This is a genomic window from Streptomyces sp. NBC_01549, from assembly GCF_026339955.1.
Lineage (GTDB): Bacteria > Actinomycetota > Actinomycetes > Streptomycetales > Streptomycetaceae > Streptomyces.
In genome coordinates this window covers 4,716,278-4,946,963 of sequence record NZ_JAPEPW010000001.1, presented here as the reverse complement: position 1 = coordinate 4,946,963, position 230,686 = coordinate 4,716,278, and the positions used below count along the sequence as shown (strand labels likewise).

Here is a 230,686-nt window from a genome sequence, read left to right as displayed (position 1 = left end):
GCCGTGTCGACGCCGGGGACGGGGCGGCGGGTCGAGTGGAGGTAGGGCGCGAGGCCCACGCCGTCGGCGACGGAGTGGCCGAGGCCGGTGGCCGTCTCGGCGTACCCGAGGACGACGGCCGCGCGGGCGTCCTCGGTGCCGAGCAGCTCCCGTACCCGCCGACCGAGCGCGAACCCGTGTCCGTACACCACGGACGGCGACTGCGGGACGTGCTTGCCGAGCACGTTCGACACGAGCAGATGCGCCCGGCGGGGGTTGCGCCGCAGCGCGAGCCCCAGCAGGTCGGTCAGCCTCTCGTCACCGACGAGCTCGACTCCCAGCCGCTCGGCGACCCAGGTCCCCGTCCACACCACGTTCTTCATCGATTCCTTGTCGGTCGGTCGAGGCCGTCGGTCGAGGCCGGTCGGTCGAGCCGGCGCGGTTCACGCAGGCAGGGCGGCCGCGAGCAGTTCCACGAAGCCGATGTCCTCGTTCGCCACACCGAACACCTCGGCTCGCTGGAGGGTCCGCTCGGCCCAGGCGCGGTGCGGCTTCACTTCGTTCATTTTGTTCGTGTACGCCGACCGAAGCACACCCCCGCCGCCCCGCTCGGGCCTGAGGATGTCCTGGGCGTCGCTGTACTCCTCGTGGCTGACCACGGACAGCGCGTGCACCGCCGGGACGTGCGAGGGGTGGATGCAGGTCTTGCCGAGCAGACCGTTGGCCCGGTCGAGGGCGATCTCGCGCAGCAGCCCGTCCAGGTCGTGCTCGATCAGCGCCTGACGCAGCTCCTCGACCTCACCCTCCTGGAAGGGGCTGCGGCGCAGCTGCGGCTTGAACATGCGTTCCTGGACCCGGAAGTACTCCCACACGGGCCCGGTCACCGTGAACCCGGTGCCGTCCGAGCGCCCCAGCATGTTCACCACGTCCGCGATCACGGAGGCGACGATCTGGACGTCGTACGCGGTCATGTCGGGCGCCCTGCGCAGCCCGTACGCCGAGCAGAAGTCGGTGACGCCCAGGCGCAGCGCGAGGACGCGGTCGCGGTACTTGTCGACGACCCGGGAGATGCCCTCCAGGGTCTCCCGGCGGCTCTCCAGGTACAGCAGCCCGGGCGACTCCAGGACCGGCATCGCGAACAGCCGCCGGCCGCTCGCGGACTCGGCCGCGGTGAGCGCCTCCAGGAACGGAACGCCCCGCTCCTCGGTGAACTTCGGCAGGACGAATCCGGACAGCAGCCGTACGGACGCGCCGAGCCGCTGGACGAGGTCCGGGATCTGCCCGGGCTCGCGGACCCGTACGAACAGCAACGGGAGCAGCCCGTCGCTCTCCGGCCGTCCGGCGAGGTCGGCGAACTGCCGGACCAGGTTCTCCTCGGCACCCACGACCTCGGCGTCGTCGATCGAGTCCTCCAGGCACAGCACCATGGAGACCACGCCGCGCCCGGCCTGCTTGATGACGTCGTCGGCGAGGTGGGGTCTGGTCGCGGGGCTGTACAGGGTGGCGCCGAGGGCCGCCGCGAGCACGCGGGCGGGCGAGTCGGCGGTGAAGACGCACGGCTCCCGGTGGAAGAGACGCTGCCGCTCTTCAGGGGCGATATGCCCGAAATGACGCATGAAACTCCCCCGTGGCGGCTAGATGGACCTATGTGAGGTGGCCGGTAATAGTACGTACAAATCCATGTCAGTCGTTCCCACCAGGCGTGAAGTTCAGGTAACTCGGCCGTGTCGGTCGCCTGCACATCCCGACCGGCAATCCTTACCCCCGCGTTGTCGTGACCAGGACCGAGAGGGCAGGATGACCGCATGACGCACGCGATGCTGAAGGGGTCGAACGTCCCGCTGGACGCCACAGCGGTACGTGCCGTGCTGCGCTGGACGCCCGGACAGGGTGTTCCCGATGTCGATGTCTCGGCGCTTCTCCTCGGTCCCGACGGTCGTGTGCGATCCGACGAGGACTTCGTCTTCTACAACCAGCCACGCCATCCTTCCGGCAAGGTGTGGCGCCTCGGCAAGAAACGTGTCGCCGAGGGCCTCACCGACACCATCCAGACGGATCTGGCGGGTGTCGAGTCCGGCGTAGGACAGATTCTGCTGGTCGCATCGGCGGACGGCGTCACCTTCGACCAGGTAAGCGCCCTACGCATCCTGCTGTACGACGCCTCCGGCACGACCAGCGCGATCGGCTCGGACGGCGAACCGCTGGCCCACTTCGACATCAAGCCGGAGACCGGTACGGAGACGGCGCTGATCTGCGGCGAACTGTACCGGCGCGGTCAGGGCTGGAAGTTCCGCGCACTCGGCGAGGGCTACCCGAACGGTCTGGAGGGGCTCGCCTCCGACTTCGGGATCACGGTGGACGAGTCGGATCCCGAGGCCGCCGCACCCGTACCCGACGCGACCGCCTGGGCGGACCCCGCGGCCTCCCCGGAGACCTCGGTGCCACTTCCGCCCGAGCAGGCCCCTCCGGTGCCCCAGCAGCCCGCCTACGGCTATCCGGGGCCCGCGCAGACGGCTCCCGTCCAGCCCGCGTACGGCTACCCCCAGCCGACCAGCCAGCCCGCCTACGGCTACCCGCAGCCCCAGACGGCCCCGGCCGTCCAGCCGGCCTACGGATTCCCTCAGGCGGTCGGCTCCCTGCCCGACCCGGATTTCAGGCTGCCGCCACAAGGGCCACAGTTCATCGGACGCTAGGGCGTGTCCGGCGGATCAAGTCGGAGGGAAGCGACGGTGCCTTATAAGCACAGGTGAGCGGGGCTTGGTGCGTCCAGCTGCAAGGCGGAGGAGGGCGTCGACGCGGAGCGTCGGCAACCGACGACAACGCCGCAGATGGGCGTGCCAAGCCCCGCGTCTCCGGCATGATCCGCCGGACAGGCCCTAGCTAGGGCCCACTGCCGCGACAGGCGACGTCAACGGTCCGCCTTGGACTTGTACCCGCGCCCCCACTGCAGCCCCCACCCGTACAACCGGTCCAGCTCCGCCTGGAACCCGTACACGAACTTCACCTCACGCCGCACGGTGATCTCGCCCTTGTTGTTCTCGATCATCACCACCGCGCAGGAGCGGGCCTGCGGATGCCGCTCCTCGAGGCCGATCTCGATCCGGGGCCCGTTGCTCGGGTAGAGCGTGATGATGGCGTGCGTGCGGTCGAAGGCGGGCGTCTGGTCGTAGATGTAGACGAAGACCAGGAGCCGTTTGATGTCGTCGCGGTGGTCGAGGTTGACGTAGGCCGTCTCCCCGGACGCCGAGCCGAACCGGTCGTCACCGCTGAGCTTCACGTACGGCGGGTCGTTGATGTCGCCGAGGAAGTTGCCCAGCGGCTGCACCACACCCTTGGAGCCGTCCGCGAGCTCGTACATGACGCCCAGGTCGAGGTCGACGTTCACCATGCTCTGGGTGTGCGCCTGGACCACGTCCGGCTTGAAGGTCTTGAAGGGGTGCCGCAGCAGGCTGCCGCCCTGCTGGCCGCCGCCGATGTCCGACGTACGCATGCGCCAGGACAGGTTGATGCGCAGGTTGCCGGTGGCCGCGCCCTGTCTGGTGAGCGAGACCGTGTGGTTCCGCTTGGTCAGTTCTATGGAGTTGGTGGCGGCACTGCCGGAGTCGAAGTCCGTCGAGCGTCCGCGCCACAGGTCGTCCCAGAAGCCCATTGCCTTGTCCCGCCCCCTGTTGTCCGGATGTGCGGCGGGGCGGCCACGAGGACTCGTCCTCGACGGCCGCCCCGCTCAGAGCGTTCCTCAACCGGAGGGGTGCCAATCCCCGTGCACCGAGGGTGCGCCGCCTCTCCCCGGTCCGGAGGGCGTCTCACACCCCGGACGAGATCTCAGTCTTCTCGTCCGAGGCCGTCGCTTTTCCCTCGGCCTCCGCGAGCGCCTTGTTGCGGCGCACCGAGGACCAGAAGGACCAGACGATCAGGATGACACCGACGAGACCGGTGATGACCTCGTGGATCTGGTACTGGATGGTGACCAGGAGGATCACGGCGAGGGCGCCGATCGCGTAGTGCGCGCCGTGCTCCAGGTAGACGTAGTCGTCGAGGGTGCCCTGGCGGACCAGGTAGACCGTGAGCGAGCGGACGTACATGGCACCGATGCCGAGGCCGAGCGCCATCAGCACGATGTCGTTGGTGATGGCGAAGGCGCCGATGACACCGTCGAAGGAGAAGGACGCGTCCAGGACCTCGAGGTAGAGGAACATGAAGAACGCGGCCTGGCCGGCGAGGACGACGGCCGGCTTCTTCTTGCCGGTCCGCGCCGCCTCCTCCTCTGCCTCGTGCTCCCGCTCCTCGTCCTCCTCGAGTTTGTCCTCGAAGTAGCCGGAGAGTCCGCCGACGACCATGTACGTGATCAGGCCGGCGATGCCGGAGATCAGCACCGTCTGCGCCTTGTCGATGTGCGCGCCGCCGTGCTGGTGGGCGTGGACCGCGAACGTCATGGAGGAGACCAGCAGCACGACCAGCGCGATGCAGACCGACAGCATGTCGACCTTGCCGAGCTTGGCGAGCGGGCGCTCGATCCAGCGCAGCCACTGGATGTCGCGCTCCTCGAAGATGAAGTCGAGGAAGATCATCAGCAGGAACATGCCACCGAAGGCGGCGATCGCCGGGTGGGCGTCCGTGACCAGTTGCTGGTACTGGTCCTTGTCGGTCAGCGCGAGGTTGACCGCCTCGATCGGGCCCTTCTTGGCCGTGATCGCCACGATCACGACGGGGAAGACCAGTCGCATACCGAAGACGGCGATCAGCACACCGACCGTGAGGAAGATCTTCTGCCAGAAGGCATTCATCTTCTTCAGGATTCCGGCGTTGACCACCGCGTTGTCGAAGGACAGCGAGATCTCCAGGACGGCCAGGATCGCCACGATGCCAAAGGCGGTCCACCCCCCGTAGATCACCGCTGCGACCAAGCCGAGCGCGGTGACCGCAAACGACCAGCCGAAGGTTTTCAGAAGCACTGGCTACCCAATCATCGTGTGTGTACGGGTCTCCCCCGCGCCGCACTCGGCTTTACCTACTGTTGACCACGAAGTCTAGAGGGCCGCCCCTTCGGCTGACTCGGGCGGGCCCTAGGAGACATTGACTCCGAAGTCGAGCGCGATGCCACGCAGACCGGACGCGTACCCCTGACCGACCGCTCGGAACTTCCACTCCTGGTTGTAGCGGTAGACCTCGCCGAAGATCATCGCCGTCTCCGTCGAGGCGTCCTCGGAGAGGTCGTAGCGGGCGAGCTCCTGGCCGTCGGCCTGGTTGACCACACGGATGAACGCGTTGCTGACCTGGCCGAAGGTCTGGCCACGGTTGTCGGCATCGTGGATGGAGACCGGGAAGACGATCTTGTCGACGTTGGCCGGCACCTTGGAGAGGTCGATCAGGATCGACTCGTCGTCGCCCTCGCCCTCACCCGTGAGGTTGTCGCCGGTGTGCTCCACGGAGCCGTCCGGGCTCTTGAGCTGGTTGTAGAAGATGAACCACTCGTCGCCGAGCACCCGGCCGGAATTGCACAGCAGGGCGCTGGCGTCGAGGTCGAAGTCGGCTCCGGTGGTGGAGCGCGCGTCCCAGCCGAGCCCGATCATCACGTGCGTGAGGTTGGGTGCGGCCTTGGAGAGGGAGACATTGCCTCCCTTGGCGAGCGTGACGCCCATGATGCTGGTCCTCCCCGAGGTCAGACTTTCAGTTGTGCCGCGCGGCCTGCGCGCGGTGGTCCAGCGGGTCCGGCGCCGCCCATGAAGGGTGCGGCGCCGGACCTGGAGCCGAAGGCCGTACGGCTCAGACGTTGACGCCGAAGTCCTGCGCGATGCCGCGCAGGCCCGAGGCGTAGCCCTGGCCGATGGCACGGAACTTCCACTCCGGGCCGTTGCGGTACAGCTCTCCGAAGACCATCGCGGTCTCCGTCGAGGCGTCCTCGGAGAGGTCGTAACGCGCGATCTCCGCCTCGCCGGCCTGGTTCACCACGCGGATGAAGGCGTTGCGGACCTGGCCGAAGGACTGCTGGCGGTTCTCGGCGTCGTAGATGGAAACCGGGAACACGATCTTCTGGACGTCGGCGGGAACGGCGGCGAGGTTGACCTTGATCTGCTCGTCGTCGCCCTCGCCTTCACCGGTGATGTTGTCCCCGGTGTGCTCGACCGAACCGTCCGGGCTCTTCAGATTGTTGAAGAACACGAAGTTCTGGTCGGTGCTCACCTTGCCTTCGGCGTTCGTGAGGATGGCGCTGGCGTCGAGGTCGAAGTCGACGCCGGTGGTCGTTCGGGCGTCCCATCCCAGACCGACGATGACCGCGGTCAGTCCCGGGGCCTCCTTGGTCAGCGATACGTTGCCGCCCTTGCTGAGGCTGACTCCCACGAGTCCTCCCAATGGTGTCCAGGGGCGGGGAGCCCCGTCGTGCGTTGGTATCGGATCAACGTGTCGATCCTAGTGACGGGTTCCCGCACCCTGCAGGCCCTGCGACCGAACAATCACAGGGTGTCGGGCTCACAGAGTGTCGAGCGCCTTCACGTACTCGTTCAGGTCACGCGCGTCCGGCAGACCGTTGACGACGGTCCAGCGAACGACGCCCGCCTTGTCGATGATGAAGGTGCCGCGCACGGCACAACCCTTGCCCTCGTCGAAGACGCCGTACGCGCGTGAAGTGTTGCCATGCGGCCAGAAATCGGAGAGCAGCGGGTATTCCAGGCCCTCCTGCTCGCCGAAGACGCGCAGGGTGTGGATGGAGTCGTTGGAGACGGCCAGCAGCTGGACGTCGTCGTTGACGAACTTCGGCAGTTCGTCGCGCAGGGCGCACAGCTCTCCGGTGCACACGCCGGTGAAGGCGAACGGGTAGAAGAGCAGCACCACGTTCTTCTCACCGCGGAAGTCGGACAGCTTCACGGTGGCGCCGTGGTTGTCCTTGAGCTCGAAGTCCGGTGCCTCGGTGCCGACCTCGATCGCCATAGTCACACGCTTCCCTTCCAAGGGCCTGTTCGGGTGAACCCCACCCTACGCAGCACCCCCCGGCCCCACCGGCCACGCCCCGACGCACGCCGCGCGGGATGCCCCGGGGCATGGGGGAGGCCCCCGACGGCGGGACGCCGACAGGGGCCTCTTGGGTGGTTTGGTGCGGCAGACGGAGCGAGAGCTCAGCGCTTCGACTTGGGTGTGGCCAGACGCGTGCCCGACCACTCCTTCCCGACCGAGATGCTCTTCGTCTGGGAGAGGCCGGCAGTCTGGGCGGCGTCACTGATGTCGCTGGGCTCGACGTAGCCGTCCCGGCCGGTCTTCGGGGTCAGCAGCCAGATCATGCCGCCGTCCTCAAGGAGACCGATGGCGTCCACCAGAGCGTCCGTAAGGTCGCCGTCCTCGTCGCGGAACCACAGCAACACGACGTCAGCGACGTCGTCGTAGTCCTCATCGACCAGATCCTGGCCGATCAACGATTCGATACCTTCACGGAGCTCGTGGTCGACGTCGTCGTCGAAGCCGATCTCCTGGACCACCTGTCCGGGCTCGAACCCCAGCCTGCCGGCCGGGTTGGTCCGCTCCTCCGCGTGGTCCGCGGTCGCGCTCACGGCTTGCCTCCTGATCATGTTTCGGTAGATGTCTCAGCCACGCGCGTACGCGAAGCATTGGCCGTAGTCCACACGGGCGGGACGGATCGCGCAAGTACCCGGCCGTCGAGACCGCCGAAACGGTGACGATCCCGGCGGTGTCGGCGCAACCTCAGGCGAGGATTCAAGGCCATAAGTGACACACACCACACCCTTCTGCCCCATTTGTGGATTTCGGAACCCTTGGAGCGTACGAGACCCGAACGGCTTTGCGGAACGCGTCACGGAGTGAGCGTATCGTTGCGTTTTGGTCGGGCACGTCCCAACCAACTGCAGGAATGTGTTGGTTACCTCTCGGTAGAGATGACGATTCCGTTCCCGAGGTACACGATGGGCAACGGTGCGGACAGACCGAAAACCCGCCCCGGACAGCCTCCCAGACAACCCCTCGGGCAGCCCTCACACGGCCCTCTGACAGTGAAGGAACAGCGTGGTTTCCGGATCCGATCGCAATCCGATCATCATTGGCGGCCTTCCCAGTCAGGTCCCGGACTTCGACCCCGAAGAGACCCGGGAGTGGCTCGACTCCCTCGACGCCGCCGTCGACGAGCGCGGCCGTGAGCGCGCCCGCTATCTGATGCTGCGGCTGATCGAGAGGGCCCGCGAGAAGCGCGTGGCCGTGCCCGAGATGCGCAGCACGGACTACGTCAACACGATCGCCACCAAGGACGAGCCGTTCTTCCCCGGCAACGAGGAGATCGAGCGCAAGGTCCTCAACGCCACCCGGTGGAACGCCGCCGTGATGGTCTCGCGCGCCCAGCGTCCCGGCATCGGCGTCGGCGGTCACATCGCCACCTTCGCCTCCTCCGCCTCGCTCTACGACGTCGGCTTCAACCACTTCTTCCGTGGCAAGGACGAGGGCGACGGCGGCGACCAGATCTTCTTCCAGGGGCACGCCTCCCCTGGTATCTACGCCCGCGCGTTCCTCCTCGACCGGCTCTCCGAGCAGCAGCTCGACGCGTTCCGGCAGGAGAAGTCGAAGGCTCCGTACGGCCTGTCCTCGTACCCGCACCCGCGGCTGATGCCGGGCTTCTGGGAGTTCCCGACCGTCTCCATGGGCCTCGGCCCGCTCGGCGCGATCTTCCAGGCGCGGATGAACCGCTACATGGAGGCGCGCGGCATCGCGGACACCTCCAAGTCACACGTCTGGGCGTTCCTCGGGGACGGCGAGATGGATGAGCCGGAATCGCTCGGACAGCTGTCCATCGCCGCTCGGGAGGGCCTGGACAACCTGACCTTCGTCGTCAACTGCAACCTCCAGCGCCTCGACGGCCCGGTGCGCGGCAACGGCAAGATCATCCAGGAGCTGGAGTCACAGTTCCGGGGCGCCGGGTGGAACGTCATCAAGCTGGTCTGGGACCGCACCTGGGACCCGCTGCTCGCGCAGGACCGCGACGGCGTACTGGTCAACAAGCTGAACACCACTCCGGACGGCCAGTTCCAGACGTACGCCACCGAGACGGGCGACTACATCCGCCGGCACTTCTTCGGTGACGACCACCGGCTGCGGGCGATGGTCGAGAACATGACCGACGACCAGATCCTGCACCTGGGACGCGGCGGTCACGACCACAAGAAGATCTTCGCGGCGTTCTCGGCGGCCAAGGCGCACAAGGGCCAGCCGACGGTGATCCTGGCGCAGACGGTCAAGGGCTGGACGCTCGGCCCGAACTTCGAGGGCCGCAACGCCACGCACCAGATGAAGAAGCTGACGGTCGCCGACCTCAAGGGCTTCCGGGACCGTCTGCACCTGCCGATCTCCGACAAGGAGCTGGAGTCCGGCGCGCCGCCGTACTACCACCCGGGCCGGAACTCGGAAGAGATCCAGTACATGCACGACCGCCGCAAGGGGCTCGGCGGATACGTCCCCACGCGCGTCGTACGGTCGAAGCCGCTGGCCCTGCCGGACGACAAGGCCTACGCGGGTGTGAAGAAGGGCTCCGGCCAGCAGTCGATCGCCACGACCATGGCGTTCGTGCGACTGCTGAAGGACCTCATGCGGGACAAGGAGATCGGCAGGCGTTTCGTGCTGATCGCGCCCGACGAGTACCGCACCTTCGGCATGGACTCGTTCTTCCCGAGCGCGAAGATCTACAACCCGCTCGGCCAGCAGTACGAGTCCGTGGACCGCGATCTGCTCCTGGCCTACAAGGAGTCGCCGACCGGCCAGATGCTGCACGACGGCATCTCCGAGGCGGGCTGCACGGCCTCGCTGATCGCCGCGGGTTCGGCGTACGCCACGCACGGCGAGCCGCTGATCCCGGTCTACGTCTTCTACTCGATGTTCGGTTTCCAGCGCACCGGCGACCAGTTCTGGCAGATGGCCGACCAGTTGGCGCGTGGTTTCGTACTGGGCGCGACCGCCGGTCGTACGACTCTGACCGGTGAGGGTCTTCAGCACGCGGACGGCCACTCGCAGCTGCTCGCCTCGACCAACCCGGGCTGTGTCGCGTACGACCCGGCGTTCGGGTTCGAGATCGCGCACATCGTCAAGGACGGTCTGCGCCGGATGTACGGCTCGTCCGACGAACACCCGCACGGCGAGGACGTCTTCTACTACCTCACCGTCTACAACGAGCCGATCCAGCACCCGGTCGAGCCCGCGAACGTCGACGTGGACGGCATCCTCAAGGGCATCTACCGCTACTCGGAGGGGACTTCGGGTTCCGTCCCGGCGCAGATCCTGGCCTCCGGTGTCGCCGTGCCGTGGGCGGTCGAGGCGCAGCGGATCCTCGCCGAGGAGTGGAACGTGCGCGCCGACATCTGGTCGGCGACCTCCTGGAACGAGCTGCGGCGCGAGGCCGTCGACGTGGAGCGGCACAATCTGCTGCACCCCGAGGAGGAGCAGCGCGTCCCGTATGTGACGCAGAAGCTGAGCAGCGCCGAGGGTCCGTTCGTGGCCGTCTCCGACTGGATGCGATCGGTTCCGGACCAGATCTCGCGGTGGGTGCCGGGTACGTACCAGTCGCTGGGCGCGGACGGCTTCGGCTTCGCGGACACGCGCGGCGCGGCGCGGCGCTTCTTCCACATCGACGCGCAGTCGATCGTGGTCGCGGTGCTGACCGAGCTGGCCCGCGAGGGCAAGGTCGACCGTTCGGTGCTGAAGCAGGCGATCGACCGCTATCAGCTGCTCGACGTGGCGTCGGCCGACCCGGGCGCCGCGGGCGGCGACGCGTAGGCGCTCCGCACGAGCGCCGGTGGGCGCGCGGGGAGCCGGTCGCCCGGATTCCCGCGCCCCTTACGGGGTGCTGTGTGCACCTACGATGCGGACATGAACGAGCAATCGGTGCAGGTCCGTTGGGAGCGGCGCACGCAACGGCCCCTGTTGGGACTCGCGGTGGCCTTCACCCTCGCCTATGCCGTGCCGATCGTGGACAGCGACGCGAGCCGTGGCCTGACGGGCGTGTGCACGGCCGTGGAGTGGACGGTGTGGGGCGCGTTCGCCGCCGACTATCTCGTGCGCCTCATACTCGTGCGGGACCGCAAGGACTTCGTCCGTACGCACTGGATGGACCTGTGCGCGGTGATCCTGCCGATCCTCCAGCCACTGCGGCTGCTGCGGCTCGTCGCGACACTCACGCTGGTCGGGCGGCGGGCTCGGATGGACCAGCAGATCCGGCTGACGACCTACGTCGGGGGCGCGGTCGTCGGGCTGCTGATGTTCGGCTCGCTCGCGGTGCTGTCGGTGGAGCGGGAGTCGCCGAACGGGAACATCAAGACGCTGGGTGACGCCGTGTGGTGGTCGTTCACGACGATGACGACGGTGGGGTACGGCGATCACGCGCCGACCACCGGTCTCGGGCGCATGATCGCGGTCGGGTTGATGCTCTCCGGGATCGCGCTGCTCGGTGTCGTGACCGCGAACATCGCCGCGTGGTTCATCTCACGGTTCGAGAAGGACGACGTGGAGGAGCGGCGGCAGACGGCGGCGATCGAGTCGCTCACGGAGGAGGTGCGGGCGCTCCGGGCCGAAGTGGCTGCGCTGGCTGGTGGGGTTCGGCACCCGGTGCCGGAGGGCGCGGAGGAGCATGCGCGCTAGCGGGGGGCTCGTTGTCGGGTGCGGGTCCGTTGTGGCTGGTCGCGCAGTTCCCCGCGCCCCTGACGGGGCGGCCCCTCCCCTCTTCGGACTGCGGGCGCGCCGCCCCCCTCCGGCAGCGCGCCGCAGTTCCGGTGGTCCTCCCATGTCGTGCGGAGGACTTGACCCACTGTGACGTGCGACGGCTGCCGGGCGGGAGGGATCTTCGGCGGCGTCACCCAGATAGGTGAAACCTGCACGAAAAGGTGCTGGTCATACGGACCGGCTCAGATATGGCCGGCGCCCGCGCCCGCCGCGTCCGCGTTCTCGCCCCGCTTGGTGAGGAGCGCGACGAAGACCGCCACGACGGCGACCACGGCGGCGACCAGGCAGGCCAGGCTCATGCCGGAGATGAAGGTGTCGTGGGCGACGGTCGTGATCTTCTCGGCGAGTGCGGCCGGGGTGCCCGGGGCGACCGGCGCGGCGCCGACCTGGACGGCTTCCGAGGCCTGATCGAGCTGGGCCGGGGTGAGCGGCGGCAGCTTGGCGTCGGCCCAGTTGCCGGCGAGGTCGCCGTCGACCTTGGAGGCCATCACGGCGCCCAGCACGGCCGTACCGAGGCTGCCACCGATCTGCATCGCGGCCTGCTGGAGACCGCCGGCCACGCCGGAGAGCTCCATCGGCGCGTTGCCCACGATGACCTCGGTGGCGCCGACCATGACCGGCGCGAGGCCGAGGCCGAGACCGGCGAACCAGAGCGACATGACGGCGCCGCTGGTGCCTGTGTCCAGCGTGGACATGCCGTACATGGAGATCGCGGTGAGGGCCATACCGCCCGCCAGCGGGATGCGCGGGCCCGTCTTGGTGATCAGGGCGCCGGCGAGCGGTGAACCCACGATCATCATTCCGGTGAGCGGGAGCAGGTGCAGACCGGCGTCGACCGGGCTCATACCATGCACGTTCTGCAAGTAGAACGTGACGAAGAAGAGGCCGCCCAGGAAGGCGATGGCCATCAGCACCATGAGGACCACACCGGCCGACAGCGGTACGGAGCGGAACAGCGCCAGCGGGATCAGCGGCTCCTTGACACGCTTCTCCCAGAGGGCGAAGACCACGAAGCCGAGCACCGAGGCGGCCAGGAACGTCCAGGTCAGGCCGTCACCCCAGCCCCAGGCCGGGGCCTTGATGAGCGCCCAGACCAGGCAGAACATGGCGCCGGAGAGCAGCGCGATGCCCAGGACGTCGAAGGAGCGGGGCGCGTTCTGCGCGCGGTGATCGGTCAGGATCAGCAGGCCGAGGACGAGGGCGATGACGCCGACCGGCACGTTGATGAAGAACACCGACTGCCAGCTGACGTGCTGGACCAGCAGACCGCCGAGGATCGGGCCGCCCGCGGTGGAGGCGCCGATGACCATGCCCCAGATGCCGATCGCCATGTTCAGCTTCTCGGCCGGGAAGGTGGCCCGCAGCAGGCCGAGGGCGGCCGGCATCAGCAGCGCGCCGAACAGGCCCTGGAAGACACGGAAGGTGACGACCAGGGCGATGCTGCTGGAGAAGCCGATCGCGCCGGAGGCCGTGGCGAAGCCGACCACGCCTATGAGGAAGGTCTGGCGGTGGCCGAAGCGGTCACCGAGCTTGCCCGCGGTGATCAGGGTGACCGCGAGTGCGAGGAAGTACCCGTTGGTGATCCACTGGACGTCGGCGAAGCTCGCGCCCAGGTCCTTCTGGATGGCCGGGTTGGCGATGGCCACGATGGTGCCGTCCAGGGCGACCATCATGACGCCGACGGCAACGGTGAACAGGGTGAACCACGGATGGCCGCGCAGCCCGTCGGACGGCGCCTTGTCCGACGGAGTGACCGGAGCCTTGTCCCCCGAACCCGTCGTGTCGATGGTGGTCTGACTAGTCATACCTTCGAGGCTAGTGACAGCCACTGACAATTGACAAACCAATTCACAAGTCGGTAACTGTCACGTCACCCACCGGTACGCTGAGCTGGGCTGAAAGGACAGAAGAGGACCTCATGGAGACGACAGCGTCCCAGACGTCGCCCCGGCCGAGCCTGCGCGAACGCAAGAAGCAGCGCACCCGGGACGCGCTGCTGCGGGCCGCCCTCGAACTGTTCACCACCCAGGGGTACGACCGGACGACCGTCGACGAGATCGCGGAGGCGGTCGACGTCTCGCAGCGCACCTTCTTCCGTTACTTCGCGGGCAAGGAGGAGGTCGCCCTGTTCACCCAGGGGGTCGCGGAGGCGCGCTTCCTCACCGCCGTGCGCGAACGCCCGCCCCAGGAAGCCCCGTTGGAGGCGCTGCGACGCGCCGTCCTCGAGGGCTGGGACACCATCGGCGAGTCGATCGAGTCCCCCGTACCGCTCGAACTGCACATGCGCGCCTACCGGTTGATCGAGTCGACACCCGCCCTCCTCGCCGCCTATCTGCGCCGCTCCGCGGAACTGGAGGAGGAGATCGCGCGAGTGATCGCCGAGCGCGAGGGACTCGACGTGGACGCGGACCCGAGACCGCGCGTCGCGGTGGCCGCGTTCGGCGGAGTGATGCGCATCACGGGCCGCCTGTGGAGCGAGGGCGCGGATCACAGCGTCCCGGCGATCCGCGAGTTGACCACCCTTTACCTCGACCAGGTGGGCCCGGCGTTGGCGGAGAAGTGGCGCACGGAGTGAGGCACGGAACGATCAACTCCGGGCACACACCGTCACTATTTATCTGAAACTGAACCCGGTTCGCCCCAATTACCCCGTGAGAAACGTGATACCAGTCACTCATTTAACGGGAGGCGCCAACCTTCTCCTAGGGTGTCCTCTCAGTGACTTCCTTCGACACATCCCCCCAACTGAACGTCTGGCGCGCACTGCTCGCGCTGGCCGTGGTGTTCGTGATGCTGGCCACCAGTGGCTGGACCGCACTCCAGGGCCACCGGGGGGCAACCCCTCTCCAGGCGTCCCGCTCCGCGTGGGAGCACGGCAGCGTCGCCGGACAGCGACTGCCCACCCCTGACTCCACGCCGAGCCGCCTCGCCCGCTTCTTCGCGTCCCTCGACGCCCACGAGCGCACCCGTCTCGCCCACCGCTATCCGCTCGCGGTCGGCAACATGAACGGCGCGCCCGTGGCGCTGCGCTACGCGGCCAACCGCGTCGCCATCGACCAGCAGCGCAAGGTCGAGAAGAAGCGCATGCACGACAACCGGCTCTCGTCCCTGGGACAGCAGCAGGCCGGACGCCGCATGCACCGCTACGAGGCGATGCTGCAGAAGGGCCGCAATTTCCTCGCCTTCGACCCCATGGGCTCGGGCCGGGTCGCCGAGGTCTTCGGAAATCTCGACCGGGCCGAGCGGGTCTCCATCGTGGTGCCCGGTGTCGACACCGACCTGCTCACGTTCCAGCGCACCAACAAGAAGTACTCGGCGCCGGTCGGCATGGCGCAGGCCCTGTACGGGGCGGAGAAGGCCGCCGCCCCCCCGGCACGTACGGCCGTGATCGCCTGGGCCGACTACACCACACCCAGCGGACTGGGCGTGGACGCGGCCACCGGCAGCCGCGCCGAGGAGGGCGCGGTCCGGCTGAACGCGCTGCTGCGCGCCCTGCCCGGCCGTGCGCCCATCGCGCTCTACTGCCACAGCTACGGCTCCGTGCTGTGTGGCCTCGCCGCCCGCGACCTGCCCTCCCGGGTCTCCGACATAGCGGTCGCCGGCAGCCCCGGCATGCGGGCCCAGAAGGCGTCCTCGCTGCACACCACCGCCCGGGTCTGGGCGATGCGGGACTCCGGCGACTGGATCCAGGACGTGCCGTACCTCGAATTCGGCGGGCTCGGACACGGCGCCGACCCGGTGTCGAAGGCGTTCGGAGCACGAGTGCTGTCCGCTCGGGGCGCGAACGGCCACGGCGGCTATTTCGAGCCGGGCACCGAGAGCCTGCGCAACTTCGCCGAGATCGGCGTTGGCGCGTACGAGGCGGTGCGGTGCGCACACGACGATGACGCGTGCCGACAGGGTTTGTCCGACGCCCCGGCGGCAGGACGCGCGTAGAGGACGAAAAACTGCGGTCCGCCCGGGGAGGCGACGCAGACGTGCGGGCCGCTTACGATGGCCCGCATGGGTGACGTACTGGCCGGATTTCATGCCGCCTGGGAGTTCGAGTCCGACTCCGTGCTCATCCGCTTCGAACGGGGGATCCGTACGCCGAAGCTGTTCCAGGCGCTCGGCGAACGCCGCATCCCCCTGGAAGCGATAGCGGGGGTCACACTGACGCCGGGCAAGCGCGGCACGGTCGTCCTGCACGCCGTGCCGAGAGCGGGCGCCGATCCGCTGATGGAAGCGGCCGCGGGGCAGCTGAAGGAAGGGGGCGACCCCTATCGGCTGGTGCTGCCCGCCGACCGGGAGACCCTCGCCGAGTACTACGCGGACGAACTGCGCGCCGCGCTCACCGAGGACGCCGAACCGCCCGAGCGCTACCTCGTCGCGCCCCCCGAAGCGCCGCTCCACTTCAAGGCGTACGACGCGAAGGCCTCCTTCGACGGCAAGGCCGTGTCCTTCCGCTGGTTCTGGACGGGCGCGTCCTCCACCAAGTGGAAGGCCGGCGACCAGAGCTTCCCGGTCACCGGCCTCAGCGGGGTCGAGTGGCGCTCCCCCGAGGTCTTCGAGGGCCATCTGCGGCTGCTGCGGCGCGAGCCCGCCGCCGCACAGCCCGCGCAGGCCGACCAGGACCCGGCGGCGGTCGTCTTCGGCCTCGGTTACGGCCCCGTCCACGAGTCCCTCCCGTTCGCCGCCTCGGTCCTCGCGGCCGTACGGGCCTCGGGCCCGGCCCCGGTGACCGCGGCCGCGGCCCCCCGCCGCGACCCGGCCGACATCGCCGACCGCATCCGCCACCTCGGCGAACTCCACCAGGCGGGTCTGGTCACGGACGAGGAGTTCACGACGAAGAAGGCGGAGCTGCTGGCCGAGCTGTAGGGCGAGAGCCTCTACTCCCGCCCCGCCGACGAGAACGACATGTCCGCGTACCGGTCCCCGGCCACCTTCGAGGCGATCGGCTCCAGCACCCCCAGCTCGTCCTGCGTCAGCACGATCCGCGTGGCCGCGGTGTTCTCCTCGACCCGGCTGCGCCTCTGCGTGCCCGGGATCGAGACCACCGGCAACCCGTGCACCGCCGCCTGCTGCTGCACCCAGGCCAGCGCGATCTGCCCCGGCGACGCCCCGTGCGCCTCGGCGACCGCACGCACCGGCTCCAGCAGCGCGGCGTTGGCGGCCGCGTTGTCGCCGGTGAAACGCGGCATCGTACGGCGGAAGTCGTCCGAGGTCAGATCCTCGGCGTTGACGAACGAACCGGTGAGGAAACCGCGTCCGAGCGGCGAGTACGGCACCAGAGCGACGCCCAGCTCACGGACCGCCGGCACCACGCCCGCCTCGATGTCCCGGCTGAACAGCGACCACTCCGACTGCACCGCCGCAATCGGGTGCACGGCGTGCGCGGCGCGCAGCTCCCCGCCGGTGACCTCGCTCAGCCCGAGGTGCTTGACCTTGCCCTCGCGCACCAGCTCGGCCATCGCGGCGACAGTCTCCTCGATGGGGATGTTCACGTCACGGCGGTGCATGTAGTAGAGGTCGATCACCTCGACGTCCAGCCGCTTCAGGCTCCCCTCGACGGACTGGCGGATGTAGGCGGTGTCGTTGCGGATGGCCCGCTTCGTCGGCTCGGCGGGATCACGGAAGATGCCGAACTTCGTGGCGAGGACGACTTCGTCGCGGTGGGCCTTGACGAAGGGCGAGATGAACTTCTCGTTCTCCCCCAGGCCGTACACGTCGGCCGTGTCGAAGAGCGTGACGCCGAGTTCCAGCGCCCGTTCCAGGGTGGCCCGGGCCTCGTCGGCGTCCGTGGGCCCGTACGCGGCGCTCATGCCCATGCAGCCGAGGCCCTGCACGCCGACCTCGGGGCCGGCCGTGCCCAGTTCCACCTTCGCGATCCTGCTGTCCGTCATCGGGACCTCTCCGACGCCAGGGCGCGCCCTGCGTCCGCGTAGAAGCTGATCTTGTGGTCGAGAACCGCCAGGGTGTCCTGGAGCTCGGCGATCCGCGCCTTCACGTCCCGGCGGGTCGCCTCCAGGAGCTCGAAGCGCTCGATGTAGGTGTCGTCCCCCTCGCGCACCAGCTCCGCGTACCTGACCATGTCGGCGACCGGCATACCGGTGAGCCGGAGCTTGCCGACCAGGTCGAGCCAGTTCAGGTCGCGGTTGCTGTAGCGGCGCTGGCCGGTGTGCGAGCGGTCGATGTGCGGCATCAGCCCGATCCGCTCGTACCAGCGCAGGGTGTGCGCGGTGAGGCCGGTGAAGGCGACGACCTCGCTGATCGTGTAGCTGTCCTCGCCGTCCGGACGCCGGTGCCGCTGGGGCGGGGCGGCGCAGTCCCGGGTACGCGTACTGGTGCCGGTCTCGGCAGCCTCGGCCGTGGTCTCCATCACCGTCATGGCCCCACGCTAAAACCTTGGAGTGCACTCGAAGCAAGCGGGTTCGGGTGAGAACCCGTCCGGCGACGTCCGACGGACGCCCGCCGAAAATACGGAGACGTACGCGGGGCACTCTGACTACCGTGCGGATCATGAGTCTCGTACGCCGTGCCGTGCCCGAGGACGCCGAGGAAGTACTGCGCCTGCGCCAGGTGATGATCGACTCGCTCTTCGCCTCCGCCGGCCCCCCGTCCATCGAGTGGCACGCCCAGTCCCTCCCGACCATACGCGGCAAGCTCGCCGACCCCGACGGGGACTTCGCGGCCTTCGTCGTGGACCACCCGGACCACTCCGGCCGGCCCGACGCTCTCGCGGCGCTCGTCGCGGGGACGATCGAGTACCGGATCGGGCGCGCGGGCAATCCGCACGGCGCGGTCGGGCACGTCTTCAGCGTCGCGACCGATCCGGACGCGCGGCGGCGGGGGTACGCGCGGGCGTGCATGGAAACGCTCCTCGACTGGTTCCGCGAACGGAACGTCCCCCAGGTCGACCTCAACGCGTCCGCCGCCGCCGAGCCGCTGTACGTCTCGCTCGGATTCGTCCGCAAGCCCGACCCGTCGATGCGGCTGCAGCTTTGAGCCGCTTAGGCTCGTAGTCATGTCTTTGCAGAGCAGTCTGGCGTCGATCGAGAATTGGCCCGTTCCCACGGCGGCGGCGGCCGTCGTCCGCGCGGACGGGGCGGTGCTCGGGTCGCACGGCCTTGTCGATCACCGTTTCGCCCTCGCGTCGGTCACCAAGCCGCTTGCCGCGTACGCCGCGCTCGTCGCGTACGAGGAGGGGGCGATCGAGCTCGACGAGCCTGCCGGGCCGGCCGGGTCGACGGTCCGTCATCTCCTCGCGCACACCTCCGGGCTCGCGTTCGACGAGCACCGGGTGACGGCCGCGCCCGGGGAGCGGCGGCTGTACTCCAACGCCGGGTTCGAGGTGCTCGGGGACCATGTCGCCAAGGCGACCGACATCCCCTTCGGGGAGTATCTGCGGCAGGCGGTGCTGGAGCCGCTGGGGATGACGAGGACGTCGCTGGACGGCTCGCCCGCGAAGGACGGGGTGTCGACGGTGGCGGACCTGGTTCGCTTCGTGGCCGAGGTGCAGGCGCCGCGGCTGCTCGACCCTCGTACGGTCGCGGAGGCAATGACCGTGCAGTACCCCGGTACGAAGGGAGTGCTGCCCGGGTTCGGGCACCAGAGCCCCAACGACTGGGGGCTCGGCTTCGAGATCCGCGACTCCAAGTCCCCGCACTGGACGGGGGGTTCCTCCTCGCCTCGGACCTTCGGTCACTTCGGGCAGTCCGGTACGTTCCTGTGGGTCGACCCGGTGGCGGGCGCGGCGTGCGTCGCCCTCACGGACCGGGCGTTCGGGCCCTGGGCGGTGGAGGCGTGGACCCCGTTCACGGACGCGGTACTGGCGGAGCTGCGCCGCTGAGATATTCCTGGTCGGCGGGCGGCCTCACCCTCCGCCGGGCATCTTGGCCAGGCACTCGAACCACACCGTCTTCCCCCTCCCGTCGGGGCGCAGCTCCACCCCCCACCGGTCGGTGACCGCCTCAACGAGGAGCAGGCCCCGCCCACCCTCGGCGAGTACGTCACCGGTTGCCAAAACGGGCAGTCGCGAGCAACGGTCGGCGATCTCCACCCGCACGCCGCCGCGCCGGATCAGAAAACAGGTGCGGCAGCGGCGGCCGGGTACGTGCCGGACCACGTTGGCGACGAGCTCCGTCAGCGCAAGTTCGGCCGCGTCGGCCACCTCAAGCAGGCCCGTGCCGGTGAGGTAGAGCCGCAGAATGCGGCGCAGATGCCGGGCCGAGTGCTCGCCTACCGCGAACTCGGCGCGGTACCCGTTCTCGATGTCCGTGGTCAGCGGACCGGTTACGTGATTCACATCATCAGAATGCGACGTTTTGATTACGCTCGGCTATGTAACGAACCGAACGCCGCGAGGCGTTGCAGGCCGGAGGCACCGCAATGGCCAACATCCAATCACTCGACCCCAGCGCTTCCCCGCTCGACTACTACGGCTGGGAGCTGCGCCGACAGCGCGAGGCGCACAGCCTCAAGCAGGGCCAGCTCGGCGAAATCATCTTCTGCACGGGCTCGTTGGTCGGCCAGATCGAGACCACGAAGAAGATCCCGACCCGCGACTTCTCCGAGCGGGTGGACGCGGCACTCGGCACGGACGGGGTCTTCTCCCGACTGATCGGCCTCGTGCTGCGCAGTCAACTACCCACCTGGTTCCAGCCGTACGCCGAGATGGAGGCGAAGGCGGCGTACATCTCCACGTACCAGGCGCAGTTGGTGTACGGGCTGCTGCAGACGGAGGAGTACGCGCGGGCGGTGCTGGCCACCGGCATGCCGGACGACCTCGACAGCCTGGTCGCGGCGCGGATGGAGCGCCAGCGCATCCTGGAGAGGGGCCGGCCGCCGCTGGCCTGGGCGATCCTCGACGAGGCCGTGCTGCACCGGCCCATCGGCAGCCGCGAGGTCATGCGGAGGCAACTGGCCCGCTTGTTGGAGTTCACCGACCACCGGTGGATGCGGATCCAAGTGCTGCCGTTCAGCGCCGGTGAACACGCAAGCCTGGCTGGGTCGTTCAACCTCCTCCGATTCGAAGACGACCCCGATGTCGTCTACACGGAAGACGTCATTGCCGGTCATATGACCGCCAACCCTGGAATCATCAGGGAAGCCGCACGCCGTTACGCTCATCTCCAGGCCGCCGCCCTCTCCATTGAAGCTTCGGCGGCGTTGATCAGCTGTGTCATGGAGGAGCGTTATGGAGAACGACCCCGGCCTGAAGAGCGCACGGTGGCATAAGTCCAGCTACAGCGGAAACACCGGCGGCGACTGCGTCGAGGTAGCCGACGGCTTCCCCGGCGCCGTCCCCGTCCGCGACAGCAAGAACCCCGCCGGACCCGCGCTGTTCATCCGCCGGGACGCCTGGCGGGCCTTCGTGGACGGGCTCCGCTAGAACGCGGGCTCGGTCGATTGTCAGTGATGCCCCCTAGGATCGTTCTCATAGCTGTTCCAGCTGTCGAGTCCGGCGATCAGGGGGTACGTGATGGGGACGTCACCAGCGAGGTTGCGCGCGCCCGAGCCGACGATTGCGCCGATCACCTCACTCGCCTCGAGGGTCTTGAGCGGCGACATCGTTTTACCGAAGTTCCAGCGGGCGTTCGTCTGGACCCCGCAGCAGATCCTGTATCTGCTCGACTCGGTGCGCCGCAACTACCCCATCGGCAGCCTTCTCATGTGGCGCACAACGGCCAAGCTGGCCAGCGGACATGAGATCGCGGGCCTGGACACCGTGCCGCAGCACGAGGGCGCCCCGGTGCATTACGTCCTCGACGGGCAGCAGCGGCTGGCCAGCCTGGTCGGCGCGCTGCACGGCTCCGGCGCGATATGGGAGATCGCGTACGACCTGGAGCGCGAGGAATTCCTGCACCTCACGGAGGACGCCCCGACGGGGCCGCACATCATCCCGGTCCGGGATCTCACCTCGGTCGGCGCGATCCTGTCATGGATCCAGCGGGACAAACCGAGCGACGAGCTTCAGCGCCGCGCCCAAGCACTGAGTGAGCAGTTCGCGCACTATCAGGTGCCGTTGGTGACGCTGCTCGATGTCTCCGAGGAGGACTCGGCCCGGATTTTCGAGCGGATCAACAGCACGGGCACGTCCATGGACATCGTCGATCTCATCCGGGCCGGCACCTGGTCGAAGGACTTCGACCTCAAGGACGAGATCGAGCAGCTTCTCCAGGTACTCGATGCCAAGAAGTACGGCCGGGTCGATGCCAAGACCATGTTGAGGACGATCTCGGCGGCGGCGGGCTTCGGGTTCTCCACCAAGTCCATCCACGAGCTGCGTGGTTTGGACCGTCAGCAGCTCCAGACGGCCGTCGCCGACGCAGGCAAGGCGGCCGCGCGGGCGGTGGACTTCCTCTCCACCCAGATCCACACCCCGCAGGCCGAAGCGCTGCCCTACTACAACCAGTTCGCGGTCCTGGTCGAGCTGTTCAGGCAACTACCCAAGCCGACAGCGGCCCAATACGACGCCGTGACGCGCTGGTTCTGGCTGACAGCGAGCGGCGAGTACTTCAAGGGCTGGCGGGAGTCTCAGATGGGGCCGGATCTGACAGCGGTCACGGAATTCGCAGCGGACCGCTCGAAGGAGATCGAGACGGCGGCAGCTCTCCCTCGCAGCGTTCTGTGGCAGCGCGCACAGTTCTCACGACAGAACGCGCCCAGCAAGCTTCTGGTGCTGCTGATGTCGTACGAGAAGCCCGTCGACCTCAACACCGGCCGCATCATCGACGTGGCCGACGCACTGTCCTGGCAGAACGGGAAGCAGTTCCACCACTTCTTCCCGCGTGCGTACCTGAGGAAGGAAGGGGTGAAAGCAGGAAAGGACAACGTCTGCGGCAACCTGATCACGCTCAGCGCGATCACCAACAACTGGATCTCCGACCGCCGCCCCTCTGCCTACCTCAAAGACCTGGTCGGCTGGCACGGCGAGGACGTCCTGCGGGAGCGACTGCGCACCTGCCTGATCGAAGAGGACGCCTACCAGGCCGCGTTGCGCAACGACTACGACGCCTTCTTGCGGGCCCGTTCGGAGACGCTGCACCGGCGGCTCCTGGAGCTCATCGGCTCGGCGGCGGGAAGCAGCGGGGACGCAAACGCGTTCACCCCTTCGCCCGACCCGGAACCCGACGCCCCGGTAGCCGATGGTTCGGAGCCTCTCGACCGCGACTCGGTGGACTGAGGGGATGTGGGGCAGTGGGGCGCATGCGGGACGTGCCGGCCCGGGATCGGCCGCGCGAGCGGCTGCTGGCGCGGGGCGCGGAAGCACTGTCCGACCGTGAACTGCTGGGGCTGTTGCTGGGCGCGGGAGTCCCGGGCCAGGATGCGGTGGAACTGGCCGGGCACCTGATCACCCGACATGGCGGCCTGTACGAACTGTCCCGGCTCCCCGCGCATGAGCTGGCGGTGGGCCTGGCTGGGATCGGCCCGTCGAAGGCGGCACGGGTCGCGGCGGCGTTCCAGCTGGGCCGCCGGGCCGCACCGCCGTCGCCCTCTGCTCGTCCACAGGTGCACGGATCGGCCGACTTGGCGACGATCGCGGCTCCCCTCCTCCACGGCCTGCGGCACGAACGCGTCGTCGTGGTCGTCTGCGACGGAGCGGGCTCGGTCCTCCGCACCTCTGTCCTCACGGAGGGCGCGACGGACCGGAGCCTGCTCCCGGTACGGGATGTCCTGGCCCTGGTCCTCGCGGCAGGCGGCACGTCCTTCGGTGTGGCCCACAACCACCCCACGGGTCGCACCGACCCCAGCGAGGCCGACCGCCTGGCTACAACCCGTCTGGCGGCGGGGGCTACGGCGGTCGGTCTACGGTTCCTGGACCATGCGGTGGTCACGGACAGGGGGTGGCGGAGAGTGCCGGAAGTTTGAGCAGGGCTACAGCTGACCGGAGAAGGCCGCGTCGAGCAGGGCGCGGCGGAGAACGGCAAGCTCCTCCACCTGCGCTGCGCCGCCGTCGACCGCCTTGCGGGCGAGAGTGAGTTGTTTTGCGATGCGTCGCTGGTCGGAAAGGCTCGGAAGCGGAACCTCAGTTGCCAGCAACGTGGCGGGGGTGGTCCGCTTACGCCGAACCATGGATCCACGTGGCGTCAACTTGGCCCACAGTTCGGGCCAGGCCAACAGGTGCTCGATGTACGCACCATCGGCTGCGCCCTCGATCAGGCTGAAGACGGGATACTCAGGCGAGACATACGTGTCGGCAAAGTCATCACCGACCACAGCGAGCGCGCCCTCCCAAGCGTTCAGCTTGCTCATGACGATCTGGCCCGCCCGAATCCGCGCAAAGCGCGTGTATGCCGTGTCGCTGCCCTGAATGACAGGGCGTTTGATCAGGCCGCGCCCGAAGCTGTAGATCCCAGTGATTGGGTAAGTGGAATCAGATTGAACATCAGCGAATTCGCTGTCCATGAACAGGGCTTCAACCAACGGCGCAGTCTGCTCGATGGAGCGGAATAGGGCGTCGGCGTGCTGGAGGGTCAGACTGTTCGACTTTTCCTTAAGATGAGCCGTCTGCGCAATTTGATCCATGGCAGCGTCGAGTTTGTTGGCGACGCGACGCTGCTCAGCTACGTCAGGCAGTAGGACCGTCGCATTTTCAAAGTTCTTTGGCGATACAGTTTGGTTCCGCGTGACGGTTCCCGTGGAAACCGACTTAACGAGAACCTTTCCAGCCTCACTTTGGAAAAAGTAATTCAGATACCGAAGGTCAACTTCCCCGATCGGCTGATAACTGAGAAATCGAGCCGACCCTACAAGTCCTTTTTCATTCTCACCCGAAACGGCGATTGCACCTTCCCAGGCCATGATGTTACTCACGACGAGTCGATCAGGGTGAATTTCGAAATACTTCAGCTTACTCAAATCGCGACCCAAGCACGGGTCTCGATGGAAGATTCCATTCCCAAACGACCTGATGCCGATCTGCCTGTACTCCACATCAGGATCCACTTGGACGGCAATCCGGTCCAGCTGAATCACATCACCAAGTCGAAATTCATTCAGCACCGTTGTTCGCCCCCAACCCCTTGCGCAGCTCCTTCAGCAGCTCCAGGATCTCCGTCTCCGTCTTCACCAGCCCGTCAACCAACTCCTCAGGTGTCCGACGCGCCAGGTCGACCCCCACATGCGGGTTGACAATGTCCAGGTTGAAGCCGGAGGTGATGATGTCCGACGCAGGCACGACCCACGCCTGCTCGCCCACCTCGCGACCCTCGCGCTGCTTGCCGCCCCACCAGTCGACGCAGGGCTCGAACTCCTCGATCCGCATCGGCTTCGTCTTGGTGTAGCCCCGGCGTCCCTCCGGAAGCGGGACCTCGTAGAACCAGACGTCCTGCGTCGGACCGGTCTTCTCGAAGAAGAGGATGTTGGACGGGATCTGCGTGTAGGGCGCGAAGACGCCCTGTGGGAGGCGGACGATGGTGTGAAGATTGCAGTCCTTCATCAGCTTCTTCTTGATCTTCGCGCCGATGGAGTTCTCTCCCGTCGCGAAGAGACTGCCGTTAGGCAGAACGATCGCACACCGACCGCCCAGCTTGAGCTGGTCAAGGATCGAGTAGAGGAAGAGCCAAGCCGTCTCCTGGGTCCGGAAGCCGTCCGGGAATGCCTTGACGACCGTCGCTTCCTCCTCTCCGCCGAAGGGCGGGTTGGTGAGGACCACGTCCACCTTGTCGTCGGCGTTGGAGTTCCGCATCTCCAGCAGCGAGTTGGCCCGTGTGACGTGCGGTGCATCGATGCCGTGCAGCAGCAGGTTCATGGAGCCCAGCAGATACGGCAGGGGCTTCTTCTCGATGCCCCGAATGTTCTTGTGCAGCCGCCTGCGCTGGGTGTCCGTCTTGACCTGGCCCTTCAGTTCCTCGTACGCCTGGACAAGGAAACCGCCCGTACCGCTCGCTGGGTCGAGGATCGAGTCGTCCAGTTTGAGGAAGGACTGCTGAACCATGAAGCGGTTGACCGGACGAGGAGTGTAGAACTCGCCCGAGTCCCCAGCCGCGTCCCGCATTTCCTTGAGAATCGACTCGTAGACGAACGCCATGGTGTGGATGTCGTCGGTCGAGACGAAGTGGATCTGGTTGACGATGTTGACCAAGTCCCGCAGCAGCGTGCCCGACTGCATGCGGTTGACGACGTCCTTGAAGATGGTCGAGATGACGTTGCGCGGGTCGTCCGCGTTGTCGCCGACGAGCCCCGCCAGGTGCGGAATGAGGCTCTCGTTGACGAACGACTTCAGCTCGTCACCGCTGAAGTCCGGGTTGGTCGCCCAGCCCTCCCAGTGGTACGGCTCCTCGATCGCCCGCCGGTAGCCGTCCGGGTCCAGTGCCGCGTTCTCCTGCTCAACGCGCTCATCGAACGCCTTGAGGAAGAGCAGCCAGGACAGCTGGGGCAGCCGGTCTAGGTCGCCGTTCATCCCGGCGTCCTTGCGCATCGTGTCGCGCGCGGACTTGATCAGGGACGCGAGGCGCGCCTAAGCAGAACGGAAACTCAAAGACGACTTTAGTTACACGAAGAATACTGCGCAAAACTAAAGTTTTCTTGTCGTTTGGTGAGCCTATCGCCTACACAACCGACAGAAGCCGGACGGCCAGCTGGTCTATGGCCTCGTGCGCCTCCCGGGGACCGCCGAACCTTTGGGTCAGGTCCACCACGCGGCCCATCGAGTCGAACGGCGGCACCTTCAGCGTGTCCACCTTCAGCTGCGGGGACCCCGCCTCGGCGAACTTCACCAGCATCGCCTCCAGTACCTCACGGGCCTGCTCGCCAAAGGAGTCGAGGAACTCTCCGTGCTCCCGGCGGAACCAGATCAGCCGCTCGTCCCGGCTCACCACGGCGAGCCCCTCCCAGGCCGCGCTGACCAGCAGGTCCACCGGGTCCACGTCGGGCTTGCCCAGTTCCTCGGGCAGTTCCTCCACGTCGATGTCGGCCACTCGAAGGGCCTCCATCAGGACGGCACGGCTCTTGGCCCGCGCCCACCGCGTACGCAACTGTGCCGGGTCCAGGTCCAGTTCGAGCACCTGGTTGTGCACCCACTGCTCGACGCTCACCAGCCGCATGGTCACACCGTCGTCAGCGAGCTGATAACGCCGCTCGCCCAACTTGTAGACGTCCACACCACGCACCCGGTAGCGCTTGCCACGCGCCTGGATGCGATCGACCTCGTCCTGGTCAGTGACCGTGTCGCCGTCGTCCCCGCCCAGGTCGAACGAGCCGCCGTCCTGCTGCTCGTACTCCGACTGCGGCTCGGCGACCGACTCCCCGTCACCGTCACCCGTCTCCTCGGCCAGCGGAGTGAGGTCCTCGACATCCACCAGTTCGCCCTGCTCGTCGGCCGTCTCTTGGAGCAGCTTCAGGGGTGGGCCGTCGAACGCCTTGTCCTCGAAGAGGAGGGTCGCCTCCACGAAGTCGATGATGTCGAAGGACTCCTTGCCGATCTCCGGACACAGCCGGGTGCCGCGCCCGATGACCTGCTTGAACTCGGGCATGGAGGCCATACGCCTGAACAGCACCACGTTCCGCACCGCAGGCAGATCCACACCCGTGGACAGCAACCTGGACGTCACAGCGATGACCGGCTGACTGGAGTCCGCCTTCCGGAACTCCTCCAGGGACTCCCCGGCATCGGACACGTCAGCGCTGGTGATCCGCTTGACGAAGTCCGGCAGAACGGCGACCTCCTCGGAGGCGATGTTGTGCAACGCGGTGCGCATCCGGCCGGCGTGTTCGTTGTTCTCGCAGAAGACGAGGGTCTTGCCCAGCCGCCCGTCCTCGGCGTTCTTGCGGAGGTAGTCGATGAGATAGTGCGCCGCCGTCTCCGTCCGTTCCAGGATCACCATGACCCGCTCAAACTCCTTGGGTCCGTAAAGATCATTGGGGATCTCCCGGCCGTAGATGTCCTTCTTGCCCGGCTCGGGTCGGTAGCCCTCCACGTCTACGTTGAGCCGGACCCTGCGCACCCGGTAGGGAGAGAGGAAACCGTCCTCAATGCCGTCTCGGAGCGAGTACGTGTAGACGGGGTTGCCGAAGTAGTCGAACGTGTCCGTCTTCTTGCCGCTGTCCCTGATGGGCGTGGCGGTCAGTCCGATCTGCACGGCGGGCTCGAAGTGCTCCAGCACCTTGCGCCACCGCGAGTCGCTGCTCGCGCTGCCCCGGTGGCACTCGTCGACGATGACGAGGTCGAAGTAGTCCGGCGGGTACTCCCGGAACAGCTCGGCCTGCGTCTCCCCCTGTTCCAGGGACTGATAGAGCGCGAAGTAGATCTTCCGGCCGCGCTTGGCCTCGCCGCCCCCGATCTTGTGGACGTCGTCCTCACCAAAGACCGGCAGGAAGTAGCGGTCCTTGGGGTCGTCGACCAGCATGTTGCGGTCGGCGAGGTAGAGCACCCGGGGCTTACGCCCGCCGAACGCCCCCGGTGCCTTGGAGAGCCGGGCTACCAACTGGAGGGCGAGCATGGTCTTGCCCGTACCGGTGGCCAGCACCAGCAGGATGCGGCGCTCGTCACGGGCAAGCGCCGCGAGTGCCCGGGTGATGGCGACCCGCTGGTAGTAGCGCGGGCGCTTCACGGAGTTGTCGGTGTTGCGGAGGGTGTAGTCGTACGGCGCCGACATCAGCTCCTCACCCGCCTCGGTACCACGGACCCCCTGATCTCGCAGGAAGCGCGCCCACAGGTCCTCGGGCGACGGGAACCGATCGACAGACCGGATGGCCGGCTTGTCTCCGCTGAAGTCGATCTCCACGATGTTGCGACCGTTGGTGGCGTAGGCGAAGGACAGTCCCAACTTGCGCGCGTAACGACGCGCCTGTTCCACCCCGTTCTCCTCGCTCAGCCGGTAGCGCTTGGCCTCCACCACAGCGATCGGCACATCGGGGATGTACTCGAGCACATAGTCGGCGGCGAGCGCCGCCCCCCGCTTGTGGCGCCTACGCGTCGGCACCAATCGGCCATCGTTGATCCGGTACTGCGGGCGGATCTGCTTCTCGCTCCACCCCGCTGCCCGCAGAGCAGGAAGGACGAACCGCTTGCAAGTTTCGTCCTCGTTCAACTTGTATGCATCAATCCCCATGAAGACAGGTGTACTTCATGCCTCTGACAACGGTGCGCGAACAACGGAATCAACCACTGGATCAGGTCGGCCCTGCGGCCCCACCGCCCTGCCGTTCACCCCGTTGACATCTCCCACAGCAACAGCTCCGCCGGGGTGCCCGCCACCGCTTCCAGGTCCTTGGTCCCGGTGATGCGGGCCGCGTCACCGGGGCCCAACTCCTCGCCGTCCAGCAGCACTTCGCCCCGTACGACATGGACGTACACGAGCCCGGCATCCGGCACCGCCGTCCGCTCCCCCGCCGCCAGCCTCCGCACATGGAGCATCGCCCCGGCCTCGGGGACGGCGTACGGCGTGGAGTCGGCGATGCCGTGGACGACTTCGTAGGACGGTTCGCCGCCGGGTGACAGCGGGGCCAGCCACATTTGGACGAAGACGAGGGGGACCGAGCCGTCGTTGCGTTCCACGTGGCGGACGCCGCCCGCGGAACTGAGGCGCTGGACGTCTCCGGGGCGGACCACCGACTCATGGCCCGCCGAGTCGCGATGGGTCAGCTCCCCCTCCACTACCCACGTGACGATCTCGGTGTGACTGTGTGGGTGTTCGTCGAAGCCGGCGCCGGGCGCGAGCCACTCCTCGTTGCAGGCGATCACCGCACCGAAGCGGAGGTTGTCGGGGTCGTAGTGCGGTCCGAAGGAGAAGGCGTGGAAGGAGGTGATCCCGGCGTCCGGGTCACCTCCGTGGTAGCGCTCGTCCGCGCGCCGTACGTCCATCAGATCCGCTCGTTCCGCCGTCGTCGCCGTACGTCCGTCACAACGAACACCTTGACTTGTACCTCGGGCTGAAGCCCGAGGATTCTGGCCGTCCCGCTCGTTGCTGTGCCGCTACGCGGCACTTGTTTCAGGCGGGATTCCATGACTTCCTGTTTCTTCGCGCTGTGCCAGAACGGGTTCTGGTCCTACCGGCGCTCCGCAGGCCGATGCCGCCAGTCCGGCGGCCTGTTTGACGTTCTTGGCGGCATTGACATCCCGGTCATGGACCGTACCGCAGGCTGGACAGGTCCACTCCCGCACATCCAGGGGCTTGGGCCCGTCGCAGTGGCCGCAGGCGGAGCACACCTGGCTGGTGGGCTCGAACCGGCCGATCTTCACGAAGGTCCGCCCGTACCGTTCCGCCTTGTAGGCGAGCATGGCCACGAACTGGGACCAGCCCGCATCGTGCACGCTCTTGGAGAGCCTTGTGCGCGCGAGCCCCGCGACCGCCAGGTCCTCCACCGCGACCGATTGGTTCTCTCGGATCAGCTTCGTGGACAACTGGTGGTGGAACTCTGTTCGCGCGTCCGTCACTCTCGCGTGGACGCGGGCGACCTTGACCCGGGCTTTTTCCCGGTTCCTGGACCCCTTCTGTTTGCGGGACAACTCCCGCTGGGCTTTCCTGAGTTTCTTCTCCGCACGGCGCAGAAACCGCGGCGAGTCGATCTTCGTGCCATCCGAGAGGACGGCGAAGTGCGTCAGGCCCAGGTCGATACCGATAGCGCGGTCGGGGTCCGGCTCACGCCAGCGGGCCCGGTCGGCTGCCGGATCAGTGTCGATGACAAAGCTGGCGAAGTACCGTCCGGCCGCGTCCTTGATCACCGTCACACTCGACGGGGTTGCAGGCAACTCCCGTGACCACTTGACCTTGATGTCGCCGATCTTCGGCAGGGACAGACGCCCGTTGCCAGTGATCTTCCAGCGGGCGTTCGCGGTGAACCGGATCGCCTGCCGCCGGTCCTTGCGGGACTTAAACCGGGGCCGGCCCAGCCTCGGGCCCTTCCGCTCGTCGTTGACGGAGGCGTAGAAGTTCCGGTAGGCCGCCTCCACATCGCGCAGTGCCTGCTGCAGGACCACCGCCGAGACATCGGCGAGCCAGGCGCGTTCCGGGGTGTGCTTGGCCCTGGTGATCAGCGTCTGGGACAGGGTGGCCAATGCCGGGAACGGCTCCCCGGCCGTTCGGGCGTCCTCACGGGCGCGCACCGCGTCGTTGAACACGACACGGGCGCACCCGAACGCCCGGGCCAGCGCACCACGCTGACCAGGCTCCGGGTACAACCTGAAGGCGTACCGAAGCTGCATTCGGCGATCGTACGAACAGGCCACACCCGACGTCGCCGGGAACAAATGTTCCCCACCTCACCCGTGCCACCAGCACGGCCCGGCTCCGCCGGAACAACATCACAGCGCACCCCGCCAAATGCTGGAACGACGTGGCCCCGCACGCATCCCACTCCATGGACAGGCCGCCGTGACGCTCCGCGTCACCACGCAGATTCGCTTCACGACCGACCGGGCTGAGGCGTGATGCACTGCAAATGAATCCCAGTGATCCCGCCCCAGCCCCTCCCCCCGCCTACTTGTGACCCGCCGCCGCACGCCTCCGTCCTGATAAGGCAGTCTTGTCCCGTGCCCGAACCCGAATCCAGCAACACCGAGCGCCCAGCGCACGACATCCATACACACTCCGCGACCCTGAAGCGGCTGGAGAAGTCCTCCGGCACTCTCGCCGCACAGGCCATCGCGCGGATGGACGAGACGCTGCCGTGGTACCGGGCCATGCCACCGGAGAACCGTTCCTGGATCGGGCTCGTCGCCCAGGCCGGTATCGCGGCCTTCACCGAGTGGTTCCGGCACCCGGACGCCCCGCAGGCCATCTCCACCGATGTGTTCGGGACCGCCCCGCGCGAGCTGACCAGGGCGATCACCCTCCGGCAGACGGTGGAGATGGTGCGCACGACCATCGAGGTCATGGAGAGCGCGATCGACGAGGTCGCCGCCCCGGGCGACGAGTCCGTACTGCGCGAGGCACTGCTCGTGTACGCGCGGGAGATCGCCTTCGCCACCGCCCAGGTGTACGCGCAGGCGGCCGAGGCGCGGGGCGCCTGGGACGCCCGCCTCGAATCGCTCGTCGTGAACGCCGTGCTGTCCGGCGAGGCCGACGAGGGTGCCGTCAGCCGGGCCGCGGCCCTCGGGTGGAACTCGCCCGAACATGTCTGCGTGGTGCTGGGTACGGCGCCCGACGGTGACAGCGAACTGACGGTCGAGGCGATCCGGCGGGCGGCCCGGCACGCCAAACTGCAGGTGCTCACCGGTGTGCTCGGGGACCGGCTCGTGGTCATCGCGGGGGGTAACAACAATCCGCTCGGGGTCGCGAAGTCGTTGATCGGGCCGTATGCCGCCGGGCCCGTCGTCGCGGGGCCGATCGTGTCCGATCTGCTCGCCGCGACCCGCTCCGCGCAGGCCGCCGCCGCCGGGCTGAAAGCGTGTTTCGCCTGGCAGGACGCCCCGCGCCCGGTTCTGGCGGACGATCTGCTGCCGGAGCGCGCTATCGCAGGAGACCCCTCGGCCCGCGAGCAACTGGTGGAGGAGATCTACAGACCGCTCGAGGAGGCCGGCTCCGCGCTGCTGGAAACGCTCAGTGTCTATCTGGAACAGGCGAGCAGTCTCGAAGGCGCGGCCCGGATGCTCTTCGTTCACCCCAACACCGTTCGCTACCGGCTGCGACGTGTGACTGACGTCACCGGTTGGTCGCCTTCGGATGTACGATCCGCGTTCACACTGCGGATCGCGCTGATCCTGGGGCGTCTGGCTGATGGGGATCCTCAAGCCTAGCCTTTTGTCGGGGCCCTACAATTCCCCTTCGTGTTCTTCGTCCCTGTCCCCACGGGCGGCCGTGGCCGTCCACAAGAGAGAGTGTGAGAGTGCTCGTACTCGTCGCTCCCGGCCAGGGCGCTCAGACGCCTGGCTTCCTGACCCCTTGGCTCGATCTCCCCGGTGCCGCCGACCGTCTCGCCGCGTGGTCGGACGCCATCGAGCTCGACCTTGCCCGCTACGGCACCCAGGCAGACGCGGACGAGATCCGGGACACGGCTGTCGCGCAGCCGCTCCTGGTCGCCGCCGGTCTCCTGTCCGCCGCGGCGCTCGGTGATGTCTCCGAGCTCGGCCCCGGCGCCGTCGCCGGTCACAGCGTCGGTGAGATCACCGCGGCCGCGTTCGCGGGCGTGCTCGACGCCACGGCCGCGCTGAAGCTCGTGCGCACCCGGGGCCTGGCGATGGCCGAGGCCGCCGCGATCACCAAGACCGGCATGTCGGCGCTGCTCGGCGGGGACCCCGAGATCACGGTCCCGCACCTGGAGAAGCTCGGTCTGACGCCGGCGAACGTGAACGGCGCAGGCCAGGTAGTGGCCGCCGGCACGCTGGAGCAGCTGGCCGCCCTGGAGGCGGACAAGCCCGAGGGCGTCCGCCGGGTGGTGGCCCTGAAGGTCGCCGGCGCGTTCCACACGCATCACATGGCGCCCGCGGTCGCGACGTTGGCGCAGGCCGCCGAGGCCCTGAACCCCGCGGACCCGAAGGTCGCGTACGTCTCGAACAAGGACGGCAAGACCGTCACGACCGGCGCCGAGGTCGTACAGCGACTGGTCGGCCAGGTCGCGAACCCGGTCCGCTGGGACCTGTGCATGGAGACCTTCCAGGAGCTCGGCGCGACCGCCCTGATCGAGGTCTGCCCGGGCGGCACCCTCACCGGGCTGGCCAAGCGTGCGCTGCCGGGTGTGAAGACCCTGGCGCTGAAGACCCCCGACGACCTCGACGCGGCTCGCGAGCTCATCGCAGAGCACGCCTCCGCATAAGGAGCCGACAGAGCATGTCGAAGATCAGGCCCAGCAAGGGCGCCCCGTACGCGCGGATCCTGGGCGTGGGCGGCTACCGTCCTGTCCGGGTCGTGCCGAACGAGGTGATCCTCGAGACGATCGACTCCTCGGACGAGTGGATCCGCTCGCGCTCCGGCATCGAGACCCGGCACTGGGCCTCCGACGAGGAGACCGTCGCCGCGATGTCGATCGAGGCGTCCGGCAAGGCCATCGCCGACGCCGGGATCAACGCCGAGCAGATCGGCGCCGTGGTCGTCTCGACCGTCTCGCACTTCAGCCAGACCCCGGCCGTCGCGACGGAGATCGCCGACAAGCTCGGCACGCAGAAGGCCGCCGCCTTCGACATCTCGGCCGGCTGCGCGGGCTTCGGCTACGGCCTCACGCTCGCCAAGGGCATGATCGTCGAGGGTTCGGCGGAGTACGTCCTCGTCATCGGCGTGGAGCGGCTGTCCGACCTGACCGACCTGGAGGACCGTGCGACGGCCTTCCTGTTCGGTGACGGCGCGGGCGCGGTCGTCGTGGGCCCCTCCCAGGAGCCGCACATCGGCCCGACCGTGTGGGGCAGCGAGGGCGACAAGTCCGGCACGATCAAGCAGACCGTGCCGTGGGACGAGTTCCGCGCCTCGGACCTGTCCCAGCTGCCCCGCGACTCCAAGGGCGAGATCAAGTTCCCTGCGATCACGCAGGAGGGCCAGGCGGTCTTCCGCTGGGCCGTGTTCGAGATGGCGAAGGTCGCCCAGCAAGCGCTGGACGCGGCCGGAATCACCGCGGACGACCTGGACGTCTTCATTCCCCACCAGGCCAACGAGCGGATCATCGACTCGATGGTGAAGACGTTGAAACTGCCGGAGCACGTCACGGTCGCGCGTGACGTACGCACCACCGGCAACACCTCGGCCGCCTCGATCCCGCTCGCGATGGAGCGGCTTCTGGCGACCGGCGAGGCGAAGAGCGGCGACACCGCGCTCGTCATCGGCTTCGGGGCGGGTCTCGTGTACGCCGCGACGGTCGTTACTCTCCCCTAGGCACTCCGTGCCGGATCATCCGGTCCGTACGGAATACCGCCATCCCTCTCTGGATACACACCGAAGGAGCGCCTGACATGGCCGCCACTCAGGAAGAGATCGTCGAAGGTCTCGCCGAGATCGTGAACGAGATCGCCGGGATCCCCACCGAGGACGTCCAGCTGGACAAGTCCTTCACCGACGACCTGGACGTCGACTCGCTGTCCATGGTCGAGGTCGTCGTCGCCGCCGAAGAGCGCTTCGACGTCAAGATCCCGGACGACGACGTCAAGAACCTCAAGACCGTCGGCGACGCGACCGACTACATCCTCAAGCACCAGGCCTGATCCTGCGATCGGGCCCGGTTCGCCCGGCCCGGTCCATCGATCAGTCCGTTGCCCCGCCACCCGGCGGTGGCGCCGCTGAATCCTCGTATTTGGAGAAAGAATTCCCGTGAGCTCGACCAATCGCACCGTGGTCGTCACCGGTATCGGCGCAACCACACCGCTGGGTGGCGACGCAGCCTCTACCTGGGAGGGCCTGATCGCCGGCAAGTCCGGTGTCCGCCCCCTGGAGCAGGACTGGGCCGCCGACCAGGCGGTCCGTATCGCGGCGCAGATCGCCGTGGAGCCGGGCGAGGTCATTCCCCGCCCGCAGGCCCGCCGTCTCGACCGCTCGGCGCAGTTCGCCCTCATCGCCGCCAAGGAAGCCTGGGCCGACGCCGGGTTCACCGACAGGGCCGGCGACGACCCCTCCGTCGACCCGGACCGGCTCGGCACCGTCATCGCCTCCGGCATCGGTGGCGTGACGACCCTGCTCGACCAGTACGACGTGCTGAAGGAGAAGGGCGTCCGCCGCGTCTCCCCGCACACCGTCCCCATGCTCATGCCGAACGGCCCGTCCGCCAACGTGGGCCTGCTCGTCGGCGCCCGCGCCGGCGTGCACACCCCGGTCTCCGCCTGCGCCTCGGGCGCCGAGGCCATCGGCTACGCCATCGAGATGATCCGCACCGGGCGCGCCGACGTCGTCGTCGCCGGTGGTACGGAGGCGGCGATCCACCCGCTGCCCATCGCCGCGTTCGGCAACATGATGGCGATGTCCAAGAACAACGACGACCCGCAGGGCGCCTCGCGCCCCTACGACGTCGCCCGTGACGGCTTCGTCCTCGGTGAGGGCGCCGGTGTCCTCGTCCTGGAGTCCGCCGAGCACGCCGCGGCGCGCGGGGCCCGGGTGTACGCGGAGGCGGTCGGCCAGGGCATCTCCGCCGACGGCCACGACATCGTGCAGCCGGAGCCGGAGGGGCGTGGCATCTCCCACGCCCTGCAGAACCTGCTCGACAACACCGACCTGGACCCGGCCGAGATCGTGCACGTGAACGCGCACGCGACGTCGACGCCCGCCGGTGACGTGGCCGAGCTGAAGGCGCTGCGCAAGGTCTTCGGTGACGACGCGGACCACATGGCGGTCTCGGCGACGAAGTCGATGACCGGTCATCTCCTCGGTGGCGCGGGTGGTGTGGAGTCGGTGGCGTCGGTGCTGGCGCTGTACAACCGGATCGCTCCGCCGACCATCAACGTCGAAAACCTCGACCCCGAGGCCGAGGCGAACGCCGACATCGTGCGCGGGGAGGCTCGCAAGCTGCCTGTCGAGGGCCGCATCGCCGCCCTGAACGACTCGTTCGGGTTCGGTGGGCACAACGTGGTGCTGGCGTTCCGTACGATCTGAGATTTGCGGTAGCTGTGCTGAACGGGTGTGGCCCGGACTCCCTGGTGGAGTTCGGGCCACATTTGCTTGTTCGTCGGGTGCGGGTGTGTGGGGGCTGGTCGCGCCCACGCGGCGGAGCCGCATATGTCACAGCCCCGCGCCCCTAAAAACAGGGCGCTGCCCCTGAAGGCGACTAAGAGTCAGACCACCTGGTGGAGCCAGCGGACCGGGGCTCCCTCGCCTGCGTAGCGGAAGGGTTCCAGCTCGTCGTCCCAGGGCTTGCCCAGGAGTTTGGCGAGGTCGGACTCCAGGTCGCTCTCGCCGCGCTGGGAGCGCAGGAGGGCGGCGCGCAGACGGTCCTCGGGGATCAGGATGTCGCCGTGGATTCCGGTGACGGCGTGGAAGATGCCCAGTTCGGGGGTGCAGCTGTAGCGCTCGCCCTCGGCGGTGGGGCAGGGCTCGGCGGTGACCTCGAAGCGCAGCATCTGCCAGCCGCGCAGCGCGGAGGCCAGCTTGGAGGCGGTGCCCACCTCGCCCTTCCAGGAGAACTCGGATCTCCAGGTGCCCGGCGCGGCGGGCTGCCGGATCCAGTCGAGGTTGACGCGGGTACCGAGCACGCCCGCGACCGCCCACTCGACGTGCGGGCACAGCGCACGGGGCGCGGAGTGCACGTAGAGAACTCCACGTGTCGTCACTGGGGCCTCCGGACAGAGCGAGACATCTTGTAACTTAGCGGCACGGCAGTGGCAGGGCGGCCACGTGGCGAGGCTACCGTGCGGCGGCGCAAGGAGTGTGACGTACCGTCGGTCCCAGCGCCCAGAAACATTGAGGTTTCACCCAAGGGGACGCGGTGCGACCGGTTGTGTACCGCGGGGTGTCGGCCGACCGGGGCGGACGGATGCCGAGCGATCGTGCTCAACTAACGAGGGGACCAGGGGATGCGTCACAGGAGTCACCGTTCGCGGTTCGTCCTCTCCGTCGCGTCTGCGGCTCTCCTGGCCGTCGCCGTCGCCGGCTGCGACGCCGTCGGTGACAACTCCCCGGCCCCCCAGGACACGACGGCCAAGGCGCTCCCGAAACCGACGCCCAACTGGAACCGCAGCCCGAAGTCGGTGGCCGCCGTCGGGGACTCCATCACGCGCGGCTTCGACGCGTGCACCGTGCTGTCCGACTGTCCGGAGGTGTCCTGGGCGACCGGCAGCGACACGAAGGTCAAGAGCCTCGCCGTACGGCTGCTCGGGCGGGCCGGGGCCGCCGAGCGCAGCTGGAACTACGCGGTGACCGGCGCCCGGATGGCGGATCTCCCCGATCAGATGGCACAGGCCGTCACGAACAAACCGGAGCTGGTGACCGTGATGGCGGGCGCGAACGACGCCTGCCGCTCGTCGGTGTCGGCGATGACCTCCGTCGCCGACTTCCGCGCGGAGCTCGAGGACGCCATGGACACGCTGCGCGGTGCGCTGCCCAAGACCCAGGTGTATGTGTCGAGCGTGCCGGATCTGAAGCGGCTGTGGTCCGAGGGGCGGAGCAACCCGCTGGGCAAGCAGATCTGGAAGCTGGGCATCTGCCCCTCGATGCTGAGCGACGCGGACTCCCTGACCACGGCGGCGATGCGGCGGCGCACGGCGGTGCAGGACCGGGTGGAGGCGTACAACCAGGTCCTGAAGGACGTGTGCGCCAAGGACCTGCACTGCCGCTTCGACGGGGGCGCGGTCTTCGACTACCGCTTCGGCACGGACCAGCTGAGCCACTGGGACTGGTTCCACCCGAGCAAGGACGGGCAGGCACGGCTCGCGGAGATGGCCTATCGGGTGGTGACGGCGACGAAGCCGGTGAGCTAGGGCTTGCCCGGCGGATCCTTGGCCTAGGCTTTCGATCATGCACAGCGAATTCTTCGGCACTCTTCCCGACCGCAGCTCGGTCCACCGCTGGACGCTGGAGCGCGCCGGGGTGCGGGTGCGGATCCTGCCCTACGGCGGGATCGTCCAGTCCGTCGAGGTCCCCGACCGGGACGGGGTGCGCGCGGACGTGGTGCTGGGATTCTCCGACCTCGATGGCTATCTGACACACACGGGGCCGTACCTCGGGGCGCTGGTCGGGCGGTACGCGAACCGGATCGCCGGCGGCCGCTTCGTCCTCGACGGACTCACCTACCATCTGGCGCAGAACAACCCGCCCAACTCCCTGCACGGCGGGGAGCGCGGCTTCGACAAGCGGGTGTGGGACGTGGAGCCGGTCGATCACGGGCTGCGCCTCACCCGGGTCTCCCCGCACGGCGAGGAGGGCTTCCCGGGCCGTCTGGAGGTCTCGGCGACGTACACGCTGGACGAGTCCGGTGCGCTGCGGATCGCGTACGAGGCGGTCGCGGACGCGCCGACCGTGGTGAACCTGACGAACCACACATACTGGAACCTGGCCGGTACGGGCAACGCGGGCGGGCACGAACTCCGGCTGGACGCCTCGCGGTTGACGCCGGTGGACACCGGTCTGATCCCCACCGGGGCGCTGGACCCCGTGGACGGGACGCGGTTCGACTTCCGTACGGCGCGGAAGGCCGGCGCCGGCTACGACCACAACTTCGTGCTCGACAAGGGGCTCACCCAGAGCCCGGTCGAGGTCGCCGAGCTGCACGACCCGTCCTCCGGGCGGACGCTGACCGTCGCGACCACCGAGCCCGGGCTCCAGCTGTACACCGCGGACCACCTGAGCGACCCCTTCGCTCCCGGCGATGGCATCGCGCTGGAGACCCAGCACTTCCCCGACTCCCCCAACCGGCCGGAGTTCCCGAGCACGGAACTGCGGCCGGGCGAGGTGTACCGGTCACAGACCGTGTACGGGTTCGGCGTACGGGGTTAGGGGCTGTCCGGCGGATCAAGTCGCAGGAAAGCAGCGGTGACTGATCAGCCGAGGTGAGCGGGGTCTGGTGCGTCCAACTGCAAGGCGGAGAAGGGAGTCGACGCGATGGGGGTCCCCCCGCTCGAGCGAAGTCGAGAGTGGGGGAGTCGGCGACCGACGACAACGCCGCAGGTGGGCGTGCCAGACCCCGCGTCTGCGGCATGATCCTGATCCGCCGGACAGCCCCCTGGGGCCCCTCCGCAGGCCGGGAGACGACGAACCCCGATCCGGATGTCAGGTTCCGGACCGGGGCTGTCTGGGGTGGTGGACTCGTCCCACGTCAGACGTTAACCGTCGCCGCGACCCGACGGTCGATGATCGAGCGACTGGCCGCAACCTCGTACGAACCCTTCACAAACACCCAGGTGCCGGTGGTCTCGTCCCAGATCTCGAAGGCCCGGCGCGGGATCTCGAGGACGACGTCGACGCTGTCGCCGGGGCCCGCCTCGACGCCCGAGAAGGCGGCGAGCCATCGGGCCGGGCGCCCGGGGTCGGCCTCGAGGGGCGCCAGATAGACCTGGACGACCTCGCGCCCGGCACGCGCACCGGAATTGCGGACACGGACCGTGGCCGTGGTGACGCCACCGCCGGCGCCGCGTCCGAGCTCGATCGACTCGTACGTCCAGTCGGTGTAGCCGAGGCCGTGTCCGAAGGCGTACGAGGGGGTCCTGCCCTCCTTCTCCCAGGCGCGGTAGCCGATGAACACGTCCTCGGTGTAGGGGAGCTCGCCGTCGGCCGGGACCACCTGGGTGACCGGGGCGGCCGTGAGGGATCCCCAGGTGGTGGGCAGGCGGCCGCCGGGCTCGTGGGCGCCCGTGAGGACGTCGGCGAGGGCGGCGCCGCCCTCCTGGCCGGGGAACCAGCTGAGCAGGACGGCCGCGACCTCCTCGCGCCACGGCAGCTCCACCGGGGAGCCGGCGTTGACGACCACGACGGTGTTCGGGTTGGCGGCGGCGACGGCGCGCACCAGCTCGTCCTGGCGGCCCGGCAGTCGCAGGTCCCTCCGGTCGAAGCCCTCGGACTCGACGCGCTCGGTGGTGGCGACCACGACGACGGCGGTGTCGGCGGCGCGGGCGGCTTCGACGGCCTCGGCGATGAGTTCGTCGGGGTCGCGGCGCGGGTCCTGGTGGGCGAGCGTGAAGCCGATCGTCTTCAGTGGCGCGCCCTCGGGGACCACGATGACGTGGCGCAGCGACACCTCGTACGTCTCACCGGCGACGAGGTCGACCCGGGCGCGCTCGACGGGGGCGCCGAAGAAGGTCATGAAGGGGTCGTCCTTCGTGCTGCGCTGGATGTCGTCGAAGTGGACCGTGCCGTCGACGGTGAGCGTGAACGGGCCCAGGCCTTTGATGCCGAGGGTGTGGGTGCCGCTCTCGCGCGGGGTGAAGGTGCCGGTCAGTTCGACGCTGTGGAGGGTGGCGTGGGTGACGCCCTCGGGGAGGTCGTTGCCCATCCACTGGATCTGCCCGTTGGGTGCCGAGCCGGTGCCGATGACCGTGCCGGACCGGTCGCGGCAGACGGCGCGCAGGGTGAACCCCTTGTCGGCGACGGGGAGTTCCTCGTTCGGGTCGGCGCCGACGGCGTACGTCAGGCTGCCCTCGGGGAGGGCGGCGGTGAGACCGTCGAGGGGCGTGACGACCCGGGACGGGAAGACGGTGGCGGAGCCGCCGCCGAGGACGCGGGCGTCGCGGGCGGCGGCTCCCATCAGAGCGACCTTGTGCCCCTCTCCGAGCGGCAGAGCCCCCTGGTTGCGCACGAGGACGAAGGAACGGCGGGCGATCTCACGGGCCAGGGCCTCGCCGTCCACGGTCGCGGGCGGCTCGGTGACGACCGGCTCGGCGCCCTCCAGGATGCCGACGCGGGCGGCGAGCCGCAGGACGTTGCGGACGGCCCGGTCGACCTTCGCCTGCTCGACCTCGCCCCCGCGGACGGCGGCGGCGAGCGCCTCCCCGTACACGGTCCGGGGGCCGGGCATGGCGACGTCGAGGCCGCCCTCGATGGCGCCGGCCGTGGCGCGGGCGGCGGTCCAGTCGGAGACGTTGAAGCCGTCGAAGCCCCATTCGCCGCGCAGGATCTCGTTCACGAGGCGGTGGTGCTCGGTCATCGTGGTGCCGTTGACCGTGTTGTAGGCGGTCATGATGCCCCAGGGGTGGGCATGGGCGACGATGGCCTCGAAGGGGGCCAGGTAGAGCTCGCGCAGGGCGCGTTCGGAGAGCAGGTTGTTCACCGTGAAGCGGTCGGTCTCGGCGTCGTTGGCGACGAAGTGCTTGACGGTGGTGCCGACGCCGCCCGCCTGGACGCCCTGGACATAGCCGGAGCCGATCTCGCCGGTCAGATACGGGTCCTCGCTGTACGCCTCGAAGTGGCGGCCGCCGAGCGGGGAGCGGTGCAGGTTGACGGTGGGCGCCAGGAGGACGTGCACGTGCTTGCGGCGGGCTTCCTGGGCGAGCAGGATCCCGGCCCGACGGGCGAGGGCCGGGTCCCAGGTGGCGGCGAGCGCGGTCGGTGAGGGGAGCGCGATGGACGGGTCGTCGGCGCTCCAGTGGACACCGCGTACGCCGATCGGGCCGTCGGACATGACGAGGGACTCGAGGCCGATCTCGGGCAGCGCGGGCAGCGACCACATGTCCTGCCCGGCGAGCAGCCTCGTCTTCACGTCCAGGTCCAGCTTGCCGAGGGCCGCCTCGACGACCGCCTCGCGGGCCTCGTCGGCCGGTGTGCGCGTTCCCGCCATCTCGGTGCCTCCTCGCTGAAGTCCGTGGACGCCTCCATCCTGCCTCGGTCTCCGGCAAAGGAATCGGAACCGCAACCATCAATTGAGCGCTTCCGGCCAGCCGTTGGCGGGCCCCGGCGCCGAGGGCGGGTTGTCGAGCGTGATCGGCATGGGAAGCCCTCTCAGGCGGAGCGGCGGATGTGCTCGACGGCCTTCGCGATGTCGGCGTTGGCGACGGCCGGATCGGCGGCGGCACGCTTGAAGTGGTCCAACACCGCGTCCAGTACGGGAAGTTCGGCGACCTTCGTAGCGAGGGCGACGTCCTTGGCGGCGAGCGCGGTCGCGAAGTGCACGTCCTCGGCGAAGGCGCGGCCGACGGCGCCACCGAGCGGGCCGTTCGCGAGCGCGGCGCGCGCGACGCTCTCCTCGATGCCGAGCTTGTCCGCGAGGGCCATGGACTCCGCGACGAGGGCGACCCCGCCGAGCACGGCCGTGTTGACGACGAGCTTGAGCGCGGCGCCGGAGCCCACCGGGCCGGTGCGGGTGACGGTGCCGAGATGGACGAGCACGTGCCCGACGCCCGTCACCTCGCCGCCCGCGAGGATGCCGAGCTGCCCGGCGGCCGCCTTGTCCGTGCTGCCCGCCACGGGCGCGTCGACGAACGTCACGCCCTGCCCGAGCCGGGCGGCCAGTTCCTTGACCACGTCGGGGCCGACGGTCGACATCTCCACCCAGGTGGTGCCCCGGCGCAGCTCCGGCGCGATGGCGCCCGCGACCGCGTCGAGCGCGGCCGGGTTGGCGAGCATCGTGATCACCACGTCCGCGTCCCGTACGGCCTCGGCCGGGGACGCGGCGAGGGTGGCGCCCTCCGCGACGAGCGGCTCGGCCTTCTCTGCGGTGCGGTTCCAGACGGTCAGCGGGAATCCCGCGGCGAGGAGTCGGCGCGCCATCGCGGCGCCCATGTGCCCGAGGCCGAGGAATGCGATCTTTTCCATACCTGCGACGCTAGGGCCTGTCCGGCCGATCATGCCGCATACGCGAGGTCTGACACGCACATCTGCCGCGTTGTCGTCACTCGCCGACGCCGACTGGATATCCGGCTCCGCCCGCCCCGAGGGCACCCTGCTGGACGCGGCCCTGCGGCCGGCGACCCACCTGCCCACCTGAGCCACACCTCATGGCGTAGGTCCCCTCCGTCGCGCGATACTGCCGCCGTCCGGCAGCTCCCCACGGCAACGGAAGGCATGAACTCCCTTGACATACATACGCGTTCGGCTCGGTGCAGGCGTACTCGGACTGGCTCTGGTGGGCGGCCTGGCCGCGGCGCCCACCGTGTCGGCGGCAGCGGCGGCTCCCGCCACCGTCGAGGAACAGCGCCTCGATCAGGCCGCTCCCCAGGAGATCCTGCGGCGCTCCGGATTCGACACGGTGGCCCCCGGGTTCGCGCGGGCGCTGGAGCGGGCGGGCTCGTTCGGACAGGCCGAGCGTGTCGTCGTACGACAGGGGGCGCGGCTGTGGCAGCGGGCCGTCGACCGGGCGCAGGGGCGGGGCCCGGCGGGCGGCGACCTGAGCCGCGACGACGACCGGCCGCTGTACTGGGCGCGGCTGGGCATGACGCGCGAGGTGCGGCAGTGGCAGCCGGAGTTCGGCCTCACGGACGTACAACGCACCCGGTTGCTGGCCGAGTTGGAGGAGAACTCGCGCGGCGAGAACACCATCCGCTATCCACGTGCCAAGGGCGTGAAGCGGATCCTGCTCACCGGGTTCGACCCGTTCACGCTGGACCGGGATGTCCGGATTTCCAACCCGTCCGGAGCCACCGCCCTCGCCCTCGACGGCACGACGATCCAGACCGCGGACGGCCCGGCGCGCATCGAGACCGCCGTGTTCCCGGTCCGCTGGCAGGACTTCGCCGAGGGCACGGTGGAGCGCACGCTGCGACGCCAGCTCCCGCGCGTGGACCTGTTCACCACGGTCAGCCAGGGCCGCGTCGGCCGCTTCGACGTGGAGCGGACCAACGGGGCCTGGCGGGGCGGCTTCCCGGACAACGAGAACGTCTCCCGCACCGAGACGATCCCCGTGACCGACCCGGCCTCGCAGCCGCAATGGACGTCGACGACGCTCCCGTACGCGCCGATCGTGGCCGCGGCCACGGGCCGCTTCCCCGTGTACGACCACACGTCGGTGACCGAGATCCCGGCGGGAGGCACCGACGCGGTCGTACGCCCGGACGGCCCGACCCCGGGCTCGACGGCCCGCGCCGGGGGCGGCGGGGACTACCTCTCCAACGAGATCGCCTACCGCGCCACACTGCTGCGCGACCGCCTCGGCCTGCACGACAGCCTGCCCGGCGGGCATGTCCACACGCCCGTACTGCAGTTCGGCACCGGCAACACGGACCCGGCGACGGGGACGGTCACCGACCCCGAGTTCGTTCGGAACCGGCTGGACATCATCGCCCAGGTGCGGGCGATCGTGACGGTGGCCGCGGACGCGAGCGCGTCGGTCGTCAGCGGGACGGGGCGAACGCGGGGGTGACGCCGATCACGCGGTGGCGCGTTGTTCGTGGTTGCCGTGGTTGTCGTGATCGTCATGGTTGTCGTCCGGCTCGCCCGTTTCCTCGTCCAGCAGGTCGCGGGCCATCAGCGTGGCGCCCGCCACGGCGCCCGGCATCAGGAAGACGGCGACGAACGGGACCAGGAAGGCGAGGCCCAGCGGGGTGCCGAAGCCCCAGACCAGCATCTTGCGGGAGCGGAGCAGGGCGAGGCGGTCGCGGAGCTCGACGCCCCGGCGCTGGAGGGCGACCGCGGCCAGTTCCTCCGTGAGGAAGAAGCCGGTGACGAAGAAGCCGATCACGGGGACGACGGTCTGGCCGATGAACGGGACGAAGCCGAGGGCGAAGAGGAGGACGCCCCAGACCGCGGCCCGCACGAGGATACGGAGGCTGTCTCGCGCGGAGATCCACAGCTCGCGCCAGAGCGGGAGGCCCGACTCCGGGGCCGTGCCGTCCGGGGAGACGTCCCTGTCGACCTTCTCCGAGAGGGACTCGTAGAAGGGCTGGCCGATGAGGAGGGTGACCGCGGTGAAGGTGAGGACGGCGAGGAGGAGGGCGAGGGCGAACAGTACGGCGGTGAGGAAGCCGCGGAAGAGGCCCAGCCAGGGGCTGGACCAGTCGTCGGCGAAGGGGGTGGACCAGGTGACGAAGTCCTCGCCGTAGAGGGCGAGGGAGACGAGTGCTGCCGCGTACAGAACGAGGGTGATCAGGCCTGGCAACAGTCCGAAACCGTACTGTTTTCCGTGCCGTGCCACCCATCGCTGGCCCTGTATGAGGTAGTTGAACCCCGCCCCCAGATCACGCATGCGCCGAACTTTACCTGGGCTTTGGCTCGCCCCCGCCGCCCCTACCCGTCCCATCCTCAACCTGGGGGCTCCGCCCCCCCCAGCCCCCCGATCGGCCTGAACGGCCTCGTCCTCAAACGCCGGACAGGCTGGAAACGCGGGCCGGAGCGAAGCCCCGCCCCAGGGGCGCGGGGCCGTCACATATGCGGCTCCGCCGCGTGGGCGCGACCAACCCCCACCGGCCGTCACGCTGGAGTCACCGCCACCACAACGCCCCGTTCCGCCGCAGGCACCGGCCGGACCGCGTTCGTCGTGGCCGCCGCCTCCGTCAGGTCGGCGAGCGGCGGCAGCGCGGCCCGCACCACCCCCACCCCCGCCGCGGCCGCCCGCTCGGCCAGCGCCACCTGAAGCGGCAGCAACGGGGCCAGCGCCGAGGTCAACGCATCGGCGATACGGCGGAGTTCGGGGGACGAGTCGCGCAGCACGTCCGCCGCCGCCCGTATCACCGGCGTGACCGCGAGCAGCGCCCCCGCCGTCACCCCGGCCACCGCGGGCAGCAACGGCGACTCCGCCTCCATCAGGTCCCCCAACGCGTCCGCCGCCTCCTGCACCGCCGGCTCCACCGCGTCGAGGATCGGCAGCAGACTGTCGCCCAGCGCGGCCAGCAACGCCTGCGCCGGGCGGCTCACGGGATGCACCGCGAGCGGCGCCCCGGTCGTCCCGAGCCTGGTCAGCGCGTCCACGATCCGGTAGAACGCCTCCTGCGCCTGTGGAGACGCGCTCGCCTCGGCGAGCTCCGCCGTGGTCTCGCGGAGCACACGCAGTGCCTCCGCCCCCGATCCGTCCCGTGGGTCGAAGGTGTTGAGGGCGATTCTGGTGATGTTCCTGGCCGTGTCGAGGAGTTGGCCGGTGATGTCGGTCGTGCTGCGCGCCATGCGCAGCACGTCATCCCTGCTGGGGAGCGACGGAATCGGGGACACGAGCCCTCCTCGCCACGCTCGGCACGTCGCCACATGGACTCGCCCGTCGGCTTCTTGTGGCGTCCTACGGCCTCAGCATGCCCCCTTCGGCCCGTCGGCGATGCCCCATCCGTGGCATCCATGGCGCCCGGGGGAGCCACTGTGGCTCCAAGGCCCTCTTGTTGCGGAAGAGTCGAACAGGTACACCTCGCCCTACCGACGTGTGCCCTACCGACCTGTACCGATCTCAGGCCCCCCACCGGAGGTACGACGCGTGCGCCTACCGAGACCTGTCCTGATCGCCACTGTCATCGCCACCGCGACCGGATCGCTTCTCCTCGCCCCGCACAGCGCCACAGCGGACCGCGAACCCCCGGTCCGTGAAGGAGCGGGCCGTGCAGGGGCGGACCAGCCGCAGGGCGCTGCCAAGGGCCCGGCGAACGCCGCCCGCAACGCCCTCACCAGCCCCGTCATCGACCTGTCCGGCTCCCACCTCGCCTCCGCCCGCCGGGGGTACCCGCGTGAGCAGGTCCTCTCCCCCGACCCGGAGAACTCGGCGGACAAGTCCATCAAGCTGGGGCTCACCCCGTACCACGCCATCGCTCCGAAGCTGAACGCCCTCCAGCGGCTCGGCGACCGCGTCAGCGTGGAGGTCGCGGGCCGCTCGGCCGGCGGTCACCGGCTCTACCTGGTCACCGTGACCGCTCCGGAGTCCGCCGGCCAGACCCTCGCCCAGGAGCGGATGCGCGAGCTCATCGAGAACGCGCCGGGGGCCGCGGCGAAGGACCCGGCCGTCAAGGCGACGTACAAGACGCCGGTCTCCTTCAACAACAACATCCACGGCGACGAGTGGGAGGGCACCGACGCCGCCCTCGATCTCATCGAGCGGCTCGCGAACGCGAAGGACGCCCCGACGGCCGACCTCCTCGCCCACAACCGTCTCTACTTCAACATCACGGCGAACCCGGACGGCCGTATCGCGGGCACCCGCGCCAACGCCAACGGCTTCGATCTGAACCGGGACTTCATCACCGCCTCGCAGCCAGAGGCGCGCGCGATCCGCCAGATCGCCATCGCCAAGCAGCCGGCCGTGATGCTAGATCTGCACGGGTACGTCAACGGCACCCTGATCGAGCCGACGACCCCGCCGCACGGCGAGAACTACGAGTACGACCTCTTCCTCAAGAACTCCTACGCCAACGCCCTCGGCATGGAGGCCGCCGTCAACGGCCTCGGTTATACCCCCGCGAAGGACGGTGTCGAGCCCGCCCAGATCCCCTTCCGCGACCAGCAGGAGGGCTGGGACGACTGGCCGCCGGTCTTCACACCCCAGTACCAGGCGTTCCACGGCGCGGTCGCCGCGCACACCGTGGAGATCCCGCTGACGGTGAACAACTCGGCGTACGACACCCTGCCCGTGGCCGAACTCCGCCGTCGCTCCGCCATCAACGTGGACGTGGCCGGCGCGGCCATGCGCGCGACGCTCGCCTACGCGCAGACCCACCGCGCCTCGATCATCGCCGACCAGATCGAGGTCTTCCGGCGGGGCGCGACGGGCGCGGCCCAGGTACCGGTCTCCGCGGACACGGTGCCGGGGGTGCCGGGCATCGGTCCCGAGGACGTCTACACGACCGACTTCCCGCGTGCCTACGTGATCCCGGCGGGCGGCGCCCAGCGTTCGGCCACGGCCGCCGCCCGTCTCGTCGACCACCTGCTGGCGGGCGACGTCCGCGTCACGCGCGCGACGCGCGACTTCCGGCTGGCCGGACGGTCGTACGCGAAGGGGTCGTACGTCGTCGACCTGCACCAGCCCAAACGCGGTCTGGCCAATGTGATGCTGGCCGACGGGCGGGACATCAGCGACAAGGTGTCGGTGATGTACGACATCTCGGGCTGGAGTCTGGGGCGGTTGTGGGGGGCGACGGTCGTGCCCGTGCGCGGCGGGGAGTTGTCGGCCGCGGCCGCCCTTCGGGTCGAGGCCGCCGCGCACGTCGGGTACGTCGCCCCGCGCGGCGATCTGCGGCTGCGTCTCGACACTCCGCAGGAGATCGCCTCCCTCAACTCCCTTCTGGAGCAGGGGGTTTCGGTGCGGCAGCTCGCGGACGGCAGTGTCTTCGTGCCGGGGTCGGCGCGGGCGCGGGCCGCCGCTCTCGCCCGTACGTACGACGTGGCCTTCGACGCGACGGAGGCGACCGGGGGCGGCCGGGAGACACCCTTGCACCGCGTCCGCGTCGCCGCGGCCGTCACCTCGGGTGAGCTCTTCGCGCTGCGGGAGATGAACTTCGACGTCGTGCCGGTGTCGACGGCCGTCCTGAACGCGGGCTTCGACTGGTCGGCGGTGGACGTGCTGTTCGTGTCGTCGGGGCTCGACCACGCCCGTTTGAACGAGGGCGCGCGGGCGGCGCTGGACGCCTTCCTCCACACCCACGGTCTCGTCGGTCGCGGGGCCGTCGGAGCGGCGCTCAACTCGGCGGCCGGGCTGCTGGTGGTGCGGCCGGTGGAGGGCAACGGTGACGCCAACGGCGTGGTGCGGGTGGTGAATTCGGGCGGCCCGCTCACCGCGAACGCGCCCGATCACGGCTTCGTCTACGCGCCGGTCTGGTTCACCGATCTCGGCCCCGGGGTGCGCGTCGAGCAGGCGTACGCACCGGGCGATCCGCTTGTTTCCGGCCATTGGCGCCCGCTGGCCGACGGGACCGGCGGGCCGACGGCCGCGGGCGGGCAGGCCGCTGTCGTCAGCGGTCCGCATGCCGTGCTCTTCGGTACGGAGCCGCTCTTCCGTGACCATCCGAAGGGGGAGTTCCCGCAGGTGGGAAGGGCACTGCTGACCGTGTCGTAAGACACCCCCGGCCGTCTCACGAGACAGGGCGGAGGCCGCACCCCACGTCCTAGGGTGCGGCCTCCGTCACGTACAACTACAACGAGCGTCTTCAGACGAGCGTCACGGTGCTGTCGGTCAGAGCTTGACGATCATCTTGCCGACGTTGTCGCCGCGCAGGACGCCGAAGAACGCCTCCAGGTTGTTCTCGATGCCCTCGACGACCGTCTCGCTGTACTTGAGCTCGCCGGAGCGGACCCAGGCGCCGACCTCCTCCACGAACTGCGACTGCAGGTCGTAGTGGTCGCCGACCAGGAAGCCCTCGATGCGGCCGCGGGTCTGGATGAGGCGGGCGAGGTTCTTCGGGCCGGGGACGGGCTCGGTGCTGTTGTAGACGGAGATCGCGCCGCAGATGGCGATACGGCCGTCCCGGTTGAGCTGGCCGATGGCCGCCTCCAGGTGGTCACCGCCGACGTTGTCGAAGTAGACGTCGACGCCGTCGGGGGCGGCGGCGCGCAGCTGCTCGCTGACCGGGCCGTTCTTGTAGTTGAAGGCGGCGTCGAAGCCGTACTCCTCGACGAGCAGCTTGACCTTCTCGTCGGAGCCGGCGGAGCCGATGACGCGCGAGGCGCCCTTGAGCTTGGCGATCTGGCCGACCTGGCTGCCGACGGCACCGGCGGCGCCGGAGACGAAGACGGAGTCGCCCTCCTTGAAGGAGGCGGTGCGCAGGAGGCCCGCGTAGGCGGTGAGGCCGGTCATACCGAGGACGCCGAGGTACGTCGACAGCGGCGCGGCCTGCGGGTCCACCTTGACGGCCTGCTTGGCGTCCACGACGGCGTACTCGCGCCAGCCGAAGAAGTGCAGGAGGTGGTCGCCCGCCTCGATGCCCTCGGCGTTGGAGGCGACGACCTCACCGACCGCGCCGCCCTGCATGACCTTGCCCAGCTCGAAGGGGGCGACGTAGGACTTGGCGGCGCTCATGCGGCCGCGCATGTACGGGTCGACGGACACGTACGCGTTCCGGACGAGGACCTGGCCCTCCCCCGGCTGCGGGACCTCGGCCTCGACCAGGGCGAAGTCCTCGGGCTTCGGCCAGCCGACCGGGCGGCTGACCAGGTGCCATTCGCGGTTGACGGCGGGAAGCTGGGTCTCGGTCATGAGGAGGTGCCTTTCCTACGTGCATGCACGGGTACGTGCGACTACGGCTCTAATACTTCAGTACCTGAAACAACCATGCTCCTCAATATTTCATGATGTCAAGTAACGGAGTAGCCTGGAACCCATGGCCACGCGAAGAACACCCCGTATCGACCCACTGACCCTTGAGGTCGTGAACCTCATCGGCACGGTCGTGGCCCGCTACCACGAGGAGTACGAGGACGCTGCCGCCGAGCATGCCCTGACCGGCGCGCAGGCGCGACTTCTGGGCCTGCTCTCGCTGGAGCCGCTGCCGATGCGACGGCTCGCCCAGCAGCTGAAGTGTGAGCCGTCGAACGTGACCGGGATCGTGGACCGGCTGGAGGCGCGGGGCCTGGTCGAGCGGCGCCCCGACCCGTCCGACCGCCGGGTGAAGCTGGCCGCGGCGACGGAGGAGGGCCGCCGTGTCGCGCGCTCCCTGCGCGACGCCCTCAACTTCGCCCGCGAGCCCCTGGCAGGCCTCTCCCACGAGGAGCGCCTGTCCCTCCGGGACCTCCTGCAGAGAATGCTCACGTCGTAGTTTTCGGGCGCGGCTGGGTGGGGGCTGGCCGCGCAGTTCCCCGCGCCCCTAAAGCTCGGGGCGAAGCCCCGTCTTAGGGGCGCGGGGAACTGCGCGAGCAACCCCCACCGGCCCGCAGCCGACAAACCCGCCCGCGGGTCTGGGGGCGGAGCCCCCAGTTTGAGAATCTCCCTACGTGCACCACCACAGGAAACGGTTGCACGTCTTCGAAGGCGAGGGCGCCGGCGTCGGCGCGGTCGAGGTCGGCGCGGCCGTCGGCCTGGGGGACGACTTCGGAGGAGTCGAGGACGCCGGGTCGGACGTCGCGGACGGCACCGTACCCGAACCCGTCGTCGCCGACGGCCCCTTCGTACCCTTGTCCTCGTCGTCCTTGGACTTGTCCCCCTTGGCGGACTTGGAGGCGGACGGCGAAGCCGACGCGTCCGGAGAGGCCGTCGCGGTCGACGTACCTCCGGACGAATCCCCCTTGCCGGAGATCGGCCGCGCCGTCCCGGCGTCCGAGGTCGCCGACCCGTCCGCCGACTCACCCCCGGCCGCGGCCGGCCTCGGCAGCAGCCCCGGCCCGTCTATGCCGAGCTCCGCGAGGCTCAGCCCACCCGCCGCCAGCACGAACCCCGCGGCGATGAACAGCACCCGACGCCGCCGCCGACGGTGCGCCGCGGCCTTCCGGTCACGCCGACTCGCCGCACCGGGACCCTCCGAGTCACGGCCCCGGCCACGTCCACGTCCACGGTTCCGCCGCCGGGCGGCGGCCCGCCCGGACCGCTCCCCCTCACCGTCCCCGTCTTCGTCGTCCCCGTCCTCGTCGTCGTAGTCCTCGTCACCGTCATCGCCGGCGCGGTTGTCGCTCTCATACAACGAGCCGACGCCGGCATCGACCGCCCCCGCGCCCGTTCCGCTACGCATGTCGGTCTTCTCCGCATGCGTGCGGAGCTGTTCGGCTGAGGTGCCGCACCCCGGGCAGGCAAGGGCGCCATTGAGGTGCCGTCGGCACGGGTCGCAGTAGTCCATGACGCCGGAAGACTAAGTTCCTCATAGGTAACGTGCATAGTCACAGCTGTGAAAGTTATGTAGGGAACTGCCTGTTCCGGCGCGCCGCGCCCCCCGTTCACAGCATCGCGCGCGCGACGGGCCGAGGCATACCGGCAAAATCCGTCGCCGATCGATGCGTTCGACCCATTGACACTCCAGGGGCCGCGTCTTTACTGTCACGCCAGCATTTCGAACGTGTGACGAAATTTCGAACAGAGCCGCAAGAGCACAGGGGGCAACTGCCGTGCGCATCACGGGAATCAGCACACACGTGGTCGGGACGCCCTGGCGCAACCTGACGTACGTCCAGGTGCACACCGACGAGGGCCTGACCGGAGTCGGCGAGACCCGCATGCTGGGCCACACCGACGCGCTGATCGGCTATCTGCGAGAGGCGGAGGCCAATCACATTCTCGGTTCCGACCCGTTCGCTGTCGAGGACCTCGTCCGACGGATGAAGTACGGCGACTACGGGCGCGCCGGCGAGATCGTGATGTCCGGCATCGCGGTCATCGAGATGGCCTGCTGGGACATCAAGGGCAAGGCCCTCGGCGTCCCCGTGTGGCAGCTGCTCGGTGGCAAGGTCACCGACAAGGTCAAGGCCTACGCCAATGGGTGGTACACGACGGAGCGGACTCCGGAGGCCTATCACAAGGCCGCCCAGGAGGTCGTGGCGCGCGGGTACAAGGCCCTGAAGATCGACCCCTTCGGGACCGGGCACTTCGAGCTCGACCACGAAGCCACCCTCTACTCCGTCTCGCTGATCGAGGCCGTGCGCGACGCGATCGGCCCCGAGGCCGAGCTGATGCTGGAGATGCACGGCCGCTTCTCCCCCTCCACCGCCGTCCGGCTCGCCCGCGAACTCGCGCCCTTCAAGCCCGCGTGGCTGGAGGAGCCGGTCCCGCCGGAGAACCTGAAGGCCCTGGAGAAGGTCGCCGCCAAGGTGGACATCCCGGTCGCCACCGGTGAGCGCATCCACGACCGCATCGAGTTCCGCGAGCTCTTCGAGAGCCAGGCCGTGGACATCATCCAGCCCGACGTCGGTCACATCGGCGGCATCTGGGAGACGCGGAAGCTGGCCGCCACGGCCGAGGCGCACTACGTCCTCGTCGCGCCGCACAACGTGGGCGGTCCCGTCCTCACCGCCGCCTCCCTCCAGGTCGGCTTCACCTCCCCCAACTTCAAGATCCTCGAGCACTTCAACGACTTCGCGGACGCGGAGATCAAGAAGGTCGTGAAGGGCGCCCCGCAGGTCGTCGACGGCTACTTCGAGCTGTCCCACGAGCCGGGTCTCGGCGTGGAGCTGGACGTCGACGCGGCGGCCGAGTTCCCGCAGCAGCAGGCCCGCTTCGACCTGTGGGCCGACGGCTGGGAACAGCGCAAGCCCAAGGGGACCCAGTGAGCACCGCGGTCGTCATCGAGGCGCCGGGCGAGCACCGGCTGATCGAGCACGAGCCGGTGCGGCCGGGTGCCGGTGAGGCCCTGGTCCGGGTCCACGCCGTGGGTATTTGCGGCAGCGACCGCGAGGTCTATCAGGGCAACCGTCCTGACGGGTACGTCCGTTATCCGCTCACGCCCGGCCACGAGTGGTCCGGGACCGTCGAGGCGGTCGGGGCCGGGGTACCGGAGTCGATCGTCGGCCGCAAGGTCGTCGGTGAGGGCTTCCGCAACTGCCAGGTCTGCGACCGCTGCCACGCGGGCGAGACAACGCTGTGCACCGCGGGGTACGAGGAGACCGGGTTCACCCAGCCGGGTGCGATGGCCTCCACGCTGACCCTCCCGGCCCGGCTGCTGCACGTCCTGCCGGACGACGCCGACCTCACGGCGGCGGCCCTTCTGGAGCCCGCCGCCTGCATCGCGGCCGCCGCGCTGAAGGCGAACGCCCGGCCCGGTGAACGGGTCGCCGTGGTCGGGACCGGCACGCTCGGGATGTTCGCGATCCAGTTCCTGAAGGCGAATTCCCCGGCCGAACTGCTGGTGGTCGGGACCCGGCCGGACCGGGCGGCGCTGTCGAAGGACTTCGGCGCCACCGACTTCCGTACGAAGGACCAGGAGCTGCCCGACGACTTCGATGTCGTCATCGAGACCGCCGGGTCCGCGTCCGCCGCGCGCACCGCTGCCTCCCTGCTGAGGCGCGGCGGACGCCTGGTCCTCACGGGGATCCCGGCGCCGGGTGCGGAGGGGCTCGACCCCACCGATCTCGTCGTACGACAGCTGGAGGTGCACACCGTGTTCGGGGCGCCGCCGGCGGCCTGGGCGCACACCGTGCGGGTCTTCGGGGCCGGGCTGCTCAGCCCGTTGCCGCTGGTCACGCACGAGCTGCCGCTCGCCGAGTTCCCCCAGGCGATCGAGTTGGTGGGGTCCGGCGACCCCAAGGTCGGAAAGGTCCTGCTGAAGCCGTAGTTCCGCGCCCCCCGAGCCGTACGCCGGTACGGAGTCACCTGACGGCTCCGTACCGGCGTACCACCCGGGCCCCGCACTCCCAAGGTCGCGAACCTCGTTCGAAATATCGAACGCATCTGCACGCGCACCACACCCGTACGCGCACCACATCTGTACGCGCCACCCTCGAACGCGAAGGACAGCCAGTGACCGACGCCGCCCCTACGGCAGCCCGTCGACCCGGCGAGCAGGCGCTCGCCGCGCTCGGCCTGGGCGCGCCCGCCCTCTCTCCCGCCGACGCCTCGCCGCACACCTTCCCGGGGGGAGGCCGCTGGCGTACCGAGGTTCCCTCCGTGGAGGGGCCCGAGGCCCTGGCCGTGGTCCTCAAGGAGTCCTCACGGCTCGACGTACCGATCCACCGGATCAGCCAGGGCAGCGGTGTCTGGATGCTGACCGACGCCGAGATCACCGAGATGGTCGAGGCCACCGGTGAGCGCGACATCGAGCTGTGTCTGTTCACCGGGCCGCGCGGCACCTGGGACACCGGCGCCTCCGTGCGGACCGACTCGCGCGGCGCGGGCCTGCGGGCCCGTGGCCATGACGCGGTGGCCGGCTGCGTCGAAGACGCCGTCCGGGCAACGGAGTTGGGCGTAAAGTGTCTCCTCGTCGCCGACGAGGGCGTGTTGTGGACCCTGCACCGGGCGCGCACCGCCGGGATCATCCCGGCCGACACGACCCTCAAGCTCTCGGCACTGGTAGGGCCGGTCAACCCGGCCTCGTACGCGGTGTACGAGAACCTCGGCGCGGACTCCATCAACGTTCCGAGCGATCTGACGCTTGCTCACCTCACAGAAATACGGCGAGTTTCGGCCGCTCCCATGGACATGTACATCGAGGCTCCCGACGATCTCGGCGGCTACGTGCGCATGTACGAGGTCGCCGAGCTGATCCGGCGCGGCGCGCCTCTGTACCTCAAGTTCGGCCTGTCCAAAGCCCCCGGAATCTACCCGTACGGGCACCACTTGCGGGACCTGACGCTGAACACCGCGAAGGAGCGGGTGCGGCGTGGTCGACTCGCCCTGGACCTGCTCGCACGGCATGGAGCGGACGGCGACATGGCTCCGCTCGGTTCACGAATGCCCGGATCTCTCACCCGCTTTGACACTCCCTCATAACGTTCGCACAAACCCTCTTCACACAAGCCGACACAGCCGCGCACAATCCCACACAACTCCTCTGGGTTTTTCCCTCGCAACGCTCTCGGAGCATCCCCGTAACGCGAGACCGAGCCCGGCCCAAGACATCAAGGATGATGATCATGCGCAACCGCAGAGCCGCCCTCACCGCCATCGCCGGCGCGGCCTCTCTCGCCCTCACCCTGACCGCCTGCGGCCAGAACAGCGACGGCGGCAGCAAGGACTCCGACAGCAAGGACGCCAAGGGCGGCACGATCGGCATCTCCATGCCGACCAAGTCCTCCGAGCGCTGGATCGCCGACGGCAAGAATGTGGTCACGGACCTTGAGGCGAAGGGGTACAAGACCAAGCTGGCCTACGGCGAGGACGACCCGGACACGCAGGTCTCGCAGATCGAGAACATGATCACGCAGGGCGTGAAGGCCTTGATCATCGCGGCCATCGACAACAAGTCGATGAACAACGTGCTCCAGCAGGCCGCCGACGCCAAGATCCCGGTCATCTCCTACGACCGCCTGATCCTCGGCTCCAAGAACGTCGACTACTACGCGTCCTTCGACAACGAGAAGGTCGGCACGCTCCAGGGCAACTACATCCTGCAGAAGCTCGGTCTCGCGGACGGTTCCAAGAAGGGCCCGTTCAACATCGAGCTCTTCGCCGGCTCGAACGACGACAACAACACGAAGTACTTCTTCGGCGGCGCGATGAAGGCTCTGCAGCCCTACATCGACAAGAAGCAGCTCGTCGTCAAGTCCGGCCAGACCGCGCTGAACCAGGTCACCACCTTGCGCTGGGACGGCGGCACCGCCCAGAAGCGCATGGACGACATCCTGACCTCGTCGTACAAGAGCGCCAAGGTCGACGCGGTGCTCTCGCCCTACGACGGCATCTCCATCGGCATCCTCTCCTCGCTGAAGTCGGACGACTACGGCTCCAAGAACAAGCCGCTGCCGGTCGTCACCGGTCAGGACGCCGAGCTGGCCTCGGTGAAGTCGATCATCTCGGGTGAGCAGACGCAGACCGTCTACAAGGACATCCGCAAGCTGGCCAAGGTGGCCACGGACATGGTCGACGCGGCCCTCAACAACAAGAAGCCCGAGATCAACGACGACAAGACGTACGACAACGGCACCAAGGTCGTCCCCGCCTACCTGCTGCAGCCGGTCAGCGTCGACAAGACCAACTACGAGAAGGAACTCGTCGCCACCGGCTACTACAAGGACAGCGACCTCAAGTAACCGCCACCTCCTAGTGATTGGAAGGCACGACCATGGCGGGACCCGTCCTGGAAATGCGCTCGATCGTCAAGACCTTTCCCGGCGTCAAGGCGCTGTCGGACGTCACTCTGACCGTCCAGCAGGGCGAGGTCCATGCCATCTGCGGGGAGAACGGCGCCGGCAAGTCGACCTTGATGAAGGTCCTCTCCGGCGTCCACCCGCACGGATCGTACGAGGGGGACATCCTCTTCGAGGGAGAGGTCTGCTCGTTCAAGGACATCAGGGCCAGTGAGCACCACGGCATCGTGATCATCCACCAGGAGCTGGCCCTGGTGCCCTATCTCTCCATCGCGGAGAACATCTTCCTCGGCAACGAGCACGCCACGCGCGGACTCATCAGCTGGACCGAGACGCTGCGCCACGCCGCCGAACTGCTGCGGCGGGTCGGACTCGACGAGAACCCGCAGACCCGTGTCGCCGACATCGGCGTGGGCAAGCAGCAGCTCGTCGAGATCGCCAAGGCGCTGTCGAAGCAGGTGAAGCTGCTCATCCTGGATGAGCCGACGGCCGCCCTGAACGACGAGGACAGCGGCAAACTCCTGGATCTCATCCTGGAGTTGAAGAAGCAGGGCATCACCTCGATCATCATCTCCCACAAGCTGAACGAGATCGAGCGGGTCGCGGACTCGGTGACCATCCTGCGCGACGGCCGGACCATCGAGACACTCGACGTGAAGGCCGCGGAGACCACCGAGGACCGGATCATCAGTGGCATGGTGGGCCGCGACCTCGAACACCGCTTCCCGGAGCGGACGCCGCACACGCCGGAGGAGGGCGCCGCGCCCGCCCTGGAGATCCGTGACTGGACCGTGTTCCACCCGATCGACCAGCAGCGCAAGGTGGTCGACGACGTGTCGATCTCCGTGCGGCGCGGTGAGATCGTCGGCATCGCGGGGCTCATGGGCGCCGGACGCACCGAACTGGCGATGAACGTCTTCGGACGCACCTACGGCCGGTACGCGGGCGGCACGGTGCTCAAGGACGGCAAGGAGATCCGTACGAAGACCGTGTCCGAAGCGGTCGGACACGGGATCGCGTACGTCACCGAGGACCGCAAGCACTACGGCCTCAACCTCATCGACACCATCAACCGCAACATCACGCTCAGTGCCCTGGGCAAGGTGGCCAAGCGCGGGATCGTCGACGAGCACGAGGAGCGGCAGGTCTCCGAGGGCTTCCGCAAGTCCATGAACATCAAGGCGCCGACCGTCTTCGAGCCGGTGGGCAAGCTGTCGGGCGGCAACCAACAGAAGGTCGTCCTCAGCAAGTGGATCTTCGCGGGCCCCGAGGTGCTGATCCTCGACGAGCCGACCCGCGGGATCGACGTGGGCGCCAAGTTCGAGATCTACACGGTCATCGACAAGCTGGCGGCCGAGGGCAAGGCGGTCGTCTTCATCTCCTCCGAGCTCCCGGAGCTGCTCGGAATGTGCGACCGCATCTACACCATGGCCGCAGGACGGCTGACGGGTGAGTTCTCGCGGGCGGAGGCCTCGCAGGAATCGCTGATGCGCCAGATGACGAAGGACAAAGAGGTAACCCGATGAGCACGGATGTGACCGCCAAGACGCCGGCCCCGGCGCCGCCCGGCAAGAGCGGCTCGGCCACGGGCGAGGGCCTGCTTCAGCTGATGCTGGACGGCATGCGCCGCAACATGCGGCAGTACGGCATGCTGTTCGCCCTCGGTCTGATCGTGGTGCTGTTCGCCGTATGGACCGACGGAGACCTGCTGCTGCCGCGCAACGTCTCCAACCTGGTGCTGCAGAACAGCTACATCCTGATCCTCGCGATCGGCATGATGCTCGTCATCATCGCGGGCCACATCGACCTGTCGGTCGGCTCGCTGACGGCGTTCGTGGGCGCGATGGGCGCCGTACTGATGGTCAATCACGACATCTCCTGGCCAATCGCCCTGGTGCTGTGCCTGGCCATAGGCGCGGCCGCGGGCGCCGCGCAGGGGTTCTTCATCGCGTATCTCGGCATGCCGTCGTTCATCGTGACCCTGGCGGGCATGCTGACCTTCCGCGGTCTGACCGAGATCTTCCTCAAGGGCCAGACGATCGGCCCGTTCCCGGACGGTCTGCAGAAGGTCGCCAACGGCTTCCTGCCCGAGGTCGGCCCCAACACCAACTACCACAACCTCACCCTGCTGCTCGGCATCGGTCTGATCGTGTTCGTGGTGTTCCAGGAGGTCCGCGACCGCAAGCGGCAGCAGGAGTTCTCGCTCGACGTACTGCCGACGAACCTCTTCTACCTCAAGCTCGTCGCGCTGGTCGCCGCCGTGCTCACCGTCACCATGCTGCTCGCCAGCTACAAGGGCGCTCCGGTGGTCCTGCTGATCCTCGGCGTCCTGGTCGTCGGCTTCGGCTACCTGATGCGCAACTCGGTCATCGGCCGGCACGTCTACGCGATCGGCGGCAACCTCCCGGCGGCCAAGCTGTCGGGTGTGAAGGACAAGAAGGTCGTCTTCCTGCTCTTCCTGAACATGGGCATGCTCGCGGCCCTGGCGGGTCTGGTCTTCGCCGCCCGCTTCAACGCGGCCTCGCCCAAGGCCGGTCTGAACTTCGAACTCGAGGCGATCGCGGCCTCGTTCATCGGCGGCGCGTCGATGAGCGGCGGCGTGGGCACGGTCCTCGGCGCGATCATCGGTGGTCTCGTCCTGGGCGTGCTGAACAACGGTATGAACCTCGTCGGCATCGGCTCCGACTGGCAGCAGGTCATCAAGGGACTGGTACTGCTGGCCGCGGTCGGCTTCGACGTGTGGAACAAGCGCAAGGTCGGTTCGTAAACGACAGGGGCCCCGCCGACCGGCGGGGCCCCATGTCCTTGCAGGACTCGGCTTCCTTCACTGCAGGAGCCGCACGTGACTCCGCCTGCCAGCCCGAAGGCAGCGGGCTTCCAGCCCGAAGGCTGCGGTCCAGCCCGAACCTGTCCCCGAAGGAACAACAGAAAGATACCGCACAACTACGCACCGCACAGGCCGGGGAAGCGATTCCCCCATTTACCAGGAGCCGCAATGGAAACGAGCAGACGTACGGTCATCGCCGCGGCCGCGGCCACGGGTCTCACCGCCGCCACGGTCGGCACCGCCCACGCGAGCACGGGAGGCAGGAAGCCGGTGAAGGAGCTCTTCGGCAAGCTCGCCGACGGCACCAAGGTCTACCGCTGGTCGCTGGAGAACGGCGGTACGCGGCTGAAGGTCATCTCCTACGGCGGCATCGTCCAGTCCCTGGAGATCCCCGACCGGCACGGGCGCTACGCCAACGTCTCCCTCGGGTACGACAACCTCGCCTCGTACGTCGCCGGGACGACGTTCTTCGGGGCGACGATCGGCCGCTACGGCAACCGTATCGCCAAGGGACAGTTCACCCTGGACGGCAAGGCCTACCAGCTCTCCGTCAACGACGGCGTGAACAGCCTGCACGGCGGTGCCAAGGGCTTCAACACCAAGGTGTGGGACATCGAGGGCTTCACCTCGGGCTCCGACGTCGGCCTGCACCTCCACTACACCAGCGTCGACGGTGAGATGGGCTACCCGGGCACGCTCAAGGTGAAGGTGACCTACACCCTCACCAAGCACGGCGACTGGCGCATCGACTACCAGGCCACCACCGACAAGGCCACGGTCGTCAACCTCACCAACCACACGTACTACAACCTCGCCGGTGAGGGCAGCGGCGGCATCTACGACCACGAGCTCCACCTGGCCGCGGGCCGCTTCACGCCCACCGACTCGGGGCTGATCCCCACCGGTGAGCTGGCCAAGGTCGCGGGCACCCCCTTCGACTTCCGCAAGGCCAAGCCGATCGGCCGGGACATCCGCGTCGGCCACCCCCAACTGGTCACCGCCAAGGGCTTCGACCACAACTGGGTCCTCGACAAGGGCGTCACCGCCCGGCCCGAGCACATCGCGACCCTGCGCGACCCGAAGTCCGGCCGCACCCTGAAGATCGCGACGGACCAGCCGGGCGTGCAGTTCTACTCGGGCAACTTCCTGGACGGCACTCTGGTCGGCCCCTCCGGTCACACCTACCGGCAGGGCGACGGCATGTGCCTGGAGACCCAGCACTTCCCGGACTCGCCGAACCACCCGTCGTTCCCCTCGACGGTGCTGCGACCTGGGCAGACGTACCGCACGACGACGGTCCATTCGTTCAGCGCGTGACGTCCGCCTGACATTCGCGTGACATCGGGGCCTCGGTGGGTGACGCCACCGGGGCCCTTTTGGTTGCCGGGAAAAGTCGACCCTTACTCAATCCTCACGAGTTGAACGGCGCCCCCTCCGCATCCGTATGAGAGGGCGGCCCGTGCTCCCCCGCGCGGGCCACCCAGAGACCGGAGGTTCCATGGCCGACAACGTCGCCTCGCTGTTCCGCGGTACTGCGGCGCACAGCCCCTCGATGGCTGCGCTGGCCCGCGAGAGCGATGGAGTCGGCCCGATCGACTTCTGCATCCCGTGCAACCCGTACTTCCCCACCCCCGGCATGTTCGACGAACTGGCCGGGCGGCTGCGCGAGATCATCACGTACTACCCGAGCAGCGCCGACACGATCACGGCCGAGCTGTGCGCGCTGCTCCAACTCCCGCCGAGCTGCGTCGCGATGGGCAACGGCTCCACCGAGCTGATCACCTGGATCGACCACCTGCTCGTGCGCGAGTCCCTCGCCATCCCCGTCCCCACCTTCGGCCGCTGGACCGACCAGCCCATGGAGACCGGCAAGCGGGTCGACATGTTCCCGCTCATGGAGTCCAACGGCTTCGCTCTGGACCCGGCCCAGTACATCGAGTTCATCCGCGCCCGCGGCACCCGTGTCGCCGTCATCTGCAACCCCAACAACCCCGACGGCGGCTTCCTCACCCGCCGCGCGCTGGTCAACTTCATGGATCAGCTCCAGGACCTGGACCTGATCGTCATCGACGAGTCGTTCCTGGAGTTCGCCGACGCCGAGAGCGATCCGAGCGTCGTGGAAGAGGCCGTCCTGCGGCCCAACGTCATCGTCCTGCGCAGCCTCGGCAAGAACTTCGGCCTGCACGGCATCCGCTTCGGCTACCTCGTGGCCAACCCCGCGCTCGCCGGCAAGGTCCGCTCCATGCTGCCCAAGTGGAACCTCAACTCCTTCGCCGAGACCGTGGTGTTCATGCTCAAGGAGCACGGGCAGGAGTACATGGAGAGCCTGCACATGGTGCGCCGCGACCGCCTCGACATGGCCCGCCAGCTCTCGGCGCTCCCCGGCCTGACGGTCTACCCCTCGCAGGGCAACTTCCTCTTCGTACGGCTTCCCGTGGGCGCCGAGGGCACCGTCGTCCGCGACCGGCTGCTGAGCGAGCACCGGATCCTGGTCCGTGAGTGCGGCAACAAGATCGGCTCGTCCAGTCGCTTCCTGAGACTCGTGGTGCGCCCCGAGACGGACGTGCGTCGCCTGGTGTCCGGAATGGAACAGGTGCTCTACGGGTCCAGGAGGGGAGCCGCCGTACCCGAGCTGGGCACAGGGACCAGCTACAGCTCGGGTACGGCGGCGGTGGACCGTCTGATCAGCGAGACGAACGGGGTCGGCATGCCGCTGGCCGCGCAGGCCGCCGCGATGCCGAGCCTGCCGCCCGCCCAGACCTGGCCGGGCCCGGCCCCGGCGCAGGCCCCCACCGGTATGCCGGGCCTGGCCCCCGCCCCGGCCGCCGCGATGATGCCGCCCCAGCAGCAGCCCGCGGCACGGATGCCCGCGCCTGCCCCGCAGCAGCAGCCCATGCCGGCGGTCGCGCAGATGCCCGGCGTCGCCCAGATGCCAGGGGTGGCCCAGATGCAGCCGGCCGCCCAGATGATGCCGCAGGCGCCGCAGATGTCCCCGGTCGCTCAGATGGCGCAGATGGCCCAGACCGCACAGGCTCAGGCCCAGGCACAGCGACAGCAGGCGCCGATCCCCGCCGTCGCCCAGGCCCCGTCACCGGCGGCCCAGGCGCAGGCGCGGTCGATGCAGCCGCCGCCCCAGCCGCCGGCGATGCCCGCCATGTCCCCCGCCCCGGCCGCGGGGCTGGGCCAGACCGGCATGCCGGGTCTGCGCAACCGGGGCCTGACCGCCGCCCAGGTACGAGGCCGCACCGAGCCGGAACCGGCACCCGCACCCCAGCCCACGGGCTGGCCGGCGGCGGGCGCGATGTACAACCAGGTCAGCTAGGGCCTGTCGTTCGGATCAGGTCTGGGCCGCGGGATCCGGCACAGGCGGCCCGCTCGTCCCCCTGACCAGGGACAGCCACCCCGGGCAGATCGACCTCGGCGCGGACGGTCTTGCCGGGCGGCTCCCGGTCCAGCACCTCCCAACGGTCGGCGACCGCCTCGACGAGCACGAGCCCCCGCCCGCCTTCGTCGAGGGGACGCACAGGCGGTACGACACCCGGTCCCGGCGGGCGCGGCCCACTGCGTGTGTCGGTGACCTCGACGCGGACGCTGCCCGTGACGAGGGACAGCCGCAGCTCGAAGTCCCGCCCCGGCACCCGCCCGTGGGTGACCGCGTTGGCGGCGAGCTCGGCGACGATCAGGGCGACGGCGTCGGAGGCGTCCGTGCCGTGCGGGATGCCCCAGGCGTGCAGCTGGTTCAGGGCGAGGTGACGTGCGAGGCGGGCGCCGCGCGGGGTGGCGCTGAGCTGCTGGATGAACACACGTACGGTAACCGGGTGTTGCTGGGTGGATGGTGCGGTCATGCGCCCAATCTGGCGGTGATCACGCCCGCTTCACCAGGTCCGCGCCGCGTACGCTGCGCGAGCGTACGCGGTTACGGACTGGACAGTACTGGTCACTGGGCGTAACCATGGGGTGCGGGAGGTGACCCATGGTGGTCGATGGCGCGGTGGGGACGGGTGGAGAACCCGAGTCGTCGGACAGTCTGCGGACGTTCGGGGCGGTCGTACAGGCCCTGCGGGAGCATGCGGGGCTGAGCCGGGAGGAGTTCGGGGAACGGGTGCGGTTCTCCAAACACACGGTGGCGTCCGTGGAGTTGGGGCGGAGGATGCCGGATCCGACGTTCGTGGAACGGGCGGAGGAGGTGCTGGGCAACACGGGGGCGTTACGGAAGGCGGCGGGGCATCTGGCGAGGCAGCCGGGGTTGGCGGCGTGGTTTCGGCAGTGGGCGAGGCTGGAGACGACCGCGATCACCCTCTACACCTATGAGTGCCGGTTGATCCCGGGGTTGTTGCAGACGGAGGCGTACTCGCGGACGTTGTTCACGAACCAGCTGCCGCCACTGGACGACGAGCAGATCGAAGCGCAGTGGGTGGCGCGGGCGGCACGGCAACGATTGCTGCGCGAGAGGCCCAATACGGCGTTCGGCTTCATCCTGGAGGAGGGGGTCTTCCTACGGCACACGGGCGGGGTGGAGGTCACGCGAGAACTCACCGATCATGTACTGGCGATTGCCAAGCTGCGTAACGTCGAGATCCAGGTCATGCCGCAGGTACGGCAGACGCACGCGGGGCTCGACGGCCCCATGCAGTTGCTGGAGACGCCTGACAACCGGCGGTTCGCCTACTGCGAAGGGCAAGAGAGCGGCCAGCTCATCGCTGATCCAAAAGTCGTCAGCATGCTCCAGATGCGGTATGCCAGGATGCGTTCACAGGCTCTCACCCTTGAAGACTCCGTGAGCCTGTTGCAGCGGATGCGAGGAGCATTATGAGCACCAGCGAACTGGCGTGGTTCAAGTCGAGCTACAGCAGCGGCGGTTCCGGCGACTGCGTCGAGGTCGCCACCTGCCCCTCCACCATCCACGTCCGCGACTCCAAGAACACGCACGGCCCCCACCTCACCCTCTCCCCCACCACCTGGACCGACTTCCTCACGTACGCCGCAGGCGCGCGTCACTAACCGTGAGCAGGACGCCGGCGGTGCCAGCCGCCGCCTCCCGGCTGTCCCACAAAGAACTTGACGGGCCGTCACTTTGCCGTACTGACAGCTGACCGACAGCAACCGTTTCTACGGTGCCGTGTTCATGACAGACACTTCAGAAACCCCACTCGGGCGTCGCACCGTACTGATCGCCACGGGAGCCACGGCCGCAGCGCTGGTCGTGGGCGCCGCAGCACCTGAAGCCCCCACAACCGACACGGCGGACGCGACCCCCGTCGCCGCGGCGGCCGTCTGCACCCTCACGAAGAAGCTGACCGAAGGCCCCTACTACCTGGACGGCGCCCTGGTCCGCGCCGATGTCACCGAAGGCAAGGCCGGAATCCCGCTCAAACTCGCGCTCACCGTCGTCGACGACGACACCTGCGCCCCGCTCTCCGGCGCCCTCGTGGAGATCTGGCACAGCGACGCGCTGGGCGAGTACTCCGGCTTCGTCGGCAACAACGGCCACAGCGAACCGGACGACGGCACGTTCCTGCGGGGCGGCGTGCTGTCCGGCACCGACGGGGTGGCGCACCTGACGACCATCTACCCCGGCTGGTACCGGGGTCGCTGCGTCCACATCCACGTCAAGGTGCACACAGGAGTCACGCTCACCTCGGACGGCAGCTTCACCGGCGGCCGTGAGATCCACACCGGCCAGCTCTTCATCAACGAAACGATCACGGTGGCGGTGGCCAAGCTCTCCCCGTACTCCACGAACACGGTCACCCGCACCACCCTCGCCCAGGACTCGATCTACGACGACGGAGGCGCCGCGTCAGGCCTCCTCACGCTGACGCCCCTGGGCAGCACGACGGCATCGGGCTACACGGGCACGCTGACGCTCGGCGTGGAAACCAGCTGACACCGCACGAGGGCCCCGCCGGAAGCCCGGCGGGGCCCTCACCGATAACACCACGATCATCTCAATTGATCTGTGGATCTATGGACGCACATTCCCCTGAATGCCCGAATGCCTTACACCCTATGGTGCTCGTTATTCAGACGTGACTCCAAAAGATATGCACGCAAACGACTGGCTCGACACCGTCGACGGGAGGACACGCCTGGAGCACTGCGCGGACCTGCTCGAGGAGTTCCTCAAGGCCATGAACCGCATGGAGACCGAATACCTCCGGGCCGCGTGGGACGGACACACCGCAGACGGATCCCTCTGAGCCGGGGCGCGAAGGAGCCGCAGACAGATGGACTGGACTCAGGACGATCCCACCCTCCGCGACATTCAGCTCGATCCGCGAGCCACCCCCTACGATCCACTGAACCCGCACCTCAACGGTGTTGACCAGCTCGGCACGCAACACTTCTGGCACGTCTCCGAGCCCACGATCGCGCCGGACGCGTGGGATCCGGACGAAGAGCTGGCGCAGATGCTGTACACGACGTCGAGCGCGGCGCCCACCGCTGCGGGGCCGCCGCACAGCCATGCGCTGCCGCGCCGCCCGATCAACCGGCGCAGGCCCAGGCCAGGCTTTCAGGCCATTGCCGCAAAGCACAGGATCATCACGGTTGTTTTCCTGGTCGTAATGATCATTGTATCCGCGGTGATGATGTTGGGATGGTCCGTCTCTTATTCATACAACCAACTGCGCGGTATTTCTTTGCTGGTGGTTTCGGCGAAGTTGGCACGATGGTGGCCGCTGATGGTGTACGGACCGTGGCTCGTGGCGGGTCTGTCCATCCTGCGGGCGACCGTTCAGCACCGGAGCGCGCGGCGGTCCTGGGCCGTGATGCTGATCGCCTCCGCCACTGCGGTGGCCCTCTGCGTCGGTCAGTCTCCGCGTTCCCTGCTGGCGATGGTGGTCGTCGGAATCCCGCCCATCACCGCCCTGATCTGCTTCCGGGAACTCGTCGGCCAGATCTCACCCCAGCACGGCCCCCGACACGCCTGCCACACTGTGAAGCGGTCCAAGCACCCAAGAACGTAGCCCGTGGGCCCCGACCGGCTGCACGGAAGTATCCGGAAGGGCCCGCCATGACACTCTCCACCGAAGACCGCCTGGCCATCGCGGAGTTGATCTCCCTGCACGGCCACCTCTTCGACGACGGACGCCTCGACGAACTGACGGAACTGTTCACCGAGGACGTCGTCTACGACGTGTCCGCCTTCGGGCAGGGCGAGTTGGTCGGGATAGAGGCGATCCAGGACGCGGCCCTCGCGCTCGGCGCCGCGAACGCCGTCGCCCATCACGTCACCAACATCGTCATCACCGACGACCTTGGTGACGGCCGCGCGCAGGTGCGGTCCAAAGGGCTGGCGGTCATGGCGGACGGCCGGTGCGGATCGGTGTCGTACGAGGACGTCGTGGTGCGGCGTGCCGAGGGGTGGCGCATCGCGCGGCGGGCGGTGGAGGCGCGGCGGGTGCCGTTGAACGGGGTGACGCACGCGCGGCGCTGAGCGTCGGCTAGCCCAACTCGCCGCGCTCCACGCAGAATTCGTTCCCCTCGGGGTCGGCGAGGGTGACCCAGCCGCCGCCGTCCGGACGGGTGTGGTCGGCGATCTGGCGAGCGCCCAGGGAGAGGGCGCGGGCGACCTCCTGGGCGCGGGTCCGGCCGTGCGGCTGGAGGTCGAAGTGGATGCGGTTCTTGGCCGACTTGCCCTCGGGGACGCGCACGAAGAGCAGCGTCGGGCCACCCGACGGGTCGCGCAGCAGCGCCTCCGGGTCGCCCGGCTTGTCGTCCTCGGCCAGCGGGCGGCCGAGCAGCTCGCTCCAGAACAGCCCGAGATCGTACGGGTCACCCGTGCAGTCGAAGGTGAGGGTTCGGATGGTGGGGTTCAGCCCACTTGTTTCGCTCATGAGCTCAGAACCCCGTCACGCCGTCGACAAGTTCCCGGACGATGTCCACGTGCCCGTTGTGACGGGAGGTCTCCTCGATCAGGTGGAGGAGAATCCAGCGCAGGTCGACGTGGCGGCCGTCGCGGATCGGGCGCTTGGCCGTGGTGTCCAGGTCGTGGCCGGCGACCAGGAGACGGTGGCGGACACTCTGCTCCTCGTACTCGTCCAGGAGTTGGGGCAGCAGAACGTCGACGGCGATCCGCATCTCGGGATCGGGATCCTCCTCGGTCGCGGCCGCGATCGGCCCCGAGTCCTCCTCGCCGAGGAACACCACCTCGAACCAGTAGTGCTCGACCCAGCGCAGATGGCTGATCAGCCCGCACAGCGTCATCAGGGGGGATCCGGGCAGTGGGGCCTCGCGCGCGTGCTCCGGGGAGACGCCCTCGCACTTGGCGCGGGCGGTGGCGCGGGCGTAGTCGAGGAAGGTGGTCAGCTGTGTGCGCTCGTCCCAGGCGGGAGGCGTGTCGGTTCGCGTCATAAGGGTGCAGCATCACCGCCCCACCCGTACGGTGTCGAGCGAATTAGACCGCCGAGGCGGCTGCCTGGGGCACCCTTGCTTCGTCGTACCGTACGACGAAGGGATGTCAGGTGACAGACATCGGTCGCTGGATGGACGGTCTCCAGGAGCGAGCCGCCGAGGTGCTGCCGGAGGACGTCTACGCGCACTTCCGGCGCGGCTCCGGTCGCGGCATGAGCGTCGCGGAGGCGACCTCGGCCTGGGACCAGTTCCGTTACCGGGCGAGACTGTTGCGGGACGTCTCGACCTGCGACGCCTCGACGACCGTACTGGGCACCCCCGTTCGGACGCCCGTACTCGTCGCGCCCAGCACCCTGCAGCGCAAGGCCCACCCCGACGGGGAGGCCGCCACCGCGCGGGGCGTCGCGGCGGCGGGATCGCTGCTGGCGGTGACCTCGAACACCGCGGTGCCGTTCGCCGACCTGGTGCCGAGCCGGGCGCCGTGGTGGGTTCAGGTGTACGTGGCCCGGGACCCCGTCCTGACCATCGAAACACTGGAACGGGCCCTCGCCGCCGGGGCGCGGGCGGTCGTACTGACCGCCGACACGCCGGTCATCGGGTCACGGGGCAAGCATGGCGCGCACGTCGGTGACTTCGTGGGGCCGGAGGACCTGTACGGCAACGTCACCGGCGTCCCCTCGCCCGAGGCCGCCGAGCACGCGCCCGATCTGACCCCCGACGTCATCGGCTGGCTGCGCGAGCGGTCCGGCGGTCTCCCCATCGTCGTCAAAGGTGTGCTGCGCGGCGACGACGCGCGGGAACTGGTGGCGGCGGGGGCGTCGGGCCTCATCGTCTCGAACCACGGCGGGCGGCACCTGGACGGTCTGGTGCCCACCGCCTGGGCCCTGCCGGAGGTCGTCGACGCGGTGGCGGGCACCGGTGCCGAGGTCTACGTGGACGGCGGACTGCGCCGCGGCACCCACATCCTCGCCGCCCTCGCCCTCGGCGCCCGCGCCGTGTTCGTGGGCCGGCCCGTCCTGTGGGCGCTGACCGTCCGCGGCGCCGCCGGCGTGACCCGCCTGATCGACGACCTCACCGACGAACTCATCGAGGCGATGAGCCTGACGGGCACACCGAGCGTGCTCGAACTGACCCGCGACCTCCTGTGGGCGGCTGCCCAGCCATCTCCGAACGGGTGGGCGGCTCCCCACGCGCCGCTCATTTGATCGTCCCGAAATGCGCGGTAAGACCCGCTGTGTCACCGTCATGTCACAGACAGCCCAGCAGGTGAACCCCGGAAACCGATGACGCGCTCTGAAGCGACGAGTGTCGGTGAGAGACCGGCGCCGCCTGAACCGCTTCGGGGGACTTCATGTACGGAATCGGTATCCGCAGGGTCGCGACCGCGCTGGTGACCGCGTCGGCGGCCACCCTGCTCATGACCGCGTGTCAGCCGGGCGGGAGCCCGGCGGGCGCGGGCTCATCGCCGCCCGGCGCTCCGGTCAAGCCGGCCGCGTCCACCGGGGCGAAGGCCTGCGGAGTGTCGGATCTCAACGCCTCCATGCGCCAGGCCGCGGTGCGGCCGGACGGTACCGGGACCGGCGCGACGGTCGTCGAGTTCACCAACGTGTCCGGCAAGGCGTGCACCGTCCGGGGGTATCCGACCGTGGCGGGGGCGGGCAACGGTTCCCCTCAGAAGAACCGTCCCCTCAAGGTGACCACGACCGGGGCCGCGTCCACGGTGAAGATCGCGCCGGGCGGGAAGGCGTGGACCAAGCTGACGTTCGTCCAGGTCCAGGGTGAGGCCGACGGCTACTGCAAGTCCGGAGCCACACCCGCCGGCTATCCGACCCTGGTGGTGGGTGTCCCGGGTGCCGGAGCGCACCAGGTCGCGCTGACGGACGGTGTCATCGCCGAGTGCGACGACAAGGTGACGGTCACCGCCCTGTCCTCGGCCAAGCCCTCCTGACCCACCTGCCCGGCCGTTCTTCAGGCCGCCGCAGAGCTGCGAGGATCCCCTCCGGGAATGTGTGGGATGTCCTGTGCGCAGGTGATCGTCTCCCTGTGGACAATGGCCGCACCCGCGCCGCTGTCCTCGAAAGGCCCCGCATGGTGTTGAGCAGACGTACCTTCAGCGCACTCGCCGGCACCACCGCGCTCGGCCTCTCGCTCGGCGGGTGCGACGGCGCCTTCGCCCACACGACCGCCCCCACCGGCCCCGCACCGGGGCCGCCCGCCGCCGACGGCACCCGCCACACGGTGGGCTTCGACAAGTACTCGATGCTGGTCGACGGACGCCGGGCCGTCCTGTGGTCCGGCGAGGTCCACCCCTTCCGGCTGCCGAGCCCCTCCCTCTGGCGGGACGTCCTGGAGAAGCTGCGCGCCCACGGGTACAACACCATCAGCGTCTACGTCTCCTGGAACTACCACTCCCCCGCGCCCGGACACTACGACTTCACCGGCGTCCGCGACCTGGACCTGTTCCTGCGCACGGCCGCCGAGACCGGCCTGTTCGTGATCCTGCGGCCCGGCCCGTACATCAACGCCGAGGTCGACGCGGGCGGCTTCCCCGGCTGGCTGACCGCCACCCGGGGCACCGCCCGCACCTCCGACCCGACCTATCTGTCGTACGTCGACGAGTGGCTGACCGCCGTGAACCGGATCGCGGCCCGGCACCTCTACACCCACGGCGGCGGCACGATCGTCCTCTACCAGCTGGAGAACGAGTACGCGAACAACGTCACCAGCCCCCGTGGGCGCGACTACATGGCCCACCTCTACGCCAAGGTCCGCGCCGACGGCATCGACGTGCCGCTCTTCCACAACGACAAGGGGCGCAACGGGTACTGGGCGCCGGGAACGTTCGACACGGGTGGGGAGACAGGCCGCTACCTGTACGGCTTCGACGGGTATCCCTCCCCCTTCGCGCCGCCGCCCGACTGGGGCTACTACGGCATCGGCGGTACGAAGGGCGGCTCGACGGCGAGTCCCGACACCCCGGGGCTGCTGGCCGAGTTCGGGGGCGGCTGGTTCGACCCGTGGGGCGGGGTGGAGTTCGACGGCAAGGGGTACGCGGAGTCGGCGCGGACGCGTGACGCGGCGTACGAGCGGCGCTTCTACCTCACCAACCTCGCCAACGGCATCAAGGTCCACAACGTCTACATGACGTTCGGGGGGACCTCCTGGGGCTGGCTGCCCGCGCCGGTCGTCTACACCTCGTACGACTACGGGGCCGCCCTCGACGAGGCCCGCAGGCCCACCCCGAAGCTGGTCCCGATGCACCAGCTCGGGCAGCTCCTGCACTCCGTGCCCGAACTCGCCAAGCTGGACCGGGCGGCCGACATCGAGGTCGGCGCGAGCGGCGGCGCGGCGGGGGCGGACGCCGGGATCACGGCGTACCACCTGGTCAACCCGGACACCAAGGCGCACTTCCACATCCTGCGCAACGACCGGACCGACGACGTCCTCGCCGCCGTCCCCCTCGCCGGGGTGAGCGTTCCGGTACCCGTCCCCGGCCTCGACGCCCGACTGCTCGCCACCGGTCTCCCGCTCGGGCGGCGGACGTTGCGGTACTCCAGCGCCCAGCCGATGCTGTGGCTCACCGCCGGGCGGCAGGACATCGCCGTGTTCACGGGGCGGAGGGGCGAGTCGACGCGGACGGCCGTCGACTGCGCGAGCGAGCCCACGGTCACCGTGCTGGAGGGGAAGGCCGACCACACGTACGCGTCCGGTGCGCTGCGGGTCGACGCCGAACTCGGCGGCCTGACAAAGGTTTTGGTGGAGGGCGGCGGCACCGGGGCTCCCCTCCTCCTCCTGCTGGCCGACGACGAGACCTCCATGCGACTGTGGCGCCACGACACCCCGTCGGGGCCCGTGCTCGTACACGGCCCGGCGCTCCTGCGCACCGCGGCCCTGCGCGGTACGACCGTCCATCTCACCGGTGACACGGTCGAGGCGGCCGATCTGGAGGTGTGGGGGCCGCGTGGGATGAGTGAAGTGGTCTGGAACCAGCGCATGTTGAAGGCCCGGGTGACCACCTCCGGGAGTCTGCGGGCCGAGCAGCGGTTGCCGGGGGTCGCCGCCGTCCACCTTCCCGAGCTGGGCGACTGGCGCTTCCACGTCGAGAACCCCGAGTCGGCCGCCGGGTTCGACGACTCGGCGTGGAAGGTCGCGAACAGGACCTCCTCGTACAGCACCACCCCCGTACCGGCCGGGCAGCCCGTCCTCTTCGCCGACGACTACGGCTTCCACTACGGAGACGTCTGGTACCGGGGGCACTTCGAGGACACCCGGGCCGCGGGCGGCGCCGCCGGGTCGGTGTCCCTCTCGTACGTCACGGGCACGCAGGGGATGCTGATGGCGTGGCTGGACGGGCAACCGCTGGGCACGCACCGGATGCCGGTTCCGGACAAGTCGACCGTGCGGCAGGGGACTTGGGCGGCCACGGCCACCTTCCCCGTGCGGTACGCGAACGGACCGCACGTCCTCTCCGTCCTCGTACGCCGGATGCAGCACGACGAGGACGGCGCGGCGAAGGACACGCACAAAGCGGCACGAGGCCTTACGGCGGTGACGTTTTCCGGGGCGAGCCCGGCCGTCACCTGGCGGATCCAGGGCGAGGCGGCGCCCGACCCGGTGCGGGGGCCGCTCAACCACGGCGGGCTGTACGGGGAACGGCAGGGCTGGCATCTGCCGGAGTTCGCCGACAGCGGCTGGCAGGTCGTGGACTTCCCGCGGGCGGCGCGCGGGCAGGGAGTCGTCTGGTACCGCACCGGGTTCCGGCTGGCGGTCGACCAGGGCGTGGACGCCTCGATCGGGCTCACCCTCACCGACGACCCGGCCCGCGCCTACCGCGTCCAGATCTTCCTGAACGGCTGGAACATGGGCCAGTACATCAACGACGTCGGCCCCCAGCACACCTTCGTCCTGCCCAACGGCGTCCTGCGCACCCGGGGCGCCAACACCCTGGCCCTCGCCGTACTGTCCGACGGCACCACCCCGGCCGGTCCGGGCGAGGCGAAGCTGACGCTGCTGGGCAGCGCGGCCGGCGGAGTACCGGTGACACCGGTGGACTCCCCCGGCCGCGCACACGTCCGCTAGCTGAGCCGGATCATGTTCCAGGAGAGGGGTTCCAGGACGGTGGTCAGGGTGCCGTCGTCCTGGAGGGTGGTGTCCTGGACGGGGTGGGGGGTGACCCGTTCCTGGTCGTCCAGGGTGTTGCGGGCGTCGGGGTCGGCGTCGGCGATCGCGGTGTGCTCGACGACCGTCGTCAGTCCCAGGCGGTTCAGGGCGACTTCGAGGGGCAGGGGTTCGGTCTGGCTGCGGTTGACCGCGAAGACGGTGACCGAGCCGTCGTCGGCGCGTACGGCGGTGGCGTGCAGCAGGTCGACCTCGCCGTACTTCTTCGTCTCGTAGGTCGGCGACACCGCGCGGACGTCGAGGACCTCTCCGCGCCCGTACCTGGCCGCCTGTGAGAAGGGGTAGAACGTGGTCTGGCGCCAGGCGGGGCCGCCGGGTTCCGTCATGATCGGGGCGATGACGTTGACGAGCTGGGCGAGGCAGGCGACGGTCACCCGGTCCGCGTGCCGCAGCAGCGCGATGAGCAGGGAGCCGAAGACGACCGCGTCGGTGACGGTGTAGACGTCCTCCAGGATGCGGGGGGCCTCCTGCCAGTCCTCGACCGGATGCGGGTTCGGACGGCTCTGGTACCAGACGTTCCACTCGTCGAAGGAGAGGTTGATCTTCTTCTTCGACTTCAGCCGGGCGCCCACGTGGTCGCAGGTCGCCACCACGTTCTCGATGAAGGACTCGGTGTCGACGGCGGAGGCGAGGAAGGAGTCGCGGTCGCCGTCGGTCTCCTCGTAGTAGGCGTGCAGGGAGATGTAGTCGACGAGGTCGTACGTCTCGGCCAGCACGGTCGCCTCCCACGCGGCGAACGTCTCCATGTCCTGTCCCGAGGATCCGCACGCGACGAGTTCGAGGTCGGGCTCGATCTGGCGCATCGCGCGGGCGGTCTCGGCGGCCAGCCGGCCGTACTCCTCGGCCGTCTTGTGGCCGGTCTGCCAGGGCCCGTCCATCTCGTTGCCCAGACACCACAGACCGATACCGAACGGCTCCTTGTCGCCGTGCGCCACCCGCAGGTCCGAACGGGCCGTCCCGCCGGGGTGGTTGGCGTACTCCTGGAGCTCCAGGGCCTCGGCGACCCCACGCGTGCCGAGGTTGACCGCCATCATCGGCTCGGCCTGCGGGCCGAGCTTCCGCAGGAACGCGATGTACTCCGACAGGCCGAAACGGTTCGACTCGGTCGAACGCCAGGCCAGGTCGAGACGGCGGGGCCGCTCCTCGACCGGGCCCACCGAGTCCTCCCAGTTGTAGGCGGAGACGAAGTTCCCGCCGGGGTAGCGGATCGTGGTGACGCCCAGTTCGCGGACCAGTTCCAGGACGTCCGTGCGCAGGCCTTCGGCGTCCGCGGAGGGGTGGCCGGGTTCGTGGATGCCGGTGTAGACGCAGCGGCCGAGGTGTTCGACGAAGGAGCCGAAGAGGCGGGGGTTGACCTCACCGACGGTGAAGGCGGGGTCCAGGGCGAAACGGGCGGTACGCATGCTTTCCTTTCGAGTGTGCCATTGGTGTGGGGTGGCTTGTGTTTTGTGGGCGCGTGCGGGTCTGTTGTGGCTGGTCGCGCCCACGCGGCGGAGCCGCACATGTCACGGCCCCGCGCCCCTAAAGGACGTCTGGCCAGCCGTCTTTCGTCCAGCTGAGCCTGTTCAGCCCCAGCTTTGGCGTGCCGTTGTCGTCCGCGTCGTAGTAGTGGTACGCCAGCCAGTCCTGGCCTCGGTCGTGGAAGACCGACTCGCCTCCGGTGCCGATGTACCTGCCGTGGCCGGCGAGCAACAGGTCGCCGCCGCCCTCCAGCAGCGGCTTGCCCGTGCTGTCCGCGTACGGGCCCGTCACCGACGTCGACCTGCCCACCCGGATCTTGTAGGTGGAGTTCACGCCCGCGCAGCACGCGTCGTAGGAGGCGAAGAGGTAGTAGTAGCGGCCGTGTTGGAGATGTACGGGCCCTCTACCGCGTACGGGGCGTCCGGGCGGGTCGCGAGATGGTGGACCGTGGCTTCGGGCAGCGCCTTGCCGGTGCTCGGGTCCAGTTCGACCATGCGGGTGCCCGTCCAGTACGAGCCGAACGCCATCCACAGCTTGCCGTCGGCCCGGATCACCGCGGGGTCGATGGCGTTCCAGGCGTCGGTGGTCGCCGAGGTGAAGGCGGTTCCGTGGTCGGTCCAGGTGCCGGGCATGCCCGTCTTCGACGTGGCCACGCCGATCGCCGAGTGGTTGGTGCCCCAGGAGGAGACCGCGTAGTAGAGCCAGTAGCGGCCGTCGCGGTAGGAGAGGTCGGGGGCCCAGGGGTCGGCGGTGGAGTTGTAGTCGTACCACCAGGCCGGGGGCGTGGTGAAGGCGTTGCCCGCGTCGTCCCAGTGGTGGAGGTCGGTGGAGAGGCGGGCTCCGATGACGCCGCCGGTGGAGTAGGCGACGTAGCGGCCGTTCCTGAGGTGGGTGACCGTGGGGTCGTGGATGATCTGCTGGCCGGTGAGGGGGAGGGGGTCGGGGTAGGTTACGTCGGCCGACGCGGTGGCCGGGAGCAGGGCGATGGTGGCCGCGGCGAGCAGCGCGGCGAGTCTGAAGCGCTTCAACTCACACTCTCCTCATGGCTGTTACTGGCCCGCCAGACCCGTGTGGGCCACACCGCGCACGATCTGGCTCTGGAAGAAGACGAACACGACGATCAGCGGGAGTCCCGCGATCAGACCACCCGCCATGAGCTGCGGCCAGACGATGCCGAAGGCGTTCTGCACGGTGGCGATGCCGTTCGGCATGGTCATCAGGTCGGGGTTGTTGGTCACCATGTACGGCCAGAGGAAGTTGTTCCACGAGGCGATGAAGGTGAAGATCCCGACGGCCGACAGCGAGGGCTTCGAGAGCGGCAGGACGAGGGTGAAGAAGATCCGCCAGCGGCCCGCGCCGTCGATGAACGCGGCTTCCTCCAGTTCGCGGGGCAGCGACTGGAAGAACTTGTAGAGGATGTAGACCATCGCGGCGGGGGCGCACTGCGGCAGGATCATGCCCCAGTAGGTGTCGACCATGCCGAGCGACTGCACGGTGGTGAAGAGCGGGACACCGAGGATCGCCGGGGAAAACATCAGGCCCGCCATGGTCACGGCCATCAGGACGGACTTGCCGCGGAACTCGGTGCGGGCGAAACCGTATCCGGCGAGGGAGGCGACCAGCAACACGATGAAGGTGACGCAGACCGACACGACCAGCGAGTTCACGAACCAGTTGGGGATGTTGCCGGCCGCGAAGACCTTCTGCCAGGAGTCGAGGGTGAAGTGCTCGGGGATCCAGTGCGGCGAGGCCACCGATTCGGCCGGGGTCTTGAGCGACGTGGACAGGGCCCACGCCAGTGGCGCCATCCAGATCACCGACAGGGCGAGGGCGACGACCGTCAGGGCGATCTGCGCGGGCGTCCAGGTGCTGCGGGGTTTACGGAGGGTGGGAGACGGCGTGGTCATCGGGAGATGCCCTCCTCTCGGCTGCGGAGCAGCCACATCCGCCCGAGGGCGACGGCCGCGATGATGAGGAACAGGACGAAGGAGATCGCGGAGGCATAGCCCACGCGGTAGCTGGTGAAGCCCTGTTCGAGGGTGTACTGCACGAAGGTGCGGGTCGATTCCTCCGGTCCCGGGCCGAACTGGTACATGACCACCGCCTGGTCGAAGACCTGCAGCGAGGCGAGGATCTGCAGCGCGATGACGAGGCCGGTGATGTTGCGCAGGTTCGGCACGGTGATGTGGAGCATGCGCTGGAAGGCGTTCGCGCCGTCCAGCTCGGCCGCCTCGTAGAGGTGCTGGGGGATGTTCTGCAGGGCGGCGAGGAACAGCAGGAAGGAGAACCCGACCGTCCACCACAGCGTCGCGACGACGACGGCGAGCAGGGCCGTGGACTTCTGTGTGAGCCAGGGCGTGGTGAGGCCGAGGACGTGGTTGACCATGCCGTTGGTGGGCTGGAACAGCCACCACCACAGGTTGCCGATGACGGCCGAGGGCAGCAGGAACGGCGCGAAGAAGCACAGCCGCCACAGCCACTTGAAGTGCACGGTGTGGTGGGCGATCAGCGCCATCAGCAGGGCCACGACGACGATGCACGGGACGACGTACAGGGTGAACTGGACGCTGTGCCACAGCGAGTTCCACACCAGGTCGTCCTTGAGGGCCTCGCGGTAGTTGGCGAGGCCGACGAAGTTGGTGTGGTCGCCGGAGATGTTGGCGTCGGTGAAGCTGAGGTAGAGGCCGCGGACGACCGGCAGCAGCACGAAGAGCCCGTACAGGACGAAGAACGGGGCGACGAACCAGCCGCCGTGCTGGAAGCGGCGGCCCCAGCGCAGACGGGCGGAGTCGGCGGCGGTGGTCGCACGGGGGCGCAGGGTGGTGGCGGCGACCGTGCTCGTGGCGCTGCTCATGCGCCGGCTCCCTTCAGCTCCTGGGCGGCCGTCCTGCCGTCCATGGGGTTCTTCATGGCGAGCAGTTGCTCCAGGACGGACTTCATACGGCGGGCCGCCGCGGCAGGCTTCGTGGAGCCGAGGTTGGAGGAGGCGACGACCGGGCCGATGCGCTGCGCGAGGACACCGGTGGAACCGGCGAACCAGATGTGCGGTTCGGTGGCCGGGTGCTCCATGGCGGGCCTGGAGTACTCGTTCTGCGGGCTGAGCTTGAGGTAGGCGGGGTCCTTGAAGGTGGGCAGATAGGCGGGGACATGGCCTCCGATGGCCCAGGTGGTGGCGTGGGTGACCATGTAGGCGGCGAGCTGGTAGGCGCCCTCGTCGGCGGCGCCGCCACGGCCGGACTGGTGGGGCAGGATGAAGGAGTGCGACTCGGCGTGGGTGGCCGGTCTCCCGAACACCGGGGGCAGCGGCTGGGCGCCGAAGTCGAGCTTCTCGCCGTTGAAGTACGGCACCGACCAGTTGCCCTCCCAGGTGAACGGCGACCCGGCGAGGAAGGCCTCGCCGTCGGCCTCTCCGACGGTGACGTAGCCGTCGGTCACGTGCTTGCGGAAGAACTCCAGGACCTCGGTGGCCTTGTCGGTGTCGAAGGTGACGTCGGTCTGGTCGTCGTTGAAGTAGCCGCCGCCGAGTTGCTGGTAGAAGGCGACGAAGAACCACCAGGCGAAGTTCTGGTCGTTGGCGTGCAGGCCGAGGGTCTGCTGCCCGTTCTTCAGTTGCTTCTTGGCCGCCTTGAGGAGGGCGAACCACTCGTCGGTGGAGCCGGCGGACGGCAGCCGCCCGTCGGCGTCGAGCAGGCCGGCCTTCTTGCACACGTCCTTGCGGTAGAAGCAGAGCTGGACGTGGATGTCGAGGGGCAGGGCGTAGAGCTTGCCGCCGACGATGCCGCGCTTCCACAGCACGGGGTTGAAGTCGGCCTCTCGCACGCCGTACTTGGCCAGGAGGTCGATGTCCCAGGGGTCCAGGAGGCGGCCCGGCGCGAACCCGGGGACGCGGCCCTGGTGCATGACGGCGAGGTCCGGTGCGCGGTTGCCGGCCGCGGCCATGGCGAGCTTGGTGTAGTAGGGGCCGCCCCACGTCAGGGTGGAGTCCTTGACCGCGATGTCCTGATGCTCCTTGCGGAAGGCATCCACCATCGCGACCTGGTTGGTGCCGTCGCCGCCCTGGAAGAGGTTCCAGTAGCGGACCCGGGTGCGCGCGCTGGAGGCGAGCGCGTCCGCGCCGGTGCCGAGGGCGGCGAAGCCCAGGCTGCCGGCGACGGTCAGGCCGCCGAGCGCAGCCAAAACGTTCCTGCGGTTCAGGTTCCCATGGTTCGGATACCCGTCGTTCAGGTCAGGTCGTCCCATGCCCTGCCCTCACTGTTCGAGATTCGTTGTTCGAAATTTCGGTGATCGCTCGTAACTTCGAACGGGACCGTAGATAGGAAGCGCTTTCTCGTCAATGGTTTGCGCAAAAATCGAAGGCCCCCGCCCGGTGGTCGATGACCGGACGGGGACCTGCGAGGGGCAAGACGGGGACCTGTGGGGGGGGAGAACTGTCAGCCGGCGAACGGCGGCTGCGGCAGGCCCTTCCCCGCGCCGGGGACGACGAGCACCGAGCCGGAGAGCGGATGCGGCGCCTCCAGGCCCGTACGTGCCGTGGTGATGTACAGGTCGGTCAGGTCCGCGCCGCCGAAGCCACAGGCGGTGGGGCGCGGAACGGGGAGTTCCACGACCCGGTCCAGCTCGCCGTCCGGCGTGTAGCGGCGCACCGCTCCACCGTCCCAGAGGGCCACCCAGACGCAACCGTCGGCGTCGACGGTGAGCCCGTCGGGCCACCCCGCGCCTTCCTCGATCACCGTCAACGGACGCCTGTTGACAGGCAGTTGACCGTCACCCATGTCGAAGACGTCGACGCGGCGGGTCGGTGAGTCGATGTAGTACATCAGCCGGCCGTCCGGGCTCCAGCCCGTGCCGTTGCTGACGGCGACGTCGTCGAGGACCGCGGTGACCGTGCCGTCGGCGGTGATCCTGGACAGGGTGCCGCCGCCCGGGGCCTCGTCGTAGCGCATGGTGCCGAAGAGCAGCGAGCCGTCGGGGGCGACCGCGGCGTCGTTCGCGCGGCGGCCGGGGACGGGGTCGCGGTACAACCATCGGAAGCCCTCGGGGCCGTACGTCGCCACGCCGTCCCGGAGGTTGACGACCACGCCGCCGCCCGCGCGGGGCTTGGCGGCGCCCACGTGCTGCTCGGTGACCATGACCGTGCGGCGCCCGGAGACGGGGTCGTACGTGTGGACCCGGGAGCCGAGGATGTCCACCCAGATCAGCCGCCGCGCGTCCGGATCCCAGGTCGGACCCTCCCCGAGGGCCGCCTCGGCGCGCACCGCGACATCGAAGGCCGTGTTCCCCGTCGCCCCTGTCGCCCTCGTCATCCCACCACGCTCCGGTGGCCGAGCCGCTCGGACAGATCGGCGGCGCCCTTCGCGGCGAGCTGCTCCAGCTCGACACGGCGCTCGTCGCTCCAGCGGATCATCGGTACGGAGATGGAGAGCGCGGCGACGACCTGGCCCGTGCGGTCGCGCACCGGGGCGGCGACACAGCTGACGTCCGGGTTCGACTCACGGTTCTCCACGGCGACGCCGCGGTGGCGGATCTCGGCGAGGGCCTCGCGCAGGGCGCCCGGCTCGGTGATGCTGTTCGGCGTCATCGCGATCAGGTCCGCGTTGTCCGGGATGCGGGAGGTCAGCTCGGCGTCGGGGAGCGAGGCGAGCAGCATCTTGCCGACGGAGGTGCAGTGGGCGGGCAGGCGCCGGCCCGCCGCGGACACCATGCGCACGGCGTGCGTGGAGTCGACCTTCGCGATGTAGATGACGTCGGTGCCCTCCAGGATCGCCACGTGGACGGTCTCGTCGCAGGTCTCGGCGACGGAACGGGCGACCTGCTGGCCCTCGGCGGCGAGGTCCAGCTGCTCGGCGTACCGGCTCCCGAGCTGGTACGGGCGCACCCCGAGGCGGTAGCGTCCCGGCTGGCCGGGCACCTGCACGATGTACGCACGGGCGGCAAGCGTGGTGACCAGCTCGTGCACCGTCGTCCGCGGCAGCTGGAGCTTGCGCACGATGTCGGGGGCGGAGAGCGTCCCGTCCCCGTCGAGAAAGAGCTCGAGTATGTCGAGAGCTCGGGTCACGGCAGGCACCAGGCGTCCCACAACCGGCCCCCTCTCCTGTGTTCGAAATTTCAACAGCCGATCGGCATGACGAACGTAGGCTACTCATAGTGCTCTTGGGCGGGCAATGGGTGGGCAACGGTGAGGTGTCGGGGGTGGGGTGTCGGGGGTGAGGTGTCGGGGGTGAGGTGTCGGGGGTGAGGTGTCGGGGGTGAGGTGTCGGGGGTGAGGTGTCGAGGGTGCGGTGTCGAGGGTGCGGTGTCGAGGGTGCGGTGGGTGACGGGGGTGCGGTGGGTGACGGGGGTGGGGAAGGGGTGGGGAAGGGGCGCGGGAGGTCAGCGGCGGGGGCGCGGGTCCCCGAGTTCACCCCTGAGGCGTTGCGCCCGGAGTACCAGCTCCAGCTCGAACCGCCGGTCCGGGTCGTCGATCTCGTCACCCCACAGCTCCCTGATCTGACGGAGGCGGTAACGGACGGTCTGGGGGTGGACACCGAGCCGCGCGGCGACCTCCGGCGCACCCCCGCGCGTCTCCAGCCACGCCAGCAACGTCTCCGCGAGACGCCGTCCGTGCGTCGGCCCGCAGTGCCCGAGCGGCGCGAGGCAGCGCAGGGCGAGATCGTCGATCAGCTCCTCGGGCTGGAGGAGCACCAGGGCCTCGGTGTGCTCGGTGCAGTGGAGCACCTCCCCGCCGGGCAGCAGCCGCCGCTCCATCAGCCGTACCGCCGCATCCGCCCAGCGCAGCGACTTCGCCGCGTCGGCGAGCGGCACCGGCGGCCCGATCGCCCCGGACCACCCGGTCAGCGCCCGGTGCAGCAGTTCCGGGCGCCCGGCGGCGTCCGGCTCGGGCACGACCATCCGCGGCTGCTCGTACTCCATGTCGAGCAGCACCCCCTGCCCCACGGCGGGCGCCACGGCCTCCCGGGCCGGCCGCAGCAACACCCCGACGGCGACTTTGTCCGGCAGTGGCCAGCCGATCCGCGCGGCCCGCTCGACGAGCGCCTCGGCGGGGTCGCTCCGGTGGTGCTCGGCGAGCAGCAGCTCCATCAGACGGCGCTGGAGGCGCAGGCGCTCCCCCGCCTGCCGGGCGGCGGCCTCGGCGTAACCCCGTACGGATTGATCCACCAGACCGTCCAGGTACTCGTATCCCGCGTCGACGAGCTCGTACATCGCCGGCGGCGGGATCTCGACCCGCTGCCCGATCTCCGCGAACCGGCGCCAGGCGAGGCGGACGCCCAGCCGGTAGATCGCCTGAAGCGAGTCGAGGCTGCGCCCGTGCAGTCCCTCGCCGCGGCCGAACTCCTGGAAGACCTCGGGGTGGACGCGGGGCCGGCCCTCCGCCGTCTCCAGGTGCTGCACGAAGACCTCGATGGCCCGGCGGATGCCGACGAGGGCCATCGGCTCACCGGAGTCGTCGACGACGAGGGGCAGGTTCGGGTACTCGCGGCGGATCTCCCGGAGGATCTCCTCGGCGAGATCCGGCGCCTCGGCCAGGGCGATCGCCGCGAACCGCCGCACCTGAGGGCGGGGAACGTCGTGCCAGGCCGAGCGCACGCCGACGGCTCCGTGTCCGGCCTGCGCTTCCGCGTCCGCCTCCGCCTCCGGGGCGCTACCGCCGGTGCGGGGAGGGTGGCCGTGCTCAGCGGGTCCTTCGCCGGGTCGGTCGGGTTCGTCGGGGCCCGCGCGCTCCCCCACGCTCTCGGCCTCGTCCAAGCAGGGGAGACTCGCGTCCCCTCTCGACACCGGCGCGCCCCTGCGGCTGGGCACGGTCAGTGCTCCTGGTCGGCATGTTCGTATGTGATCAGTGGGGTGTTCGGCTGGTCGGGGGTCGCGTCGAGCAGCGCGACGATGCCGAGCGCGGCACCCACGGCGAGCGCGGCGGCGGCCGCGACGGTGAGTACGGCGGCGAGCAGTCTGGACATCGCAGGGTGAGCCTCTCTGTCGGAGGTCGTCCCCACCCGTTCCCGTGATCCGCGCAGCCCGTTTCGCCGGTCCCGTCCGGCAAGTCCTCAGTCTCGACAATGCATTGACACTCCGTCAAGGGTGCCCGTACGGTTCCCGGCCCATACCGCACGTGCACTTTCCCTCCTGGTGTCGACGCACCCGTATCGCCGCGTTCCACCTGCATCACCCGTATCACCCGTGGTCACTCGTGGTCACCCGTGCGTCGAGCCTCCTCACGCCCCTGGAGTGCCCGGATGCGCCGGAAACCCTCACCCTTCGCACTGGTCCTGCTCGGTCTCGGCACCTTTCTGCTCGTGCTGGCCCCGATGCTCGCGTGGTACGTGGAACCGCGGGCCGCCGTGAACCCCGTCGACATCGACACGACCGCCGTCTACACCGGCACGGGCGCCTACTTCGACACCGCGCAGGTCCAGACCCTGTTCGACAAGCGGATCACCGTCACCCAGCAGGTCAGAGGCGATGTCGCCGACAGCGAGCACAGCGGGCGCGCCGTCTGGGACGTGACGACGACGGTCGACACGGACAAGTCGCTGCCCGCGGCCGACCCGTACGACGCGCTGGAGTTCTTCCCGAACCGCTGGGTCACCGACCGGAAGACCAACCAGCCGGTGCACTGCTGCCAGGAGAACCCGCGCTTCGCGGGCGACGCCTACCTCAAGTTCCCCTTCGACGTGCAGAAACACGCGTACCGCTGGTGGGACAACTCCCTCGGCGCACCCGTCACCCTGGCCTACCGGGGCACCAAGAAGGTCCAGGGCTACACGGGTTACCGCTTCACCGGCACGGTCCCCCCGACGAAGATCGGCACCCGGCTGGTGCCGGGCAGCATCGTCGACCTGCCGGGTCGCCCCCAGGTACTGGCCGAGGAGTGGTACTCCAACCACGGCATCGAGCTGGTCGTCGACCAGCGCACCGGCCGGGTGCTCTACGCCCAGGTCGGCCCGCGCAGGACGCTGCGCGCACCTGGTTCCACGTACGACTCGACGCTGCTCCTGGACGCCGACAAGCTGGCCTTCACCACGGCCACCCAGAAGGACCAGGTGAAGCAGGCGAAGAAGGAGAGCGGTCAACTGCGCCTGCTGGGCGAGACGTTGCCCATTGGTGCCGGTGTGATCGGGTTCGTTCTCGCCGCCGTGGGAGGCGTTTTGGTGGTACGAGGGCGACGGGATCCCGGTTCGCCCGGTAACTCCCCTTCAGCACTCACGATGTGATGCCCTGTCAGCTCCACAAAGCACGGAATTTGTCACCTCGGTGAGTAGCAGCTTCCCAGCGCCGGGCGAAAACTATCCACCCCCACCCGAGCACAGCCCGCCCACATTCCCGTTACAGCCGGTACCCGCATCCCCCACACTGAGTTCCGCACCCTGAGACGAGTTGGAGCACCCATGCCCCAGCACGTGCCCTCCCCGCTGCGCGCCGCGGTCCCGCGCGACACGCAGTCCCTCCCGGCGCTCCCCCCACAGCCGCGCCGTATCGTCTTCCTCGCCCATCGAGACCTCGGTAACCGGTCCGCGGGCGGTTCCGAGATCCTCGTCGACCGGCTCGCCGAGGGACTGACCTCGCTCGGCCACCAGGTCACCCTGGTGTGCGGCGGGCCCGCGGCCTACCACGACTACCGGGTCGTCTCGGCGGGCGGCGACCTGGGCCACTTCCTGCGCGCCCGCTCCGCCTTCCACCGTCAGGTCGGCGACTGCGATCTGCTGGTCGAGGTCTGCAACGGCATGCCCTACCTGGCCCCGCTCTGGCATCACGGCCCCACCCTGTGCCTGGTCAACCACGTCCACACGGACCTGTGGCGGATGCGGTTCGGCGGACCGCTGGCGCCGGCCGCGCGGATCGGCCGAAGACTCGAACACTGGGCACTGGCGGGCGCACAGCGCCGCAATCTGCTGGTCGCCGTCTCGCCGTCGACGGCCCACGCGCTGCGTGCGATCGGGGTGGAGCGGGAGCGCATCCGGGTCGTGCACAACGGGGTCGAGGAGCCGGGGCCGCTCGCCGAGCGCTCGCCGGAACCGCTGTTCCTGGCGATGGGACGGCTGGTCGAGTACAAGCGGATCGATCTGCTGCTGCGGCTGTGGGAGCGGGTCCGTCCGGTCACCGGGGGCCGCCTGGTGATCGTCGGCGACGGTCCCGAGCGGGAGAGACTCCAGCAACTCGCGGGCCCCGGTGTGGAGTTCGCCGGCCATGTCACGGAGGCCGAGAAACACCGGCTGCTGTGCGCCGCGTGGCTGCTGCTGCACCCCTCCGCCGTGGAGGGCTGGGGCCTGGTGGTCACGGAGGCGGCCGTGCGCGAGACCCCGGCGATCGCCTTCGACGTGCCCGGTCTGCGCGACTCCGTGGTCGACGGCGAGACGGGTGTACTGGCCCGCGGTGAGTCCTCCTTCGCGGCGGCCTGGTGCACCCTCGCCCTGTCCACCCACCGCCGCACCCTCATGGGCAAGTCCGCCCGCGACCGGGCGGCCCAGTTCCGCTGGAACAACACGGTCCGCCAGTTCAGGGCGGTGGCCACGGAGGCGGCCACCACCTGGCGGAGGTGACGTCCATGGACGGCGACCCCGAGATACCCCGGCGAGCCCCCGCCGAAGACGCGCCCCCCGTATGGAAGGACCCCTCCTTCCGGCGTTCGTTCGCACTCTTCCGGGCCTTTCTGCGCGAGCAGGAAGACCCCGAGGGCTGCTACTCGTTGCTGGCCCGGGACGCCGCCGACCAGGTCGAGGCGTACGGCGGCGTCGAGGGACGTACCGTCGTGGACGTCGGGGGCGGCGGCGGGTACTTCACCGCGGAGTTCCGGCGGCGCGGCGCGCACGCGTATCTCTTCGAGCCGGACGTAAGGGAGTTGGGGGCGAAGCCCCCCGACTCGGCAGTCGTCGCGGACGGTTATCTGCTGCCGCTCGCGGACGGCGTCGCCGACGTCACCTTCTCCTCCAACGTCCTCGAGCACGTGGCCGATCCGCAGACGTTCCTGAGCGAACTGGTGCGCGTCACCCGGCCCGACGGGCTGATCTACGTCTCGTTCACCAACTGGCTCTCCCCATGGGGCGGTCACGAGTGGGCGCCCTGGCACTACCTCGGCGCGGAGCGGGCCCGGGCCCGCTATCACCGCCGTACCGGAAAGCCCGCCAAGCACACCCTCGGCGAGAACCTGTTCGCCGTGCACATCGGCCCCACCCTGCGGCAGGTGCGCGCCCGCGACGACGTCACGGTCGTCTCGGCACGCTCCCGCTACTGGCCCCTCCTCGCCTCCGCCGTCACCAGAGCGCCGGGGCTGCGGGAGTTCGCCACCTGGAACCTCCTCCTCATCCTCCGGCGGTGTCCACCATGACGACCACGGTCCAGGCTCCTCCCCCGGCAGCCGTCCGCCCCGTGACGACCACGTCCGGCCCCCCGCACGGGCCGCGGTCCAGGCGCTGGCTGCTGGGGTTCTGGGCCGTGGTGTTCGTGCTGTTGCTGGCCGTGCACCCCGGACGCATGACGTTCGACACCAAACTCGGTGTCGTACTCGACCCGTGGCAGTTCCTGTCCGACCTGGGCCAGCTGTGGCACGACCGGGGCGGCTTCGGCGGCATCCAGGACCAGTACGCGGGTTACCTCTGGCCGATGCTGCCGTTCTACGGCATGTGCAAGCTGATCCACCTCCCGGTGTGGCTGGCGGAACGGCTGTGGCTGTCGATCGTCGTGTCCGTCGCCTTCTGGGGCGCCCTGCGACTGGCCGAACGGCTGCGGATCGGGAACGGTTCCTCCCGGCTGCTCGCCGCCGTCACCTACGCGCTCTGGCCGGTCTTCACGACCGTCGTCGGCTCGACCTCGGCCGCCGCGCTCCCCGGCGCCTTCCTCCCCTGGGTCCTGCTTCCCCTCACCGACGAGCGCTACAGCGCCCGCGTCGCCGCCCTCCGCTCGGCGCTGGTCATCCCCTTCATGGGCGGTGTGAACGCGGCGGCGACCCTGGCCTCGCTGCTCCCCGCCGGGCTGTACCTCCTCTCCCGTCCACGCGGACCCCGGCAGCGGAGACTGATCACCTGGTGGGTGCCGGGCGTGATCCTGGCGACGGCCTGGTGGGTGATCCCGCTGCTGTTGCTCGGCGTCTACGGCGAGAACTTCCTCCCGTACGTGGAGACCTCCGCGACCACGACCACCACCATGTCCGCCACCGAGTCCCTGCGCGGCGCCGGGAACTGGGTCGCCTACCTCCACTTCGGCGAGGCCTGGCTGCCGGCCGGCTGGACCGTCGCCGCCTCGGTGATCGTGATCGTCTGCTCGGCGCTCGCGGCGGGGCTGGGTCTCGCCGGGCTCGCCAGACGGGACATGCCCGAGCGCCGCTGGCTAGTCCTGACCGTGCTGTCGGTCGCGCTCCTCACCCTCGCCGGGTACGGCGGCGCGTTCGGCGCGCCCTTCCACGGCGTGGTCCAGGACTGGCTGAACGGCTGGCTGGTTCCCTTCCGCAACATCTACAAGTTCCAGACGGGCCTCGCCCTGGCCCTCGTGTTCGGCCTCGCGCATCTCGTCGGGATCGCGGCACAGCCACGCGGCGCCCGTCCCGTACGCGGCCGCCGCTACGCACCCCTCGTCGCCGCCGTACTGGTCCTGCCGGGCCTCGCCTGGCCGTACCTGAACGGATCGATCCTCAACCCGGGTTCCTTCCAGCAGCTCCCCAAGTACTGGCAGACCACCGCCGACTGGCTGAAGAAGTACTCGCCCGACTCCCGTGCCCTCGTCGTCCCCGCCACCGCGCACGGCCTCTACACCTGGGGCTCCCCCATCGACGAGCCCCTCGACGTGCTCGCCGACTCCCGCTGGGCCGAGCGGGACTACGTCCCCTTCGGCACCCCCGGCAACCGGCGCGCCATGGACGCCGTCGAGCAGGCGCTCATGACCGGCAGTGACGTCCCCGGCCTGGGGGACTACCTGAGCCGCGCCGGGCTCTACTACGTCGTCGTCCGCAACGACCTCGACCCCGACCAGGTCGGCTACGTCCCGACACAGACCGTGAAGCGGACCCTGGAACAGTCCGGCTACCAACGGGTCACCGGCTTCGGACCGGTCGTGACCGGCGGCCGGATCGCCCACCACACCCCGCTCCAGGTCGAGGGCCTCTACCCGCGCGAGCGCGCCGTCGAGATCTACGAACCGGCGGGCAACGGCGCGCCGCGCCCCGGGCAGGCAGGGCTGAGCGCCATCGCGGACACCGCCGTCGTCTCCGGCGGCCCCGAGGCGCTGCTGCCGCTGGCCGCCGACCCCTCGATGCGCGGCCGCCCCGCCGTCCTGACCGGCGACAACCACCCCGGCCTCGGCACCGCCGCGGTCCAGGTGGTCGGCGACGGGCTGCGGCGCGCCGACACCCGCTTCGGCCTGGTCAACTCCAACACCTCGTACACGTACACACCCGACCAGCGCAACGACAGCGACAGCGCCCAGGACGCCGGCAAGAAACCGCACCAGATCCTGCCGACCAAGGGCATCCAGCACCAGACGGTGGCCGAGCTGCGCGGCGCCCGCTCGGTGACCGCCTCCTCCACCGGCAACTGGCTCTTCCACCTCCCCCAGTACGACCCCGTGAACGCCTTCGACGGGAACCCCGACACCGCGTGGGCGGAGGGCGCGCCCGGTTCCGCGAACGGGCAGTGGCTGCGGATCCGCTTCGAGGGGTCCCTGAACATGCCGAAGTCCTTCAAGGTCACCCCACTCCCGCAGGACGGCATGCGGTCCGCTGCGACCCGGGTCCGGGTGGAGACGGAGAAGGGCTCCGCCACCAGCTATCTCGAACCCGACGGCACGACCCAGTCCATCAAGGCGCCCGCCGGGTCCACGAGCTGGCTGAAACTGACGATCACCGACTCCACCGCGCGGCACGCCGGACTCACCGGCGCGGGCTTCTCCGAGATCGCTCTCCCGGACGTCCAGGTCACCCGCCTGCTGAAGCTCCCGACCGACGCCGCGGGGTCGGACGCCTCCGCCGAGATCGTCTCCCTGCACCGCACCGCCGACCCCACCGGCCTCGCCCCCACGGGCACGGAGGCGGGTCTGCACCGTACCTTCTCCACCTCGACGGCGGGATCGTACGAGGTGAAGGCGAGCGCCGTCGCGATCAGCGGCGACGCACTCGACAAGCTGCTGTACGACGTCTCGCCCCAACAGCCGAACCGGATCGTCGCGACGGCCGACTCCACCACGGACCTCGGCCCCGGCCTCGACGCGCGCAACCTCACGGACGGCAACCTGACCACGGCCTGGATCGCCGGGGACAGGCCGACGATCCATCTGAGCTGGCCCGACAAGAAGCCCGTCTCGTCCATGGTCCTGGCCGCGGCGGGCGGCCTCTCCACCCGCCCGACGAAGATCGAGATCCGCTCCCCGGACGGGGACACCGTGGCCGGGGTCGACGAGAACGGCTGGGCCCGCTTCGACCCGATCACCACGAACCACCTCGACATCACCGTCACCGAGACCGCACCGCTGACCCTCCACAACCCGGTCGCGGGAGCCGACCTGCAACTGCCGGTCGGGCTGACGGAGGTGTACCTCCCGGCCCTCGCCGAGTACCGCACCGCGCAGGCCGTGGAGACACAGGAGTTCTCGCTCGCCTGCGGAAAGGGGCCGACGCTCGCGGTCGACGGGAAGCTGTACGCGACGAGCGCGAAGGGGACGGTGGGGGATCTCGTCGAGCGGCGGCCGGTTCAGCTGACGCTGTGTCAAGACGACTCCTCGGAAACCGCGTTGGATCTCGGTTCCGGCTCGCACCGGGTCGAGGCGGGCGACGCCGGACCCCTCGCGGTCACGGACGTCACCCTCACCCGTGGCACCGTCGAGGCCGTCGCCGGGGCCGGACGCACCCTGCGGATCGTGGACTGGCTGGGCGACCGCCGCGAGGTGCAGGTCGGCTCCGGCGCCGCCTCGTACCTCACGACGTACGAGAACTACAACGACGGCTGGCAGGCCACGCTGGGCGGCAAGAAGCTGACGCCCCTGCGGCTCGACGGCTGGCAGCAGGGCTGGCGGATCCCGGCCGGCGCGGGCGGCACGGTCAAGTTGTCCTACGAGCCCTCGACGACGTACGAGGCCGGGCTGATCGGCGGCGGGGTCGGCGTGGCGGCGCTCGCGGGCCTCGTGCTGTGGCGCCGCCGCGAGGCGGGCCCCGACGAGCCGCAGCCGGCGGCGCCGGACGCCGGGCTCTGGCTCGGCACGGTGGCGCTCACGCTGGTGGGCGTGGTCATCGCGGGACCGTTCGCGCTGCTGGTCCCCGCGCTGGCGCTGCTCGCGTGGAAACGGCACGCACTGCTCGTTCCGATCGCGTTCCTCGCGCTCGCCGGGGCGGGGATCGCGGCCGCCACGGGCGCCGGATCACCGCCGGGCGCGAGCGAGGGCGCGTTCGGGCCCGCGGCGCAGTTGCTGGCGCTGATCGGGTTGTTCGCGGGCCTGGTGAGCGTCCAGGAGCCCGGGACCCGGCCGGCGCCCCGGGCCTCCGGCCCGGTCCCGGGCTCCGAGGCCCCGACGTCACCCCTGCCGCGACGCCGCCGCGGCGAGAACGGCGGCCCCGGGGCCGCACTGGGTACGGGGACCAGATCGGTCGGGGAGGCACCGAGCGGCGAACCCAGCTCGTCCGAGCCGACCGGAGCCGAGCCCCCCGCACCGGCCCCCGGGCCCGACCGTGCCTCCAGCCCGACCATCTCCGCACGCGGCCCGGGTTCCGCCCCGCGCGAGGCGGGTGCGGGTGACGCGGGTGCGGGCGCGGGTGACTCGGGCGCGGGCGAGGTCGCTCCGCCCACCGCACGGATCGCCTTCCGCAAGGCGGGGAACCCGGCGGACGACGACACGGGAAGGGGCGAGCCTCGATGACCGCGCTCGAGCATCCGGCACGGGACGGTACCGACGGGCCGTCCCGGCCCCCCGCCCGCGTGCCGTTCCCCGTCGTGGACGAGGTCTCCCGGCACTGTCTCCAGGAGGAGGAACCCGAGACCGTCCACATCGAGGTCCACCTCCCCGGCCGTCTGGACCCCGCCCGACTCACCGCCGCGTTCACCCAGGCCCTGCACCGTCACCCCCGCATCCTGATGCGCGAGGCCGCGGGCCCCTGGTACCGCCGCCGCTACGAGTGGGAACTCACCCCCGATCCGGACGTGGAGGTCGTCTCCTTCCCGCCGCCGGGCCCGGGCGCCCTCCAGCACGCACGGACCCGCGCCCTGCTGACCGCCCCGCCGCTGTCCGCCTCGCCGCCCATCCGCCTGGAGGTGGTCGACGGCGCGGGCCCGCCGGTGGGCAGCGAGGCGACGGACGCGGTGGGTACGGCGCCGCCTCGAAGCGCCGCGCCACGTCCCCACACCGGCCCCCGCCCCAAGGGCACCGTCCTCTTCCTCACCGTCAACCACACCGCCCTCGACGGCCCCGCCTGCCTCCGCGTCCTCGCCACCGCCGCGCAGTTGTACGGCGGCAAGGACAACTCCCCGGCCGCACCCCCGGTACGACCGCCCGAGGCGGCGGCGAAGGCCGGGCAGGTCGACACCCCGTCCACCTGGACCCCGCCCGCCCGCGTGGCCCACGGCACCCCGGAGCCCTCACCCGGAAACGGCCTCCTCGTCACCGAACTCGGCGTCCCGCACCGCCCCAAGGGCTCCCCGTACACCGTGAACGACCAGCTCATGGCGGCCACGGCCCTGATGATCGCGCACTGGAACAGGGAACACGGCGCCCGCCCGCGCCCCCTGCGCATCACGATGCCGGTCGACGACCGCCCCCGCGGCACGGACATGCCCATCGGCAACGGGACACGACTCGTCGAAGTGCCCTTCACGGTGGAGGAGCTGGACGCCGGACGGATGGGCGAGCTGCTGCACCGCACGGCGGAACGCACCCGCGCCCTCAAGTCGCTGCCCCGGCCCCAGCTCGGCCACGGCGCGGCCCTCCTGACCGCCCCCGTGGTCCCGGTCGCCTGGCGCGCCGCCCTCACCAGGGGCCTGCGCCGCGCTGCCGGCCCCTGGACGTCGACCACGCTGCTGAGCAACATCGGCCGCATCCCGTACGCCCTGGACTTCGGCACGGAGGCGGGCCGCGCGCACGCCGTGTGGTTCTCGGCGCCCGCCCGGACGCCCCGCGGCCTGACCGTCACCACGGCGTCCACCGCGGGCCGTCTGCACGTCGCCCTGCGCTGGTCGCGCACCCTGCTCAGCCACGGCGACGGCGCCCACCTCCGCGACCTCTTCGAGCACTATCTGCACGCGACGCAGGAGGACGGCAGCCGATGACACCCGCGACCTCGACCCCGACCACTGCCTCGGTGACGGCAGCGGCCCCCGCCCGCCGGGGACTGCGCGACTTCTACGAGGATCCGAGCGTCCCCGTCGCCTCCGGCACCCCCCGCAGCCTGCGCCAGGCCCGGATGCTGGCCGCCGCGCTCGGCCCCGCCACGGCAGGCGCGCGGACCGTGCTGGACATCGGCTGCGGCGACGGCACCGCGGCCGCCACCGCGGCGCCCCTGCTCGCCGGACACCGTCTCGTCGGCGTCGACTGGTCGCAGGACGCCCTCAGACGCGCCCACGCCCGGCTGCCGTACGCGATCCGCGGCGAACTCACCGACGGCGGGCTGCCGTTCGCCGACGCCTCGGCCGACGCCGTCCTCTTCAGCGAGGTGATCGAGCACCTCGTGGACCCGGACAGCGCCCTGGACGAACTCCGCAGAGTCCTGCGGCCCGGCGGCCACCTGATGCTCTCCACCCCGAACCTCGCCGCCTGGTACAACCGCGCCCTGCTGCTCGCCGGTGTCCAGCCCGTCTTCTCGGAGGTGAGCCTGCGCGCGATCCACGGCCGCCCGGGGCGCGAGGTCGTAGGCCATCTGCGGCTCTACACGGCCCGCGCGCTGCGGGAGTTCGTCACCGCGGCGGGCTTCGAGGTCGTACGACTGAGCGGGGCGCCCTTCCACGGCGTACCGCGTCCACTGCGCCCCCTGGACCGGCTGGCCTGCGCGGCACCGGCCCTCTCCTCCATCCTGCTCCTGCACGCCCGAAGGACGTAGCCCATGTGGTGGGGAGTGGCCGCGGCCCTGCTGGCGAACGTCCTGTACAGCACCGGATTCGTCCTGGAGAAGCGCGCGCTCGCCGCACTGCCCGAGGTCGACATCCGCCACCCCGCCCGGCTGCTGCGGCTGGTGCTCGGCAGCCCGCTGTGGATCGGCGGTTCACTGGCGCTGGCCTCCGGCTTCGGCGCCCAGCTCGCCGTCTACCGCACCCTGCCGATCGCCGCCGCCCAGGGCATCTTCGTCTCCGGGCTCGTGCTGCTGGTGCTGCTCTCCGCCTGGCTGCTCGGCGAGGAGACGTCGGGCCGCGAGCGGTACGCGCTCGGCGCGATCCTGCTGGCCCTGCTGATGGTGGTCCTCTCCCTGCGCGAGGGCTCCGACCGGGTCAGCCGCGGCGCTCCCGCGCCGCTGATCCTGACCGTCTGCCTGCCGTCGCTGGCGGCGGGCCTGTGGCTGTACGGCGCCGCCGAGCGCCGGGCGCGGCACCGGCACCGGATGCCGACGACGGGCGTCGAGTACGGCGTGGCGGTGGGTCTGCTGTACGGGGTGAGCTCGCTGGCCATCAAGGGCGTGTCGAGCTATCTGACGACCAGTGACCTGGCGGGGGCGGTGATCGACGTGCTCCGCTCCCCGTACCCCTATCTCCTGCTCTTCACCGGCGCGTTCGGCCTGGTCATGTCCCAGGCGGCGCTGCAGCGCTGCCGGGCCTCGCTGATCGTGCCGGTCTGTACGACGGTGACCAGCCTGTTCACGGCGGTGCTCGGCACGCTCGCGTTCGGCGAGGCGCTGCCGCACGACCCGGTGCGGCTGACGCTGCGCCTGGCGGGCACCGCCCTCGCGGTGTCCGTGCTGCTGGTCATGCCCAAGCATGACGCGGCACCCCCATCCTCCACCGTGGCCAAGGAGTTGACGCCACCATGAACCCCGACGACCCCCTGCTGAAGATCCTGGCCTGCCCGCTGGACAAGGGCCCACTGCACCTGCTCGCGGCGGACGAGGCGCAGAGCACTGGGGAGGCGCTGTACAACCCGCGTCTGCGCCGCCGCTATCCGATCGTGGACGGCATCCCGCAGCTGCTGCCGTCCTCCGGGGAGCAGGTCACGGAGGACGAGCACGAGGAACTCCTCAAGCGGATGGCCCCGTGACGAGGGCGACGAGGACCTGGACCGCCCGGCTCGCTCCCCACCTCCCCACCCGCCTAGGACCTGTCCCTCCCGGACGGCCGCCGACCGGGCTCCCGCCCGATGCGCGACCATGGACCCCATGCCCGCCAAGCGACCCGCCAGCCCCTTCACCCCACTCGACTTCCAACTGGTCCTGCTGCGCCGCATGGCCGACCACAACCCCGGCCTCGTCGAGGACGCCCGCCATGAGCTGGGTGTCTCGATCGCGGACATGCGCGAGGCGAACCGCCGCTGGCAGGCGATGCTGCACGCCCCCCGCTCGCGGTCGGCGACCTCCCGCTACCGCTCGATCCTCGGCGCCCCCGAGTCCGTCACCCCCCGCCGGATCGGCGACCTGTCCTGCGAGGCCCTGCTCTGGCCCGTCCCCCTCTGGCCCGACCTCCGCTTCGAGGTCCTCGTCGCCCCGAACGGCGTCGCCTGGAACGAGTGGCTGGTCCGCGCCCCGGGTGCCGCGGGTGCCGAGCCGCGCACTCTGGACGACCTCCGCCCCTGGTCCTGCACGGTCGACGAGGTCGCCCGCGCCTTCGCCCCCGCCCGCCCCCTGGAGGGCACGGCCCCGACCCGCTGGGGCCTGGCGTTCACGGCCCCGGACGCGTCGGGGGTGCCACGGGAGTGCGCGGCGGAGTTCACGTGGGGGTTGCTGCAGCGGGTGGGCGTCAGCGCAGAGCGGCCCTGACGACGGCCTCCGCGACGACCGGCACGGACTTCGGGTGCAGCCACAGAAACAGGTTCGGTTCGACGAGCTCCAGTTCCATGACACACGGGTTGCCGTCGTCGCCGTCGACCAGGTCCACGCGGGCGTAGAGCAGCTCAGCGCCGCCCGTCCGCTCCGGTACGGCCGCCAACGCGCGCTCCGCGACGGCGAGTTCGGCCGAGGTCGGCTGCCAGGGCTCCAGGCGGGGGTGCGCCACCTTGTCCGCGTCGTAGGCCGTGCCGGGTGCCAGGACGGCGCCCTTGCGGCTGGCGTGCAGGAGGCGGCCGCCGTAGAACTGGAGGGCGCGTTCACCGGCGGTGTCGATGCTGGTCAGGTAGGGCTGGACCATGGCGGTCAGCCCCCGGTCGTGCATCCGCTCCAGCTGTCGTAGGGCCGTCTCCCGCTCCTCGGGCCGGTACCGGGCGGCGAGCCGCGCCCCCGCGCCGGAGGTGGGTTTCACGACGTACTCGCGGTCGTCGGGGAACTCGGCGGGCTCGCCCGGCGCGAGATACCGGGTCGGCACGGTCGGCACCCCCGCCTCCGCGAGGTCCCCGATGTACCGCTTGTCGGTGTTCCACCGCACCACGGCAGCCGGGTTCGCGAGCCGCGTCAGCTTCGCGCACCGCTCGGCCCACGCCACGAACTCCGCCACCCGCCAGCTGTAGTCCCAGGTGGACCGGATCACCACGAGGTCGAAGGCCGCCCAGTCGACGTCCGGATCGTCCCAGTACGCGACGACGGCCTCCGCGTCGGCATCCTCCAGGGCCACCCTCAGCACGGGCAGATCCCGGTCCGCGCTCTCCTCGCCTTCCTCGGGCCGGTAGGTGGCGAGCGCGATACGTGCGCGGGCGGCGGCGGTGCGGGCCACGGCGGACTCCATCCTCGTAACGGCTGATCCCCGGGGAGGCTAACAATCGCCGAGGGAACTCCGGCAACCCCTTTGACCTTCCCCCTCGGTGAAGCCGCAGCATCGGTGGCGGAACGAGGAACGACGTACGAGGTACGCATGACGGGGCACGACGTGACCACGGGTGGGCGCATGGAGATGCTGACGATCGGGGCGTTCGCGAAGGCGTGCCGGCTGTCGCCGAAGGCGCTGCGGCTCTACGACGAACTGGAGCTGCTGCGGCCCGCCCGGGTCGACCCGGAGACCGGGTACCGGTACTACGCCGTCGAGCAACTGGAGCAGGCACGGCTGGTGGCGTGGCTGCGCCGGATCGGGATGCCGCTGGCCCGGATCCGGCGGGTGTGCGCACTGGACGACGCGTCCGCCGCCCAGGAGATCCGCTCCTACTGGGCACGGGTCGAGGCCGAGACCGCCGGTCGACGCGAACTCGTGACGTTCCTCGTGGACCACCTCTCGTACACGCCGAGGAAGGACACCACCATGCTCGAACTCCGCTACTCCGCACTCTCCGACACCGGTCTGGTCCGCCCCGCCAACCAGGACGCGGCCCACGCGGGCGCCCGCGTCCTCGCCGTGGCCGACGGCTTCGGACCGAGCGGCGCGCCCGCCAGTACGGCGGCCGTGGAGGCCCTGAAGTTCCTGGACGGCGAGCCCCTTGCGGGCGGGAGCGTCCTGAACCTTCTGGAGGACGCGGCACGGGGAGCCGCGCGGGCCGTCCAGGACGCCGTCGGCGAGGACGACGGCACCACACTCACCGCCATGGTCTGGACCGGATCCCAGCTCGGACTCGTCCACATCGGTGACTCCCGCGCCTATCTGCTGCGCGACGGCGAGCTGTTCCGGATCACGCACGACCACACCATGGTCCAGTCGTTGATCGACGAGGGCCGGCTCACGCCGGAGGAGGCCACCGTCCATCCCCAACGCGCCCTGCTGCTGAAGGCGCTCACCGGCGCCGCCGACACCGTCGTACCCGATCTGCGGCTGTGCGACGCCCTGCCCGGGGACCGCTACCTGCTCTGCTCGGACGGGCTCTGCACCGTCGTGCCGGACGAGGAGGTCCGCCGGCTGCTGGACTCGGCCCCGGCTCCCGACGCGGCGGTACGCTCCCTCGTCGAAGCCGCGATCGACGCCGGCGGCCCCGACAACGTGAGCTGCGTGGTCGCGGACGTGGCGGAGGCCACCGGGGGTCATCGGCTCGGCTGAGTCAGGGTGGGGCCCGGCACGCTCTGCGCCGCGGCGGCCGCGGCCTCCCGTACCGCCCTGATGTCGGCCGGGTGGCGCAGGGCCCGGGACACGGCATCGATCTCCGCCAGCAGATCAAGCGTGTCCGGGGTGTTGAGGGGCGCGGCGGCATCGTCCTGGCGGGTCCGCTTCCTCGTCTCGATGGCGTCCTGGACGGTGACGGCGTGGGCGAGGGCCCCCGCCCGCTCGGCCTTGAAGCCGAGGCCGAGGGCGGCGTCGTACGCCTTTTGCCGGAGGTCCTCGTCGATGAACCGGGACAGGTGCAGCAGCGCGTCCCGGATGAACGTCTCGCGGCGCGTCAGGCGCAATTCGGGGGTGGCGCGGAGTCTGAAGGGGACGCGTCCGCCGCCCGTGACGGTCCCCATCAGGCGGTACAGGGGGCGCAGGTGCCAGTACCCGAGCCGGGTGCGAGCCCGGCGGTGCAGATACTGGCCGGTGTGCGGAAGGATGAAACCGACCGCGATGAGGATGGCGGAGAGGCTTGCGACCGGCGGGGCGACCCCGGTGCTGAGCCAGTCGAGGTCGTGGCCGGTCCAGCGGGCGACGACGGCGCAGAACTTGCAACTGTCGTAGACCAGGTTCAGCACATAGCCGACACCGAGGAACTTGAGACCGCCCCGCAGCCAGAGGTCGAGTCCGTCGGTACGGATCCAGTTCCAGATCACCTTGGACGTGATCAGGGCGGCCGCGGTGTGCGCGAGCAGGTACAGCACGATCTCTTCGCGCATGAAGGGGGTGTTGGCGTAGTACGTGTCGAGGTCCCGTATCCGCTCGACGGGGGCGTCGGCGAGCGCGAACAGCACCCACAGCGCGACGATGACGCCCGCGTAGACGGTGACCACCCAGCGGATCGTGCGGCGGGTCGCGCGACGGGTGGCGCCGGAACGGTCGGAGATGCCGTTGCGCCACGTGGTGATCAGCAGCAGGCAGGAGCCGCAGAACGCGGTGATCAGGCTGTAGACCAGGGGGGCCGAGATGTTCGGTACGCCGGTGACGTGGTTGGTCCGGGCGATGGTCGCCGGGGCCGCGAAGACGAAGACGCCGCAGGCGAGCACGAGCAGGCCGCCGACGGCACGCAGCAGCGGATCCTTCCACAGCTTGAGGATGCTGGGCAGTTTGATCGCCAGCGCTGCGGTGAGGACCGCCGTCGGGATCCAGAAGGAGATGTAGAGCCCGGCGAAGAAGCGGGAAGGATTCATCGCCGGTCAGTCCCGGGGTCCGCGGTAGCCCAGGGAGGCCTGGATGGCCCGTCCGACCGGGTCGGCGGGGCCCTTCGTCCGCGGGCCGCTCACCCAGGAGCGGAAGACGCTGGCGAGGTGCAGGCCGAAGTCCTCCGCCTCGGCCTCGTCGGCCTCGTGCGAGCCGTTGCGGGCGGCGACGGTGAGCGCGATCTCCTGCCAGCGGGGGTCGTCCGACAGCGCGCCGGCGGCGGCCGCCGCACCCGCGTAGTGGTGGTGGGAGTGGGAGTGCCCCGCCATCATGTGCCACAACTCGTGGCCGAGGATGACGAGCTGCTGCACCGTTTCGGCGCGTTCCTCGACGATGACGAGGTCGAAGTCGTGGAACTCCATCCACAGCCCGGTGACTTCGATCTCGTCCGGGAAGCGCTCGAAGCGGAGCTGGATGGGGCGGTCGTCGCGGCGCCGGCTCATCTCCTGGCAGAGAGCCTCGGCCAACTCCCGTACGTCCACGGGCGCGTCGAGTCGTTTCTTCAGCGCGCGGGTGAGCTCGACGGCGAGGCCGCGCATCTCGGAGTCGGCCCGGCGGGAGAGCAGTGCCGAGGCGCGCTTCCACACGGTGTGCAAAGGCCTCATCGTTCCACCTCCTCGCTCTCGCCGCTCAGCAGACTCTCGAGCATGAGCGCGAGCGCCTCCTGCTTGCGGGGTGTCAGCCGATGGCCCCGCAGGGCGAGGGTGACGACTCCGTGCTCGAGCGTGAACCTGAGCAGCGGCCCGTCCTCGACGTCGCCCTCCAGTTCACCGACGACACGCTGAAGTGCGCCGTTCAGGACGACGGGGGCCGGATCGGTGAAGAACTTCGTGCCCTCCTCGATCCGGAAGAACTCCGCGAGCCGGGTGAGGTCGGGCACGTTCGGCATCTTGTCGCCGTTGAGCAGACCGCGGGCCCATTTGTCACTGATCCCGAGCTGCCCGGCGACCTCCCGGCACACATCGGCGCGCCGCTTCCCGCTCTCGTCGAGATACGCCTCGTACAGCGCGCGGACGCGTCCGCGGATGCGGTCGTCGACCTTGTCGTCGAGCACCCCCGCGCCATCGAGGAGCGCCCGGACCTCCCCTTCGGCCAGCGCCGTTCTTCTCGACAACTCCCTTACGTCGAGGAACTCCCCGCGATCGAGGCCCTTCTCGGCGAGGTGCGCGTCGAGACGCGCGAGTGTCTCGTGAAGAGGAGGCAGCGACGCACTCACCCATGCACTCCCGGCAGTTGACCCGTCAAATTGTCACGCTGTGGGCCGAGACTACGGTCCCCGGCGGGGCCCGCGCCATGCTTTCCGAACGATCGTTCCCGATTCAAGAACGATCGCTCCCGCGCGGCGGAAGAACCGGAATCGCCCCGATCAACGGGACATGGAGCGACCCAATTCTCGTGACCTCTCCCGGAGTCGTGACTCCCAGGCACCGCCTTCCGGCGGGGCGGACATCCCAGTACAAGCCGAGATCTGCACATTCTCCGGCGGGCCGTCCGGAGCCGCACCGAGCCGTGCCCAGTCCACCGCGACCCCGCCACGCTCCGCGAGGACCAGCACCGTCGCGGCAAAGCCTTCGGAGAGGGCCAGCATCACGGCGTGACTCGTTCTTCGATGCCGTGCCAGCAGCGCGTCGACGAAGACCGCGAAGGTCTCCCGGTCGATCCGGCTCTCGTCGTTCACCATCGGCCCGATGCCCGACGGGAGTTCCAGCTCCGCTTCGAAGAGGGCCACTTGACGCAGAAACATCCGGGACGCCCCGTTGGAGGGATTCCAGAGGGTCTCGTCGTCCATGTCGTAGTCCTGGCTCATGCCGGCTCCTCGTTCCGTCGCGGCGGGCCAGCGTAATCAGCCCCGGGCGATGCGGTCGCGGCAATATCGGCCGTCGGCGCAGGTGGCTGTGGTCGTCCCTGGCGACCGCACGCAGACGGAGCGTCGTGATGTGACCTTCTCCCCACCACCCGGGCCCCACGACAGGGCACGATCTCCCTCATGTCGATCTCAGGAACGGACGCCCACGCCGCCGCCGACCCCGCCACCCTCCCCCCGCTCGTCCGACACGCCCTCGCCGCCGCGCGTCGTCACGCCTTCGCGTACGCGTGCCGTCCGGAGCAGGGCCGTCTGCTGCACGCGTTGGCGGGCGGTGCCCGGGAGCGGATCGGTGAGACGGGTACGGGGTGCGGGGTCGGGCTCGCGTGGCTGGCGTCCGGGGCGCGGGAGGGCGTACGGCTGTTCACCGTGGAGCGCGACGCCGAGCGGGCCCGGCTCGCCGCCGAGGTCTTCGCCGACCGGCCCGAGGTCGAGGTGATCCACGGCGACTGGCGGCGGATCGAGGAGCACGGCCCGTACGACCTGCTGGTCCTGGACGGCGGCGGCACGGGCAAGACGCCGGGCGACGACGCGGCCGACCCGGCCGGGCTGCTGACGCCGGGCGGCACGGTGGTGGTCGACGACTTCACCCCGGCTGCCGGTTGGCCGCCTCTGCACGAGGGAGCTCCCGACCGGGCCCGGCTGCACTGGCTGGAGCATGTCGCCCTGGACACGGTCGAACTCCGCCTCGCCGAGGACCTCGCCACGCTCGTGGGCACGCGGCGGCGGCTCACCTCGACGGGGTCGAGCGCGTCATCGGAGTGAGCCCGTCGGCGGGAATCCCTCGCGCTGGTGTAGGAACGCTGGTGACTGTCACCGCCAGCACGTCCTCCAGCAGGCCCCTACGGCAAGGAGTACCCCGCGTGTCCTCCCTCTTCCCCGCCCTGGTCAGCGGCTCGACCGCACGGCGGCCCGCCCTGCGTTTCGGCGACCGGTCCCTGACGTACGCGGAGCTCGCCGCCTCGGCGGGTGAACTGGCCGCGCGGCTCGACGGCCGGGGGAGGGTCGCCGTGTGGGCGACGCCGTCCCTGGAGACCGCCGTCGGGGTCGTCGCCGCGCTGCTCGCCGGGGTGCCCGCCGTGCCGCTCAACCCCAAGTCGGGGGAGGGTGAACTGGGGCACATTCTGGGCGACAGCGCGCCGTCGCTGGTACTGGCCGAGCCCGGCGTCGAACTTCCCTCGCCCGTGAGCGATGTGGAGCGCGTCGACGTCCAGGTGGGCGTCGCCGGTCAGGTCGCCCAGGCAAGCCCTGGCGCCGCCGCGCGCCCCGGTACGGAACCGGACGACCCCTCCGCCCCCGCCCTCATCGTCTACACCTCCGGCACCACCGGCCCGCCCAAGGGCGCCGTCATCCCGCGGCGCGCCATCGCCTCGACCCTCGACGCGCTGGCCGACGCCTGGCAGTGGACCGGCGACGACGTCCTCGTGCAGGGGCTGCCGCTCTTCCATGTGCACGGGCTGATCCTCGGCATCCTCGGCCCGCTGCGGCGCGGCGCGGCGGTGCGGCATCTGGGCAGGTTCAGCGCGGAGGGCGTGGCGCGGGAGCTGGGCGAGGGCGCGACGATGCTGTTCGGGGTGCCGACGATGTACCACCGGCTCGCCGAGGCGCTGGCCGAGGACACCGAGCTGGCCAAGGCGCTCGGCGGGGCGCGGCTGCTCGTGTCCGGTTCCGCCGCGCTGCCGGTGCACGACCACGAGCGGATCACGGCCGCGACCGGACGCCGGGTCGTCGAGCGGTACGGCATGACCGAGACCCTCATGAACACCAGCGTGCGGGTGGACGGGGTACCCCGGCCCGGCACCGTGGGCGTCCCGCTGCCGGGCGTCGACGTGCGGCTCGTCGAGGAGGACGGGACGACGATCGCCTCGTACGACGCCGACGGCACTCCCACGGGTACGCACGACGGCGAGACCGTCGGTGAGATCCAGGTTCGGGGGCCGAACCTCTTCACGGAGTATCTGAACCGGCCCGACGCGACCGCCGCCGCGTTCACCGAGGACGGCTGGTTCCGCACCGGCGACATGGCGGTCGTCGACCCCGACGGCTCCGTACGCATCGTCGGCCGCAAGGCCACCGACCTGATCAAGAGCGGCGGCTACAAGATCGGCGCCGGGGAGATCGAGAACGCGCTGCTTGAGCTTCCGGCGGTGCGCGAGGCCGCCGTCACCGGTGAGCCCGACGAGGATCTGGGCGAGCGGATCGTGGCCTGGATCGTGCCCGTCGATCCCGAGGACCCGCCCGCCGCCGGGGAGCTGGCCGACCACGTGGCCCGCCGCCTCGCCCCGCACAAACGTCCGCGGACCGTGCGCTTCCTCACGTCGCTGCCCCGCAACGACATGGGCAAGATTCTCAAGCGAGCCCTCCCTGATGCCGTCGCGAAGGCCCCCCAGCATGACTGAGCGTTTCTCCGCCCGCGAGGCCATCGCCCTGGCCGGCGATGACTTCCGTGAACTGCCCGTACCCATGCGGGTGTTCAAGCCGGATGGTCCGTTGTCCTGGCAGGGGTACGACGACTCGCGCCGCCGCGCCCTCACTCGCACCGGCGAGGACGAGTCCGTCGTCTGCGGCACCGCGGTCATCGGCTCCACCCGCGCCGTACTGATCGCGTTCGAGTTCGGCTTCCTCGGCGGCTCGCTCGGCGAACGCACCGGCGACCGCGTCGAAGCGGCCTACACTCACGCCCGTGAGCACCGCCTGCCCGTCGTCTCGCTCGTCGCGACGGGCGGCAGCCGGATGCAGGAGGGCATGCTCGCGCTCACCCAACTCCAGCGCGTGGCACGGCAGTCGGCGCTCGCCCGGGAGGCGGGGCTGCCCCAGATCGCGGTGCTGCGGGATCCGACCACGGGCGGCGGCTGGGCGACGCTGGGCGCGGGCGCGGACGTGATCCTGGCGCTGCCCGGCGCCCAGGTCGGCTTCGCCGGTTCCCGGGTCCGCCCGCCCGACGCGGACCCGGCGGCGTACACGGCCGAGGCCCAGCTGGCGGCGGGCGCGGTGGACGCCGTCGTACGGGAGGAGGAGCTGCGGGAGACGCTGGCGCTGTGGCTGGACCTGCTGACCACTCCCTCCACCGGGCCCGTCGCTCCCCCGCCCGCTCTCAGCGCCCCCGGCCTCCCCACCACCGGCTGGGACGCCGTCCGCCGCGCCCGCTCCCCCGAACGCCCTCGGGCCGCCGCGTACTTGGACGCCGGCTTCTCGCGGCGCGCCCCCATCAGCGGCGACCGCTGCGGCGGCAGCGACGACGGCATGCTGTGCGGGTTCGGTTCCGGACCCGGGGGGCGGACCGTGGCGTACGCGGCCCAGTGCGGGACCGCGACCCGACCGGCCGGGTACCGCTTGGCCGCCCGGCTGATCCGGCTCGCCGGCCGACTCGGCATCCCCGTACTGACGCTGGTGGACACCCCGGGCGCCGCCAACGACGCCCAGGCCGAGCGGCAGGGCGCGGGCTCGGCGATCGCGGATCTGTTCGCCGCGGTGGCCACCGCCCGCACGCCGGTCACCACCCTGGTTATCGGCGAGGGCGGTTCGGGCGGCGCGCTCGCGCTGGCCGCGCCCGGCAACACCTGGGCCACGCCGGACAGTTACTTCTCCGTCATCGCGCCGGAGCTCGCGGCCGCGATCCTCAAGCGCCCGGCGAACGAGGTGCGCGCCACGGCGGACCAACTCCGCATCCGGCCGCAGGACCTGGTGGAGCTGGGCGTGATCCGGGGCATCGTGTAGTCGTCTGGCGCTCAGGCGGCGCCGTCCCCCGTCCCCGCGGAACCGCGCCCTGGCGGTGACCCACCGGCGGGGCCGGGACGAGTCAGGAAAACCGGGACAGACTCCTGCACCGTCCGTAACAATGAGGAGGAACGGGCCGCGACACAACGGGGGTTGGCCACTGCATGGACAGCGTGATGGAGTTCAAGACCGGCGACGGCGCCGTGATCCTGATCGAGGAGGGCGAGGACGAGTACGGCTCCGGTTCCCGTCTCGTCTCGCGCGGCGAGAACGGCGTGGTCCAGGCGACCCGCACCTTCGAGGGCGCCCTGGAGGGCGTACGGTCCGCGGCGGAGTCCGCGCTGCGGGTGTTCCGCGACGGAAGCCTGCGCCCCGGCTCCGTGGAGATCGAGTTCGGCGTCAAACTCACCGCGGAGGCGGGCGCGTTGATCGCCAAGAGCGCGGTCGAGGGCCATCTGGTGGTCAAGCTCTCCTGGTCCCCGGGGCAGTCCGACGGTCCCGCGGATGCCGCCCCGCGGTCATGAGCAGTACGTTCTGGCACGCCCGGATCGTCTGCGGGGGTGAGGGCGGAGCGGGGTTCCTGGTCTCCGACCGCAAGGTGCTGACCTGCGCGCACGTGGTCCGCCGCAGCGAGGCGTCGGGGGTGCGAGTGTCCTTCCCGCAGGACCGGGGCCTCGGGGAGCTGGCCGCCACCGTGGTCGTACGCGGAGGCTGGGCGGGCGGCGTGACGGACCCGGGCGACCTCGCGGTCCTCGAACTGGACCGTGCGGTGTCGCTCGCCCCGGCCGTGTTCGCCCCGCCCGGCGAGGCATACACCGAGCCGTATCCCAAGCTCCTCGCGTACGGCTTCCCGAAGGGCTACGACGAGGGCACGCTCGCCGAATACCGGGCCACCTCGGACCAGTTGATCGCGGACGAATGGGTGCAGCTGGAGGCCTGGAGCGGACACGGCCAGCCGCTGGCAGCCGGGTTCAGCGGGGCGGCGGTGACCCTCGCGGACGGCAGGGTGGTCGGCATGGTCTCGGCGGCCTCGGGCGCCAAGGACATTCGCAACGGCCGGATGCTGCCCAGCCCCGTCATGGCCCGCTACTGGCCGGCGCTCAGTGCGCTGATCCCCACACCGGAGCACCGGCCGGCCGCGAAGGACCGATTACGCGTCCTGGTGCAGCGCGCGGAGCGGGCGGGGCTCGCCCACGATCCGAACCGGTTGTATGTCGACGCCGTGGGCCCGTTCGGCCCGCAGCTGCCGGCGGAGGGGTTCGGCTCGCTGTGGGCGGCGGCCTGGTACGTACTGTGGGAGGTGGCGGACGCGCAGGCCGTGGCCCGGTTCGCCGGCCGTTTGGAGGAACTGCTGAGCGCGCCGTCCGACGAGGCTTCGCACAAGGCGTCCGGCCGGTCGCCGGGCAAGGCTTCGGACGAGCTGATGCCGGGCGGGAGATCGGGCGTGTCGATGCCGAGTGGGAGATCGGACGAGCTGTCGGACACACCTCGTGGCCGCTCCCGCTCCCGCACCCGTACCTCCCCTTCCTGGTCCCCGATCCTCGTCGAGATCGACCACAGCGGCGCGGGCGGCGACCAGGTCAACGTCGAGGTCTCCGCCTACCGCGACGGACTGCGCCGCCCGGTGGGCGCCCGCCGACTGCCGCGGTCCGGCGTACGGGCCTTCATTCAGGAGCACATAGACGAGGCGTTCAGCCAACTGGCCCCCGGCGCCGAAGAGTTGATCGCCTTCGTACTGCCCCGTGAGTGGCTGAACGAGCCGGTGGCGCACTGGGCACGCGGCGCCGACGACGAGACGCCGCTCGGCTGCGCGTACCCGCTCGTCGTCACCGACCGGACCCGGCGCCGGGGCGGCGTCCGGCACCAACTGACCCGCAAGTGGGAGGAAATGGAGAGAAAGGCGAGCACGTCCCTGCACCGGATCGGCTGCTGGAGCGACGAGAAGCCGACCAAGCTCCGGTTCCGACTGCGGCAGGAGGACACCCAGCTGGCCGCCTTCTCGCTCCCGCCCGCCCGCACCGGTGCGCTCTTCGACGTGACCCTCAACGCCCCGGTCCCGGTCCTGCTGTGGACACGCACGGGCTGCGCGGGCGGCCCCGAGCACGAGGGCGGCTGTGTCTTCCTCGACGAGCTCGCCGGGTATGTCGAGGGGCTGGCACCCGCCGAACTCCCCCGCCACGTACTGGCGTTGCGGGAGCGGGTGTACGCCTCGGACGAACCGGAGCGGCACTGGGCCAAGGACGTCCAGCTCCTGTGGGACGACCCCCGCCGTTTCCCGGAACCCGCCGCCCCTGTGCGCTCGCCCGTCGCCTGAAGCCGCCTGTCGCCAGAACCCGTCCGTCACCCGAACCCGACCGTGCTCGTCCGCACTCGTCCATACTCGTCCATACTCGCCCGAACTCGCCCGAACTCGCCCGAAGCCCGCACGCCCTCGATCCCACGGAGATCCGCCTCATGCCCCTGTGGCCCGTCTACACCGGCGCGAACGAGCCGCACGACGGCATCACCCAGCTGCCGCCGCCCCCGCCGTGGCGGGCCTTCGACGGCGGACCGGCCCTGAAGACCCCGGCCGACGGCGACGACAGCTCGGCGACCTCCCCCGACCGCAGACATCGTGCCCGCACCTACCAGGCCACCGAGCGCAGCGTGCAACTCGTCAACGCGGCCCTGTACTTGCGCCGCCCGCTGCTGGTGACCGGCCCGCCCGGCACCGGGAAGTCGTCGCTGGCGTACGCGGTCGCCCGCGAGCTGCGCCTCGGCCCGGTACTGCGCTGGAACATCACGAGCAGAAGCACACTGCACGACGGGCTGTATCAGTACGACCCGTTGTCGCGGCTGTACGCGGCGCGGCGAACCGGGAAGCCGCAGGAGGAGTCCGAGGGGAAGTCGCAGGCGGATTCCCAGGCCGAGACGGGGTCGAAGTCGGTGGCGGGCCCGAGACCGGATTCGGGCCTCGAGGACCATCTACGGCTCGGCCCGCTCGGCACCGCCCTCCTCCCCTACGGCCGCCCTCGCGCCCTCCTCATCGACGAGATCGACAAGAGCGACCTCGATCTGCCCAACGACCTGCTGAACATCCTGGAGGAAGGCCAGTACGAGATCCCCGAACTGGTGCGCGCGGCCCGGCACACCCCCGAGGCCCGGGTGATGGTCGACGGCACCGACGAACGCGTCCCGGTGGCCCGGGGCCGCGTGCGCTGCCGGGCCTTCCCCTTCGTCGTGCTCACCAGCAACGGCGAGCGCGAGTTCCCGCCCGCCTTCCTGCGCCGCTGTGTCACCCTGCGGCTGCGCCAGCCCGACGACGGCCATCTCGCCGGGATCGTCCGCGCCCACCTGGGCGAGCCCGACGACTACGCGCAGACCCTCATCACCCGCTTCCTGTCCCGGTCGTCCGGCGGCGACCTGGCCACCGACCAGCTCCTCAACGCGATCTACCTGGCGGGCGCGTCGGGCCTGGCCCCGGAGTCGCTCGACGAACTCGCGGAGGAGCTGATGCCGTACCTGAGCGAGGCGCCGGGGACCGATGCGTTCTGAACCGGCCGGACCGCTCGGCGCGCGACCGCTGAGCCGCCTCGCCGAGATCCTCGCCGAGGCGGGCGACGGCGCCTACCCGACGCCGGTCGAACTGGCCGAACTCCTGTGGCTGGCCCGGCAGATGGCGGACTCGGCCCCCGCGCCTGCCCCTGATGCCGCACAGGAGGCAGGGACGGCACCCGCGCCCACGCCCTCGGCGGAGGAGTTGCCGCCCGAGAACGTCCGCCAGGAGGAGCCCCGCCAGGAGACGGAACCCCACCCACCGAGCGACGACACCCGGGTCCCGCTCCACCTGCCGGCCTCCGCCCCCTCCCCTGCCGGCGATACGCGACCCCACGCGTCCCTGCTGGCCCCCGTTCCCCCGATGCTGCGCGGCCCGCTCGCGCTGCAACGCGCCCTGCGCCCGCTCAAGCGCCGCAGCGACGCCCCGGTCCGCCGTGAACTCGACGAGCGGGCGACCGCACACCGCATCGCCCATCTGGGCGGCCGGCCCGAGTGGTGGCTGCCGGTCATGCGCCCCGCGCGAGAACGCTGGCTGAGCCTGCGCCTGGTCCGCGACGCGGGTCCCACGATGCCCGTCTGGCGCCCCCTGATCCGTGAACTGCACACCGCGCTGGCCCAGTCGGGCGTCTTCCGCACGGTGACGACGCATCGCGCCCGCCCCGACGGCACGGTCACCGGCGACGCGGGCGCCCATGTGCCCACCGACGGACGCACCGTCACCCTGCTGGTCAGCGACTGCATGGGCCCGCAGTGGTGGGCGGGCCCGGCGGGCGACCGCTGGTTCGCGACGCTGCGCCGCTGGTCCCAGCGGATGCCGCTGGCCCTCGTCCAGCCCCTCCCGGAACGCCTGTGGCGCGACACCGCGCTGCCCACGACCCCCGGGCTCCTGTCGGCACCCTTCCCGGCGGCCCCTCCGGTGTCCCTCGCCTTCACGCCGTACGACACCTCGGAGGACGCACGTCCGAGGACCGGTACGGTCACCCTCCCCGTACTGGAGCCGGACGCGCTCTGGCTCGCGCACTGGTCGGCCCTGGTGGCGAGCCAGGGCGGCAGCCAACTCCCCGGGTCGGTGGCTTACTTGACGCCCCGGCCGCCGCTCCTGGACGAGGCGTCCGGGAACCGGAGCGACCTCACCCGGCTGCCCGCCGAGGAACTCGTCCTCCGCTTTCGCGCCGGCGCGTCCCCCGAGGCCTTCCGCCTGGCCGGCCACTTGGCCGTCGGTCCCCCGCACCTGCCCGTCATGCGCCTGGTGCAGGCGGCGGTCGAGCCGCACCCGCGCCCCCAGCACCTCGCCGAGATCATCCTCAGCGGCATGCTCACCACAGCCCCGGGCCCACCGGGTTCGTACGCCTTCCGTCCAGGTGTGCGAGACCTCCTGCTCCGGGGCCTGCCCCGCACCGCTCACGGCCGGACGACCCGCCTGCTGGCCCGGGTGGGGGCGTCGATCGACGAACGGGCGGGGCGGGCGGCCGGGGAGTTCCGGGCGAGCACACCGATGGCGTCCGGCACGGAGGCGGCGGCCGCGAGCGAACCGATCGCGACGGTCAGTCCCGACAGTGCGCGGCGGCTGCTGGGGACGGCGGCGACGGACCGCACCCGGGCGCTGCGTGAGCGCTACCGCTTCGTCGAACAGCTCGGGTCCAGCCGGTCGCTGTGGCGGGCCGAGGACACGGAGTCGGGGCGGACGGTGGTGGTGCGGCTGTATCCGTCGGGGGCCGACGACCAGGTCTTCCTGCGGGACGCCCGTACGCTGGCGGGCGTCGATCACCCCAACGTGGTGAAGGTCCACGACTACGGAGTCGACGCCGGGACGCCGTACGCCGTCATGGAGTACGTGGACGGCATTTCCCTCAACTCTTTCACCGTGGAGGGCATTTATCGAATCCCGGCGCCTTTGTTGGTGTCGCTGGGCCGACAGCTCTCCGACGCCCTCAGGGCTGTCCACGAGGCCGACGTCACACACGGCGGACTCCTCGACATGGCCGAGGTCCTGATCCTGCCGGACGGGACGGCCAAGATCACGCTGTTCCACCTCCAGCAGACGGGGGGACAGCGGGAGTTCGGGGTCGATCTGCGAGCACTGGGCCGACTGCTCTTCCATCTGTCGTCGGGCGGGCCGTGGCGCCCCCTTACCGACGTCACCGCCGGACAGCTCACCGCCCTCCCGGCCCGGCTGCGCCGCCCGTACGCCTCGGCCCTCCACCTGCTGCTGACCGGCGAACTCACCGCACAGCGACAGGGCGCGGCCCAGCTGTGGAGCCGCGACCTCGCCCTCGTCGCCAAAACGGCCCACACCCCGCTGCACTACTCTCTCCTCGGCCCGCCGACGGTCACACGCGGCACCGCCCCCGTCGCCACGGGCTCCCCCCAGGAGCAGGCGATGCTCTGCATGCTCCTCCTCCGGCACGGCCGCGCGGTGACCCACGCCGAACTCGCCGAGGGCATCTGGGGCGGCACACCGCCCGAGCGCGCCCAGGCCGTCCTGGGCACCTACGCGTCCCGGCTGCGCAACGCCCTGGGACCGGGAGTGCTGGCCACCCTGCCCGACGGGTACGCCCTGCACACCAGCGCGGACGTCGTGGACGTGGTCGACTGCCGGCGCTCCGTGGCGAGCGCCGAGGCCGAACGCGACGCCGGACGCCCCGAGACCGCCCTCGCCCACGTGAACAACGCGCTGTCCCTCTGGTACGGGACCGCCCTCGACGGCGTCCGCGGCCCCGCCGCCGGCACCGCGCGCACCCGCTTCGACCAACTCCGTCTCTCCCTCTGCGCCACACGCGCCGAACTCAACCTGGATCTCGGTGAGTTCGACAACGCCGCCACCGACCTCGCCGCTCTCGTGCGCGCCCACCCCGCCCGCGAGGACTTCCGCCGGCTGCACCGGATCGCGCTCCGGCGCCTGGGCCGTACCGAAGAGGCGGGGGAACCGGACGAACAGCCCCGCGAGGAGGCGTACGACGAGACGGCGGGCACCGGTACGCCCGACAGCTCCATGGCCACGCCGGTCCGGCAACCGCCCGGGCCCCGGACCGGACACCAGCCCGACTCCGCGTACCGCACCTGCGTCTTCTTCGACTTCGCGGACGGCCCACAGGAACCGGACACGCTGGCCGCACTGGGCCGGGCGGTCACCCGGCTGGTGACGGCGAGTGGCATGGCGGGGCAGGAGTACCAGCTGCTGCGGCGGACCGAGGGGTACACCGTACTGACCGAGGAGGGCGTCTCCGCGTTCCCGCTACTCTCCCTGACACTGCTCCAACTGCACGACCAGCTGGTCGAGTTGGGGGGCGTCCGGTTGTGCGTGACCTTCTGGCGGGCCGACGCGCGGGGGAATGCCGAGCGGCCCGATCCGGGGGCCGTACGGGCGGCGCTGGACGCGTCCGAGGAGGCGCGGGGCATCGTCGCCGTGCCCCGCCACTTCCGGGACGGACTGCGCGAGGAGTCGGACTCCGCCCCGTTGCTGCGGCCCCTCGACCCGGGTCCGGACGGCGGTCCGCCCACCGGCTGGCACCGCCTCTACCTCCTTCCCCGCATGACGTACGACGGCACCCTCCCGCCACCCGCCGTACTCGGCCCCTACCCCCTGCCCACCACCCGGACCGGACTCCCCCAGCCCCAGGGCAGAACCAGAACCGTCGTCTACGCGAGCCCCGACGGTGAACTCGGCACCACCCCGAGCCACACCACGGGCAGCTACTACGAGGTGAGTCTCCGCGAACAACGCACCGCGCTCGACGTCCCCGGGCCGGACACGGACGAGGTACCCGTCTTCACCGCGCGGGGAGAGGTGACCTGGCGCGTCACGGACCCGGTCGAGGCGGTGCGGCTGCGCCCGGCCCATGTCGCCGACGAACTGCGCCACCAGCTGCTGACCCGCATCCGCCGGCTCGCCCTCGACTTCCCGCCCTCGCACGCCTCCCAGGCGGCCGCCGCTCTCCACAAGCGGCTGAACGTGCGCATGTACGGGTGCACCTTCCGCTGGAACGTCACCCTGAGCGCGACCACACCCCCTCCCGCGCCGGCCCCGGCCCGCGCGGACAATACGGCCCGCGCGGACAACGCGGTCAGCGCGGCGCTCCGGACGGCTCAGGCCGTGATCCTCGGCTTCGACGGACCCCTGGCCGAGCTGTACACGCCGGACGAGCCGGCCGCCGTACTGCGCGAGCTCGCCCAGTTCCTCACGGAGGCCCGCGACCCCGAGGACGCGCTGTCGGGGCAGCCCCTGCCGCACGGCGACCCCGTGGAGGGGTACGCCAACCCGCTCGACCTGCTGCGCACCTTCGCACGGCACGAGCTCGCCGACGAGCTGCGGCTGCGGCTCGACACCATCGAGACGCGGGCCGCCCGCACCGCGCGGCCCCGGACCGGCGCCGACCTGCTGGTACGCACCCTGGAGGCCCGGGGCACGGGCCTGGCCGTGGTGACCGACCACGCCACGCTCGCGGTCCGGACCTATCTGCAACGGCGCGGGCTGGACGACGCCATGAACGGCGGCGTCCACGGCCGTCCCACCGACCTCGGCCGCCTCATGCCGCACCCCCATGGCCCGCGCCAGGCCCTCGACCGGCTGGGCGTGCCCCCGGCGCGCTGCCTCATGATCGGCTCCACCGTCGCGGAGCAATCGGTGGCGCGCTTTCTCGGCGTACCGTTCCTCGCCTTCGCGCCCGACGAGCGGACCAGGACACGGCTGCTGGCGGCTGGAGGCGAGCAGATCCTGGTAGGGGATCACACACCTCTCCTGAACTCACTGCGCGCCTTCAGCTCCCCCTGACAGCTCACTCCCCTCAAGTCACTCCCCTCAAGACCACCCGGCCAGCACCCCTCCCACGACCACCCGTCCAGCGGCACCCGCCCGGCCCCCCACAAAAGGCGCCCGGTGCGGCTCCCGCCGACGATGCGAGTAAGGACCGCCGCCCGGCGGAGCCCCGACGGTCTGCTCTCGGGAGGACCTGCCATGACCGCCAGTCTCGAGCAGTTGCGCCGCTGCCACTTCGCCGTCGACCTGGGGGCGGCCCGGACCCGGGTGTACGTGAAGGGCGCGGGCCTGGTCGTCGACCAGCCGAGCGTCGCCGCGATCAACACCAGGACCGGCGCCCTGATCGCGGTCGGCGAGTTCGCGGAGCGGATGACGGGCCGTACCCCCGACTACATCCGCGTCATGCGCCCGGTGTCCGGCGGCACGGTCGTCGACATCGAGATGGCCCAGCGCATGCTGCGCCAGCTGCTCGGCGACAAGGTCCGCCGCGCCCTGCGCCGCAAGCCCCGGCTACGCGCCGCGGCCTGCACCCCGCACGACGCGGACCCGCTGGCGCAGCGCGCCGCGATCGAGACGCTGGTCGGGCTGGGGGCACGAAGGGTCGAGCTGGTCGACACACTGATCGCCGCTGCCGTCGGGTGCGGTCTGCCCGTCGAACAGCCGGAAGCGACCATGATCATGGTGTGCGGGGCGGCCGCCACCCAGGTCGCCGTGCTGTCCCTGGGGTCCATCGTGACCGCCGAGCGCGTTCCGGTGGGCGGCGAGGCCGTCGACCGCGCGATCGTGCAGCATCTGCGCCACCAGCACGAGCTGATGCTTCCCTCGCAGTCGGTACGGCCCCTGCAGCTGGCCCTCTCCGGCAACGGGCTCACCCCGCACGGCCCGGCGTCCACGGAGATCCACGGCCGGGATGTGGCGACCGGCCTGGCCCGTTCCGTGCAGGTCGACACCGCCGCCGTACGGGACGCCATCCAGACCCCGCTGACCGCCGTACTGGACGGGATCGGAAAGGTGCTGCGGGCCTGCCCGCCCGACCTGGTGGCCGACCTCGCCGACCGCGGCATCATGATGGTCGGCGGCAGCGCGCTGCTGCCGGGCCTGGACCAGATGCTGCGGCAGGCGACGGGCATGCCGGTGCACATCGCCGAGCGTCCCGACGTGTGCGCGGTGCAGGGCCTGGGCTACATGCTGGAGGGCAAGATCGAGCCGCTGCTGCTGGACCCGCTGGCGTTCTGACGACCGGGCCCCGGAAAGTCCCTGGTATGCACGATCCGCGCCCCCGCCTGCCGGCGCTCCTGGAAGCCGTCCTCAGCGTCGGCACCGATCTCGAACTGCGGGCCACGCTCCAGCACATCGTGGACGCCGCCGCCGAACTCACGGAGGCCCGGTACGCGGCGCTGGACATGACCGATCCCGGACGGGACGGACTCGCGGAGATCCGCACGGCGAGACGGCCCGATCTTCCCGATTCCGCGGGGCTGCCCAAAAGCCCGGAGCCGCCAGAGCCGCCGGAGCTCGCCGTGCCGATCCAGGTCGACGACGAGGTGTTCGGCGACCTGTGCCTCGCGGGGAAGCGCGACGGCCCGTTCACGGACGAGGACGAGCAGCTGGTACGGGTCCTGGCGACCCACGCGGGCATCGCGATCGGCAACGCCCGGCTGTACGAGACGGCGCGGCAGCGCGAGCGCTGGATCGAGGGCGCGGCGGCCGTCACCACCGCGCTGCTCTCCGGGGAGAGCGCCGCCGACGCGCTGATGACCGTCGCCGAACGGGCCCGGCGCCTCGCCAAGGCCGAGGCCGGCATCATCCTGCGGCCCACCGAGGACGGCGGGATGGAGATCGTGACCGCCTCCACGCTCGACGACTCCGACGACATCCTCGGCACCACGATCGAGCCGGGCAGCCCGGTTCTCGATCAACTCCTCGGCGGTGAACCGGTGTTCATCGACGACTCGGCGACCGACCCGCGGATGACCACGCATGTGCGGCACCGGTTCGGGCCGAACATGATGCTGCCGCTCCAGGAGGGCGGCCGCTTCATCGGCACGCTCGCCCTCCCCCGCCGGCGCGGCGGCCGTCCGTACACCGCGGTGGAGCGCCTGCTCGCCACCCAGTTCGCCTCACAGGCCGCGCTGGCGCTGGTCCACGCCGCGGCCCAGCACAGCAGGGAGCGGCTCGCGGTCTACGAGGACCGCGACCGGATCGCCCGCGACCTGCACGACCTCGTCGTACAGCGGCTGTTCGCGACCGGCATGATGCTGGAGTCCACGCAGCGCACAAGCGCCGGAGCGGGCGAGGTGGACGACGACGTGCACGCGACCCTCGGCCGTGCCGTCGACGAACTCCAGTCCACCATCCAGGAGGTCCGCACGGCGATCTTCGCACTCCAGCAGCCGCCGTCCGACGCCCCCACCACCTTCCGCGGCAAGGTACTGCGCGAGACGGCGGGCGCGGCCGCGGTCCTCGGCTTCCAGCCGTCCACCCGGTTCACCGGCGCGGTGGAGAGCCGTATCGCAAAGCCCGTCGCCGGCCGGCTGCTCACCGCACTGCGCCGCGCCCTGACCGCCGCCTCCCGCCGCGCCGGTGTCTCCCGCGTCGAGATCACGGTCGACGCGACGGCGGCCCTCCCCGACGGACGCCCCGGGGTCCGCCTGACGGTCTTCGACGACGGCGATACGGAGGGGGACTTGAAGGACGGCGATTCGGAGGGCGGCGATTCGGAGGGCGGCTCGGGCACGACGGTGACCTGGCAGTCGCCCATGTGAGCCGCTCCCACAAGCTACTTGACGTCCCCTCAGGGCCTCCGTAGCGTCACAGCCCGTACGCCCACATGACCGATATTCACATCCAAGGACGGGATGGCCATGGCTCAGCGACGTGTGGTGGTGTCCGGCGGCGGTACCGGGATCGGCCTGGCGACGGCGGAGGCGTTCGCCGCGGACGGGGACCGGGTGGTGCTCCTCGGTCGCCGCGAGGACGTGCTGCGCAAGGCGGCCGACGCCCTGAACGGCCAGTACGGCCAGTCCACCGCGAGCTGGTACGCGGCGGACCTCGCCGACCCCGAACAGGTCGGCGCAGTACTGGAGTTCATCACGGCGAACGAGACCCCGGTGGACGTGCTGGTGGCCAACGCGGGCGGCAACGTGGCCCGCGAGCACGACGGCACGCTCGCCTCCATCGCGGACAGCTATCGCGACAACTTCGACGCCAACGTGCTGACCGCGGTCCTGCTCACCGAGGCCCTGCTCCCCCACATGCGCCGCCCCGGCGGCCGTATCGTGCAGCTCTCCTCCATCGCCTCGCTGCGCGGGCCCGGCTCCTACGGCGGCTCCAAGGCCTGGGTCAACACGTACACCTACGCCCTCGCGCAGCGCGTCGGTCCCGAGGGCATCACCGTGAACGCGATCGCCCCCGGCTTCGTCGGCGACACGGAGTTCTTCGGCGCCCGCGCGACACCGGAGTTCATCGCCTCCCGGGTCGGCCAGACCCTGACCGGCAAGCCGGGTCACCCCTCCGAGATCGCCGCCGCCGTCCGATACGTGGCGTCACCGGAGGCGGCGTACCTGACGGGGCAGCTGCTGCACATCAACGGGGGCGCGGCGCTGGGCCGTTAGGGCCCGTCTTCTGAATCAGGCCCGGGACGCCTGGGCCCGGGGCGGGCGGGCGCGGCGTCACCGTCACCTCCGGGACGGTGCCGCCGCAGCGCAGTACGACGTCGAGCACACGGAGGAACTCGTCCACGTCCAGCAGGGCGCCCGTCAGATAGCCGCGCTGCCGCCAGACCGGGTGGACCTGGGCCGCGTACTCCCCGGTCCCAGCCGTCGGTGAACCCGGTCCTGGAGTCCCCTTCACCGCCCGCGCAGTCCCCGACCACGAACCGGGTGAAGCCCACGCTCGGATGCTCGACACGGAAGGCCTCGACGAGCTTCTCCAGAGCCGCCTTGCTCACGTGGTAGGCCGCGAACCCGGGCCAGGACGGCGTGAGCGAGCCGCCGATGGAGGACAGGTAGGCGGCGACCCCGCCCGACTTCGTCAGATGCGGCAGCGCGGCGCTCGTGACCAGCGCCGCGCCGATCACATTGGTGTCCATGGCGCGGCGCCAGGCGTCGGCGTCGAGTTTCTCGACCGGGGCGAGGGGGCCGATGCCGGTGGCGTAGACGAGGGCGTCGATGCCGCCCAGCCCGGCGGCGGCCTCCTCGATCGCCGCCCGGCAGGACGACTCGTCGGTCACGTCACAGGCGACGGCGAGCGCGTCCGGGCCCGCCTCCTTCGCCGCGTCGACCAGCCGGTCGTGCCGGCGGGCCAGCAGGGCGACCTGGTCGCCGCGGCGCCCCAGGTCGACCCCTATGCACCGGCCCAGTCCACTCGACGCCCCGACCACGACAGCCTTCATGCCAGAACCCCATTCTCAGTATCCGACAATCCCCTTCCGCCGCTTGTATCACGAGTCGGGGTCAATGGGCAGACCGTTCCTATGGACTGAGCAGGAGTGAGCCTGCTCAGCCGCACGCACCGAACGGTCTTGGGCGCTCCCCCACTGCCTTAAGGGCGTGGGAGGTACCCCCAGGTCCCCGGCGTACTCGACCCCGGGGCAGCGACACGCATCCTGTACGTGGTCCGATCCCGGGAGGCCAGTTCCCTATGCGACCTGGCCACATGGGTACGGCCAGAGGCGACGGGGAGGCCCTGAACCATCACTCTGGTGGAGCAGGGGCCCCGCACGCTGGCACCGCACCGGCGTCCCAGATCGCACTGCCACGCTAACCCGATCGGCCCAGGGCGCCGCAAGCCGACCATCACACGATCGAGCTAAAACGACCTCACGCATGTTCCCCGACCAGCAGTTGCGAACCCCCCGCGCCGCAACGCCTCTCTACGCACTCGCGCGCAGATACCCCGAGTTCGCCACCTGCCCGAGGAACGTCAGCCGGGTGTCGGTCGCCATGTGCTTGTCGAAGGCCTCCTTGATACCGGGCCACTTGGGGTGCCCGAAGTCGTCGAGTACGACGATCCCGCCGGGCGCGACGATCTGCTCGGCCCACTCCAGGTCCGCGGCGACACCGGAGGCGGAGTGGTCGCCGTCGACGATGATCACCCCGTAGGAACGGTCGGCGACCAGGGCGCGCACCTCGGGATCCTCGGAGAAGCCCTGCTGGACACGGGCCGCGGCGCCGGCCGCGCCGACCAGAGCCAGATTGGCGCGCACCGCGGCCCCGCGCACGGGAGTGCCCGTCGGGTCCGCCCCCTCGGTGGTGCCGGGCTGCAGCTGCAGGCCCGCGAGCGGGTCGACGATCGTCAGACGCGGGTCGCGTCCCGCGCGCTCCATCATCCGGATCAGGGCCGCGCCGAACATCCCGTACAGGGTGCCGATCTCGAGGATCTCGTCGTTCGGCGGGTCGAGCAGCGGTACGGCGGAGAGCTTGCCGCAGATGTTCATGGTGCCGCCGGCGATCCGGCCGACCCCGAGCGCCTCCAGGGCGATGAGCAGCCGGAACGCCTGGGCGATGTTCCGCTCCGCACCGCCCCTGTCCCCACTCACCCGCGCCAGCTCCTCGATGGCGCGGTCGAGATGGACCTGGGCCGGCATGCGCGACACGCCTCGCCCCGTCCCGTCGAGCAGCAGCTCGAGCGGGCGCTGACGATGGCGCAGCGCCGTCAGCTCGCGCTGCAGTCCGCCTTCGGATCCGCCCCCGATGGAGCGGCGGATCTGACGCTCGATGCGCTGATCGATGAGATCGGCGATCGGACGCAGGGCGCGCCTGGCGGCCTTGGTGGTGAGAAACGTTCGCATGGTTCTTGGACCCTCGCAGGTAGGGGAGAAGTGCTGCGTACGCGGGGGGACGGAAGGTGCGCACACCCTGATGACGACCGGCTGCGCAGTGGGGACCCAACGCCCAAAGGACGGTAAAGCGTAGACGTCCCACAGCTAAAACACAGCGAACACCGGCCCCCCAAAGGGAAACGCCTGAATGATGCTTGGGCCACGAGCGGGTTACGTACGTCGCGATGTGCCGCGCCGTCAGCTGAATCGCGGGTCAGGAGGGAGCGAGGGCCACGAAGCGGGGTCGCGCCGCGACACCCCGCGCCCGGCGGATCTTCGTCGTAACGTGAAGCCCTCTCCCGTCGCCCGCCTCGACCTGATCCATCTTCCCGACTCCACGAGGACCGTTCATGACGACCGTGACACTCCTGCACCCCGGCGCCATGGGCGCGGAGGTCGGCGCCCAGGCACGCCGCGCCGGGGCCCGGGTGCTCCACGTCCCCACCGGCCGTGGTTCCGCCAGCGTCGAGCGGGCCCGGAAGGCCGGACTGGAGGCGGCCGAGTCACTCGGGGCCGCCTTGGCCGTCAGCGACTTGGTCCTGTCGGTCTGTCCACCGCACGCGGCGGAGGACGTCGCTTACGAGGCCCTCGGGCACGCCTTCCGTGGTGTCTACGTGGAGGCGAACGCCATCAGTCCCGAGCGGGCCCTCCGTATCGACGGAGCCTGCCGCGACCGCGGCATCGTCATGGTCGACGGCTCGATCATCGGCGCTCCTCCCGGAGCGGACAGTGCCCCGCGGCTCTACCTGAGCGGCGACCCGGAGGCTGTCGGCCGGGTGGCCGCGGTGTTCAAGGGCACCGCCGTACTGGCCAGACCCCTCGACGCCGGGGTCGGTGCCGCATCGGCACTGAAGATGGCCTTCGCCTCCTTCCAGAAGTCCGCCCGCGCCCTGGCCGCCGTCTCGCACGCGCTCGCCACGCGTCACGGCGTAGGTGACGAACTGGCCCTGGAGGCCGAGTCGATCACCTCCAGGATTCTCGCGGAAGTGGACTACTTGCCGAGCCTCGCGGCCCGCGCCTGGCGCTGGGCTCCCGAGATGGAGGAGATCGCCGCCACCCTCCGCTCCGCCGGCCTTCCGCCCGCCCTGGCCGAGGCCAGCGCCACGGTTCTGCGCCACTGGACCGCCGACAAGGACCGCTTCGACCTCCCCTTGGGGGAGGTCCTGGCTCACCTCCACGCACCCGACGACCTGGACTGACGTCCAGTTCCGTCACTTCACCACCTCTCACCCCTTTCGGCCCGGTGCCGCGAATCCACGCCAGGAGCCCAACGGCGTTACGTGCGGGAAACCTTGACGATCACTGCCCCGGGTGCCACGATTCCGGCGCCGCCATGTTTACGTAAACATCGCCACCGACCCAGCCCCGGCCATGAGATCAGGCCTCGCCGTGCCGGCCGATGTTTACGTAAACACAGCGTTCCGGTCGAACCGACAAGAACCGCGCCCCGCACCTGTCTTGAGTAGGCCAAGCCCCACCCGCACCACCGATACAGCACCACCGATCGTCACCGGACCCACGACGGCGAGCCGACGCACCACGCGTCCCGTCCGGCCCGGCGAACCTTCCGACGGCCGCTCAGCCCCGCGCAGGCTCCGCCGGGCACCGAGTCGCAGTCACCTGAAAGGGCAAGTCGATGCGCAACACCCCCGCCAGAACCCGCCTCACGCCCCGTCTGCGCGCCGCCTTCGTGGCGCTCCTGATCGCCGGCACCAGCGGCACCGCCGTCGCCGCGACCAGCGGCACGGCCGTCGCCGGCAGCCCCGCGCACGCCGCGCCGGGCTTGGACACGACCCAGTTCAAGGGCGTGAACTGGGCCGACCCGCGCGACAACTTCGCCGACGACCCCGTCGTCCTGTCCGGCCTGTCGACCTCCGACAGCTACGCCCAGACCTACGCCAAGGCGAGCCGGATCATCTCGGCGTTCCGCGCGAACCTCGGCGCCAACACCGTTCGGCTGCCCATCAACCCGTACACCGTCAACGGCTCGTACTGGAAGTCGTACCGCGGGGTCATCGACGCCGCGTCGGACAGGGGCTTCAAGGTCATCGTCTCCTACTGGGAGGGCACGGGCGCCCGCAAGGACGGCTTCATCGACGACCCCGCCACCTTCTGGCCCATGTGGAACACCGTGGTCAAGACCTACAAGAACGACAAGCGGGTCTACTTCGAGCCGATGAACGAGCCCCACGGCTACACCGACACCCAGTGGGCCGACATCGCCGCGCAGTGGCTGGCCACCTACCCGTCCGTCCCGCGCGACCGGGTGTTCGTCAGCGGCGCCGGCTACAACGACCACGTCACCTCCGTCTGCGCCGACCCCCGTCTGAAGGGCACCTACCTCTCCCTGCACCACTACGGGTTCTGGAAGGACTACGCCACCTACGACCAGTGGGTGTCCGACCTCAAGGAGCGCATCGGCGACTGCGCGGGCCGTACCGTCGCCGACGAGTTCGGCGCCCCGATGACCACCGGCCTCGACTACGACAAGCCGGACGCCTCCAACAACTTCGTCAACTACGTCCAGGCCGTCACCGACACCTTCCGCGAGCTGAAGATGGGCTCCGTCTACTGGCCCGGCCTGCGCACCGACGACACGTACTCGCTGCAGACCCTGACCGGCACCTCCGCCCGCCCCTGGCTCGCCACCACCAACCAGTCCGGCGCCGACCGCCTCGCCTGGGCCTGGGGCCGCGGAAAGCCCGTCCAGCCCTGACGCGGCCTCAGGGCCCGTCCGCCCCGCACGGGGCTGATCGAGCCGCTCTTCGGTCGAACTGATTTCGCGCCGAGGAACGGCCGTCCCTCGGCGATTACCCCGGACGAGTGCAAAGCGAGCGAAACGCACGACTGCGGCCCCCGGATCAGCTCCGGGGGCCGCAACCTTGTTGCTGGCGAACCACGAACGCGCAGGCGGCATCGTTTCTTCACGCGTAGCGCGGGGTGGGGCGGGTGGGACTCGAACCCACGGCCGACGGATTATGAGTCCGCTGCTCTAACCGGCTGAGCTACCGCCCCTTACGGCGCGTCGCGCACATTTGTGCGCGCCGTCTGCCGCAGCATAGCCGCTCATACGATCTCCTGCTTCGGATGGTCGGCAACGCATGACCATGAGGACTTCGGCATGGACTGCGCGGTTCCCCCGGACATGAAAAAGGACCCCGGAGGGGTCCTCTTCCGTTGCTCTCCCGACTGGACTCGAACCAGTAACCTGCCGGTTAACAGCCGGCTGCTCTGCCAATTGAGCTACAGGAGACTGCGCTCCCCCGACTGGACTCGAACCAGTAACCTGCCGGTTAACAGCCGGCTGCTCTGCCAATTGAGCTACGGAGGATTGCCTCGTTGCATCGAACGCACCTACCCGGGTATTCGCCAGGGGGCGTGCGCTCGCTGCGACACATACATTAGCGCAAGCAGGGGGGTGCTCCGCCAATCGGTTCCCCCCGCACCGATGCCGACGCAAGGGAAGGGTGGCCGTCATGCGCTACCGGCTCACATTCGTCGCCGGACTGGCTCTGGGTTACGTGCTCGGCACACGCGCCGGGCGCGAGCGCTACGAGCAGCTGAAGAAGTCCGCGCGCCAGGTCGCGCAGAACCCCGCGGTGCGCAACACCGCCGAGACCGCCGCCCAGCAGGGGCGCGAGATCGCGGGCAAGGCGTTCCACACGGTCGGCGAGAAGGTGGGCGACCACGTCCCCGACTCGGTCACCGCCCGCGTCCGCTCGCTGCGCGAACGCAACACCAACGGCACCCGTGAGGACGACTGGGGCACCAGCAACACGTAGCGACCCCGACCCCGCGAGGAGCTCGGGGAACCGCGCACCCGCCCCCCCGGCCGAAAACCGAACGACTCCCGGCGGGCAGGGCGAGGGATCCCGGACGGGGTCCGGCGGGCGCGCCACCCGGTCCGACCTGCGCCCCCGGCCCGGCGCGCACCCCGCGGCCCGCTCGGCACCGCCCCGCCCGGCGCGCCCATCCCCCGCCGTACGGCAGAATTTCCGCCATGGGGATAGTCGCCGGGTTGGACAGTTCGCCCGATTTCACTCGTATCGTCGTCTGCGACACGGACACGGGGGCCGTGCTCAGGCAGGGGTATGCGCCGCATCCGGTGGAGAACACCGAAGGCGGCGGCCGTCCTTCCGATGTCGATCCGCAGGCCTGGCTGCTGTCCCTGGGCGAGGCGGCCGGCGGTGGGCTGCTCGAAGGTGTGCAGGCCATCGGCGTCTCCGCGCAGCAGAACGCGCTCGTTCCGCTGGACACGCAGGGCAACACGGTGCGGCCGGCCATGGTCGGCGGTGACAAGCGGGCACAGGTCGCCGCCGCCGATCTCATCGACGCGCTCGGCGGGCGCGAGGCGTGGGCTCAGGCCGTGGGCTGTGTACCGCAGGCCGCCCAGCCGGTGACCAAGCTGCGCTGGCTGAACAGGACCGAGCCCGACGCCGCGCTGCGCACCGCCATGCTGCTGCAGGCGCACGACTGGTTGGTGTGGCAGCTGCTCGGGCGGCCGCTGCGGCGGACCACCGACCGGGGCGGGGCCTCCGGGACCGGCTACTGGTCGGCGGCGACCGGCGCCTACCGGCCGGATCTCGTCGAGCTCGCGCTCGGCCACCAGGCCGCGCTGCCCGATGTGCTGGGCCCGTCCGAGGCGGCGGGGACGACACCCGAGGGGCTGCTGATCTCCGCGGGTACCGGAGAGACCATGGCGGCGGCCTTCGGGCTCGGCATCGGGCTGGGGGACGCGGTCGTGTCCCTCGGTGCCTCCGGGTCCGTGATGGCCGTACACCCCGAGGCGCTGGTCGACTCCTCCGGCATGATCACCTCACTGGCGGACGCGACCGGCATGCATCTGCCGGTGGTGACCACCCTCAACGCCGTACGGACCCTGCGCGGCGCCGTCGAACTGCTCGGCCTGCCCGACCTCGAGAGCCTGTCCGAGCTGGCGATGAAGTCCACGCCCGGCTCCCACGGGCTGGTCCTGCTGCCCTACCTGGAGGGCGAGCGGACCCCGAACCTGCCGCACACCGCCGGGACCCTCGCCGGGCTGCGGCGCGAGTCGATGCGGCCCGAGCACTTTGCGCGGGCCGCCTTCGAGGGCATGCTCTGCGGGCTCGCGGACGCGCTCGACGTGCTGCGCGGGCGCGGCGTGGACGTGCGGCGGGTGTTCCTGCTCGGAGCGGCCGCCGAGCTGCCGGCCGTGCAGGCCGCGGCGCCCGCGCTGTTCGGCACGCAGGTCATCGTCCCCCAGCCGGCGGACTACGCGGCACTGGGCGCGGCCCGCCAGGCGGCCTGGGCGCTCGGCGTCTCGCAGGGCACGCTCGACCCCCAGCTGCCACCCGTCTGGCAGGGTGCGGTCGCCCAGATTCTGGAGCCCGGCGAGGAACTGGCCGTGGGTCAGGCCGTACGGCAGCAGTACGTGGCCGTACGGGAACAGACGCATCCGGGGGCGTTCCGGTCATAGGGGGCGTAGAGGGAGCGTGGAGGGAATGCGGGGAGACGTGCCGGTGGGCGTACAGGCCGGCATGGGTCCTATGACGTACGTCTCAAGGTCCTGTTCCGGTCCGCTCTTGGTCCGCTCTTGGATTAATCGGTTGAGGTAACGCGGGTGGAGTATCCGACGATAGGGGGTGGTGCACCACCGACCGCACTGCCGTCGACGACTCCGAGAGAAGCCGCGTGCTCATACGACTCCTTCGGACCTACCTCAGTCCGTACAAGAAACCCATCGCTCTCCTCGTTCTGCTGCAGTTCCTGCAGACCTGCGCCACCCTGTACCTGCCGACTCTGAACGCGCACATCATCGACAACGGTGTCGTCAAGGGAGACACGGGCTACATCCTGTCCTTCGGCGCCCTGATGATCGGGATCTCGCTGGTCCAGGTCTTCTGCAACATCGGCGCCGTCTACTACGGCGCCCGTACGGCGTCCTCCGTCGGCCGGGACATCCGGGCCGCCGTGTTCGACCGGGTGCAGTCCTTCTCCGCACGCGAAGTGGGCCACTTCGGGGCGCCGTCCCTGATCACCCGCACCACCAATGACGTCCAGCAGGTGCAGATGCTCGCCCTGATGACGTTCACCCTGCTGGTGTCCGCGCCGATCATGTGTGTGGGCGGCATCGTACTCGCCCTCGGCCTGGACGTACCGCTCTCCGCGGTCCTGGTCGCTGTGGTGCCGGTACTCGGCATCGGAGTGACCCTGATCGTGCGCCGGCTGCGCCCGCTGTTCAGGACCATGCAGGTGCGTCTGGACACCGTGAACCGGGTGCTGCGCGAGCAGATCACCGGCAACCGCGTCATCCGCGCCTTCGTCCGGGACGACTACGAGAAGGACCGCTTCGAGTCCGCCAACTCCCAGCTGACCGAGGTGTCCCTCGGTACCGGCCGGATGCTCGCCCTGATGTTCCCGATGGTCATGACCGTCGTGAACCTCTCGTCGATCGCCGTGGTCTGGTTCGGCGCCCACCGCATCGCCAGCGGCGGCATGCAGATCGGCGACCTGACCGCCTTCCTCGCCTACCTCATGCAGATCGTGATGTCCGTGATGATGGCCACCTTCATGTTCATGATGGTGCCGCGCGCGGAGGTCTGCGCCGAGCGGATCCAGGAGGTCCTGAACACCTCGTCCAGCGTCGTGCCGCCGAGCTCGCCCGTCGTGGAACTGCGGCGCCACGGCCACCTGGAGATCCGCGGCGCCGGGTTCCGCTACCCGGGCGCCGAGGAGCCCGTCCTGAAGTCCATCGAACTGGTGGCGCGGCCGGGTGAGACGACCGCCGTGATCGGGTCGACGGGCAGCGGCAAGTCGACGCTGCTCGGGCTCGTGCCCCGGCTCTTCGACGCCACCGACGGAGAAGTCCTCGTCGACGGCGTGGACGTGGCGACCGTCGAGCCGAAGCTGCTCGCGAAGACGGTCGGACTCGTCCCCCAGAAGCCGTACCTCTTCGCGGGGACGGTCGCCACCAACCTCCGCTACGGCAATCCGGACGCGACCGACGAGGAACTGTGGCACGCGCTGGAGGTGGCGCAGGCCAAGGGCTTCGTGGAGCGGCTGGAGAACGGCCTGGACTCGCCGATCGCACAGGGCGGCACCAATGTCTCCGGCGGTCAGCGCCAGCGCCTCGCGATCGCCCGTACGCTCGTCCAGCGGCCCGAGATCTACCTCTTCGACGACTCCTTCTCCGCGCTCGACTACGCCACCGACGCGGCGCTGCGCGCGGCGCTCTCCCAGGAGACGGCCGAGGCGACCGTGGTGATCGTCGCCCAGCGGGTGTCGACCATTCGGGACGCCGACCGGATCGTGGTCCTCGACGAGGGCCGGGTGGTGGGCACCGGGCGCCACCACGAGCTCATGGCCGACAACGAGACCTATCGGGAGATCGTGCTCTCCCAGCTGACGGAAGCGGAGGCCGCCTGATGGCCGGGCCCATGGGACGCATGATGGCCGGGGGCGGCCCCGATCAGCGCTCAATGGATTTCAAGGTGTCCGGGAAGAGGCTCCTGGCCCAGTTCAAACCCGAACGCGCCACGATGTACGGGATGCTGGTCGCCGTCGTCCTGAGCGTGGGGCTCTCGGTGGTCGGGCCGAAGATCCTCGGCAGGGCGACCGACCTGGTCTTCGCGGGCATCATCGGGCGGCAGATGCCGGCCGGCGCCACCAAGGCCGAGGTCCTCGCGGGTATGCGGCGGCGCGGCGAGGGCGGCATGGCCGACATGCTCGCGGGCACGGACTTCACCCCCGGCAAGGGCATCGACTTCGACGCCGTCGGCAACGTACTGCTGCTCGCGCTCTGTACGTTCCTGCTGGCCGGTCTGCTGATGGCGGTGGCGACGCGCCTGGTGAACCGGGCCGTCAACAAGACCGTCTACCACATGCGTGAGGACCTGCAGGCGAAGCTCTCCCGGCTGCCGCTGTCGTACTTCGACAAGCGCCAGCGCGGTGAGGTGCTCAGCCGTGCCACGAACGACATCGACAACATCCAGCAGACCCTGCAGCAGTCGATGGGCCAGCTGGTGAACTCCCTGCTGACCATCATCGGTGTGCTCACGGTGATGTTCTGGGTGTCGTGGCTGCTCGCGCTGGTCGCGCTCGTCACGGTCCCGCTGTCCTTCGTCGTCGCCACCCGCATCGGCAAGCGGTCGCAGCCGCACTTCGTGCAGCAGTGGCGCACCACCGGCAAGCTCAACGCCCACATCGAGGAGATGTACACCGGGCACACGCTGGTGAAGGTGTTCGGGCGGCAGGAGGAGTCGGCGGCTCAGTTCGCCGAGCAGAACGAGAAGTTGTACGAGGCCGGGTTCAAGGCGCAGTTCAACAGCGGGGTCATGCAGCCGCTGATGATGTTCGTGTCGAACCTGAACTACGTGCTGGTGGCGGTGGTCGGCGGACTGCGTGTCGCGTCCGGCTCACTGTCGATCGGCGATGTCCAGGCCTTCATCCAGTACTCCCGCCAGTTCTCGATGCCGCTGACGCAGGTCGCCTCGATGGCGAACCTCGTGCAGTCCGGTGTCGCGTCGGCGGAGCGGATATTCGAACTCCTCGACGCGGAGGAGCAGCAGGCCGACCCGGTGCCGGCGGCGCGCCCCGACGAGCTGCGCGGGCGGGTGGCGCTGGAGAACGTGTCCTTCCGCTACGACCCCGAGAAGCCGCTCATCGAGGACCTGTCCCTGAAGGTCGAGCCGGGCCACACGGTGGCGATCGTCGGCCCGACCGGCGCCGGCAAGACCACGCTGGTGAACCTTCTGATGCGCTTCTACGACGTCACCGGCGGCCGGATCACCCTCGACGGCGTCGACATCGCGTCCATGTCCCGGGACGAACTCCGGGCCGGGATCGGGATGGTGCTCCAGGACACCTGGCTGTTCGGCGGCACGATCGCGGAGAACATCGCGTACGGGGCCTCGCGTGAGGTCACGCGCGGGGAGATCGAGGAGGCGGCGCGGGCCGCGCACGCGGACCGTTTCATCCGTACGCTCCCCGAGGGCTACGACACCGTCATCGACGACGAGGGGACGGGGGTCAGCGCGGGTGAGAAGCAGCTGATCACCATCGCGCGGGCGTTCCTGTCCGACCCGGTGATCCTTGTCCTCGACGAGGCGACCAGTTCCGTCGACACCCGTACGGAGGTGCTGATCCAGAAGGCGATGGCGAAGCTCGCGCACGGGCGGACGTCGTTCGTGATCGCCCACCGGCTCTCCACGATCCGGGACGCGGACACCATCCTGGTGATGGAGAACGGGTCGATCGTCGAGCAGGGCGCGCATGCGGAGCTGTTGGCGGCGGACGGTGCGTACGCGCGCCTCTACAAGGCCCAGTTCGCCCAGGCGGTGGCGGAGGTCGACTAGCGGGTGGGTAGGGGTGCGGGGAGGTGCGTTTCCTCGCCCCCGCCGCCCCTACCCGTCCCATCCTCAACCTGGGGGCTCCGCCCCCAGACCCCCGGGTGGGTTCTTCGACTGCGGGCGGGCGGGGGCTGGTCGCGCAGTTCCCCGCGCCCCTAAAAGCCTTCAGCCCGTCCGGCGTTTGAGGACGAGGCCGTTCACGCCGATCGGGGGTCTGGGGGCGTAGCCCCCAGGGATGGGACGGGTAGGGGCGGCGGGGGCGAGAGACGTCGGGTCAGTCCAGGTAGCCGCGGAGTTGGTCTGCGAAGGCATGGTCCCTCAGTTTGTTGAGGGTCTTGGACTCGATCTGGCGGATACGTTCACGGGTGACGCCGAAGATGCGGCCAATCTCCTCGAGCGTGCGGGGGCGCCCGTCCGCGAGCCCGTACCGGAGCTGCACGACCTTGCGTTCACGCTCGCCGAGCGTGGACAGCACCGCTTCCAGGTGTTCCCGCAGGAGCAGAAAGGCCGCGGACTCCACCGGCGAGGTGGCATCCCCGTCCTCGATCAGGTCGCCGAGCGCGACGTCGTCCTCCTCCCCCACCGGCGCGTGCAACGACACCGGCTCCTGGGCGAGGCGCAGCACCTCACTCACCCGCTCACCGGGAAGGTCGAGGTGCGTGGCGACCTCGTCCGGCGTCGGTTCGTAGCCGCGCTCCTGCAGCATCCGCCGCTGGACACGCACGACCCGGTTGATCAACTCGACCACGTGGACGGGGACTCGGATCGTACGGGCCTGATCCGCGAGCGCCCGTGACATGGCCTGCCGGATCCACCAGGTCGCGTACGTCGAGAACTTGTACCCACGGGCGTAGTCGAACTTCTCCACCGCCCTGATCAGACCGAGGTTGCCCTCCTGGACCAGGTCGAGCATGGTGAGCCCGCGGCCCACATAGCGTTTCGCGACCGAGACGACCAGGCGCAGGTTCGCCTCGATGAGGCGGCGCTTGGCCATGCGGCCCATGACGACGAGTTTGTCGAGGTCGAGGGCGAGCTGACTGTCCAAGTCGGGGGTGAGGCGGAGCTTCTCCTCGGCGAAGAGCCCGGCCTCGACGCGGCGGGCGAGTTCGACCTCCTCCACCGCGGTGAGCAGCGGAATGCGGCCGATCTCGCGCAGGTACTGGCGGAACAGGTCCGAGGAGGGGCCTCCGGTGTCCGTACCGCGTCCTCGGGGCAGTTCGACGGGCTCCGGGACCTCGGCCTCGGTTTCGACCTCGACGGGCTCGGCCTCGACCGCGGCCGCCGGCGGCCCGTCCGGCTCCGTCTCGGGGTGGTGCGCCACACGGCTCTGCGGGGGCACCGCCGCGACGACGTCGGGCTCGGCGTCCGTATCCGTGTCCGTGAGGTTCTCGGTCTGTGTGAGGGTCTGGGTCTGCACGGGGGCGACCTCCAGGAATGTCGCTGCTGAGGCGTGCGGCAGCGGTACGTCGGGGATGGGGTCGACGGCCTCGCCGCTGTCCATCCCGTAGTCGTTTGGCGGAACCGCGGGAATCGGAAACCCGTCGCGTGCGGGTCGGCCGCGCTCCGAGGACTCAGGCACCGCAACCCAGTGTGGAGTACGACACATCGCCGCCACGAGGGGCGTGCGGTGACTTTTTGCTTCCATTCGGTGACCCGGTGGTTACCGTGCCGTCCGAGTGCGCAGCTCAGCGCGCGCGAAACCGATTGAACGGCGTACGGGATTGGCATGTGCGCCGGGCCCATCCGGGCAGCCCGGGCCCAGGACCGGGCAGGGCGGCCTCAGAGCGCCTCCGCGCCCCGCTCGCGCAGTGCCTGACCGTACTGCTGGAGCACCCACAACTCGTTCTGCACGGCTGCCAGCTGGGCCGGGTCGCCGTGGGCGCTGGCGCGGGCCAGGGCGCCCTGGACGTCCACGATGCGGCGCTCGACGGCGCGGCGGCGGACCATGACGAGCTGGTCGCCCGCGTAGGTCTCGTCGACGGTCTTGCGCATGATCGCCTCGACGGCCAGCTCGGTGACCATGGAGCGGACCACGTCGTCCGGGGCGGCCTCGCGGACCCGGACCAGATACTCCTGGGGGTCCTGCGTGCCGTAGTCGGCGCCGCCCGCCTCCATGATCGCCAGGCGTACGGCGGCGTAGGGGGAGGCGGTGAACTCGTCGATCCCGTAGGCGTCGAAGGCCGGGGAGACCAGCTCGGGTCGCTGGAGGGCGAGCTTGAGCAGCTCACGCTCGGTGGCGAACACGGGGTTGCGGAGGTTGAGCGCCGGGCCGCCGGCGGGGGTCTGGACGGCGCCGTACATTGGCTGAGGGCGCTGCCCGTTCGGTGCCGGGGCCGGGCCCTTGCCGCCGCGGTCGCGGGCCCAACGGGCCAGCTGGGCCACCCGCTTGACCACGAACTGGGTGTCGAGGATGCCGAGCATGCCGGCGAGCTGCACGGCGACCTCGTGCTGGGCGCCGCTGTTCTTGATGCGGGCGACGATGGGGGCCGCCTCGTCGAGCGCGGCGGCGCGGCCCGCCGGGGTCTCCAGGTCGTAGCGCAGGATGATCTGGCGCAGGGCGAACTCGAAGAGGGGCGTGCGGGGTTCGACGAGGTCGGCGACCGCCTCGTCGCCCTTGGCGAGGCGCAGGTCGCAGGGGTCCATGCCGTCCGGCGCGATGGCGATGTACGTCTCGGCGGCGAACTTCTGGTCGTCCTCGAAGGCGCGCAGGGCGGCCTTCTGGCCCGCCGCGTCGCCGTCGAAGGTGAAGATCACCCGGGCCGAGCCGTTGTCCATCAGGAGGCGCCTGAGGATCTTGATGTGGTCGCTGCCGAACGCCGTGCCGCAGGTCGCGATCGCGGTGGTGATGCCGGCCAGGTGGCAGGCCATGACGTCGGTGTAGCCCTCGACGACGACCGCGCGGCTGGCCTTGGCGATGTCCTTCTTGGCCAGGTCGATGCCGTAGAGGACCTGGGACTTCTTGTAGATCGCGGTGTCGGGTGTGTTCAGGTACTTCGGGCCGTTGTCCGCCTCGTACAGCTTGCGCGCGCCGAAGCCGACGACCTCGCCGCCGATGTCGCGGATCGGCCACATCAGGCGGCCCCGGAAGCGGTCGATGGGGCCCCGGCGGCCCTCCTGGGAGAGGCCGGAGAGGAGCAGCTCCTTGTCGCTGAAGCCCTTGCCGCGCAGATGGCGGGTGAGGTGGTCCCAGCCCTGGGGGCTGTAGCCGACGCCGAAGTGCGCGGCGGCGGCCTGGTCGAAACCGCGCTCGGCGAGGAACTTGCGGCCCGCGTCGGCCTCGGGGCTGGTGTCGAGCTGCTCGACGTAGAACTGGGCGGCGATCTTGTGCGCCTCGACCAGACGGATCCGTTCGCCGCGCTGGTGGGAGGGGTTGTACCCGCCCTCCTCGTAACGCAGGGTGATGCCGGCCTGCCCGGCGAGGCGCTCGACGGACTCCGAGAAGGTGAGGTGGTCGACCTTCATCACGAACGTGATGGTGTCGCCGCCCTCCTGGCAGCCGAAGCAGTGGAAGAGGCCCTTGCTGGGGCTGACCTGGAAGGACGGGGACTTCTCGTCGTGGAAGGGGCACAGCCCCTTGAGGTTTCCGCCGCCCGCGTTGCGCAGCTGGAGGTACTCGGACACGACGGCGTCGATCGGGACCGCGTCCCGAACCGCCTTCACGTCCTCGTCGTTGATCCTTCCAGCCACGAGGTGATTCTACGGGGCCGGACTGACACTCCTGGGGGCTCGGTCAGGGAACGAGGCTCTCCAGCGGTACGTGCGGGTTCGCCAGTGCCTCGGTGTCCACCCGGGCCCGGGACCGGATCAGCCGCTGGACGGGTTCCGTGACGTCCCACACATTCACGTTCATCCCGGCCAGCACCCGTCCGTCCTTCATCCAGAAGGCGATGAACTGCCGCTTGCCCGCGTCGCCCCTGATCACCACTTCGTCGTACGTCCCCGGGGGCGCCCAGCCCGAGTACTCGAGCCCGACGTCGTACTGGTCGGAGAAGAAGTAGGGCACGCGGTCGTACACCGTCCCGCGGTCCAGCATCGAGCGGGCCGCCGCGGGTCCGCCGTTGAGGGCGTTGGCCCAGTGCTCGACGCGCAGCCGGGTGTCGAAGAGGGGGTGAGGGAAGGCGGCGACGTCACCGGCGGCGTAGATGTCGGGGTCGGAGGTACGCAGCCCCTCGTCGACCGCGACACCCCCACCGTGCGCCCGGTCGGCGATCTTCAGGCCCGCGGCCTCGGCGAGGCCCGTGCGCGGCGCCGCTCCGATGGCCGCCAGGACGTCGTGGGCGAGGTGCTCCTCGCCGTCGTCCGTGCGGGCGGCCAGCACCATGCCGTCCTGGCCGACGATCTCGGTGAGCCGGGCCCCGAAGTGGAAGCGGACGCCGTGCTCGCGGTGCAGTTCGGCGAAGAGCTGGCCGAGCTCGGGGCCGAGGACCGCGTGCAGCGGGGTCGGCCCGTGTTCGACGACGGTGACCTCGGCGCCGTACTCGCGGGCCGCCGCCGCGACCTCCAGACCGATCCAGCCCGCGCCCGCGATCACGATGTGCCCGTTGTCACGGCCGAGCGCGGCCAGGACGCCCTTGAGGCGCTCGGCGTGGGCGAGGCGGCGCAGGTGATGGACGCCCGCGAGGTCCGTCCCCGGGATGTCGAGGCGGCGCGGCTCGGCGCCGGTCGCGAGGAGCAGCTTGTCGTAGTGGACGAGGGTGCCGTCGTCGCCGAAGCGGACGGTCTTCGCCGTGCGGTCGATGGCGTCGACGGTCTGGCCGAGGTGCAGCTCCACGTCGTTCTGCGCGTACCAGGCGGGTTCGTGCACGAAGACGCTGTCCCGCTCCTCCTTGCCCAGCAGATAGCCCTTCGAGAGCGGCGGGCGCTCGTAGGGGTGGTCACGTTCGTCGCAGATCAGTATCACGCGGCCGGTGAAACCCTCCGCTCGGAGCGTCTCGGCCGCCTTGGCGCCGGCCAGGCCTCCTCCGACGATGACGAATGTCTGATCCGCGTCGACCACTTGATGCCTCCTCGTAACGTTGTCGCCAAGCGAGCGTCCCGCACGCAGCGTGATGCGGGAAGAGGGTGTGGCCCGATCAGGCCACGCAGGGTCACACTCCGCCGCCGCCTGTGGGGCGGGTGGTGAGCCCGTGGTGCAGTGAGCGTGCCGAGGCGTCGGTGAGCGAGGCGATCTGGTCGACGATCACCCGCTTGCGTGCGCGGTCGTCTCCGGCGGCGTCGAACAGCGCCCGGAACTGCGGGTCAAGACCGTCGGGGGCGCGGGCGGTGAGCGCCTCGGCCAGCTCGGCGACGACGATCCGCTGATCGGCGCGGAGCCGCTCCTGCTCGGCGCGTTGCATGACGTACCGGTCGGCGACGGCCTTGAGGACGGCGCACTCGTGGCGGGCGGCGCGCGGGACGACCAGTTCCGCCGCGTACCGGGTGAGTCGGCCGGCGCCGTACCGTGCGCGGGTGGCGCCCTCGGCGGCCAGGCAGAAGCGGCCGATGAGCTGGCTGGTGGCGTCCTTCAACCGGGCCTGTGCGACGGCCGATCCGTCGTACCCGTGTGGCCACCACTCCTGCTCCAGGAGCCGGTCGAGGGCCTCGGAGAGTTCGGCCGGGTCGGTGTCGGCGGGCACGTACCGGCCGATGGCGACCTTGAAGATCTCCTCGCGTTCCGGTTCCGCGTGCAGGCAGTTGGGGTCGATGTGGCCGGCGTGCAGTCCGTCCTCGACGTCGTGCACCGAGTACGCCACGTCGTCGGACCAGTCCATGACCTGGGCCTCGAAGCACGTACGGGTGCCGGGGGCGCCCTTGCGGACCCAGTCGAAGACCGGCCGGTCGTCCTCGTAGGTCCCGAACTTCGGCGAGGCGGGGTCGGTGGGGTGGGCGCCGCGCGGCCAGGGGTACTTGGTGGAAGCGTCGAGGGCGGCGCGGGTGAGGTTCAGTCCCACGCTGACGAGTTCGTCCCCCGCCGCGGCAGCGGCTGATGCAACGGCGTCGGAGCGGACGAAGCGCTTGGGCTCGATCCTGGTCAGCAGGCGCAGCGACTGCGCGTTGCCCTCGAAGCCGCCGCAGTCCTCCGCGAACTCGTTCAGCGCCTGTTCGCCGTTGTGCCCGAAGGGCGGGTGGCCGAGGTCGTGGGAGAGACAGGCCGCCTCGACGAGGTCGGGGTCGCAGCCGAGGGCGTCGCCGAGTTCGCGGCCCACCTGCGCGCATTCCAGGGAGTGCGTGAGGCGGGTGCGGGCACTGGCGTCCCAGGCCTGACTGCGGGTGCCGGGGGTGACGACCTGGGTCTTGCCCGCGAGACGGCGCAGCGCGGAGGAGTGCAGCACGCGGGCGCGGTCGCGCTGGAAGGCGGTGCGGCCGGGACGTTTGTCGGGTTCTACGGCCCAGCGCTCGACTGACGTCGGGTCGTACTCGTCGGAGAGGGGTGCGGTGCCGTCCATGTACCCGACAGTAAACGCAGGCAGTGACAAACGGGGCGCGGCCTACCGCCGGCAGTCGTGGATCAGGCCGAGGCCAGCTCGCGTTCGGGGGCCGGTTCGGGGGTCGCCGCGGCCTGGTCGTAGCGGTGCAGGACCAGTCGGGCCATCGCGGCGTGGGTGCCCAGGGGGTCGGCGGCGATCCAGGGGGCCGCCGCGGCGCACTCGGTGGCGAAGCGGCCGGGGGCCGTGAAGTAGGAGGCGACGGCGATGCGGTGGCGGCCGCGGACGGCCAGGGCGCGTACGGCGGCGGCGACGGTGGGCGCGGCGGCGGAGGCGTAGGCGGGGACGACGGGCACGCCGAGGCGTTCGGCCAGCAGCTGGGCGGTGCGGCGGGTGTCGACGATCGACTCCGGGTCGCGCGAGCCCGCGGCGGCGAGCACGACCCCGCCGGCACGCCGGGCCGCGTCGCTCATCCCGGCCCGCCAGCCGGCCTCGACGAGCCGGGCGTACAGCGTCTCGACGAGCAGGGGGTGCGGGCCGAGCGGGGCGGCGATACGGGCCCGCAGTTCCGGTACGGCAGCCGCGGCCTCGGGGATGTCCCGCTTGACGTGGTAGCCGCGGCTGAGCAGCAGCGGCACGAGAACGGCACCGTCCTTGGGGTCGAGGGAGGCGAGCGTGTCGGCCAGCAGCGGTTCGTTGAGCTCGATGTGGCCGAGGTGCACGGGCAGGTGCGGGCGCAGCTCGCGGACGCGCTCCATCAGGGTGCGTACGGTGTTCAGCGCGCGCGGGTCGCGGCTGCCGTGTGCGACGAGGACGAGCGGCGGGGGCGCGGGACGGCGGGCTCCGTTGAGCGAGACGAGACTGAGCTGACTGCCGAGCTGGCTGGTGATCGCGTTCATGAGTTGCGCCGTACTGTCGAGGTGGGCGCCACCGAGCGGCTGTCCGCCGATGGCGGTCCCCCCGCTCGGGCGAAGCCGAGGGCGGGAGAGGTTCCTGGACTCGTCGTGCTCGTCGTGAGAGGGGTTCGACGCCGTCATGGACCGATGGTGACGGTACGAGGTTGCCGCGCGGTTGCACGGGCGTGTCAGGTGTTTTCCGGGGGTTCACGGCGTGGTGCGGTGGCGGTGTGAGCGTCTCCCACCTGGGGTTCCGTGGCCCCGAGTGAGCCCGGTCACGGTAACGGTGCGAACCGAACAGGCTTACGCTGCGTCCCCATCTGTCGAATACCGACGCGATCGGACGCCACCGGGGGGACGAACGACCATGCCGCGCCTGCCGCACCCGAGGATTCTCAGACCGCGGCTGCCCCGCCTGCCGCGCACCCGCGCCGGGCAGCGACGGGCCGTGCAGACGATCATGCTGCTGTGCGTGCTGGCGCTGCTTCCGGTGACCTGGCTGTACGTGAGCACGGCCGACGGGCTGCGTACGACGGCCGACGCGCCGCGCACCGAGGTCGCGGTGGTGTTCGGGGCCGGGCTGTGGAACGGCGAGCCGTCCCCGTACCTCGCGCACCGGCTGGACGCGGCGGCGAAGCTGTACCGGGCCGGGCGGATCGAGGCCGTGCTCGTCACCGGGGACAACAGCCGCAAGGACTACGACGAACCGGACGCGATGCGGGCCTATCTGACGAAGCGTGGGGTGCCTGACCGGCGAATCGTCAGCGACTATGCCGGGTTCGACACCTGGGACTCCTGCGTACGGGCCCGGAAGATCTTCGGCGTCCACGAGGCCGTGCTGATCAGCCAGACCTTCCACATCCGGCGGGCCGTCGCGCTGTGCCGGGCGGCGGGTGTGCGGTCGTACGGCGTCGGGGTCGACGCCACCCACGACGTCACCTGGTACTACGGGGGCACGCGCGAGGTGTTCGCGGCGGGCAAGGCCCTGCTGGACGCGGTGTTCAAGCCCGATCCGCAGTTCCTGGGGCCGAAGGAGCCGGGGGTGGCGCGGGCCCTCGCGGCGGCGCGGAAGTGAGCGCGTTCATCGATCCCGCCGGTCTGACACCCGCGGAGCGCCGTGTCTGGGAGGCCTTTCCGCTCGGCGAGGGCGTCGACTTCCGCGAGGAACCCGCCTCCGGGGGGAACCCCGCCGACGACCCCGCGGGCGGCGCCTCCTGGGGTCCCGAGCGGACCGTGCGCGCCGAGGTGCTGCGGGCGTTGCTGATCGACGGACCGGCGCACGACGGTGAGATAGCCGGCCTGAAGCTGACCGGCGCGCGCATCACCGGACAGCTGGATCTCGTGTATGGGACGGTCGAGCAGGCCGTGCAGCTGCGGTTCTGCCACTTCGAGCGGCCTTTGAAGCTGTACGGGGCGCAGTTGCGCGCGCTGGTGCTGAGCGACTCGGTGCTCCCCGGCCTCAGGGCGGGGAACCTGCGGGTCGACGGGATGCTGCGGCTCAGCTGCTGCCGGGTCACCGGCCCGGTGCGGCTCCAGGGCGCGAAGATCTCGGGCGCCGTCTTCGTCAACGGGGCGCGGCTCGGCTCCCCGGCGGCACCGGACGCCGCCGCGGGGGACGCGGCCGCGGAACCGGTTCTCCAGCTCAACCACGCGGCCATCGGCACCGACGTATGGGCCGTCGGTCTCGTCGCGCACGGCCAGGTACGGCTGAACGGGGCCACGGTCGGCGGCCAGGTGAACCTCGACGACGCCGACCTGCGCGTGCCACCGGGCGAGACCGCCCTGCACGCCGAGACCCTGTCGGTCGGTACCGACCTGCGGGCCACGCGGCTGCGTGCGCGGGGCCGGGTCAACCTGAGCGGGGCGAGGATTCCCCACCAGCTCAATCTGTCCTACGCCCGGCTGTCCAACCCCGGGGGCCCGGCCCTGCGCGCCAGCAGTTGCGTCATCGGCGAGTTGTGGCTGCGCGAGGCCGCGCCGATCGTGGGCATCGTGAACCTGCGCCGCTCCCAACTGGACCTCCTGCACATCCCTCCACACGTGTGGCCCGACCGCGTCCGGATCGACGGCCTCAGCTACCGCACCCTCGCCCCGCATCTGCCCGCCGAGCAGCGGCTGCCGCTGCTGGAACGCGAGGAGGGCGGCTATCTCCCGTACGTCTACGAGCAGTTGGCCGCCGCGTACCGCACCGCGGGCGACGACGCCGCCGCGCGCACGGTCCAGCTGGCGAAACTCCGCCGGCACCGGCGCGCCCTCCCCCGCTACGCCAGATTCTGGGGCCGGCTGCAGGACGTGGCCGTCGGTTACGGCTACCGCCCGATGCGCGCGGCCGGCTGGCTGCTGTTGCTGCTGTGCACCGGCGCGACCGCCTTCGCGCTGCACCGTCCGCCCGCCCTGAAACCCGCCGAGGCGCCCGGCTTCAACCCGGTCTTCTACGCCCTCGATCTCCTGCTGCCCCTCGTCGACTTCGGTCAGGAGACGGCCTTCGCGCCGCGCGGCTGGTACCAGTGGCTCTCGTATCTGCTGATCGCCACCGGCTGGATCCTGGCCACGACGATCGCGGCGGGCGTCACCCGCTCCCTGAACCGCCAGTAGTGCCTCCGGCCCGGCATCCACGCGATGAACGGCTCCTGGGAATGTGCCCGTTGGCAGGTGCCTCCGGCACTAACATGAACCCCTGCCAACCACCGCGCCGTGGCTTTGGGCCGGTGCGGGAACGACTCGGCGGCGGGGGATCGCGTGACGCAGGAGTTCAGCTACCGCTGGGGCCATTCCGCACTCACGGCCGACTTCGATCTGGACTGCCGCACACCCCGTCTGGTCCGGCTGACCGTGCCCGGTGAACCGCGGCCCGAGAACGCCACCGAGAGCGCCGGCGCCGCGCTGCCGCTCGTCGACGTGACCCTCCTCGGGCAGGGCACCGGCTGGTCCGGGCCGCGCTTCACCGGTACGGCGCTCGGGCAGCGCCTGACCCATCGCGCCCACCATGCGGCGTACGGCGACGGCTGGCATCACCTCACCGTCCAGCTCCAGGACCGGCGGGGCGGCCTGACCGTCTTCGTCGAGTACTCCTCGCCGGACGCGGTGCCCGTGCTGCGCGCCCGCGTCCGGCTCCGCAACGACGGTGACACGCCCGTCACCGTGCGCTCCGTGAGCAGTCTGCTGCTGGGCGCGCTGCCCTCACCGGACGTACTCGACGTGCACCGGGCGCGCAACGACTGGCTCGCCGAATGCCGTTGGTACGCCGAGGAGTTGCGGGAGTCCGTGCCCGACGTCGGCCGGGCGTTCCACGGGCACGACGGGCGGGCCGGGGTGCGGCTCGCCGGGCACGGGAGCTGGCCCACCGACGGGCATCTGGCGATGGGCGCGCTCACCGACCGCACGGACGGGCGCTGCTGGCTCTGGCAGATCGAGTCCGCCGCGAGCTGGCTGTGGGAGGCGGGCGAGGTGGACCACCACACGTATCTCTCCCTGAGCGGCCCGACCGCGGACGACCACCAGTGGCGTCAAGTCCTTGATCCCGGTGTGGAGTTCACCTCCGAGTACGCGGCCCTCGCGCTCGGCGACGGCTTCGACGGGGCGTTGAGCGCGCTGACCGCGTACCGCCGCCGGATCCGCCGCCCGCACCCCGACCACGACCGGCTCCCCGTCGTCTTCAACGACTACATGAACACCCTCATGGGCGACCCGACCACCGAGAAGCTGCTGCCGCTGATCGACGCGGCGGCCGAGGCGGGCGCGGAGTACTTCTGCGTCGACGCCGGGTGGTACGACGACGAGCACGACGATGGGGATGGAGACGCGGGCGGGGATGGGGACGCGGGCGGGGGCTGGTGGGACAGTGTCGGCGCCTGGCTGCCCGCGACGCGGCGCTTCCCCGGCCCCGGCGGCCTCCAAGCCGTGCTCGGCCGGATCCGGGAGCGCGGGATGGTGCCGGGGCTGTGGCTGGAGCCCGAGGTGGTCGGCGTCCGCAGTCCGCTCGCCGCTGAGCTGCCGAACGAGGCCTTCCTGCGTCACGAGGGCGGGGTGCGCGTCACCGAACAGGGCCGCCACCAGCTGGACCTGACGCATCCGGCCGCCCGCACGCACCTCGACCGGACGGTCGACCGGATCGTCGGTGAGTGGGGCGTGGGCTATCTCAAGCTCGACTACAACATCACCACCTCCGCGCCGGGGCTCCTCGACCACACGCGCGCCTGGCTGTCCTGGCTGTCGGCCGTCCTGGACCGCCACCCGGGCCTGGTCGTCGAGAACTGCGGGTCGGGCGGCCTGCGCATGGACGGCGCGTCGCTGGCCGTGGCCCAGCTCCAGTCCACCTCCGACCAGCAGGACCCCCTGCGCTACCCGCCCATCGCGGCCTCCGCACCGACCGCGGTGCCGCCCGAGCAGGGGGCCGTGTGGGCGTACCCGCAACCGGAGTTCACGGACGAGGAGATCGCCTTCACCCTCGGCTCGGCGCTGCTGGGGCGGGTTCATCTCTCGGGCCATCTGGATCGCATGACATCACGTCAACTCGGTCTGGTGCAGGATGCATTGGTGACGTACAAGGCCGTCCGGGATGATCTGTGCCAGTCGGTGCCGTTCTGGCCGCTGGGGCTGCCGGGGTGGCAGGACGCCCGGGTGGCGCTGGGGATGCGGGTGCCCTTCCTCGACACCACGTATGTGCTGGTGTGGCGCAGGGCGGGCGACGATGCCGAAGTCACCCTGCCCATCGCCCACTTGGCGGGGCGCGAGGTGCGGGTCGACGTGCTGCACGGGGCGGTGGGGCCGGCGGCCTGGGACGGGGCGGCGCTGCGGGTGACGTTGCCGCGGGCTCCGGCGGTGCTGCTGACACGGCTCACCGCGTAGCGGTCACCTGGGCGGGGGCGCTCCTCTTGCCCACCCGCACGAGTGCGCTCCTCGATGACAGGCGCGCCGACGCCCTCGGTGACGGACGTGCCCGTGCCCTCAACGCCGGACGTGCCAGTCCCCGCCCTCGATGAACGTGCCGCCGGCCCGCAGTCGTGCGGCGACCGCGGGGGCGGCCACGTACACCCAGGCCCGTACGGCGGTGCCGTCCGCGCGGGTCACCTCCCGCGCCACCCGCTCGTACAGGTTGCGGGGGTCGCCCGGCACGTACTCCTCCAGCCGGTCGAGCGCGCCGAGCAACTGCCCGTACGCCTCCGGGAGCGCGGTGACCAACTCCCCGTGCACAACACCTCCGGGCGCCTCGACGGCGTACGGATACCCGGGCCCTTCGTACAGCACGGCTCCCCGCATCCGCCCGGGCTCCTCCGACTCCGTACGGCCACGGAGGAACAGGTCGTGGTTGTGCCCGCCGGGGCGCAGGGTGCCGTAGACGAAGAAGGGGACGGTCATTCGGCGGTCTCCTCATCCACGGCCCCCTGAACGACGGGCGTCTCCATGATCGTCTCTCATTCGTGAGGGTGCGGAAACGATTCTCTCCACACCTGGTGGAATCGCGCATGCGCTATGGACATGACATGTCGTGGACCTTTAAACCTGAGTCGACATCAGCGCCCCCACGCGTCTGAGCGCCCCTCCCCGAGGAGACCGATGAGTCGGATCCGGATACGGCAGACCCGAGATACCCGCCGGCACACCCGAAGCTCCCGCCTGGCCACGGCCGGTATGGCCGCGGCCGCCACCGCCCTGCTGGCCGCCGCCCTGACCCCCACCGCCGGCGCCGCCGACCGGCCCAGCCGAACCGCCGCGATCGACAACGCCGCCGCGGCCCTCGTCAAGGAAGCCGCCCGGCTGGGCCTGACCTCCACAGAGGGCACCCGTGTCCGTGACGTCGTCGTCGACGCGGACGGCGGCCAGCATGTGCGCTACGACCGCACCTACCGAGAACTACCGGTGCTGGGCGGCGACTTCGTGGTCCACCTCGCCCCCGACGGCTCCTACCGCGGCGCGAACCGCGCCACCACCCGCGACCTCTCCGTCCCCACCACCACACCCGCGCTCGCCGCCCCGAAGGCCGCCGACCTGGCCACCGCCGCGCTGCGCGCCGCGCACCTCGGCGAGACGCTGAAGAAGGTGACGGCCAAGCCCCAGCTCGTCGTGGACGCCCTGCACGGCGCGCCCCGGCTGGCCTGGCGCACCGACGTGGCGGGCCAGGACTCACTGGGCAACCCGGTCGCCCGCACCGTGCTGACCGACGCCCGCACCGGACGGCAGATCGACGCGTGGGACAGCATCGAGACGGCGACGGGTGACGGCCGGTCCCTCTACAGCGGCACGGTCGCGCTGGAGTCGACCCAGTCAGGATCGACGTACCAGCTCAAGGACCCGACGCGCGGGAACACGTACACGGGCGACGCGGCGAACAAGACGGACCTGTGCATCCTCGGGATCTGCGTCAGCCGGGCCCCGGCGACCCTCTTCACGGACACCGACAACCACTGGGGAACCGGGGCGGCTTCGGACCGTTCCTCGGCCGCGGTCGACGCCCAGTACGGCACGAACGAGACCTGGGACTACTACAGATACGTCCACGGCCGCACCGGCATCGCGGGCGACGGCAAGGGCTCGTACAACCGCGTGCACTACGGCAGCAACTACAACAACGCCTTCTGGGACGACACCTGCTTCTGCATGACGTACGGAGACGGTGACGGGACGACGCTAGGGCCGCTGGTCGCGCTCGACGTGGCCGGTCACGAGATGTCCCACGGTGTCACGTCGAAGACGGCGGCGCTGACGTACTCGGGCGAGTCCGGCGGGCTGAACGAGGCGACCTCCGACATCTTCGGCACGCTGGTGGAGTTCTACGCGAACAACTCCACCGACGCCGGGGACTATCTGATCGGCGAGAAGATCGTCCGCTCCGGCTTCGGCAAGCCAGCCCTGCGCTTCATGGACCAGCCCTCCAAGGACGGCAACTCGGCGAACTGCTGGAGCTCCTCGGTCGGCAATCTCGACGTCCACTACTCGTCCGGCGTCGCGAACCACTTCGCGTACCTGCTCGCCGAGGGCAGCGGCGCGAAGACGATCAACGGGGTCAGCTACAACTCCCCGACGTGCAACAACTCGACGGTCACCGGCATCGGCCGGGACAAGCTCGGCGCGATCTGGTACCGGGCCCTGACGGTCTACATGACGTCCTCGACGAACTACGCGGGCGCGCGGACGGCGACGCTGAACGCGGCGAAGGACCTGTACGGGGCGGGGAGCACGGAGTACAACGCGGTGGCGGCGGCCTGGTCCGCGGTGTCCGTGAGCTGAACCGACGGTGGTAGGGGGTCGGCCCCGGCCTGTTGTCCCGCATCGGGTCCCGCATCGGGTCCCGGGTCGGCCCCACCGCCCCCCGCCCCATACGTCAGGCGCCCGGCCGGGCCTCGACCGGCCGGCGCGCCTGCGGCACACGCTCGCGCCGGGGCAGCAGGAGCGGGGTGGCCAGGAGGAGCAGCCCGGCGAGCGCGATCGCGGCGCGGAGGCCGACGAGAGTGCCCAGCAGGCCCCACAGCGCGGTCATCGCCGCGGTGGCGAGCTTGCTGGTCACCGACCAGGCGGACAGGGTACGCGCGACCCGGTCCGCCTCGGTCCGTTCGAGGCGACAGGTGGCGATCACCGGGTTGAACACCGCACAGCAGGTGATCAGACCGAACTCGACGGCCATGACGAGCAAAAGTCCGGGGGCGCCGGGGCGGACGAAGGCCGGCCCGAGCGACCAGCACGCGCGCAGCGTCCCGGCGGTGCGCAGGACCCAGTGCTGCCCGAACCGTGCGACGAGGCGGCGGGCGAGCCGTGAGCCGATCAGACCGCCGGCGCACGGCACCGCGAAGGCGAGGGCGTACTGCCAGGGCGCGAACCCGAACCGGCCGAGCATGAGGACGGCGAGCAGCGGCGGGGTCGGCATGATCAGGCCGTTGACCAGGAGCGCGTTGTGGAACAGCGGGCGCAGCACCGGGTCGGCCAGGATGAAGCGCCAGCCCTCCAGCACCTGGCCTCCGCCCGGCGACCCGGCCACGACGACGCCGGAACCTGGACGCCCGGCTGGGCGCGGTGACCGCCTGACGCCCAGCTCGGCGCGGTGATCGACGGCCGGCCGCTCACTCCCCGTACGGCCGCCGCTCCCCGGCCTCCCGCAACGCCCGCCCCCGTCACCCGTTCGCACCCCCTCCCCCCGCTCTTCGGGCTCTTTACCACGAGACACCAGCGGTACGCCGATGACCTGCTGGAACGCCGTCGATACGACCCCTCCGGCACCCTCGCCCGACGCCCTTTCCCCACATTTATGACGCTCCGTCAGGAAGCGGACCCGGCCGACTGCCACTTACCTCGGAAAGGCAGGGGCACGACCGACACAGCGGCACTTGGGGGTGCCGCCGGCCGCGCCCCCTCGGAGGAGCACTGCCATGCGACGCACAGCCCGTCTGCTGACCGGTACCGCGCTCGCCGTCGCCGCGGCGAGCCTCGCCACCGCGCCCGCGTACGGCGGGTCCACCGAGAGCCTGGAGGTATTCCCCTCCACCGTCGTCCCGGGGGCCGACGTCACCGTCAACACGGCGGCGTGCGGCACGGACGGCACCGCGACGGGTGACGCCAGCGCGGTCGGCGCGGGCATCTTCATACTCGCCGCCAGCACCCACGAACAGGACGCGATCGGCCAGTTCAAGGTGCCACCGAGCGCCCAGCCGGGGACGTACGAGATCGTCGCGAAGTGCTCCCGCGGCCGACAGGTCACCGGCGACCTGATCGTGAACCTGACCGCCACACGCGAACAGATCCATCTGCCGCGTGGGCATGTGAACACGGGGGTCGGCGGCGCACTCGGCTCCGACCCCGTACAGACCGCGGCGGGAGTGGCGGCCCTGGCCGTCGCCGCCGCGGGCGGTACCTGGCTCCTGCATCGCCGGGCGAGAGGCGACGGGATCTGACGGACACCCTCCGCTGTCCGTCTGCCGGTACCGCCGTCCCCTCCCCCTCCGTGGCCCGACGCCCCTCGCGGCCCGGAGGGAGAAGGGGACCCACGACCACCACCACGGTTGCGACCACGGCGACCGTCACGACCACAACCGAACAAACCCTGACCCCGAGAGGAGGCTCACATGCGCCGGGTCAGCAACACCGCGATAGCTTCCGTCACCGTGGTCGCCCTCTGCTCAGGCATCTGGCTGCTGCACAACGGCACCCAGGTCCACCCGCCACCCCAGCCCTCCGCCGCTCAGGCGGGCACCGACGACGCCCGCCGGCAGGGCGCCCCCGCGCTCCGCCACTCCCCGCCCGAGCGCATCCGCATACCCGCCATCGGAGTGAACGCCCCTCTGATGGGCCTGGGCCTCACCCCGCAGGGCAGCCTGGACGTCCCGCCCGCCGAGCAGAAGAACCTCGCGGGCTGGTACCAGGCCGGCATCACCCCCGGCGAACGGGGCACCGCGATCGTCGCGGGCCACGTCGACAACGCCAAGGGCCCCGCCGTCTTCTACAACCTCGGCGCCCTCAAGAAGGGCAGCGCCATCGAGGTGTCACGCCGCGACGGCGGCACCGCGCTGTTCACCGTCGACGCCGTCGAGGTGTACGCCGCCCGCGACTTCCCGGACGAGAAGGTGTACGGCGCCGCGTCCCGCCCCGAACTGCGCGTCATCACCTGCGGCGGCGACTACTCGAAGGCCACCGGCTACCAGGGGAACGTGGTCGTCTTCGCCCATCTCACCGGCAGCCGCTGACCGGCGCGGCTCGGCGCCTACGCGATCCACTGCTGGTACGCCAGATTCGCCACCAGCGCGAAGACCACCGTCAGCAGCACCACCCGGACGAACCCGCTGCCCTTCTTGAGCGCGGTGTGCGCCCCCACAGTGCCGCCCACCAGGTTGAACACGGCCATCAGCGCGGCCAGTTGCCAGTACACCGTGCCCTTCCAGGCGAAGGTCGCGAGGGCGCCCGCGTTGGTGCAGCAGTTGACGATCTTCGCTGTGGCGGAGGCGGTCACCAGGTCGAAGTGGAGCAGCGCGGTCAGCGCCAGCACCAGGAACGTACCTGTGCCGGGGCCGATGAGCCCGTCGTAGAAGCCGATCCCGAGCCCCGCGAGCCCGATCGCGGCCAGCACGCGCCGCGGGGAGACCGGCTCGGTCGAGGGCGCCGTACCGAAGGCGGGCCGCAGCATGACGAAGGTCCCGACGCCGAGCAGCACCACCATGACCACCGGCTTCAGCACGTCCGTGCTCATCCCGGCGGCCACGAAGGCGCCCGCCGTGGAGCCGGTCAGCGCCGCGAGCCCGATCCGTACGGCCAGCCGCACATCCACCGGCGCCTTGCGCGCGTACGTCACCGCCGCACCCGTCGTCCCGACGATCGCGACCGCCTTGTTCGTCCCGAGCGCGTACGCCGCCGGTGTGCCGCCCGGCAGCCCGAGCAGCATCGCGGGGAGCAGCAGGAGCCCGCCACCGCCCACCACGGCGTCGATCCAGCCCGCCGCGAGGGAGGCGAGGCAGAGCACAACGACGGTGGTCAGCGATATGTCGGGCATGATCGCGACCCTATGTGACGGGGTAGATGTGCCGTCCATGGATGGTGTGAAGCCTGAGCGTCTTCTGAGGTTCGGCGTCTTCCGCGGTTCGGCCCAGGGCCCGGGGTCCCGGGGTTCGGATCACCCCACCAAACCCTCACAACCGGGCGCCGCTCCCGCTGAGGGCAGCGTTCCCCCCGAGAAACAGCCGTGATGCGACCGGGTAACACCGGCGTCGCAGGCTGCGGTGCATGACCTCGAACGCGCCCGCTCCCTGACCCGGCTCGCCCTCGCCCTCGGCCCGGGAGGGAACCGCACCGCTCCCCCGCGGACAGCGCCCCGCTGCTCCACCTGCTCACCAACGACGGAGGCTCCTAAATGTCCACGGACACGACGATGACGGCGGCGGCGAACGCCACCGACGGCAGCGCGCACACCATCGTGCTCGTCGGCCATGGCATGGTCGGCCAGCGCTTCCTCGAAGCGCTGGCCGAGCGCGGCCTGACCGCCACGCACCGGGTGGTCGTGCTGTGCGAGGAGCCGCGCCCGGCGTACGACCGCGTCCAGCTCACCTCGTACTTCTCGGGCCGCACTCCGGAGGAGCTCTCCCTCACCGACGCCGCGTTCATCGCCGAGCACGGCATCGAACTGCGCCTCGGCGACCCGGCCGAGACGATCGACCGGGACGCCAGGCAGGTCACGGCTCGCTCAGGTCTGGTCATCACGTACGACACCCTGGTCCTGGCCACCGGCTCGTACCCCTTCGTGCCGCCGGTTCCCGGCAAGGACGCCGAGGGCTGCTTCGTCTACCGCACGATCGAGGACCTGCTCGCCATCGAGGAGTACGCGAAGGCGCGGGCGACGACCGGTGCGGTGGTCGGCGGCGGCCTGCTCGGGCTCGAGGCGGCGGGCGCGCTGAAGGGGCTCGGACTGGCCACGCACATCGTGGAGTTCGCGCCGCGTCTGATGCCGGTCCAGGTCGACGAGGGCGGTGGCGCGGCACTCCTGCGCACCATCCAGGACATGGGCCTGAGCGTGCACACCGGCACGGGCACCCAGGAGATCGTCACGGGCGACGACGGCGCCGTGACCGGGATGAAGCTCTCCGACGGCTCCGAACTCCTCACGGACCTGGTGGTGTTCTCGGCCGGCGTCCGCCCGCGCGACCAGCTCGCCCGCGACACCGGGCTCACGGTCGGCGAGCGCGGCGGCATCACGGTCGACGACCAGTGCCGCACCTCGGACCCGCGCGTGTTCGCGATCGGCGAGTGCGCCCTCGCCTCGGACGGCCGGGTGTACGGCCTGGTCGCGCCCGGCTACGAGATGGCCGAGACGGCCGCCGCGACGATCGCCGCGGACGAGGCCAGCTTCACGGGCGCCGACCTGTCCACGAAGCTGAAGTTGCTCGGCGTCGACGTCGCCTCCTTCGGCGACGCGCACGGCACCGGCGCCGACTGCCTCGACGTCGTCTACTCCGACTCGCGCTCGGGCACGTACAAGAAGCTGGTCATCGGCCGCGACGGCGAACTGCTCGGCGGCATCCTGGTCGGCGACGCGGAGGCGTACGGCACCCTGCGGGCCTTCACCGGCTCCGTGCCTCCGATCGCCCCCGAGCAGCTGGTGCTCCCGGCGGGCGCGGGCGCCCCGGTCGCCCTCGGCCCCTCCGCGCTCCCCGACTCCGCGGTCATCTGCTCATGCCACAACGTCACCAAGGGCACCATCCGCGGCGCGGTCACCGAGCACTCCTGCGCCACCGTGCCCGAGGTCAAGAAGTGCACCAAGGCAGGCACAGGCTGCGGGAGTTGCGTCAAGGTCCTCGGCCAGCTCGTCAACGAGGAACTGGAGGCGAGCGGCGTAGAGGTCGACCACGGCCTGTGCGGCTGCTTCTCCCAGACCCGCGAGGAGCTGTACGAGATCGCCCTCGCGCTGCGCATCCCCTCGTACCGCGTCCTGCTGGACCGCTACGGCCGTGAGGGCGCCCGGGGCGGCGAGGGCTGCGAGACCTGCAAGCCGACCGTAGCCTCGATCATCGCCTCCCTCGCCCCGGCCATCGGCGCCAGCGGCTATGTCCTGGACGGCGAGCAGGCCGCCCTCCAGGACACCAACGACCATTTCCTCGCCAACCTCCAGAAGAACGGCTCGTACTCGATCGTGCCGCGCATCCCCGGCGGCGAGATCACCCCCGAGAAGCTGATCGTGATCGGCGAGGTGGCCCGGGACTTCGGCCTCTACACGAAGATCACGGGCGGCCAGCGCATCGACCTCTTCGGCGCACGCGTGGAACAACTCCCTCTCATCTGGGCGAGGTTGGTGGACGCGGGATTCGAGTCCGGGCACGCGTACGGAAAGGCCCTGCGGACCGTCAAATCCTGTGTCGGCCAGACCTGGTGCCGCTACGGCGTCCAGGACTCCGTCCGCATGGCGATCGACCTGGAGCTGCGCTACCGGGGTCTGCGCTCCCCGCACAAGCTCAAGTCGGCGGTCTCCGGGTGCGCCCGCGAGTGCGCCGAGGCCCAGTCCAAGGACTTCGGCGTGATCGCCACCGCGAGCGGCTGGAACCTGTACGTCGGCGGCAACGGCGGCGCCACCCCGCGCCACGCGGACCTGCTCGCACAGGACCTCTCCGACGCCGAACTCGTCCGCCTGATCGACCGGTTCCTGATGTTCTACATCCGCACGGCGGACCGCCTGGAGCGCACATCGACCTGGCTGGAGCGGATTCCCGGCGGCCTGGACCACGTACGCGACGTGGTCGTGGAGGACTCGCTCGGTATCTGCGAGGAACTGGAGTCACTGATGACCGCGCATGTCGCCGCCTACCGCGACGAGTGGGCCGAGACCATCAACGACCCCGAGAAGCTGTCCCGGTTCGTGTCGTTCGTCAACGCCCCGGACACCCCCGACCCGGTCGTCGGCTTCGTCCCCGAGCGCGACCAGATCAAGCCGGACCTGCCGCTGCTGAGCATCGGCCGCCGCCCCCTGGAAGCCCTGGACACCATGGAAGCCCTGGAAGGAAGTGCCCAGCGATGACCCTGGCACCCGAGACGATCGCCCTCAAGGTCCAACTCCGGCTGGGCGACACCTGGTTGGCCCTCTGTGACCTGTCCGCACTGACACCGGGCCGCGGAGTCGCCGCCCTGCTCCCGGACGGCGGCCAGGCGGCCGTCTTCCTCGACCGCGTGGGCCGGATGTACGCCATCGACAACCGCGACCCGTTCAGCGGCGCGGCGGTCCTCTCCCGCGGCCTGATCGGCTCCCACCAGGGCCGCCCGTTCGTGGCCTCGCCCCTGCTGAAGCAGCGGTTCGACCTGGAGTCGGGCCGATGCCTGGACGACGAGACGGTACGGGTGACGACGTACGAGGTCCGGACTTCCTGACGCCCGGGGTGACCGGAACCTCCTCGCGCCCACCGGTCAATAGAACCGACCGGTCAAGAAGGGGAGTTCCCGCGGGGCGGGGCAGGGGAAGCCGGATCGCCGCCGGGCGGTCCGGCGTCCGTCCGGGGAGCGGCGAGGGCGACCTCCAGGAGGTGGAGGATCTCCGAGTTGAGGGACCGCCGGTCCGCGGTGGCGCGGGCGGTCACCCGTTCGTGTAGGTCTGCCGGGATCCGGAGTGAGAAACGAATCATGACGCTACGGTGGCATCATGACGACGCTAAGTGAAGCCGACGGGGCCGGGCGCGCCCGGTACACGTACCGGCTTCGCGCGTCGTCGAGCGCCCGTACGGCGCTGGAGGCGGAGTGGGCACGGTGCCGGTGGATCTGGAACGAGTGCGTCGCCAAGTCCAAGGCAGTCCACCTGCACAACAAGGCCACGGGACAGAAGCGGACCTGTGGCCCGGCGCAGCTCGACAGGATGCTGACCCAGGCGCGGGAGCGTACGCCGTGGCTGCGGGAGGGCTCGTCGGTTCCGCAGCAGCAGATCATCCGGGACTTCGGCAAGGCGCGTGCGAAGGCGCAGAAGGACATCAAGGACCGGCTGCCGCAGCGGCAGAGGGCCGGTATGCCGGGGTGGAAGAAGAAGCGTGAGGCGGAGCCGACGCTGAACTACACCCGGCGCGGGTTCCGGCTGAAAGACGGTCGCCTGCATTTGGCGGGTGGGATCGTGCGATCAGCCGCGAGGTGGGGCGTCACGGCGGGCGTGAGAAGTACCGGGCCGCTCGCGCGGACGAGAGGGCCTGGGGCAATGCCCGGCGCCCGAAGTCCTGTCTGCTGCAACAGAGTCCGGCCCTGCGGGACACGGTCGCGGGCAAGCTGAAGGAGGACTGGTCGCCGCGTCAGATCGCAGGCTGGCTCGCCCGCACGTTCGCGCCCAAGGACGGTATGTACGTGTCTCACGAGACGATCTACAAGAGCCTGTTCATCCAGGCTCGAGGCGTACTGAAGAAGGAGCTCGTCTCCCATCTGCGCCGCCGACGCACGATGCGCCGCTCGAAGAACGCCTCCACCGCAGGTCAGCAGCGCGGCTGCATCCGTGACGCGGTCTCCATCCGCGAGCGTCCGGCCGAGGCCGAGGACCGGGCTGTTCCCGGCCACTGGGAAGGCGACCGTGCGACACGAAGTTGCACGAATTTGAGTGGACTGACCGATTGGAGAGGCAGTTGATGAAGCTGTAGGTGCAGTCACGGGTCCGTGTCCGTATGACCCGTCCCCACCCTTGACGTGCGATGCCGGTAACGGCGTGGTGCGAAGCTCAGGGGAAAGCCCAAGGACTTCCGTTCCATCCGGGAGTTACCGGCAAGGGGAAGACCGGACGGGTGAAGTACATGAACTCCCGATGATGCCTCGTGATCCCAAGCCCTGCCGATGGAATGTGTGAGTGGGGTGTATGGCTAGCCGTTGAGAAGCGGCAGGCGCTGGCCGGTAGAGGTCACTCCGGCCAGGTAGACACCGTCGCCTCGGGGTAAAGGGAGCACCCACCCCGGTCGTATCTCATTCGTGTGGAACGTGGAAACCCCGTTGGGGTCCGGGCCTTTTTTTGGCTTGGTCAGCCGACCGTAAGGAAGGCTCAACTCCCCAGCGGGAACAGGACGGCCCAAGAAGCCAATGCCGGAAGCCGAAAGGAATCGGGAACCCGGGGCGGACGATCGGACTCTCCGCCGGTCGCCCCGCACAACCGTCCGGATACGGGTGAACTGCCCGGACCCGAAAGGGTGCTGACGTGGGCCGGGTGAGCCTGTGGAGAATCACTGAACGACGACGACGGAACCGAGGGGCAAGTTGGACACAATGCAGATAGCGGACGAACCGGCCTCGGCCCTTCCGACTGCTTCTGTGCCGGTGAACGGACCCGAGGGCGAAGACTTGGACTGGGCGTCGATTGACTGGCGGCGGGTCGAGGAGGACGTACGGCGTCTGCGGCAGAGAATCTTCACGGCATCGCAGGCAGGGGACCTGAAGAAGGTCCGCAATTTGCAGAAGCTGATGCTCCGGTCCCGCTCGAACACGCTCCTGAGCGTGCGACGGGTCACGGAGATCAATGCTGGACGCGCGACGGCGGGAGTCGACGGAAAAGTCGTGTTGCTTTCCCAGTCCAAGGCCGCATTGGTCAAATGGGTCCAGCATCGCGCCCGACCGTGGATTCCCAAGCCCGTCAAGCGGGTGTTTATCCCCAAACCGGGGACCATGAAGAAGCGCGGACTCGGAATTCCCGTGATTGTTGACCGGTGTCTGCAAACTGTGGCATTGGGAGCATTGGAGCCCGAGTGGGAAGCGCGGTTCGAGCCGAAGTCGTACGGCTTTCGGCCCGGCCGCGGCTGTCACGACGCGATCGGGGCCATCTACTCCACGCTCAACGGGAAGAACCCGCAGCGTGCGTGGGTACTCGACGCAGACCTGACGGCGGCGTTCGACCGCATCGACCATGATCGGCTCATGGCCGCTCTCGGCACCTTCCCCGCCCGGGGACTGGTCCGTCAGTGGCTGAAGGCCGGGGTTGTGAATCGCGGTCGGTTCGCCCCGACCGAGGAGGGAACTCCGCAGGGTGGGGTGATCAGCCCGTTGCTCTTCAACGTGGCCCTGCACGGGATGGAGGAAGCCGCAGGGGTCCGCTATTACACCACCGGCAGAGATGTCGGGAGTGCACAGAGCGGCAGCCCCGTGCTGGTGCGGTACGCAGATGATTTTGTCGCGATGTGCACCAGTCGTGAACAGGCCGAACAGGTCAAGGAACGGCTGGCTGCATGGCTGACGCCCAGGGGACTCGCCTTCCACGAGGACAAGACACGAATCGTCCACGCGGAGAGCGGGTTCGACTTCCTGGGGTTCAACGTCCGCCGCTATCACGGCAAACTGCTGATCAAGCCGAGCAGAGCGGCTCAGAGACGGATCCGGGAACGGCTCAGCACCGAAATGGTGGCCCTGCGAGGGGCCAACGCCGGTGCGGTACTCAAGAAGATCAACCCGATCGTGCGGGGTTGGTCAGCCTATTACCGGACGGTGGTGTCCAGCGAGATCTTCACGGCGCTGGACAATCACATGTGGAAGCTCGCCTACAAGTGGGCCAAACACAGCCATCCGAACAAGCCGAAGCACTGGATATCCGACAAGTACTTCGGCCGGTTCAACAAGTCCAGGAACGACCGGTGGGTGTTCGGTGACCGCGACAGCGGCGCCTACCTGCTCAAGTTCTCCTGGACGAAGATAGTCCGGCACCAGTTAGTCAAGGGGAAGGCGTCCCCGGACGACCCTGCTCTGGAATCCTATTGGGCTCAGCGTCGCCGCAAAGGAACCCCTTTACCAGTCGATGCTATGACCGTGCGTCTACTACAGGCACAGCACGGCCGTTGCTCGATCTGCGGAGGGCTCCTGCTGCACGCCGACCACCCGCCGCAAAGCCCAGGAGAATGGGAAGCGTGGCGGGTTGTCATCCGGAAGGCGATCTCCAAGCAATACATCGCCTTCCGGAACTGGAGCACGCCGGACGGTCAACGACTCCGTCTCCTCCACACCCATTGTCAACGGCGGAATGGAGCCGCTGCGATGACGAGACCAGCACTTTTGCCTGCCAGCGAGCCTCCGGGACTTGCTTGAGCCGTGTGCGGTGAATAGCTGCTTGCACGGTTCTGAGGGGGCGGGGACGCAGTAATGCGTCCCCGCTACCCGACTGATCACCGGTGCGAAGAACAGTCATATCGCGACACTGGTCGAACGGCACTCCCGCTACGTCATGCTCGTCCGGGTCGCAGGCAAGGACACCACCAGTGTGATCTCCGCACTGAGTCATCAAGTCCGTTATCTGCCCGATGGGTTGATGACTTCACTGACCTGGCACCGGGGTACTGAGCTGGCCGACCACAAGCGGTTCACGATGGCCACCGACGTCAAGGTCTACTGCGCCGATCCGAAAAGCCCCTGGCAGCGGGGATCGAATGAGAACACCAATAGACTCCTCCGCCAGTACTTTCCCAAGGGAACCGACCTGTCCGGATACTCCCAGGCCGAGTTGGATGCCGTCGCCCTCAAGCTGAACACCCGCCCCCGGCAGACCCTCGGGTTCGAAACTCCCGCTGATAGGCTCGCGGCAGGTGTTGCATCAACCGGTTGACTCCGCCACCCCCTCCTTCTCCTTTCAGGGAGGGGAGCAGTCAATTCAGAGCCTCGTAAGTCACACCGGTGAGCTGCTCGGAGGCGCTCCAGAGGCGTTCGCCGGCGGTGTCGTTGCGCGTCCACCCGGCCCGCCAGGAGCTCGCGGGCGCGCCGCGCCACATCGCGAACGAAGGCCCGGTGAACGAGTCGGGCCGTACGCCGGGCGCGGTGGCGGCGTACAGCGTGGGCAGCGCCCCGGCGTCCGGGCTCTGCGCGAGGAGCCGGTTCCCGATCTCCATGACCCGCTCGGCACCCTTGCGCCCCGCGAGCTTCGGCCCGGCGGTCTGGAGGTTGGTGGAGGCGTACCCGGGATGAGCGGCGGCAGCGACGACATCGGACCCGACACCGGTCAGCCGCCGCGCCAACTCATGGGTGAACAGAAGATTGGCGCTCTTGGACCGCCCGTAGGCGACCCAGCGCCGATACCCGCCGCGCTCGCTGTTGAGGTCACGGATGTCGATATTGGCGAGCACGTGGAACATGCTCGACACGGTCACGACGCGTGCGCCCGGGGTGGCGAGCAGCGCGGGAAGCAGCAGCCCTGTGAGCGCGAAGTGCCCCAGATGATTGACCCCGAACTGGGTCTCGAACCCATCGGAGGTACGCGCGAACGGCAGAGCCATGACGCCGGCGTTGTTGACCAGCACATCAAGCCGCTCGCCATACACAAGGTCGAACATCGCCGCGAACTCCGCCACGGAGTCGAGATCCCCGAGGTCCAGCCGTACGAACTCCACGTCCGCACCCGGAACTTCGGAGACGATCCGGTCCCCCGCCTCACTCCCCCGCACCTCGCTCCGACAGGCGAGCACGACCCGCGCCCCCCGCCGCGCCAGCTCACGCGCCGTGACGAACCCGATCCCACTATTGGCCCCGGTGACGACGGCCGTGCGGCCACGCTGATCAGGAATATCACTCACATTCCACGCAGTCATACCCAGACCCCTCTCAACCACTGTCCGTCACTCACCGTACGCTCACCGTACGCTCAGTCTCACCTGATCAACTCGGGATCAACCCTCCGCCCCACAAGCGGCAACGCGCCCACGGCGGCGACGACCAGCACCCCGAGTGCATACGCGAGCAGCAACGGAGGACGAGGCCGAGTCGGTGTCCGCGTACGCCTCGCTGTCCATGGACGCGGGCCGTGCCGATCAGGACCTGCCGGGTCGCGCCGCCCACTGCGCCCGGCGCATCGGCGGCGAGGTGGTGATCGTCGACACCTCCGGCGGGCTGCTCGCCTCCTCGCACCCTGTCCGAGGAGAAGTCCCGCGAGCCGGCCTCCCACCCGGGGATCGCGGACGCGCTGCGGGGCGCGGCAACCGTGGACGTGCGCACCTGCACGAACGGCGGCGTGCAGTATCTGTCGGTCGCCGCCCCGGTGCGGCACGGCGCGGTCCAACAGGGCGCCGTACGACTCACGGTGCCGACGCGGACGGTGCACGAGCGCGTCCACCACGTGTGGCTGCTGCTCGCGCTCGGGGGCCTCGTCGCCCTGACGGCCCCGTCGTCGGCTTCGCCATCGCCCGCTGGACCGGCCGTCCCATCCGCGAACTGGAGTGCGCCGCACATGAGTTGACCCACATGGGTCTGGCCGCTCCGGTCGCCTTCGCCAAGGGTCCGCCCGAAATTCGCAGCCTCGCCGGGACGTGCAACCGCGCCGTTGCTGAAGACCCCCAGTCGGTGATGTGGCCCAGTCCGCTCCCCAGAGGTAAGCGCCATAGAGGTTGGTCCTTTCAAGCACCGCCTCTCTGAGGCACGCCTCTGAAGCGAACGCTAAGGGCTGTCCCGTAATCCCCGGCGGGCGCATGACGACAGCTACGGCACCTCGCCGCGTTGTCGGATCGCCCGAATACGCCCAGTATGAGGACGACCCTCCGCCTTGCGATGCACCGCATCTGACGCCGCGCGCTGATCCACCGGGGATTACGGGACAGCCCTTAGCGCAAGATCCGCCATAAACAGTCTCGCCTTTGTGGCCTCTGCCTTGTCGAGGTATGCTCCGTTGAGATTCGTCTTCAACAGATATGCCTCTGCAAGTTCCACTTCTGAAAGTCTCGCGTCCCGCAGGTCCGCGAACTGCGGTGATGCGATGTGTCACACAGTATTTGTGACAGGTGCCGGCGACGACCGCCTACACGGCGGCACAAGCGGCTGCGCGCGAGATCCTGGAACTGCGGTGATGCGATGTGTCACACACGATGGTCGTACCCGGTCTACCCTGTAAGGGGTGGCCTGCACACGCCCCCCCTCAATGCATCGTTGCGTCAAGCATACGTAGGGAATGGTGTACATGTCGTACCCGAAGCAGGTGCATTTCGGAAATGGCGGCGAGATCAGCGCGAATTTCCGTCCGGAGAGCACCGGACCCAATCTCGGCGAGGCCGGCAAGGAGGGTCTTCGAATTTAGTGGGGGTGTGCCTCCCGTCGGCTTCGCCGGGTGGTTGCGCAGCGTGAGCGGAGGCGTTGGTTCGCTCGGTTGCGGAAGCCGAAGGCGTTACGCGCTTCGAGCTTGATGAGGCGGTTGTTGCCCTCCGAGGCGGCGTTGGTGATCCCGGTGGTCAGGTAGGTCTCGATGCCGTCCCACCACTGCTCGATGGTCTCGGCGAGGGTGACGAGTTCGGGCAGGTGAGCGTGGTCGGCGACGTGGGCGAAGAAGCGGTGGCGGGCGGTGGAGATCGCGGAGTGGTCGGGGGTGACGTGCCTGCGGGTGACGGTCAGGCCCAGGAGGTCGCGCAGGAGTTCCTTGCCCTGCCAGGCCGCATAGATCTGTCGGCCGTAGGTCCCCATGTACTCCAACTCGGTCTTGAGGAGCTCGCGTTGTTCGTCGGTGAGGTCTTCCTTGTTGCGGCGCAGGAGCTTGCGGACGCTGTAGATGCTGTCGCCCTTGCGGGCCCGGCGGCCGTGCTGTTTCCAGGTGAGGCGTCGGCGCAGGTCGGCGAGGTGGCGCTGGGCGAGTTGCACGATGTGGAAGCAGTCCACGACCACCGCCGCGTGCGGCAGGGCACGGTGGACGGCGGCGCGGAAGGTGGAGCACAGGTCGATGGCGACGTAGCGGACCTGCTCGCGCCAGGCGGCGGGCCGGGCCGTCAGCCAGTCGGCGACGGAGGCGGAGTTGCGGCCCTCGACCTGGCCGAACAGGCCGCGCCCGCCGATCGCGTCGACGAAGCCGATGTGCCAGGCGTCCGCGACCAGCTCCCACTTCTCCGTGTCCGGGTTCTGCTCCCACACCGGCTTACCCCGCCGGGTCTCGTCGATCCCGATCGCCTCGGTCACCGGCGGCTCCTCGGGCAGGACCTTCGCGGCGTAGTCCTCGAAGCAGTGCTGCACGATCGGCCAGGACAGGCCCAGATCCCGGCCGGCCTGCACCACCGATCGCCCGCCGTCACACACCGCGGCCCCGGCCGCCCGCCGAAGCGCCCCGGTCGTACGCATCCGCGCGGGTACCTGGCCTATGGACTCGGTGAACGAGCGGCGGTCGCAGTCGAGTTCGGTGCAGTGCCAGCGTGCCTTGCGCCACCGGATACTCACCGGGCGCCCGCCGCAGGACAGGTGTCTGGGGGCGGTGGTGCGGTAGTCCTTCAGCCGGGTGGAGAAAACCCCGCACGAGGGGCAGGCCCTCGCGGACTCCTCGTTCGTCACGACGTATACCGTCGATCCGCCTGCCTTGTCGTCCTTGACCTGCGTCACACTCACCCCCTCCAGCCCAAGCAGTCGCGTCGCAGCCTCGTTGGTCCCGGTATCGTCGATGCTCAAGCCCGTGGGTTCTTCATGATCGGTTGCCTAGACAACAACCATGATCACGAAGACCCGCGGGCTCCTTGCGTCCAGGCCACCCACACCCCAGGCCCATCACGCTCGGTGACTGAACGTCAGGCCGTCACCGCCGCACCCCCACTAAATTCGAAGACCCGGCAAGGACGCCATCCATTATCTGGCGACCACGGCCACCACACGAGGCGAGTTCGGACTCTACCGAGTCGAGATGAGTCCGAAGGCAGGCGGCCCCAAGACGCATTTCCATCGGTCCATCTCGGAGTCGTTCTTCATCCTCGACGGAACCGTTCGCCTTTTCAACGGCGAGGAGTGGGTCGACGCGCAGAAGGGCGACTTCTTGCACGTGCCGCAGGGTGGACTTCACGCCTACCGCAACGACTCCGACGCGCCGGCTCAAATGCTGCTGCTCTTCGCACCGGGCGCACCGCGTGAGAAGTACTTCGAGGGACTGTCACAGCTGGCCCATGCCACGGATGAGGAGCGAGCCAGCTTCCTCGACGAGCACGACTCGTACTTCGTGGAGTAGCCCGTCCCTCCGGGTGCCACCCCGGCCCGGTCCCACCTGGCGGCTCCTCGTGAGACCGCCGGGGCTGGCGTTCGCAACCGCGCGGCGTGCGGTGGCCAAGTCCCGAAAATTAGGTATGAGTTGGTCTGCCCCCTTTCAGCACACTGAAGCATGGACGGACTGTACGTGGTCAGGCATGAGCCGACCTGGCGCGAGGAGCCGGAGCCGGACGACCAGTACGACAACGGCACGGGCGAGAAGACCCTGTACGCCCTCTTCGGGCTGGCCATCTACAAGGCCAACCGCCTCGAACACTCTCTCGTCAACACCCTCGCGCTCACGAAGCTCATCACGGCGAGAGAGAAGGGGGAACGGCTCATTCGCGCCCCCTGGACTCAGGGCTTCAAGGACAATGATGGGCAAGCTCATCAAGCGCGCCCAGCCCCACACCAACGCCCACCCGGAGGTTGTTGACGACCTGACCAGGAGCCTGGAACGGCGTAACCACCTGGTGCACAACTTCTGGCGGCGCCGGGGTACCAGAGAACGGAGTGGTGCACAAAGCGGACAGGGGGCTGCCCAGGGTGGGGTGGTCTCGCCGTTGCTCTGCAACGTCTATCTGCATCGGATCGATCGGGCTTGGGACGTGCGCAAGCACGGAGTCCTGGTCCGTTACGCCGACGATGCCGTGGTGATGTGTCGTTCCCGCAATCAGGCCCGGGCCGCTCTTGAACGGCTGACGGATCTGCTGGCCGGCCTCGGCCTCTAGCCTCTTGGACCGTCTGAGAGCAGCCAGAGACGACCGCAGCGTTCAACACGGCGGGGCTCCAGGCAAGTGATGCGCGACATCAGTTCCTGCACAACGAAGCGAGGACTCTTGCCAGCCCGTGAAGTCTCCGCCGCGCGCACGGCGAATGACGCTGCCGTCAATCGCCTGGGTCTGCTCCGTCTCAGTTTCCGTCTCGTTCGACTTAGTTCAGCTCCGTTCCTGCCAGTTCACAATGGCCGAGGTCGGCGCGCAGCCGCCCCAAGGCGTACCGAGGTGAACCACTCCGAACGGAGCGGTGACCAGCACAGACAAACCTGCAGAGCGGGTTACGCGGGCTCGGCAGCCGCCACGACGCGTGACGGGACCCAGCCGCACCCGGAGGGCACAACGAGGGCACAACAGCTTCGCGCGGGTTCAACGGCAACCAACGCCAGCAAACGCCAACTTGCCTGGTCAGCAGCGTAGCTTGACAGTCTTCGCAGAAGACGCACGACGGGGCGGCACCTCGCACAAGGTGCCGCCCCGTTTCTTTCTTACGCCGGAGCCGTCGGCCGTCGGTGAGGGTCGGGGTGACCGTCGGCGGCTCCGGAGTTCCGGCGAGCTATCGGTGGTCGCTGCCCTTCGCCGTCGACGCCGCGCGGCCCGCCTCCAGGCGTGCCACCGGGATCCGGAAGGGGGAACAGGACACGTAGTCCAGTCCCACTTCGTGGAAGAAGTGGACCGACTCGGGATCGCCGCCGTGTTCGCCGCAGACTCCGAGCTTCAGGTCGGGGCGGGTGGCGCGGCCGGCCTGCACGGCCGACTTCACCAGGGAACCCACACCGTCCCTGTCGATGGTCTCGAAGGGGGAGACACCGAAGATCCCCTTCTCCAGGTACGCGGTGAAGAAGCTCGCCTCCACGTCGTCCCGGGAGAAGCCCCAGACGGTCTGCGTGAGGTCGTTCGTGCCGAAGGAGAAGAACTCGGCGGCCTCGGCGATCTGACCGGCGGTCAGGGCGGCCCGCGGGAGTTCGATCATCGTGCCGATGGCGAGCCTGAGGTTCGTGCCGGCGGCCGCCTGCACCTCCGCGATGACCTGGTCGGCCTCCTCGCGGACGATCTCCAGCTCCTGGACCGTACCGACGAGGGGGATCATGATCTCGGCCCGCGGATCGCCCTTGGCGTTCTTGCGTTCCGCCGCCGCCTCGGCGATCGCCCGTACCTGCATGGTGAACAGACCGGGGATGACCAGGCCGAGACGTACGCCGCGCAGACCCAGCATCGGGTTCTGCTCGTGCAGGCGGTGCACGGCCTGGAGCAGGCGCAGGTCGTTCTCGTTGGCGTCGCCGCGCGACTCGGCCAGCGCCACCCGCACGGACAGTTCGGTCACGTCGGGCAAGAACTCGTGCAGCGGCGGGTCCAGGAGACGGATCGTCACCGGGAGGCCGTCCATCGCCTCGAAGAGTTCGACGAAGTCCCGCTTCTGGAGGGGGAGGAGTTCCTTGAGGGAGTCCTCGCGTTCCGCCTCCGTGTCGGCCAGGATCAGGCGCTCGACCAGTTCGCGCCGGTCGCCGAGGAACATGTGCTCGGTGCGGCACAGGCCGATGCCCTGCGCCCCGAAGCGGCGGGCGCGGAGGGCGTCCTCCGCGTTGTCCGCGTTGGCGCGGACACGCAGTCGGCGGACCCGGTCCGCGTACGCCATGATCCGGTGCACGGCCGCGACCAGCTCGTCCGCGTCGTCGGCGCCCGCGTGCATCCGGCCCTCGAAGTACTCGACGACCGGGGAGGGCACGACCGGGACCTCGCCCAGGTAGACCTTGCCCGTGGAGCCGTCGATGGAGACGACGTCGCCTTCTTCGATGACCACTCCGCCCGGGGCGGTCATACGGCGGCGCTTGGTGTCGACCTCGAGTTCCTCGGCGCCGCACACACACGTCTTGCCCATGCCGCGCGCCACGACGGCGGCGTGCGAGGTCTTGCCGCCGCGCGAGGTCAGGATGCCCTCGGCCGCGATCATGCCGTCCAGGTCGTCGGGGTTCGTCTCGCGGCGGATCAGGATGACCTTCTCGCCCGAACGCGACCACTTGATCGCGGTGTACGAGTCGAAGACCGCCTTGCCGACCGCCGCACCCGGCGACGCCGCGATGCCCCGGCCGATCTGGTCGACCTTCGCCTGGTCGTCGAAGCGCGGGAACATCAGCTGCGCGAGCTGGGCGCCCGTCACACGCTGGAGGGCCTCCGCCTCGTCGATCAGGCCCTGGTCCACCAGCTGGGTGGCGATACGGAAGGCCGCGCCCGCCGTGCGCTTGCCGACGCGGGTCTGGAGCATCCACAGCTGGCCGCGCTCGATGGTGAACTCGATGTCGCAGAGATCCTTGTAGTGGTTCTCCAAGGTCTCCATGATCTGCATCAGCTGGTCGTACGACTTCTTGTCGATCGACTCCAGCTCGGCGAGCGGGACCGTGTTGCGGATGCCCGCGACCACGTCCTCGCCCTGGGCGTTCTGGAGGTAGTCGCCGTACACGCCCTGGTGGCCGGAGGCGGGGTCGCGCGTGAACGCCACGCCCGTGCCCGAGTCGGGGCCGAGGTTGCCGAAGACCATCGAACAGACGTTGACCGCGGTGCCGAGGTCGTGCGGGATGCGCTCCTGGCGGCGGTAGAGCTTGGCGCGGTCGGTGTTCCAGGAGTCGAAGACCGCGTGGATCGCGAGGTCCATCTGCTCGCGCGGGTCCTGCGGGAAGTCCCGGCCGGCCTCGGCCTTGACGATCCTCTTGAACTTGGTGACCAGCTTCTTGAGGTCCGCGGCCTCCAGCTCCGTGTCGACCGTGACCTTCTTGGCCGTCTTCGCCGCGTCCAGCGCGTCCTCGAAGAGCTCGCCGTCGACGCCGAGGACCGTCTTGCCGAACATCTGGATGAGACGGCGGTACGAGTCCCACGCGAAGCGGTCGTCGCCGGCCTGCTGGGCGAGGCCCTGGACCGACTTGTCGGAGAGGCCGATGTTCAGGACGGTGTCCATCATGCCCGGCATGGAGAACTTCGCCCCGGAACGAACCGATACGAGCAAGGGGTTATCGGCCTGGCCGAGCTTCTTGCCCATCGTCGCCTCGAGGGCCTCGAGGTGCGCACTCACCTCGTCACGCAGTGCCGCGGGCTCCTCGCCGCTGTCGAGGTAGGTCTTACACGCCTCAGTGGTGATCGTGAAGCCCGGAGGGACGGGAAGGCCCAGGTTGGTCATCTCGGCGAGGTTCGCACCCTTGCCGCCGAGGAGGCCCTTGAGGTCCTTGTTGCCTTCGGTGAAGTCGTAAACGAACTTCGCCCCCTCGGCGCCGCTGTCGCCGCTCTCAGCTACGTGGGGATCTTTGTTTTCCGACACGAGTCTCGACTCCTCGACGTCGCGGTGGCTGCCCTGACGGCGAGGAACATACCCAGATCGAAGGCGTCTGGGTACGTCTACTTGCACGTCATGCGCCTGTAACCACCCGTCCGCCACTCGATTGAAAGTCAAGCCTTGGCAAGCGGTGACGGAGAGATGTTTTCACTTCTTGAACGGATCGACGTCCCCAAAGGGAAGTATCCGCTCAGATGAGCGGCAGTCGACACGTCTGAGTTTAATCGATGAACGATCAAGGGGTGGCACTGAGTGCCACCCCTTAGGGAAGTGCAGTCGCTCAAGATCCGCTCATCTGAGCACCACCCCTATCAAGGGTGGCGAGAATCACGCAGTAAAGACGGCCGGAATTTCATCATGCGGACCACGGTGTGGACGCGACGTGGATGCGACACATGGATGTCATACGCCCCGCCGTCCAGGGGCGCCACACAGGCGTCACACACCCAGCGCCGCCAGCCGTTCCTCCACCCGCTCCGGCGCGTACAGGTACTCCACGACCAGCGCCCCAGCCCCCACCAGCCCCGCCCGCTCCCCGAGCCGCGAGGTCACCACGTCCAGATGAGCGGTCGAACGCGGCAGCGCCCGCTGGTACAGCAGCTCGCGCACACCCGTGAGGAACGGAGTTCCGGCCAGATCCCCGGCGATCATCAGCACGCCCGGGTTCAGCAGGGTCACCACGGTCGCGAGGACGTCCCCGACCTGCCGCCCCGCCTCCCGCGCGAGCGCCATCGCCTCCGGGTGTCCGGCCGTCAGCAGGTCACGCACATCCGATCCGGAGGTGGCCGGGACACCGGATTCGGCGAGCCTGCGCGCCACCGCGCCACCGCTCGCGACGGCGGCCAGACAGCCGTACGAACCGCACCGGCACAGCGCGTCCGCGCCCACCCGGATGTGCCCGATGTCGCCGGCGCCCCCGTCGACGCCCCGGTAGACGGAACCGCCGACGACCATGCCCGCACCGATACCGGTGGAGACCTTGACCAGGGCGAACGCCGAACAGTCCGGATACCCGGTGCGCTGTTCGCCGTACGCCATGAGGTTGGCGTCGTTGTCGACGAGCACGGGGATCCGGGTGCCGCCCCTGGCGATCCCGGCGCTCCCGGTGATCCCCGCACCCTCCGCGCCCTCGACGCCGGCGTGCTCGGCGAACGCGCGTCCCAGGCGCCCGCGTATGTCGTAGCCGTCCCAGCCCGGCATGATCGGCGGCTGCACCACCTTGCCGGTCTCGGTGTCGACCGGTCCCGGCACGGCGAGTCCGATCCCGCACACCGCGTCCGCGCGCTGCCCGGCCTTCTCCAGCAGCTCGGCGAACCAGCGGCCGAGTTCGCCCAGCACGGCGTCCGGGCCGTCCTCGATGCGCAGGCTTCCGTGGTGCTCGGCCTGGATCTCGCCGCTCAGCGAGACGACGGCGGCCCTGCCGTGCCGGGTGTCGAGGTCGGCGGCGAGGACGACGGCGTGTTCGTCGTCGAACTCCAGGGTGATCGAGGGCCGGCCGCCCTGGGGGGAGTCCACCGGGCCGCCCGCGCCCTCACGCAGCCAGCCCGCACGGAAGAGCCGGTCGAGACGCTGGCCGACCGTGGCCCGCGACAGACCGCTGGCCTGCTGCAGCGCGCCGCGCGTCGTGGCACGCCCGCTGCGTACCAGTTCGAGCAGATCTCCGGCGCTCGCCTGATGCCCGGCCCTCATGGCCTTCGCCGCCCTTCCTGCCGTCCCCGCCATGCCTGTCATGCCCAACCCCTTGCGCTCACCAACTCTGCATTACATATTGAGTTTTGCGTGTTAAATAGACGTAACCCTACGGTAGCTAGTGCCGAACCGATCGGCCGGACGTCTTCGGGGAGACCTGAGTGGACAGCACAACCCAACTCACCATCCGCCGCACGGGGATCACCACCCCCGTGCGCACCTCGGGTTCCCCCGCTCCGCCCGGTTCCCCCGAGATCACCCACTCCGGCGCACACGTATACGATCCCGACCGGTCCACCGGGTCGCTGCACCTCAGGGCCGCCCGGGTACTCGAAGGCAACTGGACGGGAACGTCCACGGTTCCCTCGCACGGTCTGTATCCCCACCAGTGGTCCTGGGACTCCGCTTTCATCGCGATCGGGCTGCGCCACCTGTCCCCCTTGCGGGCACAGACGGAACTGGAGACGCTGCTCGGCGCCCAATGGGGTGACGGCCGGATCCCGCACATTGTGTTCAACCCCTCCGTTCCGCTCGACGCCTACTTCCCGAGCCCCGACTTCTGGCGCTCCTCGACCGCGGGGCGCGCTGCGGGCGCCCCGCGCACCGTACAGACGTCGGGCATCGTGCAGCCACCGGTGCACGCGCTCGCCGCCTGGCTGGTGCACCAGGCCGACCCGGGTCTGTCCCGGTCGCGTTCGTTCCTCTCCCGGATGTATCCCCGGCTGGCCGCTTGGCACCGCTATCTGCTGCACCGCCGGGACCTGGGCGGCGGCGGGCTCGCCTCCGTGGTCCACCCGTGGGAACAGGGCATGGACAACAGCCCGTGCTGGGACGCCCCGCTGAGCCGCGTCACCCCGGCCGCGCCGCGCTCCTTCCGCCGCGCCGACCTCGACCACGGGTCCGCCGAGGACCGGCCGACGGACCTCGACTACGGGCGGTACGTGCGACTGGCGACGGACTACCGGGACGGCGGGTACGCCGACGGCGCCGGCGAGTTCGCCGTCGAGGACCCGGCGTTCAACGCGCTGCTGATCGCCTCCGAGCACGCGCTCGCGGCGATCGCGCAGGAACTGGGCGCGGCGGGGACGGCGCGGCACGCCCGCGCGGAACGGTTGACGGCGGCCCTGGTGGAGCGGCTGTGGGACCCGGCGGAGGGGATGTTCTTCTGCCGGGATGTGTACGGCGGGGATGCGGGCGGTGGGGATGCGCGCGGCGGGGGCGAGAGCGGCGCTCTCGGTTCGGAGCGACGCTCTTCCGAGAGCAGTGCTCACTCCTCAGGCCGGCGCTCCGCCGAGAGCAGTGCTCACCCTTCGGAGCGGCGCTCCCGTCAGAGCGGTGATCTCGTTTCAGAGCAGCGCTCTCGCACTGGCGCGCTCATCCCCGAGCGCAGCGTGGCCGGGCTGCTCCCGCTCATCCTCCCCGCGCTCCCCCGCGACATCGCGGCCACCCTGGTCCGCACGGCGGGCGGGCCGCACTTCGGGCTCGGCGGGGTCGCCCGACTGGCGCCGAGTTACGACCTGACCGGCCACGCCTTCGACCCGCACCGCTACTGGCGCGGCCCGGCGTGGTTCAACACGAACTGGCTGCTGGAGCGTGGCCTGCGGCTGCACGGGGAGCACGGGCGCGCGGAGGAGTTGCGCGCCGCGCTGCTGGAGACGGCCGACTCGTCCGGGTTCGCGGAGTACGTGGATCCGTACACCGGCGAGGCCTGCGGCGCGCTCGGCTTCAGCTGGACGGCCGCGCTGACGCTGGACCTGCTGCACGAGCCCGCGCGGGCCGACCAGACACACGGCACAGCGCCGCACACGTCACACACATCGCACGCATCAGGCACGCCGCATACGCCACACACACCACATACGCCACACAGTTCATTCGAGACGGGCGCCAAGGGAGGGGACCGGGGATGACGGACCGGCATCATCTGCTCGTGCACGGTGGGACGTTCGCCGCCGTGGGCGACGGCGGGGACATCAGCGGGGTGCGCAGCGGCAGTTCCCCGGACGGGTTATTCGTACGGGACGCCCGGCACCTCAGCCGCTGGCAGCTGACCGTCGACGGCGCGGTGCCCGAGGCGCTGACGCCGGTCGCGGACGGCGACACGGCGCGCTGTGTGCTCGTCCCGCGCGGCGGGCGCAACGAACCGCCCGCGTACACGCTCTTCCGTGAACAGGCCGTCACCGACGGCGCTTTCGTGGAGGCGCTGCGCGTCACCAGCAACCGCCCGTCACCCACGACCGTGCGCATCGCGCTCACCGTGGACGCCGACTTCACGGACCAGTTCGAGCTGCGCTCCGACTACCGCACGTACGCGAAGATCGGCGCCGTACGAGGGCGTCAGGTCCTCGACGACGGGGTGGAGTTCAGTTACCAGCGCGGGGAATGGCGCTCCTGTACGACGGTCACCTCCGAGCCACCGCCGGACGGGGTCGAGGAGACCGGTACCGGCGCCCGGCGCCTCGTATGGACCCTGGACCTCGAACCGCACGCCTCGGCGGAGCTGGCCCTGCGCGTGGCGGCCCGCCCGCACGGGGCGCTGAAGGAGCCGGAGGTGCCCGCCTCGCCCTCCGCGGCGAACGCACGACTCCTCGCGCTGGAAGGCGAGTTCGCGGACGGCGTGCCCTTCCCGACCGGCTGGCCGGAGCTGGCCGCGGCCTGTGCGCGCGGGCTGTCGGACCTCGCGGTGCTCCAGGTTCCGGCGACGGGCCCGGACGGCGAGGAGCTGCGGGTGCCGGCGGCCGGAGTGCCGTGGTTCCTCACGCTCCTGGGCCGCGACGCCCTGCTGACCTCGCTGTTCGCGCTCCCCTACCGTCCCGAGCTCGCGGCCGCCACGCTGCCCGCGCTCGCCGCGACGCAGGCGGTGGAGGTGGGAGCGGGTGCGGTGGCCCAGCCCGGCAAGATCGTGCACGAGGTGCGGCACGGCGAGCTGGCGCACTTCGGGCAGGTGCCGTACGGGCGGTACTACGGTTCGGTGGACGCCACGCCGCTGTTCCTGGTGCTGCTCGGCGCGTACACCGAGCAGACAGGTGACCCGACCCTGGCCCGGCGTCTGGAGGCCAACGCCCGGGCGGCGATCGGCTGGATGCTGGACCACGGCGGCCTGACCTCCGTCGGCTATCTCGTCTACCGCGCGGACGGCGGCGGCCTCGCCAACCAGAACTGGAAGGACTCCCCCGGCGCCATCTGCTCGGCCGACGGGAGCCGTCCCAGTGGGCCGGTGATGGCGGCGGGCGCGCAGGGGTACGCGTACGACGCGCTGCGCCGCACCGCCCACCTGTCCCGTACGGTCTGGGGCGACGAGGTCTACGCGGCGCTGCTCGAACAGGCGGCGGGCGACCTCCGTGACCGTTTCCAGCGGGACTTCTGGATGAGTGAACGCGCCTTCCCCGCACTGGCGTTGGACGGTGACGGCCGCCAGGTCGACGCCCTCGCCTCGGACGCCGGGCACCTGCTGTGGTCAGGGCTGCTCGACAAGGAGTACGGCGAACTGGTCGGCCACCGCCTCCTGGAGCCGGACTTCTTCTCCGGCTGGGGTGTGCGCACGCTGGCCGCCGACCAGCCGGCGTACCACCCGTTGTCGTACCACCGCGGTTCGGTCTGGCCGCACGACAACGCGCTGATCACGCTGGGGCTCGCCCGCTACGGCCTGCACGACGAGGCCCGGACGGTCGCCCACGCGCTGGTCGACGCGGCCACCGCGGCGGGCCACCGGCTCCCCGAGGTTCTCGCGGGGTACGGCCGCGACACCCACACGGAGCCGGTGCCCTACCCGCACGCGTGCGTACGGGAGTCGCGGTCGGCGGCGGCACCACTGGCGCTGCTCACGGCGGTCGGGGGCGCTTGAGGGCCCCCGACAGAAAAGTCAGCCGCCGGACGTGTCCAGTTCCGCGTCCTCGCTGATGCCCGCGCAGTCGTACGGGTCCTTGAGCCAGCCGTCCGGCAGGACGACCCGGTTGTTGCCGGACGTGCGGCCGCGCGGCCCGTCCGCGCCCGTCGGCCAGGGCTGGTCGAGGTCCAACTCGGCGAGGCCGTCGGAGAGTTCGGCGAGGGACGAGGTGATCGCGAGCCGCTTGCGCATTTCGGAGCCGACCGCGAATCCCTTCAGGTACCAGGCCACGTGCTTGCGGAAGTCGATGACGCCACGTGCCTCATCGCCGATCCACTCGCCGAGCAGGGTGGCGTGGCGGACCATGACGGCCGCGACCTCGCGCAGGGTCGGGCGGGCGTAGGTGTCCGGGCGCCCCTCGAAGGCGGCCACCAGGTCGCCGAACAGCCACGGCCGGCCGAGGCAGCCGCGCCCGACCACGACCCCGTCGCAGCCGGTCTCGCGCACCATCCGCAGGGCGTCCTCCGCCGACCAGATGTCGCCGTTGCCGAGGACGGGGATCTCCGGCACGTGCTCCTTGAGGCGCGCGATGGCGTCCCAGTCGGCCGTGCCGCCGTAGTGCTGGGCGGCGGTGCGGCCGTGCAGGGCGATGGCGGTGACGCCCTCCTCGACGGCGATCCGTCCGGCGTCGAGGAACGTCATGTGGTCGTCGTCGATGCCCTTGCGCATCTTCATCGTCACGGGCAGATCGCCCGCCCCGCTGACGGCCTCGCGCAGGATCGCCCGCAGGAGGTTGCGCTTGTACGGGAGGGCGGAGCCGCCGCCCTTGCGGGTGACCTTCGGGACCGGGCAGCCGAAGTTCAGGTCGATGTGGTCGGCGAGGTTCTCCTCCGCGATCATGCGGACGGCCTTGCCGACGGTCGCCGGGTCCACGCCGTACAGCTGGATCGAACGCGGCTTCTCGGTCGCGTCGAAGTGGATCAGCTGCATGGTCTTCTCGTTGCGCTCGACCAGCGCCCGTGTGGTGATCATCTCGCTGACGAACAGGCCCTTGCCGCCACTGAACTCGCGGCACAGCGTGCGGAACGGCGCGTTCGTGATCCCGGCCATGGGGGCGAGGACGACGGGCGGCTGGACGGTGTGGGGGCCGATCGACAGCGGGACGGCGGGGGCGAGGGCGATCGTGGACATTCCCCCATTGTCGCGTACCGGAACAAGTGCTCGTCGCGCACCGGAACAGTGCTTGCGTACGGGAAAGGGTGCGGTGACAGTCATGGACGGGTGGTGATTGTCAGAGGCCGGTGCGGAGAGGGTCATTAGTTAGACGCACTATCGATACGGGCGTAGGCTGGAGGAATGCCCGAGCTCAGTCCCCGCCACCGTCTACTCGTCCTCGCGATCTGCTGCATGAGCCTGCTGATCGTGAGCCTCGACAACACGGTCCTGAACGTCGCCCTGCCCTCGATGCAGAAGGAACTGCACGCGAGCGTGGCAGGCATGCAATGGACCATCGACGCGTACACGCTGGTCCTCGCGTCGCTGCTGATGCTCTCGGGCTCGACCGCCGACCGCATCGGCCGCCGCCGGGTCTTCCAGGCGGGCCTGGTGATCTTCACGATCGGCTCGGCCCTGTGCTCCCTCGCCCCGAACCTGGACTCGCTCGTCGCCTTCCGCATGGTGCAGGCGGTCGGCGGCTCGATGCTCAACCCGGTCGCGATGTCGATCATCACCAACACCTTCACGGACCCGCGCGAGCGCGCCCGCGCGATCGGCGTCTGGGGTGGCGTGATCGGCATATCGATGGCCGGGGGCCCGATCGTCGGCGGCCTCCTCGTGGACTCGGTCGGCTGGCGGTCGATCTTCTGGATCAACCTCCCGGTCGGCCTCGCCGCGCTCCTGCTCACCTGGCGCTACGTCCCCGAGTCCCGCGCCCCCAAGGCCCGCCGCCCCGACCCGGTCGGGCAGCTCCTCGTCATCGCGCTGCTCGGCTCCGTGACGTACGCGATCATCGAGGCGCCCAGCTCCGGCGCCCCCAAGACCCTCGCCTTCGGCGCGATCGCCGTCGCCGCGCTGGCCGGCCTGCTGTGGTACGAGCCCCGGCGCGCCGAACCGCTCATCGACCTGCGCTTCTTCCGGTCGGCGCCGTTCAGCGGGGCCACGGTCGTCGCCGTCAGCGCGTTCGCCTCGCTCAGCGGGTTCCTGTTCCTCTCCACGCTCTATCTGCAGAACGTGCGCGGCCTGGACGCACTGCACGCGGGCCTGTGGATGCTGCCCATGGCGTTCATGTGCTTCGTGTGCGCGCCGCTGTCGGGGCGGCTGGTCGGCAGCCGGGGTCCACGGCTGCCGCTGCTGATCGCGGGGGTCTCGATGACCGTGAGCGGGATCCTGTTCGCCGCGTTCGAGGCCGAGACGTCGAATGTCACTCTCGTCATCGGTTACGTCCTCTTCGGCCTCGGCTTCGGCTTCGTGAACGCCCCCATCACCAACACCGCCGTCTCCGGCATGCCCCGCACCCAGGCCGGGGTCGCGGCCGCCGTCGCCTCGACCAGCCGCCAGATCGGCGGCACCCTCGGTGTCGCCGTGGTCGGCGCGGTCCTCGCCTCCGGCATCCACGCCTCGGCGTACCGGGAGACGTTCGTGTCGGCCGCCCGCCCCGGCTGGTGGATCCTCACCGGCTGCGGTCTCGCGGTCCTCGTCCTGGGCGCGCTGACCAGCGGACGCTGGGCACGCGGGACGGCCGAGCGGACGGCACGGCAGCTGGAGTCGGCGGAGGTCCGGGACTCGGTGAGCGTCCGGGCCTAGACCTGCCCTAGGCGGCTTCCGTCTCCGCCGTCAGCGCGATCTCGTGCAGCGCCCTCAGACGTTCGCGGCTCTGCTCGTCCGTCGGGGCGTACGTCACCATGCGGGCGCCCATGTCGGGGGCGAGCCACAGGTCGGTGTGGTCGACGGTGAGCAGCCCGACGTACGGGTTCAGGAACTGCTTGGTCTTGCTGCGCGAGCCGCCGTACACCTCGTACCGCTCCCAGATCTCACGGAACTCCGCCGACTCCGTACGCAGCCGTTTGACCAGCAGCTTCCAGGCGGGCTCGCCGAGGTGGCCGGCCATCGAGCCGCGCAGCTTGGCGGCCATCACGCGCATGGTCTCGTCGAGGAGCACGATCGACTCGCGCCACTCCGGGTGGGTGTAGGCGAGGATCATGCAGTTGCGGTCCTCGGGCGGTACGGCGTCGAGGTCGCGCATCATCAGGCGGGCGTATGTGCGGTTGTACGCCAGGATGTCGTAGCGGCTGTTCTGGATGCAGGCCGGGACCGGCTCCAGCTGGGACAGCACCTCGAGCAGGGCCGGGGTGAGGGTCGGGCACGGCGCGGCGGGCGTGGGGTCGACGGCTCCGGCCAGCCGGAAGAGGTGGGCGCGCTCGCTGGGGTCGAGCCGCAGGGTGCGGGCCAGGGCGTCGAGGACCTGTTCGGAGACCTGGATGTCACGGGCCTGTTCGAGCCAGGTGTACCAGGTGACGCCCACGGCGGAGAGCTGCGCGACCTCCTCGCGGCGCAGGCCGGGCGTGCGCCGGCGGCGACCACGGGGCAGTCCGACCTGCTCCGGAGTGATGCGCTCGCGGCGGTTGCGCAGGAAGGTGGCGAGCTCGTGCCGCCGGATCTCGCTGCCGCGCGGGGCGGCGGTGCCGTGCGGCTCGGGGTCGACCGGCCGAGGAGAGGTCACGGACACCGCCTGCGGAGCAGGGGCCATGTCCTCCACCGGCCGGGGAGCGGTGCTCTCCTGCGCCATCGTCGTCATGCCTCCAGCCTGCCGTTCACCGGAACCTGTTGCCAGGTACTGCTTCTACCAGGATAAGGACACTCTGGTACCAGTCTGAGGTCAGGAGAAGTCTGGAGAACGTGACCGAAACCGGAACCGTCAGGACTCCCGTCCACTTGCCCTCCGCAGTCCCCGTGCTCGGGGGCCTCGGCCTCTTCACCGTGCTGCTCGGGGCAGCGCTGCCCCTCATCGACTTCTTCATCGTCAACGTAGCCCTCCCGACCATCGGCCGGGACCTGAACGCGAGCGAAGCCGTCCTCGAACTCGTCGTCGCCGGGTACGGAGTCGCGTACGCCGTCCTGCTCGTCCTGGGCGGCCGGCTCGGCGACCTGTTCGGGCGACGTCAGTTCTTCCTCGGCGGCATGGCGGCCTTCGGTCTGACCTCCCTGGCGTGCGGGATCGCGCCCAGTGCCTGGACGCTGGTGGCGGCGCGCGTCGCGCAGGGCGCGGCGTCCGCGGCGATGTTGCCTCAGGTGCTCGCCACCATCCAGGCGGCGACGGCGGGCCCGCGCCGCGCCAAGGCCATGGGCCTGTACGGGGCCACCGCCGGCCTGTCCATGGTCGCCGGGCAGATACTCGGCGGCCTCCTGGTCGCGGCGGACATCGCCGGCACCGGCTGGCGCGCGGTGTTCCTCGTGAACGTGCCTGTCGTGATCCTCGGCCTGATCCTGGCCACGCGTGCCGTCCCCGAGACACGCTCGCAGCGCCCGGAGCCGATCGACGCCCCCGGCACGGTACTGCTCGCCGTGTCCCTCCTCGCGCTCCTCGCCCCGCTCACCGAGGGCAGGGCGGCGGGCTGGCCCCTGTGGACCTGGCTGTCGCTGGCGCTGTTCCCCCTCGCAGCGGCGGCGTTCTACTTCGTCGAACGCCGCGAGGACCGCGAGGGCCGTACGCCCCTGGTGCCGCCGAGCCTGTTCGCGCTGACCCCGCTCCGTCGGGGCCTGATCATGATCGTGCCGTTCTCGATCGGCTTCAGCGGCTTCATGTTCGTGATCGCGGTGGCGCTGCAGCGGGGTGCGGGCCTCGGCCCGGTCCCGGCGGGCCTGGCCCTGGCCCCGATGGCCCTGGTCTTCTTCGTCGTCTCCCTCTGCGGCCCCCGGCTGATCGTCCGCTACGGCACCCGGATCGTCACCGCGGGCGGGCTCATCCAGGCGGTGGGCGTGGCCCTCATCGCGCTGGCCGCGTGGCGGTCCTGGCCGGACCTGGGCGTGTGGCAACTGCTGCCGGGCGCGGCGGTCGCGGGCGCGGGCCAGGCGCTCCAGCTCCCCGTCCTCATCCGGATCATCCTCTCCGAGGTCCCGGCCGCCCGGGCAGGCGTCGGCAGTGGCGTCATGGCCACCACCCAGCAGTCGGCCCTCGCCATCGGCGTCGCCACCCTGGGCACCCTCTTCCTGTCCCTCAGCTCGAGCCACGGCATGCGGGACGCCCTCGTCACCACCCTTCTCGTCCAACTGGCGGGCGTGGCCCTGACGACGGCCCTGAGCCTGCGCCTGCCGCGCACGATCAGCTGAGCGGTCGGAGCAGTCGGAGCATCCGCTCCATGACGGGGACGGGCAGGGCGGGGTGCCGGGTCGCGGACTCCGCGGTGCCGGGGTCGCGCAGCAGCCGGACGACGACCCGAGCGGGAAACCGCGGGTGCCAGAAGGCCGCTCGGCGTATGTGCTCGTGCGGGTCGTCGAGCAGTCGTACCGCGGACACCGTCGACAGCCGCGGGTCCTTCGCGGCCCGGTATCTGACCTCCTCGTCCGGGTCGCGACTGAACCGCTCCACCAGTTCGGACGTCGACTCAGGGTCGTCCAGGGCCAGTTGGCGCATCCGCGGGTTCGGGTCGTCGGCATGGCGGAGGAGGTCGTGGCGGGGGAAGTTCGGGTGGCCGTGGGGGCGGTCGGGGGTGCTGAGGCTGCCGGTCCACCACTGCCACACCCGTAGCAGCATGTCGGCGGGCGCGTCGTCGCAGGACTCGGCGAGGAAGAGCTGGACGACACGGTCCTCGTCCCGGGCGAGGAGTTCGACCACGTCCGGCGGAAGGCTCTTGGCACGGGCGACGCCACGGCGTACGAGGGGGTGGGCGGAGGCGGCCAGGCGGCGCAGGGCTGCGGGGTCGTCATGCAGGTCCAGGACCCAGTCGAGCGGGTAGTGGCGCAGGCGCGGATCGAAGTCGATGTCGATGCCGGCTCGTTGTTCCTCGGTGAGGTCGGGGCGCGTGGAGATCGCGAAGCGGACGGACTCGTCCTGGTCCCGGCCGAGGAGGGCCACCAGGGCCGGGTCCAGGCCCGGGTTCTCCGCGAGGGAACGGCGCAGGGCCGGATCACTGTCATGGGCGCAGTGTTCGGCGAGGTCGCGCTCCAGGCGGCAGGACTTCACCGCGCGGTCCCGGTACCCCCCGTAGGCGGTGTCGGAGGCGAAGTCGGCGCCGGCGAACACGGACCGGGGCATCGGATGATCCTGGTGGTGCCGGAGCAGGGCCTCCGCACGGACCTTGCCGCTGGGGTCCCCGAGCAGCTTGTGCCGGGTCCCACTCGGGAGGTGGGGCCAGGCCCGTCGGCAGGCCGCGGCCCGTACCACCCACTCGGGGTCGACGGCCAGCACGGTCAGCAGGTGTGCGGGCAACCCGGACAGGCGGGCGGTCTCCGCACGGACCCGGGCGGACGGATCCACGGTGAGCCGCTCATACGCGGGTTCGGTGAGCTCGGCACGCCGGTCCGCCGCGAGCATGGTGAGGATCCACCGGTGCCGCTCGTTCCGCTCGGCGAGGATCAGGCGGGTCCACTGGTCGGCCGTGATGTTCTGCTGGACCTCGGCCAGCCGCGCCCGTATCCGCCAGTCCGGGTCAACCATGGCGGCCTCCACGACCGCCGTCGGCATCGCGCCGTACATGAAGTAGGTGGACAGGCCCAGCAGTCCGGTGCGCAGATCATCGGGGACGGCCGGGTTGAGCGCCAGCCCGTTCGCCCATGACGTGCGCAGTCGCTCCGAAAGGTCCAGCCCCTCGAACAGCGACTCCCAGGCGGCCGCCCGCTCCTCAGGAGTCTCCCGGGCCGTCTCCCGCCCGACCGCCTCCCACCGCACCTTCACCCGGTCCACGGCGACGAGCCGGATCCCGTCGTCCTCGGGCGTCGTCGCCAGCAGGCTGTCGCCGTCCGTGGAAAGCGCGACGAACTTCGGCTCGCCGGGCCGCTCGCCCAGTACTCCGGCGGGGTCCCACCGGTCGGTGAGCCGGACCGGCGTCCAGTCCCAGGGCCCGCTGCCCGTGCGGTGGCCGCCGACGTCGATGAGGAAGACACCGTCCTCGCCGAGGATCCCGCCCTCGGCCGCCAGCCGGTGCCACCGCGCGTTGAACTCGCCGATCGGGTCCGGCCGGTACCGGCCACGCACAGCACCCGCTCGGCGTCACCCGGGACGGCCGCGCGCCACACGAACCGGGGGGACGGCACGTACTCGACCCGCCGCTCCCCGACGACTTCCAGCCCCGCCCGCCGCAACAGCTCCCCGAGCTCGGCTGTCCCCCGCGTCATGAATACGACTCCTCAGTGACGGACCAGACAGAAGGGATGTCCTGCCGGATCGGCGTAGATGTGCCAGGTCCGCCCGTCGGAGACGTCCAGCAACGTCGCGCCCAGAGCCAGGACCTGTTCCCGCGCCCGGTCCAGGTCGGGGACGCCGAAGTCCAGGTGGAACTGCTGGGGGCGGGCGGGATCGGGCCACTGCGGAGGGCGGTACTCCGTGGCCGGCACGCGCTGGAAGGCGAGCACGAGACCGGACGGCGTGTGCAGCGTCGACCAGGTCTCGCCGAGCGCCCAGCGCCGGTCCGGCCGGTTGACACTCCCGCCGAGCAAGGCCTCGTAGAACTCGGCGAGTCGGAGCGGCTCGGGGCAGTCCAGCACCACGCACTGCAGTTCGGCGATCACGCGCCGATCCTAGGTCAGCTCCCCGGGCGGGCGAGGGGGGGCGGCCAGGGCCTGCGACTGCCGGGCGCGCCCGATCCCGGGAGGCCAGTTCCCTGTGTGACCTGGCCATGTGGATACGGCCAGAGGCGACGGGGAGGCCCTGAACCATCACTCCGGTGGAGCAGGGGCCCCGCACGCTGGCGCCGTACCCGGCGTCCCAGATCACACGATCACGTTAACCCGATCAGCCCAGGACGCCGCAAGCCCGGAAGCCGACCATCACACGATCGAGCTAAAACGACCGCCTGCAGGGTGCCGTGCGGTGCGAGGTCCTTGGCGATGGCGGGAGTTCCGGTCGTCATGGGCGGAGTGTAGATCGGGGCGGCGCGGCACCGCGGAGGATGGACGGGCGGCGACGGATCGTGATCGCGTACGGCCACGCGGTGAACTCGCGGCCGAAGAACCCCCATTGATCTTCCCGATGCTGCACACTCCTTGCTGCGTAAGCCTTGCCGCGCGAGCGGAGCGGTAACACCTGGAGGTGTCATGCTGCAGATCAACACGAGCAAGGTAAGCCGCTGGGACCAGCACGGTCGCGAGCATGTCGTCCATGTCCAGCGCGCCGGTGTACAGCGCACGATCAGATGCGACACCTGCGGCTGGCGCAAGGGCGCGCAGTTCCTGCCGTGGCTGAAGGCGGAGGAACACCTCGCCGAGGCGCATCAGGCGACGGTGGACCCGGCGGAGGGTTAGGGCCTGTCCGGCGGATCCATTGGTTCGCCGGTTCGCCGAGGCGTGGACTCAGTCGATTCGGCGGCGCAGTCCGCGCAGGACGAGGGTGACGAGCGTCGAGAACTCGGCCTCGATGCCCGGCTGTTCCCACTCGTGGGCGTAGGCGGGGTCGTGGAAACGGTTCGTGGCGTGGAAGACGGCGCGGGCCGTCGCGACGGAGTCGCCGTCCACAGCCATGAAGTCGCCCTCCATCACGCCGCGATGAATGATGTCCGAGAGCTGCTCGACCAGCTCGGCGATGTGCTCCTCGACCACCGCGCTGGCCTCAGCGAGCAGCACCGAGTAGGTGGCGAACAGCTCGGGATCGTCGCCGGCCTTGTGCCGCTTGGCGGTGAACAGCGTCCCCAGCCAGTGCTGGAGCGCCTCCGGGGGTGTCGCGGGCGACGGACCGGCGATCTCCGCGAGTATCCGCGACGTACGGTCCAGCCAGCGCTTCGTGACCGCCTCCCGCAGCGCCGCCTTCGTACGGAAGTGACGGTAGACGCTGCCGTGGCTGACGCCCAGCGCGCGGGCCACGTCCACCACGGTGGCCTTCGCGGGGCCGTGGCGGCGCAGCACCTCCTCGGTCGCCTCGAGGATGCGCTCGGCGGTCAGTGCTTCGGTGGTCGGTGCCATGTCGAAAACCGTACCTGTCGGCACTGTCAGCGGTCGGTGCCGAGATGTGCCATCTGCGCCGCCGGGTAGCGGTCGCCCGCGGCGGCGTCCGCCGGCACGGCCTGCTCGATCGCGGCGAGGTCGGCGTCGTCGAGCGTGACGTCCAGCGCGCCGAGCGCCTCCGTCAGCCGCTCCCGGGTCCGCGCACCGACCAGCGGCACGATGTCCTCGCCCCTCGAGAGGACCCACGCGATCGCGATCTGCGCCACGCTGACGCCCTTCTGCTCGGCGATCTTCCGCAGCGCCTCGACGAGCGAGAGGTTGTGCTGGAGGTTCTCGCCCTGAAAGCGGGGGCTCATGGAGCGGAAGTCGGTCGGGGCCAGCTGCCGGTCGGCCGTGAAGTGACCGGAGATCAGCCCGCGGGACAGCACGCCGTACGCGGTGATCCCGATGCCCAGCTCGCGGGTGGTCGGCAGGACCTCGTCCTCGATGCCGCGCGAGATCAGCGAGTACTCGATCTGCAGGTCGGAGATGGGGGCGGTGGCGGCGGCCCGGCGGATGATGTCGGCGCCGACCTCGCTCAGGCCGATGTGCCTGACGTGCCCCTTCTCGACGAGCTCGGCGATCGCGCCGACCGTCTCCTCGATCGGGACGTTCGGGTCGAGCCGCGCGATCCGGTACACGTCGATGTGGTCGACGCCGAGGCGCTGCAGCGAGTACGCGGCGAAGTTCCGCACCGCGGCGGGGCGACCGTCGTATCCGGCCCAGCCGCCGTCCGGGTCCCGCAGGGCGCCGAACTTGACGCTGGTCAGCGCCTGCTCACGCAGGTCCGACGGAGCCGCGCGCAGGGCCTCGCCGATCAGCATCTCGTTGTGGCCCATGGCGTAGAAGTCGCCGGTGTCGAGGAGCGTCACGCCCGCCTCCAGGGCGGCGTGGATGGTCGCGATGGACTCGGCCCGGTCCGCCTCGCCGTACAGCGCGGACATGCCCATGCAGCCGAGGCCCAGGGCGGAGACCTGGGGGCCGGTGGTTCCGAGGGGGCGGGTTCGCATGAGGACTCCCTGGTGTTGCTTGGAGGGGTGGTGTCCGTTCACGATGGCATCACAGATGACAGATTTCAATATCTGTCATCTGTTATCTGTCATCTGATACCTGTCACCTGATACCTGTCACCTGTCAGCTGTCAGCTGTCAGCCGACACCCACTCTGGTCCAGACCTATTGACGACAGGTCTGGACCGCAGGCACTGTCATGCCTACGACACCTCGCCGCACCCCCCCACCGGGAGGCCTCGCATGATCCGTCGGAAGCTGCGCCTGCTCGCCCTCGCACTGACCGCAGCCGTCCTCACCCCACTGTCGGTCGCCACCGCCCCCACCGCATCCGCCGCCGACACCTGCGCCGTGAAGTCCCGCCCGTCCGGGAAGGTTCTCCAGGGCTACTGGGAGAACTGGGACGGCTCCTCCAACGGCGTCCACCCGCCCTTCGGCTGGACCCCGATCACCGACTCCCGTATCGCCACCCACGGTTACAACGTGATCAACGCGGCCTTCCCGGTCATCCGCTCCGACGGAACGGCCCTTTGGGAGGACGGCATGGACGCGGGCGTGAAGGTCGCGACGCCGGCGCAGATGTGCGCGGCCAAGGCGTCCGGGCAGACGATCCTGCTGTCGATCGGCGGGGCGGCGGCGGGCATCGACCTCAGTTCCTCCGCCGTCGCCGACAAGTTCGTCGCGACGATCGTGCCCATCCTGAAGAAGTACAACTTCGACGGCATCGACATCGACATCGAGACGGGTCTCGTCGGTAGTGGCAGCATCGGCCAGCTCTCCACGTCCCAGGCCAACCTGACCCGGATCATCGACGGTGTGCTGTCGCAGATGCCGGCCAACTTCGGGCTGACCATGGCGCCGGAGACCGCGTACGTCACGGGCGGCAGCATCACGTACGGCTCGATCTGGGGCGCGTATCTGCCGATCATCAAGAAGTACGCGGACAACGGCCGCCTGTGGTGGCTGAACATGCAGTACTACAACGGCAGCATGTACGGATGCTCCGGCGACTCCTACTCCGCGGGCACCGTTCAGGGCTTCACCGCGCAGACCGACTGCCTGAACAAGGGACTGGTCGTGCAGGGCACCACCATCAAGGTGCCTTATGACAAGCAGGTCCCGGGGCTGCCCGCCCAGTCGGGCGCCGGCGGCGGCTACATGGCACCGAGCCTGGTCTCCCAGGCCTGGCGCCACTACGGCACCGGCCTCAAGGGGCTGATGACCTGGTCGATCAACTGGGACGGTTCGAAGAACTGGACGTTCGGCGACAACGTCAAGGCGCTGCAGGGTCGTTGAGCGAGGGTCGTTGAGCGGCTCCAGCAGCACTCACCGGAACGCGTCCCGGACGCACCCGGAACGCGCCAGGAACGCGCAGAGCCCCCGGCTCCCACATCGGGGAACCGGGGGCTCGAGAAGGCAGGTCAGCAGCCGATGAGGCGGGCCGCCAGGTAGCCCTCGATCTGGTCGAGGGAGACACGCTCCTGCTTCATCGAGTCGCGCTCGCGCACCGTGACTGCGTTGTCGTCGAGGGTGTCGAAGTCGACCGTGACGCAGAACGGGGTGCCGATCTCGTCCTGACGACGGTAGCGGCGGCCGATGGCGCCCGCGTCGTCGAACTCGATGTTCCAGTGCTGACGCAGGGCCGTGGCGAGGCCCTTGGCCTTCGGGGACAGCTCGGGGTTGCGGGAGAGCGGAAGGACCGCGACCTTGACCGGCGCAAGCCGCGGGTCGAGGCGCAGCACCGTGCGCTTCTCCATCTTGCCCTTGGCGTTGGGAGCCTCGTCCTCGACATAGGCGTCCAGCAGGAACGCCAGCATCGCGCGGCCGACACCGGCGGCGGGCTCGATGACGTACGGAGTCCAGCGCTCGCCGGCCTCCTGGTCGAAGTAGGAGAGGTCCTGGCCGGAGGCCTTGGAGTGCGCGCCGAGGTCGTAGTCGGTGCGGTTGGCGACACCCTCCAGCTCGCCCCACTCGTTACCGCCGAAGCTGAAGCGGTACTCGATGTCGGCGGTGCGCTTGGAGTAGTGGGAGAGCTTCTCCTGCGGGTGCTCGAACCAGCGCATGTTCTCTTCGCGCAGACCGAGGCCGGTGTACCAGTTCCAGCGCTCCTGCATCCAGTACTCCTGCCACTTCTCGTCCTCGCCCGGCTTGACGAAGAACTCCATCTCCATCTGCTCGAACTCGCGGGTGCGGAAGATGAAGTTGCCGGGCGTGATCTCGTTGCGGAAGGACTTGCCCATCTGCGCGATGCCGAAGGGCGGCTTGCGGCGCGAGGTCTGCTGGACCTGGGCGAAGTTGGTGAAGATGCCCTGGGCCGTCTCGGGGCGCAGGTAGGCGACGGAGCCGCTGTCCTGCGTGGGGCCGAGGTGGGTGGAGAGCAGACCCGAGAACTGCTTGGGCTCGGTGAAGGTGCCCTTGTTGCCACAGTTGGGGCAGTTGAGGTCGACGAGGCCGTTCTCCGGGGCGCGGCCGTGCTTCGCCTCGTAGGCCTCCTCCAGGTGGTCGGCGCGGTAGCGCTTGTGACAGGAGGTGCATTCGGTGAGCGGGTCGGTGAAGGTGGCGACGTGCCCCGACGCGACCCAGACCTCGGTCGCCAGGATCACCGACGAGTCGATACCGACGACGTCCTCACGGGAGGTGACCATGTAGCGCCACCACTGGCGCTTGATGTTCTCCTTGAGCTCGACGCCGAGCGGACCGTAGTCCCAGGCGGCACGCTGTCCACCGTAGATCTCGCTACAGGGGAAAACGAAGCCACGGCGCTTGCTCAGGCTGACGATGGTGTCGATCTTGTCGGCGGCCACGGTGCTCTCTTCATTACGAACGGACGGCAGCGAATGATTCAGGTTACCGGCGCCGCCCACCCTCGTATCAAATCGGTTCGGGGACACCTCGCCTCATCGTGCCCCTTACCGGCTCATACGCCGCCTCGTTTACCCAGGGCATACCCAAGGCTTGTTGACAATCGTTTCCAGGTTTGTTGAAAATGACTGTCATGAACGTACGACGGCGCCTCGCCGCTTCTCGAATAGGCACAGCCGGATCCGCGGCCCTGGCGGCCACGGTCGGCCTCGGCGCCCTCACCGGCTGCTCGGTCTCCACGGCGGCCGGCGGCACGAGCGACGGGAAGCTCGACGTCGTGGCGTCGTTCTACCCCATGCAGTACCTCGCCGAGCAGATCGGCGGGACGCACGTGCACGTCACGACCCTGACCCAGCCCGGTCAGGAGCCGCACGACCTGGAGATCAGCGCCCGGCAGACCGCGCAGCTCCAGTCGGCGGACGCCGTCGTCTACCTCAAGAACCTGCAGCCGGCCGTCGACGACGCCGTGGCGCAGTCTGAGGTCAAGACCAAGATCGACGCCGCTTCGCTGACCACGCTGGAGAAGCACGGCAACGAGGTCGGCGGGCACGCGGCCGCCCATGACAGCTCCAAGGGCGAGGAGAGCGGCGCCACCGACCCGCACATCTGGCTCGACCCGGTGAAGTACGCCGAGGTGGCGAGCGGCGTCGGCAAGGCCCTGGAGAAGGCCGACCCGAAGCACGCCGCCCAGTACGAGAAGAACACCGCGACCCTGCTGAAGAAGCTCTCCGCCCTCGGCACCCAGTACAAGACCGGGCTGGCGAACACCAGGTCCAAGGTCTTCATCACCACCCACGCCGCCTTCGGCTACCTCGCCGAGCGCTACGGCCTCACCGAGGAGGCCATCAACGGTCTCGACCCGGAGTCGGAGCCCAGCGCGAACCGTGTGAAGGACCTTGAGAAGATGGCGAAGGCCGACGGCGTCTCGACGGTCTTCTACGAGACGCTCGTCAGCGACAAGACCGCCAAGACAGTCGCCGGCGACGCGCACCTGAAGACGGACGTCCTCGACCCGATCGAGGGCATCACCGGCAAGTCCAAGGGCAGCGACTACCTGCAGGTCATGGAATCCAATCTGAAGGCGCTGCAGACGGCGCTGGGCGCCAAGTGACCCCCCGGTTCCAGGTCGGGCGCCAAGTGACCCCCAGTTCCAGGAGGACAGCGTGAGCGAGCCCGTCATATCTCTGCGCGGCGTGACCGCCGAGCTCGGCTCTCGCCCCGTCCTGCGCGGCATCGATCTCACCGTGCACCGCGGTGAGGTCGTCGCACTGCTCGGCGCCAACGGCTCCGGCAAGTCGACGGCCATCCGCAGCGTCATCGGCCAGGTCCCGGTCAGCGGCGGCGAGATAGAGATCTTCGGCACCCCGCGGCGCCGCTTCCGCGACTGGAGGCGGGTGGGGTACGTGCCGCAGCGCACGACCGCCGCGGGCGGCGTGCCCGCCACGGTGACGGAGATCGTCGCCTCCGGCCGGCTCTCCCGCGCCCGTTTCGGCGTGCTGCGCAAGGCCGACCACGAGGCCGTACGGCACGCCCTGGAGCTCGTCGGCATGGCCGACCGCGCCAAGGACTCGGTGAACGCCTTGTCGGGCGGCCAGCACCAGCGCGTACTGATCGCCCGCGCCCTCGCCTCCGAGCCCGAGCTGCTGATCATGGACGAGCCGATGGCGGGCGTCGACCTCGCAAGCCAGGAGGTGCTGGCCCAGACCCTGCGCGAGCAGGTCGCGGCGGGCACCACCGTGCTGCTCGTCCTGCACGAGCTGGGACCCCTGGAGCCGCTGATCGACCGCGCGGTCGTCCTGCGTGACGGCTGCGTCCTGCACGACGGCCCGCCCCCGCGGGCGGTCGGCCAACACGCCCTGCCCGGCCACGACCACGTACACCCGCACGCGGCTCACGACGCCGAACCGATCCGGACGGGACTGCTGAGCTGATGGACTTCCTGAACTACGACTTCATGCAGCGGGCCCTGCTCGCCGCCGTCCTGGTGGGCATCACCGCGCCCGCCGTCGGCATCTACCTCGTCCAGCGCCGCCAGGCCCTGATGGGCGACGGCATCGGCCATGTGGCGATGACCGGTGTCGGCCTCGGCTTCCTGCTCTCCACCAACCCGGTGTGGATGGCGACGGCCGTCTCCGTCCTGGGCGCCGTGATCATGGAGCTGATCCGCTGGTACGGCAAGACGCGCGGCGATATCGCGCTCGCCATGCTCTTCTACGGCGGTATGGCGGGCGGCGTGATGTTCATCAACCTCGCGCCGGGCGGCTCCAACGCCAACCTCACCTCGTACCTCTTCGGCTCGCTGTCCACCGTCTCCGAGTCCGACGTGACGGCGATCTGCGTCCTCGCCGCCTTCGTCGTCCTGGTCACGCTCGGCCTGCGCCGACAGCTCTTCGCGGTCAGCCAGGACGAGGAGTTCGCGCGGGTGACGGGCCTGCCGGTGCGCGCCCTGAACCTGCTCACCGCCGTCACCGCGGCCGTCACCGTGACGGTCGCGATGCGGGTGGTCGGCCTGCTTCTGGTCAGCGCGCTGATGGTGGTCCCGGTGGCCGCGGCCCAGCAGCTCAGCCGCAGCTTCGCCGCCACCTTCGCGATCGCGGTGGCGATCGGGGTGAGCGTGACGATCGGCGGCACCGTGACGTCGTACTACCAGGACGTGCCGCCCGGTGCGACGATCGTGTTGCTGACCATCGGCGCGTTCATCGCGCTCACCGTGCTGGCGACCCCGCTGGCCCGGCGCCGGGCCCGGGCCCTGGCCGCCGCGCAGGGGGCCGGAGACCCCGCGGAGTGTGCGATTCCGGCCACCCGCGGCCCGGAACGCAAGGTCGGCGTCTGACCACGCACAGTCCGGGCTGGCACAATGGCCGGGCAAGGGCAGACGCGAGGAGGCAACGGTGACAACCGCTGGATCGCCCGTTCGGGGCCGTTCCACCCGGCAGCGTGCCGCCGTGGCGGCGGCACTCGACGAGGTGGACGAGTTCCGCAGTGCGCAGGAGCTCCACGACATGCTCAAGCACAAGGGTGACTCGGTCGGACTCACCACCGTGTACCGCACGCTGCAGTCCCTCGCCGACGCCGGCGAGGTCGACGTGCTGCGCACCTCCGACGGCGAGTCCGTCTACCGCCGCTGCTCCAGCGGCGAGCACCACCACCACCTCGTCTGCCGCGTCTGCGGCAAGGCGGTCGAGGTCGAGGGCCCGGCCGTCGAGAAGTGGGCGGAGGCGATCGCGGTCGAGCACGGCTATGTGAACGTCGCCCACACCGTTGAGATCTTCGGTACGTGTGCGGAGTGCGCTGCCGCTAAGGGGTAGCCGGGGTTCGTTGTGATCTGCGGGCTCGTGGGGGCTGGGCGCGCGCACGCGGCGGAGCCGCACATGTGACAGCCCCGCGCCCCTGAAGGGGCGCCTCCTGACGGAGCGCCCCCTCACGCATCAGGCCCTCCGCTCAGGCCCTATTCCGCGCGGCCCCGCATGCCCTGCTCCATCGCGAGCAGTTGCTCGTTCGGGACAGCCCCGCCGAAGCGACGGTCGCGTTGGGCGAACTCGACGCACGCCCGCCACAGGTCGCGCCGGTCGAAGTCCGGCCACAGCACGTTCTGGAAGACCATCTCGGCGTAGGCGCTCTGCCAGAGCAGGTAGTTGGAGGTGCGCTGCTCGCCGCTCGGCCGCAGGAACAGGTCCACGTCCGGCATGTCCGGGTAGTAGAGGTACTTCGCGAAGGTCTTCTCGTTGACCTTCGACGGGTCGAGCCGGCCGGCCTTGATGTCCTGAGCCAAAGCCTGCGCGGCGTCGGTGATCTCGGCGCGACCGCCGTAGTTCATGCAGAAGTACAGCGTCAGCCGGTCGTTGCCCTTGGTCTGCTCCTGGGCGATCTGGAGCTCCTTGGCCACCGACTTCCACAACTTGGGCATCCGGCCCACCCAGCGGACCCGGATGCCGAGTTCGTCGAGCTGGTCGCGGGTCTTGCGGATGAAGTCGCGGTTGAAGTTCATCAGGAAGCGCACCTCGTCGGGCGAGCGCTTCCAGTTCTCGGTGGAGAAGGCGTACAGCGAGATGGCGCCGACCCCCATCTCGATCCCGCCCTGCAGCACGTCGAGGACGCGCTCGGCGCCGACCTTGTGCCCCTCGGTGCGCGGCAGCCCGCGCTCCTTGGCCCAGCGGCCGTTCCCGTCCATGACGATCGCCACGTGGTTCGGGATCAGCTCACCGGGGAGCTTGGGCGCGACGGCACCGGACGGGTGCGGCTGCGGCGTCTTGTACTCGCGGCGCTGGCGTCCCAGGATCCCGCGTACGACCATGTGCTTCTCGTCTCCCTCAGTCTTACTTTTCCACGTACCGGAGTGAACGCAGCCCGCGCTCCAGATGCCAGTGCAGATAGGCCGACACCAGCCCGCTGCCCTCCCGGACGTACCGCGGCTCGCACGCGTCCGCGGTCTCCCAGTCTCCCGTCAGCAGCGCGCCGAGCAGTTCGAGGGCCCCCGCCGAGGGTACGACGCTGCCGGGCACCCGGCAGTCCACGCAGACGGAACCTCCCGCCGCGACCGAGAAGAACCGATTCGGTCCCGGCATCCCGCACTTCGCGCAGGCGCTGAAGCTGGGCGCGTAGCCGTTCACGGCGAGGGAGCGCAGCAGGAAGGCGTCGAGGACGAGGTGCGGCTCGTGCTCGCCCCGGGCGAGGGTGCGCAGCCCGCCGACGAGCAGCAGATACTGCTGCACGGCGGGCTCGCCCTCGTGATCGGTGAACCGCTCGGCGGTTTCGAGCATGGCCGTACCGGCGGTGTAGCGCGCGTAGTCCGTCACGATCCCGCTGCCGTACGGAGCGATCGTCTCGCTCTGCGTGCACAGCGGCAGGCCGCGTCCGATCAGCTCGCTCCCCCGCGCGAAGAACTGCAGGTCCACGTGCGAGAAGGGTTCGAGCCGCGCCCCGAACTTCGACTTGGTCCGCCGCACGCCACGGGCCACGGCCCGTACCCGGCCGTGACCGCGGGTGAGCAGCGTGATGATCCGGTCCGCCTCACCCAGCTTCTGGGTGCGCAGCACGATGCCGTCGTCGCGGAACAGACTCATGGGCCCATTCTCGCGTACGCGAGGGCATGCGCCGGAGGGTGCCGTATTTCTTGCTCCTCACCGCGGGCGGCCTGCCCCTGGCACCCGCACCGGTCGTGGCGGGACGGCGCCCGCTCATGGGACGTCACCGTGGCCGCGTGCGTTCGCATACGCCGTGGCCGCGCCGAGCCGCTCCGCCGCGGTGGCCCGCCGGACGGCGTCGGGGGCGACGTCCCACTCCTTGCCCCCGCCCAGCGCTCTCAGTTGTACGTACGGTCCCTCGTGTCCCATCACCATGCCCACCTTCCCTGTGTGCGTGTCGACGACGTACGAGCCGATCGGCGGCTTCGTCGGTGGCCTCATCGCAGCGCCGCCCGCAATTCCTTCACCGTTACCTCCGCCTCTTCGACGCAGAGCGCCGAGTGTTGTGCCTTCACCCTGTTCCCCCGACTTCCCGGGTTTCACTCTTCGTGTCTCCAAGGTGACTCTCCACATCTACACTCGGCAATCCGCTCCCTCGTCTGGACGGCGTTCCCCCGTACCGTCGCGAAGTGAGCCTGACGCGCGGCCCCCTGTGGCGTAGGTACTAATGTGATGCCGCGGAACAGGCGTGCGACACAGGGGATTTGGGAAGGGCAACCGGCCATGCCGCTGAGCACCGGGGAATCGGAGTCCATCGGGTCCATAGGCGGCTACACGCTCGTCGACCGGCTCGGCAGCGGCGGCATGGGCGTCGTATACCTGGGACATTCGGCCTCGGGACGGCAGGTCGCGGTCAAGGTCGTGCACGCCCAGTACGCGCAGGACGAGGAGTTCCGGGTCCGCTTCCGGCAGGAGATCGCGGCGGCCCGCCGGGTGAGCAGGGCGTTCACCGCCCCCGTGGTGGATGCCGATCCGGACGCCGAAGCGCCCTGGATGGCGACGTTGTACGTGCCGGGCCGGACGCTGGCCGAAATCGTGGCGGAGGAAGGCCCGTTGGGCGGGCCCGCGCTGCGTACGCTGGCGCTGGGGCTCGCCGAGGCGCTGCGGGACATCCACCAGGCGGGCGTGGTGCACCGGGACCTGAAGCCGAGCAACGTCCTGCTGGCGCAGGACGGTCCGCGCGTCATCGACTTCGGCATCTCGCGCGCCGCCGACAACCAGACCCTCACCGTGACGGGGCGGCTGATCGGCACCCCGCCCTTCATGTCCCCGGAGCAGTTCGCCTCGCCCCGGGACGTCACCGCCGCCTCGGACGTGTTCTCGCTGGGCTCGCTGCTGGTGTACGCGGCCACCGGCAACCGTCCCTTCGACGGCGGCAGCCCGTACATGACGGGCTATCAGGTAGTGCATGAACAGCCGGTCCTGGACGGCGTACCGGAGCCCCTCAGGAGCATCGCCGAGCGCTGCCTGGACAAGGACGCGACCGCCCGGCCCGACCTCACCGAGCTGCACCGGCTGTTCAGGGACCTGCCGGACGTGCCGACCGCCCCGGCCGCGTCGGGACCGTCGACCGTCGCAAGAGGGCGCGGGCCCGCCCGCGAGCGCGGTGACACGACGGCCCCGGCCGGTGCCGGCCGCCGCGGTCGCCGGGTGCGTCTCCTCGTCGCCCTCGGCGCGGCCCTGGCCGTCACCATGGTGTCCGCGTCGGTGTACTACATGGTGGCGCGCCCGAAGAGCACCGAGGGCACGCCCGGCGGGCGCACGGCCGCGTCCCGCGCCGCCGCCTCTCCCGCCGCGGCGCTCCCCGTCGGCTGGAAGCCCTGGCGCGCGAACCTCACCCAGGCCCCGGACAAGGCGTACGCGGACATCTCCATCAGCGGCTCGGAGTCCGGCTGTGTGTCCGGCGGCTCCTCCCTGTACTGCGCGGGGTCCGGCTTCACGGTCGCCAAGCTCGACGCCGCCTCCGGCCGTGTCCAGTGGCGGGTCGGCCACACCCCGCAGACCACGCTGCCGGTCGGCGTCCGGGACGGGATCGTGTACACCTACGAGAAGCCGGGCCTGAACGTGCGCGAGACCTGGCGGCTTGTCGCCCTCGACGCCGGCACCGGAAGACGGGTCTGGTACCGCCCGATCAACGAAGTCCGGCCCGCCGTCCTGTTCGACGGCGGCGTCCTGGCCAAGTCGGACGACGGGGACGACGGGACGGAGTTCGTCGCCTTCGACGCCAGAACGGGCAAGGACCTGTGGCGGACACCGGCGAAGTCGTCGGCGGGCAACTCCTGCACCCCGCTGGCCCTGGACGGCGTCCCCTACGGCCTGTGCACGCCGGAGAACACCGACACGGGCTCGACCGGCCTGGTGCGCCTCGACCCGGCCGACGGCACGGCGCACGACCTCGCCACACTCCCCCGCGGGGTGGTGCCGCTCGGCACCGTCGCCGGGCAGCCGCTGTTCGCGGTGCCGAGGAACGCGGCGGAGGACGAGTTCGCCGACGACACGGACACACCGTTCTCAAGCCTGCTGAGGGTGAACCCGGCCGGCGGCGCCCTCGTCCGGATCCCCCTGGCGAGCCCCCCGCGCGGCTCGGTCACCCTCCTCGACGGCGTCGTGTACTTCGTGCGGCCCGACGGGACCGTCACCGCGATCAGGGTCACCGACGGCGCCCGGCTCTGGCAGCGGGAGACGCAGATCGAGAACCTGTCGAAGCCGACGCTGTCGACGACCTACCACGACCTCTTCTTCGCCAACCGCTACGGCCGGCTGCTCGCGCTCGACCGCGCGACCGGCGCCGCGCGGTGGAGCACGGACAAGCTGGACGACCCCGGGAACTCGCCGGAGACCACGGTCCCGAGCCTGCTGCTCGTGAAGGACGCGATCGTCGCCGTGGCGGGCGACACCGCCTTCTCCGTACGCCCGGACCGCCCCAAGATCGGACCGAAGCCGTCCGCCACCAAGAAGTGACGCACGTCGTCCGCCGACCGCTTCACCGGCGGTTCACCGGCGCGCCGAGACCAGGCCCGCCTCATACGCGATGATCACCAACTGCACCCGGTCCCGTGCGTCCAGCTTGGACAGCAGGCGGGTCAGGTACGTCTTCGCCGTGGCGACGCTGATGAAGAGCCGTTCGGCTATCTCGGTGTTGGACAGGCCCGTGCCGACCAGGGTGAGCACCTCGCGTTCGCGGTCCGTGATCGCGGTCAGGTCGCGGCGTGGCCGCGGTGGTTCGGCGGAGCGGGCGGAGGTGAAGTCCTGGATCAGGCGGCGGGTGACGCTGGGGGCGATGAGCGCGTCGCCGGCCGCCACGACCCGTATGGCACCGATGATGTCGTCCAGAGCCATGTCCTTGACCAGGAACCCCGACGCGCCCGCGCGCAGCGCCCCGTACACGTAGTCGTCGTCGTCGAAGGTGGTCAGGACGACGATCCTCGACTCACCCTGTCCCGTCGTGATGCGGCGCGTCGCCTCTATGCCGTCCACGCCCGGCATGCGGATGTCCATCACCACGACGTCGGGCCGGAGTTCCTCGGTACGGGTCACCGCCTCCTCGCCGTCCGCGGCCTCCCCCACCACCTCCACGTCCTCGATGTCGGCGATGACCATTCGCAGGGCCGTGCGGATCAGCTGCTGGTCGTCGGCGAGGACGACACGGACCGGCATCAGGCGGCCACCCTGGTCGCCGCCGCCGTCGCCGGGACCGGAAGGCGGGCCGTCACCCGGAAGCCGCCCTCGGGACGGGGGCCCGCCGTGAACTCGCCGTGCAGCAGGGCCACCCGCTCGCGCATCCCGGCCAGTCCGAAGCCGGTGTCGGTGGTGCTGCCCCGGCCCCGGCCGTCGTCGGTGACCTCGACGGCCACGTACTCCTCCAGGTGGTCGACCGTCACCCGGCAGGCCTTCGTCTCCGCGTGGCGTACGACGTTCGTGATCGACTCCTGGACGATCCGGAAGGCGGAGAGGTCGATGTCCGGGGGGAGTTGACGGCGCGCGCCCTTCCAGTGGACGTCGACCCGGACGCCCGCCGCCGTTGTCGCGGCGGCCAACCGGTCGAGGTCGGCGAGGCCCTCGGCCGGGTGCAGCTGAGGATCCCCCAAGGCGGAGGTCCGGTCCTGGTCCGCCTGCCTCAGCGCGACCAGCATCCGGCGCAGCCCCGCCAGGGTCTCCCGCCCGGCCGTCTCCACCGCCGTCATCGCCTCACCCGCGGCGTCCGGCTGGGTGTGCACGACGCGGGCCGCCGCGCCCGCCTGGAGGGCGATGATGCCGATGCTGTGGGCGACCATGTCGTGCATCTCGCGGGCGATACGCAGCCGTTCGTCGGTGACGGCCTGGGTGGCGGCCTGGGCGCGGAGCGTCTCGCCGTACGCGCGGGTGCGGTGGGAGGCGTCACCGAGGAGCCAGGCGACGACGGCCGTCAGCGCCACGGTCAGCTCTTCCAGCGTGCCGATGCCCCACCCGCGCAGCAGCCGTAGGGACTCCCAGGCCACCAGGACGGCGAGCGCCACGCAGAGGGCGGCGACTCCGGTGCGGCGGGGGCGGCCGGCCGCGATGAAGTAGAGGGCGAGGTCGACGGCGAGGAACTGGGCCAGTTGGATCGCTCCCACGGCCAGGTTGGTGGTGAGGAAGGCGGCGGCCGTCAGAAGCAGGCCCAGGGCGGTCAGCGGCCGTCGGTGCAACCGCATGCTGCCGAACAGCGCCAGGGCGCAGGCGACGGTCAGGATCAGCAGGCCGTCCCAGCGGTAGAACTGGACAGCGGCAAGCACGTTGGCCGTCTCCTCACCGGGGAGCCGTACGCGGGCGAGGAAGGTGAACGCCGTGCTCGCGCACCAGGCCAGGGCCACCCAGGCACCGGGCGGCACGCGCTTGAGGCGGGGCGGGAGCGGCATGGCATGCATGCGGCGATCGTAGGCAGGGGAGCCGTGGACGGGCATCGGTCCTGGGACGTACACCCCTGGTCGACACCGGCCGGGGAGATTGTCGGCCACGGGGCGATACCGCGCACTGCGCGCCGACGAGACGGTGGTCGGCGTGATCGAAGTCAACGAACTGACCAAACGCTACGGCGACACCACCGCCGTCCGGAATCTGACGTTCCAGGTGCGCCCGGGGCACGTCACCGGGTTCCTCGGCCCGAACGGCGCGGGCAAGACGACGACGCTGCGCATGCTGCTCGGCCTGATCGGGCCGACCGGCGGGAGCGCGACGATCGACGGGCAGCCGTTCCGGCGTCATCCGCGCGGGCTGCGGCACGTCGGCGCGCTGCTCGACGCAGGCGACGTCCACGGCGGGCGCAGCGCGCGGGCCCATCTGGAGGCGCTGGCGCGCGGCAATCGCATCCCCCGGAGCCGGGTGGACGCGGTGCTGGAGGAGGTGGGGCTCGCGGGGGCGGCGGCGCGGCGCCGGGTCGAGGGATTCTCGCTGGGGATGCGCCAGCGCCTGGGAATCGCCGCCGCCCTGCTCGGCGAACCTCCGGTGCTGCTCTTCGACGAGCCCCTCAACGGGCTCGATCCGGAGGGGGTGTTGTGGGTGCGGGAGCTCTTTCGCGGGCTCGCGGCCGAGGGGCGCACCGTGTTCGTCTCCAGTCATCTGATGTCCGAGATGGAGCACACCGCGGACGAGCTGGTCGTCATCGGGCGGGGTGAGCTGATCGCCGCGGAGAGCGTGAGCGAGTTCGCGGCGCGCGGCACCCGGCCGACGGTGACCGTGCGGACGCCGGACCTCGCGAAGCTCACGGCCGTGCTGTCCGAGGAGGGGGCGGCCGTGGCGCCGTACGACGACCGGACCCTCAAGGTGACCGCCCTGAGCGCGGCGCGCATCGGTGAACTCGCCTTCCAGCACCGGATCCTGCTCGAGGAACTGACCCCGCAGGCCGCGTCCCTGGAGGCCGCCTTCATGGAACTGACCGCCGAAAGCACCGAGTTCCTCGCGGGAGACGCCCGATGACCACCCTCGCCCTCACACCGGCCCCCGCGCGGTTCACCGATCTCCTCGCCGCCGAGTGGATCAAACTCCGTTCCCTGCGCTCGACCTACTGGGCACTCGGCGCGGGCGCCCCCGCCGTCATCGGCTTCAACGCCAACGCGGCACGGGTGCACGCGCACGACTATCCACGCTTCAATCCCCAAATGCGTTCCTTCGCGTGGGAGTTGGCCTTGCGCGACGCCTTCACCGACGGATCGGCACTGATCCTGATCCTCGCGGCGGCGAGCATCGGCGCGATCACGGTCGTCGGGGAGTACTCGACGGGCCTGATCCGTACGACCCTCGCGGCCGTCCCGGACCGGCGCGCCCTGATGGCGGCGAAGGTCGTGGTGGTGACGGCGGTCATGACGCTGTACGGCGCGTTCGTCGCGAGCGCCTCCTTCGCCTCGACGCAGGCGATCCTCACCAGCCGTCACGCCGCTGTGTCGATCGCCCACTCCGGTGCCCTGCGCGTGGTCGTCGCCTCCGCGCTGCTCGCCCCGGTCTGCGCGCTGGCGGGCATGGCGTTGGGGGCCCTGATCCGGCACAGCGCGAGCACGATGGTCGCCGTCACCGCCGTCCTGCTCCTCGTCCCCAGCTTCATCACCGACCGTTACCGCTGGACGGCCGCCGTGCGGCACGCCATGCCCGTCAACGCCTGGACGCGGCTGACCGACATCGCCTACGGCCGCGATCCCTTCACTCGGCTCCCGCGCTACGGGGCGACGGTGACCGGCAGTTGGGTGGTGCTCGCGGCGTGGGCGGCGGTGTCGGCGGTGATCGCCGTGGTGGCGGTGGACCGCCGGGACGTGTGAGAGGTCGTACGGGACGGGCGCGTACGGCGTTGTCAGTGGGCGGCCGTACTGTGCATCCGACGCACACAACGCCGTACGGCATCACGCGCACTGGAGGAACCATGTCCGCGAGCGCCCGTCTCGTCACCACGCTCGCCGGCCCGCTGGACTCGGCCACGGCCGGCTTGCCAGGAGAGCGGTGCCTGCCGGGCCGGACGCTGATCCTGCAGGGCGACGACACCCAGCTGGCCGCGTACGACCTGGCCGCGGCGCTCGCGGGTGAGGCTTCGGTGGCCCGCTTCCCGAGGCCGTGGCCGCGCCGCTTCGGGACGTGCACCGTGGCGCCGGGGCTGGACGTCGCGGTCTTCGCGGGCGTGCACGCGGTGCGGGCGGTGGACCGGCGTGGCACCACCCTGTGGGAAGTGCGGCACGGCTGCTGGGAGGGGAGCTGCCGGGAGCTGCACGCCTCGTTCGAAGAATACGGCGAGAAGGGTGAAAGCACAGTCGGCCGTGGGCACTTGTACGCCGACAGCGGCTCGGTGGTCTTCTCCGCGGACGGCAAGCTCGTGTGGGCCCATGTGCGCGGGCCGCTCGCGGCGGGGAACGAGGACCCGGACGTGATCGACGAGTGGCTGGTGCTGGACGCCACGGACGGGAGGGTGCTCGGGCAGGCGGACATCCAGACCGCGGCCGCCGGTTCGGGGCACGTGGCGCACCCGGACCCCGGACAGATGGGGCTGAGCGTCGGCGAGGGACAGGACGGGGTGCCGCTGCTGTGGGGACGCTGGGACGGCGAGCGGCTCACGGTCGACCGGATCGGCGACGACGACCGCTGCCTGATGACGGTGAGCCCGTCCGGCGAGCACTTCCTGACGGTGACCCATTACCAGGAGGCCCTGGCCCTGCACCGGGTCGAGGACGGCTCGGTGGTCTCGGAGCTGGACGCGGAGGAGGTCATTCCGGATCACCCCGCACTGCACCCGGACAACGACGAGCCCGAGGTGCGCTGGGACTACTACGGCGGCTTCCTCGACGAGCACACCGTCATCGCGGGCACGAGCGAGGCCGACGAGGAGTACGGGGCGGGGCGGCACTGGCTGGTCGACGTGCGGGACATGCGGCTGCTCGGCGAGGTCACCTACCCCTTCCCGACATCCGGCGTACCCAACACCCTGGGCGACGGCAGCTGGTACACGATCGCCGAGGACACGAAGGAACTCCAGGTGTGGCGCCTGGCCACCGCCTAGGGGCCGGACAGGACCCAGTAGTCAGCCCACTCCCCTGGACCCCTGGGCCGCCCTCGCCTCGATGCCGCGGAAGTGGTCGGCCATCGCGCGTTGGGCGGCCTCCACGTCGCGGGCGCGCAGGGCGGTGACGATGTCCCGTGGCGGCGGACGGTCAGTTCGGGGGCCGGGTCGTCGGTCCAGCCGCGTATGCCGGCGACCCGGCTGATGACGGTCCAGAAGGCGCCCAGAAGCTGTGGCACGAGTGCGTTGCCGAGCGAGGCGTACAGCAACTCGTGGAATTCGCGGTCGAGTTCGGGGAAGGGGCGGCCTGAGCGGCCCGCCTCCTCCATCTCCGCCACGACCGCTTCGAGGCGGTCGAGTTCCGGCTCGGTGAGCACGGCCGCGACCCGGCGTATCAGCCCCTCCTCCAGTGCGCTTCCGTGACCGTGACCTGTGGTCGATGAAGCCCGCCGAGCGACGAGCGTCCGTCGGCGCCGGCACGGGCATGGTCTTCCAGGACCCGTCGACGGCCCTGAACCGGCGCCTGCCCGTACGCCGGATCCTGCCGGACCCCCTGGACGTGCACCGGCGCGGCACGGCACGGGAACGGGAGGACCGGGTGCGGGAGCTGATGTCCCTGGTGGGCCTCCCCGCGCCCTGGCGGACGTGCTGCCCGGTCAGCTGTCCGGCGGTCAGCGCCAGCGGGTGGCCATCGCGCGCGCTGGCCCTGGACCCGGACCTGGTGGTGGCGGACGAGCCGACGAGCGCGCTGGACGTCTCGGTCCGCGCCCAGATCCTCAACCTCCTGCTGGACCTGAGGAAGCGCCTGAACCTGGCTCTGGTCTTCATCTCGCACGACATCCAGACGGTACGCAGGATGAGCGACCGGGTGATCACGATGTACCTGGGCCGGATCGTGGAGGAGTCCCCGGCCACCGAGGTCACCGACCGCGCCCGGCACCCGTACACGCGGGCCCTCTTCTCCGCCACGCCCGGTCTCCTGGACCCGATCGATCCGATCCCGCTGGTGGGCCCGGTGCCCTCGGCCACGCACCCGCCCACCGGCTGTCCGTTCCGCACCCGCTGCTGGAAGGCCGACGAGGAGTGCGTGCGCGTGATGTCGGACTTCACGGCCGCGTCGACGTCGGACCACCGCTTCCGGTGCCACCATCCTGTGACGGAGGACCAGTCGACGCGCGACCTGGTGGCCCAGGCCGGGTCCGCCGCGCCCGCCGTGGCCGACATCCCCGCCCAGCAGCAGCCTTGATCGTCCCGAGGGAGCCTTCATGCCGATCCCCACCCCGCTGACCGGTGTCGTTCCGCCCGTCTGCACGCCCCTGACACCGGACCGCGAGGTGGACGTCCCTTCGCTCGTCAGGCTCGTGGACCATCTGGTGGAGGGGGGCGTCGACGGCCTGTTCGTCCTCGGTTCGTCCTCGGAGGCGGCGTTCCTGACGGACGCCCAGCGGCGGCTGGTGGTGGAGACGGTGGTCGCCCATGTGAGCGGCGCACTCCCCGTGCTGGCCGGGGTGATCGACATGACCACGCCGAGGGTGCTGGACCATGTGGCGTATGTGACGGCGGCGGGCGCGGACGCGATCGTGGCGACCGCCCCCTTCTACGCCCGCACCCATCCGGCGGAGATCGCGCGCCACTTCCGCCTGGTCGCCGCCCGTTCGGCCGTGCCCGTCTTCGCCTACGACATCCCGGTGTCCGTCCACACCAAGCTGGACCCGGAGCTGGTCCTGTCCCTCGCCGCGGAGGGCGTGCTGACCGGTCTGAAGGACTCCAGCGGCGACCTCGCCGCCTTCCGCGCGGTCGTCACGGGCGCCCGCGCCCGCCCCGACATCACCGGTTTCACCGCTCTCACCGGGTCCGAACTCGTCGTCGACTCCGCGCTCGCCCTCGGGGCGGACGGGGCCGTGCCCGGTCTCGCCAACGTCGACCCGCACGGGTACGTGCGGCTCGACCGGCTCTGCCGAGGGGGCGTCTGGGAGCGGGCGCGGGCCGAACAGGAGCGGCTGTGCGGGCTGTTCGGAATGGTCGGGGTGGGGGACCCCGCCCGGATGGGCGGCGGTTCGTCGGCGCTCGGGGCGTTCAAGGCGGCGCTGCACCTGCGGGGCGTCATCGCCTGTCCGGCCACGGCGGAGCCGCAGGTGCCGCTGTCGGAGGCGGAGGTGGAACGGGTGGGGAAATACCTGGCGGGAGCGGGCCTGCTCTGACGAGAGCGGGTTCGAGGACATGGCCGCGTTCACCTGACGGGCGAAGCCGTCCAGCGCGGACGGCGGAACTCGATCCTGTCGTACGGCCGTGTCGAGCCCGTCTCGTACAGGATGCCGACCCGGTCGTGCCCGAGGTCCACCAGGTCCGAGTAGGCGGCCCATGCGGAGGAGAGCGTCATCGCCTTGGTGAAGGTGGCGCCGCCGTCCGTGCTTCGCCACAGCGCCATCGAGCGCCGGGCGTTGGCCACGGAAGGGGCCGAGAAGAGCAAGGGGGCGTGGGCGCCGGACAGTTGGAGGACGCTGCCCTGGACGACGGGGACGGCGTCCAGGGTGGGCTGGATCGCGTAGGGGCGGTCCAGGGTCTCGCCACCGTCGCTGGAGTAGGTGTCCAGGCGGTTGCCGGGGGTGGTGCCGCCCTGGTCGCGGGCGCTGAAGTACAGCCGCCCGTCGGGGAGTTCGGCCACGCCGCTCTCGTTGGCGTCCACGCGGCCGTCATAGGTGCGGTCGGTGAAGCCCAGGTGCCAGGTGCGGCCGCCGTCGTCGGAGTAGATCGCGTGCGCCCCGTAGTACTTGGCCTCCCGGCCCGTGTCGGTCGAGCCCTTGGGCGGGGCGGCGGAGTGGTTCGCGGGGACGATCAGACGGCCGGCGTGCGGGCCATGGCGCAGGGCGATCGCATGGCCCGGGCCCGTCGCGTACCAGCGCCAGCCCGGCGGCTTCACCTCGGCCGTGATGTCCCGGGGAGCGGAGAACCGCACGCCGTCGTCGTGGCTCGTCTGCACGAACACGCGGCGGCTCTGGCGCGCCGCGACCTCGCCCCGCATGATCCGCGCCTCGGTCGCCGCACCGCTGTTGTAGGACGTCACCAGCACGATCCGGCCGGTGCGCGGGTCCACGACCGGCGCCGGGTTGCCCCGGGTGTCGCCGCCCCCGGCCGTGACGACCCGCGGCGAACCCCACGTACAGCCGCCGTCGGTGGAGCGTCTGAGGACGACGTCGATGTGGCCGCTGTCGCCCGCGCCGTCGTACCGCCCCTCGGCGAAAGCGAGCACCGTGCCCACACGGGTGATGAGGACCGCCGGGATGCGGTAGGTGTCGTAGCCGCCCTCGCCCGCGGTGTACGGCACGGAGGAGGCGCAGTCGGTACGGGGACCGGGGGCGGCGGCGAACGCGACGCCGGCCCCGGAGGCGAGGAGGCCGATGGCCAGTGCGGCGACGAGGCAGCGTCTCAGGGGATCCTCGCTCTCCCCCGCGCGACACGAGAGACTCGTTACACTGTGTCGCTCACACCGTACCCTGAGTCACCGCTCGCCGCTCCCGCCCCGTCACTACGACGGCGTACGCGCCGCCGCCAGCAGTCGCGTCACGTCGTCCGCACAGATCGTCAGCGCCGCGCCCACGGTGGCGAGGACGTCCCGCTCGGCGGTCGTGTACGGGCCGTCCGCCAGGGCGATCCGGGCCCCCTGGAGCAGGATCGACTCGCGTCCCGTCGCGGCGAGGTGCGGCGCCAGCGGGTCCAGGGCCTCGTGCAGCTCTATGGCGAGCCCCGCCCCGCACGGTTCCCCGAAGATCCGGCCCGTGTCCGCGGCGAGCGCCTCGACGAGGGCGCCGAGCTGGTCCTGCGTGCAGTCGTCGAAGCCGGCCGAGCGCACCGCGGTCGCCGCGGTCTCCAGGGACGTACGGGAGCAGGTGCCGCCGGCGGCGAGCACGGCGAGCGCGACGGTGTGGACGGCGTCGCGGAGCATCGCCGAGAAGCGGGTGGTGGTCGGATGGTCGAGGACGTCCGCGCCGTAGTGGTGACCGCAGGCGGCGCACTCGACGACGGGACCCGTGTCGCCGCGCGGCAGGACGGGGACGCCGAGGAGGGTGAAGCGGCGGCGGCCGGTGAGCCGCTGGTAGTTGCGGTCGCCCCCGCAGCCCGGGCAGAAGAACTCGCCGTCCCCCATGGTGGTCCACGCGGTACGGGTGCCTAGGATGCGGGAAATCTGCACTGCACGACCGTTTCGTCCCCATCCTGGCAGCACGCTCGCACACCTCCGTAACCCCGCGGCAACATCGCCGCGCTGGCGTGATGTTAGCCACATTGTTGATGCGGAGTCAGTACCTTGGACGAGACCTTTCCGTGATCTCCACGGCTATTGGCCGGTATACGACGGGGCCCCGCCCGCCTCGAAAGGCGGACGGGGCCCCGAAAGTGCCGGTCAAAGTCCTCAGCGGGCCGCGCGGTTGACCGCCGAGACCACGGCCTTCAGCGACGCGCGTGTCGTATTCGCGTCGATGCCGATTCCCCACAGGACCTTGTCGCCGATCGCGCACTCGATGTACGAGGCCGCCTGCGCGGAGGCGCCCTCGCTCATCGTGTGCTCCTGGTAGTCCAGGAGGCGTACGTCGATGCCGACGGACTGCAGGGCGTCGAAGAACGCGGAGATCGGACCGTTGCCAGTACCGGTCAGGACGGTGCCGGTGCCGTCCACCGAGGCCTCGACGGTCAGCGAGTCGACGCCGTCGCGGTCGGTCGTGGTCTGGCCGGCCTTGACCTGGATACGGCCCCACGCGTTGCCGGGGTTCGGCAGGTACTCGTCCTGGAAGACCGCCCAGATGTCCTTCGGGGTGACCTCGCCGCCCTCGGCGTCCGTCTTCGCCTGGATGATCTTCGAGAACTCGATCTGCATCCGGCGCGGCAGGTCCAGCTTGTGGTCGTTCTTCAGGACGTACGCGATGCCGCCCTTGCCGGACTGCGAGTTGACGCGGATCACGGCCTCGTACGAACGGCCGACGTCCTTCGGGTCGATCGGCAGGTACGGGACGGCCCACTCGATGTCGTCGACGGTGACGCCCTTCGCGGCGGCGTCCGCCTCCATGGCGTCGAAGCCCTTCTTGATGGCGTCCTGGTGGGAGCCGGAGAAGGAGGTGTAGACGAGGTCGCCGACGTACGGGTGGCGGGCGTGGACCTCCATCTGGTTGCAGTACTCGGCGGTGCGGCGGACCTCGTCGATGTTCGAGAAGTCGATCTGCGGGTCGACGCCCTGCGAGAACAGGTTCATGCCCAGCGTGACCAGGTCGACGTTGCCGGTGCGCTCGCCCTGGCCGAACAGACAGCCCTCGATGCGGTCGGCGCCGGCCATCAGGGCCAGCTCGGCGGCGGCGACGGCCGTACCCCGGTCGTTGTGCGGGTGGACGGACAGGCAGACGTACTCGCGGCGGGACAGGTTGCGCGACATCCACTCGAAGCGGTCCGCGTGCGTGGACGGCGTCGAACGCTCCACCGTGGCGGGCAGGTTGAGGATGATCTCGCGGTCCGGACCCGGCTGCCAGACGTCCATGACGGCCTCGCAGACCTCCAGGGCGAAGTCCAGCTCGGTGTCGGTGAAGATCTCGGGGCTGTACTGGTAGCCGAACGTCGTCCGCTCGTCGAGCAGCTTCTCGGCGTACTCCATGACCAGTCGCGTGCCGTCGACGGCGATCTGCTTGATCTGGTCCTTGGAGCCGCGGAAGACGACCCGGCGGAAGACCGGGGCCGTCGCGTTGTACAGGTGGACCGTGGCGCGCTTGGCGCCGATCAGGGACTCCACCGTGCGCTCGATCAGGTCCTCGCGGGCCTGGGTCAGCACGGAGATCGTGACGTCGTCCGGGATCGCGGTCTCGTCCTCGATGATCGAACGGACGAAGTCGAAGTCGGTCTGTCCGGAGGCCGGGAAGCCGACCTCGATCTCCTTGTAACCCATCTTCACGAGCAGGTCGAACATCTCGCGCTTGCGGGCCGGGGACATCGGGTCGATGAGCGCCTGGTTGCCGTCCCGCAGGTCCGTCGACAGCCAGCGGGGGGCGACGGTGACACGGTTGTCCGGCCAGGTGCGGTCCGGGATGTCCACCTGCTCGTACTTGCCGTACTTGTGAACCGGCATAGAGGTGGACTGCTGGAAGTTCGGCATGATGCGTGGGCTCCTCAGAGGGTGTCCGGAAGGACGGCCGACGGCGCAACGCCGAACTCCGCGGGGAGGGGGTCGGCCTCGACTACAGGCCCTCGCCGCGGCAGCTAAGGAGAAGCAGCCCGATACGCATGATGCTCCGCAGCCTAGCCGAGCCTCACTCTCTCCGGAGGGCTGTATCAGTATGCGGGATCCCGGCCACATAAGGAAGAAACCAGACAAAACGTGCGGCACGCCACTCAGAGTGAAGCCTCATACCACTGACGAGCGGACTCCGAGGATCCTTATCGCCGCATTTCACACGATCTTGGTCGCCAGTAGTGACAGTGGCGTCACTCAGTGCAATTGTGCCGGGCATGACCGCGAACCCGGCAGGCTTCGAGCCTGTCTTCTGCACCATCGTGCCGCCCCACGTCCTCGACACGCTGGCCCAGCACGAGGACCCCGCGCTCTCCGGGCCCGCGCGCCGCACCCTGGAGCGCGACGCCTTCGAGCGCACCCACCGCCGGCTGACCACGGTCATCGGCGCGCCCGCCCTGGCCCCGCCCCAGGGCGCGCCCGCGGACAAGCCGCAGCGCACCATCTACGACGCCAAGCACCACCAGGACCTGCCGGGCAAGAAGGTCCGCGGCGAGGCCGACAAGCCCGGCAAGGACGCCACCGTCAACCGCGCCTACGCCGGGCTGGGCGCCACCTTCGAGCTCTACCTGAACGCCTACGCCCGCAACTCCATCAACGGCGAGGGCCTGCCCCTCGACGCGAGCGTGCACTTCGACGTCGACTACAACAACGCCTTCTGGAACGGCGAGCAGATGGTGTTCGGCGACGGCGACGGCGAGATCTTCCTCGACTTCACCATCCCCGTCGACGTCATCGGCCACGAGCTGACCCACGGCGTCACCCAGTACACGGCGAACCTCACCTACTTCGGCCAGCCGGGCGCCCTGAACGAGTCCATGTCGGACGTCTTCGGCTCGCTGATCAAGCAGTACACACTCGGCCAGACCGCCGCCGACGCCGACTGGCTGATCGGCGCGGGCCTGCTCGCCCCGCGCGTCACCGGCAAGGCGCTGCGCTCCATGAAGGAGCCCGGCACGGCGTACGACGACGACGCGCTCGGCAAGGACCCGCAGCCCGCGACGATGGACGGCTATGTGAAGACCGGCCGCGACAACGGCGGTGTCCACATCAACTCCGGCATCCCCAACCACGCCTTCTACCTGGTCGCCCAGGCCCTCGGCGGCCACGCCTGGGAGCGCGCCGGGCAGATCTGGTACGACGTCCTCACCGGCGGCGAGCTCCAGTCCCAGGCGAGCTTCTCCGACTTCGCCAAGCTGACGGTCGCCCAGGCCAGGAGCCGGTACGGCGAGGGCGAGGAGCTCCAGTCCGTCACGAAGGCCTGGGAACAGGTCGGGGTGCCGACGTCGTAGCTTCGGCGTCCGACTCGTACTAGACAGGACCCATGCGTATTCAGGTGAGGCGCACGGGCGGATTCGCGGGCATCGAGCGCCATGCCGAGGTGGACACCTCGGGGCGCCCCGACGCCCCCCAGTGGCATGCCCTGGCCGAGCAGGCGATCGCCTCCGGCCAGGGCACGCGCCCCGCCGGAGTCCCCGACGGCTTCAGCTACGAGATCACGGTGGACGGGAAGACGGTCTACGCCGCCGACCCGAGACTTACGGAGGAACAGCGCCGACTGATCGTGCGGGTCCTGAAGGAGGGCGCGTAGCGCCCTTCAGGGGCGCGGGGCCGTGACATATGCGGCTCCGCCGCGTGGGCGCGACCAGCCCCCACTGCCCCGCAGTCGCGAAGCACTCCGCACCACCCCTCCCCTGGCGCTCCCAAAAGCCGTAACTCCCGGTTCACACCAACCCGTTGACTTCCCTTACTGCCGGTAAGGATGATCGCGCGCATGGCGACGAACCCCCTATCGCAGTTCCCGCCCGGCTTCCTCTGGGGCGTGTCCACCTCGGCCCACCAGATCGAGGGAGCCGCGGACGAACGCGACCCGTCGGTGTGGGACGCCTTCACCGCCGAGCCCGGCCACATCAAGGACGGCTCCACGGCGGACGTGGCCTGCGACCACTACCACCGCTACCCCGAGGACGTGGCCCTCCTCGCCGACCTCGGCGTGGACGCGTACCGTTTCTCGATCTCCTGGCCCCGCGTGAACTCCCCCGGCGGCCTCGACTTCTACGACCGCCTGGTGGACGCGCTCGTCATGGCGGGCATCCGCCCCGTGCCGACCCTCTTCCACTGGGACCTCCCACTGAAGTCGCAGGAGGCGGGGGGCTGGCTGAACCGCGACACCGCCGAACGCTTCGCCGAGTACGCCGGCACGGTCGCCGCGCGCCTGGGCGACCGCGTCAAGAAGTGGATCACCCTCAACGAGCCCGCCGAACACACCCTCCTGGGCCACGCGCTCGGCGCCCACGCCCCCGGCAAGCAGCTCCTGTTCGACTCGCTGCCGGTCGCCCACCACCAACTCCTCGCCCACGGCCTCGCCGTCCGGTCCCTGCGCGCGGCCGGCGTCACGGACATCGGCATCGCCAACTCGCACGGCCCGACCTGGGCGGTTTCGCGGCAACCCGAGGACGTGCAGGCCGCCGACTTCTACGACCTCCTCCTCAACCGCCTCTTCGCGGACCCGCTGCTTCTTGGCCAATACCCCGCGGGCATCGGCGAGTTGATGCCGGGCGACGTCGATGCGGACCTGAAGGTCATCGCGGAGCCGATCGACTGGTACGGGATCAACTACTACCAGCCGACCAAGGTGGGCGCCCCCGAGGGCGCGGAGATCGAGTTCAGTGGACTGACCCTGCCCGCTGAACTCCCCTTCTCCGTAAGGGAACTGGAGGGCTACCCGGTCACCGACTTCGGCTGGCCGGTGGTCCCCGAGGCGCTGACCGAGCTGCTCGTGGGCTTCCGCGAGCGCTACGGGGACCGCCTTCCGCCGGTCGTCATCACCGAGAACGGCTGCAGCTACGAGGGCATCGACGACCAGGAACGGATCACGTTCCTGGACGGCCATGTCCGGGCGCTGCACCGGGCGTTGGAACAGGGAGTGGACGTTCGCGGGTACTTCGTGTGGTCGCTGCTGGACAACTTCGAGTGGGCGGAGGGGTACGCGCGGCGCTTCGGTCTGGTCCACGTCGACTACGACACGCTGAAGCGGACCCCGAAGGCGTCGTACGGCTGGCTGCGCGACGCGCTGCGGGCGCGGTGATGACGGCGGCGGACCCCGTCACGAACGTGGGGGCGCTGGCCGAGCCCGTGGAGCGGGTCGGCCGGGGCTGGACCTCGGCGCTCTCGCTCGCCAACGGGGCGATCTGGGTGGGCTGGTACGGCCCGCTGCAGATCCTGCTGGCCTCCCAGGCGGAGGACTTCGCGCCCGGCACCGGCATGTCGAAGGAGACGATGCTGGCGTGGGTCACGGGTGCGGGCGCGGTGGTGTCGCTGTTCGCCAACCCGTTCTTCGGCGCGCTGTCCGACCGGACGACGGCGCGCTGGGGCCGCCGTACGCCGTGGACCGTGGCGGGCGCGGCGGGCGGCGCCCTCTCCCTGCTGCTCCTGGCGGGCGCGGGCGGGGTCTGGACGATGGCGGCCGGCTGGTGCCTGGTCCAGCTGACCCTGAACGCCGCCTTCGCCGCGATCACCGCGGCCGTCCCCGACCGCGTGCCGCGGCTCCAGCGGGGTTCCGTGGGCGGCTGGCTGGGCGCCGCGCAGATCCTGGGCGTGGTGGGCGGAACGGGCCTCGCGACGGCGGCGGGGGGTGTGGGCGGCGGCTACGCGGCGTGCGCGGTGTTCACGCTGGTGGGCGTACTGCCGTACGTACTGCGCTACGAGGATCTGCGGCTGCCGGCCGCGGCCCGGCCCGCCTGGTCCTGGCGCTCGTTCGCGGCCTCCTTCTGGCTGAGTCCGCGCCGCCATCCGGACCTGGCCTGGGCCTGGCTGACCCGCTTCCTGATCAACCTGAGCAACGCCCTGGTCCTGCTCTACCTCCTCTACTACCTCCGTGACCGGCTCCACTACGACGACCCCGAGAACGGCGTACTGATCCTGACGGCGGTCAACGGCGTCACCCTCCTCGCCACGGTCGTGGTCGGCGGGGTGTGGTCGGACCGGGTGGGCCGCCGCAAGCCGTTCGTGATCTGGTCGGGCGTGCTCATGGCGGTGGCGACGGCGGTCCTCTCCGGGTGGCAGACCTGGCCGGGCGCGATCGTCGCGGCGGCGGTCCTCGGCGTCGGCTTCGGTGTCTTCACCTCCGTCGACTTCGCCCTGATGACGGACGTCCTGCCCAAGGCCCTGAACCGCGGCAAGGACCTCGGCGTCATCAACGTCGCCAACGCCCTCCCCCAGGTCGCCGCCCCCGCCCTGGCGGCGCCGATCGTGACGTATCTCGGCGGTTACCGGGTGCTGTACCTGGTGGCGGCGGTGATCGGGCTGGCGGGGGCGCTGCTGGTGGGGCGGATCAGGGGGGTCGACTGAATTCGGGTGCGACCGGCATCGGTGTTCCTCTTGGATGGCGCCATGACGACCGCGAACGCGCCCCTCGACCGCCTTGAGCGCTACTACGACTCGGTACCGCGCACCGCCGCGCGGGCCGAGGACTTCGGCCCGCTCACCCTTTTCGTCCGGGAGGCCACGGGCTGGCCGTACTACGCGCGCCCCACCCTGGGCTGGACGGGCCCGGCGGCCACCGCCGAGGACGTCGAACGGGTGCGGGCACGGCAGCGGGAGCTGTGTGTGCCGGAGGCCTTCGAGTGGGTGGCGGAGGTGACGCCGGGCCTGCGGGAGGCGGTAGAGGCGACGGGGCTACGGGTCCACGCGCATCCCCTGATGATCCGCGACGCGGACACACCGCTGCCCGAGCCGCATCCCCTCGTCCGCGTCCTGAACCCCGAAGACGCCTCCCTGGCAGGCGCGCTGGCGGTGCCGCACGTGGCGTTCGCGGCGCCGGGCACGGCGGTGGGCGAGGCCGGGCCCGCCGAACTGGCCGCCGAGATCACCGCCCGCGCCGGTGAGCTGCCCGCCGCCGCGGACCGCGTCCGCGCGGGCCGCACCGTACTGGCCGCGGCGGTCGACGACGGGGTCGTGGTCTGCTCCGGGATGCACCTGCCCGTCGGCCCCGTGAGCGAGATCGCGGGCGTCGGCACCCTGCCCACCGCGCGCCGCCGCGGGCTGGCGTACGGCGTCACGGCCGCCCTCGTGGCCGACGCACGGGAGCGGGGCGTCGACACGGTGTTCCTGTCGGCCGGGGACGAGGACGTGGCGCGGATGTACGGCCGCCTGGGGTTCCGGCCGGTGGCGACGGCGCTGATCGCGGAACTCGCGGAGTAGCGGGCCGGCCAGGGAAGGGGACGAACTTCGGCCACTTTCGACAACCCTTGAAGAAGCCGCCCGGCATGCCTTGCAATCCCAAGCCGCTCGCGCATCAATGGAACCGCAAGTTCCGACGGACCGTCAGATACGCCTCCGCTGGCGTCCCGCACCCCGCTCGCGGACGGTCCGTGTACACATCTCTCCGCACCCGCACCGGCGTTCACCGGTGACGCGTCCGTGTGCCCGGCCCGGCCCCGGCCTCTGAGCAGACGGTTCCGTCCCTCCATCCCCACATGGCAATTCCCGTACAAGGGAAGGGAACCCGATGAGACGCAAGCAACTCGGAATCGCCGCGGCGTTAGCCGCCGGCACCCTGGCCGCGACCGGACTGGCCCTCGCGCCGACCGCCGCGGCCGTCACCCCGCTCACCGCCACCATCAACGCGACCTGCACGATCGGCGGCGGTGGCGCGGCCACTCTCACCGCCACCCAGACCGGCACGGCCGCGACCATCACCCTCAGCTCCACCTCGATCACCGCCCCGATCGCGCTGGCGCAGGACTCCATCGCCTCCACCCTGACGATGGCGAAGACCGGCGGCGGCACCGTCGCGTTCACCGGCACGAAGAATCCCGCCATCCCGCTGGGCGGCGGGGTCACGGTGGGCCCGCTCAGCGGCACCGTCGCCTCCGGCGACAGCCTCGACGCGTACGGGGGTTCGCTGAAGATGGTCGTCTTCGGCATCACCATCACGTGCACCGCGAGCGCGGCGCAGTCACCGGGCCCGTTCGTCTTCAGCTGAGCCCCGGCACGGCACATACGTGAAGACCGGTGTCGCCAGCGCGCGGCGGCACCGGTCCTCGTACTGCCCGAACACAACCAACTGACCTACAGGGGAGACCAGTTGTTGATATTGACATGACCTGATGGCCCATCAGTTACCGTCCGGGCCCTCCATTGACTTCTCACACAACCCGCACATCAATGGCCCCCTGTCGGCGCAGACGAGCCGCTGCGCCCGCATCCCTCAGGAGGGGGCACATGGCAACGCACAGGGGAACCAGGGGTTCGCACGCCCGAAGACGCCGCTGGGCGGCACTGCTCGGGGTGACCGCGCTGGCGGTCACCGCGGGAGGCGCGCTGGCGGCCCCGGCGGGCGCCGCGGCCGCGGACTCCCAGAACGTGGACTTCGCCACGCACTGCATCCCGCCGGCGATCGCGGGCATCCCGCCGATCGACGGCACCACCACCGCGATCATCACGGTGGACAACCCCAGTCCCAAGGTCGGTGACACCGTCACCGTGACGTACAAGGTGGTCACGCCCGCCGCGAACAACCCGACCGCCCTCGCGCTGCCCGCCGACATCATGACGCCCACCGGCAAGGTCGCCCTCGGCGGCGCACAGACGGGGGACGTCACGGTCGCGGGCCCCAGGAAGAACGACCCGGTGGCGGGCAACGCGCCCTTCCCGGGGTTCAGCATGACGGGCACCTTCACCGTCACCAGCCCGGGCGCCATCACCCTCGCGCCCGGCGACTACAACATCCACACCAGCTACATCCTGGAGCTGGACACCCCCTGCACGGTCACCAACCCGCCCGCCCCGGTCTCCGGGACGATCACCGCGACGGACGGAACCCAGACCAACAACCGTGCCATCTCGCTCGGTTCGGCCTCCGGGAAGCCCGGTGACAGCGTGACCGTCACCGGCAGCAACTTCACCCCAGGCGCGAGCGTGACCCTCGCCGGACGGTCGGGGGCCACCCAGACCGCCGACACGGCCACCACGACCGCGGACGCGCAGGGCTCCATCAACGGCACACTGGCCGTCAACGACAAGACGACGACCGGTGTGGTGGCGTACGAGGGCGCGAGCTGGAGCGACACCAAGGGAGCGGGGCCGGCGGCGTACGTGGTCGTCGACGACACTCCGATCCCCGCGGGCTCCCAGAAACTCACCACCACGGTGAAGGCGGGATCCCTGTCGATGTCCCAGGCCGGGGACGCCGTCCAGCTTTCGGCGGTGGACTTCGGCAAGGGCGGGGCCTCGACCGGGGCCCTGCAGACGGTGACCGTCAAGGACTTCCGCGGCGGACCCGCGGGCTGGTCCCTGACCGGCAAGGTCACCGACTTCACCGGTCCCGGCGCCAAGATCGATGCCGGGAAACTGAGCTGGACCCCCGCCTGCGCGACCAAGGCGGGGAGCCCGAGCACCTGCCAGGCCGGTTCGTCCGGCACGGTGGGCGGTGCGGGAGCGACACTGGCGTCCACCCCCAACGGGGCGCTCACCGGTGGTGAGTTCACCGTCGACGCCGGGCTGTCGCTGGACGTACCGACGTTCACCCCGCCGGGTTCCTACTCCGGCGTGCTCACGCTCACGCTCACCTGACATACCCCTCCGCACCCCGGTGGCCGGGCGCGCACCCGCCCGTCCACCCAGGGCCTGTCCGGCGGATCAGGCCGGAGACGCGGGGCTTGGCCCTGTCCACCACGTCAGCGGGGGTCCGCACCCATGCGCAAGCTGTACGCCCTCATCCTGTCCGTGTTCCTCTCCGTATTCCTCCTCGCGCTCGCCTCGCCCGCCTCGTACGCGGCCGACAACGGCAGCTGGTCCGTCTACCCCGTCTCCTCGAAGATCGCGGCCCGCCCGTACTTCTACCTCTCCGCCGACCCCGGACAGACCCTCCGGGACAAGGTCACCGTCGCCAACAAGACCGGCGCTCCGCTGACCTTCCGGCTGTACGCCGCCGACGCGTACAACACCGCGCGTGACGGCGGGTTCGCGGTGCGGACGGTGAAGGAGAAGCAGCGCGGGGTCGGCGCCTGGGCGCACCCCGCCCGCTCCCGGGTGACGGTGCCCGCGCATGGTTCGGTGACCGTGCCGTTCACCCTCCGGGTGCCCGAGAAGGCCGAACCCGGCGACCATCCGGGCGCGCTGGTCGCACTCGACGAGCGCCTCGACCGCGGGGACGCGGCGACGTCCGCGGTGGCGGTGCAACGCGCGGTCGGCGCCCGGATCTACCTCCGGGTCGGCGGCCCCACCGTCCCCGCCCTCGCCGTCGAGAAGGTCCGCATCAGCCACCACCAGCCCCTGGTCCCAAGCCTCGGCGCAAGCGGCGCGACCATCTCGTACACCCTCCACAACACCGGGAACGTGACTCTGAACCCGAAGGTGCGGCTGCGGGCCGAGGGCCTGTTCGGTCGTACGTTGCTGTCCCGGGAGCTCACGAAGATCCCCTCCGAGCTGCTGCCGGGGCAACGGGTCCGGCTGACCGAGCCGTGGCACGGGGCGCCCCAACTCGACTGGGGCGACGTGACGTTGACGGCCACCGCGCCCGGCACCCGTGAGTCCGCGAGCACGTCGTTCCTCGCGCTGCCGTGGCTGATGGCGGTGCTGGTGGGCGTGGGGCTCGTCGCCGCCGTGGTGGTGATCAGGGCGCGCAGGGGCGGGACCGGCCCGTGGCCGCTCACCGCCCGCAGGGGCGGTACCCGCCCGCGGTGGCTCAGAGTGCGTCGGGGCCGCGCTCGCCCGTCCGTACGCGTACGACCGTCTCGACCGGCACGGCCCACACCTTCCCGTCGCCGATCTTCCCCGTCTGCGCGGCGTTGACGATCGCGTCGATGGCGGCCTCCGAGTCCGCGTCCTCGACGACGACCTCGATACGGACCTTGGGGACGAGGTCGACCTGGTACTCGGCGCCGCGGTAGACCTCCGTGTGGCCGCGCTGGCGCCCGTACCCACTGGCCTCGCTGACGGTCAGCCCGTGCACGCCGAGCTCCTGCAGAGCGGTCTTGACCTCGTCGAGACGGTACGGCTTGACGATGGCGGTGATGAGCTTCATGCCTGGGCCTTGGCCTTCTGAGCGGTGGGGAGGGATGACGAGACCGGGGCGCCGTGGCCCAGGACCCCGTGATCGTAAGCGGTCTCGGCGTGCACCGTAAGGTCCAGGCCGGTGTGCTCCTCCTCGTCCACGCGGAAGCCCATGACCTTGTCAAGCAGCCTTCACTCGACCCGGTGATCGGTCCCGAACGCGCGGTGGTGTCTCGCACGGGTGCGTACGATCGGTGATCGTGAAGCTGGTGGTGCAGGTCAGACTCCTGCCGACGCCCGGGCAGGCAGCGGCGCTTGAAGCAACCCTTGCCGCCTGCAACGAGGCCGCCACGTGGGTAAGCGAGGTCGCCTTCACACGGGGCGAGTTCAAAAACTTCGCGCTGCGCAAGGTCGCCTACGACCAGGCCAAGGAACGGTGGGGGCTCGGGGCGCAGGCCGCCCAGCACGTCATCAAGAAGACGTGCGATGCGTACGCAGCCCTGAAGGCGAACCTGCGGGCCGGGAACCTGGGCAGGCCGGGCTCGAAACGGTACCGCCGAGCGGCCGAGAAGCCGGTCTCCTTCCGACCCGAGGGCGCGCAGCCCTACGACGACCGCATGCTCTCATGGCAGATTCCCCACCGCACGGTGTCGGTCTGGACGGTGCGCGGGCGGGTGAAGGAGGTGGCGTTCACTGCCTCCCCACAGCAGCTGGCCACCCTGGCCCTGCACCGCAGGGGCGAGTCCGATTTGCTGTACCGGGACGGCATGTGGTTCCTGAACGCCACCTGCGAGGTCCCCGAGGCGCCGCTGAACACCGAGCCGGTGGACTTCCTCGGCATCGACCTGGGCATCGTGAACATTGCCACCACCTCGGACGGTGAGATCCTGGCCGGGCGTGAACTCAACCGCGTCCGGACACGGGAACGCGGTCTGCGGCAGAAACTCCAGAAGAAGAACACTCCGTCCGCCAAACGCCGACTGAAGAAGCGGCGGCGCAAGGAGGCGCGGCGGGCCAAAGACATCAACCACAAGATCGCGAAACATGTGGTGGCCGAAGCAGAACGCACCTCGCGCGGCATCGCCCTGGAGGACCTGGGCGGGATCCGTGAGAGGGTACGGCTTCGCAAGCCCCAACGGGCCACCCACTCCAGCTGGGCCTTCGCCCAGCTGGGGCAGTTCATCGTGTACAAGGCCCGCAAGGCGGGAGTACCGGTGGTGCACGTCGATCCGGCGTACACCTCCCGCACCTGCGCCGAATGCGGGCACATCGACAAGGCGAACCGGGTGAGTCAGGCCTGGTTCGCGTGCCGGTCGTGCGGATTCGTTGATCACGCAGACCGGAACGGCTCCCGCAACATCCGCGCCCGTGCGTGGGAGGTGTGGCGACGCGGGGCCCAGCCAACGGCCCCTGCTCCACCGCGACAACAGCCGGGTGGAGCTGGACGCAAACGGCGCATCACCGCCAGTGATGCCCGTTGTGTAAGCCCGGCGCTTTAGCGCCGGGTAGTTGACCTTGAACTTCCAGCTCACGACGTACGAGGGAGGGCTTGGCGTGCAGCGGGGCTCCGACGATCAGGGACAATGGGCGCCATGAGCGTTCGTACCCAGTCATCCGAGCCGCCGGAATCCTCAGGGGCTCCCCACCGCGCCGGCTTCGCCTGCTTCGTGGGCCGCCCCAACGCGGGCAAGTCCACCCTCACGAATGCTCTGGTCGGCCAGAAGGTGGCGATCACCGCGAACCAGCCGCAGACCACGCGGCACACGGTACGGGGCATCGTGCACCGCCCCGACGCCCAGCTGATCCTGGTCGACACCCCTGGTCTGCACAAGCCGCGCACGCTGCTGGGCCAGCGTCTGAACGACATCGTGCGCACGACGTGGGCCGAGGTCGACGTCATCGGCTTCTGCCTCCCCGCGAACGAGAAGCTCGGTCCGGGTGACCGTTTCATCGCGAAGGAACTGGCGTCCATCAAGAAGACGCCGAAGATCGCGATCGTCACGAAGACCGACCTCGTCGACAGCAAGACGCTCGCCGAGCAGCTCATCGCGATCGATCAGCTCGGTCGGGAGCTGGGGTTCGAGTGGGCGGAGATCGTGCCGGTGTCGGCGGTCGGCGACAAGCAGGTGGACCTGCTGGCCGACCTGATCGTCCCGCTCCTTCCCGAGGGCCCGGCGCTCTACCCGGAGGGTGACCTCACCGACGAGCCCGAGCAGGTCATGATCGCGGAGCTCATCCGCGAGGCAGCGCTGGAGGGCGTGCGAGACGAGCTCCCCCACTCCATCGCCGTGGTGGTGGAGGAGATGCTCCCCCGCGAGGACCGCCCCGCCGACAAGCCCCTCCTCGACATCCACGCCTTCGTCTACATCGAGCGCCCCAGCCAGAAGGGCATCATCATCGGCCCCAAGGGCAAGCGCCTGAAGGAGGTCGGCATCAAGTCCCGCAAGCAGATCGAGGCGCTGCTGGGTACGCCGGTCTTCCTCGACCTCCATGTGAAGGTCGCGAAGGACTGGCAACGAGACCCTCGCCAACTCCGCAAGCTCGGCTTCTAAGAGGTTTCCGCCCCCGAACCCCCGATCGGCCTGAACGGCCTCGTCCTCAAACGCCGGACAGGCTGAAGGCTTTTAGGGGCGCGGGGAACTGCGCGACCAGCCCCCCAGCCGCAGCCGAAGAACCCGGCCGGGGGGGGCTGGGGGCGGAGCCCCCAGATCGAGGATGGGACGGGTAGGGGCGGCGGGGGCGAGGAAAAGGGGCTCAGCCTGCGGGCGTCGTCAGGTGGACCGTGCCGTCGGGGCCCGCCAGCAATACCGGCGTCGCCGGACCGCCGAGGTCCCGGACCGCCGCCCGGTCCTCCGAAGAGACCTCCCCCGCCTCGGACACCACCGCCGCCGCCTCAAGAGACTTCGCCCCGGACGCCACCGCCATCGCCACCGCGGTGCGCAACGCGCTCAACCGCAGGGACGGAAGATCCACGGTCCCCGCGACATACGTACGGCCGGTCTCATCACGTACGGCCGCCCCCTCCGGCACCCCGTTGCGCGCCCGCGCGGAACGGGCCAGGGTGACGATCTTGCGGTCCTCGGGGTCAAGCGCGCTGCTGTCGGTCATGTTCAGAGCATACGAAGGGATCGGGAGCCGCACGCACACACCCGCCCACCGGTGCCTACCCGGCCACGGGGTACATCGAGCCCCGTCGGCCCTCCGGCGAGGCCAGCCACTCCAGCTTCGCCGCCGTGTTCGCCTCCGGCAGCGGCGTGTGCAGCACGATCGTGAGGTCGGGCCGCGCCGGCACCTTCATCGCGGTGGACTCGACGGCGAGCAGCCCGACGAGCGGATGGTCGAGCTCCTTGCGGATCTGCCCCGCGTCCTCGATGTCCCGCTCCTCCCACAGCGCGGCGAACTCCGCTGAGGCGGCGCGAAGTTGATCCAGTACCTCCTGATACCCGTCGTCGTCCGGTGCCGCCGCGCACGAGGCACGGAACTGGGCGACGACCGTACGCGCGTTCTTCTCCCAGGTCCGTGACTGCCCCCGGTACAGCGGGTCGGTGAAGAAGTCGATGACGCAGTTCTGCGTGTTGTCGGGCCGCATGCCGAGGACCATCCCGGCGGCCTCGTTGTACATGACGCAGTTGTAGTAGGGGTCCATGATGTGCGCCGGATACGGCATCCACGTGTCGATCAGCCGCCGCAGCCCGTCGCACATGTCGCGGACCTCGGGCGCGACCTCCGGCGCGGGCGGGTTCAGCCCGGCGAGCAGGTAGAGGTGGCGTCGTTCGGCGTTGCTGAGCCGCAGGACGCGGGCGACCGCGTCGAGCACCTGGGGCGAGACGGAGATGTCCCGGCCCTGCTCCAGCCACTGGTACCAGGACGCGCCGACGCCCGCGAGTACGGCGACCTCCTCGCGGCGCAGCCCGGGCGTGCGGCGGCGGGCCCCGCCGTCCGGCAGTCCGGCCTGCGCCGGTGACACCCTCGCCCGACGGCTCATCAGGAAGTCCCGCAGCTCACGCCGTCGGTGGGTCCTGAGCGCGTCCTCCGTCACGTGTGAATCCCCCTGTTGGTGACTGGTGGTGCGACCACCAGCATAAGTTGCCGCTCCCCACGGATATTCCGACGGCCGCACGCTCTTGCCATGGCGATCGACACCACCGAAACCACATCCGCTTCCCCAACTCCCCACTCCCCGCTCGGCACCCGGCTGTCGACCCGCGACAAACTCGTCCTCTTCGTGCTGTGCGCCGCGCAGTTCATGGTCGCGCTCGACTTCTCCGTGCTGAACGTGGCGCTGCCCGTGCTGGGCCGGGACCTGGGCATGAGCCAGTCCGCACTGCAGTGGGCGGTCACCGCCTTCGCGCTGCCGTCCGGCGGCTTCCTGCTCCTCTTCGGCCGCATCGGCGACCTGTACGGCCGTCGCAGGCTCTTCCTGACCGGCCTCGCCCTCTTCGGTACGGCCTCGCTGCTGGCGACCTTCGCCTGGGACCCGGCGTCGTTCCTGACGGGGCGGGCGTTGCAGGGCCTCGGCGCGGCGGCGATCGTGCCGACAGGCATGTCGCTGCTGACGACGACGTTCCCGGAGGGCCCGGCGCGTGACCGTGCGCTCGGCATCTCCGGGACGCTCCTGTCCCTCGGCTTCACGGTCGGCATGGTGGCCGGTGGCGTCCTGACCGACGTACTGAGCTGGCGCTCGACGATGGGCCTGCTGTCGGTGTTCGCGCTGATCGTGCTGCCGCTGGCGCCGGGCCTGCTGCCGGAGTCCCGCACCCCGGAGCGTCCACGCCTGGACGTCCCCGGCGCGATCACCGTGACCGGCGCCCTGCTGGCCCTGATCTACGCCCTGTCGACGGCCGCCGAGCGCGGTTTCGGCGGCGCGGACGTCATCGCGACGCTCGCCGCGGGTGTGCTCCTGCTCGCCGCCTTCGTGTACGTCGAGTCCCGTGCCCACGCCCCCCTCGTCAGCCTTCCCATGCTGCGCCGCCGCACGGTGGCGTGGGGCAACCTGGGCGGTCTGGTCACCTTCTCGATGATGTCGACGGTCGTCTTCGTGCTGACGCTGTACCTGCAGGAGACGCTCGGCCTGTCCGCCTTCGAGACGGGGCTGGTCTTCGGCGTCCAGGGCGTGATGTCGGCCGTCGCCGGGGTGTACGCCCCGAAGGCCATCGGCCGCTTCGGCGCCCGCCGTACGCTGGTCGGCTCCCTGGCCGGCCAGGGCCTGTTCGTGGCGGGGCTGGTGCTGCTGAACGCCCACACCTGGTCGGTCTGGCTCGCCACCGCCGCGATCTCGCTGGCCAGCATGTGCCACCTCGGCGCGATCATCTCGTACGGGCTGACCGTGACCTCGGGCGTCCCCGACGAGGAGCAGGGTCTGGCCACCGGCCTGGTGACCTCCACCCAGCAGGTCGGCATCACCATCGGTATCCCGCTGCTGGGTGTCCTGGCGACGACGTCCAGCGACCTGCTGGCCGGTGTCCACACGGTTCTCGCCCTGGACGCGGTGATCGTCCTGGCGGCGGCGGTGCTGGTCGCGACCGGACTGGGCCGCGACCGCTCACGCCCGGTCGAGGCGGAGGCGCTCGGCCTTCGGTAGACCGGCGACGACGAGATCGTACGAGTCCTCGACGAGCTCCCGGACCAGCCGGTCCGGGAGCTCGCCGTCCACCGTCACCGTGTTCCAGTGCCGCTTGTTCATGTGATAGCCCGGGACGATCAGCCCCGGGTGCTCGCCGCGCAGCCGGACCGCGTCCTCCGGGTCGCACTTGAGGTTGACCGTGAGCGGGCGCGCGTCCAGTCGGGTCAGCGCGAAGAGCTTGCCCAGCACCTTGAAGACGGAGATGTCCGGGGCGAAGGGGAAGTCCTCGACGGTCGCGTTGAAGGACAGACAGAACGCGCGCAGCTGCTGCGGTTTCACTCCGGCTTCTTCTCCTCCTCGGACGGCTCCGGGTCCACCGGGCCGACCGGCTCGACGAGCACCGTGACGATCTTGTTCCGGCGTCCGGCCGCGGCCTCGGCGGTCAGCCGCAGCTCGCGCCCGTCGGGCAGCTCGACCACCGAGGAGGCCCCGGCGATCGGGACCCGCCCGAGCGCCTTCGCCAGCAGCCCGCCGACCGTCTCCACGTCCTCGTCGTCGTACGCCTCGAAGCCGTACAGCTCCCCGAGGTCGCCGATGTCGAGACGGGCGGTCACCCGGTAGCGGTCCTCGCCGAGGTCCTGGACGGGCGGCAGCTCACGGTCGTACTCGTCGGTGATCTCGCCGACGATCTCCTCGAGGATGTCCTCGATGGTGACGATGCCGGCCGTGCCGCCGTACTCGTCGATGACGACGGCGACGTGGTTGCGCTCCTGCTGCATCTCGCGCAGCAGATCGCCCGCGTTCTTGGTGTCGGGCACGAAGGTGGCGGGCCGCATGGCCGTCGAGACCAGCTCGGACTCGGCGTCGCGGCTGATGTGCGTCTTGCGGGCCAGGTCCTTCAGGTACACGATCCCGACGATGTCGTCCTCGTTCTCCCCGGTGACCGGGATGCGCGAGAAGCCGGACCGCAGCGCCAGGGTGAGGGCCTGGCGGATGGTCTTGTACCGCTCGATGACGACGAGGTCGGTCCTCGGTACCATCACCTCCCGTACGAGGGTGTCGCCCAGCTCGAAGACGGAGTGCACCATGCGGCGCTCCTCGTCCTCGATCAGGGACTCCTTCTCGGCGAGGTCGACCAGCGCGCGCAGCTCGGCCTCGGAGGCGAACGGACCGCGCCTGAAGCCCTTGCCGGGGGTCAGCGCGTTGCCGATGAGGATGAGGAGGGGCGGGATCGGGCCCATGATCCTGGCCAGCGGCAGCAGGACGTACGAGGCCGCCGTCGCCGTGTTCAGCGGGTGCTGGCGGCCGATGGTGCGCGGCGAGACGCCCACGGCGACGTACGAGACGAGGACCATGACCCCGATGGCGACGACGAGCGCCTCCCAGGTCTGCTCGAACTCCTTCAGGCAGGCGTAGGTGACGAGCGCGGCGGCGGCCATCTCGCAGGCCACGCGCACCAGCAGCGCCACGTTCAGATAGCGGGTCGGGTCGGCGGCGACCTGGGCGAGCTTGGCGCTGCCGCGCCGCCCGGACCGTACGGCCTCCTCGGCGCGGAAGCTGGAGACGCGCGCGAGGCCCGCCTCCGCGCAGGCGGCGAGCCAGGCGACCACGACCAGGGCGATGGCGCCGATGACGAGCTGAGGACTCATGACACGGTCGGGGCTGGAGACGGACCCGTCATGCCCTTCTCCGCGCGCCAGCCGTCCACGATGGCGGCCTGGAGGCCGAACATCTCGGCCTTCTCGTCCGCCTCCTCGTGGTCGTAGCCGAGCAGGTGCAGCACTCCATGGACGGTGAGGAGGTGCAGTTCCTCGTCCATGGAGTGCTGCGTGGGAGCTTCCTTGCCCTGCCGCTCGGCGACCTCCGGGCAGAGCACGATGTCGCCGAGGAGTCCCTGCGGGGGCTCGTCGTCGTCCTTGGACGGCGGCCGCAGCTCGTCCATCGGGAACGACATGACGTCGGTGGGCCCCGGCAGGTCCATCCACTGGATGTGGAGCTGCTCCATGGCGTCGGCGTCCACGACGATCACCGAGAGTTCGGAGAGCGGGTGGATGCGCATCCGCGCGAGTGCGTAGCGGGCGATGTCGAGGATCGCCTGCTCGTCGACCTCGGTTCCGGACTCGTTGTTGACGTCGATCGACATGGTGCTCGCTTGTCTACTTCCCCTTGTGGCCGGCTTTGCCGCGGCTCTTGTGGGAGCCGTTCTCGGTGCCGTTCTCGCTGTCGTACTTCTCGTACGCGTCGACGATACGGCCGACCAGCTTGTGCCGTACGACATCGTGGGACGTGAGCCGCGAGAAGTGGACGTCGTCGAGGCCCTCCAGGATGTCCTGGACCTGGCGCAGACCCGACTTCGTCCCGGTGGGCAGGTCGACCTGCGTCACGTCGCCCGTGACCACGATCTTCGAGTCGAAGCCGAGACGGGTGAGGAACATCTTCATCTGCTCGGCGCTGGTGTTCTGGGCCTCGTCCAGGATGATGAAGGCGTCGTTCAGAGTGCGGCCACGCATGTAGGCGAGCGGCGCGACCTCGATGGTCCCCGCCGCCATGAGCCGCGGGATGGAATCCGGGTCGAGCATGTCGTGCAGCGCGTCGTAGAGGGGCCGCAGGTAGGGGTCGATCTTCTCGTAGAGCGTGCCGGGCAGGAAGCCGAGCCGCTCGCCCGCCTCCACCGCGGGGCGGGTGAGGATGATCCGGTTGACCTGCTTGGACTGGAGCGCCTGTACGGCCTTCGCCATGGCGAGATACGTCTTGCCGGTGCCGGCGGGGCCGATGCCGAAGACGATGGTGTGCTTGTCGATGGCGTCGACGTACCGCTTCTGGTTGAGCGTCTTGGGTCGGATGGTGCGGCCGCGCGAGGACAGGATGTTCTGCGTGAGCACTTCGGCAGGGGTTTCCTGACCGTCGCCCTCCCCGTTCTCGCTCGCCCTGAGCATGGCGATCGAGCGTTCCACTGCGTCCTCCGTCATCGGCTGCCCGGTGCGGAGCACCAGCATCATCTCGTCGAACAGGCGCTGGACGAGAGCCACTTCACCGGCGTCGCCGACCGCACTGATCTCATTGCCCCGGACGTGGATGTCGGCCGCCGGGAAGGCCTTCTCGATCACGCGTAGCAGCGCGTCCCCGGAACCCAGCACGGTCACCATGGGGTGCTTGGCCGGGACGGTGAAATGCGCTCGTGCCTGCCCCTGAGCGGGGCTGTGAGCTGTGGGTGTCTGAGTCATGGGCCGGCTCTGTAGGCCTGCTTTTCCTCCTTGATCGGCACGCTTGCCACGGGGGCAGCCTTGCGTCTCCAAGAGTACGACGGTGGGGTGACAGTGCCGTAGGGCTTTTCGGCGCGGGTCCCTGTCCCCGGGGCGGGGCCCCGCCCCGGGGAGGACAGGACGGGCAGGGGCGGCGGGCGAGGGGCGTCAGGCCGAGCGGCGGAAGCCGATGGTCGGGACCGCCCGCCGCAGCGGCCACGGGCGGGTCACCTCCGGGAGCAGGCTCTCCAGGAAGGCGTACCGGCGCAAGGCCGTCGGATCCTGGTCGTCGACGGACTGGACCCGGCGCCACCAGGCCGCGATCTCGGCCCAGCCGGGCGCCGACAGGGAACCGCCGAACTCCTGGACGGAGAGCGCGGCCGTCAACCCGGCGAAGGCGAGCCGGTCGGCGAGCGGCCAGTCGGCGAGGGTGCCCATCACGAACCCGGCGACGAAGACGTCACCGGCGCCGGTGGGATCGAGGGCCTCCACGGCGATCGCGGGAACCTCGGCGGTCTCCCCGGTACGGCCGTCCACGGCATACGCGCCCTCGGCGCCCAGGGTGACGACGGCCAGCGGAACGTACTCGGTCAGCGCGTGCGCGGCGGCCCGCGGAGAGTCCGCCCCGGTGTACCGCATCGCCTCGTCCGCGTTCGGCAGGAACGCCTCGCAGTGCTCCAGGTCGGCGAGCCCGGCCAGGTCCCAGCGCCCGGTGTCGTCCCAGCCGACGTCCGCGAAGATCCGGGTGCCCGCACGCGCGGACTCGGCGATCCACTGCGCGCGCGTGCCGGGCGTCAGCGAGGCGACGGCGGCACGCGCGCGGGGGGCGTGTTCCGGCGCCGGCTCCTCCGGCGGCGGCTCGTGTCCATGGCTGACCATCGTCCGCTCACCCTCGTACGCCATCGACACGGTGACCGGCGAGTGCCAGCCCGGCACGGTGCGCGACGGGGCGAGGTCGATGCCCTCGCCCTGCTCCAGGGCGTCCCAGCAGTACTCCCCGTAGTGGTCGTCCCCGAAGGCCGCCGCCAGGGAGGTCTTGAGGCCGAGGCGGGCGAGCGCGGTCGCCATGTTGGCGACGCCGCCGGGGCTCGACCCCATCCCGCGCGCCCAGGACTCGGTCCCGCGCACCGGGGCGCTGTCGAGCCCGGTGAAGATGATGTCGAGGAAGACGGTGCCGGTGAGGTAGACGTCCCAGGGCGGGTCGTGAGGGGTGCGCAGCCCGGCGAGCGGGTCGACGTGAGCCTGGCAGTACGGTCGCTCTCCGTTGGTTTCGATCACGGTGCGCTCCCTGACGTGGTGCGGATTCAGGCCAGTGTGCACCAAACGGCACGCGGCACAGCGCCGGTCACGGCCGGAACGGGCTGACAAAACTGCCTGGGCGGACCGGAAAAACAGCCTGGACGGACTGGCAAAAGACCCCGGGCGGACCGTCGGAGGGCCGGGCAGAACTCGGGCGCCTACCCCACCCCTCCCACCACAAACAGAACGTGGCTCAGATCACACCTCCCCGCCTACGTCGCGCCCCCACCCACTTGATACAAATTGCCCGCGCGTTCCTGTCCGTCGACAGCCGCCCAACCCCCCTTATCGAGCCGCTCTTTCGCATGCCCTGGGAACGCCCGTGTCCGCCCGCACCACCACGCCCTGGCCCCTCGTCGCCCTTTTCACGGCCGGGTACCTCGCCCCGTACCTGCTCCCGACCACCGTCGGACGGCTGAGCGCGGGCCTCCCCCTCTCCGCCACCGAGGCCGGTTCCATCGGTAGCGCCCTGCTGCTGAGTTCGGCGACGGCGGGCTTCCTGCTCGCCTCCCGGGTCGACCGCTTCGGCCCCCGTCGGCTCGCCCGCACGGGCCTGCTCCTGGCCGCCGCCGGCTACGGCACCGCCGCCTTCACGACGACCATCCCCCTGGTCGTTCTCGGCGCGATCGTCGGCGGCCTCGGCTCCGGCACGATCACCACCGTCGCCGCGACCGGGATCGCCGGCCAGCGCGATCCCCACCGCACCACCACCCTGGGCCTGCTGGGTGTCTCCGCCCTCGCGGGCGCGCTGTATCTGACGATCCCCCACCTGGGCCCGGGCCACGGCCACCCCCTCACCGCGATCGCCGTCACCGCGCTGCTCCTCCTGCCCGCGACCCGCCACCTCCCGGCCTCAGAAGCCCCCCACACCCCCGCCGCCCGCACCCTCCGCACCACCACCGCCACAGCTCTCCCCCACCGCCGCGCCGGTCTCGTCCTGGCCGCCGCGATGCTCTGCTGGTCCCTCGCCCAGAATTCACTCTGGGGTGTCAGCGGCCGGATCGGGCTGCGGCAGGCGGGGTTGACGGAGGTGACGGTCGGCGCGGTCTTCGCGGTGGCGCTCGGCGCCGGGCTGCTCGGGGTGATCGGCGCGGGCGCACTCGGCCAGCGCCTGGGCCGGGCACTGCCCATCGGCGCGGGCACGGCCCTGATCGCCGGGTGCATCGCGCTGAGCTCGGCGGCCACCGACCTGGCGTCCTTCGCGACGGGCGAGATCACCTGGAACACGCTCTACCCGGTCGTGCTCTCCTACGTCATCGGCCTCGCCGCGTCCCTGGACCAGCGCGGCCGGTGGGCGGTCCTCGTCGGCTCCGCCTCCTCGCTCGGCACGGCGTGCGGCCCGCTCGCGGGCAGTCTGCTCTCCGCGCGGGCGGGCTACCCGGGGATGGGCGTGATCCTGGCCCTCGGCCTGCTCCTGATCACCGTCCCGATGACGGCCGTGGCCCTGCGCACCCGGCGCCGTACCCCGCTCCCTCAGGAGCACCCGGTCGTGGAGATCGTGCTGGACGCCGTCCCGGCGCCCGGACTGCGTACGACATGGCGGGACCCCGGCAGGCGACCGCGGGAGCGGCGGCCACACCGGGGTCCGCGACCAGGTGAGCCGGTCGGGTTCTACCCGAACTCGTACGCGTCGACCTCGGCGAGGTAGCGCGCCCGCCGCTCCTCGTCGTGGTCGAGGAAGGACGCCACGAACGAGTTGCGCGCCAGCTCCCGCATCCGCTCCCGGTCCAGCCCGAGCGCCTCGTGCACCGCGTGGAAGTTGTCGGCGACGTACCCGCCGAAGTACGCGGGATCGTCGGAGTTGACCGTGCACAGCAGCCCTGCGTCCAGCATCGCGGGCAGCGGGTGGTCCTCCAGGACGTCCACGGCGCGCAGCCGTACGTTCGACAGCGGGCAGAGCGTCAGCGGCACCCGGTCCCGTACGAGCCGCTCGACCAGCTCGGGGTCCTCCATGCAGCGCAGCCCGTGGTCGATGCGCTCGACGCCGAGGACGTCCAGTGCCTCGGTGATGTATGCCGGCGGCCCCTCCTCGCCCGCGTGGGCGACGCGCCGCAGGCCGAGCGCGGCGGCGGCCTCGTACACCTCGCGGAACTTGACCGGCGGGTGCCCGACCTCGGCGGAGTCGAGGCCGACTCCGACGATCCGGTCGAGGTAGGGCCTCGCGGCCTCCAGGGTCGCCATCGCCGACTCGGCGGACTCGTCGCGCAGGAAGCACATGATCAGCTGGGTGGAGACGCCATGTGTCTCCTCGCTGCGGGACAGCGCGCGGTGCAGTCCCTCGACGACCGTCCCCATGCCGACCCCCCGGGCGATGTGGGCCTGCGGGTCGAAGAAGATCTCCGCGTGCCGCACGCCCTGCGCGGCGGCCCGTGCGAGGTAGGCGTCGGCGAGGTCGGCGAAGTCCTGCTCGGTCCGCAGGACGGCCATGAGCTCGTAGTACAGGTTCAGGAACGACTGGAGGTCGTCGAAGAGATACGCCTTGCGCAGTTCCTCGGTGTCCGCGTACGGGAGCGTGACGCCGTTGCGCGCGGCGAGCTCGAAGGCCAGCTCGGGTTCGAGGGTGCCTTCGATGTGGAGGTGCAGTTCTGCTTTGGGGAGGGGCATCGAAATATCGTACGGGTGTATACCGACGATCTCGTGCGTCGACGGCTCATCGGCGCTTCGGCACCGGCACCCGCACCAGGTCGCGCGCCACGGTCAGCTCGCCCTCGAACCCGGCGGCCCGGGCCTGTCGCTCGAACTCTCCCCCAGACTCCGTCCGGGAGGTGCCCCCAGGATCCGAGTACCGCTGGCTGAAGTGCGTGAGCACGAGATGCCGTACGCCCGCGTCCCGCGCCACCCGTCCTGCCTGACCAGCCGTCAGGTGGCCGTGGTCGACGGCGAGTTGGTGATCCCCGTCCAGGAACGTCGACTCGATGACGAGGAGGTCGCAGCTCTCGGCGAGGGCGTCCACGCCCTCGCACAGCCGCGTGTCCATGACGAACGCGAACCGCTGTCCGCGCCGCACCTCGCTCACCTCGTCGAGCGAGATCCCGCCGAGTGCGCCGTCGCGCTGGATCCGACCGACGTCCGGCCCCTTGATCCCGTGCTCCGCGAGCCGTTCGGGCAGCATCCGCCGGCCGTCCGGCTCGACCAACCGGTAGCCGAAGGACTCCACGGGGTGGGAGAGCCTGCGGGCCTCAAGCGTGTACGAGGGGGTGGTCGCGAGCACCCCGTCGGCCTCGACCGGCGCCTCGGTGAGCTCGACGGTCTCACGGTAGGCCGTCGCGTACCGCAGCCGGTCGAAGAAGCGCTGCCCGGAGCGCGGGTAGTGCGCGGTCACCTCGTGCGGGACGCGGTCGAGGTTGATGCGCTGGATCACCCCGGCGAGACCGAGGGAGTGGTCGCCGTGGAAGTGGGTGACGCAGATCCGGTGCAGGTCGTGCGCGGCGACCCCGGCCCGCAGCATCTGCCGCTGGGTGCCCTCGCCGGGATCGAAGAGCAGCCCCTCCCCGTCCCAGCGCAGCAGATAGCCGTTGTGGTTGCGGTGCCGCGTGGGGACCTGGCTGGCGGTGCCGAGGACCACCAGTTCACGTACGGACAAGGCCGGTTACCCCGGCGGCCAGTGCATGCCACGGCCGCCCAGGAGGTGGGCGTGCGCGTGGAAGACGGTCTGGCCCGCGCCGCTGCCCGTGTTGAACACGATGCGGTAGCTCTCCAGCTTCTCCTCGGACGCCACCTCGCCGGCCTCGCGCAGTATGTCCGCGGCGATGGCGGGCTCGGCGGCCGCGAGGGACGCCGCGTCCGGGTGGTGCACCTTGGGGATGACCAGGATGTGGGTGGGCGCCTGGGGGTTTATGTCGCGGAAGGCGACGGTCGTGTCGGTCTCCCGGACGACGTTCGCGGGAACGTGCCCCGCGACGATCTTGCAGAACAAGCAGTCGTCCTGCGGCTCTCCCGACATGCGTGTGCCTCCTCACGCCGTTTGATCATTACGCCGTGCATGCTATCGGCCCCAGGCAGGGCGGGTGGTTGGGGGACATGCGCCGCCCGCGGATCGGCCGCGTCACGACGGCGCCGCACAAGCCCGGTCAAAGCTCCGGCAGGACAGGGGCCGTCTTCGCCGGGTTCTCCGCGAGCGCGGCCAGCGCGATCCGGATCGCCTCGTCGAGCTGCGCGTCGCGCCCGGCCGCGTGGTCCTGCGGCCGCTGGACGACCTCGACGTCCGGGTCGACACCGTGGTTCTCCACGCCCCACTCGTAACCGTCCAGCCAGAACGCGTACTTGGGCTGGGTGACGAGGGTGCCGTCGACGAGCCGGTAGCGGCTGTCGATGCCGACGACGCCGCCCCATGTCCGCGTCCCGACGACCGGCCCGATACCCAGCGCCTTGATCGCCGCGTTGACGATGTCGCCGTCCGAGCCGGAGAACTCGTTGGCGACGGCGACGACCGGTCCGCGCGGCGCGTCCTCCGGATAGCTGTACGGCCGCATCCCGCGCGGCAGGTCCCAGCCCACGATCCGCCGCGCGAGCTTCTCGACGACCAGTTGCGAGGTGTGGCCGCCGCGGTTCTCCCGGACGTCCACGACCAGCCCCTCCCTGGCCACCTCGATCCGCAGGTCACGGTGGATCTGGGCCCAGCCGGGCGCCTGCATGTCGGGCACGTGGAGATAGCCGAGTCTGCCGCCCGACCGTTCATGGACGTAGGCGCGCCGGTCCGCGACCCAGGCGTGATAGCGCAGCGGCTCCTCGTCGGCGAGCGGGACGACGACGGCGTGCCGCGGATCGCCGCCGCCCGCCGGGGAGACGGTCAGCTCGACCGGCTTGCCCGCGGTGCCGACGAGCAGCGGTCCGGGTCCGGCCACCGGGTCCACCGGCTGCCCGGCGACCGCGACGATCGCGTCCCCCGCGCGCACCGCGACGCCGGGCGCGGCGAGCGGCGCCCGCGCGTGCGGGTCGGAGGTCTCCGAGGGGAGGATCCGGTCGATGCGCCAACTGCCGTCCTCGTGGCGGGAGATGTCCGCCCCGAGCAGTCCCTGCGCCCGGTCGCCGGCGCCCCAGCCGCCGCGCGGGGTCACGTACGCGTGGGAGGTGCCGAGCTCGCCCTGCACCTCCCACAGCAGGTCGACGAGGTCGTCGTGGGTGGCGACCCGTTCGAGCACCTGCCGGTACCGGTCCAGTACGCCGTCCCAGTCGACCCCGCCCAGGTCGGGCCGCCAGAAGTTGTCGCGCATGAGGCGGCCGGTCTCGTCGTACATCTGCCGCCACTCGGCGGCCGGGTCGACGGTCTGGCGGACCCGGGAGAGGTCGACGGTGATGTTCGTGTCGCTGTCGTCGTCGTTCGAGGCGCGACGGTCGCTGGGGACGACCTTGAGCGTGCCGTCGGTCCACAGCAGGACGCGTTTGCCGTCGCCGCTGACGGCGAAGTGGTCGGCGTCCGCGGCGAGGTGCTCGACGCGCTGCTGGGCGAGGTCGTACCGCTCCAGTTCGGTCTTCGGGTCCGGGTCGTCCGGGGTGGCGCGGGAGGCGCCGAGGACTCCGACGACCGGGTGGCGCAGCCACAGCAGCCCGTCCTTGGCGGCGCTCAGGGTCGAGTACCGGGCCGCCTCGACGGGGAACGGGACGATCCGGTCGGCGAGTCCGTCGAGGTCGATCCGGGTGGTGGGGGCGCCCTCGCTGTCGGGCGTCTCGTCCTTGTCGGGTGCCTCGAAGGGGCGGCCGTGGCGCTGCGGTCCGAAGGGGGACGGGGTGGTCGCGGCCAGGGTGATCAGATGCGGCCGGGCGCCTCCGACGAACGCGAGGTCGAAGACGTGTTCGTCATAGACGGGGTCGAAGGAGCGGGCCGAGAGGAAGGCCAGGTGCTTGCCGTCGAGGGTGAACGCGGGCGCGTAGTCACGGAAGCGCAGCGGGGTCGCCTCGGTCACCGACAGGTCGGCGGTGTTGGCCAGCTTGAGCTGGCGCAGCGGGCGCGGGCCGGGGTGCGACCACGCGAGCCAGGCGGAGTCCGGTGAGAAGACGAGCCCGGAGACCTCGCCGTCCGCGCTCCGGTCGACCTCCCGCACCTCTCCGGTCTCCCGCTCGACGAGCAGTACCCGTCCGTCGTGCGAGGCGACGGCGGCGCGGCTGCCGTCGGGTGCCATGGCGAGCCCGAGGACCCGTCCGAGCTGCCCGACCGCGAGCCGGCGCGGGGTCGCTCCGGGCGCGAGACCGGTCGCCGGGGCGAACTCCAGCGCGTCGTCGCCCGCCGCGTCCGTCACCCACACCACGTACTCCTCGCCCTCCACCCGGAAGGCGCGGGGCAGCCGGGCGCGGACACCGGGCCGGGCGGCGAGCGCGCGGGCCGGTCCTGAGCGGTGGGTGACCCAGTGGACGGCGCCGCGCACGGAGACGGCGCTGCCGCGTCCGGTGTGGTCGGGGGCGGCGGCCGAGAACCAGCGGGAGGCGCTCACGGGGTGCGGCTGCTGGTCGACGCGCTGTCCGCCGAGCCGCAGGTCGAGCCGGCGCGGCTCGGCGCCGTCCAGGTCGTCGAGGAGCCACAGTTCACCGGCGGACGCGTACACGACCCGGGCGCCGTCGGTCGCCGCGTGCCGGGCGTAAAAACCGTCGATGGGGGTGTGCCGACGCAGATCGGACCCGTCGGCGAGGGAGGAGTAGAGGGCCCCGACCCCCTCGTGGTCGGACAGGAAGGCGACACGCTCGCCCACCCACAAGGGGTATTCGAGGTTCCCGTCCAACTCCTCGTGCAGCCGTACGAACTCGCCGGCCGCCACCCCGTCGCCGCCGTCCCGGTCGATCCACAACTTGCCCGCCGTACCGCCCCGGTACCGCTTCCACCAGGCGGCCTCGCGCCCCATGGAAGCGGACAGCAGCAGCACACCCCCGTCGCCGTGCACGACGTCGCCGACCGGCCCGTACGGGAGGGTGGTCGCGGGGCCCCCGTCGAGCGGGACCGCCCGGGCCCAGCTGCGGCGCAGGCTGGCCTGGCCCTGGGTGCTGAGCACGAGCACCTGGCCGTCCGGGGTCCAGCCGCGCACCTGGGTCTTCGAACTCCCCCAGTACGTCAGCCGGGTGGACGGTCCGCCCTCCAGCGGCGCGGCATGCACCTCGGGCGCCCCGTCGCGCGTCGACGTCCAGGCGACGGTGGCGCCGTCCGGGGAGATCCGGGGGTGGTTCACCGGGACGTTGTCGGCGCTGACCCGCCAGGCGCGGCCGCCGCCGTCGAGGGGGGCGATCCAGACGTCGTCCTCGGCGGTGAAGGCGACCAGATCGCCGTGCAGATGCGGATACCGGAGGTACGCAGGCAATACCGATGATGCGGACGATGCAGACTGAGTCACCCGATCACCCTATGCAGCGACGGCTCCGCCCGACAGGGGTTCGGATCACTTGCCCTGCGAGGGCCAGCAGGTGGGATCGCCCTTGCACCACATGGTCTTCGTGACGGTGACGGTGGCGGTGGGGCCCGGCCGGCGGTAGGTGGGCGCGTTGTAGGTCGGGGGCGTGTACGAGGGCGTGCTCGGGGCGTTGCAGTTGCCCAGCACGTTCACGTGGAACCACTTCTTGCCGCCGACCTTGGCCGTCAGGTCCCCGCGGACGCACTTGCCCTCGACCTCGCGGGTGACCTTCCCGGTGATGGTGATCTCCCGCCGGTCCTTGGTCTGGCCCCGGCAGTCCACCTCCACCACGGAGGGCGTGGAGCTGGAGGCCGACGGCGTGTGCCCCGGGGTATAGGCCTTGTTCCCGCCGCTGTACGACCCGGTGCAGCTCAGGTACTGCACGTCGACGTGCCGGCGCTGCAGCTCCGCGGTCCCGGCCCGGTCGGTCGTGTAGGCCACCGCTGAGGCGCTCAGCCCGCCGACCGGTTCGCACGCGGCCACCCCGAAGGCGCTCACCACGGCCAGCCCGGCGACCATCGGTCCCCGACGGCCCGTCACCAGTCGCCTCACCAATCGTCGAATACGCATCAATGCCCCCATAGACGGCAGAGTGCCACTGTCCCGCGCGTCGCGGTAGACCCCATACGGCCACTACACACCCGCGTGCGCTCCCGTCGAACGCGTATGCGTGAAACTGCGTCAATTCCGCGACAGGAGCCACTCGTCAACTAGACGACAGGGCCTAGTGCCAGCGGCCGGAGCGTGCCATCAGCACCGCGGTCGCCACCGTCCCGGCGGTCGATGTGCGCAGCACGGTACGTCCCAGGTGGTACGTCTTCGCGCCCGCCCCGGTGAACACCTCGATCTCCTCGGGGGAGATCCCGCCCTCGGGGCCGACCACCAGCACGATCTCGCCCGAGGTGGGGAGTTCGGCCGTCACGAACGGCTCGGTGCCGACCTCGGTGTCCTCGTGCAGCACCGCCGCGAAGTCGGCATTGGCCAGAAGCGCGGCAACCTGTTTGGTCGTCGCCGCGTCCCCGATCTCCGGGAAGCGCACCCTGCGCGACTGCTTACCGGCTTCCCGGGCCGTGGCCCGCCACTTGGCGAGCGCCTTCAGACCCCGGTCGCCCTTCCACTGGGTGATGCAACGGGAGGCGGCCCAGGGGACGATCGCGTCGACGCCGGTCTCGGTCATCGTCTCCACGGCCACCTCGCCCCGGTCGCCCTTGGGCAGGGCCTGGACCACGGTGATACGGGGCTCCTCCGCGGGCTCCTCGCTGTACGAGTCCATCTGGACGATCAGCCGGTCCTTGCCCTCGGTGCCCAGCACCACGCAGTCCGCCCAACGCCCGGCCCCGTCGGTGAGGATGACGTCCTCGCCGGCCCGCAGCCGCTTCACGGAGACGGCGTGGCGCCCTTCGGGGCCGTCGAGGACGTACCGTCCGCCGCTGCCCGCCTCGAAGTGCTCGACCACGAACACCGGTGCCGTCATCGGATCTCGCCCTCCGCTTCCCCGGCGGCCGACAACGCTGTCCTGGCCGCCGCGAGCTCCGTGTTCAGGACCTCCACCAGCTGCCCGGCGGGCAGGTCGCGCGCCATGCGGTGCCCCTGCCCCGCCCACAGCGCCATGCCCTGCGCGTCGCCCGCCTTGGCGGCCGCCTTGCGCAGCGGAGAGGTGAGGTGGTGGACCTCGGGGTACGCGGCGGGCGCGTACGGGCCGTGCTCACGCATGAAGCGGTTCACCAGACCGCGTGCCGGACGCCCGGAGAACGCGCGCGTCAGCTCCGTCCGCACGAACAGGGGGTTGGTCAGCGCCTGCTTGTGCACGACGTGGGCGCCGGACTCCGGGGTGGGGAGGAACGCGGTGCCGAGCTGCGCCGCGCTCGCGCCCGCGGCGAGCACCGCGGCGATCTGGCTGCCGCGCATGATGCCGCCGGCGGCGATGATCGGAAGGTCCACGGTCTCGCGGACCTGCGCGATCAGCGACAGCAGCCCGATACCCGTACCGTCCGTCTCCGGGTTGTCGCGGTGGGTGCCCTGGTGGCCGCCCGCCTCCACGCCCTGCACGATGACCGCGTCGGCGCCGGCCCGCTGCACGGCGAGCGCCTCCTCGGCCGTGGTCGCGGTGACCACGGTGAGGGTGCCGGCGCGGCGCAGGGAGTCCAGGACGTCGCGGCTCGGGACGCCGAAGTGGAACGAGACCACCGGGACCGGGTTGTCGTGGAGGACGGCGAGCTTGGCGTCGTAGCCGTCGTCACGGCCGCTGTCCGGGTCACCGAGGCCGGTCTCGTACCAGGAGGACTCGCCCGCGAGCTGGTGGGCGTAGACCTCGACCGCGGCGGGGTCCGCGTACTCGGGCTGCGGCATGAACAGATTGACCCCGAAGGGGCGGCCTGTGAGCCCGCGCAACTGCTTGATCTCCTGGTACATACCGTCGGCGGTCTTGTACCCGGCGGCGAGGAACCCGAGCCCGCCGGCCTCGGACACGGCGGCCGCGAGTTGCGGGACGGAGACGCCGCCCGCCATGGGGGCCTGCACGATCGGGTGAGGGAAGAGATCGGTCAGTGCGGTGGACATGACGGCATGTTGTCACGTCCTTTGAACAAGTCCGAATCGGGCCTTCCGTCTGGCATAGACCATGGGGATGGACTGTCGAGCGACCGTCGAGCGCCTGGGGGCGGAGCCCCCAGGAACACCCGTCAGCGACCGTTGAACGCGTCCTTCAGGCGCGAGAACAGGCCCTGCTGCCCGGGCTGGAACTGCCCCGTGGGCCGCTCCTCCCCCCGCAGCTGCGCCAGCTCCCGCAGCAACCGCTCCTGCTCGGGATCGAGCTTTGTGGGCGTGGTCACCTCGACATGCACGATGAGGTCACCCCGGCCACCGCCCCGCAGATGCGTGACACCCCGCCCGTGCAGCGGGATCGACTGCCCGGACTGCGTACCCGGACGGATGTCGACCTCCTCAAGACCGTCGAGCGTCTCCAGCGGCACCTTGGTGCCGAGCGACGCCGCGGTCATCGGAATGGTCACCGTGCAGTGCAGATCGTCTCCGCGCCGCTGGAAGGTCGAGTGCGGCAGCTCGTGGATCTCGACGTACAGGTCACCGGCGGGACCGCCGCCGGGGCCGACCTCGCCCTCGCCCGCGAGCTGGATCCGCGTGCCGTTGTCGACACCGGCGGGGATCTTGACGGTCAGCGTGCGACGCGACCGGACTCGCCCGTCACCGGCGCACTCGGGGCAGGGAGTCGGGACGACGGTCCCGAAGCCCTGACACTGCGGACACGGCCGGGAGGTCATGACCTGCCCGAGGAAGGACCGCGTGACCTGGGACACCTCACCCCGCCCGCGACACATGTCACAGGTCTGGGCCGAGGTACCCGGCGCCGCGCCCTCACCGTTGCAGGTGGCGCAGACGACGGCCGTGTCGACCTGGATGTCCTTCGTCGTGCCGAAGGCCGCCTCGTCCAGCTCGATCTCGAGCCGGATCATGGCGTCCTGGCCACGCCGCGTCCGCGACCGCGGACCGCGCTGTGACGCCGTACCGAAGAAGGCGTCCATGATGTCCGAGAAGTTCCCGAACCCACCGGCTCCGAAGCCGCCCGCACCGCCGCCGCCCGACTGGGACAGCGGGTCGCCGCCGAGGTCGTAGACCTGCTTCTTCTGCGGGTCCGACAACACCTCGTACGCGGCGTTGATCTCCTTGAACCGCTCCTGCGTCTTCGGATCGGGATTGACGTCCGGGTGCAGCTCGCGTGCGAGCCGCCGGAAAGCCTTCTTGATCTCGTCCTGGGACGCGTCGCGGCGCACGCCGAGTACGGCGTAGTAGTCCGTGGCCACTTACGACTCCGCCAGGATCTGTCCGACGTACCGTGCCACCGCTCGTACCGCTCCCATCGTTCCCGGGTAATCCATGCGGGTCGGGCCGACCACGCCGAGTTTGGCTACTGCCTCGCCGCCCGAACCGTAGCCGACCGAGACCACGGACGTGGAGTTGAGTCCCTCATACGCGTTCTCGTGACCGATTCGCACGGTCATGCTCGAATCCCCGGCCTCACCAAGCAACTTGAGGAGCACAACCTGCTCCTCCAGCGCTTCGAGCACCGGCCGGATGGTGAGAGGGAAGTCATGTCCGAAACGCGTCAGATTGGCGGTCCCGCCGATCATCAGCCGCTCCTCGGTCTCCTCGACGAGCGTCTCCAGAAGGATGGAGAGCACCGTCGCGACCGTACCTCGGTCCTCCGCCTCGAACGCGTCCGGGAGGTCCTGCACGAGCTGCGGGACGTCCGCGAAGCGACGGCCCGCGACCCTGCTGTTCAGCCGGGCCCGCAGATCCGCGAGAGACGTTTCTCCGAACGGCGCCGGGCAGTCGATCATGCGCTGTTCGACCCGCCCGGTGTCCGTGATCAGCACGAGCATCACACGGGCGGGGGCGAGGGACAGCAGTTCCACGTGCCGCACGGTCGATCTCGTCAGCGACGGATACTGCACGACGGCGACCTGCCGCGTCAGCTGCGCGAGCAGCCGCACCGTCCGCGCGACGACGTCGTCGAGGTCGACGGCGCCGTCCAGGAAGTTCTGAATGGCCCGCCGCTCGGGCGCGGTCATCGGCTTGACGCCGGCGAGCTTGTCGACGAAGAGCCGGTAGCCCTTGTCGGTGGGGATCCGCCCGGCACTGGTGTGCGGCTGGGCGATGTACCCCTCGTCCTCCAGGGCCGCCATGTCGTTACGGACGGTGGCCGGGGAGACCCCCAGCCGGTGCCGCTCGGTCAGCGCCTTGGACCCGACCGCGACCGGCTCGTCGGTGCCGACATAGTCCTGGACGATGGCGCGCAGCACTTCGAGCCTGCGTTCACTGAGCATCGCGCACACCTCCAGCTGTCGACCCCTCGGCGCCTCGCTTGGCACTCATCGCATGCGAGTGCCAGCATTCCCCGGCCCAGTGTACGGCCGGTGGGTACGGCCCAGGCAAGGGCGGCCCCGCGATCTTGTGCAAGGTGCACCGACGTACACGGACGTGTCCCGCGATGTCACACCGTCCAAGCCCTCGATGTCGTACCGTCCCTGCCCGCGATGTCGTACCGTCCACGCCCTCACCGCTAGCGTCGGCGTATGAAGGTGACTTGGAAAGAGGCAGGGTGGGAGCCGCTGACACGGCGGGTGGGGCGGCAGCGGCTTCCGGTCTGGGACTGCACGGTCGGGCTGGTCGTGAGCGAGGGTGGGGCGCTGATCGTCGACCCGGGGTCGAGCCTCGCGGAGGGCGCCCGGTTGCGCAGGGAGGCGCAGACGCTCGCCGGCCGCCGTGTGACCTTCCTCGCGCTCACCCACCCCCACTTCGACCATGTCCTGGGCGCGGCGGCGTTCGCGGGCGCGGAGGTCCTCGTCGCGGGCGGCTCGGCCGAGGTGTACGAGCACGGGCGCGAGGAGCTGTACACGGACGCGGTACGGGGCGGGCTGGACGCGCGGGCGGCGGAGGACGCGGCGGACACCCTGGTGCGTCCCCGGAACTACGTGTGGGGCACCTGGCATCTCGAACTCGCCGGCGGCGTCGAGGTCCTGCTGGTGCGGACGGGCGAGGGCCACACCGCCCACGACCTCGTGGTCGTGGTGCCGGGCGACCCGACGGTGGTGTTCTGCGGCGACCTGGTCGAGGAGTCCGGCGAGCCCCAGGCGGGCCCCGACGCCGTGCCGTCGCGCTGGCCAGGTGCCCTCGACCGGTTGCTCGACCTCGGCGGGGAGGACGCGCTGTACGTGCCCGGTCACGGAGCGGTCGTGGACGCCGGGTTCGTACGGTCCCAGCGGGACGCCCTGGCCGCGCGTTTCGGCGTGTCGCGTTTCGGCGTGTCGCCGTGAGCGCCGCCGGGCTTCTCCTATCGTCATCCGAATGCGCCAGTACTCTCCGGACCTGACCCCGCCGTGGAAGAAGCCCAAGCCCGTGCCGGAGGTTCCGGCGGAGCCGGGCCTGGTGGTCGAGGAGCCGGGTACCGGCTTCTGCGGTGCGGTGATCCGCTGCGAGGCGGGCACGGTGACACTGGAGGACCGCTTCGGCAAGCACCGCGTGTTCCCTCTGGAACCCCGTGGCTTCCTCCTGGAGGGCCGGGTCGTCACGCTCACCCGCCCCGCTCCCTCCCCGAACGCCGCTCCCCTCCGTCCCACCCGCACGGCCTCCGGTTCGGTGGCCGTGCCCGGCGCGCGGGCCCGGGTCGCCCGGGCCGGCCGGATCTACGTGGAGGGCCG

The 230,686-nt window shown here is 70.4% G+C and carries 195 protein-coding genes, 3 tRNA genes and 8 pseudogenes (2 of these 206 cut by a window edge); 111 read left to right on the top strand and 95 right to left on the bottom strand.

The window, feature by feature from the left end:
- Both OG819_RS21930 and OG819_RS21925 read right to left on the bottom strand, forming a co-directional pair.
- Positions 1-362: the beginning of a phosphoribosyltransferase gene (locus OG819_RS21930; RefSeq protein WP_266650921.1), read on the bottom strand. The gene continues 2,128 nt to the left of window position 1, outside the view; only the first 362 of its 2,490 coding nucleotides appear in the window; its start codon is at positions 360-362; the stop codon falls past the left edge of the window.
- 60 nt (positions 363-422) lie between these two features.
- A complete protein-coding gene (locus OG819_RS21925; RefSeq protein ID WP_266624464.1) occupies positions 423-1,595 on the bottom strand; it encodes an HpcH/HpaI aldolase/citrate lyase family protein in 1,173 nt (390 codons plus the stop codon).
- Between the two features lie 189 nt (positions 1,596-1,784).
- Here OG819_RS21925 and OG819_RS21920 point away from each other — a divergent pair, with 189 nt between their 5' ends.
- On the top strand, positions 1,785-2,672 hold the full coding sequence (locus OG819_RS21920) for a TerD family protein (RefSeq protein WP_266650920.1): 888 nt from the start codon (positions 1,785-1,787) through the stop codon (positions 2,670-2,672).
- A gap of 215 nt (positions 2,673-2,887) precedes the next feature.
- On the opposite strand, the gene OG819_RS21915 is transcribed toward OG819_RS21920, so the two are convergent.
- From OG819_RS21915 to OG819_RS21890, 6 genes are all read right to left on the bottom strand, one after another.
- On the bottom strand, positions 2,888-3,628 hold the full coding sequence (locus OG819_RS21915; RefSeq protein ID WP_266414223.1) for a Tellurium resistance: 741 nt from the start codon (positions 3,626-3,628) through the stop codon (positions 2,888-2,890).
- A gap of 154 nt (positions 3,629-3,782) precedes the next feature.
- Positions 3,783-4,931, bottom strand: coding sequence for a DUF475 domain-containing protein (locus OG819_RS21910; RefSeq protein WP_266650919.1), 1,149 nt, complete (start codon positions 4,929-4,931; stop codon positions 3,783-3,785).
- Positions 4,932-5,042: 111 nt separating this feature from the next.
- Positions 5,043-5,618, bottom strand: a complete 576-nt coding sequence (locus tag OG819_RS21905; protein WP_054230997.1) for a TerD family protein — start codon at positions 5,616-5,618, stop codon at positions 5,043-5,045.
- A 124-nt stretch (positions 5,619-5,742) separates the two neighbouring features.
- Positions 5,743-6,318, bottom strand: coding sequence for a TerD family protein (locus OG819_RS21900; RefSeq protein ID WP_067369433.1), 576 nt, complete (start codon positions 6,316-6,318; stop codon positions 5,743-5,745).
- A gap of 129 nt (positions 6,319-6,447) precedes the next feature.
- On the bottom strand, positions 6,448-6,906 hold the full coding sequence (locus OG819_RS21895; RefSeq protein ID WP_266421819.1) for a peroxiredoxin: 459 nt from the start codon (positions 6,904-6,906) through the stop codon (positions 6,448-6,450).
- Positions 6,907-7,091: 185 nt separating this feature from the next.
- Entirely contained in the window at positions 7,092-7,520 is a 429-nt protein-coding gene (locus OG819_RS21890) for a DUF3052 domain-containing protein (protein WP_054231000.1), read from the bottom strand.
- A 469-nt stretch (positions 7,521-7,989) separates the two neighbouring features.
- On the opposite strand from OG819_RS21890, the gene aceE reads away from it, so the two are divergent.
- Positions 7,990-10,737, top strand: a complete 2,748-nt coding sequence (aceE, locus tag OG819_RS21885; protein ID WP_266650918.1) for a pyruvate dehydrogenase (acetyl-transferring), homodimeric type — start codon at positions 7,990-7,992, stop codon at positions 10,735-10,737.
- A 93-nt stretch (positions 10,738-10,830) separates the two neighbouring features.
- Positions 10,831-11,598, top strand: a complete 768-nt coding sequence (locus tag OG819_RS21880; RefSeq protein WP_266624474.1) for a potassium channel family protein — start codon at positions 10,831-10,833, stop codon at positions 11,596-11,598.
- A 263-nt stretch (positions 11,599-11,861) separates the two neighbouring features.
- Here the strand turns inward: OG819_RS21880 and OG819_RS21875 are convergent, their stop codons facing one another.
- Positions 11,862-13,484, bottom strand: a complete 1,623-nt coding sequence (locus OG819_RS21875) for an MFS transporter (protein ID WP_266624476.1) — start codon at positions 13,482-13,484, stop codon at positions 11,862-11,864.
- Positions 13,485-13,597: 113 nt separating this feature from the next.
- Between OG819_RS21875 and OG819_RS21870 the strand changes: the two genes are divergently transcribed.
- From OG819_RS21870 to OG819_RS21860, 3 genes are all read left to right on the top strand, one after another.
- The gene (locus tag OG819_RS21870; RefSeq protein WP_266650917.1) at positions 13,598-14,254 is read left to right on the top strand and encodes a TetR family transcriptional regulator; all 657 of its coding nucleotides are present in this window, start codon (positions 13,598-13,600) and stop codon (positions 14,252-14,254) included.
- 143 nt (positions 14,255-14,397) lie between these two features.
- Entirely contained in the window at positions 14,398-15,615 is a 1,218-nt protein-coding gene (locus OG819_RS21865) for an alpha/beta hydrolase (RefSeq protein ID WP_266650916.1), read from the top strand.
- Between the two features lie 66 nt (positions 15,616-15,681).
- Positions 15,682-16,536 carry a DUF4429 domain-containing protein gene (locus OG819_RS21860; RefSeq protein WP_266650915.1) on the top strand — a complete coding sequence of 285 codons (855 nt, stop codon included), beginning with the start codon at positions 15,682-15,684 and terminating at the stop codon, positions 16,534-16,536.
- Positions 16,537-16,547: 11 nt separating this feature from the next.
- Here OG819_RS21860 and OG819_RS21855 read toward each other — a convergent pair whose 3' ends face one another.
- Positions 16,548-17,561: an aldo/keto reductase gene (locus OG819_RS21855; RefSeq protein WP_266650914.1), complete on the bottom strand. Its 1,014-nt coding sequence runs from the start codon at positions 17,559-17,561 to the stop codon at positions 16,548-16,550.
- Entirely contained in the window at positions 17,558-18,046 is a 489-nt protein-coding gene (locus OG819_RS21850) for a MerR family transcriptional regulator (protein WP_266624482.1), read from the bottom strand. The genes OG819_RS21855 and OG819_RS21850 overlap by 4 nt, the downstream gene beginning before the upstream one ends.
- 131 nt (positions 18,047-18,177) lie before the next feature.
- Here OG819_RS21850 and OG819_RS21845 point away from each other — a divergent pair, with 131 nt between their 5' ends.
- Positions 18,178-18,663: a GNAT family N-acetyltransferase gene (locus tag OG819_RS21845; protein WP_266650913.1), complete on the top strand. Its 486-nt coding sequence runs from the start codon at positions 18,178-18,180 to the stop codon at positions 18,661-18,663.
- 19 nt (positions 18,664-18,682) lie between these two features.
- Positions 18,683-19,507: a serine hydrolase domain-containing protein gene (locus tag OG819_RS21840; protein WP_266650912.1), complete on the top strand. Its 825-nt coding sequence runs from the start codon at positions 18,683-18,685 to the stop codon at positions 19,505-19,507.
- Between the two features lie 24 nt (positions 19,508-19,531).
- Here the strand turns inward: OG819_RS21840 and OG819_RS21835 are convergent, their stop codons facing one another.
- Complete coding sequence (locus OG819_RS21835) at positions 19,532-19,963, bottom strand: ATP-binding protein (RefSeq protein WP_266650911.1); 432 nt, start codon at positions 19,961-19,963, stop codon at positions 19,532-19,534.
- A gap of 83 nt (positions 19,964-20,046) precedes the next feature.
- On the opposite strand from OG819_RS21835, the gene OG819_RS21830 reads away from it, so the two are divergent.
- On the top strand, positions 20,047-20,895 hold the full coding sequence (locus OG819_RS21830) for a helix-turn-helix transcriptional regulator (protein WP_266650910.1): 849 nt from the start codon (positions 20,047-20,049) through the stop codon (positions 20,893-20,895).
- Entirely contained in the window at positions 20,855-21,049 is a 195-nt protein-coding gene (locus OG819_RS21825) for a DUF397 domain-containing protein (RefSeq protein WP_266650909.1), read from the top strand. Before OG819_RS21830 ends, OG819_RS21825 begins: the two co-directional genes overlap by 41 nt.
- 20 nt (positions 21,050-21,069) lie before the next feature.
- On the opposite strand, the gene OG819_RS21820 is transcribed toward OG819_RS21825, so the two are convergent.
- Positions 21,070-21,228 carry a hypothetical protein gene (locus OG819_RS21820; RefSeq protein WP_266650908.1) on the bottom strand — a complete coding sequence of 53 codons (159 nt, stop codon included), beginning with the start codon at positions 21,226-21,228 and terminating at the stop codon, positions 21,070-21,072.
- Between OG819_RS21820 and OG819_RS21815 the strand changes: the two genes are divergently transcribed.
- Together OG819_RS21815 and OG819_RS21810 are read left to right on the top strand one after the other, a co-directional pair.
- On the top strand, positions 21,215-22,843 hold the full coding sequence (locus OG819_RS21815; protein ID WP_266650907.1) for a DUF262 domain-containing protein: 1,629 nt from the start codon (positions 21,215-21,217) through the stop codon (positions 22,841-22,843). The genes OG819_RS21820 and OG819_RS21815 overlap by 14 nt on opposite strands.
- 23 nt (positions 22,844-22,866) lie before the next feature.
- On the top strand, positions 22,867-23,529 hold the full coding sequence (locus OG819_RS21810; RefSeq protein ID WP_266650906.1) for a UPF0758 domain-containing protein: 663 nt from the start codon (positions 22,867-22,869) through the stop codon (positions 23,527-23,529).
- Between the two features lie 6 nt (positions 23,530-23,535).
- On the opposite strand, the gene OG819_RS21805 is transcribed toward OG819_RS21810, so the two are convergent.
- The 5 genes from OG819_RS21805 to OG819_RS21785 all read right to left on the bottom strand — a co-directional run bounded on the left by OG819_RS21805 (position 23,536) and on the right by OG819_RS21785 (position 30,805).
- Positions 23,536-24,636: a restriction endonuclease subunit S gene (locus tag OG819_RS21805; RefSeq protein WP_266650905.1), complete on the bottom strand. Its 1,101-nt coding sequence runs from the start codon at positions 24,634-24,636 to the stop codon at positions 23,536-23,538.
- A 16-nt stretch (positions 24,637-24,652) separates the two neighbouring features.
- On the bottom strand, positions 24,653-26,101 hold the full coding sequence (locus OG819_RS21800; protein ID WP_266652797.1) for an N-6 DNA methylase: 1,449 nt from the start codon (positions 26,099-26,101) through the stop codon (positions 24,653-24,655).
- A gap of 109 nt (positions 26,102-26,210) precedes the next feature.
- Positions 26,211-28,712, bottom strand: a complete 2,502-nt coding sequence (gene hsdR, locus OG819_RS21795) for an EcoAI/FtnUII family type I restriction enzme subunit R (protein ID WP_266650904.1) — start codon at positions 28,710-28,712, stop codon at positions 26,211-26,213.
- Between the two features lie 95 nt (positions 28,713-28,807).
- Positions 28,808-29,464 carry a pirin family protein gene (locus tag OG819_RS21790; protein ID WP_266650903.1) on the bottom strand — a complete coding sequence of 219 codons (657 nt, stop codon included), beginning with the start codon at positions 29,462-29,464 and terminating at the stop codon, positions 28,808-28,810.
- 111 nt (positions 29,465-29,575) lie between these two features.
- Complete coding sequence (locus OG819_RS21785; RefSeq protein WP_266650902.1) at positions 29,576-30,805, bottom strand: RNA-guided endonuclease TnpB family protein; 1,230 nt, start codon at positions 30,803-30,805, stop codon at positions 29,576-29,578.
- Between the two features lie 327 nt (positions 30,806-31,132).
- Between OG819_RS21785 and fasR the strand changes: the two genes are divergently transcribed.
- The 5 genes from fasR (at position 31,133) to fabF (ending at position 36,104) form a co-directional block, all read left to right on the top strand.
- Positions 31,133-32,338 carry a fatty acid biosynthesis transcriptional regulator FasR gene (fasR, locus tag OG819_RS21780; protein WP_266582311.1) on the top strand — a complete coding sequence of 402 codons (1,206 nt, stop codon included), beginning with the start codon at positions 31,133-31,135 and terminating at the stop codon, positions 32,336-32,338.
- Between the two features lie 89 nt (positions 32,339-32,427).
- Positions 32,428-33,354, top strand: a complete 927-nt coding sequence (locus tag OG819_RS21775; protein ID WP_266634293.1) for an ACP S-malonyltransferase — start codon at positions 32,428-32,430, stop codon at positions 33,352-33,354.
- Positions 33,355-33,368: 14 nt separating this feature from the next.
- Positions 33,369-34,400 (top strand): ketoacyl-ACP synthase III, encoded by a 1,032-nt coding sequence (locus OG819_RS21770; RefSeq protein WP_266414208.1) that lies wholly within the window; start codon positions 33,369-33,371, stop codon positions 34,398-34,400.
- Positions 34,401-34,477: 77 nt separating this feature from the next.
- Positions 34,478-34,726, top strand: coding sequence for an acyl carrier protein (locus OG819_RS21765; protein WP_028800941.1), 249 nt, complete (start codon positions 34,478-34,480; stop codon positions 34,724-34,726).
- A gap of 106 nt (positions 34,727-34,832) precedes the next feature.
- The gene (fabF, locus tag OG819_RS21760) at positions 34,833-36,104 is read left to right on the top strand and encodes a beta-ketoacyl-ACP synthase II (RefSeq protein ID WP_266650901.1); all 1,272 of its coding nucleotides are present in this window, start codon (positions 34,833-34,835) and stop codon (positions 36,102-36,104) included.
- A gap of 179 nt (positions 36,105-36,283) precedes the next feature.
- On the opposite strand, the gene OG819_RS21755 is transcribed toward fabF, so the two are convergent.
- A complete protein-coding gene (locus OG819_RS21755; protein ID WP_067369479.1) occupies positions 36,284-36,778 on the bottom strand; it encodes a DUF3145 domain-containing protein in 495 nt (164 codons plus the stop codon).
- A gap of 243 nt (positions 36,779-37,021) precedes the next feature.
- On the opposite strand from OG819_RS21755, the gene OG819_RS21750 reads away from it, so the two are divergent.
- The gene (locus tag OG819_RS21750) at positions 37,022-37,924 is read left to right on the top strand and encodes an SGNH/GDSL hydrolase family protein (protein ID WP_266650900.1); all 903 of its coding nucleotides are present in this window, start codon (positions 37,022-37,024) and stop codon (positions 37,922-37,924) included.
- A gap of 37 nt (positions 37,925-37,961) precedes the next feature.
- Positions 37,962-38,939 carry an aldose epimerase family protein gene (locus OG819_RS21745; protein WP_266650899.1) on the top strand — a complete coding sequence of 326 codons (978 nt, stop codon included), beginning with the start codon at positions 37,962-37,964 and terminating at the stop codon, positions 38,937-38,939.
- A 319-nt stretch (positions 38,940-39,258) separates the two neighbouring features.
- Here OG819_RS21745 and OG819_RS21740 read toward each other — a convergent pair whose 3' ends face one another.
- Positions 39,259-41,712 carry a glycoside hydrolase family 3 C-terminal domain-containing protein gene (locus OG819_RS21740; protein WP_266650898.1) on the bottom strand — a complete coding sequence of 818 codons (2,454 nt, stop codon included), beginning with the start codon at positions 41,710-41,712 and terminating at the stop codon, positions 39,259-39,261.
- 161 nt (positions 41,713-41,873) lie between these two features.
- The gene (locus OG819_RS21735; protein ID WP_266650897.1) at positions 41,874-42,686 is read right to left on the bottom strand and encodes an NAD(P)-dependent oxidoreductase; all 813 of its coding nucleotides are present in this window, start codon (positions 42,684-42,686) and stop codon (positions 41,874-41,876) included.
- Between the two features lie 259 nt (positions 42,687-42,945).
- Between OG819_RS21735 and OG819_RS21730 the strand changes: the two genes are divergently transcribed.
- The gene (locus OG819_RS21730) at positions 42,946-44,229 is read left to right on the top strand and encodes a pyroglutamyl peptidase (RefSeq protein WP_266650896.1); all 1,284 of its coding nucleotides are present in this window, start codon (positions 42,946-42,948) and stop codon (positions 44,227-44,229) included.
- Positions 44,230-44,235: 6 nt separating this feature from the next.
- Here OG819_RS21730 and OG819_RS21725 read toward each other — a convergent pair whose 3' ends face one another.
- Together OG819_RS21725 and OG819_RS21720 are read right to left on the bottom strand one after the other, a co-directional pair.
- On the bottom strand, positions 44,236-45,051 hold the full coding sequence (locus OG819_RS21725; RefSeq protein WP_266624499.1) for an EI24 domain-containing protein: 816 nt from the start codon (positions 45,049-45,051) through the stop codon (positions 44,236-44,238).
- Between the two features lie 224 nt (positions 45,052-45,275).
- Complete coding sequence (locus OG819_RS21720; RefSeq protein WP_266650895.1) at positions 45,276-46,010, bottom strand: hypothetical protein; 735 nt, start codon at positions 46,008-46,010, stop codon at positions 45,276-45,278.
- A gap of 253 nt (positions 46,011-46,263) precedes the next feature.
- Here OG819_RS21720 and OG819_RS21715 point away from each other — a divergent pair, with 253 nt between their 5' ends.
- Positions 46,264-48,828 carry a M14 family zinc carboxypeptidase gene (locus tag OG819_RS21715; protein WP_266650894.1) on the top strand — a complete coding sequence of 855 codons (2,565 nt, stop codon included), beginning with the start codon at positions 46,264-46,266 and terminating at the stop codon, positions 48,826-48,828.
- A gap of 117 nt (positions 48,829-48,945) precedes the next feature.
- Here OG819_RS21715 and OG819_RS21710 read toward each other — a convergent pair whose 3' ends face one another.
- Positions 48,946-49,965 (bottom strand): NADP-dependent oxidoreductase, encoded by a 1,020-nt coding sequence (locus OG819_RS21710; protein WP_266624504.1) that lies wholly within the window; start codon positions 49,963-49,965, stop codon positions 48,946-48,948.
- A 124-nt stretch (positions 49,966-50,089) separates the two neighbouring features.
- Between OG819_RS21710 and OG819_RS21705 the strand changes: the two genes are divergently transcribed.
- The gene (locus tag OG819_RS21705) at positions 50,090-50,524 is read left to right on the top strand and encodes a MarR family winged helix-turn-helix transcriptional regulator (RefSeq protein WP_266414193.1); all 435 of its coding nucleotides are present in this window, start codon (positions 50,090-50,092) and stop codon (positions 50,522-50,524) included.
- Positions 50,525-50,695: 171 nt separating this feature from the next.
- Here OG819_RS21705 and OG819_RS21700 read toward each other — a convergent pair whose 3' ends face one another.
- Positions 50,696-51,535, bottom strand: a complete 840-nt coding sequence (locus tag OG819_RS21700) for a hypothetical protein (RefSeq protein ID WP_266650893.1) — start codon at positions 51,533-51,535, stop codon at positions 50,696-50,698.
- 265 nt (positions 51,536-51,800) lie between these two features.
- Here OG819_RS21700 and OG819_RS21695 point away from each other — a divergent pair, with 265 nt between their 5' ends.
- The 8 genes from OG819_RS21695 (at position 51,801) to OG819_RS21660 (ending at position 62,578) form a co-directional block, all read left to right on the top strand.
- Positions 51,801-52,958 carry a mandelate racemase/muconate lactonizing enzyme family protein gene (locus tag OG819_RS21695; RefSeq protein ID WP_266414190.1) on the top strand — a complete coding sequence of 386 codons (1,158 nt, stop codon included), beginning with the start codon at positions 51,801-51,803 and terminating at the stop codon, positions 52,956-52,958.
- Positions 52,955-53,959: an alcohol dehydrogenase catalytic domain-containing protein gene (locus tag OG819_RS21690; RefSeq protein ID WP_266650892.1), complete on the top strand. Its 1,005-nt coding sequence runs from the start codon at positions 52,955-52,957 to the stop codon at positions 53,957-53,959. Before OG819_RS21695 ends, OG819_RS21690 begins: the two co-directional genes overlap by 4 nt.
- A gap of 185 nt (positions 53,960-54,144) precedes the next feature.
- A complete protein-coding gene (locus tag OG819_RS21685) occupies positions 54,145-55,113 on the top strand; it encodes a hypothetical protein (RefSeq protein WP_266650891.1) in 969 nt (322 codons plus the stop codon).
- A 137-nt stretch (positions 55,114-55,250) separates the two neighbouring features.
- A complete protein-coding gene (chvE, locus tag OG819_RS21680) occupies positions 55,251-56,372 on the top strand; it encodes a multiple monosaccharide ABC transporter substrate-binding protein (protein WP_266650890.1) in 1,122 nt (373 codons plus the stop codon).
- 32 nt (positions 56,373-56,404) lie between these two features.
- On the top strand, positions 56,405-57,955 hold the full coding sequence (gene mmsA, locus OG819_RS21675; protein ID WP_266414187.1) for a multiple monosaccharide ABC transporter ATP-binding protein: 1,551 nt from the start codon (positions 56,405-56,407) through the stop codon (positions 57,953-57,955).
- Positions 57,952-59,196: a multiple monosaccharide ABC transporter permease gene (mmsB, locus tag OG819_RS21670; RefSeq protein WP_266414186.1), complete on the top strand. Its 1,245-nt coding sequence runs from the start codon at positions 57,952-57,954 to the stop codon at positions 59,194-59,196. Before mmsA ends, mmsB begins: the two co-directional genes overlap by 4 nt.
- A gap of 228 nt (positions 59,197-59,424) precedes the next feature.
- Positions 59,425-60,573 (top strand): aldose epimerase family protein, encoded by a 1,149-nt coding sequence (locus OG819_RS21665; RefSeq protein ID WP_266650889.1) that lies wholly within the window; start codon positions 59,425-59,427, stop codon positions 60,571-60,573.
- Positions 60,574-60,754: 181 nt separating this feature from the next.
- Positions 60,755-62,578 (top strand): histidinol-phosphate transaminase, encoded by a 1,824-nt coding sequence (locus tag OG819_RS21660; RefSeq protein WP_266650888.1) that lies wholly within the window; start codon positions 60,755-60,757, stop codon positions 62,576-62,578.
- Here the strand turns inward: OG819_RS21660 and OG819_RS21655 are convergent.
- Positions 62,571-63,101, bottom strand: a complete 531-nt coding sequence (locus OG819_RS21655) for an ATP-binding protein (protein WP_266650887.1) — start codon at positions 63,099-63,101, stop codon at positions 62,571-62,573. The two genes, OG819_RS21660 and OG819_RS21655, sit on opposite strands and share 8 nt — an antisense overlap.
- A 128-nt stretch (positions 63,102-63,229) precedes the next feature.
- On the opposite strand from OG819_RS21655, the gene OG819_RS21650 reads away from it, so the two are divergent.
- From OG819_RS21650 to OG819_RS21625, 6 genes are all read left to right on the top strand, one after another.
- Positions 63,230-64,069 (top strand): helix-turn-helix transcriptional regulator, encoded by an 840-nt coding sequence (locus OG819_RS21650; protein ID WP_266650886.1) that lies wholly within the window; start codon positions 63,230-63,232, stop codon positions 64,067-64,069.
- The gene (locus OG819_RS21645) at positions 64,066-64,257 is read left to right on the top strand and encodes a DUF397 domain-containing protein (RefSeq protein WP_266650885.1); all 192 of its coding nucleotides are present in this window, start codon (positions 64,066-64,068) and stop codon (positions 64,255-64,257) included. The genes OG819_RS21650 and OG819_RS21645 overlap by 4 nt, the downstream gene beginning before the upstream one ends.
- 124 nt (positions 64,258-64,381) lie before the next feature.
- Positions 64,382-65,143 carry an intradiol ring-cleavage dioxygenase gene (locus tag OG819_RS21640; protein ID WP_266650884.1) on the top strand — a complete coding sequence of 254 codons (762 nt, stop codon included), beginning with the start codon at positions 64,382-64,384 and terminating at the stop codon, positions 65,141-65,143.
- Positions 65,144-65,300: 157 nt separating this feature from the next.
- On the top strand, positions 65,301-65,456 hold the full coding sequence (locus tag OG819_RS21635) for a hypothetical protein (protein WP_266582330.1): 156 nt from the start codon (positions 65,301-65,303) through the stop codon (positions 65,454-65,456).
- 27 nt (positions 65,457-65,483) lie between these two features.
- On the top strand, positions 65,484-66,224 hold the full coding sequence (locus tag OG819_RS21630; protein WP_266650883.1) for a DUF2637 domain-containing protein: 741 nt from the start codon (positions 65,484-65,486) through the stop codon (positions 66,222-66,224).
- 47 nt (positions 66,225-66,271) lie between these two features.
- Entirely contained in the window at positions 66,272-66,694 is a 423-nt protein-coding gene (locus OG819_RS21625; RefSeq protein ID WP_266650882.1) for a nuclear transport factor 2 family protein, read from the top strand.
- Between the two features lie 7 nt (positions 66,695-66,701).
- Here OG819_RS21625 and OG819_RS21620 read toward each other — a convergent pair whose 3' ends face one another.
- Positions 66,702-67,094: a VOC family protein gene (locus OG819_RS21620; protein ID WP_266650881.1), complete on the bottom strand. Its 393-nt coding sequence runs from the start codon at positions 67,092-67,094 to the stop codon at positions 66,702-66,704.
- A 4-nt stretch (positions 67,095-67,098) separates the two neighbouring features.
- Positions 67,099-67,611 (bottom strand): DinB family protein, encoded by a 513-nt coding sequence (locus OG819_RS21615; protein WP_266650880.1) that lies wholly within the window; start codon positions 67,609-67,611, stop codon positions 67,099-67,101.
- A 110-nt stretch (positions 67,612-67,721) separates the two neighbouring features.
- On the opposite strand from OG819_RS21615, the gene OG819_RS21610 reads away from it, so the two are divergent.
- The 3 genes from OG819_RS21610 (at position 67,722) to OG819_RS21600 (ending at position 72,690) form a co-directional block, all read left to right on the top strand.
- Complete coding sequence (locus OG819_RS21610; RefSeq protein ID WP_266650879.1) at positions 67,722-68,816, top strand: alpha-hydroxy acid oxidase; 1,095 nt, start codon at positions 67,722-67,724, stop codon at positions 68,814-68,816.
- Positions 68,817-68,962: 146 nt separating this feature from the next.
- Entirely contained in the window at positions 68,963-69,559 is a 597-nt protein-coding gene (locus tag OG819_RS21605; RefSeq protein ID WP_266624531.1) for a DUF4232 domain-containing protein, read from the top strand.
- Positions 69,560-69,699: 140 nt separating this feature from the next.
- Positions 69,700-72,690, top strand: coding sequence for a beta-galactosidase (locus tag OG819_RS21600; protein ID WP_266650878.1), 2,991 nt, complete (start codon positions 69,700-69,702; stop codon positions 72,688-72,690).
- On the opposite strand, the gene OG819_RS21595 is transcribed toward OG819_RS21600, so the two are convergent.
- The 9 genes and pseudogenes from OG819_RS21595 to OG819_RS21555 all read right to left on the bottom strand — a co-directional run bounded on the left by OG819_RS21595 (position 72,687) and on the right by OG819_RS21555 (position 82,202).
- The gene (locus OG819_RS21595) at positions 72,687-74,192 is read right to left on the bottom strand and encodes an alpha-N-arabinofuranosidase (protein WP_266650877.1); all 1,506 of its coding nucleotides are present in this window, start codon (positions 74,190-74,192) and stop codon (positions 72,687-72,689) included. The genes OG819_RS21600 and OG819_RS21595 overlap by 4 nt on opposite strands.
- A gap of 118 nt (positions 74,193-74,310) precedes the next feature.
- Positions 74,311-75,278 (bottom strand): annotated as a pseudogene (locus tag OG819_RS21590) (arabinan endo-1,5-alpha-L-arabinosidase).
- A 21-nt stretch (positions 75,279-75,299) separates the two neighbouring features.
- Positions 75,300-76,157, bottom strand: a complete 858-nt coding sequence (locus tag OG819_RS21585) for a carbohydrate ABC transporter permease (protein ID WP_266624538.1) — start codon at positions 76,155-76,157, stop codon at positions 75,300-75,302.
- A complete protein-coding gene (locus OG819_RS21580) occupies positions 76,154-77,104 on the bottom strand; it encodes a carbohydrate ABC transporter permease (RefSeq protein WP_266624540.1) in 951 nt (316 codons plus the stop codon). The genes OG819_RS21585 and OG819_RS21580 overlap by 4 nt, the downstream gene beginning before the upstream one ends.
- Positions 77,101-78,489 (bottom strand): extracellular solute-binding protein, encoded by a 1,389-nt coding sequence (locus OG819_RS21575; protein ID WP_266650876.1) that lies wholly within the window; start codon positions 78,487-78,489, stop codon positions 77,101-77,103. The genes OG819_RS21580 and OG819_RS21575 overlap by 4 nt, the downstream gene beginning before the upstream one ends.
- A gap of 191 nt (positions 78,490-78,680) precedes the next feature.
- Complete coding sequence (locus tag OG819_RS21570; RefSeq protein WP_266650875.1) at positions 78,681-79,553, bottom strand: SMP-30/gluconolactonase/LRE family protein; 873 nt, start codon at positions 79,551-79,553, stop codon at positions 78,681-78,683.
- Positions 79,550-80,326 carry an IclR family transcriptional regulator gene (locus tag OG819_RS21565; RefSeq protein WP_266650874.1) on the bottom strand — a complete coding sequence of 259 codons (777 nt, stop codon included), beginning with the start codon at positions 80,324-80,326 and terminating at the stop codon, positions 79,550-79,552. Before OG819_RS21565 ends, OG819_RS21570 begins: the two co-directional genes overlap by 4 nt.
- A 293-nt stretch (positions 80,327-80,619) precedes the next feature.
- Positions 80,620-81,834: a helix-turn-helix domain-containing protein gene (locus OG819_RS21560; RefSeq protein ID WP_266652795.1), complete on the bottom strand. Its 1,215-nt coding sequence runs from the start codon at positions 81,832-81,834 to the stop codon at positions 80,620-80,622.
- Positions 81,835-82,049: 215 nt separating this feature from the next.
- Positions 82,050-82,202 (bottom strand): hypothetical protein, encoded by a 153-nt coding sequence (locus OG819_RS21555; protein ID WP_167552120.1) that lies wholly within the window; start codon positions 82,200-82,202, stop codon positions 82,050-82,052.
- A gap of 276 nt (positions 82,203-82,478) precedes the next feature.
- Here OG819_RS21555 and OG819_RS21550 point away from each other — a divergent pair, with 276 nt between their 5' ends.
- The 9 genes from OG819_RS21550 (at position 82,479) to OG819_RS21510 (ending at position 94,105) form a co-directional block, all read left to right on the top strand.
- Positions 82,479-83,456 (top strand): DUF3068 domain-containing protein, encoded by a 978-nt coding sequence (locus OG819_RS21550; protein WP_266624546.1) that lies wholly within the window; start codon positions 82,479-82,481, stop codon positions 83,454-83,456.
- Positions 83,457-83,630: 174 nt separating this feature from the next.
- Complete coding sequence (locus tag OG819_RS21545; protein ID WP_266414162.1) at positions 83,631-84,782, top strand: glycosyltransferase family 4 protein; 1,152 nt, start codon at positions 83,631-83,633, stop codon at positions 84,780-84,782.
- Positions 84,783-84,787: 5 nt separating this feature from the next.
- Positions 84,788-85,567 carry a class I SAM-dependent methyltransferase gene (locus OG819_RS21540; protein WP_266582342.1) on the top strand — a complete coding sequence of 260 codons (780 nt, stop codon included), beginning with the start codon at positions 84,788-84,790 and terminating at the stop codon, positions 85,565-85,567.
- On the top strand, positions 85,564-90,075 hold the full coding sequence (locus OG819_RS21535; protein WP_266652793.1) for an alpha-(1->3)-arabinofuranosyltransferase: 4,512 nt from the start codon (positions 85,564-85,566) through the stop codon (positions 90,073-90,075). The genes OG819_RS21540 and OG819_RS21535 overlap by 4 nt, the downstream gene beginning before the upstream one ends.
- Entirely contained in the window at positions 90,072-91,478 is a 1,407-nt protein-coding gene (locus tag OG819_RS21530) for a condensation protein (protein WP_266650873.1), read from the top strand. Before OG819_RS21535 ends, OG819_RS21530 begins: the two co-directional genes overlap by 4 nt.
- Entirely contained in the window at positions 91,475-92,245 is a 771-nt protein-coding gene (locus OG819_RS21525; protein WP_266650872.1) for a class I SAM-dependent methyltransferase, read from the top strand. Before OG819_RS21530 ends, OG819_RS21525 begins: the two co-directional genes overlap by 4 nt.
- Before the next feature lie 15 nt (positions 92,246-92,260).
- A complete protein-coding gene (locus OG819_RS21520; RefSeq protein ID WP_266652791.1) occupies positions 92,261-93,166 on the top strand; it encodes a hypothetical protein in 906 nt (301 codons plus the stop codon).
- Positions 93,163-93,390, top strand: coding sequence for a Trm112 family protein (locus OG819_RS21515; protein WP_266650871.1), 228 nt, complete (start codon positions 93,163-93,165; stop codon positions 93,388-93,390). Before OG819_RS21520 ends, OG819_RS21515 begins: the two co-directional genes overlap by 4 nt.
- A 109-nt stretch (positions 93,391-93,499) precedes the next feature.
- Positions 93,500-94,105: a hypothetical protein gene (locus OG819_RS21510; protein WP_266650870.1), complete on the top strand. Its 606-nt coding sequence runs from the start codon at positions 93,500-93,502 to the stop codon at positions 94,103-94,105.
- Here OG819_RS21510 and OG819_RS21505 read toward each other — a convergent pair.
- Positions 94,086-95,003: a hypothetical protein gene (locus OG819_RS21505; RefSeq protein WP_266650869.1), complete on the bottom strand. Its 918-nt coding sequence runs from the start codon at positions 95,001-95,003 to the stop codon at positions 94,086-94,088. The two genes, OG819_RS21510 and OG819_RS21505, sit on opposite strands and share 20 nt — an antisense overlap.
- A gap of 159 nt (positions 95,004-95,162) precedes the next feature.
- Between OG819_RS21505 and OG819_RS21500 the strand changes: the two genes are divergently transcribed.
- A complete protein-coding gene (locus OG819_RS21500; RefSeq protein WP_266652789.1) occupies positions 95,163-96,236 on the top strand; it encodes a MerR family transcriptional regulator in 1,074 nt (357 codons plus the stop codon).
- Here OG819_RS21500 and OG819_RS21495 read toward each other — a convergent pair.
- The 4 genes from OG819_RS21495 to OG819_RS21480 form a co-directional block, all read right to left on the bottom strand.
- Positions 96,221-97,474 carry an MAB_1171c family putative transporter gene (locus OG819_RS21495; RefSeq protein ID WP_266650868.1) on the bottom strand — a complete coding sequence of 418 codons (1,254 nt, stop codon included), beginning with the start codon at positions 97,472-97,474 and terminating at the stop codon, positions 96,221-96,223. The genes OG819_RS21500 and OG819_RS21495 overlap by 16 nt on opposite strands.
- Before the next feature lie 6 nt (positions 97,475-97,480).
- Positions 97,481-98,089 carry a toxin-antitoxin system, toxin component family protein gene (locus OG819_RS21490; protein ID WP_266650867.1) on the bottom strand — a complete coding sequence of 203 codons (609 nt, stop codon included), beginning with the start codon at positions 98,087-98,089 and terminating at the stop codon, positions 97,481-97,483.
- The gene (locus tag OG819_RS21485; RefSeq protein ID WP_266650866.1) at positions 98,086-98,700 is read right to left on the bottom strand and encodes a transcriptional regulator; all 615 of its coding nucleotides are present in this window, start codon (positions 98,698-98,700) and stop codon (positions 98,086-98,088) included. Before OG819_RS21485 ends, OG819_RS21490 begins: the two co-directional genes overlap by 4 nt.
- A gap of 150 nt (positions 98,701-98,850) precedes the next feature.
- Positions 98,851-99,291 (bottom strand): DUF6086 family protein, encoded by a 441-nt coding sequence (locus OG819_RS21480; RefSeq protein ID WP_266650865.1) that lies wholly within the window; start codon positions 99,289-99,291, stop codon positions 98,851-98,853.
- A 180-nt stretch (positions 99,292-99,471) separates the two neighbouring features.
- On the opposite strand from OG819_RS21480, the gene OG819_RS21475 reads away from it, so the two are divergent.
- The 10 genes from OG819_RS21475 to OG819_RS21430 all read left to right on the top strand — a co-directional run bounded on the left by OG819_RS21475 (position 99,472) and on the right by OG819_RS21430 (position 114,972).
- Entirely contained in the window at positions 99,472-100,113 is a 642-nt protein-coding gene (locus OG819_RS21475; RefSeq protein WP_266624568.1) for an O-methyltransferase, read from the top strand.
- A gap of 98 nt (positions 100,114-100,211) precedes the next feature.
- A complete protein-coding gene (locus OG819_RS21470) occupies positions 100,212-101,747 on the top strand; it encodes an acyl-CoA synthetase (RefSeq protein ID WP_266624570.1) in 1,536 nt (511 codons plus the stop codon).
- The gene (locus OG819_RS21465) at positions 101,740-103,065 is read left to right on the top strand and encodes a carboxyl transferase domain-containing protein (RefSeq protein WP_266650864.1); all 1,326 of its coding nucleotides are present in this window, start codon (positions 101,740-101,742) and stop codon (positions 103,063-103,065) included. Before OG819_RS21470 ends, OG819_RS21465 begins: the two co-directional genes overlap by 8 nt.
- A gap of 164 nt (positions 103,066-103,229) precedes the next feature.
- Positions 103,230-103,589, top strand: coding sequence for a CU044_2847 family protein (locus OG819_RS21460; protein ID WP_266650863.1), 360 nt, complete (start codon positions 103,230-103,232; stop codon positions 103,587-103,589).
- A complete protein-coding gene (locus tag OG819_RS21455; protein ID WP_266650862.1) occupies positions 103,586-105,379 on the top strand; it encodes a trypsin-like peptidase domain-containing protein in 1,794 nt (597 codons plus the stop codon). The genes OG819_RS21460 and OG819_RS21455 overlap by 4 nt, the downstream gene beginning before the upstream one ends.
- Positions 105,380-105,519: 140 nt before the next feature.
- Positions 105,520-106,599: a MoxR family ATPase gene (locus tag OG819_RS21450; RefSeq protein WP_266650861.1), complete on the top strand. Its 1,080-nt coding sequence runs from the start codon at positions 105,520-105,522 to the stop codon at positions 106,597-106,599.
- The gene (locus OG819_RS21445) at positions 106,589-111,373 is read left to right on the top strand and encodes an SAV_2336 N-terminal domain-related protein (RefSeq protein WP_266650860.1); all 4,785 of its coding nucleotides are present in this window, start codon (positions 106,589-106,591) and stop codon (positions 111,371-111,373) included. Before OG819_RS21450 ends, OG819_RS21445 begins: the two co-directional genes overlap by 11 nt.
- Before the next feature lie 183 nt (positions 111,374-111,556).
- The gene (locus OG819_RS21440; protein WP_266624582.1) at positions 111,557-112,594 is read left to right on the top strand and encodes a rod shape-determining protein; all 1,038 of its coding nucleotides are present in this window, start codon (positions 111,557-111,559) and stop codon (positions 112,592-112,594) included.
- Between the two features lie 26 nt (positions 112,595-112,620).
- Positions 112,621-114,123, top strand: a complete 1,503-nt coding sequence (locus OG819_RS21435) for a GAF domain-containing protein (protein ID WP_266650859.1) — start codon at positions 112,621-112,623, stop codon at positions 114,121-114,123.
- Between the two features lie 99 nt (positions 114,124-114,222).
- The gene (locus OG819_RS21430) at positions 114,223-114,972 is read left to right on the top strand and encodes an SDR family oxidoreductase (protein ID WP_266650858.1); all 750 of its coding nucleotides are present in this window, start codon (positions 114,223-114,225) and stop codon (positions 114,970-114,972) included.
- On the opposite strand, the gene OG819_RS21425 is transcribed toward OG819_RS21430, so the two are convergent.
- Both OG819_RS21425 and OG819_RS21420 read right to left on the bottom strand, forming a co-directional pair.
- Positions 114,969-115,751: an SDR family oxidoreductase gene (locus OG819_RS21425; RefSeq protein WP_266650857.1), complete on the bottom strand. Its 783-nt coding sequence runs from the start codon at positions 115,749-115,751 to the stop codon at positions 114,969-114,971. The two genes, OG819_RS21430 and OG819_RS21425, sit on opposite strands and share 4 nt — an antisense overlap.
- Positions 115,752-116,231: 480 nt before the next feature.
- On the bottom strand, positions 116,232-117,149 hold the full coding sequence (locus OG819_RS21420) for a class I SAM-dependent methyltransferase (RefSeq protein WP_266624587.1): 918 nt from the start codon (positions 117,147-117,149) through the stop codon (positions 116,232-116,234).
- A 380-nt stretch (positions 117,150-117,529) separates the two neighbouring features.
- Here OG819_RS21420 and OG819_RS21415 point away from each other — a divergent pair, with 380 nt between their 5' ends.
- Entirely contained in the window at positions 117,530-118,378 is an 849-nt protein-coding gene (locus OG819_RS21415) for an NAD(P)-dependent oxidoreductase (protein ID WP_266650856.1), read from the top strand.
- A 437-nt stretch (positions 118,379-118,815) separates the two neighbouring features.
- On the top strand, positions 118,816-119,895 hold the full coding sequence (locus OG819_RS21410) for a cellulase family glycosylhydrolase (RefSeq protein WP_266650855.1): 1,080 nt from the start codon (positions 118,816-118,818) through the stop codon (positions 119,893-119,895).
- A 225-nt stretch (positions 119,896-120,120) separates the two neighbouring features.
- On the opposite strand, the gene OG819_RS21405 is transcribed toward OG819_RS21410, so the two are convergent.
- The 3 genes from OG819_RS21405 to OG819_RS21395 all read right to left on the bottom strand — a co-directional run bounded on the left by OG819_RS21405 (position 120,121) and on the right by OG819_RS21395 (position 120,510).
- Positions 120,121-120,194: transfer RNA gene (locus OG819_RS21405), tRNA-Ile, on the bottom strand.
- 165 nt (positions 120,195-120,359) lie between these two features.
- Positions 120,360-120,432: transfer RNA gene (locus OG819_RS21400), tRNA-Asn, on the bottom strand.
- Between the two features lie 5 nt (positions 120,433-120,437).
- Positions 120,438-120,510, bottom strand: a tRNA-Asn gene (locus OG819_RS21395).
- A gap of 145 nt (positions 120,511-120,655) precedes the next feature.
- On the opposite strand from OG819_RS21395, the gene OG819_RS21390 reads away from it, so the two are divergent.
- The 4 genes from OG819_RS21390 (at position 120,656) to OG819_RS21375 (ending at position 126,511) form a co-directional block, all read left to right on the top strand.
- On the top strand, positions 120,656-120,961 hold the full coding sequence (locus OG819_RS21390) for a hypothetical protein (protein WP_054233549.1): 306 nt from the start codon (positions 120,656-120,658) through the stop codon (positions 120,959-120,961).
- Between the two features lie 218 nt (positions 120,962-121,179).
- Positions 121,180-122,634 carry an FGGY family carbohydrate kinase gene (locus OG819_RS21385; protein WP_266650854.1) on the top strand — a complete coding sequence of 485 codons (1,455 nt, stop codon included), beginning with the start codon at positions 121,180-121,182 and terminating at the stop codon, positions 122,632-122,634.
- 215 nt (positions 122,635-122,849) lie between these two features.
- On the top strand, positions 122,850-124,583 hold the full coding sequence (locus OG819_RS21380; protein ID WP_266624591.1) for an ABC transporter ATP-binding protein: 1,734 nt from the start codon (positions 122,850-122,852) through the stop codon (positions 124,581-124,583).
- The gene (locus tag OG819_RS21375; RefSeq protein ID WP_266650853.1) at positions 124,583-126,511 is read left to right on the top strand and encodes an ABC transporter ATP-binding protein; all 1,929 of its coding nucleotides are present in this window, start codon (positions 124,583-124,585) and stop codon (positions 126,509-126,511) included. The genes OG819_RS21380 and OG819_RS21375 overlap by 1 nt, the downstream gene beginning before the upstream one ends.
- Before the next feature lie 268 nt (positions 126,512-126,779).
- Here the strand turns inward: OG819_RS21375 and OG819_RS21370 are convergent, their stop codons facing one another.
- From OG819_RS21370 to OG819_RS21350, 5 genes are all read right to left on the bottom strand, one after another.
- Positions 126,780-128,084 carry an RNA polymerase sigma factor gene (locus OG819_RS21370; RefSeq protein WP_266650852.1) on the bottom strand — a complete coding sequence of 435 codons (1,305 nt, stop codon included), beginning with the start codon at positions 128,082-128,084 and terminating at the stop codon, positions 126,780-126,782.
- A gap of 200 nt (positions 128,085-128,284) precedes the next feature.
- A complete protein-coding gene (gene dnaG, locus OG819_RS21365; RefSeq protein WP_266624594.1) occupies positions 128,285-130,192 on the bottom strand; it encodes a DNA primase in 1,908 nt (635 codons plus the stop codon).
- A gap of 43 nt (positions 130,193-130,235) precedes the next feature.
- Positions 130,236-131,501 (bottom strand): FAD-dependent oxidoreductase, encoded by a 1,266-nt coding sequence (locus OG819_RS21360; RefSeq protein WP_266650851.1) that lies wholly within the window; start codon positions 131,499-131,501, stop codon positions 130,236-130,238.
- A gap of 91 nt (positions 131,502-131,592) precedes the next feature.
- Positions 131,593-132,930 (bottom strand): deoxyguanosinetriphosphate triphosphohydrolase, encoded by a 1,338-nt coding sequence (locus OG819_RS21355; RefSeq protein WP_266650850.1) that lies wholly within the window; start codon positions 132,928-132,930, stop codon positions 131,593-131,595.
- Positions 132,931-132,992: 62 nt separating this feature from the next.
- Positions 132,993-133,808: a sirohydrochlorin chelatase gene (locus tag OG819_RS21350; protein ID WP_266634305.1), complete on the bottom strand. Its 816-nt coding sequence runs from the start codon at positions 133,806-133,808 to the stop codon at positions 132,993-132,995.
- Positions 133,809-134,172: 364 nt separating this feature from the next.
- On the opposite strand from OG819_RS21350, the gene OG819_RS21345 reads away from it, so the two are divergent.
- The 3 genes from OG819_RS21345 to OG819_RS21335 all read left to right on the top strand — a co-directional run bounded on the left by OG819_RS21345 (position 134,173) and on the right by OG819_RS21335 (position 138,653).
- Complete coding sequence (locus OG819_RS21345; RefSeq protein WP_266624597.1) at positions 134,173-134,880, top strand: vancomycin high temperature exclusion protein; 708 nt, start codon at positions 134,173-134,175, stop codon at positions 134,878-134,880.
- An 8-nt stretch (positions 134,881-134,888) separates the two neighbouring features.
- Positions 134,889-136,400, top strand: coding sequence for a membrane-associated oxidoreductase (locus tag OG819_RS21340; protein WP_266634306.1), 1,512 nt, complete (start codon positions 134,889-134,891; stop codon positions 136,398-136,400).
- Positions 136,401-136,544: 144 nt separating this feature from the next.
- Positions 136,545-138,653: a glycoside hydrolase family 36 protein gene (locus OG819_RS21335; RefSeq protein ID WP_266650849.1), complete on the top strand. Its 2,109-nt coding sequence runs from the start codon at positions 136,545-136,547 to the stop codon at positions 138,651-138,653.
- Between the two features lie 99 nt (positions 138,654-138,752).
- On the opposite strand, the gene OG819_RS21330 is transcribed toward OG819_RS21335, so the two are convergent.
- Positions 138,753-139,163: a gamma-glutamylcyclotransferase family protein gene (locus OG819_RS21330; protein ID WP_266650848.1), complete on the bottom strand. Its 411-nt coding sequence runs from the start codon at positions 139,161-139,163 to the stop codon at positions 138,753-138,755.
- A gap of 198 nt (positions 139,164-139,361) precedes the next feature.
- Here OG819_RS21330 and OG819_RS21325 point away from each other — a divergent pair, with 198 nt between their 5' ends.
- Positions 139,362-141,032 (top strand): M4 family metallopeptidase, encoded by a 1,671-nt coding sequence (locus OG819_RS21325; protein ID WP_266624600.1) that lies wholly within the window; start codon positions 139,362-139,364, stop codon positions 141,030-141,032.
- Between the two features lie 94 nt (positions 141,033-141,126).
- Here OG819_RS21325 and OG819_RS21320 read toward each other — a convergent pair.
- Positions 141,127-141,756: pseudogene (locus OG819_RS21320) on the bottom strand (MFS transporter); the annotation flags it as partial.
- Positions 141,757-142,165: 409 nt separating this feature from the next.
- Here OG819_RS21320 and OG819_RS21315 point away from each other — a divergent pair.
- Together OG819_RS21315 and OG819_RS21310 are read left to right on the top strand one after the other, a co-directional pair.
- Positions 142,166-142,687: a hypothetical protein gene (locus OG819_RS21315; RefSeq protein WP_266624601.1), complete on the top strand. Its 522-nt coding sequence runs from the start codon at positions 142,166-142,168 to the stop codon at positions 142,685-142,687.
- 171 nt (positions 142,688-142,858) lie between these two features.
- Positions 142,859-143,476, top strand: a complete 618-nt coding sequence (locus OG819_RS21310) for a class F sortase (RefSeq protein ID WP_266624602.1) — start codon at positions 142,859-142,861, stop codon at positions 143,474-143,476.
- 17 nt (positions 143,477-143,493) lie between these two features.
- Here OG819_RS21310 and OG819_RS21305 read toward each other — a convergent pair whose 3' ends face one another.
- Positions 143,494-144,276 carry a TSUP family transporter gene (locus OG819_RS21305; protein ID WP_266414116.1) on the bottom strand — a complete coding sequence of 261 codons (783 nt, stop codon included), beginning with the start codon at positions 144,274-144,276 and terminating at the stop codon, positions 143,494-143,496.
- 357 nt (positions 144,277-144,633) lie between these two features.
- On the opposite strand from OG819_RS21305, the gene nirB reads away from it, so the two are divergent.
- Entirely contained in the window at positions 144,634-147,285 is a 2,652-nt protein-coding gene (nirB, locus tag OG819_RS21300) for a nitrite reductase large subunit NirB (protein WP_266624603.1), read from the top strand.
- Positions 147,282-147,632 (top strand): nitrite reductase small subunit NirD, encoded by a 351-nt coding sequence (gene nirD, locus OG819_RS21295; RefSeq protein ID WP_266414114.1) that lies wholly within the window; start codon positions 147,282-147,284, stop codon positions 147,630-147,632. Before nirB ends, nirD begins: the two co-directional genes overlap by 4 nt.
- A gap of 53 nt (positions 147,633-147,685) precedes the next feature.
- Here the strand turns inward: nirD and OG819_RS58605 are convergent, their stop codons facing one another.
- Complete coding sequence (locus tag OG819_RS58605; protein WP_323138124.1) at positions 147,686-147,883, bottom strand: Arc family DNA-binding protein; 198 nt, start codon at positions 147,881-147,883, stop codon at positions 147,686-147,688.
- Positions 147,884-147,900: 17 nt separating this feature from the next.
- Between OG819_RS58605 and OG819_RS21285 the strand changes: the two are divergent.
- The 4 genes and pseudogenes from OG819_RS21285 to OG819_RS21270 form a co-directional block, all read left to right on the top strand.
- Positions 147,901-148,362, top strand: a pseudogene (locus tag OG819_RS21285) (RNA-guided endonuclease TnpB family protein); the annotation flags it as partial.
- A gap of 14 nt (positions 148,363-148,376) precedes the next feature.
- Positions 148,377-148,859 (top strand): IS30 family transposase, encoded by a 483-nt coding sequence (locus OG819_RS21280; RefSeq protein WP_266650847.1) that lies wholly within the window; start codon positions 148,377-148,379, stop codon positions 148,857-148,859.
- A 624-nt stretch (positions 148,860-149,483) separates the two neighbouring features.
- On the top strand, positions 149,484-151,286 hold the full coding sequence (gene ltrA / locus OG819_RS21275) for a group II intron reverse transcriptase/maturase (protein WP_266647716.1): 1,803 nt from the start codon (positions 149,484-149,486) through the stop codon (positions 151,284-151,286).
- Positions 151,287-151,359: 73 nt separating this feature from the next.
- Positions 151,360-151,800, top strand: a pseudogene (locus tag OG819_RS21270) (IS30 family transposase); the annotation flags it as partial.
- Positions 151,801-151,840: 40 nt separating this feature from the next.
- Here OG819_RS21270 and OG819_RS21265 read toward each other — a convergent pair.
- Positions 151,841-152,776, bottom strand: a complete 936-nt coding sequence (locus OG819_RS21265; RefSeq protein WP_266624605.1) for an oxidoreductase — start codon at positions 152,774-152,776, stop codon at positions 151,841-151,843.
- Between the two features lie 389 nt (positions 152,777-153,165).
- Between OG819_RS21265 and OG819_RS21260 the strand changes: the two genes are divergently transcribed.
- Complete coding sequence (locus OG819_RS21260) at positions 153,166-153,420, top strand: hypothetical protein (RefSeq protein WP_266624606.1); 255 nt, start codon at positions 153,166-153,168, stop codon at positions 153,418-153,420.
- Positions 153,421-153,767: 347 nt separating this feature from the next.
- Here the strand turns inward: OG819_RS21260 and OG819_RS59105 are convergent, their stop codons facing one another.
- Together OG819_RS59105 and OG819_RS21255 are read right to left on the bottom strand one after the other, a co-directional pair.
- Complete coding sequence (locus OG819_RS59105) at positions 153,768-153,911, bottom strand: pentapeptide repeat-containing protein (RefSeq protein WP_353963255.1); 144 nt, start codon at positions 153,909-153,911, stop codon at positions 153,768-153,770.
- Between the two features lie 336 nt (positions 153,912-154,247).
- Complete coding sequence (locus OG819_RS21255) at positions 154,248-155,597, bottom strand: ISL3 family transposase (RefSeq protein WP_266647383.1); 1,350 nt, start codon at positions 155,595-155,597, stop codon at positions 154,248-154,250.
- A 157-nt stretch (positions 155,598-155,754) separates the two neighbouring features.
- Between OG819_RS21255 and OG819_RS21250 the strand changes: the two are divergent.
- The 3 genes and pseudogenes from OG819_RS21250 to OG819_RS21240 all read left to right on the top strand — a co-directional run.
- Positions 155,755-156,144, top strand: a pseudogene (locus tag OG819_RS21250) (cupin domain-containing protein); the annotation flags it as partial.
- A gap of 150 nt (positions 156,145-156,294) precedes the next feature.
- Complete coding sequence (locus OG819_RS21245; protein ID WP_266650846.1) at positions 156,295-156,597, top strand: hypothetical protein; 303 nt, start codon at positions 156,295-156,297, stop codon at positions 156,595-156,597.
- On the top strand, positions 156,539-156,892 hold the full coding sequence (locus OG819_RS21240; protein WP_266650845.1) for a reverse transcriptase domain-containing protein: 354 nt from the start codon (positions 156,539-156,541) through the stop codon (positions 156,890-156,892). Before OG819_RS21245 ends, OG819_RS21240 begins: the two co-directional genes overlap by 59 nt.
- Positions 156,893-157,493: 601 nt before the next feature.
- Here OG819_RS21240 and ppdK read toward each other — a convergent pair.
- Both ppdK and OG819_RS21230 read right to left on the bottom strand, forming a co-directional pair.
- Entirely contained in the window at positions 157,494-160,244 is a 2,751-nt protein-coding gene (gene ppdK, locus OG819_RS21235) for a pyruvate, phosphate dikinase (protein WP_266650844.1), read from the bottom strand.
- 453 nt (positions 160,245-160,697) lie between these two features.
- Positions 160,698-161,981 (bottom strand): ROK family protein, encoded by a 1,284-nt coding sequence (locus tag OG819_RS21230; protein WP_266652787.1) that lies wholly within the window; start codon positions 161,979-161,981, stop codon positions 160,698-160,700.
- 272 nt (positions 161,982-162,253) lie between these two features.
- Here OG819_RS21230 and OG819_RS21225 point away from each other — a divergent pair, with 272 nt between their 5' ends.
- Complete coding sequence (locus tag OG819_RS21225) at positions 162,254-163,858, top strand: hypothetical protein (RefSeq protein ID WP_266652785.1); 1,605 nt, start codon at positions 162,254-162,256, stop codon at positions 163,856-163,858.
- On the top strand, positions 163,855-165,792 hold the full coding sequence (locus tag OG819_RS21220; RefSeq protein ID WP_266650843.1) for a glycogen debranching N-terminal domain-containing protein: 1,938 nt from the start codon (positions 163,855-163,857) through the stop codon (positions 165,790-165,792). Before OG819_RS21225 ends, OG819_RS21220 begins: the two co-directional genes overlap by 4 nt.
- An 18-nt stretch (positions 165,793-165,810) precedes the next feature.
- Here OG819_RS21220 and dusB read toward each other — a convergent pair whose 3' ends face one another.
- Positions 165,811-166,965 carry a tRNA dihydrouridine synthase DusB gene (gene dusB, locus OG819_RS21215; RefSeq protein ID WP_266650842.1) on the bottom strand — a complete coding sequence of 385 codons (1,155 nt, stop codon included), beginning with the start codon at positions 166,963-166,965 and terminating at the stop codon, positions 165,811-165,813.
- 165 nt (positions 166,966-167,130) lie between these two features.
- Here dusB and OG819_RS21210 point away from each other — a divergent pair, with 165 nt between their 5' ends.
- Entirely contained in the window at positions 167,131-168,576 is a 1,446-nt protein-coding gene (locus OG819_RS21210) for an MFS transporter (RefSeq protein WP_266650841.1), read from the top strand.
- A gap of 7 nt (positions 168,577-168,583) precedes the next feature.
- Here OG819_RS21210 and OG819_RS21205 read toward each other — a convergent pair whose 3' ends face one another.
- A complete protein-coding gene (locus tag OG819_RS21205) occupies positions 168,584-169,567 on the bottom strand; it encodes a helix-turn-helix transcriptional regulator (RefSeq protein ID WP_266414106.1) in 984 nt (327 codons plus the stop codon).
- A 101-nt stretch (positions 169,568-169,668) separates the two neighbouring features.
- On the opposite strand from OG819_RS21205, the gene OG819_RS21200 reads away from it, so the two are divergent.
- Entirely contained in the window at positions 169,669-171,099 is a 1,431-nt protein-coding gene (locus OG819_RS21200) for an MFS transporter (RefSeq protein ID WP_266650840.1), read from the top strand.
- Here the strand turns inward: OG819_RS21200 and OG819_RS21195 are convergent.
- The gene (locus OG819_RS21195) at positions 171,092-172,963 is read right to left on the bottom strand and encodes a PE-PGRS family protein (RefSeq protein ID WP_266650839.1); all 1,872 of its coding nucleotides are present in this window, start codon (positions 172,961-172,963) and stop codon (positions 171,092-171,094) included. The genes OG819_RS21200 and OG819_RS21195 overlap by 8 nt on opposite strands.
- Before the next feature lie 152 nt (positions 172,964-173,115).
- The gene (locus OG819_RS21190) at positions 173,116-173,496 is read right to left on the bottom strand and encodes a VOC family protein (protein ID WP_266624618.1); all 381 of its coding nucleotides are present in this window, start codon (positions 173,494-173,496) and stop codon (positions 173,116-173,118) included.
- A 525-nt stretch (positions 173,497-174,021) separates the two neighbouring features.
- Here OG819_RS21190 and OG819_RS21185 point away from each other — a divergent pair.
- A complete protein-coding gene (locus OG819_RS21185) occupies positions 174,022-174,228 on the top strand; it encodes a hypothetical protein (RefSeq protein WP_266624619.1) in 207 nt (68 codons plus the stop codon).
- A 48-nt stretch (positions 174,229-174,276) separates the two neighbouring features.
- On the opposite strand, the gene OG819_RS21180 is transcribed toward OG819_RS21185, so the two are convergent.
- Complete coding sequence (locus tag OG819_RS21180; RefSeq protein WP_266624620.1) at positions 174,277-174,882, bottom strand: TetR/AcrR family transcriptional regulator; 606 nt, start codon at positions 174,880-174,882, stop codon at positions 174,277-174,279.
- Positions 174,883-174,908: 26 nt separating this feature from the next.
- Positions 174,909-175,913, bottom strand: coding sequence for an aldo/keto reductase (locus OG819_RS21175; RefSeq protein ID WP_266624621.1), 1,005 nt, complete (start codon positions 175,911-175,913; stop codon positions 174,909-174,911).
- 243 nt (positions 175,914-176,156) lie between these two features.
- Between OG819_RS21175 and OG819_RS21170 the strand changes: the two genes are divergently transcribed.
- Positions 176,157-177,209, top strand: a complete 1,053-nt coding sequence (locus tag OG819_RS21170) for a chitinase (protein WP_266650838.1) — start codon at positions 176,157-176,159, stop codon at positions 177,207-177,209.
- 125 nt (positions 177,210-177,334) lie between these two features.
- Here the strand turns inward: OG819_RS21170 and OG819_RS21165 are convergent, their stop codons facing one another.
- The gene (locus OG819_RS21165; RefSeq protein ID WP_266582392.1) at positions 177,335-178,717 is read right to left on the bottom strand and encodes a glycine--tRNA ligase; all 1,383 of its coding nucleotides are present in this window, start codon (positions 178,715-178,717) and stop codon (positions 177,335-177,337) included.
- A 191-nt stretch (positions 178,718-178,908) separates the two neighbouring features.
- Between OG819_RS21165 and OG819_RS21160 the strand changes: the two genes are divergently transcribed.
- The 4 genes from OG819_RS21160 to OG819_RS21145 are packed head-to-tail and all read left to right on the top strand — an operon-like array spanning position 178,909 to position 182,083.
- Positions 178,909-179,886, top strand: a complete 978-nt coding sequence (locus OG819_RS21160; protein WP_266624623.1) for a metal ABC transporter substrate-binding protein — start codon at positions 178,909-178,911, stop codon at positions 179,884-179,886.
- Positions 179,887-179,938: 52 nt separating this feature from the next.
- The gene (locus OG819_RS21155) at positions 179,939-180,706 is read left to right on the top strand and encodes a metal ABC transporter ATP-binding protein (protein ID WP_266414091.1); all 768 of its coding nucleotides are present in this window, start codon (positions 179,939-179,941) and stop codon (positions 180,704-180,706) included.
- Positions 180,706-181,608, top strand: a complete 903-nt coding sequence (locus OG819_RS21150) for a metal ABC transporter permease (protein WP_266414090.1) — start codon at positions 180,706-180,708, stop codon at positions 181,606-181,608. Before OG819_RS21155 ends, OG819_RS21150 begins: the two co-directional genes overlap by 1 nt.
- 58 nt (positions 181,609-181,666) lie before the next feature.
- The gene (locus OG819_RS21145) at positions 181,667-182,083 is read left to right on the top strand and encodes a Fur family transcriptional regulator (RefSeq protein ID WP_067369822.1); all 417 of its coding nucleotides are present in this window, start codon (positions 181,667-181,669) and stop codon (positions 182,081-182,083) included.
- Positions 182,084-182,223: 140 nt separating this feature from the next.
- Here the strand turns inward: OG819_RS21145 and OG819_RS21140 are convergent, their stop codons facing one another.
- The 3 genes from OG819_RS21140 to OG819_RS21130 all read right to left on the bottom strand — a co-directional run bounded on the left by OG819_RS21140 (position 182,224) and on the right by OG819_RS21130 (position 184,180).
- Positions 182,224-183,069 (bottom strand): isoprenyl transferase, encoded by an 846-nt coding sequence (locus OG819_RS21140; RefSeq protein WP_266650837.1) that lies wholly within the window; start codon positions 183,067-183,069, stop codon positions 182,224-182,226.
- Between the two features lie 22 nt (positions 183,070-183,091).
- A complete protein-coding gene (recO, locus tag OG819_RS21135) occupies positions 183,092-183,838 on the bottom strand; it encodes a DNA repair protein RecO (protein ID WP_266414084.1) in 747 nt (248 codons plus the stop codon).
- A 114-nt stretch (positions 183,839-183,952) separates the two neighbouring features.
- Complete coding sequence (locus OG819_RS21130) at positions 183,953-184,180, bottom strand: hypothetical protein (RefSeq protein WP_266624626.1); 228 nt, start codon at positions 184,178-184,180, stop codon at positions 183,953-183,955.
- Between the two features lie 282 nt (positions 184,181-184,462).
- Here OG819_RS21130 and OG819_RS21125 point away from each other — a divergent pair, with 282 nt between their 5' ends.
- A complete protein-coding gene (locus OG819_RS21125; RefSeq protein ID WP_266650836.1) occupies positions 184,463-186,700 on the top strand; it encodes a serine/threonine-protein kinase in 2,238 nt (745 codons plus the stop codon).
- A gap of 33 nt (positions 186,701-186,733) precedes the next feature.
- On the opposite strand, the gene OG819_RS21120 is transcribed toward OG819_RS21125, so the two are convergent.
- Together OG819_RS21120 and OG819_RS21115 are read right to left on the bottom strand one after the other, a co-directional pair.
- Positions 186,734-187,396: a response regulator transcription factor gene (locus OG819_RS21120; RefSeq protein WP_266624628.1), complete on the bottom strand. Its 663-nt coding sequence runs from the start codon at positions 187,394-187,396 to the stop codon at positions 186,734-186,736.
- The gene (locus OG819_RS21115; RefSeq protein WP_266650835.1) at positions 187,396-188,625 is read right to left on the bottom strand and encodes a sensor histidine kinase; all 1,230 of its coding nucleotides are present in this window, start codon (positions 188,623-188,625) and stop codon (positions 187,396-187,398) included. The genes OG819_RS21120 and OG819_RS21115 overlap by 1 nt, the downstream gene beginning before the upstream one ends.
- Positions 188,626-188,758: 133 nt before the next feature.
- Between OG819_RS21115 and OG819_RS21110 the strand changes: the two genes are divergently transcribed.
- From OG819_RS21110 to OG819_RS21100, 3 genes are all read left to right on the top strand, one after another.
- Complete coding sequence (locus tag OG819_RS21110) at positions 188,759-189,673, top strand: ABC transporter ATP-binding protein (protein ID WP_266650834.1); 915 nt, start codon at positions 188,759-188,761, stop codon at positions 189,671-189,673.
- Positions 189,670-190,506 (top strand): ABC transporter permease, encoded by an 837-nt coding sequence (locus OG819_RS21105; RefSeq protein ID WP_266650833.1) that lies wholly within the window; start codon positions 189,670-189,672, stop codon positions 190,504-190,506. Before OG819_RS21110 ends, OG819_RS21105 begins: the two co-directional genes overlap by 4 nt.
- Before the next feature lie 101 nt (positions 190,507-190,607).
- Positions 190,608-191,732, top strand: coding sequence for a hypothetical protein (locus tag OG819_RS21100; protein ID WP_266650832.1), 1,125 nt, complete (start codon positions 190,608-190,610; stop codon positions 191,730-191,732).
- Positions 191,733-191,753: 21 nt separating this feature from the next.
- Here OG819_RS21100 and OG819_RS21095 read toward each other — a convergent pair.
- Positions 191,754-192,142, bottom strand: a pseudogene (locus OG819_RS21095) (FadR/GntR family transcriptional regulator); the annotation flags it as partial.
- On the opposite strand from OG819_RS21095, the pseudogene OG819_RS21090 reads away from it, so the two are divergent.
- Positions 192,142-192,978: pseudogene (locus tag OG819_RS21090) on the top strand (ABC transporter ATP-binding protein); the annotation flags it as partial. The pseudogenes OG819_RS21095 and OG819_RS21090 overlap by 1 nt on opposite strands.
- Positions 192,979-192,997: 19 nt before the next feature.
- Positions 192,998-193,933 carry a dihydrodipicolinate synthase family protein gene (locus tag OG819_RS21085; RefSeq protein WP_266650831.1) on the top strand — a complete coding sequence of 312 codons (936 nt, stop codon included), beginning with the start codon at positions 192,998-193,000 and terminating at the stop codon, positions 193,931-193,933.
- Between the two features lie 29 nt (positions 193,934-193,962).
- Here OG819_RS21085 and OG819_RS21080 read toward each other — a convergent pair whose 3' ends face one another.
- The 3 genes from OG819_RS21080 to leuA all read right to left on the bottom strand — a co-directional run bounded on the left by OG819_RS21080 (position 193,963) and on the right by leuA (position 197,862).
- On the bottom strand, positions 193,963-195,132 hold the full coding sequence (locus OG819_RS21080; RefSeq protein ID WP_266634312.1) for an exo-alpha-sialidase: 1,170 nt from the start codon (positions 195,130-195,132) through the stop codon (positions 193,963-193,965).
- Between the two features lie 126 nt (positions 195,133-195,258).
- Entirely contained in the window at positions 195,259-195,954 is a 696-nt protein-coding gene (locus OG819_RS21075) for a TerB family tellurite resistance protein (protein WP_266650830.1), read from the bottom strand.
- Positions 195,955-196,140: 186 nt separating this feature from the next.
- Positions 196,141-197,862, bottom strand: a complete 1,722-nt coding sequence (gene leuA, locus OG819_RS21070; RefSeq protein WP_266650829.1) for a 2-isopropylmalate synthase — start codon at positions 197,860-197,862, stop codon at positions 196,141-196,143.
- Positions 197,863-198,215: 353 nt separating this feature from the next.
- Here leuA and OG819_RS21065 point away from each other — a divergent pair, with 353 nt between their 5' ends.
- The 8 genes from OG819_RS21065 (at position 198,216) to OG819_RS21030 (ending at position 206,793) form a co-directional block, all read left to right on the top strand.
- On the top strand, positions 198,216-199,289 hold the full coding sequence (locus OG819_RS21065) for a M4 family metallopeptidase (RefSeq protein ID WP_266414068.1): 1,074 nt from the start codon (positions 198,216-198,218) through the stop codon (positions 199,287-199,289).
- Positions 199,290-199,321: 32 nt separating this feature from the next.
- A complete protein-coding gene (locus OG819_RS21060; RefSeq protein WP_266624637.1) occupies positions 199,322-199,588 on the top strand; it encodes a protealysin inhibitor emfourin in 267 nt (88 codons plus the stop codon).
- A gap of 171 nt (positions 199,589-199,759) precedes the next feature.
- Positions 199,760-201,085 (top strand): GH1 family beta-glucosidase, encoded by a 1,326-nt coding sequence (locus OG819_RS21055; protein WP_266650828.1) that lies wholly within the window; start codon positions 199,760-199,762, stop codon positions 201,083-201,085.
- Positions 201,085-202,347 carry an MFS transporter gene (locus OG819_RS21050; protein WP_266650827.1) on the top strand — a complete coding sequence of 421 codons (1,263 nt, stop codon included), beginning with the start codon at positions 201,085-201,087 and terminating at the stop codon, positions 202,345-202,347. Before OG819_RS21055 ends, OG819_RS21050 begins: the two co-directional genes overlap by 1 nt.
- A 42-nt stretch (positions 202,348-202,389) precedes the next feature.
- The gene (locus tag OG819_RS21045) at positions 202,390-203,199 is read left to right on the top strand and encodes a GNAT family N-acetyltransferase (protein ID WP_266624640.1); all 810 of its coding nucleotides are present in this window, start codon (positions 202,390-202,392) and stop codon (positions 203,197-203,199) included.
- Between the two features lie 307 nt (positions 203,200-203,506).
- The gene (locus OG819_RS21040; protein WP_266624641.1) at positions 203,507-203,983 is read left to right on the top strand and encodes a hypothetical protein; all 477 of its coding nucleotides are present in this window, start codon (positions 203,507-203,509) and stop codon (positions 203,981-203,983) included.
- 239 nt (positions 203,984-204,222) lie between these two features.
- Complete coding sequence (locus OG819_RS21035; RefSeq protein ID WP_266624642.1) at positions 204,223-205,572, top strand: beta-xylosidase; 1,350 nt, start codon at positions 204,223-204,225, stop codon at positions 205,570-205,572.
- A gap of 123 nt (positions 205,573-205,695) precedes the next feature.
- Positions 205,696-206,793, top strand: a complete 1,098-nt coding sequence (locus tag OG819_RS21030) for a DUF916 domain-containing protein (RefSeq protein WP_266650826.1) — start codon at positions 205,696-205,698, stop codon at positions 206,791-206,793.
- Here OG819_RS21030 and OG819_RS21025 read toward each other — a convergent pair.
- Positions 206,687-207,025: a P-II family nitrogen regulator gene (locus OG819_RS21025; protein WP_101405245.1), complete on the bottom strand. Its 339-nt coding sequence runs from the start codon at positions 207,023-207,025 to the stop codon at positions 206,687-206,689. The genes OG819_RS21030 and OG819_RS21025 overlap by 107 nt on opposite strands.
- Positions 207,022-207,186, bottom strand: a pseudogene (locus tag OG819_RS21020) (ammonia channel protein); the annotation flags it as partial. The pseudogene OG819_RS21020 and the gene OG819_RS21025, both read right to left, overlap by 4 nt.
- A 68-nt stretch (positions 207,187-207,254) precedes the next feature.
- Here OG819_RS21020 and OG819_RS21015 point away from each other — a divergent pair.
- Positions 207,255-208,493: a transposase gene (locus OG819_RS21015; protein WP_266650825.1), complete on the top strand. Its 1,239-nt coding sequence runs from the start codon at positions 207,255-207,257 to the stop codon at positions 208,491-208,493.
- 84 nt (positions 208,494-208,577) lie between these two features.
- Positions 208,578-209,546: a GTPase Era gene (era, locus tag OG819_RS21010; RefSeq protein ID WP_266414058.1), complete on the top strand. Its 969-nt coding sequence runs from the start codon at positions 208,578-208,580 to the stop codon at positions 209,544-209,546.
- 202 nt (positions 209,547-209,748) lie between these two features.
- Here era and OG819_RS21005 read toward each other — a convergent pair whose 3' ends face one another.
- Positions 209,749-210,102 carry a cytidine deaminase gene (locus tag OG819_RS21005; RefSeq protein WP_168508598.1) on the bottom strand — a complete coding sequence of 118 codons (354 nt, stop codon included), beginning with the start codon at positions 210,100-210,102 and terminating at the stop codon, positions 209,749-209,751.
- 55 nt (positions 210,103-210,157) lie between these two features.
- Positions 210,158-211,033: a helix-turn-helix transcriptional regulator gene (locus tag OG819_RS21000; RefSeq protein ID WP_266650824.1), complete on the bottom strand. Its 876-nt coding sequence runs from the start codon at positions 211,031-211,033 to the stop codon at positions 210,158-210,160.
- A 90-nt stretch (positions 211,034-211,123) separates the two neighbouring features.
- Here OG819_RS21000 and OG819_RS20995 point away from each other — a divergent pair, with 90 nt between their 5' ends.
- On the top strand, positions 211,124-212,575 hold the full coding sequence (locus OG819_RS20995) for an MFS transporter (protein ID WP_266650823.1): 1,452 nt from the start codon (positions 211,124-211,126) through the stop codon (positions 212,573-212,575).
- Here OG819_RS20995 and OG819_RS20990 read toward each other — a convergent pair.
- From OG819_RS20990 to OG819_RS20970, 5 genes are all read right to left on the bottom strand, one after another.
- Positions 212,537-212,896: an MmcQ/YjbR family DNA-binding protein gene (locus tag OG819_RS20990; RefSeq protein ID WP_075032692.1), complete on the bottom strand. Its 360-nt coding sequence runs from the start codon at positions 212,894-212,896 to the stop codon at positions 212,537-212,539. The genes OG819_RS20995 and OG819_RS20990 overlap by 39 nt on opposite strands.
- Positions 212,893-214,206: a hemolysin family protein gene (locus OG819_RS20985; RefSeq protein WP_266650822.1), complete on the bottom strand. Its 1,314-nt coding sequence runs from the start codon at positions 214,204-214,206 to the stop codon at positions 212,893-212,895. The genes OG819_RS20990 and OG819_RS20985 overlap by 4 nt, the downstream gene beginning before the upstream one ends.
- Positions 214,203-214,700 (bottom strand): rRNA maturation RNase YbeY, encoded by a 498-nt coding sequence (ybeY, locus tag OG819_RS20980; protein ID WP_054235448.1) that lies wholly within the window; start codon positions 214,698-214,700, stop codon positions 214,203-214,205. The genes OG819_RS20985 and ybeY overlap by 4 nt, the downstream gene beginning before the upstream one ends.
- Positions 214,701-214,713: 13 nt before the next feature.
- On the bottom strand, positions 214,714-215,781 hold the full coding sequence (locus OG819_RS20975; RefSeq protein WP_266414048.1) for a PhoH family protein: 1,068 nt from the start codon (positions 215,779-215,781) through the stop codon (positions 214,714-214,716).
- 186 nt (positions 215,782-215,967) lie between these two features.
- On the bottom strand, positions 215,968-217,077 hold the full coding sequence (locus OG819_RS20970; RefSeq protein ID WP_266414046.1) for a carbohydrate kinase family protein: 1,110 nt from the start codon (positions 217,075-217,077) through the stop codon (positions 215,968-215,970).
- A gap of 343 nt (positions 217,078-217,420) precedes the next feature.
- Here OG819_RS20970 and OG819_RS20965 point away from each other — a divergent pair, with 343 nt between their 5' ends.
- Positions 217,421-218,746, top strand: a complete 1,326-nt coding sequence (locus OG819_RS20965) for an MFS transporter (RefSeq protein ID WP_266650821.1) — start codon at positions 217,421-217,423, stop codon at positions 218,744-218,746.
- Here OG819_RS20965 and OG819_RS20960 read toward each other — a convergent pair.
- The 9 genes from OG819_RS20960 to hrcA all read right to left on the bottom strand — a co-directional run bounded on the left by OG819_RS20960 (position 218,710) and on the right by hrcA (position 229,312).
- A complete protein-coding gene (locus OG819_RS20960; RefSeq protein ID WP_266650820.1) occupies positions 218,710-219,702 on the bottom strand; it encodes an adenosine deaminase in 993 nt (330 codons plus the stop codon). The two genes, OG819_RS20965 and OG819_RS20960, sit on opposite strands and share 37 nt — an antisense overlap.
- A gap of 46 nt (positions 219,703-219,748) precedes the next feature.
- Positions 219,749-220,681, bottom strand: a complete 933-nt coding sequence (locus tag OG819_RS20955; RefSeq protein ID WP_266650819.1) for a ribonuclease Z — start codon at positions 220,679-220,681, stop codon at positions 219,749-219,751.
- 6 nt (positions 220,682-220,687) lie between these two features.
- The gene (locus tag OG819_RS20950; RefSeq protein ID WP_266650818.1) at positions 220,688-221,041 is read right to left on the bottom strand and encodes a histidine triad nucleotide-binding protein; all 354 of its coding nucleotides are present in this window, start codon (positions 221,039-221,041) and stop codon (positions 220,688-220,690) included.
- A 127-nt stretch (positions 221,042-221,168) separates the two neighbouring features.
- Complete coding sequence (locus OG819_RS20945; protein WP_266650817.1) at positions 221,169-224,414, bottom strand: S41 family peptidase; 3,246 nt, start codon at positions 224,412-224,414, stop codon at positions 221,169-221,171.
- A gap of 45 nt (positions 224,415-224,459) precedes the next feature.
- On the bottom strand, positions 224,460-224,990 hold the full coding sequence (locus tag OG819_RS20940) for a hypothetical protein (RefSeq protein ID WP_266591108.1): 531 nt from the start codon (positions 224,988-224,990) through the stop codon (positions 224,460-224,462).
- A gap of 205 nt (positions 224,991-225,195) precedes the next feature.
- Positions 225,196-225,945, bottom strand: coding sequence for a 16S rRNA (uracil(1498)-N(3))-methyltransferase (locus OG819_RS20935; RefSeq protein ID WP_266624654.1), 750 nt, complete (start codon positions 225,943-225,945; stop codon positions 225,196-225,198).
- Entirely contained in the window at positions 225,942-227,030 is a 1,089-nt protein-coding gene (locus tag OG819_RS20930) for a nitronate monooxygenase (RefSeq protein WP_266624655.1), read from the bottom strand. The genes OG819_RS20935 and OG819_RS20930 overlap by 4 nt, the downstream gene beginning before the upstream one ends.
- Before the next feature lie 122 nt (positions 227,031-227,152).
- Entirely contained in the window at positions 227,153-228,289 is a 1,137-nt protein-coding gene (gene dnaJ / locus OG819_RS20925; RefSeq protein ID WP_101405225.1) for a molecular chaperone DnaJ, read from the bottom strand.
- Positions 228,290-229,312, bottom strand: coding sequence for a heat-inducible transcriptional repressor HrcA (gene hrcA / locus OG819_RS20920; protein ID WP_266650816.1), 1,023 nt, complete (start codon positions 229,310-229,312; stop codon positions 228,290-228,292).
- A gap of 249 nt (positions 229,313-229,561) precedes the next feature.
- On the opposite strand from hrcA, the gene OG819_RS20915 reads away from it, so the two are divergent.
- Both OG819_RS20915 and OG819_RS20910 read left to right on the top strand, forming a co-directional pair.
- On the top strand, positions 229,562-230,302 hold the full coding sequence (locus OG819_RS20915; RefSeq protein ID WP_266650815.1) for an MBL fold metallo-hydrolase: 741 nt from the start codon (positions 229,562-229,564) through the stop codon (positions 230,300-230,302).
- Positions 230,303-230,333: 31 nt separating this feature from the next.
- A protein-coding gene (locus OG819_RS20910) for a DUF3097 domain-containing protein (protein ID WP_266650814.1) crosses the window boundary here: on the top strand, positions 230,334-230,686 show its 5' end (the start). The gene runs 463 nt beyond the window's last position; the window shows 353 of its 816 coding nt (coding positions 1-353); its start codon is at positions 230,334-230,336; its stop codon lies beyond the right edge, outside the window.

Bases quoted from the DNA above. Each gene is read 5' to 3' on its own strand.
- OG819_RS21925 (WP_266624464.1), bottom strand. From the start codon at position 1,595: ATGCGTCATTTCGGGCATATCGCCCCTGAAGAGCGGCAGCGTCTCTTC.
- OG819_RS21920 (WP_266650920.1), top strand. From the start codon at position 1,785: ATGACGCACGCGATGCTGAAGGGGTCGAACGTCCCGCTGGACGCCACA.
- OG819_RS21915 (WP_266414223.1), bottom strand. From the start codon at position 3,628: ATGGGCTTCTGGGACGACCTGTGGCGCGGACGCTCGACGGACTTCGAC.
- OG819_RS21905 (WP_054230997.1), bottom strand. From the start codon at position 5,618: ATGGGCGTCACGCTCGCCAAGGGAGGCAATGTCTCCCTCTCCAAGGCC.
- OG819_RS21895 (WP_266421819.1), bottom strand. From the start codon at position 6,906: ATGGCGATCGAGGTCGGCACCGAGGCACCGGACTTCGAGCTCAAGGAC.
- OG819_RS21880 (WP_266624474.1), top strand. From the start codon at position 10,831: ATGAACGAGCAATCGGTGCAGGTCCGTTGGGAGCGGCGCACGCAACGG.
- OG819_RS21875 (WP_266624476.1), bottom strand. From the start codon at position 13,484: ATGACTAGTCAGACCACCATCGACACGACGGGTTCGGGGGACAAGGCT.
- OG819_RS21870 (WP_266650917.1), top strand. From the start codon at position 13,598: ATGGAGACGACAGCGTCCCAGACGTCGCCCCGGCCGAGCCTGCGCGAA.
- OG819_RS21860 (WP_266650915.1), top strand. From the start codon at position 15,682: ATGGGTGACGTACTGGCCGGATTTCATGCCGCCTGGGAGTTCGAGTCC.
- OG819_RS21855 (WP_266650914.1), bottom strand. From the start codon at position 17,561: ATGACGGACAGCAGGATCGCGAAGGTGGAACTGGGCACGGCCGGCCCC.
- OG819_RS21850 (WP_266624482.1), bottom strand. From the start codon at position 18,046: ATGACGGTGATGGAGACCACGGCCGAGGCTGCCGAGACCGGCACCAGT.
- OG819_RS21845 (WP_266650913.1), top strand. From the start codon at position 18,178: ATGAGTCTCGTACGCCGTGCCGTGCCCGAGGACGCCGAGGAAGTACTG.
- OG819_RS21840 (WP_266650912.1), top strand. From the start codon at position 18,683: ATGTCTTTGCAGAGCAGTCTGGCGTCGATCGAGAATTGGCCCGTTCCC.
- OG819_RS21830 (WP_266650910.1), top strand. From the start codon at position 20,047: ATGGCCAACATCCAATCACTCGACCCCAGCGCTTCCCCGCTCGACTAC.
- OG819_RS21825 (WP_266650909.1), top strand. From the start codon at position 20,855: ATGGAGAACGACCCCGGCCTGAAGAGCGCACGGTGGCATAAGTCCAGC.
- OG819_RS21820 (WP_266650908.1), bottom strand. From the start codon at position 21,228: ATGTCGCCGCTCAAGACCCTCGAGGCGAGTGAGGTGATCGGCGCAATC.
- OG819_RS21810 (WP_266650906.1), top strand. From the start codon at position 22,867: ATGCGGGACGTGCCGGCCCGGGATCGGCCGCGCGAGCGGCTGCTGGCG.
- hsdR (WP_266650904.1), bottom strand. From the start codon at position 28,712: ATGGGGATTGATGCATACAAGTTGAACGAGGACGAAACTTGCAAGCGG.
- OG819_RS21790 (WP_266650903.1), bottom strand. From the start codon at position 29,464: ATGGACGTACGGCGCGCGGACGAGCGCTACCACGGAGGTGACCCGGAC.
- OG819_RS21785 (WP_266650902.1), bottom strand. From the start codon at position 30,805: ATGCAGCTTCGGTACGCCTTCAGGTTGTACCCGGAGCCTGGTCAGCGT.
- OG819_RS21770 (WP_266414208.1), top strand. From the start codon at position 33,369: ATGTCGAAGATCAGGCCCAGCAAGGGCGCCCCGTACGCGCGGATCCTG.
- OG819_RS21765 (WP_028800941.1), top strand. From the start codon at position 34,478: ATGGCCGCCACTCAGGAAGAGATCGTCGAAGGTCTCGCCGAGATCGTG.
- OG819_RS21750 (WP_266650900.1), top strand. From the start codon at position 37,022: ATGCGTCACAGGAGTCACCGTTCGCGGTTCGTCCTCTCCGTCGCGTCT.
- OG819_RS21745 (WP_266650899.1), top strand. From the start codon at position 37,962: ATGCACAGCGAATTCTTCGGCACTCTTCCCGACCGCAGCTCGGTCCAC.
- OG819_RS21740 (WP_266650898.1), bottom strand. From the start codon at position 41,712: ATGGCGGGAACGCGCACACCGGCCGACGAGGCCCGCGAGGCGGTCGTC.
- OG819_RS21735 (WP_266650897.1), bottom strand. From the start codon at position 42,686: ATGGAAAAGATCGCATTCCTCGGCCTCGGGCACATGGGCGCCGCGATG.
- OG819_RS21725 (WP_266624499.1), bottom strand. From the start codon at position 45,051: ATGCGTGATCTGGGGGCGGGGTTCAACTACCTCATACAGGGCCAGCGA.
- OG819_RS21710 (WP_266624504.1), bottom strand. From the start codon at position 49,965: ATGACCGAGACCCAGCTTCCCGCCGTCAACCGCGAATGGCACCTGGTC.
- OG819_RS21705 (WP_266414193.1), top strand. From the start codon at position 50,090: ATGGCCACGCGAAGAACACCCCGTATCGACCCACTGACCCTTGAGGTC.
- OG819_RS21700 (WP_266650893.1), bottom strand. From the start codon at position 51,535: ATGGACTACTGCGACCCGTGCCGACGGCACCTCAATGGCGCCCTTGCC.
- chvE (WP_266650890.1), top strand. From the start codon at position 55,251: ATGATCATGCGCAACCGCAGAGCCGCCCTCACCGCCATCGCCGGCGCG.
- mmsA (WP_266414187.1), top strand. From the start codon at position 56,405: ATGGCGGGACCCGTCCTGGAAATGCGCTCGATCGTCAAGACCTTTCCC.
- mmsB (WP_266414186.1), top strand. From the start codon at position 57,952: ATGAGCACGGATGTGACCGCCAAGACGCCGGCCCCGGCGCCGCCCGGC.
- OG819_RS21665 (WP_266650889.1), top strand. From the start codon at position 59,425: ATGGAAACGAGCAGACGTACGGTCATCGCCGCGGCCGCGGCCACGGGT.
- OG819_RS21660 (WP_266650888.1), top strand. From the start codon at position 60,755: ATGGCCGACAACGTCGCCTCGCTGTTCCGCGGTACTGCGGCGCACAGC.
- OG819_RS21655 (WP_266650887.1), bottom strand. From the start codon at position 63,101: ATGACCGCACCATCCACCCAGCAACACCCGGTTACCGTACGTGTGTTC.
- OG819_RS21650 (WP_266650886.1), top strand. From the start codon at position 63,230: ATGGTGGTCGATGGCGCGGTGGGGACGGGTGGAGAACCCGAGTCGTCG.
- OG819_RS21645 (WP_266650885.1), top strand. From the start codon at position 64,066: ATGAGCACCAGCGAACTGGCGTGGTTCAAGTCGAGCTACAGCAGCGGC.
- OG819_RS21640 (WP_266650884.1), top strand. From the start codon at position 64,382: ATGACAGACACTTCAGAAACCCCACTCGGGCGTCGCACCGTACTGATC.
- OG819_RS21635 (WP_266582330.1), top strand. From the start codon at position 65,301: ATGCACGCAAACGACTGGCTCGACACCGTCGACGGGAGGACACGCCTG.
- OG819_RS21630 (WP_266650883.1), top strand. From the start codon at position 65,484: ATGGACTGGACTCAGGACGATCCCACCCTCCGCGACATTCAGCTCGAT.
- OG819_RS21625 (WP_266650882.1), top strand. From the start codon at position 66,272: ATGACACTCTCCACCGAAGACCGCCTGGCCATCGCGGAGTTGATCTCC.
- OG819_RS21620 (WP_266650881.1), bottom strand. From the start codon at position 67,094: ATGAGCGAAACAAGTGGGCTGAACCCCACCATCCGAACCCTCACCTTC.
- OG819_RS21615 (WP_266650880.1), bottom strand. From the start codon at position 67,611: ATGACGCGAACCGACACGCCTCCCGCCTGGGACGAGCGCACACAGCTG.
- OG819_RS21605 (WP_266624531.1), top strand. From the start codon at position 68,963: ATGTACGGAATCGGTATCCGCAGGGTCGCGACCGCGCTGGTGACCGCG.
- OG819_RS21600 (WP_266650878.1), top strand. From the start codon at position 69,700: ATGGTGTTGAGCAGACGTACCTTCAGCGCACTCGCCGGCACCACCGCG.
- OG819_RS21595 (WP_266650877.1), bottom strand. From the start codon at position 74,192: ATGCGTACCGCCCGTTTCGCCCTGGACCCCGCCTTCACCGTCGGTGAG.
- OG819_RS21585 (WP_266624538.1), bottom strand. From the start codon at position 76,157: ATGACCACGCCGTCTCCCACCCTCCGTAAACCCCGCAGCACCTGGACG.
- OG819_RS21580 (WP_266624540.1), bottom strand. From the start codon at position 77,104: ATGAGCAGCGCCACGAGCACGGTCGCCGCCACCACCCTGCGCCCCCGT.
- OG819_RS21575 (WP_266650876.1), bottom strand. From the start codon at position 78,489: ATGGGACGACCTGACCTGAACGACGGGTATCCGAACCATGGGAACCTG.
- OG819_RS21570 (WP_266650875.1), bottom strand. From the start codon at position 79,553: ATGACGAGGGCGACAGGGGCGACGGGGAACACGGCCTTCGATGTCGCG.
- OG819_RS21555 (WP_167552120.1), bottom strand. From the start codon at position 82,202: ATGTCCAGACTGCTCGCCGCCGTACTCACCGTCGCGGCCGCCGCCGCG.
- OG819_RS21550 (WP_266624546.1), top strand. From the start codon at position 82,479: ATGCGCCGGAAACCCTCACCCTTCGCACTGGTCCTGCTCGGTCTCGGC.
- OG819_RS21545 (WP_266414162.1), top strand. From the start codon at position 83,631: ATGCCCCAGCACGTGCCCTCCCCGCTGCGCGCCGCGGTCCCGCGCGAC.
- OG819_RS21540 (WP_266582342.1), top strand. From the start codon at position 84,788: ATGGACGGCGACCCCGAGATACCCCGGCGAGCCCCCGCCGAAGACGCG.
- OG819_RS21535 (WP_266652793.1), top strand. From the start codon at position 85,564: ATGACGACCACGGTCCAGGCTCCTCCCCCGGCAGCCGTCCGCCCCGTG.
- OG819_RS21530 (WP_266650873.1), top strand. From the start codon at position 90,072: ATGACCGCGCTCGAGCATCCGGCACGGGACGGTACCGACGGGCCGTCC.
- OG819_RS21525 (WP_266650872.1), top strand. From the start codon at position 91,475: ATGACACCCGCGACCTCGACCCCGACCACTGCCTCGGTGACGGCAGCG.
- OG819_RS21515 (WP_266650871.1), top strand. From the start codon at position 93,163: ATGAACCCCGACGACCCCCTGCTGAAGATCCTGGCCTGCCCGCTGGAC.
- OG819_RS21510 (WP_266650870.1), top strand. From the start codon at position 93,500: ATGGACCCCATGCCCGCCAAGCGACCCGCCAGCCCCTTCACCCCACTC.
- OG819_RS21505 (WP_266650869.1), bottom strand. From the start codon at position 95,003: ATGGAGTCCGCCGTGGCCCGCACCGCCGCCGCCCGCGCACGTATCGCG.
- OG819_RS21500 (WP_266652789.1), top strand. From the start codon at position 95,163: ATGGAGATGCTGACGATCGGGGCGTTCGCGAAGGCGTGCCGGCTGTCG.
- OG819_RS21495 (WP_266650868.1), bottom strand. From the start codon at position 97,474: ATGAATCCTTCCCGCTTCTTCGCCGGGCTCTACATCTCCTTCTGGATC.
- OG819_RS21490 (WP_266650867.1), bottom strand. From the start codon at position 98,089: ATGAGGCCTTTGCACACCGTGTGGAAGCGCGCCTCGGCACTGCTCTCC.
- OG819_RS21480 (WP_266650865.1), bottom strand. From the start codon at position 99,291: ATGAGCCAGGACTACGACATGGACGACGAGACCCTCTGGAATCCCTCC.
- OG819_RS21475 (WP_266624568.1), top strand. From the start codon at position 99,472: ATGTCGATCTCAGGAACGGACGCCCACGCCGCCGCCGACCCCGCCACC.
- OG819_RS21465 (WP_266650864.1), top strand. From the start codon at position 101,740: ATGACTGAGCGTTTCTCCGCCCGCGAGGCCATCGCCCTGGCCGGCGAT.
- OG819_RS21460 (WP_266650863.1), top strand. From the start codon at position 103,230: ATGGACAGCGTGATGGAGTTCAAGACCGGCGACGGCGCCGTGATCCTG.
- OG819_RS21455 (WP_266650862.1), top strand. From the start codon at position 103,586: ATGAGCAGTACGTTCTGGCACGCCCGGATCGTCTGCGGGGGTGAGGGC.
- OG819_RS21450 (WP_266650861.1), top strand. From the start codon at position 105,520: ATGCCCCTGTGGCCCGTCTACACCGGCGCGAACGAGCCGCACGACGGC.
- OG819_RS21445 (WP_266650860.1), top strand. From the start codon at position 106,589: ATGCGTTCTGAACCGGCCGGACCGCTCGGCGCGCGACCGCTGAGCCGC.
- OG819_RS21440 (WP_266624582.1), top strand. From the start codon at position 111,557: ATGACCGCCAGTCTCGAGCAGTTGCGCCGCTGCCACTTCGCCGTCGAC.
- OG819_RS21435 (WP_266650859.1), top strand. From the start codon at position 112,621: ATGCACGATCCGCGCCCCCGCCTGCCGGCGCTCCTGGAAGCCGTCCTC.
- OG819_RS21430 (WP_266650858.1), top strand. From the start codon at position 114,223: ATGGCTCAGCGACGTGTGGTGGTGTCCGGCGGCGGTACCGGGATCGGC.
- OG819_RS21425 (WP_266650857.1), bottom strand. From the start codon at position 115,751: ATGAAGGCTGTCGTGGTCGGGGCGTCGAGTGGACTGGGCCGGTGCATA.
- OG819_RS21420 (WP_266624587.1), bottom strand. From the start codon at position 117,149: ATGCGAACGTTTCTCACCACCAAGGCCGCCAGGCGCGCCCTGCGTCCG.
- OG819_RS21415 (WP_266650856.1), top strand. From the start codon at position 117,530: ATGACGACCGTGACACTCCTGCACCCCGGCGCCATGGGCGCGGAGGTC.
- OG819_RS21410 (WP_266650855.1), top strand. From the start codon at position 118,816: ATGCGCAACACCCCCGCCAGAACCCGCCTCACGCCCCGTCTGCGCGCC.
- OG819_RS21390 (WP_054233549.1), top strand. From the start codon at position 120,656: ATGCGCTACCGGCTCACATTCGTCGCCGGACTGGCTCTGGGTTACGTG.
- OG819_RS21385 (WP_266650854.1), top strand. From the start codon at position 121,180: ATGGGGATAGTCGCCGGGTTGGACAGTTCGCCCGATTTCACTCGTATC.
- OG819_RS21375 (WP_266650853.1), top strand. From the start codon at position 124,583: ATGGCCGGGCCCATGGGACGCATGATGGCCGGGGGCGGCCCCGATCAG.
- OG819_RS21355 (WP_266650850.1), bottom strand. From the start codon at position 132,930: ATGGACGGCACCGCACCCCTCTCCGACGAGTACGACCCGACGTCAGTC.
- OG819_RS21350 (WP_266634305.1), bottom strand. From the start codon at position 133,808: ATGAACGCGATCACCAGCCAGCTCGGCAGTCAGCTCAGTCTCGTCTCG.
- OG819_RS21345 (WP_266624597.1), top strand. From the start codon at position 134,173: ATGCCGCGCCTGCCGCACCCGAGGATTCTCAGACCGCGGCTGCCCCGC.
- OG819_RS21330 (WP_266650848.1), bottom strand. From the start codon at position 139,163: ATGACCGTCCCCTTCTTCGTCTACGGCACCCTGCGCCCCGGCGGGCAC.
- OG819_RS21325 (WP_266624600.1), top strand. From the start codon at position 139,362: ATGAGTCGGATCCGGATACGGCAGACCCGAGATACCCGCCGGCACACC.
- OG819_RS21315 (WP_266624601.1), top strand. From the start codon at position 142,166: ATGCGACGCACAGCCCGTCTGCTGACCGGTACCGCGCTCGCCGTCGCC.
- OG819_RS21310 (WP_266624602.1), top strand. From the start codon at position 142,859: ATGCGCCGGGTCAGCAACACCGCGATAGCTTCCGTCACCGTGGTCGCC.
- OG819_RS21305 (WP_266414116.1), bottom strand. From the start codon at position 144,276: ATGCCCGACATATCGCTGACCACCGTCGTTGTGCTCTGCCTCGCCTCC.
- nirB (WP_266624603.1), top strand. From the start codon at position 144,634: ATGTCCACGGACACGACGATGACGGCGGCGGCGAACGCCACCGACGGC.
- nirD (WP_266414114.1), top strand. From the start codon at position 147,282: ATGACCCTGGCACCCGAGACGATCGCCCTCAAGGTCCAACTCCGGCTG.
- OG819_RS58605 (WP_323138124.1), bottom strand. From the start codon at position 147,883: ATGATTCGTTTCTCACTCCGGATCCCGGCAGACCTACACGAACGGGTG.
- ltrA (WP_266647716.1), top strand. From the start codon at position 149,484: ATGCAGATAGCGGACGAACCGGCCTCGGCCCTTCCGACTGCTTCTGTG.
- OG819_RS21265 (WP_266624605.1), bottom strand. From the start codon at position 152,776: ATGACTGCGTGGAATGTGAGTGATATTCCTGATCAGCGTGGCCGCACG.
- OG819_RS21245 (WP_266650846.1), top strand. From the start codon at position 156,295: ATGGACGGACTGTACGTGGTCAGGCATGAGCCGACCTGGCGCGAGGAG.
- OG819_RS21240 (WP_266650845.1), top strand. From the start codon at position 156,539: ATGGGCAAGCTCATCAAGCGCGCCCAGCCCCACACCAACGCCCACCCG.
- OG819_RS21230 (WP_266652787.1), bottom strand. From the start codon at position 161,981: ATGGCGGGGACGGCAGGAAGGGCGGCGAAGGCCATGAGGGCCGGGCAT.
- OG819_RS21220 (WP_266650843.1), top strand. From the start codon at position 163,855: ATGACGGACCGGCATCATCTGCTCGTGCACGGTGGGACGTTCGCCGCC.
- dusB (WP_266650842.1), bottom strand. From the start codon at position 166,965: ATGTCCACGATCGCCCTCGCCCCCGCCGTCCCGCTGTCGATCGGCCCC.
- OG819_RS21210 (WP_266650841.1), top strand. From the start codon at position 167,131: ATGCCCGAGCTCAGTCCCCGCCACCGTCTACTCGTCCTCGCGATCTGC.
- OG819_RS21205 (WP_266414106.1), bottom strand. From the start codon at position 169,567: ATGACGACGATGGCGCAGGAGAGCACCGCTCCCCGGCCGGTGGAGGAC.
- OG819_RS21185 (WP_266624619.1), top strand. From the start codon at position 174,022: ATGCTGCAGATCAACACGAGCAAGGTAAGCCGCTGGGACCAGCACGGT.
- OG819_RS21180 (WP_266624620.1), bottom strand. From the start codon at position 174,882: ATGGCACCGACCACCGAAGCACTGACCGCCGAGCGCATCCTCGAGGCG.
- OG819_RS21175 (WP_266624621.1), bottom strand. From the start codon at position 175,913: ATGCGAACCCGCCCCCTCGGAACCACCGGCCCCCAGGTCTCCGCCCTG.
- OG819_RS21170 (WP_266650838.1), top strand. From the start codon at position 176,157: ATGATCCGTCGGAAGCTGCGCCTGCTCGCCCTCGCACTGACCGCAGCC.
- OG819_RS21160 (WP_266624623.1), top strand. From the start codon at position 178,909: ATGAACGTACGACGGCGCCTCGCCGCTTCTCGAATAGGCACAGCCGGA.
- OG819_RS21150 (WP_266414090.1), top strand. From the start codon at position 180,706: ATGGACTTCCTGAACTACGACTTCATGCAGCGGGCCCTGCTCGCCGCC.
- OG819_RS21140 (WP_266650837.1), bottom strand. From the start codon at position 183,069: ATGGTCGTACGCGGGATCCTGGGACGCCAGCGCCGCGAGTACAAGACG.
- recO (WP_266414084.1), bottom strand. From the start codon at position 183,838: ATGAGTCTGTTCCGCGACGACGGCATCGTGCTGCGCACCCAGAAGCTG.
- OG819_RS21130 (WP_266624626.1), bottom strand. From the start codon at position 184,180: ATGAGGCCACCGACGAAGCCGCCGATCGGCTCGTACGTCGTCGACACG.
- OG819_RS21125 (WP_266650836.1), top strand. From the start codon at position 184,463: ATGCCGCTGAGCACCGGGGAATCGGAGTCCATCGGGTCCATAGGCGGC.
- OG819_RS21120 (WP_266624628.1), bottom strand. From the start codon at position 187,396: ATGCCGGTCCGTGTCGTCCTCGCCGACGACCAGCAGCTGATCCGCACG.
- OG819_RS21115 (WP_266650835.1), bottom strand. From the start codon at position 188,625: ATGCATGCCATGCCGCTCCCGCCCCGCCTCAAGCGCGTGCCGCCCGGT.
- OG819_RS21105 (WP_266650833.1), top strand. From the start codon at position 189,670: ATGACCACCCTCGCCCTCACACCGGCCCCCGCGCGGTTCACCGATCTC.
- OG819_RS21100 (WP_266650832.1), top strand. From the start codon at position 190,608: ATGTCCGCGAGCGCCCGTCTCGTCACCACGCTCGCCGGCCCGCTGGAC.
- OG819_RS21085 (WP_266650831.1), top strand. From the start codon at position 192,998: ATGCCGATCCCCACCCCGCTGACCGGTGTCGTTCCGCCCGTCTGCACG.
- leuA (WP_266650829.1), bottom strand. From the start codon at position 197,862: ATGCCGAACTTCCAGCAGTCCACCTCTATGCCGGTTCACAAGTACGGC.
- OG819_RS21065 (WP_266414068.1), top strand. From the start codon at position 198,216: ATGACCGCGAACCCGGCAGGCTTCGAGCCTGTCTTCTGCACCATCGTG.
- OG819_RS21060 (WP_266624637.1), top strand. From the start codon at position 199,322: ATGCGTATTCAGGTGAGGCGCACGGGCGGATTCGCGGGCATCGAGCGC.
- OG819_RS21055 (WP_266650828.1), top strand. From the start codon at position 199,760: ATGATCGCGCGCATGGCGACGAACCCCCTATCGCAGTTCCCGCCCGGC.
- OG819_RS21050 (WP_266650827.1), top strand. From the start codon at position 201,085: ATGACGGCGGCGGACCCCGTCACGAACGTGGGGGCGCTGGCCGAGCCC.
- OG819_RS21045 (WP_266624640.1), top strand. From the start codon at position 202,390: ATGACGACCGCGAACGCGCCCCTCGACCGCCTTGAGCGCTACTACGAC.
- OG819_RS21040 (WP_266624641.1), top strand. From the start codon at position 203,507: ATGAGACGCAAGCAACTCGGAATCGCCGCGGCGTTAGCCGCCGGCACC.
- OG819_RS21035 (WP_266624642.1), top strand. From the start codon at position 204,223: ATGGCAACGCACAGGGGAACCAGGGGTTCGCACGCCCGAAGACGCCGC.
- OG819_RS21030 (WP_266650826.1), top strand. From the start codon at position 205,696: ATGCGCAAGCTGTACGCCCTCATCCTGTCCGTGTTCCTCTCCGTATTC.
- OG819_RS21025 (WP_101405245.1), bottom strand. From the start codon at position 207,025: ATGAAGCTCATCACCGCCATCGTCAAGCCGTACCGTCTCGACGAGGTC.
- era (WP_266414058.1), top strand. From the start codon at position 208,578: ATGGGCGCCATGAGCGTTCGTACCCAGTCATCCGAGCCGCCGGAATCC.
- OG819_RS21005 (WP_168508598.1), bottom strand. From the start codon at position 210,102: ATGACCGACAGCAGCGCGCTTGACCCCGAGGACCGCAAGATCGTCACC.
- OG819_RS20995 (WP_266650823.1), top strand. From the start codon at position 211,124: ATGGCGATCGACACCACCGAAACCACATCCGCTTCCCCAACTCCCCAC.
- OG819_RS20985 (WP_266650822.1), bottom strand. From the start codon at position 214,206: ATGAGTCCTCAGCTCGTCATCGGCGCCATCGCCCTGGTCGTGGTCGCC.
- ybeY (WP_054235448.1), bottom strand. From the start codon at position 214,700: ATGTCGATCGACGTCAACAACGAGTCCGGAACCGAGGTCGACGAGCAG.
- OG819_RS20975 (WP_266414048.1), bottom strand. From the start codon at position 215,781: ATGACTCAGACACCCACAGCTCACAGCCCCGCTCAGGGGCAGGCACGA.
- OG819_RS20960 (WP_266650820.1), bottom strand. From the start codon at position 219,702: ATGCCCCTCCCCAAAGCAGAACTGCACCTCCACATCGAAGGCACCCTC.
- OG819_RS20950 (WP_266650818.1), bottom strand. From the start codon at position 221,041: ATGTCGGGAGAGCCGCAGGACGACTGCTTGTTCTGCAAGATCGTCGCG.
- OG819_RS20940 (WP_266591108.1), bottom strand. From the start codon at position 224,990: ATGGTCGCCGGGCTGGCCGTGGTGAGCGCCTTCGGGGTGGCCGCGTGC.
- OG819_RS20935 (WP_266624654.1), bottom strand. From the start codon at position 225,945: ATGACGGCACCGGTGTTCGTGGTCGAGCACTTCGAGGCGGGCAGCGGC.
- OG819_RS20930 (WP_266624655.1), bottom strand. From the start codon at position 227,030: ATGTCCACCGCACTGACCGATCTCTTCCCTCACCCGATCGTGCAGGCC.
- hrcA (WP_266650816.1), bottom strand. From the start codon at position 229,312: ATGCTCAGTGAACGCAGGCTCGAAGTGCTGCGCGCCATCGTCCAGGAC.
- OG819_RS20915 (WP_266650815.1), top strand. From the start codon at position 229,562: ATGAAGGTGACTTGGAAAGAGGCAGGGTGGGAGCCGCTGACACGGCGG.